The organism is Bradyrhizobium cajani (assembly GCF_009759665.1).
GTDB lineage: Bacteria > Pseudomonadota > Alphaproteobacteria > Rhizobiales > Xanthobacteraceae > Bradyrhizobium > Bradyrhizobium cajani.
The window spans coordinates 108,495-331,156 of the sequence record NZ_WQNE01000003.1 but is presented as its reverse complement, the minus strand read 5'-3'; the positions used below and the strand labels follow the sequence as shown (position 1 = coordinate 331,156).

Sequence of the window (222,662 nt, the reverse complement as noted above, 5' to 3'; positions counted from 1 at the left end):
AACTTCTGGTCCGACATCGTGCGGCATGACTGCACGCTGTTCCAGTACATCGGCGAGCTCTGCCGCTATCTGCTCAAGGCGCCGCCGTCGGAATATGAGAACCGGCATCGTCTGCGGCTCGTCTGCGGCAATGGCCTGCGCGGCGACATCTGGGAAGATTTTCAGGCGCGCTTTGCCATTCCCCGCATCCTCGAATTTTATGCTGCGACGGAAGGCAATTTCTCGCTGTTCAACGTCGAGGGGCAGCCGGGCGCGATCGGCCGCATTCCCCCGCTGCTCGCGCATCGCTTTCCCGCGAGCCTCGTCAAGCTTGACCCGGATAGTGGTGCGCCGCTGCGCAATGAAGAGGGTTTTTGCCTCGCCTGTGCCCGCGGCGAGCCCGGCGAAGCGATCGGCCGCATCGGCACCGCGGACCAGGGCGGCGGCCGTTTCGAGGGCTATACCGACGCCGGCGAGACGGAGAGGAAGATTCTTCGCGACGTTTTCGCCAAGGGCGATGCCTGGTTTCGCACCGGCGATCTGATGCGGCTCGACGACAAGGGCTTCTTCCATTTCGTCGACCGCATCGGCGACACCTTCCGCTGGAAGGGCGAGAACGTCGCGACCTCGGAAGTCAACGACGCGGTGCGCGATTTCACCGGCGTGATCGATGCCACCACCTACGGCGTCAGCGTTCCCGGCGCCGACGGCCGTGCCGGCATGAGTGCGGTTGTCGTGAATGAGGGCTTTGACATCGAAGCGCTGCCGGCGCACCTCGCGCAGCGCCTGCCGGCCTATGCCCGTCCCGTCTTCATCCGCATCTCGCGCGAGCTCGATGCGACCGAGACCTTCAAGCAGAAGAAGGCAGATCTCGCGCGCGAGGGCTTTGATCCCGGCAAGATTGCCGATCCTCTGTACGTGGCGGACCCGAGATCCGGCGCCTACGTGGAGCTCGATTTCCAGACCTATACGCAAGTTAACGACGGCACGATCAGGCTGTGACACCGCGAAAATCCAGAGATAGGTCCAATTTTATCTGAATTGTCCAAGAAGCCATTTACTTCTGTCGGGTAAACAAGCGGCCATGGGGAGGCGGTCATCAAGAGCCGCCGCAACGAACGATCGATAACAAGAGCGAGCAAGCCATGTCGGTACGGTCTAAGGTCATTGAGGCGATCCAGCAGATCGCCAAAGAGCAGCACGTCACGCTTCCGGAACTGTCGGACGATCTGTCCCTGCATGAGACGGGCTTCGACTCGCTCGCTTTCGCAATTCTTGTCGCACGCCTCGAGGACGAGACCGGCGTCGATCCCTTCACCATTTCCGAGGACGCAGCGTTCCCCGCCACGGTGGGCGATTTCGTGCGGGCCTACGAAAATGTCCCCGCGTGAGATCTTTGCGCTCCGCGACCATCTTGGCGCGGAGCTGAAGGGCCGCACGCTGTCGGACGCGCACGATGTCGTGTCGCTGACCGACATTCTGTCGCAAACCGTGCTGGGCGGCCGCCTGCACGAGCTGTCAGGCCGCGCGGTGCTGCTGAAATTGTCCGATCAGCTCCGGTCGGGCCTTGCCATGATCGAGCTCGACGGCATCGCCCGTCGCATGCTGCTGTGTCCGCCGGATCTCAACCCGGCGCATCTCGACGTGCTGATCGCGGATGCCGGGATCGATGCCGTCGTGACTGACGAGCCGGATCGCTGGGCGGGCTCGGGCATCGCCCTGATCGTCACCGCACAATTGCCGCTTCAAGCCACCGCTCCGGCGAAGACGGAGCGCGCCACGGAATGGCTGATGCTCACCTCGGGCACGTCGGGCGTGCCGAAAATCGCCGGCCATACGCTGGAGGCGCTGACCGGCGTGATCGTCGCCGAAGGTCCCGCGCGCGGGCCTGTGCCGGTATGGGCGACGTTCTACGACATTCGCCGCTATGGCGGTCTGCAAATCTTCCTCCGCGCCATCCTCTCCGGCGGCTCGATGGTGCTGTCCGATCCGCATGAAGCGCTGGGCGATCACGTCACGCGGCTGAACGCGCGCGGCGTTTCCCACATCTCCGGCACGCCATCGCACTGGCGCAAGCTGCTGATGAGCGGTTCGGCAACGCAGTTTGCGCCGCGCTACGTCCGCCTCTCCGGCGAGATCGCCGATCAGGCGGTGCTGGACGGGCTGAAGGTGGCGTTTCCGAATTCGTCCATCGGCCATGCCTATGCCTCGACCGAGGCCGGCGTCGGCTTCGCCGTCAATGACGGGCTCGAAGGCTTTCCGGCCGACTATCTCGGCAACCGCAGCGGCGTCGAGATGAAGGTCGTCGACGGCTCGCTGCGTATCCGCTCGACGCGCACCGCGCACGCATATATCGGCCGCAACGCCGCCGCTCTCGCTGATGCGGACGGATTTGTCGACAGCGGCGACATCGTCGAGTTGCGGGGCGACCGCTATTATTTCGTCGGCCGCCGCGGCGGCATCATCAATATCGGTGGGCTGAAGGTTCACCCTGAAGAGATCGAGGCGGTGATCAACCGCCATGCCGATGTACGGATGTCGCGGGCGAAGTCGCGGCGCAGCCCGATCACCGGCGGCATCGTCGTGGCCGACGTGATCCTCGCCGACGGCACCGATCCGGGACGGGCAAAGGAGATCCGCGACCAGATCCTGGACCAGTGCCGAGCGCAGCTTGCCTCGCACAAGGTGCCGGCGGTGATCCGCTTCGTCGAGGCGCTCGACGTCACCCCGGCCGGAAAACTGGCGCGCACCGATGCATAATGTCCTCGTCACCGGCGGCAGCCGTGGTATCGGCCTTGCGATTGCAAGGCGCCTCGTCGACGCCGGCTACAACGTGATTGCAGCCGCTCGGCGCGAGAGCGACGAGCTCAAGGCGGCGATTGCCGGGTCCGAGGGGCGTCTGCATTTTCGCGCCTGCGATCTCGCGGTGATCGACGCGATCCCGGCTTTCGCCAAACTCGTGCGCGACGAGTTCGGCCCGATCTACGGCCTCGTCAACAATGCCGGCCTCGGCACCGAAGGCCTGCTCGCGACCATGCACAATTCGGAGATCGAGGCGCTGGTGCAGCTCAACGTGCTGTCGCCGATCATCCTCACCAAATACGTCGCGCGTCAGATGATGGCCGATGGCGCAGGGCGCATCATCAACATCTCATCCATCATCGCCACCACCGGCTATAACGGCCTCTCGGTCTATGGTGCGACCAAGGCCGCCGCCACCGGCTTCACCCGTTCGCTCGCGCGCGAGGTCGGAAAACTCGGCATCACCGTGAACGCGATCGCGCCGGGTTTCATCGACACCGAGCTCACGCATAATCTCTCAGACGAGGGGCGCAAGCGCATCGCCGGTCGCAGCGCGCTGCGCCGTTTGCCGGAGACCGATGACGTCGCGCGCATGGCGGAATATCTCCTGGGCGAGGGCGGCCGCAACGTCACCGGCACTGTGTTCACGATCGACGCGGGGAATACGGCGTAGCGGAACCTCGCCGCGATGCACGAGTTGATCTGGCTCAATTTGAATTCACTGGATTTGATCGTAAGATGCCCAGCAATCGGTTGGGTTACGTCAATCGATCTGCCCTAATCGACAGGGAGCAGTCCATGACCGCTTCGAACCTGGGCCGGACGTCAGCAGAGCAGTCTCGCGCGAAGCCCGACGATGTCCCTTGCCAGCCGATGTCGCATCAGAATTCCGGCGATCACGGCCATGAAATGTATCCGCAGCAATTCGTGCGGCTGGTCGGCTGTCACGATGTCCCCGCATCGGCGGTGCGCAAGCGTCAGGACGAGAAGCTGCATTAGAACGTTTTCGAGCGAAGTGGATACGCGGTTCGCGCAAAGAAAACGCATCAAAACTCTGGCTGCTCACGTCCGATGCTTCGGCAGGTCGATCCGCTGGTGTGAAAATTCCGGTGGCCCCTCGGTGAGGCGGCGGATGCGGCGCTCGCGTTCGTCGGCCGGCAATGCTGGATCGAGCAGGCGCTCGATCTCGTGCACCGCGATGTCTTCGATCTGGGTGGCATCCGGGGCGACCGGATGCGTGGCTGCCGGTCCGGCAGGCGCGATCTTCAGCCCCAATTCGACGAGCTTGCAGATGGCCTCGGAGCGCGACAGGCGGTGGGCTTCAGCCCAGGCATCGACGGCTGCGGTCACCCTTTCCGGCATCTTCACCGCGCTGATTGCGTCGAGGCCCGTCTGCCGGCTGACGGATGACGTCGAGTCCTTGTTGCCGAAGTCGGACACTTCGATGATCCCGCGCAATCATTTTCGATAAATCAAGAGTAAACACGATTTGCAGCGGGCTGTTTGATGCCGATCAATGACGAACTGCGGCATTGCAGCGCGCTGCGATCTTGTTGTCCGGGTCCATTTCGGCCAATGATCGGGACGTCGCGCAGGGCCGGTCGGCGAACCCGGATCGATCCTGCCGCGTATCTGTTGCGCAGCGCGCCTCCCAACCCATCCGGCATCATCCGATGACATCAGGCGAATCCTTCTACGGCGGCATTCCGGTCTTCCGCGGTTTCACCAGCCTGATGGATCCGGTGCTGTATTCGCCGCTGCCGGACGACTGGAGCATCGGTGTTGCCGACATCGTCGATTCCACCAAGGCCATCGCGGCGCAGCGCTACAAGGCGGTCAACATGGCCGGCGCCGCCGTAATCGCGGCGGTGACGAACGCGTTGGAGGGGCGCGAATTCCCCTTCGTGTTCGGGGGCGACGGTGCGAGCTTTGCGGTCGCGCCCGGCGATCTCGGTCGTGCCCGCGAGGCCCTGGCCGCGACCACGACCTGGGTGCGGGAAGATCTCGATCTCAGCATGCGCGTCGCGCTGGTGCCGATGAGCGCCATCCGGGCGCAGGGGCTCGACGTGCGCGTCGCGCGCTTCGGTCCGTCGGCCAATTTGTCCTATGCGATGTTCTCCGGCGGCGGGCTCGCCTTCGCCGACGCCGCGATGAAGCGTGGCGAGTTCGCGGTCGCCCCGGCGCCCGACGGCACGCAGCCCGATCTCTCCGGCCTGTCCTGCCGCTTCGAGGTGATGCCGGCCTCGCGCGGACTGATCCTGTCGGTGCTGGTGATGCCGGCGCGCGGCGCCGATCCGCATGCCTTCCGCAAGGTGATCGAGGATATCATCCACCTCGTCGAGCGCAGTCCGGATGGCGGCCGTCCGGTGCCGGCGCAGGGACCGCCGCTGAAATGGCCGCCGCAGGGGCTGGACTATGAGGCCCGCACCAGGCGCGGAGGCCCACTGCTCGCACGCCGCGCCAGCGTGCTGGCCTATACGCTGTTCGTCTATCTGATCATGCGTTTTGATCTCAAGGTCGGCGGCTTCGTGCCCGATCTCTACAGGCGTCAGGTGGTCGAGAACTCCGACTTCAGGAAATATGACGACGGCCTGCGCATGATCCTCGACTGCACGCCGGAGCTCGAGCGCGCCCTGAGCGACCGTCTGGCGGCGGCCGCGCGCGCCGGCATCGTCCGCTATGGCCTCTACCCGCAGGACGCCGCGATGATGACCTGCTTCACGCCATCGGCGCTGCGCAGCGACCACGTGCATTTCATAGACGGCGCGCGGGGCGGCTACGCCTCGGCGGCAACGGCGCTGAAGGCGATGGTGGCGGCCGCGACTTAATGTCCCGCGCGCGTCCAGGTCTCGCCGCCGCAGAGGGCGCCGACGCAGCCTTCGACCCGCAGCGAATCCGCGCCCGTGACGCTGATGCTGCTCGCGTAGGTGCTGCCGTCGTCGGCATTGTAGATCTGGCCCGACCATTTGCTCGGACCCGACGGCTGCATGCCACTGAACAATGGCAGGCCGATCATCGGGCGTCTGGCGAGGGCGGGATTGGGGTTCTTGCTGTCGGTCGCGGGCTGGCCGGTCGCGGTGTCGTGGGGCTCACGCAGCCAGACGATCACGCCGCAAAGGCCGCCGCCGCACTTGCTGATCTTCACGCGGGCATCGCCTGCCTGGGTGAGCCAGGTGCCGTCGGCGCTCTGCGCATGCGCTGCGGTCGCGCCAAACAGCGCAGCCAGGAGGGCGGAGAGAATCACGAATCTGCTGAACATGGACAGTGCCCCAAATGGAGGCGCCTCCATAGCAGCCCGGCAGGATAGTGCAACGCTGGATGGAATCACATTCCCGCGCTCATTTGCCCCAGTACCGACGTCCGACCGGTCGCTCAGGGCTCACCAGGGCAGGCCGCAGAGGTCAATCGTGCCCAGCGTCGGCGCACGGACGACGTCGAAGACGTAAGGCGCCATGTAGTCGAAGCGGATTCGTCCCTCCGGCTGTTCGCAATAGACCTCGCCCGTGAAGGGTTGCCATTTGCGGGCCTCGTAGAACGCAAAATTGTGCGGCTCGCAGAACAGCAGCCCGAAGCGGACCGCCTCGTTGGCGCGCAAGGTGTGCATGGCGGCGTCGATCGCCATGGTCGCATAGCCGCGGCCGCGACGGTCCTCGCGGGTGCAGACGCCGCCGAGGCCGCCGACATGCACCTTGCGTCCGTTCCAGGTGATGGTGCGGAAATAGATGCCGACATGGCAGACGAGCCCGTCCTCGGGCGTCTCGATCAGCACGCGAAGGTCGGGGTTGGCCCATTTGACGTGACCCCAGGACAGCTTCTCGACGATGTGCGGTCCCCAGACCCCATGAAGCAGCGGCTTCGCAATCGGCCACGAGGCGCCGCCGTTCAAGATGTCAATCTCGATGCTCATCGCTCTCTCTTCTTCGCATCTCTGCGCCGTGGTGCGTTCGTTCCGCCATAAGCGCCTCAAAGGCAAGGATATTTTGCGGCGAACCGCCAGCCCGGTTGAGACGCCCACATCGCTGCGGCGAAGTTGTGCAATCGGGTCACGCCGTGGCATCACGCATATTCGCAATTTGGCGGTATTTAACGACGCAGGAACCTTCTATAAGGGGTGACCGTTAGAACTCGTTCCCACCAGTTGCGGACAAGAACCCATGACCTTTACGCTGCCCCCACTCCCTTACGCCTATGACGCCCTCGGCCAGTATATGTCGAAGGAGACGCTGGAATATCATCACGACAAGCATCATCAGGCCTACGTCACCAACGGCAACAACGCGCTCAAGGGGACCGAATGGGAAGGCAAGTCCCTTGAGGAGATCGTCAAGGGCTCGTTCGGCAAGAACCCCGCGGTGTTCAACAATGCCGGCCAGCACTACAACCACATCCACTTCTGGAGCTGGATGAAGCCGAATGGCGGCGGCACCAAGCTGCCCGGCAAGCTCGAGAAGAAGATCAACGAGGACCTCGGCGGCTTCGAGAAGTTCAAGACCGACTTCCAGGCGGCCGGCGTCGGCCAGTTCGGCTCCGGCTGGTGCTGGCTCCAGGTCAAGAACGGCAAGCTCGAGATCTCCAAGACCCCGAACGGCGAGAATCCGCTGGTGCATGGCGCCACCCCGATCCTCGGCTGCGACGTCTGGGAGCACTCCTACTACATCGACTATCGCAACCGCCGTCCGGACTATCTGAAGGCGTTCGTCGAGAACCTCGTGAACTGGGAATACGTCGAGTCCCTGTTCGACAAGGCTTAAGAATTTACTCGGTCATTCCGGGGCGCCCGAAGGGCGAACCCGGTATCTCGAGATTCCGGGTTCGATGCTGCGCATCGCCCCGGAATGACAACCAGGGCGGTCGCGTGCGCGGCCGCCTTTTTTGCTGTGCGGAATTCGATTGCCGCCAGCATGGGCCTGCGCGACGCGCGCATCGCTTCCGCTATCGAACTGTTTGCATCGTGTGGTCGCCGCCCTTAATCAGGACGGGCATCCCCTTCGAGCCGACCCGAGCCCGTTGTCAGAATCTTCCCCGAGAGAGCCGGCGCCTGCCGAGGACGCGGAGTCCGAGCCGCGGCCGGGGCGCGTGCGCAAGCCGATCGGCTGGTCGACCATCATCATCGCGGTCCTAGTGGCGGTGAGCGCGGGTCTGGTCTGGCGGCGTGACGGCACCGCCGGTGTTCTCGACATTCTCACCCACGACCTCTCGCTGTTCGGCGGCATCCTGCCGCGCGTGCTTGCCGGCTGCCTGCTTGGCGCGCTCATCTCGGAAATCCTGCCGCACGAGAAAGTCTCGCGCTCGCTCGGGCCGAAATCCGGCCTGATGGGTCTTCTGATCGGCACCGCCTTCGGTGCGATCCTGCCCGGCGGGCCCTTCACCGCCTATCCGGTGGCGAGCGCGCTGCTCGCGGTCGGCGCCGATTTCGGCGCCACCATCGCCATGGTCGTGAGCTGGACGCTGATCGGCTACGGCCGGGCGGTGGCCTGGGAAATCCCGATCATGGGCACCGACTTCACGCTGTGGCGGATCGTGATCTCGCTGCCGCTGCCGGTGCTGGCCGGCGCGCTCGGCCGCTTCGTCTATGTCCGGCTCTATCCGAAGCCGGCGATGAAGGACGACGAGACGTGAGCGCCGCGCTCCTGATCGACATCCTGCTCTGGGGCTCCGTGCTTGGCGTCGGGCTGATTGCCTTCCGCCGCGGCCCTGCAGTGTTCAAGGCTTCGCTGCGCGAAGGCTCGATGGACTTCATCAACATCGTGCCGCGGATCGCGCTGGGGGTGATCGGCTCCGGCTACATCGCCGCCATCATCCCGCAGGAGGTGATCACCGGCTGGCTCGGCCCGGACAGCGGCTGGCTCGGGGTTGCGTCCGCCGTGGTCGCCGGCGCCGCCACCCCGGGCGGGCCGGTGATCGGCTTCTCCATCGGCACGGTGGCGCTGAAGTCGGGCGGCGGGGTGCCGCAGGTGGTCGCCTATGTCGTCGCCTGGGCCCTGTTCGCGTTCCAGCGGGTGATCCTGTGGGAAATCCCGTTCATGCCGGCCCGTTTCGTCTGGTTCCGCTGCGCGGTGTCGGTGCCGTTCCCGTTCGTGGCCGCGGCCATCGCGATGGTGATCGGCAGGCCGTGAGAGGTTGAAAATCTTGGACGTCATTCCGGGGCGGCTCAAAGAGCCGAACCCGGAATCTCGAGATTCCGGGTCTGGTCCTTCGGACCATCCCGGAATGACAACTGGGGTCGTGGACAGCCGTAATGTTATAATATAACGTCCTTGCATGGTTCCCGCCGCGTCTCACGCCCGTCACCACGACCATTCCCAAGGTCATTCCCATGACCACGGCCATTCGCACGGTCACGACCACACCCATGCCCATGTCCATGATGCGGCTTCGCCGCATCCGGTCCAGGCGGCGCCGTGGTCGATCCTGCGCATGACCATGGCGGGACGGCTCACGGCCGCGCTCGCCGTCTGCGCCGTGCTCTGGGGCATGGTCTTTCTGGCGATGAGGTGACCATGGCGGCGCTGCATTTTCACAATGTCACGCTCGGCTATGACCGGCATCCGGCCGTGCACCATCTCAGCGGTGAGGTTGCACCCGGCGCGTTGGTCGCCGTGATCGGCCCGAACGGCGCCGGCAAGTCGACGCTGCTGCGCGGCATCGTCGGCATCCTGAGGCCGCTCGACGGCAGCATCCATCTCGGCGGGCTCGACAGCAGGGACGTCGCCTATCTGCCGCAAAGCGCGGAGATCGACCGCAGCTTCCCGATCTCGGTGTTCGATTTCGTCGGCACCGGGCTGTGGCGCGGGACCGGCCTGTTCGGCGGCATCGGCAAGGCTGCGCGCGGAAAAATCCTTCATGCGATCGCGGCCGTGGGCCTCAGCGGCTTCGAGAACCGCCCGATCGGCACGCTCTCGGGCGGGCAGATGCAGCGGGTGCTGTTCGCGCGCGTGCTGCTCCAGGACGCGAGCCTGATCGTGCTCGACGAGCCCTTCAATGCCATCGACAGCAAGACCACGGCCGATCTCCTGGCACTGGTGCAGCACTGGCACCGCGAGGGCCGCAGCGTGCTGGCGGCGCTGCATGACCTGGAGATGGTGCGCAGCCATTTCACCGAGACGCTGGTGCTGGCGCGCGGCCCCGTGGCCTGGGGGCCGACGGCGGAGGTGCTGACGCCGGAAAACCTGATGGTCGCGATGCGCATGTGCGCAGCTTTCGACGACAGCGCCACGGCCTGCGCGGCCGACAATGGACGATCGCAGGCGGCGTGATAACAGATGCTCCATGACGCGCTGATCGGCCCGTTCACCGAATTCGAGTTCATGCGGCGGGCGCTTGCCGCTGTGATCGCGCTGTCGCTCGCCGGTGCGCCGATCGGCGTGTTCCTGATGCTGCGGCGGATGAGCCTCGTTGGCGACGCCATGGCGCACGCGATCCTGCCCGGCGCGGCGGTCGGCTTCCTGCTCTCCGGCCTCAATCTGTTTGCGATGACGGCCGGCGGCCTGATCGCCGGCTTTGCGGTCGCGATCCTGGCCGGCGTGGTCGCGCGCTCGACGGGGCTGAAGGAGGACGCGTCGCTCGCCACCTTCTATCTGGCCTCGCTGGCGCTCGGCGTCACCATCGTCTCGATCAAGGGCACCAATATCGACCTGCTCCACGTGCTGTTCGGCAACATCCTCGCGATGGACGACCAGACGCTGCTGGTGGTCGCCTTCAACGCCACGGTGACGCTGCTCGTGCTCGCGGTGATCTACCGCCCGCTGGTGATCGAGAGTGTCGATCCCCTGTTCCTGCGCACCGTGAGCCGGGCCGGCGGGCCTGCGCACCTCGCCTTCCTCGCGCTCGTCGTCATCAACCTCGTCAATGGCTTTCAGGCGCTCGGCACGCTGCTGGCGGTCGGCCTGATGATCCTGCCGGCCGGCATCGCGCGATTCTGGTCGCGCGATCTCACCGCGATGATCTGCATCGCGGTCATTGCCGCAGCCGTCTCGGGTTATGCCGGCCTCGTGCTGTCGTTCCAGACCCGCGTGCCGTCGGGCCCTGCGATCATCCTTGTGGCGGCCGCGCTCTACGTCGTCTCGGTCCTGTTCGGCCGCGTCGGCGGTATCGTCCGGCAGCTGTTTCCCGGCCGCCATCTGGAAGCGTGACGATGCGGCTCATCCTGCTTTGTGTGCTGTTGCTGATCGCCACGCCGCTGCACGCCGGGGAGCGCCTCAATGTGGTCGCGAGCTTCTCGATCCTTTCCGATTTCGTCCGCAATGTCGGCGGTGATCGCGTCAACCTGACGACGCTGGTTGGCGCCGACAGTGACGTCCACGTCTACACACCGGCACCAAGCGATGCGAAGCGGATCGCGGACGCAAAGCTCGTCATCGTCAACGGGCTCGGACTCGAGGGGTGGCTGCCGCGGCTCGTGCAATCCGCGGGAAGCAAGGCGCAAGTGGTCACCGCGAGCACCGGTATCGTGCCGCTCAAGCTCGGCTCCGGCGCGGACCCGCATGCCTGGCAGTCCGTCCCCAACGTCAAGATCTATGTGACCAATATCGCCAATGCACTGGCCGCCGCCGCTCCGGAAGATGCGGATGTCTTCCGCGCCCAGGCCAAAGCCTATCTGGAAAAGCTCGAAACGATCGACCGCGAGGTGCGCGAGGCCGTGGCAAAAATCCCACCTGAGCGGCGCAAGGTGATCTCGACCCATGACGCCTTCGGCTATTTCGCCGCCGAATACGGCGTCCAGTTCATCGCCCCCCTGGGAGTCTCCACGGAGACCGAGCCCAGCGCGCGGGACATCGCAGCGATCATCGGCCAGATCAAGGCCGCGAGGATCCCGGCGGTGTTCCTGGAAAATATCAGCGACGACCGGCTGATCCGGCGGATCGCGGCGGAGACCGGGGCAAAGATCGGCGGGACCCTGATTTCGGACGGTTTGACCGGCGAAAAGGGGCCTGCCCCCACTTACATTGATATGGTCAGGCACAATATAAAGGCCCTGACCAGCGCGCTTGACCATTAGGGCAGGGGCCACCCAGCCTTGCGTCGCGCGAAAAGCCCGAAGTCCGGAGTTATTATGTCTGAAGCGACCTCTCAGAAAATTCCCGTGACCGTCCTGACCGGCTATCTCGGTGCCGGCAAGACCACGCTCTTGAACCGCATCCTGTCGGAAAACCACGGCAAGAAATACGCCGTCATCGTCAACGAATTCGGCGAGATCGGCATCGACAACGACCTCATCATCGGCGCCGATGAGGAAGTGTTCGAAATGAACAACGGCTGCATCTGCTGCACCGTGCGCGGCGACCTCGTTCGCATCATGGACGGCTTGATGAAGCGCAAGGGCAAGTTCGACGCCATCATCGTCGAGACCACGGGGCTGGCCGATCCGGCGCCGGTGGCCCAGACCTTCTTCGTCGACGAGGACGTGCAGAAGAACGCGCGGCTCGATGCGGTTGTGACGGTGGCGGACGCAAAGTGGCTGTCCGACCGTCTGAAGGATGCGCCCGAGGCCAAGAACCAGATCGCCTTCGCAGATGTCATCGTGCTGAACAAGACCGACCTCGTCTCCAAGGGCGAGCTCTCCGAGGTCGAGGCCCGCATCCGCGGCATCAACCCCTATGCGAAGCTGCATCGCACCGAGCGCTGCTCGGTGGCGCTCGCCGACGTGCTCGACCGCGGCGCATTCGACCTCGACCGCATCCTCGACATCGAGCCGGATTTCCTGGAGGCCGACGATCATGACCACGACCATGATCATCACCATCACGGCCACGATCATCATCACCACCATGATCACGGCCATGGCCTGAAGCACTATCACGACGAGGACATGCAGTCGCTGTCGCTCAAGACCGACAAGCCGCTCGATCCCAACGTGTTCATGCCTTGGCTCCAGAACCTGGTGCAGATCGAGGGTGGCAAGATCCTGCGCTCCAAGGGCATCCTCGCCTTCCACGACGACGACGACCGTTACGTCTTCCAGGGCGTCCACATGATGCTGGAGGGCAACCACCAGCGGAAGTGGAAGGAGGGCGAGCCGCGCGAGAGCCGTCTCGTCTTCATTGGCCGCGAATTGCCGGAAGAGGCTATCCGCAAAGGCTTCGAGAGCTGCATCGTCTCGTGATGACTGAGTTTACGCCGCCTCCCGATTCCGCCTCGATCGTCTCCGTCACCGACCGCGTCAAGCCGCTTGCGCTCGGCATGGGCGTGACGTCGGTACATTTCCTCGGCCCCCGCGCCGCCTTCGTCGGCGGCGAGGAGAACGTCGCGCTGGTCGACGCCAAGGGCGAGATCACCACGGTCGCCGTCCACAGCGGCGGCATTCTCTCGACGGCCTCCGACGGCAAGCGCCTCGTCATGGGCGGCGACGACGGCAAGGTCGTGTCGCTCGACGCCAAGGGCGAGGTGACGCTGCTCGCCACCGACCCCAAGCGGCGCTGGATCGATGCGGTGGCGCTGCATGCGGACGGCGCCTATGCCTGGTCGGCCGGCAAGACGGCCTTCGTCAAGAGCGGCAAGACCGAGGAGAAGTCGCTTGAGGTGCCCTCGACCGTCGGCGGTCTTGCCTTCGCGCCGAAGGGCCTGCGGCTTGCGATCGCGCACTACAATGGGGCGACGTTGTGGTTTCCCAACATGGCGGGATCGGCTGAATTCCTGCCCTGGGCCGGTTCGCATCACGGCGTCACCTTCAGTCCCGACAACAAATTCCTGGTCACCGCGATGCACGAGCCGGCGCTGCATGGCTGGCGGCTCGCCGACAACAGGCACATGCGCATGACCGGCTATCCCGGCCGCGTCCGCTCGATGTCCTGGAGCGCGGGCGGCAAGGCGCTGGCGACGTCAGGCGCGGACACAGTGATCCTGTGGCCGTTCGCCAGCAAGGACGGCCCGATGGGCAAGGAGCCCGCGATGCTCGCGCCGCTCCAGGCCCGCGTGTCGGTGGTCGTCTGCCATCCGAAGAACGACATCCTCGCCGCCGGCTACAGCGACGGCACCGTGCTGATGGTGCGGCTGGAGGACGGCGCCGAGATACTGGTCCGCCGCAACGGCACGCCGCCGGTTGCCGCGCTCGCCTGGAACGCCAAGGGCACACTGCTGGCGTTCGCCGATGAAAATGGTGACGGCGGATTGCTGGAGCTGTGAGGCGCGTTGTTTTCCAACGGCCTCTCCGCGTTATGTTAATTTTTTGTTAACTCGTAACATAACCGACAAGCAGCCCCTGTAGGGTCGCAGATGTAGAGAGCGCGGCGCGCAATTTCGAATTGCCGCCGCACGATTAATCGCGCCTGGCGCCGGCCTCTCCGGCGTCGGAGTGCGAATCGAATCCTTGCATCAAAGCGCCACCTCAGGGAATTCCCATGCCAAGCATCCCCGTTCTTCCGACGCTCGTCAGCATCACGGGCACCGATCCGTCGTCGACCGACGCTGCGGTCGTGCACTACACCGTCACCTTTTCGAAGCCGGTGTCCGGCGTCACGGTCGACCAGTTCACCCTCGCGACGACGGGTGGCATCAGCGGTGCGGGCATCACCGACATCACGCCGGTGGCCGGCAGCAACGGCGCGAGCTACACGGTTACGGTGAATACCGGTTCGGGGAGCGGTTCGCTGGGGCTGCAACTGACCGGCACCCATGTGCACGATTCCAGCGGCACCTATATCGGACCTTTCCAGTCGGAAACCGCGTTGGGCAGTTCCGCCCGCTTCAGCCTGGTCGATTCGACGGCGGTCGGCGACGTGAACGGGGACGGCGCGCTGGATCTGGTGGTTCTGCGATCCGGCAGCACCTTCAGTTACTCATATGAAGTCAAGATCAACGACGGCACCGGCCATTTCACCTCTACGACGGTTGCCGGAGCTTCGGAGTTTCCGTCATCCGCTGCATTGGCTGACGTCAACGGCGACGGGAAGCTCGACCTGCTGGTCTCGATCTATCAGACGTTTTCGGTGAGTGTCAGGCTCGGCAACGGCAACGGCACGTTCGGCGCGGTGACGAAGTATACGGCTGGCGGTTTCATCAGTGCGGTCGGTGACTTCAACGGCGATGGCAAGACCGACGTCCTCCTCAGGACCGACAGCAACGTCTCGGTCCTTCCCGGCGACGGCAACGGCGGTTTTGGAACGGCTATCTTCACGAGCCTGCCCACGAGCGCCTATCCCGTTACGACCGGCGATTTCAACGGTGACGGCAAGCTCGATCTGGTGACGCGGAATAATTCCGACTCGGCGGTCAACATGTGGCTCGGCAACGGCGACGGCACGTTCCAGTCGCCGACCCAGGTCGGAAGCGCGTCGGCGACCTTCATCAAGGGCGACTTCAACGGCGACGGCAAGCTCGATCTTGCATTCGCAACGGGCACCTCGGTCGCCGTTGCGCTCGGCAACGGCGACGGCACCTTTGCATCGACGCAGACCTTCCAGACACCGGCGAGCGTCAAATCCATGGCCGCCGCCGACGTCAACGGCGATGGAAAATCCGACATCGTCGTCGTCGGGACCAACAGCACGCTGTCGTCGTTCTACAGCCGCGGCGACGGCACGTTTGGTCCTGCCGGGACGGTGCCGCTGGACTCGAGCACCGGCAGCGTGACGGTAGCCGATCTGAACGGAGACGGGAAATCCGACGTGGTCGTCGAATACAGCACGAGCAGCAGCTTTCCCGGCGAGGACATCCTGCTCACCGCACCCGATCCGACCACAACGGTATATACGATTAATCGCGCGTTGCCGCCGACGGCCATCATCGATGCGGACGTGACACCGGGCTCGGACGGCAACAACTACATCAACGCGGCGCACTTCCACGGCGGGGCGACGACCCTGACCGGCATCGGCAATGCCGGAGACACCATCACGGTGACCAACGCCGGCGACAATTCCGTCGTTGGCGTCGCTACTGTCGGCAGCAACGGCAGCTGGAGCCTCGGCGTCTCCGGCCTCCAGGACGGCTCGCCCTACAGCTACGTAGCGACCGCAACGGACGCGCAGGGCCACAGCGTGTCCGGGCCGGCCTTCACGTTCAAGGTCGATGCCAGCGCGCCTGTCCTCGCGATCACGGGCATCGCGAACCATGACTCCACGTCCAACCTCATCGACATCCAGGGGACGCTCGATCTCGCCGACGCGCCGGCCACGCTGACGGTGTCGTTCGGCACGACCGATATCGCTGTTAACAGCACCGACGGCACCTGGCACCTGGACAGCAAGTTTCCGGCAGCCGGACTCTCCTATGTGACGGCCCGCCTGCGCGACGCAGCCGGCAATACCGGTGTGTCGCAGGCCATCCCGTTGCTCTACGGCTATACGATGACCAATGGCATCTCGCTGACGAACGCGATCGTCGTGGCGGCTCCATCGGTTGCCTTCACCCCGAGCGTCGTCGTCGGCAGCAGCGCGACCCTGGTCGCGGCCACCGTTCTTCGCAACGGCGTCGAAGAGGATTACGGCATTTCGACCGGATCGGTGGTCAAGAGCGGCGGCATACAGCGCGTCTTCGGCGTCGGCACAACTGCCGCGACGATCGAAGCTGGCGGCTATCAGGACATCCGCGATCGCGGCATCGCGACCGATACCGTCCTGTACGGCTCCCAGTATGTCTACTCGCGCGGAACCGCGGCTCACACCACCGTCAAGGCGGGAGCCAACCAATTCGTCGCCAGCGGCGGCCATGCAACCGGCACGGTGATCGAGCTCTCGGGCATTTCGCAGATCGCCGCTGGTGCAGACGAGCACGGCGCGACCATCCTCGGCACGCAATATCTCAACGGCAGCAGCTCCGGCGCGACCATCGGCGCCGGCGGCGTCCAGTACGACTACGGCGCCTCGAGCGCCGCGCTGGTCCAGAGCGGCGGCATCCAGCACGTTTATCAGAACGGCAGTGCCGAAGGCACCACCATTGCGGCGGGCGGCTACCAGGACGTCTACCATGGCACGGTCACCAACACCGTTGTCGACGGTGACCAGCAGGTGCTCGCCGATGGCACGGCCGACGGCACCACGATCAATGCCGGCGGCCGGCAGTATGTCGGTTCGGGCGGGGCGACCACCGATACGACCATCGCAGCCGGCGGTTTCCAGTATGTCGACGTTGGGGCGACCGACAGCAGCGCGGTCATCAATGGCGGCTGGCAGTACGTCGCGGGCTCTGCGAGCGGCGCGACCGTCAGCGGTCGCGGCGAGCAGGACGTTGGCGCCGGCGGCACGGCGGCGAACACGCATCTGGATGGCGGCACCGAGCATGTCTATGCCGGCGGCCTCGCCCAGAACGTCGATTTCGACGGCTCGGCCGGCTCGACCCTGGTGCTCGACGCCCCAGTGGGCCTTACCGGCACGATCGCCAATTTCGGCGCTGACGACTACATCGACTTCCGCAACACCGTGATCAGCAGTGTCGATGTCGACAGCGCGAACAATCTGACGGTCACGACCGACGGCGGCCAGAGCTACTCCTGGGCGCTGCTCGGACAGTATGCGGCCTCGTCCTTCGTGCTGGCGTCTGACGGCAACGGCGGCACGGCGCTGAGCTACGTGCCGCAGCAGCAGACGCTGCTCGCGGCCGCTCACTGAGGACTGGCAACCAACACGAGCGGGCACCGGCTTCCACAGCCGGTGCCCGTTCAAATTGACCTCGGCGGGACTCTCGCATAGATCGTCTGTCACCGTTGCGAGGGGTCATGCGGTTTCTGACGACATTCCAGCTTGCCGATTTTGCGGACACGCTGATCAGCCTGTTCACGGCGTTTGTGCTGGGCACGCTGATCGGCGCCGAGCGGCAGTACCGCCAGCGCACCGCGGGCCTGCGCACCAACGTCCTGGTCGCGGTCGGCGCCGCCGCCTTCGTCGATCTCGCCATGCATCTGACCGGTGCCGACGGCTCGGTGAGGGTGATCTCCTACGTCGTCTCGGGCATCGGCTTTCTCGGCGCCGGCGTCATCATGAAGCAGGGCATGGACGTGCGCGGGCTCAACACCGCGGCGACACTGTGGGCCTCGGCCGCCGTCGGCTCCTGCGCCGGCGCCGACATGGTCGCGCAGGCTGTGGCGCTGACCGTGTTCATCATCGCCGGCAACACGCTGCTGCGCCCTCTGGTCAATGCCATCAACCGCATCCCCCTCAACGAGAAGGCGCTGGAGGCGACCTACTATTTCAAGCTCGCGGTGGCGGCCGACGCCCTGCCGGACATGCGCGACCGGCTCGTCGACAGGTTGGAGGCCGCGAAATATCCGGTCGCCGATATCGACGCGGTCGAGATCGGCGACGACATTCTGGAGATCGTCGCAAAGCTGGTAGCGACTGCGGTCGATCCGAACGAGCTGAACGCGGTGGCCACCGATTTGCAGCATTTGCCGGGCGTGCGCCACGCGACCTGGGAAGTCAGCACCACGGAGTGAATGCGGCGTTTTGGCGCGCAGCCGCATGGTTCCTCCCGCCGGGGACGGAACCGCCATGCGGCGATTTCGTTGATCCCGCGGACAAAGGCGGTGATCGACATGACCGGCCAGAATGACAAGCGCAGACTGAAGCTCGATCTGATGATCGCCTGTTCGCTGTTCGCAGCCGGCGTCGTGGTGTCAGGCATATCGATAGCCCAGATCCGGGCCCAGAACCGGATGCAGATGGTACAGGCGACGCCGCCGCTCCAGGGCACCCCGTCCGACGATCAAAGCAAGACGCCCGCGGAATCCAAGCCCGGCGGCGACCGGCCGACCACGCCGGCCCCCGAGCCTGCGCGCCCCGATCCGCAGACGCAGGGCGCGGCGGGTGCGGCCAAACCTGCATTGCCGCCGGCACCAGCGGAGAAGATCGCTCCGCCCATTGAGAAGAAGTAGGCTTTTCTCCGCCGTCATTCCGGGGCGCGACGTAGTCGCGAACTATGATGCGCAATTGCGCATCTGAGAATCCATTTACCCGCAGACTCTGCCGCCCGATGGATTCCGGGCTCGCGCTTCGCGCGCCCCGGAATGACGGGCGGGGAGAGGCGGCCCCTCACCGCACCAGAACATTCCGGAACTGCCAGGGATCGCTGGTGTCGATGTCTTCCGGAAACAGTCCCGGACGATCCGTCAGCGGCGTCCAGTCGGTGTAGAAACCCTTCACCGGGCCGAGATACGGCATCTGGATTTCCAAGAGACGATTGAAATCCATCTCGTCGGCTTCGACGATGCCTTCGTTCGGGTTTTCCAGCGCCCACACCATGCCGCCGAGCACGGCGGAGGTCACTTGCAGGCCGGTGGCGTTCTGATAGGGCGCCAGCTTGCGGGTCTCTTCGATGGAGAGCTGCGAGCCGTACCAGTAGGCATTGTTGTCATGGCCGAACAGCAGCACGCCGAGTTCGTCGATGCCATCGACGATTTCGTTCTCATCGAGAATGTGGTGCTTTTCCTGCATCTTCCCTGCGCGGCCGAACATTTCATGCAGCGACAGCACGGCGTCGTCGGCCGGATGATAGGCATAATGGCAGGTCGGCCGATAGATCGCCGTGCCCGATGCGTCGCGCACCGTGAAATAATCGGAGATCGAGATCGACTCGTTGTGGGTGACGAGGAAGCCATATTGCGCCCCGCGGGTCGGGCACCAGGTGCGCACGCGCGTGTTGGCGCCGGGCTGCATCAGATAGATGGCGGCGCCGCAGCCGGCTTCGTGGGTATGTGCATTCTCGGGCATCCATTTTTCGTGGGTGCCCCAACCGAGTTCGGACGGCTGCATGCCTTCCGACAGGAAACCTTCCACCGACCAGGTGTTGACGAAGACATCAGGCTCTTTCGGCGACTTGGAGCGCTGGGTGTCGCGTTCGGCGATGTGGATGCCCTTGATGCCAGCCTGCCGCATCAAATCCGCCCATTCGGCCTTGGTCTTCGGCTTGGGGGCATTGAGCTTCAGATCGGCGGCGACATTGAGGAGCGCCTGTTTGACGAAAAATGAGACCATGCCGGGATTGGCGCCACAGCAGGAGACGGCCGTCGTCGAGCCGGCGGGACGCGCCCTCTTGGCGGCCAGCGTCGCTTCGCGCAGGGCGTAGTTGGAGCGCGCTTCAGGGCCCTTCGACGAATCGAAATAGAAGCCGAGCCAAGGCTCGTTGACGGTGTCGATATAGAGAGCGCCGAGCTCGTTGCAGAGCTCCATGATGTCGGTGGAGCCGGTATCGACCGAGAGATTGACGCAAAAGCCCTGGCCGCCGCCTTCGGTCAGCAGCGGGGTCAGCAGCTCGCGATAATTGTCCTTGGTCACGCCCTTCTGGATGAAGCGTACATTGTGCTTCTCGCAATGCGCCTTGCGGCCCTCGTCCTTGGGGTCGATCACGGTGATGCGCGACTTGTCGTAATCGAGATGCCGCTCGATCATCGGCAACGTGCCTTTGCCGATGGAGCCGAAGCCGACCATGACGATGGGGCCGGTGATCTTCGCGTAGATCTGCGAGGGAGGGCTCATGGGATGGTTTCTCCGGAACGTGCTGGCGGACAATGGGTGAGGGGTGGATCAGGCGCTGCGGCGCTTGGCGGTGACTTCGATCTCGACCTTCATCTCGGGCTTGGCGAGGGCGGTGACGACCAGCAACGTCGCCGCCGGCCTGATGTTACCGAGAACCTCGCCGCAGACGGCGAAGTGGGCATCGATATAGCTAGCGTCGGTGACGTAGTAGGTCGCACGGACGATATCGGCCATCTCGAATCCGCCCTCCTTTAGGGCGGCTTCGATGGTCTTGAAGCAGTTGCGTGACTGGCTCGTGACATCGGCCGGCATCGTCATCGTCGTGTAGTCATAGCCGGTGGTTCCCGCGACGAAGGCGAAATCGCCGTCGATCACGGCGCGGCTGTAGCCGACGGTCTTCTCGAGCGGGGAGCCGGTGGAGATCAGGCGACGGGACATGATTTTGGACCTCGACTGAAAGGGAGTGTTTCGCGGGGTTAAAGGGCGTTTCCGGGGCCTGCGCAACCCCAAAGGAACGGGCTTAGTGCGGTGCGGGCGCGGCCGGGCGCTGCCGCGGGGCGCGGCTTCGGTCGTCGCCATCATGGCAATCCGTTAAGCCGCGTGCGCCTGGAGGGCGCGAACCGACCTCCGTTTGGGCAGGGCCGCGCCGGTCGGGACGATCATCCCCTCGGCGCCGTCGAGCGCACCTTCGGTGAATTCGATCGCCAGCAGGCGGTCGCGCTCGAACGGACCGGGCAGCGACAGCTTGCCGGTCTTCGCGGCCGCGAAGCCGAAGCGGGCGTAATAGGGGGCATCACCGAGCAGGATCACGGCGGCATGCCCGCGCGCCCGGGCGGCGGCCAGCGCTTGATGCATCAGCGCGGCGCCGATCCCGAGCTCGCGGAAGGCAGGGTCCACCGCCAGCGGTCCGAGGACCAGGGCGGGCCTGTCTCCGGCGCTGACGTGCCACAGCCGCACGGTTCCCACGAGCTTGCCCTCGCGCATCGCCGACAGGGCAAGGCCTGCGGCGGGCGCACGTCCGTCGCGCAGGCGCTGGCAGGTGCGGCCATGGCGGTTCTCGCCAAAGCAGGCATCGAGCAGCGCTTCGCGCATCGCGACATCGGCAGCGCGTTCCGCACGGATCGCGAACGGAGCGGCTTCCGAAGTGAGTGCAATTCGTGGCTTCCGAGGAGCAGTCATGGCGCGTCAGTCCCCGCTTGAACCGACGTGCGTGCAGCACGCCGGTCCAAGACGTCGTCAGAAATCGAAATGTCAGGGAGGAGCCGGCAAGCCGGCTCCCGGGTTCGTCAGGCCTCGGAAAGGAGGCGGATCAGATCTGGCAAATCAGATGTGATACGTCTTCAGCGGCGGGATGCCGTTGAACGCCACCGCCGAGTAGGTCGACGTATAGGCCCCGGTGCCTTCGATCAGCAGCTTGTCGCCGATCTCGAGCGTGACCGGAAGCGGATACGGGGTCTTCTCGTACAGCACGTCGGCGCTGTCGCAGGTCGGCCCCGCGAGCACGCACGGCGTCATGTCCGCCCCGTCATGCGGGGTGCGGATGGCGTAGCGGATCGACTCGTCCATGGTCTCGGCGAGACCGCCGAACTTGCCGATGTCGAGATAGACCCAGCGCACCTCGTCCTCGTCGCTCTTCTTCGAGATGAGCACGACCTCGGATTCGATGATGCCGGCGTTGCCCACCATGCCGCGGCCCGGCTCGATGATGGTCTCCGGAATCTGGTTGCCGAAGTGCTTGCGCAGCGCGCGGAAGATCGAGCGGCCGTAGGTGACGACCGGCGGCACGTCCTTCAGGTACTTGGTCGGGAAGCCGCCGCCCATGTTGACCATGGACAGGTTGATGCCGCGCTCGGCACAATCGCGGAACACCTGCGAGGCCATCGCCAGCGCACGGTCCCACGCCTTCACCTTGCGCTGCTGCGAGCCGACATGGAAGGAAATGCCGCACGGCTCCAGGCCCAGGCGCTTGGCGACGTCGAGCACCTCGACCGCCATCTCCGGATCGCAGCCGAACTTGCGCGACAGCGGCCATTCGGCGCCGGCGCAATCATAGAGGATGCGGCAGAACACCTTGGCGCCGGGAGCGGCGCGGGCGACCTTCTCGACCTCTGCGACGCAGTCGACCGCGAACAGACGAATGCCGAGCGCGAAGGCGCGCGCGATGTCGCGCTCCTTCTTGATCGTGTTGCCAAAGGAGATGCGGTCGGGCGTCGCGCCAGCGGCCAGCGCCATCTCGATCTCGGCGACCGTTGCGGTGTCGAAGCAGGAGCCCATGGAGGCGAGCAGGGACAGCACTTCCGGCGCCGGGTTCGCCTTCACGGCATAGAACACGCGGCTGTCGGGCAGCGCCTTGGCGAAGCTCTGGTAATTGTCACGCACGACCTCGAGGTCGACGACGAGGCACGGCTCGGTGTCGAGGCCATCCTTGCGGCGGTTGCGCAGGAATTCCTGGATTCGTTCGGTCATGGCACTCTCCAACGGTCCCAGCGACGGGATCCGCATCAACGTGACGTCGGATAAGAGTGCTCTGGCCACATCGCGCGATGGAGGCGCGTTGAGGCCAAAATACTCAAACCAGACTGTGCTGCCGTGGATTGGTTGGGAGAGATTCCCGCCCGCACACCTGGCAATGAAGGACAAGCCTTTTCAGTAGCCCGCGCCGGCGTTGGAATGCCGGTAGAGACCAAAAAAGCCCGATCCGTCGTTGCTTTAAGTCGCGTCCCCCGTTGAGAGCGGGGTGCGCCGGTTCGCCTCCGGCTGCCAGTCACGGTTGCAAAAAGTGAAGTCACCTTCGACAAGGCATCTCTTTGAGAGAGATGCTGGACGCTCCGGGTTTGCCTTCCGTCTTCTGGCTATGAGCCTTCCGACTTCTGCACTTCCGAAGAGCCCCTCGGCTTCTTCACCCCTTGGCGGCTGTCCGGCCTCTTGTCCGGATACCTACCGACTGACACACGACCACAGGCACGTGCGAAATTGGGCAAGACCGCACATAAGCGTTTTGAATCCGCTTCGCAAGAATTTTTTTAGGCTGAGGGCAGAATTGCCTAACACCTGCTTGCGCAGTGTTGCGCGAGCGACGCGGAAGATGAACGTGCGTTAAGTTTTTCGGAGCAGCGCGCGTCTCTCGCGCGCGCGAGAAGCGTCAGCGGCGCTTCGTGAAAGGTTCGACGCGCTGAGCTGCGCGGATGAACGCGGTCATCACCAGCACACCGAGCGCGAACAGCACGGCTTGCAGGATGTGCGCGCCCTGATCTCCCAGACCGAACAGGATCGCGAGCGCCCAGCCGCCGGCGAAGGCCGCGCCGAACACCTCGGCGCCGATCAGGATGGCGGCGCTGATGACGGTGATGACGCTCGGCCAGACGATCTGGCGGGAGGACGAGGCAGGCGCGTTCATGAGCTCAGGAGTCCCTAGGTCTTCGAGGGCCGCAATCTCCCCGAAAAGGCGGCCGGGAGCAAGGGCAAATGGCCCAAAAAAGCCCGATCGCGTGCTATAGCTGGCCCCAACAAATCAGCTCAAAAACCGGGACTTGTGATGTCAGAACCCCGCCAGATTACGGACACCGAGACCAACCCGCTGCTGAAGGCGTGGGTGACGCCGTTCTCAACCCCGCCCTTCGACGAGATCAAGCCGGAGCACTTCCTCCCTGCCTTCGAGCAGGCCTTCGCCGACCACTCCGCCGAGATCGCGGCGATCACCAACGATCCGGCGGCGCCCGACTTCGCCAACACCATCACGGCGCTGGAGCGCTCCGGCAAGCTGCTGAACAAGGTCGCGGCGGTCTTCTACGACCTCGTCTCGGCGCATTCGAATCCGGCCATCCTGGAGATCGACAAGGAGGTCTCCCTGCGGATGGCGCGGCACTGGAATCCGATCATGATGAACGCCGTGCTGTTTGGCCGCATCGCCCAGCTGCACGAGAACCGCACCGGTCTTGATCTCGCTCCGGAGCAGCGTCGCTTGCTGGAGCGCACCTACACCCGCTTCCACCGCGCCGGCGCCGGCCTCTCCGAGGAGGCCAAGACGCGGATGGCCGAGATCAACGAGAAGCTCGCCCAACTCGGCACCAGCTTCAGCCATCATCTGCTCGGCGACGAGCAGGAGTGGTTCATGGAGCTCGGGGAGGCGGACCGCCAGGGCCTGCCCGAGAGCTTCGTCGACGCGGCCAAGGCTGCGGCAGAAGAGCGCGGCATGGAAGGCAAGGCCATCGTGACGCTGTCGCGCTCCTCGGTCGAGCCGTTCCTGAAGAGCTCGGCCCGGCGTGACCTCCGCGAGAGGATCTACAAGGCCTTCACCGCGCGGGGTGACAACGGCAATGCCAACGACAACAACGGAACCATCGTCGAGATCCTGAAGCTGCGGGAAGAGAGCGCCAAGCTTTTGGGCTACCCGACCTTCGCCGCCTACCGGCTCGAGGACTCCATGGCCAAGACGCCGGATGCGGTGCGGGGCCTCCTGGAGCGGGTCTGGAAACCGGCAAGGGCGCGGGCGCTTGCCGACCGCGACGAGATGCAGGAGCTGATCACCGCCGAGGGCGGCAATTTCAGGCTGGCACCCTGGGACTGGCGTTACTACGCCGAAAAGCTCCGCCTCCAGCGCGCCAATTTCGACGATGCCGCGATCAAGCCGTATCTCACCCTCGACCACATGATCGCCGCCGCCTTCGACTGCGCGACGCGCCTGTTCGGCATCACCTTCGAGGAGCGCAAGGACGTGCCGGTCTGGCACCCGGACGTTCGGGTCTGGGAGGTGAGGGGGCCGGATGGCAAGCACAAGGCGCTGTTCTACGGCGACTACTACGCCCGGCCGTCGAAGCGCTCCGGCGCCTGGATGACCTCGCTGCGCGACCAGCAGAAGCTCGATGGCGAGATCGCCCCGGTCATCATCAATGTCTGCAACTTCGCCAAGGGAGCAGGCGGCGAGCCCGCGCTGCTCTCGCCCGACGACGCCCGCACGCTCTTTCACGAGTTCGGCCACGGCCTGCACGGCATGCTCTCCAACGTGACCTATCCGTCGCTGTCGGGCACCTCCGTGTTCACCGACTTCGTCGAGCTGCCCTCGCAGCTCTACGAGCACTGGCAGGAGCGGCCCGAGGTGCTGCAGCAGTTCGCCCGCCACTACCAGACCGGCGAGCCGCTGCCGGACGATCTGCTTCAGCGCTTCCTCGCCGCGCGAAAGTTCAACCAGGGCTTTGCCACGGTCGAGTTCGTCTCCTCGGCGCTGGTCGACCTCGAATTCCACACCCAGCCGGCCTCTGCCGCGCAGGATGTGCGGGCGTTCGAGAGACGCGAGCTGGAGAAGATCGGCATGCCCGAGGAGATCTCGCTGCGCCACCGGCCGACGCAATTTGGTCACATCTTCTCCGGCGACCACTATGCGGCCGGCTATTACAGCTACATGTGGTCGGAGGTGATGGACGCCGACGCCTTCGGCGCGTTCGAGGAGGCCGGCAACATCTTCGATCCTGCCGTGGCCAAGCGCCTGCACGACGACATCTACTCCTCAGGTGGATCGGTCGATCCGGAAGCCGCCTATGAGGCGTTCCGCGGCCGCCCGCCGGAGCCCGACGCGTTGCTCCGCCGCCGCGGCCTGCTCGACGACGCCGAGGCGGCCTGATGGGCATGCGCGCCCTTCTCGGCCTGCTGCTCGCCGCGTGCCTCACGCTCGCGGCGGGTCCGGCGCGCGCGCATCCGCATGTCTGGATCACCGCGACCAGCGAGCTGCTCTACGCACCTGACGGCAGCATCACCGGCGTCCGCCACGCCTGGACCTTCGACGACATGTTCTCGGCCTATGCGGTGCAGGGGCTCGAGGCCAAGACCAAGGGCGCCTTTACGCGCGAGGAGCTGACGCCGCTGGCGCAGACCAATGTCGAGTCGCTGAAGGAATACGCCTACTTCACCTTCGCGCGAGCGGACGGCAAGAAGGAGCGATTCCAGGAGCCGGTCGACTACTTCCTCGACTACAAGGATACGGTGCTGACCCTGCACTTCACGCTGCCGCTGAAGACCCCGGTCAAGCCGAAGCAACTGGTGCTCGAAGTGTTCGACCGCTCCTTCTTCATCGACTTCCAGATGGCCAAGGACAACCCGGTCAAGCTGGTCGGTGCGCCCGCCGGGTGCCAGATGAAGCTGGAGCGCCCGAACGACGGTACCGCGAGCGCCCAGAAGCTCAACGAGCAGACCTTCCTGAACGGCGAGAATTCCAATTTCGGCATGATGTTCGCCAACAAGATCACGGTGGATTGCCCTTGAAGCCGCAACTCTCCCCGCTCGCGCGCGGGCTGCTCGCCTGCGCTGTGGTTGTCGTCGTGCTGGGCGTCGCCGATGCCGCGCTCCACGATCTCTTCGCGCAAAACCCGTTCGGCGCCCCCCGCCCGGCGCAGGCGACCGAGCCCGAGGCGAGCGGCCTCATCGGCTGGCTCCTGGCCAAACAGTCGGAATTTTATCGCCAGATGTCCGCGACCATCCGCGCCGCCAAATCCGACGGCTCGGCGGTGTGGACCCTGCTTTTCATCTCGTTTGCCTACGGAATCTTCCACGCCGCCGGTCCCGGCCACGGCAAGGCGGTAATCGCCTCCTATCTCGTCGCCAATCGCGAGACCGCGCGGCGCGGCATCGCGCTGTCGTTTGCCTCGGCCCTGATGCAGTCGCTGGTGGCGATCCTGATCGTCGGCATCTCGGCCTGGATCCTGAACGCAACCGCCAGGACCATGTGCAAGGCGGAAGGCGTGATCGAGATCGCAAGCTACGCCCTGATCGCGCTGTTCGGCCTGCGGCTGGTCTGGGTCAAGGGCCGTACATTCATCCGCGCGCTCCAGGCGGCCCAGCCGGTGCCGGCGATGGCTGGCGTGCCGCATGACCATCATGATCACGATCATCACCATCATCATGATGCGCATGATCATCACGGCCACGATCATCATCACCACGGTCACAGCCACGACCACGCGCACGCCCATCACCACGCGCATGACCACGTCCACGACGAGCATTGCGGTCATTCCCATGGTCCCACACCGAGCGAACTCGCCGGTCCCGGCGGCTGGCGGCGCGGGTTTGCCGCGATCCTCACCGTCGGCATCCGCCCCTGCTCGGGCGCGATCCTGGTGCTGGTGTTCGCGCTGGCCCAGGGCCTGTTCTGGGCCGGCATCGCCGCAACCTTCCTGATGGGATTGGGCACGGCGATCACGGTCGCGGCCATCGCGGTCATCGCTGTCTCCGCCAAGGACATCGCGCAGCGCCTCAGCGCGGGGCGTGACGGCGGCGGCGCTCTGTTCATGCGCGGCATCGAATTCGGCGCCGCCGGCCTGGTGCTGCTGTTCGGCGTCGGCCTGTTGTTCGGCTACATCGCGGCGGAACGGACGACGTGCTTCTGACGCGAAAGCCTCGTAGCCCGGATGGAGCGAAGCGCAATCCGGGACGGTATCGCGGCGTGGAAGGTCCCCGGATTACGCTTCGCTCCATCCGGGCTACGCTCACACCGGCAAGAACCGCTTCAAGGCCGGCATGAAGAAGATTCCGAGATTGATCGCAAAGCCGATGCTCCAGAGGATCGAGCGCAGCGTCGGGCGGTTGCCGAGATAGGTCAGCACATAGGCGATCCGCACGATCAGGAACAGCGCCGCGAGCTCATCGATCAGGCGCTGCGGCGATTCCCGGAATTCGGCGAGCAGGACGGCGAAGGCGAAGAACGGGAACGTCTCGATGCCGTTCTGGTGTGCGCCGAGCGCACGCTGCGCGAGGGCGTCCCCGAAGAAGGCGGGATCGCGCGGCCGGGAATTGTCGAACGTGCGAAACCGGATCCATTTGATCGAGACGATCGTCGCAAGGTAAAGCAGCAGCGCTCCAAGGACGCACCATTCCGCGAGTGTCATCGGGCCCTCCCGCTTGGGTGCGACCCTAGCGAAATCGCCCTCATCTTGACAAGTTCGGTGCAACGCGCGACGCAACGGGTATCATGATGACCGTTGCCCCCATCGCGACCGCAACGCCCGCCGTCCGGTCCAGCCAGGTGCGCGTCGGCGTGCTCCTGATCAATCTCGGCACGCCGGATACGGCCGATGCGCCCGGCGTGCGGGTCTATCTCAAGGAGTTCCTCTCCGACGCCCGCGTCATCGAGGACCAGGGCCTGGTCTGGAAGCTGGTGCTGAACGGGATCATCCTGCGGAAGCGGCCGCGCACCAAGGCGCTCGACTACCGCAAGATCTGGAACACCGAGCGGAACGAGTCGCCGCTGAAGACCATCACGCGCTCGCAAGCCGACAAGCTCGCTGCCGCATTGTCGGACCGCGCGCATGTCGTCGTGGACTGGGCGATGCGCTACGGCAATCCGTCGATCAAGGCCGGCATCGATGCGCTGATTGCGAAAGGCTGCGACCGCATCCTCGCCGTCCCGCTCTATCCGCAATATTCCGCCTCGACCTCGGCGACGGTCTGCGACGAGGTGTTTCGCGTGCTCGCCTGCCTGCGCAACCAGCCGACATTGCGGGTGACGCCGCCTTACTACGAGGACGCGGCCTATATCGAGGCGCTCGCGGGTTCGATCGAGGCGCATCTGGCGAGCCTTCCCTTCAAGCCGGAGCTGATCGTCGCCTCCTTCCACGGCATGCCGAAATCCTATGTCGACAAGGGCGATCCCTATCAGCAGCACTGCATCGCCACCACCGCGGCGCTGCGCCGCCGGCTCGGCATGGACGAGACGAAGCTGCTGCTGACCTTCCAGTCGCGCTTCGGCAATGACGAGTGGCTGCAGCCCTACACCGACAAGACCATGGAGCGGCTGGCGAAAGAAGGCGTGCGCCGCATCGCGGTGGTGACGCCGGGCTTTGCCGCGGACTGCCTGGAGACGCTGGAGGAGATCGCGCAAGAGAATGCCGAGATCTTCAAGCACAATGGTGGCGCGCAGTTTTCCGCGATCCCCTGCCTCAACGACAGCGAGCCCGGCATGGATGTGATCCGTACCCTGGTGCTGCGCGAGCTCCAGGGCTGGATTTGATGGCTCGTCCCATGAACCGCCGCGAACTCCTGGCGCTTCTTGGGACGATCACCGCGCTGCCGTCCTCGGCGCTGGCGCAACAGCCGAACGCGACGCGCAGGCTCGGCGTGCTTTCGGTCACGGCCGCCGATGACGCGATCGGGCAGACGCGCAGCGCCATCCTGGTCGAGGCGCTCGCCGGCCACGGCTGGAAGGAGCACGACAATCTCAGGATCGACTGGCGCAGCGGCGCCGGCGACCGGGCGCGGATCGCGCGGCTCGCGGACGAATTGATCGCGCTCAAGCCCGACATCCTGCTCGCCGTCGGCACCCCCTCGGTGGAGGAGCTGCGCCAGCGCACCGCGACGATCCCGATCGTGTTCGCCGTGGTCACCGATCCCGTCAGCCAGGGCTTTGTCCAGAACCTCGCGCATCCCGGTGGCAACGTCACCGGTTTCACCGATTACGACGGGCCGCTGGCCGGAAAATGGCTGGAGATGCTGACGCAGGTCGCGCCGCCGGTCCGCCGCGTCTTCGTCGTCTACAATCCCGCCACCGCGCCGTTCGCGCCCCTGATGCTGCACACCATCGAGGACGCCGCGCGGACGCTTCACGTGACGGTCGAGCCCGCGCCGGTGAACGACGCCGCCTCGATCGCGGCGCTGGCCTCGCGCAAGGACGGCGGCCTGCTGGTGCTGCCCGACTTCTTCACCATGGCCAATCGCGCGCATCTGCTGGCAGCGATCGCGGAGGCGCGCGTCCCCGCGGTGTTCTGGAGCCGCACCTTCGTCGACGAGGGCGGGCTGATGTCCTACAGCACTGACAGCGCCGAGCAGCTGCGCCGCGCCGCCGCCTATATCGACCGCATCCTCAGGGGCGCGCAGGCGGCTGACCTGCCGGTCCAGAATCCCACCAAATTCGAGCTGGCGATAAACCTGAAGACGGCGAGGGCGATCGGCGTCACGCTGTCCCCGAGCCTGCTCGCACTCGCGAACGACGTCATCGAATAGGGTTATCCCTGGCGGCCGGTATGGCCGGATGGGTCAATGTCCGCCGCTAAAGCATGATCCGGAAAAGTGCGTAGCGGTTTTCCGAAAAGATCATGCTCAAACAATAACCTAAAGTGCGATGACGATTCATCCTAATCTCATCGCGCTTTAGGTCCACGCCGGTCGGCTTTCAAGAGCACCCTCGCAAATACTTAATCGTGACCGTTCCCTCTCCGTGCGTCTTGTGCAGAATTGCGCCAATGCCGACGTGAATCGCGACCGCTGAACCCTTAAGGTCGCGTTCCCGACCTATGACAGCGCGTGAAAGGGCATTTTCCCGCCTTGGAGGAAATATGAGCGGTTTCGATATTTTCGCGATTGTTCTGGTGTTGCTCGTCATCGTCACCCTGCTGGCCGGCGTGAAGACGGTGCCGCAGGGCTATGACTGGACCATCGAGCGGTTCGGCAAATACACTCAGACCTTGAACCCCGGGCTCAATCTGATCGTGCCCTATTTCGATCGCATCGGGCGCAAGATCAACATGATGGAGCAGGTGATCGACATCCCCGAGCAGGAGGTGATCACCAAGGACAACGCCACCGTGACGGTTGACGGCGTCGCGTTCTATCAGGTGTTCGACGCCGCAAAGGCGAGCTACGAGGTCGCCAACCTCAACCAGGCGATCACGGTCCTGACCATGACCAACATCCGCTCGGTGATGGGCTCGATGGATCTCGACCAGGTGCTGTCGCATCGCGACGAGATCAACGAGCGCCTGCTGCGCGTCGTCGACGCCGCGGTCTCGCCCTGGGGCGTCAAGGTCAACCGCATCGAGATCAAGGACATCGTGCCGCCGGCCGACCTCGTCGAGGCCATGGGACGGCAAATGAAAGCCGAGCGCGTCAAGCGCGCCGACATTCTCGCCGCCGAAGGCCAGCGCCAGTCGGAAATCCTGCGCGCCGAGGGCGCCAAGCAGGGGCAGATCCTCCAGGCCGAGGGCCGCCGCGAAGCCGCCTTCCGCGACGCCGAAGCGCGCGAGCGTTCCGCGGAAGCCGAGGCCAAGGCGACCCAGATGGTCAGCGAAGCGATTTCCAAGGGTGACGTCGCTGCGTTGAACTATTTTATCGCCGACAAATATATCAAGGCGTTCGGGCAGCTGGCCGACTCGCCCAACCAGAAGGTGATCATGCTTCCGGTCGAAGCGATGAGCATGCTGGGCTCGCTCGCCGGCATCGGTGAGATCGCCAAGGCGACGTTCGGCGAGAGCGCGGCCTCCGCTGCGGCGGCCGCCCGCCGCGGCTCGGTGCCGTCGACGGGCCCGACGCCGCCGTCCGTGCCGCCGCAGTGATGGGATCAATGTGCAGGCCCCGGAAAAGTGGCTACAGGTTTTCCGATAAGGGCATGCGCCACTTCAAAGAGGTCGTGTCATGACCGAAACATTCGTATCGCTCGGCACCTGGAACTGGCTGATCTTCGGCTTCATCGTGATGGCGCTCGAGGTGCTGGCGCCAGGCGTGTTCCTGTTCTGGCTCGGGCTCGCCGCGCTGCTGGTGGGCCTGATCTCGTTCGGCTTGCATCCGTCCTGGCAGATTCAGCTCGTGATGTTCGCGGTATTCGCCGCCGCCGCCGTGCCGGTGTGGCGCCGCCTCGCCCGGTCGAAGCAGGATGCGAGCGCCAGCCCCTTCCTCAACAAGCGCACCGAGGCTCTGCTCGGCCGCGAGTTCACGCTGGAGAAGCCGATCATCGACGGCTCAGGCACCGTACGCATCGGCGACACCGTCTGGCGTGTCGCCGGCCCGGATACGCCGGCCGGGACGCGGGTGAAGGTGGTGCGGGTGGACGGCGCCAATCTGACGGTGGCGGCGGCGTAGGTCGCCGTCATTGCGAGCGCAGCGAAGCAATCCAGACTCTCTCCGCAGCGGCAGTCTGGATTGCTTCGCTGCGCTCGCAATGACGAGTTCGTTGGGATGGCCTCACCGGCCTCACCATACTTAGGCGTCGCTTTTGTCACGCCACCTCTCCGCAAATCTGTGCAGCGGCATGAACGTCGCGCACAATTCCCGCCCCAGCGCTGTCAGGCTGTAGCCTCCACCGTCGCCGAGCTCCACGAACCCCGCCTCCCGCAACTCGCCCAGCCGCGCTTGCAGCACGGTCGGCGAGGCTTCGTCACAAGCCGTGCGCAAGCCGCGCGAGGTGAGGGCGCCGTCGCGCAATTCCCACAGGATCCGCAGGCTCCAGCGCCGGCCGAGCAGGTCGAGCAGCGCCATGATCGGCCGTCCCGTGCGCGAACCGCGCACGCTGCGCGACCTGGAAGCGGTCTGTTTCGGCATCGTCGCCCCTTGCGTCGTGCTACAGATTATGTAGCATTGTGCTACGGTAATTGTAGCAACGGAGACGGCCCATGTCCCAGCCGATGCCGCGTATCGCGCCGCTCGATCCGCCTTATCCCCCGGAGATCCAGGCGCAGTTCGACCGCATCATGCGCGGCGCGCCGCCGCTGGTGCTGTTCCGCGTGATGGCGGGCCACAGCCGCGCCTGGGACAAGTTCCGCGCCGGCGGCCTGCTCGATCCCGGCCCGCTCTCGTTGCGCCAGCGCGAGATCGTCATCGACCGCACCTGCGCGCTGAACAAATGCGAATATGAATGGGGCGTGCATGTCGCGATCTTTGCGGGACCTGCGAAACTCAGGGAAGAGGAGGTGCGTGCCACCGTGCAGGGCGATGCGGCATCACCGTGCTGGTCGCCGCCCGAGCAGGCACTGATCACGGCAGTCGACGCGCTGCACCATCGCGCGACGCTGAATGACGAGGAGTTCGCCGCGCTGTCGGCGCATTACGACGCGGCGCAGATTCTGGAGATCATGCTGTTGTGCGGCTTCTATCGCACCGTGTCGTATCTGGCGAACGGCCTGAGGCTGCCGCTGGAGGAGAACGCGGCGCGGTTTGCGCTGCCCCTCTAACCGCCGTCATTGCGAGGAGCTCTTGCGACGAAGCAATCCAGACTGTCTCCGCGGAGGCAGTCTGGATTGCTTCGCTGCGCTCGCAATGACGATGATGAGGCGGATGCGTGCCTCACCCTCGCCGTCATTCCGGGGCGCGCGCAGCGCGAACCCGGAATCCATCGTGCAGCAACCTCTGAGATGAATGGATTCCGGGCTCGCGCCAAGTGGCGCGCCCCGGAATGACGACGCGGAGAGAGGCGCGCCCTACGCCACGCCCGCCCGCAACAGATCGTGCAGATGCACGATCCCCACCACCTTGCCCGCCTCGGTCACGACCAGCGTGGTGATCTTGCGCGTGTTCAGCACCTCTATCATCTCGGTCGCGAGCATCGAGGGCGGCACCGTCTTCGGCTGCCGGGTCATGATCTCGTCGACCGACACCGTCAAGAGATCGGGCCGCATGTGGCGGCGCAGATCGCCGTCGGTGATGATGCCCGCGATCCCGCCGGCCTCATCGACGATGCAGACGCAGCCGAGACCCTTGGCCGACATCTCGACCACGGCCTCCGACATCTCGGTGCCGAGCGGCTTGACCGGAATCTCCGCGCCGGTGCGCATGTAGTCGCGGACGAATTTCAGCATCGCGCCCAGCTTGCCGCCGGGATGGAAATGCGCGAACTCCAGCGCGGTGAAGCCGCGGCCTTCGAGCAGCGCGATCGCGATGGCGTCGCCGATCGCGGCCTGCATCAGCGTCGAGGTGGTCGGCGCCAGATTGTGCGGGCAGGCCTCCCGCGCCTTCGGCAGCTCGATCACGATGTCGGCGGCCTGCCCGAGCGAGGACGCCGCGTTCGACGTCACCGCGACCATCGGGATGGCAAACCGCGCCGAATAGTTGACGAGGTTCTTCATCTCCGGCTGCTCGCCGGACCAGGACAGCGCCATGATGACGTCGTCGGGCGTGATCATGCCGAGATCGCCATGGCCGGCTTCGGCAGCGTGGACGAAGAAGGCCGGCGTGCCGGTCGAGGCGAGCGTCGCAGCGATCTTGCGCGCCATGTGGCCGGACTTGCCCAGCCCGGTGACGACGACGCGGCCCTTGGCCTGGCGGATCAGATCGACGGCCGCCGCGAAGGTCGCGCTTAACGGGCCGCGCAGCGCCGCTGAGAGTGCGTTGATGCCCGCGCTTCCCGTCTCCAGGGTGCGGAGCGCGGATTCGACGCTGGCGGGGGGGGAGCCGGATGATTGGGTCATCAGCGGTTTCGAACTCGGCATGCTTCTGTCCAGGGAGGAGGGGCACGATCGGCCCGTTGCGGCCTCCTTAGCACGCCGCGGCCTGCGAGGCGACGCGGGCCCCCGACCCCTCAACGCGTCGTTAACCATAATTGTTTTAACTCCATTAACGATAGTTCCCGCCGCCCGGTGGGGACGATCGCGAAAGTGATTGATTTCGTTGGAGTTCTTCCATCGTGGGGTCGTCTCCAGGCAGGGGCCGGAGCAAACGCGCGCAGCTCCTGCGCGCCGCTTTGCCGTGCCTTGTGCTGACGGCCCTCGAGAGCGCGCCGGCAGCCGCCCAGAGCCTGACGCCCGACCTCTTCAATCCCAACCGCGGCGGCTTTGCCTCGCCCGACACGCTGCCGACGCGGCGCACCGCCGGCGTGCCGCAGGCGCCGTCGGACGCGCTGCCGGCGCTGCCCGATCCCAACGATCCCCGCAGGCGCCAGCAGCCGCCGGCGACCTCGCGTGTCGGCCAGAACCCGGCCAATCAGGTCCCGACCTACGGCCTGCGCGCCGCCAACGGCGCGAGCAGCTCCGGTTACGACTCGCTCAACCGCAAGCGGCAGCAGCCAAAGCTCTATCCCGGTCAGCCGAAGCCGAAGCGCCCGGTGGGGCCTGGTTCGCCGGTGCCGCCGGCAACGCCGGAGCGGACGCTCGGTCCGCCGCGCATCGCGCCGCCGCCGTCCGAGACCGCGCACAGGGTACCGGTGCCGCCGGCGATGGCCGGCAACGTGCCGGGCCAGCCGCTGCGCCGCCGCCTCAGGCTCGATGAGGATCCGTTCGGGGCGGTGGGCGACTATGCCGGCAGCTTCCTGATCAAGGGCGGGCTCGAGCTCTCCGCCGGCTACGACTCCAATCCGGCGCGCCTCAACAAGCCGGTCGGCTCGCCGGCCTATGTGGTCGCGCCCGACCTTCTCGTGATGTCCGACTGGGAGCGCCATGCGCTGGTCGCCGATTTGCGCGGCTCGTTCTCCGGCTACACCAACAACATGCCGGCAACCATCAACGGTTTGGCCTCGCCGGCGCCGGTCGAGGTCGACCGCCCCGATTTCACCGGCCATGTCGACGGCCGCGTCGACGTCACCCGCGATTTCAAGCTGACCTCGCAGCTCCGCCTGCGGCTCGCCACCGACAATCCCGGCAGCCCGAACGTGCAGGCCGGCCTGCAGAAATATCCTGTCTACGCCACCTATGGCACGACCGTCGGCTTCGACCAGACCTTCAATCGCTTCCAGGTCGCCGCCGGCGCCACCGTCGATCGCACCGCCTACACGGATTCAAAGCTCACCGACGGCACGACCTCCAGCAACGACGACCGCAACTTCAACCAGTATGGCGGCGTGGGGCGGTTCTCCTACGATCTCAAGCCGGGCCTGAAGCCGTTCGTCGAGATCCAGGGCGACACCCGCGTGCACGACCAGCCCGCCGACCGCAACGGCTACTTCCGCGATTCAAACGGTGGCTACGCCAAGATCGGCTCGTCCTTCGAGTTCTCGCGCATCCTCACTGGCGAAATCTCGGTCGGCTATTCCGCGCGCAACTATGTCGATCCGCGCCTCAGCCAGCTCGCGGGCTTCCTCACCACGGGATCGCTGATCTGGAACGCGAGCGGTCTCACCACGGTGAAGTTCTTCACCGACACGCAGATCGCCGAGACCACGATTCCCGGTTCATCCGGCGTGCTGGTGCGCACCTATGCCGCCGAAGTCGATCACGACTTCCGACGCTGGCTCACCGCGGTCGGCAAGTTCACCTACGGCACCTACGACTATCAGGGCCAGAACCGCAACGACAAGACCTACTCGCTCGAAAGCAATCTGATCTACAAGCTCAACCGCAACGTCTGGATCAAGGGCACGCTCCGCCACGACATCCTGGATTCGAACCAGGCGGGGTCAAGCTCGCAGGGGACGGTGGTGATGCTGGGGGTGAGGTTGCAGAATTGATTCCGCCTGTAGGCACGCGTCTAGCTAGAGTGAGATGGCGCGCGAGAACGCGGCTCTCTCCGCTCGTCATTCCGGGGCGCGCCACTTGGCGCGAACCCGGAATCCATCGGGCCTAAGGGGTCGTGGGTGAATGGATTCCGGGCTCGCGCTTCGCGCGCCCCGGAATGACCGCTTACCGCGGCAGATCCGTCTTCCCCATCAGGAACGTATCGATCGACCTTGCGCACAGCCGGCCCTCGCGGATGGCCCAGACCACCAGCGACTGGCCGCGGCGCATGTCGCCGGCCGTGAACACGTTCGGGCGCGAGGTCTGGTAGTCGAGCGTGTTGGCCTTGACGTTGCCGCGCGGGTCGAGCTCGACCGAGAGCAGCTTCAAGAGGCCCTCGTGCACGGGGTGGACGAAGCCCATCGCGAGCAGGACGAGCTCGGCATCGAGCTCGAACTCGGTGCCGGCAATCGGCTTGAACTTGTCGTCGACGCGCACGCAGTGCAGCTTCTTGACCTTGCCGTTCTCGCCGGTGAACTTCTGCGTCAGCACGGCGAATTCGCGGACTGCGCCTTCGGCTTGGCTGGACGAGGTGCGCATCTTCAGCGGCCAGTTCGGCCAGGTCAGGCCCTTGTTCTCGCGCTCGGGCGGAGCGGGCATGATCTCGAGCTGGGTCACCGACAGCGCGCCCTGGCGCAGCGAGGTGCCGATGCAGTCACTTCCGGTGTCGCCGCCGCCGATGACGACGACGTGCTTGCCGCCGGCCAGGATCTCCTGCACGCCGCCGAGCGGCTCCTCGGAGACGCGGCGGTTCTGCTGCGGCAAGAAGTCCATGGCGTAGTGGATGCCGGCGAGGTCGCGGCCGGGGATCGGCAGGTCGCGCGGGGCTTCCGCGCCGCCGGTCAGCGCCACGGCGTCGTACTCGTTGAGCATTTCGCGCGGATCGACATTGCCGTCGGCCCCGACATGGCTGTTGTAGTGGAAGGTGACGCCTTCGCCTTCCATCTGCTTGACGCGGCGGTCGATGATGCCCTTCTCCATCTTGAAGTCGGGAATGCCGTAGCGCAGCAGGCCGCCGGCCTTGGCATACTTCTCGAACAGGTGCACGTCGTGGCCGGCGCGAGCGAGCTGCTGCGCGCAGGCCATGCCGGCGGGACCCGATCCGATCACGGCCACCTTCTTGCCGGTCTTCACGGCCGCCACTTCCGGCTTCAGCCAGCCATTGTCCCAGGCGCGGTCGACGATCGCGCATTCGATGGTCTTGATGGTGACCGGGTTGTCGTCGATGTTGAGCGTGCAGGAGGCTTCACAGGGCGCGGGGCAGATGCGGCCGGTGAACTCCGGGAAGTTGTTGGTCGAGTGCAGGTTGCGCGAGGCCTCTTCCCAGTTGCCCTGATAGACGAGGTCGTTGAAGTCGGGGATCTGGTTGTTGACCGGGCAGCCCGGCGTGCCCGGCGCGACCGAGCCGGTGCCGTGGCAATAGGGAATGCCGCAGTTCATGCAGCGCGCGGCCTGGTCGCGCGTCTCCTTCTCGGAGAGGGGAACGACGAACTCGCCGAAATGCTTCAAGCGCTCGGCGACCGGGGTGTACTTGCGGTCATGCCGTTCGATTTCGAGAAATCCCGTGATCTTGCCCATTAAACCCGTAGTCCCTGCCGCTTAGTCGTTTGTTCTCTCGCCCCTCATCCTGAGGAGCGGCGCCCCTTTGCGCCGCGTCTCGAAGGATGAAAGGCCCTGATGATGACCTCATGGTTCGAGACGCGCTTCGCGCTCCTCACCATGAGGGCTTATTGCCTACGCCCCGATCGCGATTTTCGGCTCGGCGTCCGCGTTGGCGGCCATTTCGCGCAGCGCGCGCCGGTACTCGACCGGCATCACCTTGCGGAATTTGGGCAGCCATTCCTTCCAGTTGGCAAGGATGTCGGCGGCGCGCTTGGAGCCGGTCGCCTTGGCGTGGCGCGTGATCAGGACGTGCAGCCGCTCGACGTCGGAGTCGAGCAGGTTCTTGAAGACGTCGACCCGGCCATGCGCCTCGAGGTCACCGGAGTGGTTGTAGGTGCCGGCGTTGATCAGCTCTTCCGACAGCACCGGCTCGAGCTCGACCATCGACAGATTGCACAGCCTGTCGAAGTCACCGGTCTCGTCGAGCACGTAGGCGATGCCGCCGGACATGCCGGCCGCGAAATTGCGCCCGGTCTTGCCGAGCACGACCACGATGCCGCCGGTCATGTATTCGCAGCAATGGTCGCCCGCGCCCTCGACCACCGCGACGGCGCCCGAGTTGCGCACGGCAAAACGTTCGCCGGCGATGCCGCGGAAATAGCACTCGCCCTCGATCGCGCCGTACATCACGGTGTTGCCGACGATGATGCTCTCTTCCGGCACGATGCCGGCGTTCTTCGGCGGCTTGACGATGATCTTGCCGCCCGACAGGCCCTTGCCGACATAGTCGTTGCCTTCACCCTCGAGCTCGAAGGTGACGCCGTGGGCAAGCCAGGCGCCGAAGGCCTGGCCAGCGGTGCCCTTGAGGCTGACATGGATCGTGTCATGCGGCAGGCCGGCATGGCCGTAGATCTTGGCGACGGCGCCCGACAGCATCGCGCCGGCGGAGCGGTTGGTGCTGTTGATCGCGGCCTCGATCTTCACCGGCGCACCGCGGTCGAGCGCAGGCGTCGCCTTCTCGATCAGCGTGCGGTCGAGCACCGCCTCCAGATGATGGTTCTGGCGCTCGGAGTGATAGATCTTCTGGCCCTTCTCTTCCTTCTGCTTGACGAACAGCTTGGAGAAGTCGAGGCCCTTGGCCTTCCAGTGCGCGACCAGCCTGGTCTGGTCGAGCAGCTGAACCTGGCCGACCATCTCGTTGAAGGTGCGGAAGCCGAGCGAGGCCATGATCTCGCGCACTTCCTCGGCGACGAAGAAGAAGTAGTTGATGACGTGCTCGGGCTGACCGGTGAAGCGCTTGCGCAGGACGGGGTCCTGGGTCGCGACGCCGACCGGACAGGTGTTGAGATGGCACTTGCGCATCATGATGCAGCCGGCCGCGATCAAGGGCGCGGTGGCGAAGCCGAACTCGTCGGCCCCGAGCAGCGCACCGATCACGACGTCACGTCCGGTGCGGAAGCCGCCGTCGACCTGGACCACGATGCGGCTGCGCAGCCGCTCGCGCACCAGCGTCTGATGGGTCTCGGCGAGGCCGATCTCCCACGGCGAGCCGGCGTGCTTGATCGAGGTCAGCGGCGAAGCGCCGGTGCCGCCCTCGAAGCCCGCGATGGTGACATGGTCGGCGCGCGCCTTGGCGACGCCCGCGGCGACTGTGCCGACGCCGATCTCGGAGACCAGCTTGACCGAGACGTCGCCCGTCGGGTTGACGTTCTTGAGGTCGTAGATGAGCTGCGCCAGATCCTCGATCGAGTAGATGTCGTGGTGCGGCGGCGGCGAGATCAGGCCGACGCCCGGCGTCGAGTGCCGGACCTTGGCGATGGTCGCGTCGACCTTGTGGCCGGGCAGCTGGCCGCCTTCGCCGGGCTTGGCACCCTGCGCCATCTTGATCTGCATCATGTCGGAGTTGACGAGATACTCCGTGGTGACGCCGAAGCGGCCCGAGGCGACCTGCTTGATCGCCGAGCGCATGGAATCGCCGTTCGGCATCGGCTTGAAGCGGTCGGCTTCCTCGCCGCCTTCACCGGTGTTCGACTTGCCGCCGATCCGGTTCATGGCGATCGCGAGCGTGGTGTGCGCCTCGCGCGAGATCGAGCCGAAGCTCATCGCGCCGGTGGCGAAACGCCTGACGATGTCCTTGGCCGGCTCGACCTGGTCGAGCGGCACCGGCTTGCGCTTCTCTTCCTCGGCGTTCTTGATCCGGAACAGGCCGCGCAACGTCAGCAGACGCTCAGACTGCTCGTTGAGGATTTTTGCGAAGGCGCGGTAACGCTCCTGCGAATTGCCGCGCGCGGCGTGCTGGAGCAGCCCGACCGACTCGGCGGTCCAGGCATGGTCCTCGCCGCGGCTGCGATAGGCATATTCGCCGCCGACATCGAGCGCGCTCTTGTAGACCTGCGCCTCGCCGAACGCGTCGGCATGGCGGCGCACCGCCTCTTCCGCGATCTCGCCAAGACCGACGCCCTCGACGCGGGTGTGCGTGCCGGCGAAGAATTTTCCGACGAAGTCGGCCTTGAGGCCGACGGCGTCGAAGATCTGCGCGCCGCAATAGGACTGGTAGGTCGAGATGCCCATCTTGGACATCACCTTGAGCAGGCCCTTGCCGATCGACTTGATGTAGCGCTTGACGATCTCGTAGTCGTCGAGCGAGCCGGGCAGGCGGTCCTTCATCGCGATGATGGTCTCGAACGCGAGATAGGGATTGATCGCTTCGGCGCCGTAGCCGGCAAGGCAGGCGAAGTGATGCACTTCGCGCGGCTCGCCGGATTCGACGACGAGGCCGACCGAGGTGCGCAGGCCGGTGCGGATCAGGTGGTGATGCACGGCGGCGCAGGCCAGCAACGACGGGATCGGCACCCGGTCGGTGCCGACCATCCGGTCGGACAGGATGATGATGTTGACGCCCTCGCGCACGGCGCTTTCCGCGCGCGCGCAGAGCTCATCCAGCACCTGGTCCATGCCGGCCGCACCGAGACCGGCGTGGAAGGTGGTGTCCAGCGTGCGCGACTTGAAGTGCGAGTCGGCCACGTCGGAGATCGAGCGGATCTTTTCCAGGTCCGCATCGGTCAGGATCGGCTGGCGCACTTCGAGGCGCTTGGTGGTGGCAAGCCCCTGGAGGTCGAACAGGTTTGGCCGCGGCCCGATGATCGAGACGAGGCTCATCACCAGCTCCTCGCGGATCGGGTCGATCGGCGGGTTGGTGACCTGCGCGAAGTTCTGCTTGAAGTAGGTGAACAGCGGCTTGGCCCTGTCCGAGAGCGCCGAGATCGGCGTGTCGTTGCCCATCGAGCCCGCGGCTTCCTCGCCCGTGGCCGCCATCGGCGTCATCAGGATGGTGATGTCTTCCTGGCTGTAGCCGAACGCCTGCTGGCGATCGAGCAGCGACAGATTGGAGCGCACGCCGGTGGTCGCAACCTTCGGCAGCTCTTCCAGCACGATCTGGGTCCGCTCCAGCCACTCCTTGTACGGATGGCTCTTGGCGAGCTCGGCCTTGATCTCGTCGTCGGGGATCAGGCGGCCCTGTTCGAGGTCGACCAGCAGCATCTTGCCGGGCTGCAGCCGCCACTTGGTGATGATCTGGTCCTCGGGGATCGTCAGCACGCCCATCTCGGACGCCATCACGATGCGGTCGTCCTTGGTCACGAGATAGCGCGCCGGCCGCAGGCCGTTGCGGTCGAGCGTGGCGCCGATCTGGCGGCCGTCGGTGAAGGCGATCGCGGCGGGGCCGTCCCACGGCTCCATCAGCGCGGCGTGATATTCGTAGAAGGCGCGGCGCTTCTCATCCATCAGCGGGTTGCCGGCCCACGCCTCCGGAATCATCATCATCACGGCGTGCGGCAGCGAGTAGCCGCCCTGCACCAGGAATTCGAGCGCGTTGTCGAAGCAGGCGGTGTCCGACTGGCCTTCGTAGGAGATCGGCCAGAGCCGGTTGATGTCCTTGCCGTAGAGCTCCGAGCTCACCGAGGCCTGGCGCGCCGCCATCCAGTTGGTGTTGCCGCGCAGCGTGTTGATCTCGCCGTTATGCGCGATCATGCGGTAGGGATGCGCCAGCGACCAGGCCGGGAAGGTGTTGGTCGAGAAGCGCTGGTGAACGAGTGCGAGCGCGCTCTCGAAATCCTTCTCGTGCAGGTCGGGATAGTACTTGCCGAGCTGGTCGGCGAGGAACATGCCCTTGTAGATCACGGTGCGGCACGACATCGAGCACGGGTAATAGCCCGCAAGGCCGCGGTCGCGGCGCTGGTAGATCGCCTGCGAGATCGACTTGCGCAGGATGTAGAGCCGGCGCTCGAACTCGTCCTCGGTCTTGGCGATGCCGTTGCGGCCGATGAACACCTGCATGCAGGCGGGCTCGGTCGGCTTCACGGTGACGCCGAGCGAGGAATTGTCGGTCGGCACGTCGCGCCAGCCGAGCAGGGTCAGGCCCTCTTCCTTGATCTGGTCGGCGATGATGCTCTTGATGACGTTGCGCCAGGCGGTGTCGCGCGGCAGGAACAGCGCACCGATGGCGTATTCGCCGGGATTGGGCAGCGCGAAGCCGAGCTCCTTGGCCTTGCGGCTGAAGAAGGCGTGCGGGATCTGCACCAGGATGCCGGCGCCGTCGCCAGCGCGTGGGTCGGCGCCGACCGCGCCGCGGTGCTCGAGGTTGCACAGGATGCTCAGCGCATCCGAGACGATCTCGTGCGACTTCTTGCCCTTGATGTTGGCGATGAAGCCAACGCCGCAGGAATCCTTTTCCAGGCTCGGATCGTAGAGGCCTTCGGCTTCGGGGCGCGAATTGTGCTCCTGAATCGGATCGGTCGTTTTCGAGGCGACCGTCGCCGACAGCTCTTCTGCCACGATGTTTGCGCGCTCGAATTGCGACCCGTTCATTGTTCCTGTCCTCTCCGTGCGGCAAGCTGTCTCACCGCCATCTTCGGCGCACCTTGGGCGTTCCGCGGCACCCGCCTCTGGGTCACCGCTCGTCCGCTGCGAGCCGCATTTTCTTAAATCCAGGCCTAGGCGTTCTACGTCCCCGAGAACGGCTTTGCCTGTTAACTTTCCGGCGCTCGGAAGCACCAGCTTTCGCTGCAATCCCTGTGCCGGGACCGCGAGCAAGATTGAGACAGCTTTCCTGTCCTAACCATCACCTTGCCAAATTTTTGTCTAGCACACAAGCGCGCGAAAGTCCCGATTCCCAAAGTGTCAATCATCGCTTTCCGGACGCGCGTGGCCCCGGTTTTGAAGCAAACGCGCCCTGATCCGGCCCAAGCGGCGCCGAAATCCCCGTTGAAGCTCCGGATCGCCCCTTCGAAAAGCGCGCCGCGCCGCAAGAAGCGAAAGAGCGCGATGATCCGGGGGCCTGACAGGAGCGTTTCGACCATGAAGTTTTTCACAGGATGTGTGGCCGCCGCCGCGCTGGCGCTGGCCGCGACCGCGACCCAAGCGCAAGTTCCGGCTAGCGGTATCGTGAGAGGGGGCGTTATCGCAGTGTCGGATTTCGACGGACCCTACGGGCCGCCGGAGGTCGCGCCGCCACCACAGCCGCGTTACGGCTTTGGCCCGGGCTATGGCTACGAGGAGCGCGGCCCGGCGCTGCTGCCGGCCACAGAGGTCTATGCGGTGCTGCGGGAAAACGGCTTCTCGCCGCTTGGCATCCCGCGCCTGCGCGGCAGCGTCTACAGCATCACGGTGATCGACCGCCGCGGTGACGACGGCCGCCTCGTGATCGATGCCCGCGACGGGCGGATCATCCGCTTCATGCCGGCTGCCGACGCCTATGGCATGGCGCCGTCTTACGAGGAGCCCGCGGTTACACCTTACCGCCCGCAAAGCGCACTGCCGCCGCCTACCATGGTCCGCAGCGGCCCGCCGCGCCCGCCGGCCCCGATCCCGCATGTGGCAAGCCGCTCCGTGCCGCTGCCCAAGGCCGCCCCGCGGCGCGGCGAGACACCGGTCGCCGCCAAGCCGGCCGAACCCGCGCCGCAGCGGGCTCAGGCACCGCAGGCGCAACCCGCGCAGCAGCAGACCGCTGCCATACAGGCCAAGCCCACTGAGGCCGCACCGCAAGCCGCCGCGCCAACCGTCGATCAGGCCAAGCCGGCGGCAACGATCCTGCCGACCCAGGAGATGCCGGCGGCGCAGGGGCTGGACTAGCGCTGCGAGCTAATAGGCGCGCCGTGAGGCGCGCGTGCGCGCCACGCTCTCAGTGTCGTCCCTGCGAACGCAGGGACCCATACCGCGTGATCTGTCGATCAGGATGAAGTGCGAGTCTCAAACTCCGAGTCTTCGCCAAACGTCTCCCTGGGGTTATGGGTCCCTGCGTTTGCAGGGACGACAGCGGGGAGACAGTTGAGCAAAACAAAGCGCCCGACATTTCGGGCGCTTTTTATGCGGGGCAAAACAAAAAACGCCCCGGGGCACCGGGGCGTTTTCGTAACTTGGTGGCAGTCGATGTGCTTAGGCGGCGACTGAGCTCTCGATCACCTGCGCCTTCGGCGCGCTGGTGGTGATCGCGATCTGGCGCGGCTTCTTGGCCTCGGGAATCTCGCGAACGAGGTCGACGTGAAGCAGGCCGTTCTCGAGCGAGGCGTCCTTCACCTGCACGAAGTCGGCAAGCTGGAAGGCGCGCTCGAAGGCGCGCGCGGCGATGCCGCGGTAGAGCACTTCGGACTTCGCGTTCTCGGCTGCGACTTTCTCGCCCTTGATCGTCAGCGTGTTTTCCTTCGCGACGATGGAGAGCTCATCCTTGGAAAAGCCGGAGACCGCAACGGTGATGCGGTAGGCGTTCTCGCCGGTACGCTCGATGTTGTAGGGGGGATAACCGGGGCTGCCGTCCGAGCCTGCCTGGTCGAGCAGGTTGAAGAGACGGTCGAAGCCGACGGTGGAACGATAGAAGGGGGTGAGATCGTAGGTACGCATGGTCAAGTCCTCCATTGAGCGACTGTTGGGTAACCCGCCCGCCAATCGGGCCGGGCTTTCGTCTGTGTGCAGCCTGATGTTCCGGTTCCGAAACACTGGTAGCGGCCTGCACGAAGGTGATATGGGTGAGTCCAGACGGCGTTCAAGAGGGCGGCATCAGCGCCTTTTCGGCGCTCCCGCCCCTTGATTCCCAGCACTTTGGGCCCAAGCACCTCCAATCATGACGCTGGTCTCGATCCCGTCCAACCCCGTTCCCGAAAACGTCGTCAGCGGCACCATCAAGACCCCCGATGGTGTCGAGCTGCGCTTTGCGCGCTGGGCGCCGCCGGCGAACCGCAAGGGCACCGTCTGCGTCTTCACCGGCCGCAGCGAGCAGATCGAGAAATATTTCGAGACGGTGCGGGATCTGCGCGACCGCGGCTTTGCGGTGGCGATGATCGATTGGCGCGGGCAGGGCCATTCCTCGCGCCGCCTGCGCGATCCGCGCAAGGGCTATGTGCGCGACTTCGCCGATTTCGAAATCGACGTCGAGGCCTTCGTTCAGCAGGTGGTGCTGCCGGATTGCCCGCCGCCCTTCTTCGCGCTGGCCCATTCCATGGGCGGCACGGTGCTGCTGCGCGTCGCACATGCGGGCAAGCGCTGGTTCGACCGCATGGTGCTGTCGGCGCCGATGATCGACCTGCCCGGCCGCACCACCTCGTTTCCGGTGCGCGCGCTGCTCAAGACGATGCGCCTGCTCGGCCAGGGCGGCAGTTATGTGCCCGGCGGCAGCGACCGCCTCACCGGGCTCGATCCCTTCATCAACAATCCCCTCACCAGCGATCCCGTGCGCTATGCGCGCAATGCCGCGATCCTGGAGGAGGATCCGACCCTCGGGCTCGCATCACCGACGGTCGCCTGGGCCGACACCGCGTTCCGCGCAATGCACACCTTCAAGGGCATGAACTACCCGTCCGAGATCCGCCAGCCGATCCTGATGCTGGCGGCCTCCAACGACACCGTGGTCTCGACCGCGGCGATCGAGGAATTCGCCTATCACTTACGCGCCGGCTCCCATCTCGTGATCGCCGGCGCCAAGCACGAGATCCTCCAGGAGCAGGACCGCTACCGCTCCCAGTTCTGGGCCGCCTTCGATGCCTTCGTGCCGGGCACGCCGCTGTTCAAGTGAGTGGGGCAGTGACGGTGCGCTCCCTCGCCCCGCTTGCGGGGCCGCGACGAGCTTCGCTCGCGCTGAGGGGGGCGGGGTGAGGGGCTGCTTCCGCAACGACGGTAGGAGTTGAATTCGCGGAGAATCCTCATTCTCCGTCATTGCGAGGAGCTCTTGCGACGAAGCAATCCAGACCCCTCACCGCGGAGACAATCTGGATTGCTTCGCGGAGCCTGTCATCGGGCCGCGCTTCGCGCGGACCCGTTGGCTCGCAATGACGGCGTGGATGAATTCCGACCGCTCCCGCATCCGCCTTCGCTGAAGCTTCGGCAGAAGAGAGGTGGAACGCGGCTCACAGCGTCTTCAGATATTCGATCAGGTCGTAGCGCTCGTTGTCGTCCTTGAACATGCGGCCGATGACGCCGGGGCGTTTCGGCTCGCCTTCCTTGCGCTCGAAGGAATGGCCGAGCACGCTGTTGCCCTGGACCGGCTTGCCATCAGGGCCCGTCATCGAGAACTCATTTTCGCCCATCTTGCACGTCTCGTTTGCCGTGACTGCAAAGCCGACGGTCACGGGATCATAGTCGCGGCGGCCCATGCAGAATTTTTGCGGGCGCTCGTTCTGTGGCTTCAGCAACCAGTAGAGAGACGGCACCGAACCGTTGTGCAGATAGGGCGCGGTCGCCCAGATGCCGTTCAGCGGCCGCGCGCGATAGCGCGGTCCGGGCGCCGGGTTGAGACAGTTCTTGCGCGCGAGGTTCCACAGTCTCGCCCGCTCGGCTTCCGGGGTCTTCTCGTCGTCCATCCATTTGCGGGCGACGAGGTCGACGACCGTCATGAGGCCGAGCGCATACACCATCTCGGTCGGCGAGCTCGCGGTCGGGACGTCGCATTGCCACCAGGTCTTGAGCTCGGCCGTGTTCACCTTCAGGAAGCCGGGCACATCGACAACCCTGTTGCCGAGCACGAACGATTGTTCGGGATCGGTCTTGATCTCGTCGGTGGGGATCGTCACCGCGTTCAGGACCTTGCCGTCGCCGCTCGGCTCCCAATGCCTGGAGGACCAGAAGGCCGGGGTGTCGACGGCGGGCAGGTGGCATCCCGAGCACATCTCACTGTAGATCGCGCGGCCGCGGTCGACGCGATCGGCCTTCAGCTTCCACGCGTCATCGAGGATCTGCGAGGGCCATTTTGGCGCGAGCAGGCCACCGAACTTCGGACCGGCCGCGGGATCGGCCGGCTTGAACGGATCCGGACCTCTGAGCATGTCCTCGATCCAGCCGAGCGTTTTGATATGAACCGAGGACCGCCAAAGCCGGTCCTCGGGATAGGCGTCGGACAGATTGAGCAGCGCCGTCACCCCGAGGGCCTCGCCGGCGTTGCGGATCAGCGGCTGCTCGATCGAGGCGTCGTACTGGGCGAACTTGAACCACGGCACGGTCCAGATCGCGGGATAGCTGACCGGCGCGTCCTGGGCATGCAGGTTCTTCTCGAATCCCTTGATCCCGTTCAGCGCGAAATCCTGCGAAAACACCTGGTTGCCGATGCGATTGAGGGCGTCGAGGCGGCCAAATCCTTCCTCGGTGTCCTGCTGCTGCTTGCCGTCCCAGGTCTTCTTGCCCTCGATCGTCTTCTCGTAGTTCTTGGCCCAGTCGATCAGGAACGTGCCGGTCGCGCTGAGCTTCTGCTTGAGCGCGTCGCGATCCGCCTTGCTGGCCTCGGTGCCGAGCACGCGATCGGCAAAGCGCTGGAAGCGGAACGGAACGTAGAGCGTGTAGGCGATCGACAGGCCGGTCGCGAGCTCGAGCTTCTTCAGGTCGGTCATCGCCGGGCCGCCGTCGAAGCGGACATCGACGCCCTTGTAGTGGATCTGGCCGGTGTGGCAGGCCGCGCAGGTCAGCCCGATCTTGTCCTCTTCGCGGCGGCCCGTCGCCGGATCGACGACCGCCGTCATCCGCGCGAAGCCGACCGGCAGGCCATCGACGTTCTCCGCCGGCGTCCACCTCGTCGACCAGTCCGGCACCTGCGTCGTCTCATAGACATTGGCGTAGCCGAAGCGGCGCAGCGTCGTCGCGTCGGTCTCGATCGTCTGCGGGCTCGGGATGAAGCCGTATTGCTCGAGATAGGTGCCGTCCTTCATCATGCCCGGTTGCGAGAGCAGGCGAAGGCGCGGCTGCTCCAGCGCCATGAACCACTCATAGGGCACCGGAAAGGTCGCGGTGCCCTGGCTGGCATGATGGAACCAGTGCCGGTCCTTCAGCGACCAGTTTTGCTCGAGCCAATAGGCGGCCTTGGTCTCCGGGAGCGTGGGCAAGGGCGGCGGCAGCAGCTGCGCGAGGACGCCCTTCTGCGGCAGCATCGCACGGACCTGGTTGGGGAATTCGGCGACCGCAACCAGGGCGACGAGGCCGAGGCCGATGACGAGCGCTGTGAGCGCGAACGCCCAGCGGAAGCGGAGCTGGCAGGCCGACAGCAGCGGCTGCGACAATATCCGCTGGTTGATCCGGTCAGGGAATTTGCGCTCCTCGAACAGCGTGCGCACGTCGGCCACGCTGAGATAGCGCTGCTCGTCGTTCTTGCCCTTGCCCATGATCTTCAGGAGGATGGGCCATTCGAATTTCATCAGCAGCGGGTAGTACCAGCGCGCGGCATTGCCGGCGCGCTTGAGGTTGTCGCGCATGAAAATCTTGATTTCCGCGGCGTTGAGGCCGGGCTCGCTGCTGCCGGTGTTCGGATCGGTGTAGGTCCGGCCGAAGCTTGCGAACCGCGCGATCTCGTCCTCGTTGACCTTGCCGTCGACACCGAGAATGCGCGAGCCGGCACCGCGCTTGTCGAGGGGACCGCCGCGTAGCGCGTCGAGCTGCGCGCCCGACCAGATGCTCTTCAGGATGTGACTGAAGCCGTTGGCGATGAGTGCAACGCCGCGGACCTGGATGCGGGCCGAGACCTTCTTCAGGCCCGTCTCGCCGGTCGCATTCGCAATCGTCTGCGACAGCGTAATGAGCGGGACGGTCCCGCCATCGACGAAACCTTCGCCGACGAGGCCACGCAGGAACGGGCAGGGGTTGTTCGGCGAGACCTGGATCGAGGGGTCGAAGGGCGGCTTCGAAGCGGGGTGATGCATGGCCCAATTTCCTCAAGGCGGCGAATCGTAAAAGCAGGCGCGCCGATCAAGCGCGGAAAGTCCTAACAAACCGACAGCAAACTATACTACTTCAGCGTGTAACGAAGTGTGGCCGAATTCACTGTCCTGTCAACAAGAGCATGATCCGGGAAAGTGTTTTCCGAAAAGCTGACGCTCAAGCAATGAAGCAGGCATGAGGTCGGAAGAAGGGACTGCAAGGGGCCGCAGCCGGCCTTTCAGGACTCGGCGGCGCGTTTGACGTCGCTCTGCACCAGGGTCAGCTTGGTCAGCGGCACGCCCGCCTTCAGCAGACCCTCGCGATAATGGGCGATGTCCTCGGACCGCTTCCAGTGGAAATTGCGCAGGTGACGGTCGACATTGAGGGTCGGGTAGTTGCCCATCAGCACGCTGGCGGCCTCGGTCGCCTCGTCGCTCCGCCCCAATTGCGCCAGTGCCGCGGCGCTGATCGCCAGCGCCTGCATGTGGTTCGGGTTGATGTAGAGCTGCTCGCGGGCCCATGACAGCGTCGCGTCATATTGCCTCAACAGATAATGGCTGAAGGCGTTCAGCGCCGCCCATTGGTAGCGCGGGTCGTTGTTGTCGCGCTGGGCGGCCATCGAGAACAGCTCGATCGCCTCGCGGTGCTCGCCGATGATGAAATGACAGATGCCGAGCACGCCGCGCGCGCCATTGTCGTAGGGATTGAGTGCGACCGCGCGCTTGGCGGCGTCCATCGCGGCCTCGTAATGGCCTTCCATGCCGTGAACCCAGGACAGGATCGAGAACGCGAAGGAGGAGCGCGGGTCGAGCCGGACGCTGGTCTCGGCGAGATGCATCGCCTCGGACCACATCTCGCGCGTGCCCTTGACCCAGCCGAACTGGATGCTCTGGATCTGGATCGTGGCGAGATAAGCGTGCGCGATCGACAGTTTGGGATCCAGCCTGATCGCCTCCCGGAACAGGTCGACGGCGGCGGTCAAATCCTCCTTGGTCTGCCGGTAATAATGGGAGAGCCCCTTGAGGAAGCGGTCCCAGGCCGTCACGTCGGTCGAGAGTCGCGCAGGCGCCGAGGCCTCGGCACGGACGATCTCGGTGGCGATGGCTGCGGACAGGTTGGTGGTGATCTCGTCCTGCATCGCGAAGAGGTCGCCGATGTCGCGATCGTAACGACCGGTCCAGAGCTGCTCGCCGGTCTCCGGCGCGATCAATTCGGCGGTCACGCGGATCTTGGCTCCGGCGCGGCGCACCGAGCCCTGGATCAGGTAGGTGGCGTCGATCTCGCGTGCGATCAGCCGGGTGCTCACATTCGCGCCCTTGAACGCGAAGGTCGAGTTGCGGCTCAGCACGCGATAGAAGGATTGCAGCGCCAGCGCGTGGATCAGATCCTCGGTCAGGCCGTCGGAGAAATATTCATCCTGGGCATCGCTGAGATTGGCGAAGGGCAGCACGCCGACGATCGCGGTGCGATATTGTTGCGAGAGGGCGGACGCCTCCCTGAGCTCGGGTGCGAGCGACGGCGCGCCCTCGGGCGTCCAGGTCCAGACCCCGACCACATCCTTGATGTTCTTGAAACGATGGTTGCCCGCATCGACCAGTGGCACGGTCAGATGCTTGCTCGCCTCGCTGTGGGCCTTGGCCGAGATGGCGAAGCCGCCGGGATTCGCCACGGATTCGAGGCGGACGGCAATGTTGACATCGTCACCGAACACCTCATCCTCGTCCGCGATGACGTCGCCCATGTGGATGCCGAGCCGGAACTGCATGGCGCGATCGGCCGGCAGATGGTGGTTGCGCTCCGCCATCAGAGTCTGCATCGCGATCGCCGCCTCGGTGGCGCCGACGATACTGGGGAACTCCAGCAGGAAGCCGTCGCCGGTATTCTTCACGACGCGGCCGCCATGGTTGAGGATGATGGGATGGATCGCGCTGCGATGGGCCTTGAAGGCGGCATGCGTGCCGGCCTCGTCGCTGCCCATCATGCGCGAATAGCCGGCGACATCGGCGCAGACGATGGCGGCCAGACGTCTTTCCATATCCTCGGAGCTCCAAGGGGCAAGGGACCGGCCACGGTGTGGCAGTCGCCTCGAATCCCGCATTTCAAGAACCCTGCCTTTATAGAGCAGATGAGGCCGAGCGAAAGCATGATCCGCATTGCAAATTCGAGGTAAATCCCGCGCAGTCCTGGCGGTGGACGGCGGAGGCCGAACCGACTAAGCCGGCCCCCAAAGGCGGTCGGGACGGCGAGGGCACCTCACATGCTGGGCATTCATGAAATCTGGCTCTTCATCCTGTCGGGCGTGCTGCTCAACATCACACCGGGTCCGGATACCGTTTATGTGATCGGCCGCAGCATGCAGATGGGCTGGCGGGGCGGCGCCGCTGCGGCGCTCGGCATCAGTTGTGGCTGCTTTTTCCATGTCGCGGGCGCGGCGATCGGCCTTTCGGCCCTGCTGATGGCCTCATCCACCGCGTTCTCGATCCTGAAGCTGGTCGGTGCAGCCTATCTCATCGTGACCGGACTTCAGATGCTGTGGTCGCGCCCGGTGCTGGCCTCGGCCATCGACGAGCCGGTGCGGAGCTCGCTGCGGCGGGTCTTCCTCCAGGGCGTCTTCACCAACGCGCTCAATCCCAAGGTCGCGCTGTTCTTCCTGGCCTTCCTGCCGCAATTCGTCGCAGCTGACGCGCCGCACAAGCCGCTCGCCTTCCTCACGCTCGGCCTGATCTTCATCTGCACGGGAACGCTGTGGTGCCTTGTGCTGGCCGCCTTTGCGGCGAAGGCCGCGCACCGCTTGCGGACCTCCGAGGGCGCGATCGCATGGGTCAACCGTGCGCTCGGCGGCCTCTTCATCTATCTCGGCATCCGCGTCGCCATGCTGGAGACACGGTAGCTCGTTCGAACGAATGAGATGGGAGCCGCGCGGGGGCAACCCACCCGACGATCGTTCCTTACGCGAACTCCTTCAACAGCGCGCTGCCGGCGAGATAGAGGCCGAGCAGGATCATCGCAATCAGGAACCAGCGGCGAAACGCTTCGGCCGGCATCCGGGCGCGCACCGACTGGCCGATGAACATGCCGGCAAAGGCCATGGCAAGGCCCACGGCGCCGGGCACGGTGTTGGCGGGCGTCAGCAATCCGCCCGCGGTCAGGTTGAAGGCGAGCGCCAACGTCGCCGTCGTGAAGAACACGCCGAGCGCCTGCACCAGCTCGTCCTTCTCCATGCCGATCGCCTGCATGAACGGCATCGAAGGGATCACCTGCACGCCGGTCGAGGCCGAGATCACGCCGGTGACGACACCGACCACGCCGCCGACCCATTTCTCGTTCCTGGGCGCGACGCGGAACTGGAATTTGTTCAGGCCGATCACCGCGTAAATGACGAGCAGGGCGCCGAGCACCACGGTGCCGTAGCGCGCATGCGGGCCGGTCAGCGCGCCGGCATTGAGCCAGCATCCGATCACGGTGCCGACCATCAGCGGCCACAGCCGCCTGAGGATGTCGCGCAAATGTGGGCCGACGAAGGTCTGCCAGATGTTGGTGACGATGGCGGGCACGATCACGATGGCGATCGCGCGGCTCGGCGCCATGCTCACCGCGAGCAGGCCCATGGATACTGTCGGCAGGCCGAGTCCGACCACGCCTTTGACGAATCCGGCGATCAGGAAGACGGCGGCGATGACAATGAGCAGTGGGTCGATCATCCCTGCACATTGACCGAAGCCGCGCGCCGGCACAATCTGCAGGTTCCGGAGATAGCCTTCGTCTCAAACGAAGGCTGGGGAAACCGTCATGCGCTTCGACCTCGTCGACCTCCAGCTCTTCATCGCGGTCGCCGACCAGCGCAGCATCACCCGCGGCGCCGAGCGGTCGAACCTGGCGCTGGCCTCCGCCAGCGCGCGCATCAAGGGACTCGAGGACGCGCTCGGCGTCGCGCTGCTCAAGCGCGGGCGCCGCGGCGTCGAGTTGACCGCGGCCGGCGAAAGCCTGCTCGATCACGCCCGCATCGTCATCCATAATGTCGAGGCCTTGCAAGGCGATCTTGCCGCCTATGCCAGCGGTGTGCGGGCGAGCGTGCTGCTGCTTGCCAACACGTCGGGGCTCTCGGAGCACCTGCCGCGGGCGCTCGCGGCATTCCTGCGCGAGCATCCCGATATCAATGTCGACGTCGAGGAGCGCGAGAGCGCTGACATCGCCGCCGCGATTGTCAGCGGCGCTGCGGATATCGGCTTCGCGGCGGAGCACGCGCTGCCCGACAGCGTCGAACGATTTCTGTTCAGCGAGGATCGGCTGATGCTGGTGGCCGCGCGCCGAAGCGACCTCGGCAGTCGTCGCCAGATCGACTTCCAGGAGGTGACCGAACGCGATTTCGTCGGGCTTACGGCGTCGACTGCGTTGCAGGTCCACATCTCCCGGCATGCGGCGAAGCTCGGTGCCCGCCTTCGCGTTCGCGCCCGCCTGCGCGATTTCGACGCGATCTGCCAGATGGTCGCCGCCGACGTCGGGATTGCCGTTGTTCCGGAAAACGCGGCAAAGCGCTGCGCGAGATCGATGCCGATCGTGGCCATCCGGATCCGCGATGGCTGGGCCAATCGAAGATTGACGATCTGCGCCCGCAGCTTCAAATCATTGCCGCGCCCCGCCAAGCAACTGGTGGACTATTTGCGTGCCGAAGTTCAGAGGTGAGACACGATCTTGAAGGTCTGGGGACGACGCAGCTCGCCAAGGCTCGAAAAGGCCACCCAAAAGGTGGCCCTTTCTGTCTACTTTTTGAGGTCGGCGTCGAAAAACTTGGTCGCCTCGGCCTTGGCTTCCTGATCCGCCTTGGCGTCGTATCTGAGTGGCAGGTTGAACTTCGTGCCGAGCTCGGTCGCTTCGGGGTTCGTGAAGGCGTGCACAGCGCCCGGATATTCGACGATCCGATAATCGGCCTTGGCGGCGTCGAAATCCTTCTTGAGCGCGTCGTATTGCTCGCGCTTCACGAAGGGGTCGTCCGCGCCGTTCAGGATCAGGATTTTTGCCTTGACGGTTCCCGGCCCTGGCGCAGGCGTATTGAGACCAAGCGATGCATGAAAGCCTGCAACGGCGGCGAGGTCGGCGCCGGCACGCGCCATGTTCAAAACCACCGCGCCGCCGAAGCAGTAACCAACGGCGCCGATCTGCTGGGGATTGACCGAAGCCTGTTTGGCAAGCTGGTCCCGCGCGGCCTTGAAGCGCGACTCCATGACCGCCGGGTTCTTCATCACCGTACCCGAGAGCGCGCCGGCGTCCTTCGGGTTGTCGGCGGTCTTGGCGTCGCCATACATGTCGGCAATGAAGGCCGTGTAGCCCTGCTGCGCGAACTTGCGTGCCTCGTTATGGATGTGATTGGTGATGCCCCACCATTCATGCACCATCACGATTCCGGGGCGCTTGGTTTGGCTGGCGTCGTCGTACACGACGAAGCCCTTCATTGTGGTCTCGCCGTCGGTATAGGTGACCGGCTCCTCCTTGATCGCGGCGCTTGCGCTGGTGACCATTGCGATGGCGCAAAATGCTCCCAGTATCATTGTCCGCATGCTGACCTCCCGCGGGTTTGGCGCAATTACATTGGCATGCCAGACATTGCGGCGCCAGACTGCGAAAGCGGCGGTGTGCGACACAGGGCCGTGATTGCGTGGTTACGCCGACCCGCGGCAATTCCTTGTGTTACCCCTCGGGCAAAACAGGCGAGATCCGCGTCAATTCACTTCGGGAACAGGTCTGCCGCTACTTCGCCGTTTCGACGCCGGCATCCTTGATCACCTTGGCCCATTTCGCGGTCTCATCTGCGATGAACTGCCGAAAATGTTCCGGCTCATCGCCGATCAACGTTGCGCCCTGGGCGGCGAGCTTTTCCTTCACCGCGGGATCCGCCATGGCTTTCGTCGCCAAGCCATGCAGCGCGGTGACGATCTCCTTCGGCGTACCCTTCGGCGCCACCATGCCGTACCAGTTCTCGATGCGTAACGCAGGAAAGCCCGCTTCCGCGGTGGTCGGGACATCCGGCGCGGTCGGTGCGCGTTCGGCCGAGCCGACCGCGATCGGCCGCAGGGCGCCGGCCTTGACCTGCGGCAGCAGCACCGGAAGATCCAGGAACGTCATCTGCACCTGCTGGCCAAGCAGATCGTTCACCGCGGGCGCGGCGCCGCGATAGGGCACGTGCACGATGTCGATCTTCGCCGTCAGCTTGAACAATTCGCCGGCGAGATGCGGCAGGCTGCCGGGGCCGGAGGAGGCGAAGTTCAGCTTGCCCGGCTGCGCTTTGGCGAGTGCGATCAATTCGCCGATGTCCTTGGTCGGCACGTTGGTGGCGACGACCAGCATTTCCGGCACGGTCGCGACTAGCGTCACCGGCGTGAGGTCGGAGAGCGTGTCATAGGCGACCTTCTCCATGCTCGGGCTGATCGCGAGTGCGCCGGCGCTCGATATCGCGATGGTGTAGCCGTCGGGCGCGGCCTTCGAGACGGCGTCGGTGCCGAGCACGCCGCCCTGGCCGCCGCGATTGTCGATCAGCACCGGCTGTCCCGACAGCTCGGACATGCGCTGGCCGATCACGCGGGCGATGATGTCGTTGGGGCCGCCGGCCGGGAACGGAACGATCAGCTTGATCGGCTTGGCCGGGAAAGTCTGCGCCGACGCGAGCGTCGGCAGCAGCAGGAACAATCCCAGAAACAATCCAGCGAGCAGCTTGCGTGTGATGGTCATGCAAGCCTCTCCGCTCGCGTTGCTATTGGTTCAAAAGCTTCAAGGCTTCTTCGTGGACCCTGGCATCACCGGCTGCGATGATGCGGCCGCCGCCCTGCGCCGGCTTGCCTTCCCAGGTGGTGACGATACCGCCCGCGCCGGTCACGATCGGGATCAGCGCCGCGATGTCGTAGGGTTTCAGCTCGGTCTCGACCACGAGGTCGACGTGACCGGCCGCCAGCATGCAATAGGAGTAACAGTCGCCGCCATAGCGCGACAGCCGCGCGCCCTGCTCGATGCGGCCGAAGATGGCGCGGTCGCGCTCGTTCATCAGCAAGGGGCTGGTGGTATAGGTCGTGGCTTCCGAGAGCGAGGCGCAGCGGCGGACCTGGAGCCGGCGCTCGCCGGACGGGCCCTTGTAATTGGCGGAGCCGTTGTCGCCGGAGAAGCGCTCGCCGATGAAGGGCTGGTGCATCATGCCGAACACCGGCGCGCCCTTGTGCAGCAGTGCGATCAGCGTGCCCCAGATCGGAAAGCCGCCGATGAAGGATTTGGTGCCGTCGATGGGGTCGAGCACCCAGACATAGTCGGCGTCCTCGCGCTCATTGCCGAATTCCTCGCCGACGATGCCGTGCTGGGGGAAGTTGGCCTTGATCAGCCGCCGCATCACCGCCTCCGCGGCGCGGTCGGCCTCCGTGACGGGATCGAAATCCTTGGTCTTGCTCTTGTCGTCGATCGAGAGCGAGGTGCGGAAGAACGGCAGGATGGTTTCGCCGGAGGCGGTGGCGAGCCGTCCGATGAAGGCGGAGAAGTCGATCACCGTCACGGCGAATCCTCGAAACGAAAGTCGGGTGAAGCTCACTTCTGCCTAGCTCAAATCGCCTCTCGCGTGCAGCGTTGTCTTGATTTGCACCCTGGTATTTTGGATGCCGGAAGCGGCTGCCTCGCTTGAGACATCTGCTGGCCAAATATCGATCACAGAGTTGAAAACTTAGTTCCGAATATGCCTTGTTCGTATGCAAACAGCTATCAACCCATTGAATTTCCTTATCAAAGAAACTGAATCTGGGTTTCTCTAGAAGCAATTGAGCCATGTGCTTATTGCATGGGAAACGGCTCAAAAGCCCTTGCACTTTGTGCGGCGCAGTCGCATATTGTTGCGGTGCGGTAGCGCTCTGCGTTACCGCTGCCCTCCTTGGGCGTTTCCTCCCTAGACTTGGGCCGCTTCTTCATTAGAAGCGGCCCTTTTTTCTTTCAGCCTCTCTTCATTCCAGTGCGCGTGAGTTTGCGAAGCGAAAGTGCGTTCGCGCCGATCGCGGTCGATACGCTCGCTCGAGAAAGATCTTTCGTCTATTCCGCCGCGGCCTGGAACGGGCCGAGGTCGCCGAACGGGATCGTCGTCGCCAGCACGTCGGCCAGCACGCCGAAGTCGGCCGCCACTTGCGCAAAGCGCGGACTGCGCTCGCGCCGCCGCTCGTCCATGTAGATCGCGCGATTGAGCTCGAGCTGCACCGCATGCAGGCCGCTCGCCGGATTGCCGTAATGCTCGGTGATGAAGCCGCCGGCATAGGGCTTGTTGCGGCCGATCGAATAGCCGAGCCCGCCCATGGTCTCCTCGACCCGGTCGGGCAGCAGCGGCGTGCAGCTCGTGCCGTAGCGGTCGCCGATCACGACGTCGGGCCGGCGCGGTTCGTCGCGGGAGACGCCGACCGACGGCATCGAGTGGCAGTCGACCAGCACCACGGTGCCGAACATCTGGTGCACCTTGTTGATCAGCCGGCGCAGCGCGCGATGATAGGGCTTGTACAGCGTCTCGATCCGCGCCAGCGCGTCGTCGACCAGGATGCGGTCGCGATAGATCTCCTGGCCGTCGCCGACCACGCGCGGAATGGTGCCGAGGCCGCCGGCGACCCGCATCGAGCGGGTATTGGCAAAGCTCGGCAGGCGGCCGGTGAACATGCGGGGATCGAGCTCATAGGGCTCGCGGTTGACGTCGACATAGGAGCGGGGAAAGTTGACCCGCACGGTCGGAAAGCCGCGCTCGCTCAAGTGGCCGATCAGCTCGTCCATGAAGGAATCTTCCGACCGCCGCAGCGTCGGCAGATCGATCCTGGAGGCGGCGAGGAATTCGTCCGGATAGGTCGAGCCGGAATGCGGCGAGTTGAAGATGACCGGCGCGCGCCATTGCGCGGGCTCCACGATCTCGAAGGCTGGCGACACCTCGCCGTCAAACCGCGTCATCTTCTCAGGCTTCGTCCCTTCGCGCCGCACGATCCGGGCCTCGGATCGAATTGATTCGGCCGGTCGAGCGGCTCTTATGTGTCGCCATTGTCCGGAATCGCAACCATTCTGCCAAGCGAAAAAGCGTGATCCGCGCTGGAACGTGTCTTAACCGTGCGGGCATCGAGGCGGGGATCGGTCAGTGCGGCTCGATTGATTCTGGCCGCATTCCGGTTCACAAAGGCCCGCAGGCGCAGCTGGCCCAGGGTAAAGATTTTCACCCCAAATTTACCCTCTGTCGGGCTTAGTGACCTCTGCTGATATCCTCTGGGGATTCGACGTTTCCTGCCATGCCAAAGATCCTGCTCGCCGAAGACGACAACGACATGCGCCGTTTCCTGGTCAAGGCGCTGGAAAACGCCGGTTTTCAGGTCTCGTCCCACGACAACGGCATGGCCGCCTATCAGCGGCTGCGGGAAGAGCCGTTCGAGATGCTGCTGACCGACATCGTGATGCCGGAGATGGACGGCATCGAGCTCGCCCGCCGGGCCTCGGAACTCGACCCCGATATCAAGATCATGTTCATCACCGGCTTTGCCGCGGTGGCCCTGAACTCGGATTCGGACGCCCCCAAGAACGCCAAGGTGCTGTCGAAACCCGTGCATCTGCGCGAATTGGTCAGCGAAGTGAACAAGATGCTGGCGGCCTAAATCGGCCCCGTTCCGTCCTTGCGCCGGGTCCCCTGAGCCGTTATAGGGACCCCACCGATGAAATGACCTCTAGGGCACGTAGCTCAGCGGGAGAGCACTACCTTGACATGGTAGGGGTCACAGGTTCGATCCCTGTCGTGCCCACCATCCTTCGCTCGCGACGCGAGAGAAGGATGCCACGCCGGAGCCCGAAGGGCGCAGGCGGGCTTGTAGCCGCGAGTTGCGGCTAGGCAAGCCACGAAGTTCCCTTGCAGCACGGGCTCCGGTCATACCTCAACGCGAGGCCGCCCATGAGCGTTTCCGTCATCGAGCAGGCAAAGATCCAGGCGCAGGTGCTGGTGCCGCTGGTCAAGGCGCTCCAGGCCGAACTCGGCGAGGCGCGCGCCAACGCGCTGGTGCGCAAGGCGCTCGGCGATCTCTATCGCGGCTTCGGCGAGGAATTCTGGAAGGCCAAGAACGCTAACAACAACGAGGCGGACCTCGGCACGGCTGTCGCGTCCGCCTTCAAGACCTATGCCCGCGACGACGCGCTCGCCTATGACGTCATCGAGCAGTCGAAGGACGTCTTCGCCTTCGACGTGAAGCGATGTGCCTATGCCGAGTTCTATAAGGCGCTGGGCGAGCCCGAGCTCGGCTTCCTCCTGATCTGCACCGCCGACTTCGCGACCGCGGAAGGGTTCGGCTCCGATATCCGGCTCACGCGTACGCAGACCATCATGCAGGGCGCCGATCACTGCGACTTCCGCTACCGGCGCGATGACGGCGGGGCGCGGTGATGCCGCTGCGTCAGGTCGGCGAGGGCCTACCGGTCGTCGGGCGATGCAGCTGCACGACCCTGCCATCTCAGCGCCGGCGCCGAGATGTCGGGCAGGCCCAGCAGATTGATCGCGCGGCAGGCGATCTGGTCGACGATCTCGGCTGTCGATTGCGGCTTCAGGTAGAAGGCGGGCAGCGGTGGCGCAATGATTGCGCCGATCTCCGTCGCCTGCAGCATCGCGCGGAGATGTCCGAGATGCAGCGGGCTTTCGCGGACCAGGAGCACCAGGCGGCGTCGCTCCTTGAGCTGCACGTCGGCCGCGCGCACGAGCAGATTGTCCAGATGCCCGAAGGCGATGGCCGACAGCGTGCGGATCGAGCACGGCGCCACGATCATGCCGCTGACCGGAAACGAGCCGCTGGCGATGCTGGCGCCGATGTCGGAAGGATTATGGTCGCGGAAGGCGAGGGTGTGCAGCCGGGGCAGCGCGCCGGCACCGACCTCTTCGGTGAGCGTGCGCTCGGCCGCCGGCGAGATCACGAGATGCACCGCACAGCGCGGATTCTCCGCCAGCCGCTCGACGATGCGCACGCCGATGGCAGCGCCCGAGGCGCCGCTGATGCCGACGATCACGCCATGCCGCTCGCTCATGCGGGCTCGCGCAGTTGCAGGCCGCTAGTTCCGCCAAGACCAAGCGCAGGCCACATCGCATCGACCCTGGCGACCACGGCCGGATCCATCGCCAGGGGCTCGCCCCAGGCCCGCTCCGTCTCGGGCGGGATCTTGGTGGTGGCATCGATCCCGAGCTTGCCGCCGAGGCCGGATTTCGGCGAGGCGAAGTCGAGATAGTCGATCGGCGTGTCGGAGAGCGTGACGAGATCGCGCGAGCTGTCGCTGCGGGTCGCAACCGCCCACATCACCGCGCGCCAGTCGCGGATATCGATGTCGTCGTCGACCACGATCAGCAGCTTGGTGTAGCTGAACTGCGGCAGCATCGACCACAGGCCCAGCATCAGCCGCCGCGCCTGGCCGGGATAGCGCTTCCTGATGGAGGCGATGGCGACGCGGTAGGAGCAGGCCTCGGGCGGCAGCCAGCAGTCGGTCACCTCGGGGAATTGCTGCCGGATCAGCGGCACGAACAGCCGGTTCAATGCTTCGCCGATCCGGGACGGCTCGTCCGGCGGGCGGCCGGTGAAGGTCGAGAGATAGATCGGCTGTCGGCGCGACGTGATGGCGGTGACGCGCAGCACGGGAAACTCCTCGACCGAATTATAGTAGCCGGTGTGATCGCCATAGGGGCCTTCGGCGGCGGTCTCGGTTGCCGAGACAACGCCCTCGATGACGATCTCGGCCGCGGCCGGGACCGCGAGAGGAATCGTGAGGCACGGCGTCAGCTCGGGCCGCTCGCCGCGCAGGATGCCTGCGAAGCGCAGCTCGGATATCGTCTCGGGCAGCGGCAGCACGGCGGCCAGGATCGTTGCGGGATCGGCGCCGATGACGATCGCGACCGGCATGTCGCGCCCCAGGGATTTCCATTGCTGGTGATGCCGGGCGCCGCCGCGATGGGCAAGCCAGCGGATGATGGCGCGGTCAGGGCCGAGGATCTGCATGCGATAGACGCCGACATTCTCCTCCTGGTCAGCAGACGATGATTCCGGCGGCGCGGTGATGACCAGCGGCCATGTGATCAAAGGTGCAGGCTCGCCCGGCCAGCAGATCTGCGCCGGCAGTTTTGTCAGATCGATGTCCTCGCCCATCATCGCGCGATCCTGCACCGGCGCCGCAGGGCGCGATCGTGGCCGCGTTGCAAGCGCGGCGCGGGCCAGCGGCAGCTTGTGCCAGGCATCTCGAATGCCATGGGGAGGGCGCGGCGCGCGCAGCTCGGCGAGCAGCGCGCCGAGCTCTTCCAGCCGGTCCGGCGTGATGCCCATGCCCCATGCGGTCCGCTCCACCGTGCCGAAGAGATTGGTCAGCAGCGGCATCTCGGATTGAACACCGTCGGCCCTGACCGGCCGCTCGAACAATAATGCCGGTCCGTGCTCCCCGATCACGCGCCGGTGGATCTCGGTGACCTCGTGCACGACGGAAACGCGTTCGCGAATGCGTCGCAGCTGGCCCTTGCCTTCGATGAAGCGCAGGAAGTCGGATAGTTCGCCGAAGCGCGGAACGTCACGTTGCAAGTGGACAGGCTCCTGAAAAAGCAGAAGCTAGCCGGCGTGATTTCGATCATCATTGTTCCCGGTCAAATACTTTTGCGCGCAATCGGCTCAGATGGCGAGATGAGTCATTCGTCCGTCGCGTCCGGTTCATTGCCGACAATCCCGCCCCTGCTCGCGCTCGTGATACGTCCCTTGCCGCTGCTGCCGCTGCAATTCGCGCTCGGTGGCTTCCTCGCGCGGATCTTGAGGCGCAATCCCGGCCTGCTCGACCGGCTCGGCCAACATCGCCGTGCGCGATTCGGGATCAAGCCGGTCGATCTGCCGTTCGCCTTCATCGTCGAGGCCACGCCGCCGCGACTCTTGGTGTTGCGCGAGCTGCCGCAAGGCCTGGATGCCTGTGTCTCCGCCTCGCTCGCAAACCTGCTTGCCCTGGTCGAGGGCAGGGTCGATGGCGACGCGCTGATGTTCTCGCGCCAGCTCGGAATCGAAGGCGACATGGAGGCCGTGCTGGCCTTGCGCAACGCGATCGACGATGCGCGGCTCGATCTCGCCGAGGAGCTGGCTTCCCTGTTCGGTCCGTTGGGCGAGCCGGTGAGGCGTTCCTTCGAGGCCGCGCGGGACAGGCTGACCGGCTCGCCGCAGGAGCAGAGGTGATGGAGCTGATCTGTCCTGCCGGCACGCCGGCCGCGCTGCGGAGCGCCATCGATGCGGGCGCGGACGCCGTCTATTGCGGCTTCAACGACGAGACCAACGCGCGCAATTTTCCGGGGCTGAACTTCAGCCGCGACGAGCTGCGCAAGGGGATTGCGTTTGCCCACGGTCGCGGCGCGCGCATCCTCGTCGCCATCAACACCTTTCCGCGGGCCTCCTCCGTGGCGCTCTGGCAGCGCGCCGTGGACGATGCCGTCGCCGCCGGGGCCGACGCGCTGATCGTCGCCGATATCGGGCTGATGGACTACGTCGCCAAGCGCCATCCGGGCCAGCGCCTTCATGTCTCGGTGCAGGCCGCCGCCGCAAATCCCGATGCCATCGCCTTCTACGTCGGGACGTTCGGGGCGCGCCGCGTCGTGCTGCCCCGCGTGCTCAGTGTTGCGGAGATCGCCGAAATCACCCGCGAGACGACCTGCGAGACCGAGGTGTTCGTGTTCGGCGGCCTTTGCGTGATGGCCGAAGGGCGCTGCTCCCTGTCGTCCTATGCCACCGGCAAATCGCCGAACATGCAGGGTGTCTGCTCACCGGCGAGCCACGTGGCCTATGAGGACACCGTGCGGGGGACGACGTCCCGGCTTGGCGGCTTCACCATCAACCGCTTCGCCCCGCAGGAAGCCGCAGGCTATCCGACCCTCTGCAAGGGGCGCTTCTCCACCGCGCATGGCGACGGCTACATCTTCGAGGATCCGGTCAGTCTCGATGCCACCACGCTGCTCACGGGACTGAAAAGCGCCGGGGTGGCCGCGCTGAAGATCGAAGGGCGTCAGCGCGGACGCGCCTATATCGAGAGCGTGGTCCGTCATTTCCGCCGCGCGCTCGATACCCTCGAGCAGGGGCGCGAAGCGGACATCGTGAGCCTGAAGCCGTTCACCGAAGGCCAGGCCACCACGCTCGGCGCCTATCGCAAGACGTGGCGATAAGCGACGGTCCGGCATGATTGAGAGAAATACCGATGCAGCTTAGTCTCGGCCCCGTCCTCTACAATTGGGCGCCGGAGCGCTGGCGCGATTTCTACGTCCGGATCGCCGACGAGGCGCCGGTCGATGTCGTGTCGGTGGGCGAGATCGTGTGCTCGAAACGGTCGCCGTTCTTCGCGGAGCATCTGCCCGAGGTCATCGAACGGCTCCAGCGAGCCGGCAAGCAGGTCCTGCTGGGCTCATTGATCCTGGTGTCGCTGCGGCGCGAGCGGCGCCAAACCGAAGAGCTTTGCGCAACTGAGGACGCGTTGGTCGAGGTGAACGATTTGACCTGCCTCCGCTCGATCACGGGCCGGCCGCATGCGATCGGGCCCTACGTCAACATCTACAACGAGACCAGCGCGGCCTTTCACGTCCGGCAGGGCGCCGCGCGCATCTGCCTGCCGCCCGAGCTGCCAATCTCGTCGGCGGGAGTGATTGCCGCCGCGGTGCCCCAAGCCGTGATCGAAATCTTTGCTTTCGGCCGGGTGCCGCTGGCGATCTCCGCCCGTTGCTACCATGCGCGGCTTCACAAGCTCTCCAAGGACAATTGCCGCTTCGTCTGCGAAAAGGACCCCGACGGGCTCGCGCTGAAGACGCTGGACCAGCAGGAGTTCCTCACGATCAACGGCGTCCAGACCCTGTCGCATGCCTGCACCAATCTCGTCGGTGACATCGGCGCGCTGCGCGAGGCCGGGATCGGCTCGCTGCGCCTGTCGCCGCAGGATTGCGACATGGTCGACGTCGTCAGAACCTTTCGCGACGTGCTCGACGGACACGAGGATGCCGAAGGCGCAAGCCGCCGTTTGTCCGATCTTTATCCGGGCGTCGCCTTTGCCAACGGCTTCCTTCGCGGCCAGCCCGGCTTTTCCTTCGTGTGAAACATCGCGTCTGGTAAAGCTGGGGTCCGCTTACGCGGGCCTGCCTTTTATGGTGCCCAGCAGCAAGTCCTTCAGTCCGGTCGGAAACAGGCTCGGGGCGCCCTCCACATCGAGATCGGCCAGGTCGAACCAGCGGGCGACGATGTGCGCGCCGTTGTCTTCTCTGAAGTCGATGCGGTCCTGATCGCGGAATGCAGCATCGGGAAACACGACCTCGGCGATGAACATCACCTCATGGCCGGTTGCGCCCTCATGGACGAAGATGTTCTCCATCATCAAGGGCTCGCCCTTGAGGATCACGTCGATGCCGAGCTCTTCTTTGAATTCACGGATGAGGGCAGCCCGCCAGCTCTCGCCGAACTCGATCTCGCCGCCGAGCGGACGCACGCCCTTGATCAGGCCAGCATCATCGCGCACTTCGGCCGCGAGCAGACGTCCGTCCCGCCAGTGCAGGCCAATCGCGACGACTCGGATATGAGGATGGGGGTCGCCATGTGGTCATAGGGGGCAGCGTTAGTCAGCTTCGGGTGATCTCGCAACGAGGGCACGAGAGCGTAGCCCGGATGGAGCGCAGCGCAATCCGGGGGCTTCCCCGTCGCGGAGAGACTTTCCCGGATTGCGCTGCGCTCCATCCGGGCTACGAGACTGCATACTTCTTCACCGCCGCCTCGTCCCATTCGATCCCGTTGCCGGGCTCCTCGCCCGGCAGCGCAAAGCCGTCCTTGATCCTCAATCGCCTCGCCAGCACCGCGTCGGCCCAGTCGACATATTCCAGCCAGTGCGCGGTTGGCGTCACGCACAAGAGATGCGCGCTGACCTCCGAGAACAGATGCGTCGACATCTCGATGCCGGCGGCGTGCGCGAGCGAGGCGGCCCGGAGCCAGCCGGTGACGCCGCCGATGCGTTGCACGTCCGGCATCACGTAGTCGCAGGCCTCCGCCGACAGAGCGGATTGCATCGAGAAGGCACTGTCAAAGTTCTCGCCGATCTGCACCGGCGTGCGCAGCGCGTCCGCAATGCGGGCACAGCCGGCATAATCGTCGTGGCGGATCGGCTCCTCGATCCAGCTCAAGCCCTCGTCGTCGAGCATCTCGCCGCGGCGGATCGCTTCGGTCACTGTGAGCGCCTGATTGTAGTCGCACATCAGCGTCACCTGATCGCCGACGGCCTTGCGCACCGCGCGCACGACCGCGAGATCTTCGCGCGCATCGGGCCGGCCGACGCGGATCTTCGCGGCCTGAAAGCCCTCGGCCAGCAGCTTGTGAGCCTCCTCCACCGCGGCGCCCGCCGGCATGATGCCGAGCCCCTTCGAATTGTAGGCCCTGACCGGCTTCGGCGCACCGCCGAGCAGGCGCGCCAGCGGCAGGCCCTTGCTGCGTGCCAGTGCATCCCAAGCCGCCATGTCGATGCCGGATTGCGCCAGCCGCTGCAGGCCGGCAAGCCCGAGCAGCGTGAAGCGCTGGGCCAGCTTGCGCTCGATCTCGAACGGCAGCAGCTCGTCGCCGGCGACGAGGTCCGACATTTCCGTGACCATCGCCGTCAGCGGCTTCAAGGCAGACGGCGTGATCGAAAACAGATAAGCGTGCCCGCGCACGCCCTGATCGGTCTCGCAGTCGATCAGCACCAGCGGCGCTTTCGCGACCGCGCCGGTCGAGGTCTGCAGCGGCAGGTTCATCGGCACGATCACGGGCCGCGCGTGAAAGCGTCTGATGCGGACGGTCTCGGTCATAAGTCTCTCCCCGGCGGAGCGGATGCAGGTCGGTGCCGATCTTAAGCATCCGTGATCAAACGAAAAGGCACCTGGCGCGACCACCATAAAATGGGGTTGCGCCGGCTTGCAATTATTGGCTCTGTGCCGCCGCAGGCTGCGCCGCAAATCCATCTGATTTGCGACAAAATCGCACACAACGGAGCCACAGGGTGAAACAAGAGATCTCCGAAGAACAGCGCAAGAGCGGCATCCTCACCGGCGCCGTGATCGCCTTCCTCCTGCTCGCTCTGCCGCTCGCGGTCTGGCTGGACCTGACCGAGCTGAGCAAGACCGCGCTGCGCCGGCAGGCCGCCGATCTCAATTCGGTCATATCCAGCGTGCGCAGCTACTATGCCTCCAACGTGGTCGGACGCGTGCTGGCCAACCCGAACGGCACGACGAAGGTCGTGCACAATTACGAGTCCGTCCCCGGCGCGATCCCGATTCCGGCGACGCTGTCGCTCGAGCTTGGCCGGGTGATCGGCGCGCAGCAGGAGAACATCACCTACCGCTTCGTCTCGGACTTCCCGTTCCAGAACCGCGCCCCGCACCAGCTCGACAAGTTCGAGAAGGACGCGCTCGATGCGCTGCGCAAGGATCCCGAGCAGAAGATCGTCGAGACCGAGACCTCGCTGTTCAACGACAAGGTCCGCCTCGTCGCGCCTGTCACCATGGGCCCGGCCTGCGTGAGCTGTCACAACAGCCACCCCGAGAGCCCGAAGAAGGACTGGAAGGTCGGCGACGTCAGGGGCATCCAGGAAGTCATCATCGCGCAGCCGATCGCGGCCAACATCTTCTCGTTCAAGTTCCTGCTGGCCTACTTTGTGATCGCCGCCGGCAGCGGCCTGTCGTTCCTGTCGCTCCAGCGCCGCCAGGCCAGCCGTATCAAGGGCATGAACAAGGAGCTCGAATCCGCCAACGATTTCCTCGCCTCGCTGTCGATGAAGATCTCGCGCTACATCCCGCCGCAGGTCTACAAGAGCATCTTCTCCGGCCAGAAGGATGTCACCATCCACACCGAGCGCAAGAAGCTCACCATCTTCTTCTCCGACATCCAGAATTTCACCGCGACCGCGGAGCGGCTTCAGCCTGAATTGCTGACCCAGCTCCTCAACGAATATTTCACCGAGATGTCGGCGATCGCCCATGAATATGGCGGCACCATCGACAAGTTCATCGGCGACGCCATGCTGATCTTCTTCGGTGATCCCGAGACCAAAGGCGACCGTGCCGATGCGCAGGCCTGCCTCCAGATGGCCTGGCGCATGCAGCAGCGCCTTGCCGAGCTCAATGCGAAATGGCGCGCCTCCGGCATCGAGCAGCCGTTCCGCTCGCGCATGGGCATCAATTCCGGCTATTGCAATGTCGGCAATTTCGGCAGCAGCGACCGCATGGACTACACCATCATCGGCGCCGAGGCGAACCTCGCCGCGCGCCTGCAATCGATCGCCGAGCCCGGCGGCATCGTGCTGAGCTACGAGACCTTCGCGCTCGTCAGCGACATCGTCCGCGCGCATGCGCTGCCGGCGATCACGATGAAGGGCATCAGCCGCGAGGTGATTCCCTATTCGGTGGATGCGTTGGCCGACGCGGCGGCGGAGAAGAGCGGCATCATCACCGAGCGCGCGCCGGGGCTGGAGCTCTATCTCGACCCGGCCGTGGTGAAATCCGGCGACGCCGCGCGGGTGCGCTCGCTGCTGGAAAATGCGCTGGCCTCGCTGAAGCCGGCGTGAGGATGCGCACAACAGGTCGTCATGCCCGGGCTTGTCCCGGGCATCCACGTTCTTTGTGCCGCGAGGAAAGACGTGGATGGCCGGGACAAGCCCGGCCATGACGCTGTGGAGGCTATCGGTGCCCCAACGTTCACCTGCGATTGCCTTCCCCCACAAGGGGGGAGGGAACGCAGCTGTGCATGTGGTCGAGTCAGAGGACGTCCATTCGAGTTGAGTTCGCGAGTTGAGCTTTTGACCTCAGCTCTCACCCCGTGGCACACTGGGCTCCCTCCCCCCTTGTGGGGGAGGGCAGGGGAGGGGGTAGCCCAGCAAAAGGTGAGAGTCGCTTTCACGCTGCCTGCAACGTGAGGCTCACCGCGCCGCGCCCTCCGTGAACGCCGTCTCGATCACCTCGCCGAACGGTTGCCAGGAGCGGCCGTCGAACTGGACGAGCCGCATCTGCCTGATCGGCAGATAGCTGCTGGGCGAGGTATTCATCCTGATGTTGGGCAGCGCGACCGAGGGGTGCTGGTCCCGGAGCGAGGCCGCCTGACGCATGATGTTCTCGCGCGACAGGTCGTCGCCGCATTGCTTCAGCACCTGTGTCATCGCTTCGGCCGCGGCATAGCCGTAGAGTGCGGCACTGCTATTCGTGCTCTCGACCTGATGGTACTTGTCCATGAAGGCGAACCAGTCCTTCATGGCAGGATCGTCTTTCCAGGCAGGATCGCTCGGATCCTTCAGGAAGGCCGCCGAGATCACGCCGGCCGAATTCTCCAGGCCCGCCGGCGCCATCGCATTGGCGATCGAGGCGGAGGCATCGTTCACGATGAACACCGGATGCCAATTGAGTGACGCCGCCAGCTTGATCACCTTGGACGCCGTCGACGGCACGCCGAGAAAGACGAAGATGTCGGCGCCTGCGCGCTTGAGGATCGAGACGTGCCCGTCGAGATGCTCGTCGCGGATGTCGAAGGCGATGTCGACGAGGACGTGACGGTTGAGGTCGCCAAGGCCTTCCTGGATGCCCTTGTAGAGCACGCGTCCGAACTGGTCGTTCTGCCAGAGCACCACGATCTTCTTCCTGGGATAATAGGCCTGGATGTAGTTGGCGTAGATGCGCCCCTCCGACCGGAACGACGGCTGCCAGCCCATGGTCCAGGGGAACGCCCTGGCCTGGCTCAGCTCCTCGTCGCCGGAGGCGACGAAGAGCTGCGGGATCTTCTTTTCGTTCAGATACCAGCGCGTGGCGAGATTGCCGGGCGCGCCGAACGACCCGAACATCAGGTGCACGTCCTCCTTCTCGACCAGATTGCGCGTCAGCTCCAGCGCAGTCGCGGGATCGGAATTGTCGTCGCGCGTGATGAAGCGGATCTTGCGGCCGTTGATCCCGCCACGCGCGTTGATCATGTCGAAATAGGCGGCCTCGGCCTGGCCGATGGCGCCGAACTCCGAGAGCGGTCCCGAATACGGCATGACATTGCCGATGCGGATTTCCTTGTCGGAAGCGGGTTGTTCAGAAGTGGGTTGCTCGGTGTGCTGCTGCGACATCGCCCCGAGCGAGGCCAGAGCGGCAACCAAAACGAACAGCAATCTGCCGGTGACGTACATGCTCGACACCTTGTCGTTGGCCCCCAACGAGGTCGGCTCAATCCGCACCAAGGCGAGTTGATCTACGTCAAGCGTTTGGCAATCGTGTGGCTTGATGGCTGCCTTCGATGCAACGCACGGCAGCCCGAACGAAACGACAGGCGTATTGACGCGGCATGAGCGGCGGGCGCGGTGCGTTTCCGATCGAGAGAGTCCCCGTGTGGCGCCCGCAAGGGGGGAGGGAACCTACCTGTGCGCAGCGCGAATGACTCGATTCATTAGGGCACTCGTGACGAGCCGCAGTGTAGCCGCGCACTCCGCTGCGCTCCCTCCCCCCTTGCGGGGGAGGGTGGGGGAGAGGGGTGGCCCAGCAAAAGGTCGAAGTAATAAGCGCGCAGCCCGCTCCCAGCTACGGCAGCCCGCGTGCCTCGAGCTGATGCACCAGCAGCAGCGTCGGTTCGGCGAGGCTGTCGCCGGAGCCGTCGAGGCCGAAGGCGCTCGCGATGCCGTCGCGGCTGCGTATCATGGCGGTGCGGGGGCAGTGGCCGGCGCCGCAGAGCGTCTTCTTCAGGGTCTCACCCTGCGCCACCAGGTTTGCGTGATCGTCCGCGGCCCAGGCCAGCACGATCGGCACGTCGACGTTGAGGATGCCGGGAAAGACCGACCGCTTGTCATATTGGCTGGCGTCCGCGCCGAGATAGGCCTTCTCGCTGTCGCTGGCGTCCTTGCCCACGCGGTAGATCCCGGACACCAGCACGACGGCGGCGACATCGGCGCGGTCGGTTTGCAGCTCGGGGTGCGCCAGCAGGCTCGCGACATGGAAGGCGCCGGCGCCATAGCCGACCGCGACGATCTCGCGGGCATCGCCGTTGAACAGGTCGATATTGCCGTGGACCCAGGACAGCGCCGCCGCGACATCGGCCGCACCGGCCGGCCAGCTCGCCGCGGGCGCCAGCCGATAGTTCACGCGCACCCCGATCATGCCGTTGCGCGCTGCAAAGCACATGGCCTGGTCCTGAATCTCACGCGAGAGGTCCGGCGCCGCACGGTCGCCCGTGAAGCTGTCGCCGGCCACGAACAGCAGCACCGGCCGCGGCGTATCCGCCTTGGTCTCGGCGCTGGTGGCGACGTCGAGCACATTGGCATCGCTCTCGCCATAGCGCAGGCCGCGCGTGAACGAAATCTGCTCGCACAGCCGCGCGGTGCCGCCGGCGGTGGTGTCGGAATCGGTCAGTCCCACCCGAAGAAGATCGGACGGCTGCGACAGCCGGGCCGGCAAAGGTCCGTGCGCGGAGGCCGTGGTCACGGTCAGAAGAAGAAAAAATGCCAGATAATTCTTCATGATACTGTCGGCCCTGCGGGCCTCATATTGGCTCGCTGGTTTGGCCTGTCTTCTCAATTCGCCATATTAGTTGGCTGGCCTTGAGGCGAATTCACGGCACCTTTGCTCGGCACGCCGCTCAATTGCCTGGCTGGAATGTGCAGTCCGCCCCGCTGGCGTCCTTCCGCATGATGGCGTTGGTCTCAGGCCGCCCTTTTCCGCTTGGCCGCCGTCTTCTTCACCGTTTTCTTCACCGTTTTCCTGGCCTTCCTTGCCTTCTTCGCGGCCTTCTGGGCGGCGAGATAGGCTTCGACCTTCTTGGTGGAATGGCCGGCCGTTGCGACCACGAGCCTAAGCTTGGCCGGGGTGATCTTGAACTTCTTCGACCAGTAACGGACCTCATAGGGCTCGCTCAGCGCGATCCGGCTCTTGTCGGAGGCGCGGTGCTTCTGGAGCTTGATGTACTCCTCGACCTTCCTGGCGGAGCGGCCGACCTTCTTGACGGCGTATTTCAGCTTGGCGGGGGTCACCTTGAGCTTCTTCGACCAGTAGGCGACCTCGTATTTCTCGGTGAGCGCGATCAGCCCACGATCGGCTCCGCCCCGCTTTGCCTTGTTGTCGGCCATGCTTCCCTCCCGCCGTGGATTCCGTCCAGTCTAGCATGCAATCGGATTTGCGGCGCAAGACGCCGGCCGTGCGGTGATTGCGCGGTCCGGCTGTTTTGCCCTGGCGTGCCAAATGGTTGAGCCTCGCGCCCCTGCCTCGGCGCGGAAGCGGCTTTCTACTGTGCATGGGGTTGTTTTCGCGTTTTTTTGTTCCTCGCATTCCCGTGATGGAACCTAATGGCGGCTGGTGCGACTTACATACGACGGGGAGAAACGTGCGAGGCCGTCATGGCAGAGAAGCATACCGCCGATCCCGCCGAGATCATGCGGGCGACCGGTCACCCTGAACTGGAATATGCCGCGGGCTGGACCATCGCCGGCCTGGTCACCATCGGCACCATCGTCGCCGCCTGGGTGTTCGCCATTTAGGCTACAGGAAACTGGAGCTCAAAGGCCGCGCCCTCGTCGGTCGGCTTGAGCCTGATCGAGCCGCCATGGCTCGCCATCACCGCACGTGCGATTGCCAGCCCCATCCCGGTCCCGCCCTGGTCGCGGCGGGTGGTGAAGAACGCGTCGAAGATCCTGTCGCGGTTCGGCGCCGAGATCGGCTCCCCGTCATTGCTGACCGTCAGACGCAGGGTCGTGCGCTCGTCCACCGCCTCCAGCCTGATCGTCCCCGCCTTGTGCCGCACCGCATTGTCGGCGAGATGCGACAGCACGATCAGGGCCTTCTCGGCGGACATGCCGATCACCCGGTCGAGGCTGCCGCTGGCCGATATGGTGCTCTCCGGAAACCGGCTCTTGAGATCGGCAATCACGGGAGCAAGCTCCGTGCGCTCGTTCTGCGGCAGGCTTTCGGCGCGGGCGAGCTCGCGCAGCCGCTGCGCCATCGCCTCAAGCCGCTGGGTATCGGACAGGATGTTGGCGATGAACGTCTTCTGTTCGGCCGGCGTCAGGCTGCCCGATTTGCCCTGAACTGAATCCTGCAGCAGCTCGGCCGCGCCCTTGATCGAGGTGAGCGGCGACTTCAGCTCATGGGTGAGGTGGGCCGAGAACGTCGCGATATAGTCGGAGCGGCGCGCCAGCTGCTCGGCCATGCCGAGGAAGCTGTGCGAGAGCTGGGCGAACTCCCTTGTGCCGTAATGCCGGAGCGGTTGGAAGGCTTCGCGGTCGCCGCGGCTGATGCGCGCCGCGCGGTCGATCAGCTCGCGCATCGGCAGCGTGATCGTGCGCGAGAAGACGAGGCCGATCGCGATCGTGCCGAGGATCACGGCGAGCCCGGCCAGCACGAACTTGGCCCGCTCCTGGTAGAGATGGTCGAAGATGTTGCTCGGCGTCCGCGTCGTGTAGATCACCCCCGCGACGCGGTTATTGACGATGACGGGCATCGCCGAGAACACGTGCACGCCGAGGCCGCGGCTGAAGGAATAGATCGGCGGCGGCGGCTTGTCCGGCACGCGGTTGCGCAGCGTGGCGCGGTATTGCCCGTGCAGCGCGTCGGCGACTTCCTCGATATGCGCAAGCGACTGCCCGACCTCCTGGCGCCCGGCGATCACCACGCCCTGCGGATCGAGGATCCGGAAGCCGGCCAGCGTCACCTTCTGGGTCTCGCGGATGATCGGCGTCAGCTTTGCGCCGATCTCGACATAGGCGGGCTGTGCCGGCCGGATTGCTGCCTGCGCATCCGGCCGCCGCCGCAGCAGATCGTTGGCGGTGAGGTCGAGCGCAGGGCGGATCGGCGTGACCTGGTTGCCGGGATCGGGCAACACGCCAGGCCGTACCTCGGCGCCGAGCGTGAGGCCGCTGTCGAGCCTTGCCGTGACCTCCTGCGCATAGATCGTTGCGAGCACACGACTCTGCGCGATCAGTTCGGCCTGGGTCTGGCGGATCAGCTGGTTGTCGTAGAGGCGGAAGAAGAACAGGCCGACCAGCGGCAGCACGCCGACGGTGGTCAGCACCGCGAAGATGACGAGGGTGAGCGACGGCCGCCATTTGTCGGGCGCAGCGCTCATGCCTCTTTCTCGCAGCGGCCGAGCTTGAAGCCGACGCCGTGGATGGTCTCGATCACGTTGTCGCAGGCCACCGCCGCGAGCTTGGCGCGGATGTTGCGGATGTGGCTGTCGATGGTGCGGTCGGAGACCTGGATGTTGAGCTGATAGGCCGCCCGCATCAGTTGCTCGCGGTTGAAGACCGATGTGGGCCGGGTCAGGAACGCCCGCAAAATGCCGAACTCGATCGCGGTCAGTTTCAGCGGCGTGCCGGCGAAGGATGCGACATGCCGCTCGGGATCGATCAGGAGGCCGCCTTGCGCAAGCGCCGACGGTCCTGCCTTCTCGCCATTGCGCGGGCTGAGCCGGCGCAGGATGACATTGACCCGCGCGACCAGCTCGCGCGGGCTGAACGGTTTTGTCACATAGTCGTCGCCGCCGATCTCCAGGCCGAGGATGCGATCGATCTCCTCGTCGCGCGCCGACAGGAACAGGATCGGCACGTCGGAGCTTTTGCGAATCTCGCGGCAGACGTCGAGGCCGTCGAACTCGGGCATACCGATGTCGAGCACGATCAGATCGGGCCTGTCGGCGGCGAAGCGGGCGAGCGCCTCCTTGCCGTCGCGCGCCTCGATCACGTCCATGCCGGCCTTCTTCAGCGCGACGCGGATGACCTCGCGGATATGGCCCTCGTCGTCGACGATGAGAATGCGATGCGCCAAGAATCTCTCCGCTGCCTCGTCAGCCCGCCGGCTGATTCGTCGCCTGGGCGTCCAGCCTGCGCTGGAGCCGCCAGCTCCGGAAACCCCAGCTCCGCCAGGCCAGATCCCGGCGCTGCTGTTCTACAAGGCGGTCGCGGCGCGACACAAGGCAGCTCTCAGGGTTGCCGGGCCTGAGCATGATTGCCTTGTCGATGGCGGGCAGCGCCTGCGGCCCGAGCGTCAGGAGATAGTTGATGTCGATCTGCACGCCTTGACCCGATGCTTCCCGGCTATGCGCGACATTGTAGTCGGCGATGAAGCCGTCGAAGTTCACGAGCGAGCAGGTATACAGCACGATCGTTAACGCGATCAGATTGGCACCGACGAGCCATTGGTTGGACCTGTTGAGCACGATGCGGCTGACGATCAGGATCAGGCCGAGCGCGACCAGTCCCATCCAGATGAATGCCGCAACACGCCAGTAGGTCAGCATGTAGATGTCGACATAGAGGTCGAGCCGGAGGATGGACGAGGCGACCAGCAGCACGTTCTGTCCGACCCAGAGATAGACCAGTGGCCGGATCACGGTCGATTTCTCGGCCGGTCCGCCCGGACGCATCGCCACCAGGACGAAGGCTGCGGCGAGCAACGCCGTTACGATCAGCGGATAGGCGCCGCGATGGGCATAGGCGGCGTAGGTCAAATTATCGGGCAGCGCCACATGGCCCCAGAGATAGATGCCATCGAGTACGGACTGCGCCGCGAACAGCAGATTGAACAGGATCAGCGAGCGCAAGATCATCGAGGGGCCCAGAAATTCGACGGGGACGAGGGGCGGAAGCGGCTCCGGCTCCGGGCCCTCGACGATAGCTGCGGCGGCGACCTTCTTGCGCCGCCAGCGCACATGAATGAACGGCCAGACCAATGCCAGCATCAACGTCCAGAATAGCACACGCCAGACGCTGACATATTCGAGGATGAGCTTTGGATTGAGCAGGGACACCCATTGCTCGATCACCGGATTGGCGGCGGCGAACAGCGCGACGAACACGGTGCTCAGGGCCGCCGGCAACAGCCACAGCGCGATGCCACGGGTGAACGCCGACACGTTGAAGAACTGGAGCGCGTCGCGAAAGAACCGGAAGAATCCGAACAGGACAAAGTTTCGCAGTGCGCGGGCGCGGTCCGCCAGTCCCGTCGTCTCCGGATTGGTCGCGAGCAGCAGGGCGATGAGCAGCGCCGCGATCAGGACCATGAACGACAGCATCGTGAGCTCCTCGACGGCCGGCGCAAGGCCGAGAGCGAGGATTGCGCCGCCGATTGTCGCGCGCCGGAAATCCAGCGTTGCGTGATTGGCAAGCAGCGAGGCGCCGGTGATCGCGATCGCGAAGATGACCAGCGACAGGCCAACACGCTGGCCATAGAACAGCCAGTCGGCGAGTGCGGCGAGTATCAGCGCCATTGCGAGCTTGGCCGACAGCGCGGAAGGCCTGATCGGTTGGATGTCCGTCATCGACGTCGAAGCCAGGCTCGTCATGTGTAGAAGATCCTCCGTGGATGGTGGCGTCACGAAGTCTGAACGGTGCGTGTGCAGAAGGCGGGACCATCGTCTGCATGGTTTCAGGAGTCTTTTGCAGTTTTCGTGCAGGCGCGCTTTTGCGTCTCGCACAGCGCGAATCGCTTTGATAGGTGCGAAGCATTCGCCACTTCTCGCACGTGACGCATCATGCAATTCCTCCGTCGCATCGGCCTCATCCTGCTCTGGCTTACTGCTCCTCTCGTTGCTTTCGCGGCCGCGAACAAGAACGATCCCTATCTGGTCCCGCTGCGCGGCGCCGGAAACATCGCGCTTGTCGTCGCAAGCATCGTGATCGTCATCGTCCTGCTCCGCAGAGGGCGTTGGCACACCATCGCCGGCAAGCTCCTCGTCCTCCTCTGGTGCCTGCCGCCGCTGCTGATGTCTGCTGCGCAGCTGAAATTCGAGCTGCGCAAGCACGATGTCCTTGCCGCCAGTGCCAGCGAGGCGCGCCAGCTAGGTCCCCACTTCATGGTCGGCTATTCCTCGTTGCCCGAGGTGGCGCGCCTCGCCGAGCAGGGGTTGATCGGCGGCGTCTATGTCACCCGGCACAACATCCGGGGGCGGACAATCGAGGCCCTGCGTGCCGAGATCGCGGCGCTCCAGGACAAGCGGCGCGCAGCGGGCCTGCCGCCGCTGATTGTCGCCGCGGACCAGGAGGGCGGCATCGTCGGACATCTTGCGCCGCCGCTGACAAAGGTGCCGGCGCTGGCGACACTCACCGGCCTTGGTCCCGATGATCAACAGGCCAAAGCCGAAGAGTTCGGCCGCATCCACGGCCGCGAGCTCGCCGGTCTCGGCGTCAATCTCAATCTCGCGCCGGTGCTCGACCTCAAGCCGCCGGCGAGGCGCAACCGCCTCGATTTCCACACGCTGATCGGCCAGCGCGCGATCGCGACCGATCCTGCGGTCGTCAGCACGATCGCGAGCGCCTATGTCCGCGGTCTCGAAGAGTCCGGTGTCGGTGCGACGCTGAAGCACTTTCCCGGCATCGGCCGCGTGCGCACCGATACGCATCATTTCAGCGCCAATCTCAATACGCCGGTGAAAGAGCTGGAAGCCACCGACTGGCTTCCGTTCCGCGAGGTGCTGTCGCATTCGCGCAGCGCGCTGATGGTCGGTCACGTCACGCTGACCGCGGTCGATCCCGATCGCGCCGCGTCGCATTCGAAGCGCGTCGTCGACGGGATCATCCGTGACAAGTGGGGCTACCAGGGCATGGTGATGACCGACGACCTCGTGATGGGCGCGATCTACCAGAATGATGTCTGCAAGGCCGTGCTCGAGGCCATCAACGCCGGTGTGGACCTCTTGCTGGTCGCCTATGATGGCGCGCAGTTCTACCGGGTCTTTGCCTGCGCGCTGGAGGGATCGCGACAAGGCAAGCTCGATGCGGCAATGCTGCGCGCGAGCGCGGTGCGGCTGGAAAGGGGCTTTCCAACCGAACAGGCGCGAGCGGCTCGAACGTCGTCCGCATTGTTGAGCGGCAATAAAGCGCGATGAGATTGGGATGAATCGTCATCGCGCTTTAGGTTGTTGTTTGAGCATGATCTTTTCGGAAAACCGCTGCGCACTTTTCCGGATCATGCTTTAGCCTTTCGCAAACTGGCGGTAGTCCGGCTCGCGGTGAAACCAGAACTCGTAGCCGATGATGGCTTTCTGCATGGCGACGTCGTGGATCGGCTGGTTGAGCGGAACGACGGGAACGTCGCGCATGCAGAGTGCGATGAAATCCTTCACGGCCTTGTCGTACTCCGCCGCATCTGTTGTAAACCGCGCCTTTTCGATCAGCGCGTCCATCTCCTTGCTCTGGTACGCGGAGATGTTGAAGATCGAATTGTTGCCGTGGAAATTCCAGTAGAAATAATACTCGGGATAATCGAGCCAGCCGCTGAAGCGGTTGAGCGCGAGCGGCAGCTCCTTCTTGTTCAGCGTCGTGCGCCAGTTCGCGCCGGGGATTTTCTCGATCGACGCCTTGATGCCGATCTTGCCGAGGTTCTCCTGGATCAGGATCGCGGTCGGCTCCCCAACCGTAGCCGTGCCCGCATCGAGCGACAATGTCGTTTCCAGGCCGGACTCGAAGCCCGCCTCCTTCAGCAGGGCCTTGGCCTTGTCGAGATCGGTGACATACGGAAACGGCTGCGGCCAGACCGGCTTTGAAACGTCCGCCGCGCCGCCGTACATCGGCACGGCGCGTCCGAAGAAGGCGCTGCTCTGGATCTGTTCGTAGGGCATCGCCCAGGCGATGGCCCGGCGCAGCTTCACATTGTCGAACGGTGGCCTCGCCGTGTTCAGCGCGACGTACCAGAGCGCGTTCGGAATCGGCACACCCGAGACCTTGACCTTGCCCTCCCTGATGAGCTGCTCGAAGTCACGCGGCGCAAAGCCGCTGGAGACGTCCGCATCGCCCCGCTCCAGCATGGCGCGGCGCGTGCCGGCAGACGGGACGTCGCGCGCGATCACGCGCTTCACCTTTGGCAGCGGTCCGCTCTTCCAATCGTCGAAGCGTGTCAGCACAGTCTCGCTGCCGGGCTTCCAGCTTTCGATCCTGTAGGCGCCGCCGCCGGCTTCGTTGTTCTTCAGCCACGCCAGCGCCCACGGGTCTTCGGCCGTCGCGTTCTTCTTCGCGAGCTCGGAATTGATGATGAAGGGCACGACCACCGCGACGTTGAACAGCAGCATCTTGTCCTTGCGGACATAGTCGATGCGGAAGGTGTGGTCGTCGACCACCACGAATTGCTCGGGCTTCTCCAGCGACCCGGCCGACATCTGGAAGGTCGGGAAGCCGCCAACCTTCACCGCGCGGTCGAACGACCATTTGACGTCCTTGGCCGTGACCGGCGCGCCGTCGTGGAATTTCGCGTCGCGCCTCAGCTTGAAAGTGCAGGACATGCCGTCGGCCGCGACCTCCCAGCTCTCGGCGAGTTCAGGCGCGAGCGTCTCGCGGTCGTAGGACAGCGTGCCGTCGGGCAGGGTCTTCGAGGCATAGGAGAGCAGGCGGTCGTAGCAATTCCAGGACAGGCCGTTCACGGTCTGGTTCGAGCCGACGCCCTGCATGTCCAGCGAGTTCGGTCCCAGCTCCTGCACCACCAGCAGCGTCTCGCTGCGCCCCTGCGCCGAGGCGAAGCGCGGCGCGACCGTGGTCATTCCGGCGACGCCGAGGCCGCCGAGCACGATGCTGCGGCGGCTGATATCGAAAGGTGATGTGCTCATGGGTGCCTCCTGCCCGGAATTGTCCGGTATCGAGAGGCAAGGCGTATGCCACAGGCGCGGGTTATCGTGCCGCATCCTACGGCGTCACCGCTCCGCGTGCGACCGCGCGTGGGGCGGTCAGGTCTTTCCACGTGGAATTGGCGACATGCACGGGAGAGAATGCCGGGCGTTCGACATAGCGGCCGTCGCCGGCCTCGGCGCGCAGATCGCCATCCTTCCAGACGATGCGGCCACGCGACAGGGTCGCGGCGGCGCCGCCGGTGCAGGAAAAGCCCTCGAACACGTTGTAATCGATCCGGCTCATCTGCCGCTTTGCGCTGATCGTCTTGCTCGCCTTGGGGTCCCAGACCACGATGTCGGCATCCGAGCCGACGGCGACGGCGCCCTTGCGGGGAAAGATGTTGAGGATGCGGGCGATGTTCGCCGAGGTCACCGCGACGAATTCCTCCTTGGTCAGCCGGCCCGTGGCGACGCCCGCGGTCCATAGCAGCGCGAGGCGATCTTCGAGGCCGCCGGTGCCGTTCGGGATCTTCCTGAAATCGCCGAGCCCGAAGCGCTTCTGCTCGGTGGTGAAGGCGCAGTGGTCGGTCGCGACCACCTGGAGGGAGCCGGATTGCAGGCCGGCCCACAGGCTGTCCTGGTGCGACTTGTCGCGGAACGGCGGCGACATCACGCGCTGGGCGGAATGATCCCAGTCCTTGTTCTGATAATCGCTCTCATCGAGCAGCAGATGCTGGATCAGCGGCTCGCCATAGACGCGCTTCCCCGCAGCCCGCGCGCGGGCGATCGCCTCATGCGCTTCGCGGCAGCTGGTGTGCACGATGTAGACCGGCGTGCCCGTCATATCCGCGATCATGATGGCGCGGTTGGTGGCTTCGCCCTCGACCTCCGGCGGCCGCGAATAGGCGTGGCCTTCGGGGCCGGTGACGCCGCGTGCGATCAGCGCCTCCTGCATCAGGGCAACGACGTCGCCGTTCTCCGCATGCACCACAGGCATGGCGCCGAGGTGAGCGCAGCGCGCGAACGAATTGTAGAGCTCGTCATCGTTCACCATCAGCGCGCCCTTGTAGGCCATGAAGTGCTTGAAGGTGTTGATGCCGTAGGTCTTGACCACGGTCTCCATCTCGTCATGGATCTGCTTCGACCACGACGTCACCGCCATGTGGAAGCCGTAGTCGGCGGCCGCCTTTTCCGATTTGTGCCGCCACTCCTGATAGGCCGCGAGCATGGACTGGCCGGGATCGGGCAGGCAGAAATCCACCACCATCGTGGTGCCGCCGACGAGGGCCGCCTTCGTTCCTGATTCGAAATCGTCGGCGGTGACGGTCCCCATGAACGGCATTTCGAGATGGGTATGCGGGTCTATGCCGCCCGGGATGATGTAGGCGCCGCCGGCGTCGATGATCTCCGCGCCCGCAGGCGCATCGAGCGATGTCCCGACTGCGACGATGGTCTCGCCATCGATCAGTACGTCCGCACGGCGTGCATGATCATGATTGACGACGGTGCCGCCGCGGATGAGGAGGGGCATGGGGGCTCCGGAGAGAGAAGAGGACCGCGCGAAGGCTAAGCGCGCGGCCTTCGATGCGACAGGCGAAATTTTAGTCAGCCGCTGCTCATCGCGTCCCCGGGCTCTCGGCATCTGTGTCGCGCGCGATCAACCCATGAACCATCGCGCGCACCAGGCCCGCGATTTCCCTGCGCAGCGCCGGCAGTGGAACGGCGACGAGCTTCTGCTCGAGGCCGAGCGCAACCATGCCATGCACCGCCGAGAACAGGCTGCGCGCGGTGATGCCGAGTTCCTCACGGCTGCGCTTTGGAAACAGCATGGCCAGCGGCTGATAGATATGGCGGAACAACTGCAGCTGGTCGTTGATCGACCAGTCGGGAAGGACCTTGTCAGCTTCCATGCGGTGCTCGAACAGCGCGCGCCAGAGCTGGAGATTTTCCGCGGCGAAATCGCAATAGGCGATGGCGATGCGGACCAAGGTTTCCTGCGGCGAGGGCTCGCCTGCACGTTCCGCGGCGCCCAGCGCCTCGTCGAGCCGAAGCAGCGTGCGCGAGCCGACGCGCAGGATCAGCTCGTCCACGTCAGCGACGAGATTGTAGACCGCGCCATTGGCGCAGCCGATCTCGCGGGCAAGATCGCGGGTTTTCAGGCCAGCCAATCCGCGGCCGGCGATCATCCGCTCCGCCGACAGGATCAGGTCGGCCCGAAGTTTCTCTCGACGTTCCAAGGCTTTAGACATTTGTTAACCGAATTCGTGAGCGTCGTTCAAATTTTTCTTGAGCGGCGCTCAAGATGTGCTACAAAGCACCCGTGAGCAATGCTCATAACAGGGAGCAGCCAATGTTCAAGACCGTAGTCACACTTTTCCGCGGCAGCGTGGCCGCCGCGAACGAGGAACTGGAAGACCGGACGGCCCTTCTGATCCTCGACCAGCAGATGCGCGACGCGGCAGCCGCCGTCGAGCGCAGCAAGCGCACGCTGGCGCTGGCGATTGCCCAGGACCAGCAGGAGGGCCGCAAGCTCGAGACGACGCTGGCCCGTATCGCCGATCTCGAGACCCGCGCGGTTGCGGCGCTCGACGGCGGCCGCGAGGATCTCGCCAAGGAGGCCGCCGAAGCCATCGCGGGTCTCGAGGCCGATCGCGATGCCGCCATGACGGCACGCGCGCTGTTCGCGACCGAGATCGCCCGGCTGAAGCGCCACGTTGCGAGCGCTCAGGCCCGGATCACCGAGCTCGACCGGGGCCGCCGTGTCGCCCGCGCCTCGGAAGCGGTGCGCTCGCTCCGCCGCAGCGGCATCGAGGCGGCACGTCCTTACGAATCCACCCTGCCGGAGGCGGAGAGCACCTTGCGGCGCCTGCGTGAGCGTCAGATGGAAGCGCAAGCCGCCGACGATGCGCTGGTCGAGCTCGATGCGGCCACCGGCCCGCTCGCCACCGCCGAGAAACTCGCCGAGCAGGGCTTTGGCCCCCGGCTCAAGACGACCGCGGATGACGTGCTGGCGCGGTTGAAGTCCAAGCGCACGCAGACTGCCTGATCAGACCCAATTTCCCCAACTCAATCTTCATTTGAACCTACGGGAGACCATCATGAACCAGAACGGCCAGCCCCACAGCAGCGCCTGGGTGACTTTCACTTACGCGTCCTTCGCAGCCTCCGCCTTCCTCGTCGCCATCGGCATCTTCTTCCTGCCGATCGATCTCTGGATGAAGGGCTATCTCACCATGGGCATCGTCATGCTGATCCAGACCTGCATCACCCTGACCAAGACGGTGCGCGACAATCACGAGAGCAGCCGGCTGGTGAACCGGATCGAGGATGCCAAGGCCGAGCGCCTGCTGATGGAAGTCTCCAAGGCGGCCTGAGAGGTCGCGCAGAGAATGAGGCTGCACGCAATTTCGGGCGGCGGATGCTGGAGCATCCGCCGCTTGCGTTTCGGCTCATTTGTTCGGCGTCGTCTCGGAATGACATCCCGACGGGCCGTCGATGCCGATTGTGATTTGACCCCAGGTGCGATATGGCTCTCGCGCTTTCCAGAGGCGGAGATCAGCTTTGTCGAAACAATCCCTGCGTGAGGAGGCCGAGCGCCTGATCCGCGAATCGATGGAAAAGAAGACCATCGTCGTGAAGCAGGGCACCACCCGCATCGAAGCCGTCTGCGGCAAGTGCGGCGCGCCGAACCGGGTGCAAGCGGAGAAGGGCCAGGCCCGCGTCAAGTTCGCCTGCAAGCAGTGTGGGCATAAGCAGGAGACGCTGTAGGCCGTACCCTCTCCCCTTGTGGGAGAAGGGAAGAAATCTACTTCTCCTCCACAAACCTCTTGAACGCATCCGCGTAGTCCGGATGCCAGCGCGACAGCGGCGGGCGGTTCTCGACGATGTCGCCGGCGGCCCACATCATGCGCTTCTCGTCGAGCGCGCGCGGCACGTCGTTGTCCGGGCACAGGATGTAGAAATCGCCAGCCTCCAGCCGCGCCAGCATGAAGTCGACCGTCTGCTCCGGCGTCCAGGCGCCGGCCGGCTTCTCCGTCCGGCCCTTCGCGGTGAGGCCGGTGAAGACGAAGCCGGGAATGAGCAGATGTGCGGTGATGCGGCAGCCCTTCGTGTTGCGCAGCTCGTGCTGGAGCGCCTCGGTGAATGCTTTTACGCCGGCCTTGGAGACATTGTAGGCGGGATCGCCGGGCGGGGTGGTGATGCCCTGCTTGGAGCCGGTGTTGATGATCAGGCCGCGCCTGCCCCGCGCGATCATGCCGGGCGCGAAGATGCGCGAGCCGTTGATGATGCCCCACATGTTGACGCCGATGATGCGCTGCCAGTTGTCGGGCTCGCCGAACAATGTGCTGCCGGGCTGGATGCCGGCGTTGTTCATGAGAATATCGGCTCCGCCGAAGCGCTCGCGCACGGCACGCTCCAGTTTCATCACGCTCTCGACCCGGCCGACGTCGACCATTGACGTCATCACATTCTCGGCACCTGCGAGGGATGACAGTTTTGTTGCGGCCTCTGCCAGCCGCGGCTGATCGACATCGGCGATGCACACCTTCATTCCGGCGCGCGCGAAAGCCATGGCGGCAGCGAGGCCAATGCCCGACGCACCTCCGGTGATCACGGCGACGTTGTCCCTGGCGACGACAGGATGCGGCATGGCGGAATCTCCGGCGAAGGTGCGTTGCACTTCGTCGCATTATAGCACGTGCTCGTCCGACCCTGCACAAGTTGGCATGGGAGGTCTTCGTTCCACGCCGCCTTTACGCCTCTCCGGCCACGCTGTATTTTATCTGACGAACGATCCCGCCCAGATCGAACCAATAAATCAGATGAAAGGGAGTGCAGCCATGGCTGTATCGCAGGCTATTCCGATCACGCGCCATCCGTTCGCCAACGGGTCGTACAAGCAGATGCTGATCGACGGCAAATGGGTCGACGCCGCTTCCGGCAAGCGCTTCGAGACCCGCAATCCCGCCACTGGCGAACTGCTCGCAACCGTCGCCGAAGGCGACAAGGAAGACATCGATCGTGCGGTCGCGGCCGCCCGCCGCGCCTTCGAGGGACCGTGGAGCAAGGTCAAGCCGTTCGAGCGACAGAACCTGCTCCTGAAGCTCGCCGACCTCGTCGAGAAGAACTTTGACGAATTGTCGCAGCTCGACACGCTCGACATGGGCGCCCCCGTCAGTCGCACCCGCGCCTATCGTCTCCGCGCCATCGGCATGCTGCGCTACTATGCCGGCCAGACCACCGCGATCCACGGCGAGACCGTCGAGAACTCGCTGCCCGGCGAGATCTTCTCCTACACGCTGAAGGAACCGGTCGGCGTCGTCGGCGCGATCATTCCCTGGAATGGCCCGCTCACCGCGACGATCTGGAAGATCGGCCCGGCGATCGCGACCGGCTGCACCGTGGTGCTCAAGCCCGCCGAAGAAGCGCCGCTGACCTCGCTGCGCATCGCCGAGCTGGCGATGGAAGCCGGTGTGCCGCCCGGCGTCATCAACGTCGTTCCCGGCTATGGCGAGACCGCGGGCGCAGCGCTCGCCTCGCACCACGACGTCGACAAGGTCGCCTTCACCGGTTCGCATGTCACGGGCCAGTCGATCATCCGTGCCTCGGCCGGCAACCTGAAGCGCGTCTCGCTCGAGCTTGGCGGCAAGTCGCCGGACATCGTGTTTGCGGATGCCGATCTCGATGCCGCCGTGCCGGGCGCCGCGATGGCGGTGTTCGCCAATTCGGGGCAGATCTGTAGCGCCGGCACGCGCCTGTTCGTCGAGCAGTCGATCTACGAGGAGTTCGTCGGCCGCGTCGCCGAATTCGGCAAGAAGCTGCAGGTCGGCAACGGTCTCGATCCCAACACCCAGATCGGGCCGCTGGTCTCCGAACAGCAGCTCGAGCGTGTCACCGGCTATCTCGATATCGGTCAGAAAGAAGGCGCGCGAGCGCTTGCCGGCGGCGGCCGCGTCACCGAAGGCGCGCTGTCGAAGGGCTTCTTCGTCTCGCCGACGGTGTTCGCGGGCGTCCAGGACAACATGCGCATCGCGCAGGAGGAGATCTTTGGTCCCGTCATCTCCGCGATCGCGTTCAAGGACATGGACGAGCTGGTCAAGCGCGCCAACGCCACCACGTTCGGCCTCGGCTCCGGCCTTTGGACGCGCGACGTCAGCAAGGCCCATGCGGTTGCGAAAAGCCTGCGTGCCGGCTCGGTGTGGGTGAACTGCTACCAGGCAATGGACCCGGCCATGCCGTTCGGCGGCTACAAGATGAGCGGCTACGGCCGCGAGTCCGGCAAGCAGCATGTCGAGGAATATCTCAACGTGAAGGCCGTCTGGATCAAGACGGCGTAGGACCTGTTCTCTTCCACGTTCCGTGAGAGGGAATATCTGCTTTCGTGGGGCGGCGCCTTTTCCGGTGGCCGCCCCTCGCTATATGATCCGCATCCTTCCAGAGACATTCGGGGCCAGTATGAAATTCCAGGCGTTGTTCAAACCGTTGCAGGTCGGTCCGTACAAGCTCGCGCATCGTGTCGCGATGGCGCCGTTGACGCGCATGCGCGCCGAGCGCGAGAGCTTTTCGCCGCGGCCGCTCAACGCCGAATATTACGGCCAGCGCGCGACCCCGGGCGGACTGCTCATCGCCGAAGCCTCGCCGGTGCTCTCGCACGGCCGCGGCAACCCGGCGACGCCCGGCATCTATTCGGAGGCGCAAATTTCTGGCTGGCGCAAGGTGGTCGATGCCGTGCACGCCAAGGGCGGCATCATCTTCCTCCAGCTCTGGCATGTCGGCCGCGTCTCGCATTCCTCCTTCCACGGCGGCGCGTTGCCGGTGTCCGCCTCGGCGATCCCGATCAAGGCCGAAGGCATGAAGGCGATGACCGCCGACGGCAAGATTTCCGACTACGAGACGCCGCGCGCGCTGGAGACCGAGGAGGTCGAGGGTATCGTCGAGGCATTCCGGCAGGGCGCGAAGAATGCGCTCGCTGCCGGCTTCGACGGCGTCGAGATCCATGGCGCCAACGGCTACCTGCTCGAGCAGTTCCTGCAATCGCGCAGCAACCGGCGCACCGACCAATATGGCGGCGGAATCGAGAACCGCGCACGGCTGCTGCTCGAGGTCACGCAGGCCGCGATCGACGTCTGGGGCGCGAACCGCGTCGCCGTGCGGCTGTCGCCCCACGGCATCGCCAATGATTCCGGCGAGCCCGATCCGATGCCGCTCTATACCCACGTCGTGAAGGCGCTCGACAAGCTCGGCCTTGCCTATCTGCATTTCATCGAGCCGCGTTCGAGCGGCGCGGGCCGCGCCGACGTCCACTGGGAGAACGTGCCGTCGGCGATGGTGCTGTTCCGACCGCTCTACAGCGGCGTGCTGATGACCGCCGGCGGCTTCACCGGCGAAACCGCAAATGCGGCGATCGCCGAAGGCCATGCCGACATCATCGCCTTCGGCCGCATCTTCATCTCCAACCCGGATCTGCCGCGCCGCCTTCAGCACGATTATCCGATCACGCCGTACAACCGCGCGACGTTCTATGGCGGCGAGGAGAAGGGGTATACGGATTATCCGGTGTATGACGAGCTGACGCCGGCGTAGACGATGTCGTAGCCCGGATGAGCGAAGCGATATCCGGGACTTTCGCCTGAGCAACAGCTTTCCCGGATGTCGCTTCGCTCATCCGGGCTACGGACTTATCGTGTGGCGCCGACCGCACCACAAACTCCGTCATTGCGAGCGCAGCGAAGCAATCCAGAGTCTTTCCGCGGCGGCAGTCTGGATTGCTTCGCTGCGCTCGCAATGACGACGGAGAGAGCCCATCATGGCCAAAGCCGCAGCCGCCGCAGGAACCGCCACCGGGCAATGTCTCTGCGGCAAGGTCAGCTTCGAGATCGACGTGCCCGCGCGCTGGGCCTGGCATGATCATTCCGCCGCCAGCCGCCGTGCCCATGGCGCGGCCTATGCGACCTATGTCGGAAGCTGGAAGAAGCGCTTCCGCATCACCAAGGGCAAGTCGGCGCTCACGCGTTACGAGGACAAGGCGACGAAGACCGCGCGCAGCTTCTGCTCGCATTGCGGCACGCCGATCGCCTATGAGCGCCCGCGCGGCCCGCACATGGTCAACATTCCCCGGGCGCTGTTCAACGCGCGCACCGGCCGCCAGCCGCTCTATCACATCGCGATCGAAGAGCTGCAGGAATGGGCCTATACCGGCGAGCCGCTGGTGCCGCTGAAAGGCTATACAGGCGTGGTCTGGCAGCGCGCGAAAAAGAAGAAGCGTGGCAGCGGTGAGGACCCGTTCGAGATGGGGCGGGAGGAGATGTAGCGCGCCACGCTCCCGCGCAACGCAGCCATGAGCGCGCTTCCTTGCGCGCCTCCCAAGACTTCGGCCATCATGCGCTCCGTCCTTGCGGCAACGTCCGCTCCTGGAGGAAACATGAAGAACAAGATCACCGGCCGCTCAGCCTTTCTCGCGCTGCTCAAGGACGAGGGCATCACGCATCTGTTCGGCAACCCCGGGACCACCGAGCTGCCGATCATGCACGCGCTGAAGGACCATCCTGACCTCACCTATGTGATGGCGATGCAGGAGAGCCTGGTGGTTGCGATTGCCGATGGCTACAGCCGCGCCTCGGGAAAACTCGTCGCCTGCAACGTCCATGTCGCGCCCGGCCTCGGCAATGCCATGGGCTCGCTCTACAACGCCCAGTTCACGGGCACGCCGATGATCCTCACCGCGGGCCAGCAGGAGCAAGGCCATGGCTTGATGGAGCCGGTGCTTTATGGCCCGCTGGTGCGCATGGCCGAGCCGCTGGTGAAATGGGCGGTGGAAGTGACCAGGCTGGAGGATCTGCCGCGTATCGTGCGCCGCGCTGCCAAGGTCGCGATGACGCCGCCGACCGGGTCGGTCTTCATCTCGCTGCCCGGCGACATCCTCAACAGCGAGGCCGGCATCGATCTCGGCCGCTCCACCCGCATCGACGCTCGCACAAGGCCGTCGGACGAGGCGCTGAAGGCGTTTGCGGCGCGCTTGCTCAAAGCCGAGCGTCCCGTGATTGTCACCATGGACGAGGTGGTCAAGAGCGATGCGCTCAAGGAAGCCGCCGAGCTCGCCGAACTCCTGGGCGCAGCCGCTTACCAGTCCTCGACGCCCTATGGCTCGCATTTCCTCTCCGAAAGCCTGAGCTTCGTCGGCACGCTCGCGCGCGTGCAGAAGGTCGCGCGCGACACGCTGGCGCCTTACGACCTCCTGATCGCGCTCGGCGGCGATCCCCTGCGCATGTCGGTCCATAGCGAAGTCGATGCGCTGCCGGACGGCCTCGGCATCGTGCAGGTGGGGCTTGCGGATTGGGAGATCGCCAAGAATTATGGTGCCGAGATCGCGCTGAAGGCGGATGTGAAGGAAACGCTACGTGCGCTGATCCCGGTGCTGAAGGAGATGGGCGGCGCTGCACTGGCGCAACGCGCCAGGCAGCGTCTCGCCGAGCTCGCACCGAAGAACTGGAGCGCACGCCGCGTCGTGCTGGTCGAGCAGATCGGCAAGAGCGCCGCCCGTACGCCGATTGATCCCGACTTTCTCGTGCTGCAAATGGTCGAGGCCATGCCCGACCATGCGATCCTCGTCGACGAAGGGCTCACCTCCAGCCGCCAGATCACGGCGCTGCGCCCGCACCGCGATCGCTATGGCTATCACGGCCTCGCCTCCGGCGGCATCGGCTGGGGCCTGCCTGCGTCAGTCGGCGTCAGCATTGCCAATCCGGATCGCCCCGTCGTATGCTGCTCCGGCGACGGCAGCGCGATGTATTCGATCCAATCGCTATGGACCGCGGCGCATCACAAGCTGCCGCTCAACGTGGTCATCGCCAACAATGGCGGCTACCGCATCATCAAGCAGCGCCTGCTCGCCTTCCATGGCGATGACAATTACGTCGGCATGGATTTCGCCGATCCGCCGGTGGACTTCGCCGGCGTCGCGAAGGCGCTCGGCTGCGAGGCGATCAAGATCAGCGATCCCCGTGAGCTGAAGGCGACGCTGGCATCCGCGTTCAATCGGCCGGGGACGAAGCTGATCGAGGTGATGGTGGACGGGAAGGTGTAGGGCGATAGTCCACAGCCGTCATTGCGAGCGCAGCGAAGCAATCCAGAATCCCTCCGCGGTGACAGTCCTGGATTGCTTCGCTGCGCTCGCAATGACGATGATGAGGCACACTGCCTCTCCAGCGTCGTCCCCGCGAACGCGGGGACCCATACCGCGTGATCTATCGATCATGGGTGCTGCTAATCCCGAACGACGAGTCGTCGCCAAACCACTCCCTGGGGTTATGGGTCCCCGCGTTCGCGGGGACGACACCGGGCGCGGCCTTACCCCGTCTTCCCCACCCGATACCCCGCCGCCGGATGCGGCGCGCCGAGCCGCGCGCGGCCGGCGCCGAACAGCTTCTCCCGCAGCGTGCCTTTCGCGTAGTCCGGCTTGTAGCGTCCGCGCTTCGTCAGCTCAGGCACCAGCATGTCGGCGATGTCCTCGAAGTCGCCCGGCGAGATCGCAAAGGCGACGTTGAGGCCGTCGACGTCGGTCGCTTCGAACCATTGCTCGATCTTGTCGGCAACCATCTCCGGCGTGCCGACCACGACCGGGCCGGCGCCGCCGATGCCGACATGCTCGATGACGTCGCGCACGGTCCAGATGCGGTCGGGATCGGCGCGGGTGACGTTATCCATCGCGCTACGGCCGGCGTCGTTCTGGACGTGGCGGACCTGCTGGTCGAGGTCGTAGCCGGAGAAGTCGACACCGGTCCATCCCGACATCAGCGCGAGGGCGCCTTCGGGGCTGATGTGGCGGCGGTAGTCGGCGTATTTCTCTTTCGCCTCCGCTTCCGTCCGTCCGAGGATGATCGTCATCATCGAGAACATCAGGATCTCGGCCGGGTTGCGGCCGAGCGCGGCAGCCTCCTGGCGGATCGCGGAGACGCGCGGCGCGATCACCTTGGCCGACGGTCCCGACATGAACACGCATTCGGCATGCCTTGCCGCGAACTGCCGGCCGCGCGGCGAGGTGCCGGCCTGGTACAGCACCGGCGTACGTTGCGGCGACGGCTCGCTGAGATGAATGGTGTTGTTGATGCGGTAGTTCGCGCCGTCATGGTTGACGCGATGGACCTTGCCGGGATCGGTGAAGATGCCGCGCTTGCGGTCGCGCAGCACGGCGGCGTCCTCCCAGCTGCCTTCCCAGAGCTTGTAGACCACCTCCATATATTCGTCGGCGATGTCGTAGCGGTCGTCGTGTCCGGTCTGCTTGTCCTTGCCGGCACCGCGCGCGGCGCTGTCGAGATAGCCAGTGACGACATTCCAGCCGATCCGTCCCTCGGTGAGATGATCGAGCGTCGACATCCGCCGCGCGAACGGGTAGGGCGGCTCGAAGGACAGATTGCTGGTGACACCGAAACCGAGATTCTGCGTCACCGCGGCCATCGCCGAGAGCAAGAGCAGCGGCTCGTTCGAGGGCGTCTGCGCCGCGTTGCGCAAGGCTGCGTCAGGGCTGTTGCCATAGACGTCGTAGACCCCGAGCACGTCGGCCAGGAACAGCCCGTCGAACCGGCCGCGCTCCAGCGTCCTGGCGAGATCGATCCAGTAGGGCAGGCGGTTATATTCGGCGGTGCGGTCGCGCGGATGGGTCCACAGGCCCGGTGACTGATGCGCGACGCAATTCATCGCAAAGGCGTTGAGCCTGATCTCTTTGGCCATGACAGATTCCTCGGCGCTCTGTACTGAGCGCTCTTCGAATGGTAGACGTGCGCCCGAACTTGGCGAAGTTCTTGCATATCTTGAACGTGGATGATGCAGCATTGGCAAGACCAAAATCAGCGGCGCTGCCGCCCTTGGCAAGCCAATCTCAAGAGAGCAAGAACGAAATCCCAAGAGAACTCGAAGACTATCGAACTCCCCGCCACTTCCGTAGGCCTGCCCGTATCGGATAGGGTCCTTCGTCCCAGGAAGCCTCGAAATAGCACGCAATGACCAGAGCCGACGCCATCGCCCGCGCCCGTGACGATTTCAAATCCGGCGCGTTCCTATCTGAGCTCGACCGCCGCGTCGCGTATCGAACCGAAAGCCAGAATCCCTTGCGCGGCGCCGAGCTTCGCGGCTATCTGGAACAGGAGATGCAGCCGGCGTTCGCGGCGCTCGATTTTTCCAGCCGCATCGTCGAATCCCCCAACGGCAAGGCGCCGTTCCTGCTTGCCGAACACCACGAAAGCGCGTCCGCGCCGACCGTGCTGATCTACGGTCATGGCGATGTGGTCGACGGCATGGAAGGCGAGTGGCGCGATGGCCGCGATCCCTGGCGCACGACGGTTTCGGGCATTCGCCTCTACGGCCGCGGCACCGCCGACAACAAGGGCCAGCACAGCATCAACATGGCGGCGCTCCGTGCGGTGCGCGAGGCGAGAGGCGGCAAGCTCGGCTTCAATGCCAAATTCATCGTCGAGATGGGCGAGGAGATCGGCTCGCCCGATCTCGGCAAGGTCTGCGATCTCCACCGCGACGCGCTCAAGGCCGACCTGTTCATGGCCTCCGACGGGCCGCGGCTGTCCGCCGACCGGCCGACGCTCTTCCTCGGCTGCCGTGGCGGCATCCGTATCCACCTCGACGTGAACTTGCGCGATGGCGGCAACCATTCCGGCAATTGGGGCGGCGTGCTCGCCAACCCGGCGACCATCCTGGTCAACGCCATTTCCACGCTGGTCGACGGTCATGGCCGCCTCCAGCTCGACGCGTTGAAGCCGCCGCGGCTCACCAACCAGATCCGCAGCTATCTTGCCGACGTACAGGTGGTGCCGAGCGAGGGCGAGCCGGCGCTCGCGGAGAACTGGGGCGAGGAGGGATTGTCGGCAGCCGAACGGCTCTACGCCTGGAACACGCTTGAAGTGCTGGCGATGTCGTCGGGCAATATCGAGAAGCCGGCGAACGCCATCCCCGGCCATGCCAATGCTGTCCTGCAACTGCGTTTCGTGGTCGGGACGAAGATCGAGGGCCTGATCGAGGCCATCCGCGCGCATCTGGTCGCAAAAGGCTTTCCGATGGTCGAGGTTCGGGCGGCGCAGAGTTTTGCTGCATCGCGCACAGATTTCGACAGCCCCTGGATCAAATGGGCCGCGGATTCGGTGCAAGAGACGACCGGCAAGGCGCCGGCCGTGTTGCCGAATTTCGGCGGCTCGCTGCCCAATGACGTGTTCTCCGAGATCCTGGGCCTGCCGACGATCTGGGTGCCGCACTCCTATCCCGGTTGCTCCCAGCATGCGCCCAATGAGCACATCCTGCTGCCATTGACCGAAGAGGCCTTGACGGTGATGGCCGGGCTGTTCTGGGATCTCGGCGAGTTGCCGGCGCCGTTAACCTGAGCCTTTGATCCAGCCGAAAGTCACATTCTAATCCGGCTCGATTTGTGCTTGCATCCGGGCCGCATCATCCGAAAGGGGAAGAAAAAAGTGAAACATTTCCGTCACATCGGGCTCGCGCTCGCCGCGACCTTCGCCGTCAGCCAGGCCGGGGCCCAGGAGCTGACCGGCACGCTGAAGAACATCAAGGACACCGGCGCGATCACGCTGGGCTTCCGCGACTCCTCGATCCCGTTCTCCTATCTCGACGACAACCAGAAGCCCGTCGGGTTCGCGATGGACATCTGCTACAAGATCGTCGACGCCGTGAAGAAGGAACTCAAGCTCGACAAGCTCGAAGTCAAGCTCAACCCGGTGACCTCCGCGACGCGCATTCCGCTGATGGCCAACGGTACGATCGACCTCGAATGCGGCTCGACCACCAACAACGCCGAGCGTCAGAAGCAGGTCGCCTTCACCAACACCCACTTCCTGACCGCGAGCCGCTACGTCTTCAAGAAGTCGAGCGGCCTCAAGTCGATCGACGACCTCAAGGGCAAGGCGGTGGTCTCGACCGCCGGCACCACCAACATCAAGCAGCTCACCGAGGCCAACGTCGCGAAAGGCCTCGGCGCCAACATCATTCCGGCCAAGGACCACGCCGAAGCCTTCCTGATGGTCGAGACCGACCGCGCGGTCGCCTTCGTCATGGACGACATTCTGCTGGCGAGCCTCGTTGCCGGCTCGAAGTCGCCGGATGACTACGCCATCTCCAAGGATGCGTTCTCCAAGCCCGAGCCCTACGGCATCATGCTGCGCAAGGACGACGCGCCGTTCAAGAAGGTGGTCGATGCGGCAACCGCTGCGCTCTACACCTCCGGCGAGGCCCAGAAGATCTACGAGAAATGGTTCACGGCCAAGATCCCGCCGAAGGGCCTGAACCTCAACACGCCGATTTCGGCCGAGCTGAAGAACGAGTTCGCCAAGCCGACGGATTCGCCGAACCCGGACGACTATAAGTAAGGTAGACCTCGATCTTTCGATCGGGATCATGTCCGGCCACACTTGACACCAGGGTGGCCGGACATTTGCATAGGCGGTCAGGACATCCATGACTGGCGCGTTCGCGCGGGGGACACGTGAACTACAACTGGAACTGGGGAATCTTTTTCCAGCCGAACCCGATGGGGACCGGCACCTATCTCGACATGCTCTTGGCGGGACTGGCGCTGACCCTCAAGACCGCGGCGCTGGCCTGGGTCATCGCGCTGATCACCGGCTCGATCGTCGGCGTCATGCGCACGCTGCCGTCGAAGGGCGCCTACTGGTTCGGCTTCGCTTACGTCGAATTCTTCCGCAACATGCCGCTCCTGGTGCAACTCTTCCTGTGGTTCTTCGTGCTGCCGGAGATTCTGCCGAAGGCTGCCGGGCTCTGGCTGAAGCAATTGCCGAACGCGCCGTTCTGGACGGCGGCGATCGGCGTCGGCCTGTTCATGTCGGCGCGCGTCGCCGTGCAGTTGCAGGCCGGCATCGGCTCGCTGCCGCGCGGGCAGAAGATGGCGGCGACCGCGCTTGGCCTCACCACCGTGCAGGGCTATCGCTACGTGCTGCTGCCGATGGCGTTCCGCATCATCCTGCCGCCGCTGACGTCGGAGTTCCTCAACACCATCAAGAACACGGCGGTCGCCATCACCATCGGCCTGCTCGAGCTGACCGGACAGGCGCGCTCGATGCAGGAATTCTCGTTCCAGGTGTTCGAGGCCTTCACCGCCGCAACCATCCTCTACCTCCTCGTCAACGCCGTCGTCGTGACCGCAATGCGCTTCCTCGAGCGCTGGGTCGCGATCCCAGGCTACATCACGGGGAAATAGCACCATGCTCGGAAGTTTCGATTTCGATGTCATCCGCCGCGCGCTGCCCTACCTGTTCTACGAGGGCATGACGTTCACGCTGACGCTGACGGCGCTGGCAGCCCTCGGCGGTCTGGTGTTCGGCACGGCACTGGCCCTGATGCGCCTCTCCGGCCTCAAGCTGCTCGGCCGGATCGCCGGCCTCTATGTCGACTTCATGCGGTCGCTGCCGCTGGTGCTGGTCATCTTCTGGTTCTACTTCCTCGTGCCCTATATCGGGCAGTGGCTGACCGGCGCATCGCGCCCGATCAGCGTCGGCGCATTCGCGTCCTCGCTCATCACCTTCATCATGTTCGAGGCCGCGTATTTCTCCGAGATCATGCGTGCCGGTATCCAGTCGATCTCGCGCGGACAGCCGGCCGCTGCCAGCGCGCTGGGCCTGACCTACGCGCAGACCATGCGCTACGTCGTGTTGCCGCAGGCCTTCCGCAACATGTTGCCGGTCCTGATCACGCAGACCATCGTGCTGTTCCAGGACACCTCGCTGGTCTACGTCCTGTCGATCACGGACTTCCTCGGAGCGGCGAGCAAGGTGGCCCAGCGCGACGGGCGCCTGGTCGAAATGTACCTGTTCGCGGCAGTCGTCTACTTCACCATCTCCTGTATCGCGTCCTTCGGCGTCCGTCGCCTGCAGGCGCGCATCGCCATCATTCGTTAGGGCCTGTCATGATCGAAATCAGCCACGTCGATAAATGGTATAGCCCGACCTTCCAGGTGCTGACCGACTGCACCACCAGCGTCGCCAAGGGTGAGGTGGTGGTGGTGTGCGGTCCCTCCGGCTCGGGCAAGTCGACGCTGATCAAATGCGTCAACGCGCTGGAGCCGTTTCAGAAGGGCGACATCAGCATCGACGGTATCAAGGTCAACGATCCCAAGACCGATCTGCCGAAGCTCCGTTCGCGCGTCGGCATGGTCTTCCAGCATTTCGAGCTGTTCCCGCACCTCAAGATCATCGACAATCTCTGCCTCGCGCAGGAGAAGGTGCTGGGCCGGGCGCACGACAAGGCGGTGACCAAGGGCATGCAACTGCTCGAGCGCGTCGGCCTGAAGGAGCATGCGCAGAAGTTTCCCGCCCAGCTCTCCGGCGGCCAGCAGCAGCGCGTCGCCATTGCGCGCGCGCTCGCCATGGACCCCATCGCCATGCTGTTCGACGAGCCGACTTCGGCGCTCGACCCCGAGATGATCAGCGAGGTGCTCGACGTCATGGTCGACCTCGCCCGCGAAGGCATGACCATGATGGTCGTCACCCACGAAATGGGCTTTGCCCGCAAGGTCGCCAACCGCGTGATCTTCATGGACCGCGGCGAGATCGTCGAGGACGCCGCGAAGGACGACTTCTTCGGCAAGCCGCGCAGCGACCGCGCGCAGAAGTTCTTGTCGAAGATTCTTTCCCACTAACCCCGTCGTCATTCCGGGGCGCGCGACAGCGCGAGCCCGGAATCCATTGGGCGGCAGTCCGCGAGGCGAAATGGATTCCGGGCTCATTCGCTGCGCGAATGCCCCGGAATGACGAAACGAGGGGTGATCGCTTCCCCCATTTCGCGTATAAGCGCGTCAAATCCCCCTTTTTCCCGCCAGGAGACCTGCCTTGGACTCGATCGCCTACGTCAACGGCTCATTCGTCCCGCTCTCGGACGCGAAAGTCTCGATCCTCGACCGGGGCTTCCTGTTCGCCGACGGCATCTACGAGGTTTCGGCCGTGCTCGACGGCAAGCTGGTCGACAATGCATCGCACCTGGCGCGGCTGGAGCGCTCGGTCGGCGAGATCAAGCTGAAGCTGCCGGAGACGGTCGAGCGCATCACCGAGCTCCAGAAGGAGCTGATCGCGCGCAACAAGGTCGAGAACGGCCTCGTCTATCTCCAGGTAACGCGCGGTGCCGACAAGGGTCGCGACTTCGCGTTCCCCAAGGGCGACGTCAAGTCGAGCCTGGTGATGTTCACCTCGGAGAAGGACATCATCAATGCGGCGTCGGCGAAGACCGGCATCAACGTGATCACGGTGCCCGACATCCGCTGGGAACGGCGCGACATCAAGAGCGTGGCGCTGCTGGCGCAGGTGCTGGCGAAGCAGGCCGCGGCCGAAGCCGGTGCCGGCGAAGCCTGGATGCTGGAAGACGGCTATGTCACCGAGGGCGGCTCGTCCTCGGCGTTCATCCTCACCAAGGACGACGTCATCGTGACCCGCAAGAACTCCAACGCGATCCTGCCGGGCTGCACCCGCAAGGCCGTGGTGGCGCTCGCCGAAGAGCGCCAGCTCCGCGTCGAGGAGCGTTCCTTCACGGTCGCCGAGGCGCTGGCTGCGAAGGAGGCTTTTGCGACGTCGGCCTCGCTGTTCGTCCAGCCCGTGGTTGCGATCGACGGAAAGAAGATCGGCGACGGCAAACCCGGCCCGATGGCAACGCGCCTGCGCGAGATCTACGTGGAGTTCGCCAAGGCGACGGCGGTTTAGGCGGCACACCCGGTGTCATCGCCCGCGAAGGCGGGCGATCCAGTATTCCAGAGACGGCGAGGCTAGAGTCGAGAGGCCGCGGCGTACTGGATGCCCCGCCTGCGCGGGGCATGACAGTTGAGGATGTGGAGGCGGCGCCGTGTTCGTCCCGCCGTATGCCCCGCGCCACCCCTCACGCCACCGACGCCTTCACCTTCACCGGATGAACCGCGCGGAACGAGATCGCGATCCTGTTCCAGGCGTTGATGGCCGCGATCAGCATGGTCAGGTTCACGGTCTCCTCCTCGGAGAACTGCGCGCGGACCTGCTCGTAGACGTCGTCGGGCGCGTGCGTCTGTGAAATCAGGGTCACCGATTCCGTCCAGGCCAGCGCCGCGCGCTCGCGGTCGGAATAAAGCGGGGATTCGCGCCAGGCGTTCAGCAGATAGATCCGCTGCTCGGTCTCGCCGCGCTTGCGCGCGTCTTCGGTGTGCATGTTGATGCAGAAGGCGCAGCCGTTGATCTGCGAGGCCCTGATCTTGACCAGTTCGATCAGCGACTTCTCCAGGCCCGTTGACTGGATCTGCGTCTCCAGTGCCATCAGTGCTTTGATCGTGTCGGGCGCGGCCTGGTAGTAGTTCATGCGGGGCTTCATGGTCGTTCTCCTTTCTTGGGTGGATGTCAGTGTGCGCCGCCGGCCGAGACATGGCCAGGCTTCTTCAGGAACAGGGCCGCGATCAGAGCCACGATCAGCGCCATGCCGAGCAGATAGAAAGTGTCGCTGAAGGCGAGGATATAGGCCTGCTTCTGCACGATACGTCCGATCGCGACATAGGCGCGATGCGCGGCGTCCGCACGGTCGAGGACGCCATGATTGATGAAATACTGGGTCAGTTGCTCCAGCCGCGTCCGGGTGGCCTGTTCGAACACCGAGACCGATTGCATCAGCACGTTGGAGTGATACTGCTCGCGCTTGGTCAGCACGGTCTGCAACAGCGCAATGCCGACTGCGCCGCCGAGATTGCGCATCATGTTGAACAGGCCGGAGGCCGAGCCGGCGTTCTCCGCTTCGATGCCGGCGGTTGCCACCGCGGACAGCGGTGCCATGACCAGCGCCTGCCCGATCGCACGGACGACGTTAGGCCACAGGAGTTGGTCGGCGGCGTAGTTGCTGGTCATGTAGATGTTCATGAAGTTGGAGGCCGCGAACAGCACGAAGCCGACGCCGATCACGATCCGGGCATCGAATTTCTGCATCAGGCGCGGCACCAGCGGGATCAGCACGAGCTGCGGCAGTCCGGTCCAGGCCAGCACCATGCCAATCTGCTCGGCATTGTAGCCCTGGATGCGCGCCAGATATTGCGGCAGGATGAACACCGAACCGTAGAGCGCGACGCCGAGCAGGAAGTTCGCGAGCATGCCGAAGCCGAAATTGCGGCGCACCAGCAGGCGCAGGTTCAAGAGCGGCTTCTTCACCGTGAGCTCGATGATCAGGAAGGCGGTCAGCGCAACGACGGCGATCACCGACAGTTTCACGATGAACGGCGAACCGAACCAGTCGTCCTTGTTGCCTTCCTCCAGCACGGTCTGGAGCGCCGACAGGCCGATCGCCATGGTAATGATGCCGACCCAGTCGCCCTCGCGCAGCAGCGACAGCTTCATGGGCTTTGCGTCGAGCGCGTACCAGAGCATGCCGACCATGATCGCGCCGGGCACGAGGTTGACGTAGAAGATGTACTGCCAGCCGAAATTCTCGGTGAGATAGCCGCCGATGGTCGGGCCGATCGCCGGCGCGAACGTTGCCGACAGCGCGAACAGTGCAAGGCCGACCGGCTGCTTCCCGCGCGGCAGCAGCGTGATGATCAGCGTGAAGGCCATCGGGATCAGCACGCCGCCGGTAAAACCCTGCACGGCGCGCAGCACGATCATCTGCGACAGATCCTGCGCCAGCGCGCAGGCTGCGGACAGAAGAAGGAACAGGACCGCGTTGGTGAGGAGATAGATCCGGATCGAGAACACCTGCGCGAGCCAGCCGGACAGCGGGATCACCACGATCTCGGCGATCAGATAGGAGGTCGAGATCCAGCCGCCGTCGTCGATGCCGGCGCCGATCGCGCCCTGGATGTCGGCGAGCGAAGCGTTGACGATCTGGATGTTGAGCACCGCCATGAAGGCGCCGAGCGTCGCCCCGATCACCGCGATCCAGGTTTTGGTGGAAACGGCCGGCGTGGCGGGCGCGGCAGGGGCGGGAAGGCTGGCTGCGGCGTTCAGGGGCGGTTGGAGCGTGCTCATGGGAGCCTCGTCTTCCGTTACGGAGACAGGATGCATCGGGCGGATGGATCGATATCGAGCAAGTCGGGCAAGGATCGTTCGTATGATCGTGCCGCGACCCTTGTCAGCTTCAGCCGCCTTTCGGGCGAGATGTATTGTCGGCAAGACGCCTGGCCGTCTCGCGATCGGCCAGCGCCGCCTGCTTGGTGTCGACGGTCGGCACCGCCGACATGCCCGGTCGCAGCAGGCCGGTCAGGTTATGGTCGTCGAGAACGATCTTCACTGGCACGCGCTGCACGATCTTGGTGAAATTGCCGGTGGCGTTGTCCGGTGGCAGCAGGGCGAATTCGAGCCCGCTCGCCGGCGACAGGCTGTCGACATGGCCGCGCAGGGGCTTGTCGCGGAAACTGTCGATGCGCAGCTCAACCGGCTGGCCTGGACGCACATGCGTGAGCTGCGTCTCCTTGAAGTTCGCAACGACATAGACCGCATCGAGCGGCACCACCGCCATCAATTGCGTGCCCGCCTGCACGTACTGGCCGACGCGCAAGCTTCGGGCGCCGACCGTGCCGTCAACCGGCGCGGTGATCTCGGTATAGGACAGGTTCAACGCCGCCTGCTGCGCGACTGCGCGGGCGCGATCGAGCTGGGCTGTGACCTGGGCGCGCTGGGTGGTGAGCACGTCGACCTTACGCTCTGCGGCCACGAGGCCCGATTTCGCATGCTGCAATTGCGCATTGCTGGCGCGCAGCGCCGCATCGGTCTGCTGTGCACGCTGGATCGTGCCGGAGCCCGATTTCATCAGGTCGTCGTAGCGGGCGCGCTCCTCCTGCGCGAATTTCAGATTGGCGTCGGCCGCTGCGACGTCGGCCGTGCTCTGCTCGATGATCGGCTGCTGGAGTTCGAGCTGGGCGTCGATGTTGCGCACCGAGGCTTCGGCGGCGGCGACGTCGGCGCGGGCCTGGTCGAGGGCCGCCTTGAAGTCGCGGTCGTCGATCTTGGCCAGCACCTGCCCGGCCCTGACCTTCTCGTTGTCGCCGACCAGCACCTTCGCGATGTAGCCCGAAACCTTTGGCGCGATGATCGTGGAGTCCGCCTTCACATAGGCATCGTCGGTGGATTCGAGGTAGCGGCCGTTGGTCCAGTAGTCGTGTCCGTAGTAGCCGGCCGTTGCCGTGCCTGCGAGGAGTGCGAGCACCAACGCCCCGCGCCGGACCATGGTCCGGGCCGGCAAAGGTCTCGACGCCTTGGAGTAATCCTGAGTGATTTCAGTTGCTTGCTGGAAGTTTTCGGTGCGGGGCATCTCGGACATGGCGATCTCCTGGCGGCCTGCTGAGATTATCTGTCTTCCTGGATCCCATGATAATCGGCGAAATCCTGGAAGGATTATCCACCAGGGGTGGATAGTCCGAGAGTATTGCCATGGTCGTGATCGTATCGAACCCGGGCGTGACTGCCCCAGAGCGATTGCCCGCCTGTCGCGATTGCGGCTAAGGCGTGCGTCATGTCGCAATCTGGGTGATCTGATAGATAATCCAAGCGAATTCCTTGCGATTATCGATCAAGAGCGGATAATCAGGTGGCATGGACCGATTGACCAGCCTCGAAGTCTTCAGCCGGGTGGTCGAGACCGGCGGCTTCTCCGCAGCAGCCCGCAAGCTCAACATGTCGACCACCATGGTGAGCAATCATGTTCAGGCGCTGGAGGACCGGCTCGGGGTGAGGCTGCTCAACCGCACCACGCGCAAGGTCAGCCTCACCGAGATCGGCAGGGCCTATTACGACCGCGCCACGCAGATCCTCGCCGATCTCGAACAGGCCGACGACATCGCGAGCGAATTGCAGTCGGTGCCCCGGGGGACGCTGCGCATCCACATCGCCACCCACATGGTGCCGTTCGTCGCGCCGGTGGTGGCGCAGCTCCTGTCCTCCTATCCGGAGCTCAAGGTCGATCTGCGCATGGGAGAGGCCGACGTCGATCTCATCGAGGAAGGCTACGACGTTGCCCTGCGCATGACCGCGCCGCCGGATTCGAGCCTGATCGTCCGCAGCCTCGCCACCTGGCGCCACGTGCTGTGCTGCTCGCACGATTATCTCGAGAGGCATGGTCGCGTTCAGAAGCTCGACGAGCTTGCCGCGCACAATTGCGCCCGTCACCTGAACTATCCGTTTGGCGACGAATGGCGCTTCTTCGACCGCAAGGGCGCTCCGGCGTCGGTACGCATCTCGGGGCGCTTCGTCACGAATAGCGGGGAGGCACTGCGGGCTGCGGCGCTGGAGGGCGCGGCCGTCTGCCTCATGGCCGGATTTCTTGCCCAGGGCGACCTCGAAGCAGGCCACCTCGTTCGGCTCCTGCCCGAATATCGCCCGGTCGAGATGTCGATGAACGCGGTCTACCCGCATCGCCATCATTTGTCGGCGAAGGTCAGGACCTTCATCGACATGCTCGTGCACCACAGCGCAGAGCAGCAGAAGCTGATCAATCCGTATTCGTGAGCGGTGCGGCGGTCATGCCACCTGCGCCGTTACCGGGCGAGCCAGCAGGGATTCCACCTCGGCCCTGACCGTCGTGATCGCGATCTCCTTCACGGGTCCATAACCGCGGATGTTCATGGGGGCCTTGGCCAGGGTGATGAGATCTGCCAGACGCGCAGCGTCGAGTTCGCCGAGCATCCGCTCGATCAGGCCTTCATACCAGCCGATCAGTTCCCGCTCCGCGCGCCGTTCGGCCGTGTAGCCGAACGGATCGAACGGCGTCCCGCGCAGCCCCTTCAATCGCGCGAGCACGGCGAGCGGCGTCTGGATCCACTGGCCGAAGGCGCGCTTGCGTGGCCGGCCGCGGGCGTCGCGTCGTGAGGTAAGAAACGGCGGCGCGAGGTGGTACGTGATGCTGTAGTCGCCGTCGAACTCCCGCTTCAGTTCGTCGATGAAGTCGCTCTGCATGTGCAGGCGCGCCACCTCGTATTCGTCCTTGTAGGCCATCAGCTTGAACAGGGAGCGTGCGACCGCCTCGGTCAGCATCTCGCTGTTCAGAGCGGACTCGGCGCTGCGGACCCTCGCGACGATCGCCCGGTAGCGCGCCGCATAAGCCTCGTTCTGATAGGCAGTGAGGAAATCGGCGCGGCGGTCGATGAGCTGGTCGAGCGTTTCAGCCTTGGCTGCGTTGTCAGACTTCGGCAGAAATTCCGGATCGGCGGCGGCGATCCGGCCCCAGGCAAAGGCGTGCTTGTTGCGATCGACGGCGACACCGTTGAGCTCGATGGCACGCAGCAGAGCTTGCAGCGAGACAGGAACCAGGCCGCGCTGCCAGGCAAAGCCCAGCATGATGATGTTGGCATAGACGGCATCGCCGAGCAGCCGTTCCGCCAGCGCATTGGCGTTGATCGTGTCGAGATTGGCGTCGCCGACCACGTGGCCGATGGCGCGCAGCCGGGCGGGCGAGGCGAGATCGGCATCGCGGAAGCGGACGACGTCGCCGGTCGGCATCTCCGCAATGTTGATTGCGGCGCGCGTGCCGCGGCGATAGGTGCCGGACGCCTTTGGCGAGGAACTCACGACGAAGTCGCAGCCGATCAGCGCATCAGCCGCGCCCTGGTCGATGCGCACCTGGTGCAGCGCCTCGGGAGATGGCGCCAGACGGATGTAGCTCAGCACGGGCCCGAACTTCTGCGCAAAACCGGTGAAATCCAGCACCGAGACGCCGCATCGTTCGAGATGCGCGGCCATGCCGATCAGCGCGCCGACCGTGATCACGCCGGTGCCGCCGACCCCGGTCACCAGCAGGTCGTAAGGCCGGTCGAGCGTTGCAGAGGCGGGCAGGGGAAGCGTGGCTGCGCGGCCGATGGCATCAATCTGGCTCGCGCTCTTCTTCCGGCGCGTCGCACCCTCGACGGTGACGAAACTCGGGCAAAAGCCGTTGAGGCAGGAAAAATCCTTGTTGCAGGTCGAGAGGTTGATCTGGCGCTTGCGGCCGAACGGCGTTTCCTTCGGCTCGACGCTGAGGCAGTTGGACTCGACCGAACAATCGCCGCAGCCCTCGCAGACGAGGTCGTTGATGTAGGCAAAGCGCTTGGGATCGGCCATCTGCCCGCGCTTGCGCCGCCGCCGCTTCTCCGTGGCACAGGTCTGCTGGTAGATCAGGACGGATACGCCGGGGATCTCGCGCAGCTCGCGCTGCACGGTGTCCATCTCCTCGCGCGGATGAATGGTCACGCCGTCGGGTAGATCCGCCGGCGAAAACTGCGCGGGATCGTCCGAGACAAGCGCGATGCGCCCAACGCCTTCGGCGCGGACGTTGTGCGCAATCGCATGCACGCTGACGGGACCGTCGACCGGCTGGCCGCCGGTCATTGCGACGGCGTCGTTGAACAGGATCTTATAGGTGATGTTGGCGTTGGCCGCGATCGCCTGCCGGATGGCCATCGAGCCGGAGTGATAATAGGTGCCTTCGCCGAGATTCTGGAACACGTGCTTGTGGCCGGTGAATCGCGAAGAGGCCGCCCAGTTCACGCCTTCGCCGCCCATCTGGATCAGCGACGAGGTCTCGCGGTCCATCCAGCTCGCCATGAAATGGCAGCCGATGCCGGCCAGCGCCTTCGAGCCCTCCGGCACCTTTGTCGACGTGTTGTGCGGACATCCCGAGCAGAAATAGGGCGTGCGCGTCGCGCCGCTGACGTTGATGGTGCGCGCGGCCTCTGGCATCAGGGCGGCGGCGCGTGCAGCGAGATTGAGGCCCGGAAACATCGGATCGAGCCGGCGCGCGAGCACGCCGGCGAGCGCGCGCGGCGACAATTCGCCGATCCAGGAGATCAGCCGCGCCCCTCGCTCGTCGTGCTTGCCGACCATGCGCTCGGGCTTGGTGCCCGGATAGTCGTAGAAATACTCCTTGAACTGGCTCTCGATGATGCCGCGCTTTTCCTCGACCACGAGGATCTCGCGCTTGCCCTTCACGAACTCCATCGCGTCATGCAGCGCCAGCGGCCAGACCATGCCGACCTTGTAGATGTCGATGCCGATGCTGCGGCAGGCCGCTTCATCGAGGCCCATCAGCCGCAGCGCTTCCATCAGGTCGAGATGGGCCTTGCCCGTGGTGACGATGCCGTAGGTCGCGTTCGGAATGTCGTAGATGTGGCGGTCGATCGGATTGGCCTTCGCAAAGGCATACACCGCGTGCTTCTTCGCCTCCAGCCGCTCCTCGATCTGCGGGCCCGGCAGGTCCGGCCAGCGATAGTGCAGGCCGCCCGGCGGCGGCGTGAACTCTGGCGCATGGAAGGCACGCGGCGGGCGGAGCGCGACGGATGCGCCCGACTCCACGATCTCCGAGATCGCCTTGAAGCCGACCCACATGCCGGAGAAGCGGCTCAGCGCGTAGCCATATTCGCCGAACTCGAGATACTCGCCGACGCTTGCGGGGTGCAGCGTCGGCATGAACCAGCTCATGAAGGCGACGTCGGACTGGTGCGGCATCGAGGATGAGACGCAGCCATGATCGTCGCCGGCGACCACCAGCACGCCGCCATGCGGCGAGGAGCCGTAGGCGTTGCCATGCTTGAGCGCATCGCCGGAGCGATCGACGCCGGGGCCCTTGCCGTACCACAGTCCGAACACGCCATCGACCTCGCGATCTGCTTGCGTCTCGACCTGCTGCGAACCCAGCACGGCGGTCGCCGCGAGGTCCTCGTTCACGGCGGGCAGGAATTCGATCCGGTCCCGCTTCAGCCGCTCCTCGATGCGCCACAGTTCGAGATCGACGCCTCCGAGTGGCGAGCCGCGATAGCCGGAAATGAAGCCGGCAGTGTTGAGGCCGCGCGCGCGGTCGCGCCGCGCCTGGTCGAGCGCGATACGGACGATGGCCTGCGTGCCCGTGAGAAAGACGCGGCCCTCGTCGCGGTCGTAGCGGTCGGAGAGTTCGTAGGTGTCGAGTGACGGAATGGCGTCCATGGCGGACCTCGCGCGGCATCCTGCCCTGATGATGGAAGGTTATGCCCGGGAGGCTGGTAAGTATTACCTATTTATCCCGAGTGGATCAATATTTCGGTAGAATTTTGCGTCATGGGATCAAATTTGGTAGATGTTGTCGTCTTGGGAGGCCCCATGATCGAAGAGCAGGACACACGGATTCTCGCGCACCTCCAGAAGGACGGCCGCGCCACCAACCAGCAGCTTGCGGAGGAGGTCGGCATGTCGACCTCGGCTTGCTGGCGCCGGGTGCGTTCGCTGGAGGAGAGCGGCGTCATCAAGGGCTATGCCGCGCTGGTCGCGCGCGAGCAGGCGGGTTTTGCGATGTCTTCCATCCTCCACGTGTCGCTGGAGCGGCACGACGCCAAATTCGTCGACGAATTCGTGGCCAGCGTCACGAAGCGCCGCGAGGTGCTGGAGTGCTTTGCGACCACGGGCGATGCCGACTATCATTTGCGCGTGGTCGTGCAGGACATGGCGGCCTATAACCGATTCCTCGACGAGTTCATGTTCCGCATCCCCGGCATCCGCTACGTCCGCAGCAACGTGGTGCTGAAGGAGATCAAGACCGGCGTGGCTCTGCCGTTTTGATGGTCGCGGCAAGTGAGCTGCCGTAGGGTGGGCAAAGCGAAGCGTGCCCACCTCTTCGCGCGTAATTGTTGATGGATGGTGGGCACGGCGCTTACGCGCCTTTGCCCACCCTACGGCATTGTGCGTTGGGGCTACCGCTGCTCCCGCACAAACCTGTTCCGCAACGTCCCGATGCCGGTGATCTCGATCTCAACGACGTCGCCGTGCTTGATGTCCGGCGAAGCACCGTCGGTGCCCATCCAGATCACGTCGCCGGGCCACAGCGTGAAATACTTGGTCAGCTCGACCAGGAACGGCACGACGCCGAAGATCATGTCGTTGGTGTGAAAGCGGTTGGTCTCCCTGCCGTTGACCCTGACGATGGTCTGTATTTTAGCGAGATCGGCCTCGGTCTCGATCCACGGGCCCATCGGCTTGAACGTGTCGGCGTTTTTGGAGCGCCACAGGCTGCGGTCGGCCTTCTGCCAGCTGCGCTCGCTGACGTCGTTGCCGATGGTGTAGCCGAACACGCAATCCATCGCGTTCTGCCTGGTGAGGTGCTTCACCTTCTTGCCGATGACGACGACGAGCTCGCCTTCATAGTGGATCTTGTCCGTCGCAAAGGACGGGATCACGACCTCCTCGTCATGCGCGATCAGCGCGTTCTGCGCGCGATAGCCGATCTCGGGCCGGTCGGGAACCGCCGGCACCTCGCCGCGCTTGTCGGCGGCCTCCTTCAGGTGCTTCAGATAGTTCAGGCCGACGCAGTAGAAGGTGCGCGGGATCAGCGGCAGCTCGATCTTGACCCGCGCCAGCGGATGCGTGCGCGAGCTGCGCTGCCATTCGCCGAAGGGATCGCCATCGACTGCGATCACCTGATCGCCTTCAACGATTCCCCAGGAGGTCTTGTCCGAGGCGGTGAATTTCAGCCAGCGCATCGTGTGTCCTTGTTGTTATTCCGCGGCATCGCGTGGCGGGACCTTCCAGGCTTCCGCCGCCGGCCGCCTGAGTCCGAGATTCTCGCGCAGCGTCTTGCCGCGATAGTCCTTCTGGAACAAGCCGCGCCGCTGCAACTCCGGTACGACGTGCTGCACGAAGTCCGCATAGGAGCCCGGCACATACGTCGCGGCAATGACGAAGCCGTCGCAGCCGCGCTCGACGAACATCTCCTCGAGCTTGTCCGCAATCTCCTTGGGACCGCCGACCATCGCGTCCTGGACCTGGCCGCGGCCGGAAAATGTGACGAAGTCGCGCGCGCTCGGGTTGCTCTTGCCCGAGTTCTTCAGCACACCATCGCGAATGCCCAAGATGCCTTGCATGCTCTTCAGCTCGTCCGTCGTCAGCGGCTCGTCGAGGTCCTTGGACGCGAAATCGTAGTTGAGCGCTTCGGCGAGCAGCGATAGCGCGTCGATCTGGAGCGGCAGCTTGTTGATGAGCGCCATCTTGTCTTCGGCTTCGGCTTTGCTCGCGGCGCAGACCGGTGTCGTCAGGTTGCAGAGGAACATCTGGTCGGGATCGCGGCCGGCCTTGGCGGCCTCGTTGCGGACGGCCGCATATCCGTCCTTGGCGCCGGCCAGATTGCGCGCCGCGGTGAAGATGACTTCGCCCCATCGCCCGGCAAAGCGCTGGCCGCGGCCCGACGCGCCGGCCTGGATGATCACGGGATGGCCCTGGTCCGAGCGCGGCACGGTGAACGGTCCGCGCGACTTGAAGAACGGGCCCTTGTGATCGAGCCGCTTCACCTTGGCCGGATCGGCAAAACGGCCGCTGTTTTTGTCCATGATGAGCGCGCCGTCCTCCCAGGTGTCCCAATGGCCGAGCACGACCTCCATGAACTCATCGGCGCGGTCGTAGCGGGAATCATGTTCCGGATGAGAGTCCCGGCCCATGTTGAGCGCCTCGCCATCGTTAAGCGAGGTGACGACGTTCCAGCCGGCGCGTCCGCCCGACATCAGGTCGAGCGTTGCGAAGCGGCGCGCGACGTCGAACGGTTCGTAATAGGTGGTCGAGCAGGTTGCCCCAAGCCCGAGCTTCTCGGTGACCATCCCCATTGTCGTCAGCACGATCAGCGGATCCATCTTCACGCAGCGAATGCCGTATTCGACGGTGTGGGCATGGTCGTTGCCATAGCGGTCCGGCATCGCCAGGCGATCGTCGAAGAAGGCCATGTGAAACTTGCCGGCTTCGAGGATCTTCGCGATCTCCTGGTAATAATCCGCCGACATCGAATCGTCCCGCGAGGCGGGATGTCGCCACGAGCTCGGCAGGTTGGTGCAGTTTTGCGCCTGGAGGAAGCCGACCAGTACCATCTGCCTCGTCATGCTGCTGTTCTCCGAAGATCCGTCAGGCCAGATCGAGGACGGTGTCGAGCCGGTACTCGCGCGCCAGTGCGCGCAGTTTCTCCCAGGTGGCGTCCTCGATCTCGATGCCGTCGCGCAGGCGCTGCTGCTCGCGCAAACCCTCGATCTCGCCGGGATAGAACACGCCCTTGCTGCCTTCGGACGGCGGCGTCGATTTCAGGTAGCGCGCGAATTCGGCGACCTCGCGCTTGAACTCCTTCAGCGGACGGAACGCCGCGACGTTGAACACCGCCATGAAGCAGCCGTCATTGTGCCGCCCCGTGGGCTCGACGCCGAAGCCGAGCCCGGTGAGCAGGCCGCAGAGCACCTCGACCATCGCGGCGAGGCCGCTGCCCTTGTAGCCCTCGGTGCCGCCGAGCGGCAGCAACGCGCCACCCTTGCGGTACTGGGTCGGGTCGGTGGTGTGCCGTCCCTCGGCATCGATGATCCATCCCGTCGGAATCTCCTCGCCGCGAGCCACCGCGAGCTGGATTTTTCCGGCCGCGACCGCCGAGGTTGCCATGTCCAGATAGAACGGCGCATCGAGATCGGACGGCACCGCGATCGAGATCGGGTTGGTGCCGAGCCGCGCCTCGCGGCCGCCGAACGGCGCCACGTGCTTCGGCGAGCGTCCGGAGTCCGCCGTCGCGATCCCGATCATACCCTCGCGCATCGCCATCAGGGGATAGGCGGCGAGGCGCCCGACATGGCTCTGGCGGAACACGGTGCAGGCGGCGAGGTTCGTCGTCTTCGCCTTCTCGATGGTCAGCGCCATCGCCTTGGCATTGACGTGGAAGCCAAAACCCCAATGGCCGTCGATGACGGTCGTGGTCGGCGATTCCTGAACGACGGACCATTTGGCGCCGGGCACTATGTGGCCGGCCTTGATGCGGTCGATGTAGGTGGGAACGGCAATCACGCCGTGGGAGTCGTGACCGGCGAGATTGGCGTTGACGCAGCCGACCGCGACGGCATCGGCTTCGTCCTCGGATGCGCCGGCGGCACGGAGCAGCGCGGCGCTGATGCGCGTGAGGCGGTCGGCCCTGACGATCGGCATGGCGTTCCCTCGGTCTCCGCTCTTGGCGGGCGGTGCTTGGGTGCCATCGTCTCAAAGCGGGGCCGCGATATCAATCTCCCGTAAACCAATACAGGGCTGCAAATTCGTGGAGAGGAGGCGCCCTTCATCGAGTATCCATACCGTCCGGCGGTATTTTCGACAGTTTCGTGCTGGTCATTCGCAGCTCGTTCACTTTGATCGGCGGTTTGCGGCGCGCAATAACGACCACTTAGGCGATCGCCGCTCATAACGGCACCCGGGAGAAAATGGCAGAATGCCCGGGAGCTGAGACCGTGCCGACGACCCTCGCGCGCACCTTTGCAGCGTTGAGCGCTATCAACGAAGCGATCCTCTACGCGAAATCGCCGGACGAGCTGTACCAGAAGGTCTGCGACGCCGGGTTTTCGAGTGGGGATTTTCTGGCCGTTGCCGTGTTCCTGGTCGGGCCGGACGGCCGGCAATTGCATTTTGCCGCCGGCTGCGGCGACGACGTTGCGCGGCTGCGGGAGCTCAAGATCACCACGGAAGCCGGCACGCCCGAAGGATCAGGTGTCGGCGGCGAAGCATTTCGCGATCAGAAGCTGTGCATCAGCAATGACTATCTGAACGATCCGCGCTCCCTGGCATGGCGCGAGGGCGCGGCCAAGGCCCGGATCGGCGCGGCTGCGGCGCTGCCGCTGCTCTGCAACGGCAGCAGCGTCGGCGTGCTGTACGTGACCCGGAGCGAAGCCGGCTCGCTGAATGAGCAGATGGTGTCGCTGTTCGAGCGCATGTCGGCCAACATCTCCTATGCACTGGACAATTTCGCGCGCGAGACCGCGCGGCAGGCCGGCGAGCGGGCAATGCGGCGGCTCAACCGCATGTTCGGCGCCATCAGCGCGACCAACGAGGCCATCCTGCGCGCCAAGACCGAGCAGGAACTGTACCAGCTTGTGTGCGACGCCTCGGTGCACAGCGGCAAGTCGCTGGCGACCATCGTTCTGCTCCGCGAACCGGACTCGCACTGGATGATTCCGGTCGCCTCCACCGGACAGAATCTCGAACTGGTCACCCAGGCGCGCTATTCGATCGATCCGGAGAATCCCTACGGCAAGGGAATATCCGGCGAGGTGTTCCGGACACAGAAAGCCGTCGTCGAGGACGATCTCGCCAGCCGCACCAGGGGCTCGCCGTGGGAGCAGGCCAACGTCAACACCGGGGTCGCGGCTTGCGTGGTCGCGCCGCTGATCAGGCGCGGAGAAAGTGTCGGCGTCCTCTTGTTCTTCATCAGCCGCTCCTGGGCCAAGGACGAGGAGATCGTCGCGCTGCTGCTGCGCATGGCGGAGAACGTCTCGTTCGCGATCGAGAACTTCGGCCGCGAGGCCGAGAAATCCAGGATCGCAGCGGAGGAAGAGCGCCTCGCGCGCATGTATGCGGCGCTCAGCGCCACCAACGAGGCGATCCTGCGCGCGCGGTCGCGGTCCGAGCTGTTCGACCTCGTCTGCGAAGCGACGGCGAAAGGCGCCAAGTTCACCTCGGTCACCATCGCGCAGGTCGATCACAAGGCCGAGCTGCTGCGCGTCGTCGCTTGTTACGGACCGAATGCGGACCAGGTTCGCAACTTCAAGTTCTCCACCTCTGACCAGGTGCCCGAAGGGCGTGGGCTGACCGGCACCGCGTTCCGCACGCGCCAGCCCGCCGTCAGCAACGACGTCCTGGCCGACGACCGTATCGCGCCGTGGCAGGCCAGCGCCCGCCGCAACGGCATCGCGTCCTCCGCGGCGTTGCCGCTCTTCAACGGCGACCGTGTCGAGGGCGTGTTCCTGTTCAACTCGCCGGAGTGTGACACTTTTACGGACGAGTTCGTCGAGCTGCTGCGCAAGCTTCAGGCCAACGTCGCCTTCGCGCTGGAGAATTTCGATCGTGCCGATGAAAAGGCCAGGGCCGACAAGCAGCGCAACAGGTTGAGCGGCATGTTCGAGGCGCTGAGCGCCACAAACGAAGCCATCATGCGCGCCAAGAGCCGCGAGGAGCTGTTCGAGGTTGCGTGCCAGGCGGCGGTGCTGGGCGGTGTCTTCGCGTCGGTGACGATCGGAATCATGGACGAAAAACGCGAGCTCGTCCGGGTCGTCGCGGTCAAGGGACGCCTCCAGGAGCTCATGGCTGGACGTACTTGCGTTGTTTCACCCGATCATCCCGAGGGACAGGGAATCATCGGCACGTCGTTGCGCACGCGACGGTCCAGCGTGATCAACGACTATCTCCACGACCCACGATCGGCGCATTGGCATTCCAAGGCGGCCGAGGACGGGACTCGGGCGGCCGCGAGCTTCCCGCTGCTGCGGGCGGGGCAGGAACCGATCGGCATTCTGCTGTTCCTCGCGCCGGAGGAGAACACGTTCACGCCGGATCTGGTCGAACTGCTCGGGCGCCTGGCCGAGAACGTGTCGTTCGCGCTCGACAATTTTGATCGCGCGGAGGAAAAGGCCCGCACCGAGGCGCAGAAGGAACGCCTGACGCGCATGTTCGCGGCCCTGAGCGCGACCAATGAGGCGATCATGCGGGCGGAATCGCGCTCCGAATTGTTCGACCTCGTGTGCCTCGCCGCGTCGAACGGCGCCAAGTTTACCTCGACGACCATCGCGCTCGCCAGCACCGACAGCGACCAGCTCAAGATCGTCGCCAGTGCCGGACCGTCGTCCGACACCACGCGCAACGTCCGCCTCTCGGTCGATCCCGAGCGCCCCGAAGGTCGGGGGATGGCCGGCACGGCGTTCCGAACGCGGCAGCCGTGCATCAGTAACGACTATCTCAACGACCAGCGCGTGAGCGCCTTCCATGCCATCGTTCGCGGCGACGGCGCGCGGTCGGGCGCGGCGATTCCGCTCATCGTGCATGGCCAGGCCGTCGGCGTCATGATCTACATGTCGACCGAGAAGGACACTTTCACGACCGAGTTCGTCGAGCTGCTGCAGCGGCTCGCCGACAACGTCGCCTTCGCGATGGAGAATTTCGATCGCGCCGACGAGAAGAACAAGGCCGACGAGCGGATCGAATATCTCGCCTCGCATGACAGCCTGACCAATCTGCCGAATCGCGAGACTTTCAACGGCCTGCTGCGCGGGGCGATCGAGACGGCCCAGCGGCACGACCACCGCTTCGCGCTGCTGTTCATCGATCTCGACCGGTTCAAGGTCATCAACGATTCGCTCGGCCACGAGGCCGGAGACCTGCTCCTGCTCGAGGTCGCGGATCGGCTGCGCAACGCGCTGCGCACGAGCGACGTGGTGGCGCGCCTCGGCGGCGACGAGTTCGTGGTGATCCTCGACCAGTGCGGCGAGATCGACGACGTCCAGCGCATCGCCACCGAGCTGCTCACGGCGCTCGCCGAGCCGACGGAGCTGGCCGGCCACGAGTGCCACACCACGGCGTCGATCGGCATCGCGATGTATCCGGCCAATGGTGCCGACGCGCAGACGCTGACCAAGAACGCCGACATGGCGATGTATCTCGCCAAGGAAGACGGCAAGAACGGCTATCGCTTCTTCTCCAAGGAGGTGAAGACCCAGTCGATCGAGCGGCTGTCGCTGGAGAGCGCGCTGCGCCGGGCGCTGGAGCGCGAGCAGTTCTCGCTGAACTATCAGCCCAAGGTGGACATGGAGACCGGCCAGATCACCGGCGTGGAAGCGCTGCTGCGCTGGACCCATCCGGAACTCGGCAGCGTCTCGCCAGCGCAGTTCATTCCGCTTGCGGAAGAGACCGGGTTGATCGTGCCGATCGGCCGCTGGGTGCTGAATGAAGCCTGCGCGCAGGCCATGGCCTGGCAGCGCCGAGGGCTGCTGCCGTTGTCGATGGCGGTGAACCTGTCGCCGCGACAGTTCGCCGACGAGCATCTGTTGCAGGACGTCGACGAGGCGCTCGCCGCCAGCGGCATGTCGCCGGTGCTGCTCCAGCTCGAGGTCACCGAGAGCATGATGATGCGCAATGTCGGGCGTGCGCTCAAGGTGCTCGATGCCATCCAGAGCCGCGGCATTCGCCTCGCCATCGACGATTTCGGCACCGGTTATTCGTCCATGTCGCTGATGAAGCACTTCCCGATCGACACCATCAAGATCGACCGCTCCTTCGTGCGTGACCTGCCGCAGGACTCGGAAGACCAGGCGATCGCGCAGGCGATCATCAGCATGGGCAAAGCGCTCGGCATGACCGTGGTCGCCGAAGGCGTCGAGAACGCCGAGCAGGAGGCATTCCTGCGCACCCACGGCTGCGACGAGATGCAGGGCTATCTGATCGCCAAGCCGCTGCCGGCGCGACAGATGGCCGAACTGCTGCGGCCGATGGTGCTGCCGGTTGCGCCGCCGCTCCAGCCGGAGCGGGATCTGGCTGCCGAGGCGGCGGTGGCGCTACGGTTGAAACGCGCTGTCGTCTGACGGCTGCGGGTGCAGCTCGCGGACGTCGTGATCGCGCTCGGCCTTGCTCGGAAAATCCTGCGGCCCGGTCAGCGAGGTCTGTTCGACGAACAGCGCGAGGACGGTGCGCGCGCCTTTGGCGAAGCTCGTTCCCTCGCCCAGGCCGAGCTCTAAGCACCATGCGCCGCTCATCGGCTCATGATCGTCGAACACCGCCATGGCGGGACCCCACCACCAGGCAGGCGCCGGCGAGCGCTCGTCAGCGGGCACGATGCGCCAGCGGGCGTACTCCTCCATCACACGCTCGAACTCCAGGCGTGCAGCCTGATGCATGCGGTCGATACTCCTTGAATCCGCGCCCGATGGCAGGCCGATGCGGGGATTCGATCGTGGCCTCGACACTCGGAAAGATCGGCTCAGGCAAAACGGCCGAGCCATGCAAGCCGACATCATCGTCGGCAATGCCCAATGCGGCCTTCAGCGATGCGCCAGCGGCGGCAGGGAATGTTCATCCTAGCCGTTCGGAGGCGCGGCAGGCAAGGTACGGGTGTTACAGTTGCCTAACGCGCCCTGAACGGATGCGCGGTCTGGTGCCAGGCCCAGGCGGTGCGGATGATCGTGCCGAGGTCGGAGTGACGCGGCGCGAAGCCCAGCATCTTTCGGGCGGCGGAGGGGTCGGCGACCAGATAGGTGGGATCGCCGGCGCGGCGTGGCTTGACGGTGTGCGGCACCTCGCGCCCGGTCTCCTGCCGGATGGCGTTCAGGATCTCTCGAACGGAGAAGCCGGAGCCGGTGCCGAGATTGAAGCTGCCGCCGGAATGTCCCTGTTCCAGAAGTTTCAGCGCCGCGACATGCGCGGCGGCGAGATCGGTGACATGGATGTAGTCGCGGATCGCGGTGCCGTCGGGCGTGTCGTAATCGTCGCCGAACACCGCGAATTCGACATGGCCCTGAAGCGCCATCATGGCGCGCGGAATGAGATGGGTCTCGTTGTCGCGCAGTTCGCCGATGCCGCCGGCCGGATCGGCGCCGCTGGCGTTGAAATAGCGCAGGCAGAACGCGCCGAAGCCATAGGCCGCACGATAATCGGCGAGCATGCGCTCGATCATCCACTTCGAGGCGCCGTAGGGATTGATCGGCACGCAGGGGAAGTCTTCCGGCAGTTCCTTGGAATCGGCGTTGCCGTAGACGGCGCCGGTCGAGGAGAACACGATGCGACGGCAACCGGCGTTGCGCATCGCCTGCAACAGCGACAGCGTGCCCTGCACGTTGTTGATGTAGTATTTCTGCGGATCGGTCATGGACTCGCCGACGAGGCTGGCCGCCGCGAAATGCATCACTGCCGTGACCTTGTGATCGGCGAACGCGCGCGCCAGCGCCGCGCCGTCGAGCAGATCGCCCGTCACCAGCTCGCCGGCAACGAAGCTGCGATGACCTGTCGAGAGATTGTCATAAACGACTGGCTGATAGCCGGCGGCGGTCAGTGCGCGGCAGGCATGCGAGCCAATATAGCCCGCGCCCCCTGTGACGAGGACGGTCGGTCGATCGGTCATGTCGTCTTCTACTCTTCTCTCAGCGATTGGAAGGCCGCTTGCGGCTGAAGAGAAGATAGAGCGCGCGGGGGTTGGTGGTCAAATAGCGCCAGAACAGGCGGCGTGGCTCAAGCCAGGTGCGCCAGGCCCATTCGAGTCCGATCTTCTGCATCCATTGCGGCGCGCGGGACCGGCTGCCCGACAAAAAGTTGAATAAGCCGCCGGATGTCTTGATAACGCCCACATTGGTCAGCAGCGGTGTGAATTCCTCGACGAATGCCTGCTCGTTGGGCACGCCGAGCGCGACCCAAAGGTAATCGGGCGCGAGGGCATTGATCTCCTCGACTTTCGCGCGCAGGGCCTCGCCGCGCAGATAGCCGTGGCTGTGCCCTACGATCTTCAGGTTTGGATACAGCTTGCGGACACTCTCGACCGCCGCGGCGTTCTCGTCCTCGCTGGCGCCGAACATGTAGAAGGTGCGGCCGATTGCTTCCGCCTTGCGCGCGACGACATGGAATAGGTCTGTGGTCGCGACGCGCTCGGGCAGTGGAAACCAGGATTGCAGCTTCGAGGCCGCCACCAGCGGCTGACCGTCGGCGTTGATCAGGTCGGCGGCGCGGAACAGGCGTTCGGTCTGCGGTTCGGTCGAGCAGCGCGCCAGCACCTCGCCGTTGGCGGAAGTCAGGAACAGTGGACGGCCGATGCGATGGCGCGGATCGGTCGCCTCGATCATGAAATCGGCGGTGGCTTCCAGGTCGAGCGCGGCCATGCGAAGGCCGCCGACGGTGGTGCGCGGCACGTCGGCGGTTGCCGCCCGACCGTCGAGGTTTACGCGGCGCTCAAGCATATTGTCTGCCTCGCTGGCGCGCTTGTATTGCTGGGGCAAGCTCGTCGAGCACGACGCCGACGAGCTTGCGGTCGGCGCGGCCAAGCGCGCTCAAAATCTCTTCGAGGCTGTCGTTGATGTCGAGGCTGGTCGGCAGCACCGCCACCAGCGCGTCGGCTTCATCGAGCAGCTTGCGGCCTCCGGCCGCGAGTGGCACCGCGGGGCCGTCGAGGATCACGAGGTCGTAGCCGCCGGCTGCGCGCGCCTGCGCGATCGCCTTGCGGATGGCCTCAGTCGCCTTGCCGGCATCGCCCTCGGCGGCCGGCAGCACCGAGACGCCGTTGACCGTCTTGATCTCGCGCGCGGCCTTGCTGCCGATCGAGAGCCAGCCGAGCCCGCTCGGCTCGCTCCTGCCGGGCCGGTTGACCTTGTTCGAGAGCGCCTGTGCCTGATGGTCGGCATCGATCATCAGCACGCGGGCGCCGTCGCGCGCGGCTGCGAGCGCGAAGTTCAGCGCGGTCACGTTGCGCCCGGCGGTCTCGCCGGCACCGACGAGCGCGATGACCGGCATCGCCTTGCCGCCGGCACGCCGGGCCGCAGCACTGCGCATGTCGCGCCAGGCATTGAGCAGCGTCGTCAGCGGAAAGCCGGGGCGCAGCGTCGGCCAGCCGAGCCGGGTGAGATCGACGCCGCTGCCGGTGGCGAGAATGGCACCGAGCGTGTGGATCACGTCGGCCTCCTGGAGGCGCGCGATCAGCGGCTTTTCGAGCAGGGGCTGCTCGGCCGTCGCAGGTTGCAGCGGTGGCGCGTCGAGTTCCGACAGAGCCTGTGCAACCTCCGGAGTTTGCGAAACTTGCTGGGCTCGGGCGGGCTCCTGAGTCCGCGGAGTCTCGGGAGCTCGGGAAGGTTGCGGCGCCGGCGTGCGCTCACGACGGGCTGGCGTCGGCGCTGGCGCCGTCGCGCCGGCGAACAGCAGCTCGGCCGCCACGAACCAGCTTGAAGCGGCGATCGCACCGAAGACGAACCCGATCATGGCGAACAGGCTCATCGCCGGCGGGAACGAGCGCCGCTGCGGCACCGTCGCTTCGCCGATGACCCGGGCCGCCGAGGTGTTCAGGCTCTCCTGCTCCTCGGTCTCGCGCGAGCGCTTGAGGAAGGATTGATAGACGTCGCGGCTGGCATCGGCCTCGCGTTCGAGCTCGCGCAGGCGTACCGCGGCCTGGCTGAGCTGGACGCTCTGCCGCTTCTGCGCTTCCAGCGCCCGGTTGAGCGAGGCTTCGAAGTCGCGGGCGCGCGTCAGATCGTTCTTGGCCGACTGGGCGAAGCGGTCGATCTCCTCGTTGATGGTGCGCTTGAGATCCTCGACCTGCTTCTCGGTCTGACGCAGCGCCGGATGGCGCGGACCGAGCTCGCCGGCCTGCTCTGCATATTTCTTGCGCGCCTCGGCATATTGTGCGCGCAGGTTTGCAATCGTCGGCGATTGCAGCGCTTCCGGAATCGCGCCCGCATCGGCCGCCGTGCGCCGGCTGGCCTCGATCTGGTCGAGCCGCGCCTGCGCATCCATCGTGGCGGCCCGAGCCGCGGAAAGCCGTTGGTTGCTGGCGGAGAGCTGCTGATCGCTGATCAGCGCATCCTGGGTGCCGACGAAATTGTTCTGGGCCTTGTAAGTGGCCAGCGCGGTCTCGGCATTGCGCAGCCGATCGCGCAGCTCCTTCAGGCGGCCGGAAAGGTCGCTGGTGGCGCGTCGGGCCGCGAGAGCCTGCGAATTGCGGGATTCCGTGAGGTAGACATTGGTCAGCGTGTTGGCGAGCATCGCCGCTTTCGCCGGATCGGTCGACCACACCTCGATATCGACGATGAAGCTCTTGTCGGTCTTGCGGATCGTGATGTGCTTGTTCAGCGCGTCGAGGGCCGCGAGCTGCACTTCCTTCTTCTCGGCGGCTGATGGGGTGCGGGGCTGGAGGCCGATCAGGCCGAGCAGCGACGACATCAGGCTGCTGCCGTCGCCGCCGCCGAATTCGGGGTCCTTGTCGAGACCAGCCTGCTGGATCACCTGCAGCAGCACGCTGTTGGAGGTGATCAGCCGCGCCTGGCTCTCCACCACCATGGACATGCCGGAGACGTCCTGCGCGCGCGGCGTGAGCTCGCGATCGACGAGCTGAAGCTCGCGCGGGTCGACATAGAGCTGGGCGGTGGCGGTGTAGCGGGGCGTCAGGCTCTTGCCCATCGTGACGGCGAGCGTCGCGCCGAGCAGGGCGGCTGCGGCGATCGCGACCTTGCGCCGCCAGAGCAGATTGAAGAGCTCCAGCATGTTGAAGCCGGCCTGAGGCTTCTGTTGCGGAGCCTCCGGTCTCGCCCGATCTATCGGCTGGTTATAGTCAAGCATGATCCCCAGCTTCCATTCCAACTGCCGCGGGCTGAGGGGTTACTCTTCGCTTTACGCCACGCACCCGGGATATGGGTGCCCAATCAACGCAACAGGGAAAATTAACCATACCCATTGAGGGACTATTCACCGAAATGGCAAACAAAGCGTTTAAGCGCATGCCACTCTTCGGCGCGTTCTTGTGACGCTCGCGATGCCGGCGTCTCCCGGGGATTAACGTTTCCTTACCGCGCGCAGCGTGGCCGCGAGCCTCCGCTCGTCCGGCGATCGGCCGTGCACCTGCCATGGCCGTCAGCTCTTCCGCAGGATGACATGATAGTCGCCGCGGCGGACGTCGGTGCCGCGCGGGAGTACGGCGTTGAGTACGGCGGCGGCGGCGTCGACCAGGGCCGCAAACAGCGGTTTGCGCCGGCGCATCTCGGGATAGCGTGGGCTCTCGACCTCGCGACGATAGATCACCTCGAGGCCATTGGCGGCCGCGAACGCCTCGAGCCGGGGCAGCGTCACCAGCGGATGGAAGAACGTCGGGAACGGTGGCTCGCCGGGCAGGCCGGCATCCTTGATGCCGCGGATGTGCCGGTAGAACCAGACGTGGAACCAGTGCGGCGAATATTTGGTGACGACGCCCGACAGCGAGCGCGGATTGGGCGCACCGATCAGGATCATCCCGCCGCGCTTGAGCGCGTCGCGGAAATTCAGCAGCGCGGATTCGACGTCGGGAAGATGTTCGATCACGTTGTAGCAGATCACGAGATCGAAGGCTTCGCGTCCGAAGCGGTAGGTCTGCACGTCGCCGAGGATCGCCTCGTCCGCGTAGGTGTTGTTGCGGACCTGGTCCTCGTCGATGTCGACGACCGTGACATGGCTGCGGCTCAGCAATTCCGTCGGCAGGACGCTGCACGAGCCGCCGCCGGCTTCATAGATGGCGAGCCGGCCCTGCGGCAGCTCGCGGCGCAGCACGTCGTGAATGGCGAACAGGCTGTCGCGGGCTTCGCCGGGGATCAGGTCGTGCAGCGCCTGGGTGTAAGCAACGGGGACGTTGATCGCTGTGGATGTCGCGAAATCGATCGTGGCTGGCTTGTTCATATTTTCTGACCGCGCTTGTTCTATTCAAATTTACAGGAAAAAACTTGCTTGCCCGAAGAGCAAATCTGATGCCGCGCCGCTTCACCGGTCGCGGTGCTTACGGGCGGGTTAATGCGTATGTGCGTTAACTACGACATCTCGGGATCGCAGTGGCTATCGGGTGCTGGACCGTGAATTGCAGTAAAGCGCGGCAAGAGGATTGGCGAGGCAAACACGTAAAGAATGGTCAAGCGCATGGTGCTGCGTTGAGATTGTCGGAAAGTTCGCGGCTTTGGCGATGTCTCGCGCCCCGAACCTGCCGCTCATTTTGGGACGCATCTGTCCCGCGGGGCGTGTGCCGGCGTGAGACGACGCAGTGCATGCGATTGATGCAGGGCTTTTTCAACATATCTCGGACATCTAGGACGTCATGACGCTGATCCCGACAGACCTGTCCGCCAGCCGGATCTCGGATGCCGTGCGCGATCCCAACCGGGAGATCGCGGCGAGCTCCCGTGTCATCGACCTGTCGGTCGGCATCGTCGTCTGCATCCCCTGTTTCCGCCGCCCGCAGCATCTGCGGCTGACGCTGGATTCGCTCGTGAACCAGCGCACCCCGCGCTCTTTTGCCGTGGTCATGGTCGAGAACGATGCTGCGCGGCGCGAGAGCGCGCCGGTCGCGGCGGAATATCTGGCCGACGGCAGGCTCCGGGGCGTCTGCCTGGTCGAGAAACGGCAAGGCAATTGCCAGGCGATCAACGCCGCGTTCGAGACGGCGCAGGCGCTGTTTCCCGCCGCGACCCGCTTCCTGATGATCGACGACGACGAAATCGCATCGAGCGACTGGCTCGAGCGGTTGGTCCGCACTGCGGAGGCGACCGGCGCAGACGTGGTCGGCGGACCGGTGCTGCCGGTCTTCGACGACGACAGCAAGCCGTGGCTTTCACGCCATCCCGCCTTCTGTCCAGCCTATGATTACAGCGGCGCGGTGCCGCTGATCTATGGCTGCGGCAATTGCCTGATCACCCGGTCGGCGTTCGAGCGGTTTGGTCGTCCGGCCTTCGACCTGCGCTTCAATTTCCTCGGAGGCGGCGACACCGATTTCTTCGTGCGCTGCCGTGATGCCGGCATGACATTCCACTGGACGGCGGAGGCGGTCATCACCGAGACCGTGCCGCAGAACCGCACCAGCCTCGGCTGGATCGCAAAGCGTGGCCTGCGCATCGGCGCGATCAACTATCGTGTGCAGCACAAGGCCGCGCAGAGCGCGGGAGCACGGGCGTGGGTGTTTGCGCAGATGCTCGGACGGTTGCCGTTGTCCCTCGTTCGCGCGGCGCGTCTGCTGGCGACATCGAAGGCCGTCGTCGCGATGCATCCCGTGATGGTCGCGCTCGGCTCCGTGCTCGCGGCGATCGGCGTGGAGCCGAAGCCCTATGAGGCCTCGAAGATCGTGTCCTGACGCGGCGACGGGCTAAAGCATGATCCGGAAAAGTGCGCAGCGGTTTTCCGAAAGGATCATGCTCAAACAACAACCTAAAGCGCGATGACGATTCATCCTAATCTCATCGCGCGTTAGATGCCGAAATAGGCGAGGGCGACCCTGGTCGCGGCGCGCGGCAGCGATTTGAGCGACCGGCGGCCGACCATCCCGAGATAGGCCAAGGCTTGGCGATACCTGCCGAAGCGGACCGCTTGCATGGCCGAATAGGTGATGAGATGAATTTCGGCGGCCCGTCGCAGCCCGCTGGCCGTGCCCTCGGGCAGTCTCGCCAGGATCAGCCCGTCGTCGAAGACCCGCGCGATCGCCGGGAAGAAGTCCTGCGGCGTGCGCACCGCCGCGTTCATGGTGTTGGCCGTGTGCAGCCGGTAGTCGAGCAGAAGCCTTGGCGCGAACTCGAACTCGCCGATCGCGGCAAGGCGGCACCAGCAATGCCAGTCCTCGCAATATCTGAGTGAGACGTCGAAGCCGCCGATGGCGCGGAAGGCCTCGGCACGGGTGAGCACGATGCCGCCATTGACGATGAAGTTGCCGCTGGCGAGCCGCGCCAGCACGTCGCCGGACGGCTTGCGGCGTCCTTTCAGCAGGTCGCGCCGGCCGATCTGCCGTCCCTCGCTGTCGATCGTGTTGTAGTCGCCATAGACGAGAACCGCGCGCGGAGCACCACGCGCTGCCGTCAGCAGCGCCGCCACCGCGCCGGGACGCAGGCGGTCGTCGGCATCGAGGAAGAGCAGCCAGTCACCACTGGCATGTCGCGCGCCGAGATTGCGCGCAGCCGATACGCCGGCGGAATCGTTGATCATCAGGCGCAGTCGCGGATCGCCAATGGCGCGGACGATCGCAACGGTGGCGTCGGTCGAACCGTCGTCCACGACGATCACTTCGCTCACCTCGTCCTGCGCCAGTGCACTGGAGAGGGTTTCGCCGACATAGGCCGCAACGTTCTTGGCGGGAATGACGACGGATACCGACGGGGTTGAGCTCGCCGGCAGCGGGAGGCGCACCGCCGGAACGACGCGGGAGGCGGCCGGTAGATCGAGAACATCTTCGGCGGTGATCAAGCTGCGGCTCGTTCTTAATGGTCTGTTAACCAGGGCGCATCTGCCGGGGCTGCCGGCGATCGCAATCTCGCGCCGTTGCGGATGATACTCGCATTGCCGGCCGAAGCGTTGCGGCAAAGGCCTGCGCTGCTCCGGTTTCGCGGAGTAACGTTAAGTCGGTGGCATCAAGCCTGTCGAGGAATTCGAGGAGTGCGACAGCCGCCGTCTCGTCGAGCTTCGACACGCTGGTTGACGGACGGTTAATAGGGATGGAGTTAGACCTGAAGTCTTCTCCGGCTTCGTCACCTTGCCTTGAGCCATGGATCGCAGCGCCGCTGACATGACTGACGTCGAGGTCCGATCGTTGGGCCATGTCCTGCGCGATGGGCTTGCAGGGCTGAATGCCGTGCGGACGGCGCGCTGCCTCGTCGCAGTGGCGGCTCTGCTGCTGGTGCTGGTGACGCTCGATCCTTTCCCGGACCTGCGCAACCCCGACGTCACCACCGTCGTCGGCGGACGAATGGCGCTGACCTACGTCTCCTTCGGCCTCCTGGCTGCGGTCGCGGTGTTGCTCGTCGCCGCCACCGACGCGCCCTCGCTGAAGACCCTGGTGACCCCGCTGCATCTCTGCCTGGTCGGTTGGCTGCTGATCAACATCATGTTCTCCGAGAGCCGCGGCGTTTCGATCCAGCGCTTCGTGCTCGTGGCGAGCGCGACGTCGCTCGCCGTGCTCCTGCCGTTATTGCCGCCGACTCAGCGCAGCTTCAACCTGTGCCTCGGGGGCGCGGCGCTCGTACTGCTCACGCTCTGCTATCTCGGCGTCTTCCTCGCGCCGCAATATTCGACCCACACCGCGCTCGACATCTCCGAGCCGCAGCTTGCCGGCGATTGGCGCGGCAGCTTCGGCCACAAGAATGTCGCTTCGCCCGTGATGACCATCCTGGTCTATGTCGGCATTTACCTTTGCAGCGTCGGCTCGTTCGTGATGGGTCCGGCGATCGCAGCGCTGGCCGGCATCTTCCTGATCTTCACCGGCGGCAAGACCTCGTCGGTGCTGTGCCTTGCGATCTACGCGCTGGCGTCCTTGGTCTTCGTCACGCGGAGCCTTTGGCTGAAGCGGATCATCTGCTTCGTGCCGCTGATCGTGATGAACCTGCTGACGGTCGGCAGCGTCCTGAGCCCCGTGCTCGGGACCATGACGCGGCTGCTTCCGCTCGATCCCACCTTCACCGGCCGTTCCGCCATCTGGGAATTCGCGCTCGCGGCCGTCGCCGAAAAGCCGATCATCGGCCACGGCTATGCGGCCTTCTGGGACGACGTGAGCGCGCGGCAGACCACCCAGGGCGCCGAATGGGCGACGACTGCGGCACACAGCCACAACAGCTATCTCGATCTCGCCGTCACCATCGGCCTGCCGGGACTGCTGCTCGTGATCCTCGTCTTCGTGCTCGCACCGCTCGGTAATTTTCAGTCAGCCCAGGCCCACAACCGCAGTGGTGCGCTGACAAAGCTGTTCCTGACCGTGTGGCTGTTCGGCCTGTATTATGGAGCCACCGAGACCTTCCTGGTCGAGCGGCAGAATCCGATCTGGTTCATGTTCGCGCTCGCCGTGGCCGGTCTGCACTTCCTGGCCAGGTTCCAATGCGTCGAACAGGTGGAACCGGACCGCTGACAGCTTGTCGCAACCGCAGCGGCTTTGGTGGCATCGGCTTAACGATAAGCCGCGACGTGGCTTGTGGTCTGCGACGAAACGTAATCTATCGGGAAACACTCAGGAATTGTAAGCGCCGCCGATGACGTTTCTCAGCGTCGAGCAACCAGATGGTCTTGCGTCCTGCACGTCGGGGATCGCCGTCGATTTCGTGCGTGACTGGCGGCAGGCCGCATTGCGCCTGGACGCAGGCCATCGCACCGCGTTCCAGCATGGTTACTGGCTCGGCGCCTGGTACGAGGCGTTTGACGACGTCGCGCCGCTGATTGCCGTGATCTCCGATGCTGCGACCGGCAGGAACATCGCGGTGGTGCCGATGATCAGCCATGTCAGGCGCGGTATCCGCATCGTCGAGTTCGCCGATCTCGGCGTCTCCGACAACAACGCGCCGATCCTGGCGTGCGATGCCGCGTTGGACACGGCGGCGACGGATGCGATCGGCAAGGCGCTGGTCGACGCATTGCGTGCCTTGCCCGACCGCTTCGATCTGCTGCGCCTGAGGAAGATGCCGGCCCAGATCGGCGGCAAGCCGAACCCGCTGGTGTCGCTCGGCCGGATCGGGTCCAGCTCGCTGAACGGCAATGTCGTGCTGATGGGCGACGACTATGGGGATTACCAGGCGTTGATCAAGCGCATGCAGATGCCGCGCTGCTGGCGCGTCTTCAGCCGGCACGGCGGCGCGCGCTTCGAGATCGCGACGGACGTCGCCCGCGCACATGAGCTGCTGGACGTGATGGATGTCCAGCAGCAGGCGCGCATGCAACAGCTCGGCTCGCGCTTCGTCCTCAACGACGAGGCCCATGCGAAGTTCTATCGCGAGGTCGCCCGCCAGGGCATTGCCGAAGGCTATGCCGTCGTCTCGGCGCTGGTCTGCGACGAGGAGGTCGTCGCCACCACGCTCGGCGTCAGGCACGGTGCGACCTATTATCTCCTGCGCATCAGTCACGCCGGCAATTCATGGTCGAGCTGCTCGCCGGGGCTGCTGGTCGCCGAGCGCACCATGGCGGCGCTGCATGCGCAAGGTGTGCGCCGCTTCGATCTCAGCATCGGCAACCAGGACTACAAGCGCCGCTTTGGCGCCGAGCCGGTGCCGCTGACCGATGTCAGCGTCGCTCTGTCCTGGCGCGGCGTGCCCTACGCCTGGCGCGATCATGCCGCGCAGGGCCTGCGCCGGCACCCGAGGCTCGCCGCGTTCGCGGCACGGGCGATGGGCAAGACCCCACGCTAGCGGCCGCAGAGCCCAGGATTGCGCGGGTCATTCGATTATCGCAATCGTTGTGCTAGCCTCGCCCCGGCCCGGAGGCGACATGGAAGATCGTTCTGCAAAATATCGCGCATTCTACGCGCAGTTGATCTGCGCTGCGGCCAAGACCACCGATACCCGCATCGAGCAGGCCTTTCGCACGGTCAAGCGCGAGCCCTTCGCCGGACCCGGGCCGTGGTCGATCTGCCTCGGCGGCCACCCCTATGTCGTGACGCCGGACGATGATCCCGCCTTCCTCTATCAGAACACGCTGCTGGCGCTGGACCCGGCGCGCGGCCTCAATATCGGCATGCCCGGCGCGCACGCCTATTGGCTCAGCGGCTGTGGCGTGAGGGAAGGCGAGATCGTGATCCAGATCGGCGCCGGCAGCGGCTATTACACTGCCATCCTCGCGCATCTCGTCGGACCCGGTGGTCGCGTTCATGCCTATGAGATAGACGAACGCCTGGCAGTCCTTGCGCGCGAAAACCTGAAGGACATCGCTCATGTCGATGTGCGCGAACGTTCGGGCATCGCCTCCGATCTGCCCGCAGCCGACGTGATCTATGTCTGCGCGGGAGCGGCACAGCCGGCCGCGGAGTGGCTTGAGGCGCTGCGTCCCGGCGGCAGGCTCGTGTTCCCATTGGCGCCCGAAGGCATGCTCGGTGGGATGTTGATGATCAACCGGCCGGACGCGGGGGCGATGTGGCCTGCGAAATTCCTCAGCCGTGCCCAGTTCATCGGCTGCGCGGGATTACAGGATGTCGATGCCGGCCGGCGTCTGGCCGAAGCGTTCGCAAGGGGATGGGAGAGCGTCCGGTCGTTTCGACGCGAGGACGCGCCCGACGAGACCTGCTGGTTTGCCGGCGAGGGGTGGTGGCTGTCGACGGCATCCGCGGCCGTGCCTACGGAGGCAATCCACCCCCACGCTGACATCACGCAGGCCTAGCAGTCGGTGCCGCTCGCCGCGAGGCCCGCGCAAAAGGCCTCCAGCAATGCGCGCCCCTGTTGCCAATCGTCCAAGCCGCTTGATGCATTGATGTGGCCGAGTGCGCCGACAACGCTGAATTCGGAGTGCCAGTCGCCCGCCCGTCGGCGTGCAACGTCGAGCGTGCTGTAAGGATCATTGGTGCTTGCGATGACCAGCGAGGGGAATGGCAGCGGACTAGTCGGAGCCGGCGTGAATGAGGTGGCCGCTTCGGGAAACGCAGCGCCGTCCGGGTCGGGGACGGATACCAGGAACGCTCCGGCGATCGCCGATCGGGTGCGTGCGGCCCAATGCGCGACAAGCAGGCAGGCCAGACTGTGCGCGACGAGCACGGGCGGCTCCGTACAGCTCTCGACCGCGCGCTCCAGAGATTGCACCCAGTCGTCGAGCTCCGGCTGATCCCAGCTCGCCGGTCGAAATCGCGCGAAGCGCGCATCGGCCGCTTCCCAGATCGACTGCCAGTGGGCGTCTCCAGAGCCTCCGATGCCGGGCAGGGTGATCATTTTGCGCATGCGTTTCTCGTGATATCTGGGATGACGATGCAGTGTGATCGATCCTGGTCCCGCATCACATGGCGAGTCATCGGCGGAAACGCTCATTTGCCGATGATCTCAAGGTCGGAGGGAGATTTCGCTTGGATCGCTCAGGGAGCATCGACGGCAAGGACTTGAAAATCTTGGAGGCGCTGCAAGCCAATGCGCGCGTGCCTTTGTCCGAGCTCGGTCGTTCCGTCGGATTGTCCCAACCGGCCATTTCCGAGCGCGTCAAGCGCCTCGAGGAGGCCGGCATCATCGAGGGCTATGGCGCCCGGATCAACCCGCGCGCGCTGGGGCTCGGGCTGATGGCGCTGGTTCGGCTGCGAACCACGCATGAGCACATCAAGACCTGTCTGAAAAGGTTCGGCGAGATTCCCCACATCATCGAGGTCCATCGCGTCACCGGCGACGACTGCTTCGTGCTCAAGGTGCTCGTTCCGGCCCCGGAAGACCTCGAGACGATCGTGGATCGTATCGCCGGCTTTGGCGCCGTCACGACGTCGCTGGTGCTGCGCAGCGAGCCGGTGCGTCCGATCGGGCGGGACCTCGTCCGGAGGAAGGCCGAAACGACCTGAGGGCGGCATCCCCGAAAGAGAATGCCGCCCCCGTCGCATCAACCATGCAGTTGATCGCAAAGCTTAACCGCGCGGCTCAGCCATGCAGCTTTTTGGCGGTCTCCGCGATCTGGCGCCCCTGGTAGCGCGCGCCGGCGAGCTCGTTGGCGCTGGGCTGGCGGCTGCCGTCGCCGGCCGTTATCGTGGTCGCGCCATAAGGCGCGCCGCCCGTAACCTCCTCAACGCCCATCTGGCCCGAGAAGCCGTAGTTCAATCCGACCACCACCATGCCGAAATGCAGGAGGTTGGTGATGATCGAGAACAGCGTCGTCTCCTGGCCGCCATGCTGGGTCGCGCTCGCGGTGAAGGCGCCGCCGACCTTGCCGTTGAGCGCGCCCTTGGCCCAGAGCCCGCCGGCCTGGTCGAGGAAGTTCGCCATCTGCGAGGCCATCCGGCCGAAGCGGGTGCCGGTGCCGACGATGATCGCGTCGTAATTGGCGAGGTCCTCGATCTTGGCGACGGGAGCGGCCTGGTCGATCTTGTAATAGGACGCCTTGGCGACTTCCGCCGGCACCAGTTCGGGCACGCGCTTGATGTCGACGGTGACGCCGGCCTCGCGCGCGCCTGAGGCTACGGCGTTCGCCATGGCTTCGATATGGCCATAGGCGGAATAATAGAGGACGAGAACTTTGGTCATGGTGGTCTCCGTTGGGGGTAGGTTGTTCTTTGGCTGGGTCGTCATGGCCGGGTCAGGGCCGGGCATGACGGAGATTGTGGTTATGCCGCGTCGACGAGCACGAGCTCGGAGTCTTCGAGCGCCGTGATCTTCAAGCTGCCTTCGTCGCGAATCGCGGCGCCATCGCGGGCGTTGACGCGCACGCCGTTGATCTCGACGGCACCTGCCGCCGGCACCAGGTAAAGATGCCGCGACGTCTGCGACGTGTACTGCGCGCTCTCGCCGGCCTTCAGCGTGGTCGCGAGCACCCGCGCATCGGCGCGGATCGGCAGCGCATCCGTGTCGCCGTCAAGACCGCTCGCGATGGTGACGAGCTTGCCCGAGCGGTCTGCCTTCGGGAATGGCTTCGAGCCCCAGGTGGGTTGGCCGCCGCGCGTCGTCGGCTCGATCCAGATCTGGAAGATCCGCGTCTGGGTCGGCTCGAGATTGTACTCGGAGTGGCGGATGCCGCTGCCGGCGCTCATCACCTGCACGTCGCCCGCCTCGGTGCGTCCCTGGTTGCCGAGGCTGTCCTGATGGGTGATCGCCCCCTCGCGCACATAGGTGATGATTTCCATGTTGGCGTGGGGATGGGCGGGAAAGCCGGTGTTCGGCGCGATCTCGTCGTCGTTCCACACCCTTAAGGAGCCGTGGCCCATGTTGTTCGGGTCGTAATGGCTGGCGAACGAGAAGTGATGCTTGGCCTTGAGCCAGCCGTGGTCGGCGCCGCCGAGCTTTGCGAAAGGTCTGAGTTCGATCATCTGCGTGATTCCTTGTGTGAGCGGGTGGCGCCTTGATCAGGCGCCGAACCCGCCGTCGACGTTGAGCACGGTGCCGGTGACGAAGGAGGCCTCCGGGCTGGCGAGGAAGACGACGCCGGCGGCGACTTCCTCGGGACGGCCGAAGCGTTGCAGTGCGTGCTGCTTGCGCTGGGTCTCGGCGAACTCGCCGCCGTCCTTGGGATTCATGTCGGTGTCGATCGAGCCGGGCTGCACCACGTTCACGGTGATGCCGCGCGGGCCGAGGTCGCGTGCCGCGCCCTTGGTGTAGCCGACCACGGCCGCCTTGGTCGCGACGTAGTCGGCAAGGCCCGGGAACGAGGCGCGGTCGGCGAGCATTGAGCCGACGGTGACGATGCGGCCGCCTTCACCCATCAATTGCGAGGCGGCGCGGATCGCCGCGATCACCCCATGGACGTTGACCTGATCCTGGCGCGCCAGCGCGTCCACATCGGCATTGGCGTCGTCGATCGCACCGCCGTTCGCGACGCCGGCATTGTTGACGAGGATGTCGAGATGGCCGAACGCCTTCGCGACGTCGTTGACGAGCTGCGTGACGTCCCTGGCCGAGGCCTGGTCGGCCTTGAAGGCGCGCGCCCTGACGCCTCTGGTCTTCAACTCCGTAACGACTGCTTCCGCCTTGTCGGGCGAAGCCACATAGCTGATGGCGACGTCCGCGCCTTCGTCTGCGAGCGCGCGGGCCGAAGCCGCGCCGATGCCGCGCGAACCGCCGGTGACGAGGGCAACCTTGCCTGAAAGCTTCTTGGTCATTGGATCTCTCCATTCGCTGGAATTGCGATTGACCCTTGGATAAGCCCTGGCCTGTGGTATAGAAATAGAAACTGTTGAAACGCATTGTTTCTGCAAATAACCCGGTTGGATCACGCGCATGGCAAAACTCCCCGATTTCGAGGCGCTCGCGATTTTTGCAAAAGTCGTGGAATTACGCTCGTTTGCGGGGGCAGCGAGTGAGCTCGCGATGTCCAAGGCGACGGTGTCCAAGGCGGTGACACGGCTCGAGGAGCGGCTCGGCGCCCGGCTGTTCAACCGCACCTCGCGCCGGCTCGCGCTGACCGATGCCGGGCACAAGCTCGCCGAGCGCGCGACGCGCCTGCTTGCCGATGGCGAGGCCGCGGAGAATGAGGCGCTGGCGCAATCGGTGGCGCCGCGCGGGCTGGTGCGGCTCGCCGTACCCATGACGTTCGGGATCAAGGCGGTGGCGCCGCTGCTGCCGGAGTTCTTTCAGGCCTATCCGGAGGTCTCGGTCGACCTGCACCTGAGCGATGCGACCGTCGACCTGATCGGCGAAGGCTTTGACATGGCGGTACGGATCGCGCGGCTGCCGGATTCCTCGCTGATCGCGCGGCAGCTCTTCACCATGCCGCGCTACACGGTGGCCGCGCCGTCCTATCTCAAGCAGCACGGCCGGCCGACGCATCCGATGCACCTGGCCGAGCACAAATGCTTCAGCTACGCCTATCTCTCGACGCCCAATGTCTGGCACTACACCAATTCGGCCGGCGAGCAGGCCAGCGTGCGTCCGGGCGGACAGCTCCGCGTCAACAATGGCGAGGCGGTGATGCCGGCGCTGATCGCGGGTCTCGGCATCGCCGAGCTTCCCGAGTTCATCGTCGGTGAGGCCATCTCCTCCGGCGCCGTCGAAGTGATCCTGAAGGACTGGAAGCAGGCCGAAGGCGCCGTGCATCTGGTGACGCCGCCCGGCGGCCCGAGGCCCGCGCGCGTCGAGGCGCTCGGCGATTTCCTGGCGGCGAAGCTTCCCGGCACCTGCAAGCGGCGGCCGCGCGGGAAGGCAAAGGCGTCGTCATTGCGAGCGTAGCGAAGCAATCCAGACTGTTGCCGCGGAGGAATTCCGGATTGCTTCGTCGCAAGAGCGCCGCAATGACCGATGTTCGCCTACGACACCTTGACGCCGTCGATCGCAACAATTCGCAAGCTCGGCTTCAGCGTTTCTTCAAGCTGCAACTTCAATTCATGGACACGCGGGTCGGTCGAGCGCGCGGCGCAGACGGCGTATTGATGGACGGATTGTGCCAGTGCGCGTCGCGCCTCCGGCGTTCGCGTCACGTCTGGCTTTGAAAGCCGCAGGACGATCGCGGCGAGATTCACCAGCATCTCGTCCAGGGCGACGTCGATGGTCGCGAGTTTTCCCATAACGCACTCCCATGGCACGCTCCCCGGAAGGCAACGGAGGGGTCCCGGGATGCGTTCCGGTGCGGGCTGAACATGGCTAATACTTCGTAAACGTCTTGTTCTTGCCGATTGCCGCGCTAGGCTGGGACACGAAACAAGAAAAATCGGGGAGGGATCTGCCATGGATCGACGCGATGTCCTGCGCGCCGTTGCCGCGCTGCCGTTGTTGCCCGCGTTGCCGGGCGCGGCCTTCGCGCAAGGCTATCCCGTCCGAAACATCACGATGATCGTGCCGTTCCCGGCCGGCGGACAGGCCGATCTTGCCGCGCGTCCCGTCGCACAGGCACTGGAGCGGATCCTGGGCAAGCCCGTCATCGTCGACAACCGCGCCGGCGGCGGTGGTGGATCGGTCGGCAATGCCGCAGCTGCACGCGCCGAGCCCGATGGCTACACGCTCTTGATGACGCTGTCCTCGCTCGCGGTGCTGCCCGAGGCCGACCGCCTGTTCGATCGTCCCGCCGCCTACGAGGTCTCGCAGTTCATGCCGATTGCGCGCGTGCTTGCCGATCCCACGTTGCTCGCGGTGCCGGCCTCTGCGCCATGGAAGACGGCGCAGGATTTCGTCGCGGATGCGAAGAAGCGCCCGGGCCAGATCACCTACGGTTCGTCCGGTCCCTACGGCACGCTGCATGTGGCGATGGAGATGTTCGCGAGCAGCGCCGACATCAAATTGCTGCATGTGCCGTTCCGCGGGGCGGGCCCGGCACTGACCGCGCTGCTCAGCGGCACGGTGCAGGCGATCGCCGCCGCGCCCGGCACGCTGAAGCCGCAGGTCGACGACGGCAAGCTGCGCGTGCTCGGCAATTGCGGCGCACAGCGCATCGCGAGCTTCCCTGATGTCCCGACCTTTCAGGAACTCGGCTACAAGGATGTCGAGATGTACATCTGGGCTGGGCTCTTTGCTCAGAGTTCTCTCCCCGCGCCGATCGCGACCCGCCTGCGCGAGGCAATGGCGCAGGTGATGACCAGTCCTGATGTGCTCAAGGCGTTCGAGACCTCGGGCAGTCTTGTCGCCTATCAGGATGCGCCGGCCTTCTCCGAGTTCATCGCAGCCGACAGCGCGCGGCTGATCGCGGCGGTGAAGAAGATCGGCAAGGTGGAGTAGGGGCCGTCCTAGAACTCGCTTCGGACTAGGCCCCGCAGCGTGTGCCGGTCGTATCCCGGCGCGAACGCGCCCTCGTATGAAGCCTTGAATGAGGTCGCAGTGGTGAAATCCCACCGCATCTCCGCGCCGGTGAGCGCCACCGTGCGTGCGCGTTCGACGCCGGTGATCGCGAACGGAATGCCGGGGGCGCCCTCGAGGGCCACAGTGGTGGATGCCGCGCTGCCGGTGAATTCGTGGCGCACGGCGAGGGTCGCGCCGAATTGCGCCGTCTGTCCGCTCGGCACCATCATGCGATGATTGGTGCGCAGGCCTGCCGTGCCATAGGCAACATCGAAGCTGCCGGCCCGCACCAGCTGGTTTACGCCCGGGGCGCCGGTTTCGGATAGGCTGCCTTGACGTGTCGAGTACCAGTCGGCCTTGGCGAACGGTTCCACCGTGAAACCCCATCCGGTCGCGAAGGGACGGGCGATGCCGAGCGAGGCGGCAAAGGTGTTCGCTCGCGAGGAGGCGGTCGCCGTTTCTCCCAGGAACGCGATCGTGCGCGAGGATTCGAGCGCGGCGAAGGAGTAGCTGATGGCGGAGGCGAGGTTGAAGCCGCCGCTCTCGCCGCGCGCATAAAAGCCCGCATGGCCGGCATTGGCGTCGATCCGGTCGGCGCGGCCGGCCATGCGCAGCTGGCCGGTCGATGCGCCGACCGCAAGGCCTGCCGTGAAGCCCGGCATGTGCCACAGATCGGCGCCGAGCGCTGCGCCGGCGATGGCTGTATTGGTTCCGAAGGCGATGTCGCTCGCCGCCACCTTGTCCCAATTGCCGTAGCCGCCAAACCAGACGCTCCGCGCCGGTGCGGTGCGCCGGCCGGCGAGCGCCTTGCCGATCGGATCCGCCGGCTCCGGCGCGTAAGCGGTGGCCGACACGCGCAGGGTCTCGCCACGCGACTGCGTGCCGGCGTTCCACATGAAGCTCTGGAACATGTCGGCCTGATCCGCGACGAAGCGGCGTCCATCGGCGTGGATTTGGCCGGCAAGGTCGTCGAGGCCGGCCTTGATGCCGGACGTATTGAGCGCGGCGAGTGTGTTGATCGCGGTGGTCAGCGGTCCCGATGCGCCGCCAAGCTGCGCCTGGTCCAGCGCGCCGGCTACCGAAGCCTGGTTCGGCGTCAGGCCCGACACTGTGCCGAAGCCACCGATCTGTTGGAGAATGAAGTAGACGTTGTTGACGTCGTAACTGAGCTGCCCGGTAACGAGCGGAGCACCCGAGGATGCGAGTGTCGCGAACGTGCCGCTGACGCCGCCAGTCGCGGTGAGGATCGTATATTGGGTGTTGGCGATGAAGCCGCTGCCGAGCGGCACGATCTTCACCGTGCCGCCATTGAGCGTGGCGGTGCCGGTTGCCGCGATCTTGTCGGACTGGCCGGCGGCGTTGATCTCGACCTGAAAGGTCGAGCCTGCGTTGAAGGCGACGTTGCCATTGACGTTGAGCGTCCCGATCGAATTTCCGGGTGCGACCGTGCCGCCGTTGTTGACGACGAGACCGCCCACCGTGCCGGTGCCGCCGAGATAGCCGCCGTTGACGGTGACCACGGACGGCAACGTGCCGTTCACGATCAGGCCGCCGGCGTCCACCGTGGTGGCGCCGTTGAACGAGGTGGTGCCGGTCAGCGTCCAGACCGAGGAGCCGGTCTTGGTCAGTTGCTCGAACTCGTCATATTGCAGGGACGCGCCGAGGGTGCCGAGGTCGAACGTGGCGCTGCCGTCGCCGCCAAAACCCAGCGTGTCGATGCCGGTCCCGCCGCGAACAGTCCCGGTGATCGACGAGCCCGGCGCGAGGACGAACACGTCATCGCCGCCGAACAAATCGACCGCTCCGCTGCCACCGGTCGTGATAGTCCCGGAATTGACGATGGTATCGATGCCAGACGAGCCTTGGATCGCCAGGAAGAAGCCGCCGAGAATCGTGCCGGCATTGATGAAGGTGTTGCCGCCGGCGAGGATTTGTACGGCAGTATGGCCGCCATCGATCAACCCGCCCTGATAGACCGTGACGACATTCCCGGTCGATGTTCCGCTTATTCGGAGCCCGTGCGTGTTGCCTCCGGTGCCGACGGCCGTTCCGCGAATGCCGACGAGGTTGCCATTTGAGTTGTCGATGACGATCGCGGCTTCAGCGATGCTGGTGGCCTCGGCGATCCCTCCTGCAGCGATCGTCACATTGTTGTTGTTCGATCCGTTGGAGAGCAGAACGGCTCCGGTGGAGGTCGAAGCCGTGGCTTGATTGTTGACCGTTATATTCGAGCTGGTTGTGCCGTCGAAAACGATCGCCGGAATCCCGGCGCCCGGCGTGAGCGAGGTCGTGGTCCCGTCGCCGACATCGACCGTGACGTTGCTGCTGCCGGTGGCGTTGATGTGATCGGTGTTGCCGACGCCGGTGCAGGTCGCCACGTCGCCGGAATTGAGCGCGCCGATCGTGCCGGTGCCCGTCACCGTGCAGGCTGCGAGCGCCGGGCCGGGTAGCAGGGCCGGCAGCACGGCGAGCACCAGCGGCGCGAGTGCCGTCGTGACGAGCAGCCTGTCACGCAGTATGGCGGCCGTTGTGGCGTTTGGCGCATGGGCCGGTATTGCAGTCGACATCGACGGATTCCCTCATTCCACGCAATTGCTAGCGGGGACGTCGCTGCGTTTCTTGGAGTTACGCGAAATGCCTTATAGCGAAAGGCGCAAGGCGCCGGTTTGCTCCGGCTCTGTTGCTGCGATGCCACGGACGGTGCCGCCTGGCCGCGGCGTGCTCCGCAGGAAATGGACTAACGCGCAAATTGACTTGTCCTGACGCGCAATCGGGTCCGCAGCGTGTTGCGCGCTGCAACAAACGCGATATCAATGTTTCCGCAGAGAGCTTGGAGATGCGCGTTGATGGCGACCGACGGCCAATCGATCCCCGGCGCGCCGCGCCTCGGCTATACCGGCGAGCCGCGTGGGCCGGCCTATGAGATGTGGCGGGAGGAATTTTGCCGCCGCGTGATGGCAGCCGATCTTTCGCCTTTGTCCGACGGCTCTTTTCGCTGCGACGTCAAGGCGTTGATGTTGCCGCAGGCAACGATATCCTCCTGCAGCGGCACGCCGATCAGATTTATGACGCTCGGCGCCAGCGACAATCTGGCGCTGCTGATAGCGCCGAATTCGCCGTTGCACGCCGTCATGGGCCGTCGCGCGCTCGAAGTCGCGCCGCACGGCATCAGTCTCATCGACGGCTCCATCAAGGGAGCATTCGTCTCGCAGCTCGACAAGGGCGGCAACAAGGCCGCGTTGTTCGACCGCAAGACGCTGCTGTCTTATTGCCCCGATGCCGAAGACAGTGTTGCGCGACCGCTCGATCATAACCCCGCGCTCACCGCGCTGCTGCATCGATATTACGACTTCGCGGTTCAGCACGCCCCGGGACTCGATGCGCTGGCGCAGCACGCCGTTTCGCAACATTTGATGGATTTGATGGTGCTGGTGCTCGGCGGCAGGCGCGACGCCACCGAACTGGCGAAAGAGCGCGGCCTCGCCGCGGCTCGGCTGGAAGCCATCAAGGCCGACATTCTGGCGCGGCTCGGCGACGGCAGCCTCACGCTCGCCGACCTCGCGCGGCGCCACCGCGCCAGCCCTCGCACCATTCAATTGCTGTTCGAGCGCAGCGGCGCCACGTTCTCCGAATTCCTGCTGGAGCAGCGGTTGCTATGGGCGGCGCGGCTGCTGCGCGATCCGCTGCACCGGATGAGCAAGATCAGCGATCTCGCCTATCTCTCCGGCTTCAACGACGTCTCGTATTTTCACCGGGCATTTCGCCGGCGCTTTGGCATGACGCCCTCGGATGCGAAGGCGGAACAGGCCGAAAGCTGAATTTGGTTCCAGCCGCTTTTTCACATTTTTTTGTTGGTCCAGAACCTGTCCGCGTCTCATTGATTGATGACAATTCGAGAGACTCGGGAAGGATCGGGACATGCGAACAGAGCGGATTGCGCTGGGTATGGCGCTTGCGATCGGCGGCATCGTCGCGCAGAGCGCGGCATCCGCCCAGGAATACCGCGGCGAATACCGCGGCACGATGGAACAGCAGATGGCCTGCACGCCCGATGTGTGGCGCCTATGCAGCGATCAGATTCCGGATGTAGGCCGCATCACGGCCTGTTTGCGAGAGAACACGCCGCAGCTTTCGAGTGGCTGTCGTGCGGTGTTCCAGTCCAACAACCAGATGCCGCCGCAACAGCAGGTCCCGCGCGGTCGCCTCGCGCCGTCGCCGCGCTATAACAACGCGCCGCCGCCACCTCAGCAGGTGCAGCCGCGGCCCTATGACTATGACGACGACTAGCGCTGTGTAGCGCATGGTACGCAGCGCTAAAGCGGGATGAGTTCTGGTCGAATCAATGCGGGCCGAGGGCACCTCTCCCCTCCGGGGAGGTCGATCCGAGCCGACCGAGCTTCATCATCATGCTATAGGCGCGAAGATGCGGTCGTGCCGCCTCGTTCAGCGCTCTGTCTTGCCGTCCGATTCAGGTCGATGTCCAAGCACCGTCCGCAAGACAACACCGAAGAGAATGACTGCGACGGGCCAATGGAACCAGATCTTGTGCGCGCCAGTGAACAGGTTGATCAGAATCAGAAAGGCCGAAACCGTAAGGGCCACTGCAACCGGGCGGGGCAGCTTCGCTAGCCATTGCAAGGCGACATGCGCCCACGCGGATGGCGCGTGCCTGTCACCAATCCGGGGAGCACGAGCTTCCTCCCGGGGAGTTCGGCTCTCATCGATCGGGAGGCTCCTTGGCCCGGCGGTTCGGCCACCCAGGGTCACCCGATAACTGGTCTGGGGAGCAATGTTCTTCATGGGGCGCTGGCCGAGGCAGTCGAAGCCAACGGATAATTTGTTGTGCACCTGATCGTAGACGGAGCTCGAGATCACGACGCCGCCGGGGTCGGCGAGCTCTTGCAGGCGCGATGCGATATTGACCCCGTCGCCATAGATGTTGGTGCCGTCCACCATCACGTCGCCGAGGTTGATGCCGATGCGAAACCGCATCGGGTTCGCCTGAGGCGTGTCCGAATTCTGATCGGAGATTTCCTGCTGAATCTCGATCGCGCATTGCACGGCCTCGACGACGCTGGCGAACTCGGCGATCACGGCATCGCCCCAGGTGTTCACGATGCGGCCGTCATGACGCTCGACCAATCGCGCAATGGCAGTGCGGGAGCGGCGGAGCGTCTCCAGCGTTCCGGTCTCGTCGGCCTCCATGAGACGAGAATAGCCGTGCACATCGGCACACAGCACGGTGGTCAGTCGTCGCTTCACCTTGTCGTCGGCCATGGTCGATATGGTAGCCTTCCTGACCGGCAAATGCATCAGGCATCACATCTGGCGCCATCGCGGTTCAGCGACCGGTCGTCCTGTCCCGAAACTGTCATAACCTTGCAACGAATTGCAGTCCGCCAGGTTGATTGCGGTCGGAAGTTGTGGATCGGAGGAATGTCATGTCCATGACCAGAATGCCTGCGGCACTTTTCGTCATCGGCGCGATATTGCTCGGCGCACCTGCAATGGCTGCCCCGGTCACTCCCTTATCCGGAGCCGCCAGGCCGATGGTGCAGGAGAGCGACCTGGCGCAAGCGCGTTTCGGCCGGTGGCACAGGGGCTTGGGTCATTGGCATAGTGTACGCTATCGCTGCCGTCCCTACTGTGGCTGGGGCGGCTAGAGCATGATCCGGAAAAGTGTGCAGCGGTTTTCCGAAAAGATCATGCTCAAGCAACAGCCTAAAGCGCGATGACGATTCATCCAAATCTCACCGCGCTTTAGACGCGAGGCCGCCTAAGCGGAACGTTTTGAGTACGTCGCTTGCCCAAAGCTATCCATAATACCGCTCACAGCGCGATCGAAGTGGGCACGCGCGCCCACGTTACGGCCTGTGCTCGCAGACGTCGACCCATTCGGCGCTGACCAACTCGGCTAACCGGTCGGGTGCGATGCGCACCGCGCTATGGGTTGAACCCGCGGCCGGCACCACGACGTCGAACGCTTTCAGCGAGACGTCGCAATAGATCGGCAGCGGCGACTTCAGCCCGAACGGGCAGACGCCGCCGACCTCGTGGCCGGTGATCTCGGCGACCTCTTCCAGTCCAAGCATCTTCGGCTTGCCGCCGAACTGCGCCTTCACCTTCTTGTTGTCCATGCGCGACGTGCCGCTCGCGACGATCAAGATCACGCGCTCGCCGATCCGCAGCGACAACGTCTTGGCGATCCGCCCGGGCTCGACGCCATAGGCTTCGGCGGCCAGCGTCACCGTCGCGGAGCTGATCGAGGATTCGATGACCGATATGTCGGGGGCTTTCTCGGCGAAGAAGGCACGAACGGATTCAAGGCTCATTCCGGACAGCTCATTCCAGTCTCATGGGCGGGGCGACCCTTAAACGATTCCTGGCAGCTCGGAGAGCGCGTGGATGCAATGATCCGGCGCAAAGCCAAGCTCGTCCATCTGGGTGCGGATCGCCTTGAACATCGTCAGCGGTGCCACGAGTTCGTTCTCGACGCAAGCCAGCGCCATGGTTTCGGGCGTGACGCGTTCGATCCACGCGACGTTCAGTCCGAACGATTTCGCGCCGGCTGCGTCCCAGGGATTGGACGAGACGAACAGAACCTCGTTCGGTGCGGTCCCGAGCACCTCGCCGACCAGCTCATAGGCTTCCGGGCTCGGCTTGAAGGTCTTCTTCGCATCGACGCTGATGGTGGCATCGAGCAGGGCGTCGAGGCCGGAGTTGCGCACGAGCGCATTGAGCATGTCCGGGCTGCCGTTGGAGAGGATGGCGAGTTTTCGCGGTCTCAGGGCCGCAAGCGCTGCCGTCGCGTCGGGATAGAGATCGAGGTGCAGATACTTTTCGATGACGCGCTCGAATGCGTCGTTCTCGTAAGCAAGCCCGAGCATGCGCAGCGTATAAGCAAGCGAGTCGCGGGTGACCGCCGCAAAATCCTGGTAGCGCCGCATCAGCGAGCGCAACCAGGTGTATTCAAGCTGCTTGATCCGCCAGACCTGCGTGATGATCTCGCCATAGCCCGGAAACGCATCCTCGGTGACCTCCGCCACCGACTGGATGTCGTAAAGCGTTCCGTAGGCGTCGAAGACGACGGCTTTGATGCTCATCGGCTGTCCTTTCGGGCCGTTGTGGTTGCACAAACTCCGCTTGGGGGAGTGCGCATAATCGTCAGCTTACCAAAGCACAGCGGACGTCCGCCACTGCAAGAATGATCGGCGGCTTGTGATCCCTAAGCGGAAAAAATCTCCTGAGGATCTGCGCAAAGGCGATATCGGGTTTGGGTTATGGTATCACCATGAAACGATTTCTCATCTTTACGGGTTTGTTCCCTTTTCTGGCGCTGCTTGTTTTCTTGATCCCCGGCTTGTCTGCAAGACCGGAGCTTCCGGCGTTCCGAGTACTGTATGGAATGCTTGAGATTGCCTACTTCGTTGCGATCGTGCCCGCGTGGTTTTCGGCTTCAATTGACTGGTACTTGTCAGATAGGCCGACCTTTATAAGCCTCGCGATCACAGCCGCCTCAGGCATCATTGTCTCGTTGGGATCAGCATATGTCTTTGGCTTGAGAGCGGAAGTCAGAAACGATCCGGTGGTCATCGGGTTGGTGGGAGCAATTCCAGCCACCGTGTGTTCGTGGCTGTCCAAGACCAACCGAATGAAGCAAGATGCGTGAGCGGCTGTGAGACCAGGCCGGTAGAGACGGCAGCAGGCTGCGCGTCTTCTATCCGACGGGTTCGAGGAGCAAACGGTTCAATTGCAGTTCGTGCGAGAGCCCCCGACGGGCTTCCTGTCGCTCTCCGAGGAAACGCAGACGCCACTTAGGTCACCATCAGGAGGTGGCACTTGATCTGCCAATACAAAGCTACCTGATGCTCCGGCCGGCATTCTGAGCTTCCTGGTGATTCTGAATTTGTCCGGCTGCGTATAGGGTTGAAAATCGCCATAATTGATTCTGACACCGCGCGACATGCCGGTGATCCTGAGGTCTCCCGTGTCGACCAAGGTCGCCAGCCCCGCATTGCCCGGCAAGACTGAATAGTTCTTCACCGGCAGAGCCGACACGACCGATCCCACGTCGATTTGCGCAATCCCCAGGGGGCAATCCCCCAAGACGTTGCGCCACAGCAACTCGCCCGGCCCGTCCTTCGGCAGCTGGATCGTGTTGCGAACTGCCCGATCCGGAAAATGCCGCAGTCCCGGCACGCTGAACGTTCCCGCACTGTGTTTGCCGCCAATCTCATCGGCGGGGCGCCCGAACAACAGTGTAGCTGCTTCCTGCGCGCTGCCGTCCTTCAAGGTCGTCTCCGTGGGCGGTATCAGACATCCCGTGTAAGCGGTGAACCGTATCTTGTCGCGCGGTATCCCCATCACGCCGACAAGAGGCTTGCCGCGGGCTTGAGGGCCAATAGCCCCGCCCGCAGGACTGCGGCCAGCGTCTCCGGCTTTTTCGGCGGCGGTGTCCGCATGGGCGACGACACCGACAACGCGTTCGGTCGCACCGACGACATCCCAGATGGTCGCCCCATCGCTCGCCAAGGCCAGGTAGAGCGGCTCAGGCCCCGGAGTGACCTCGACGGTCACGACTGAGGTCACCCGGTCCTGGCTTCCAACCCAGACGTTCGATAGCGCTCTGCCTTCTCTGGCACCGACAATCACCAGGCGCGCGTCGCGCGGTGGGTTGGGCACATTGCATCCGGCCACTGCTGCTTCAAGCCGCTGCTTGCGCATCTCGGCTTCACGCGCGCGCTGTATCGCCTGCCGGGCTTCGTTCAGCCGCTTGCCGAATTCCTGGGCCTCACTTGCCGAGATGCGACCATCGCGGTCCTGGTCCGCCAAATCGAACTGCTCGCGAATGGCCGCCTCGTACTCCGCGAGAGAGACGACCCCGTCTCCATTCGCGTCGAGCGTCATCGGAACAAGTTGGGTGGCGCTTTGCTGCCAGGCAATGCTCGCTTGCGCGGCTTGTCGAGCTCCCTCTTGCTGGATTTCGGCAGTACTGATGACGCCGTCACGATCGGTATCCGGTTTGAGCAGATCGTGGACGAGCTTGTCGAGCTGTGTACGAACCTGCTGAGGTGTCGGTTCGAGCTGTACACCGTTGGCATGGATCATCTGACGCGCCCGCGGCTTCATTGCCGCGGTCACTTCCTCAGATGTGACAGAGCCGTCGCCATCAAGGTCGTAGGTCAGGATCTGCGCGACGGTCTGCGATCGCCGCTGCGCCACCGAGATTCTGCGTAGATCTTCGATCCCCTGCGCGCTGACGCCACGCTCATCGGGATTGCTCTGGTAAAACGCGATCAGCATCTGCGACCTGACTTGATCCCAAGTCGCCTCTGCGCGGATGGAGCCGCCCATCCGGGCGATGATCCAATCGTTATCGGCGGAAGCCGGCGTCGCCAGCACGCCCAGACACGTCGTCAGGAAGCCGATACGGCAGGTCCTTTTTGGGGACAACGGGCCAACGACAGCTTTGACGAATGCTGCAATAATTCCGGTCACAAGGCGTCTCACGTTTTGATTCTGAAAGGGTGGAAGCCAAATTTCTATGAGGACGCTATGCTGCCATCGTGCCGCGTCGTCTGCTCCGACGAGCACCAGGGCAGGGTCGCAACGACTTGGTATGACATGAATGTTCGGGCATCTTCATGAGACACACGCTAAACGCGAGGCGTTAGCCAAGCCCGGCACCATTCAATAAAGTTTTACGGAAGCAATGGCCAAATTCGGACGAGCCATGAATCGAACGGCGCTCGCACGAAGTGCAGTGCAAGCTAGACGGTCGGCTGACGTCCTCGCCGCGTCCAGGCCTCTCGCTCGGCGAAGACCCGGCTGACCTCCGCCATGTGCTCCGTACCCCAGGAGCAGAGCGGCACGAGCGCTTCGCCCAGGCTGTGGCCCAGAGGCGTGAGGCTGTAGTCCACCCGCGGCGGCACCTCCTTGTAGTCGGTCCGCTTCACGAGACCATCGGCCTCGAGTTCCTTCAGCTGCTGGATCAGCATCTTGTCGCTCACGTCGCGCACGGCGCGCCGGAGCTCGCCGTAACGGGTCGGCCCGCCCTGGGCGAGGAAGTACAGGATCAGCGGCTTCCACTTGCCGGCGATGACCCGCAAGGTCGCATCGAGGCCGCACGTGAAGCCGGGCAAAGTCGGGGTGCAGCTCTGGACCGGCGGTGAGGTCGGCGCCGGCGGCGGGAGCGGGTTTGAGCGATCTGATGACATTTTTGGGTACTTACCAAAAGGTGCATACTTGTCGATAGGTGGGTACGCAGCCAGCTCAGTGCAACCTCAATGAAGGAGCACATCATGAGCAGACTACAAGGCAAGACGGCGGTGGTGACGGGCGGTGGAACCGGCATCGGACTTGGCGCCGCCAAACGGTTCGTCGACGAAGGCGCGTTCGTCTACCTGTTCGGGCGGCGGCAGGAGCCGCTCGACGCCGCCGTTGCGCAGCTGGGGTCTTCGGCGCGAGCTGTCAGGGGCTCGGTGACGGATCTGGCCGACCTCGACAGGCTGTACGCGGCGGTGAAAGCCGAACGGGGCGGGCTCGACATTCTCTTTGCCAACGCCGGGACCGGATCGTTTGCGCCGCTCGGCGAGATCACCCTCGAACATTACGATCAGATCTTCGACGTCAATGTGAAGGGGCTGGTGTTCACGGTGCAGAAGGCCCTGCCGCTGATGCGCGCGGGGTCGTCGATCATCCTGACCGGTTCGAGCACGGGCGTGATGGGAACGCCGCAGTTCAGTATCTACAGCGCGACCAAGGCCGCGATCCGCAATCTGGCGCGGAGCTGGGCGCTCGACCTGCGCGGCAAGGGCATCCGCGTCAACGTGCTGTCTCCGGGGCCGATCAGGACGGAGCTGGCGCTGGAGGTGGTCGGCGAGGAAGCGTTCGATGCGCTCGGCAGCAACACGCCGATCGGGCGTGTGGGCGACCCGGCCGAGACCGGAGCGGTGGCCGCGTTCCTGGCCTCGTCCGACAGCAGCTTCATGACCGGCGGCGAGGTCTTCGTCGACGGCGGCCTGGCACAGGTCTGAGGCTTTGAGCGTGAGGGCTTCGGTCGCTCGATCGAAGCCCTCGATGCGCTTTAGATGCCCAGCAGCTTGCGCGCGTTGGCCTTGAGCACCTTCGGCCGGATCTCGTCGCGGATGTCGATCTTGGCGAAGTCCGACAGCCAGCGGTCCGGCGTGATCACCGGCCAGTCCGAGCCGAACAGCATCTTGTCCTGGAGGATCGAGTTGATGTAGCGCACCAGGATCGGCGGGAAGTATTTCGGCGACCATCCCGAGAGGTCGATATAGACGTTCGGCTTGTGCGTCGCGACCGACAGTGCTTCTTCCTGCCAGGGGAAGGAGGGGTGGGCGAGGATGATCTTGAGGTCGGGGAAATCGGCCGCGACGTCGTCCATGTACATCGGATTGGAATATTTCAGCCGCATCCCCATGCCGCCCGGCATGCCGGAGCCGACGCCGGTTTGGCCGGTGTGGAACAGCGCGATGGCGCCGCCATTGTTGATCTCTTCGTAGAGCGGATAGGCCATGCGGTCGTTGGCGTAGAAGCCCTGCATGGTCGGATGGAATTTGAAGCCGCGCACGCCGTATTCCTCGATCAGCTTGCGCGCCTCGCGTGCGCCGAGCTTGCCCTTGTGCGGGTCGATCGAGACGAAGGGGATGAGGACGTCGAGATGGTCGGAGGCGACCTCCAGCATCTCGTAATTGTTGTAGCGGCGGAAGCCGGTCTCGCGCTCGGCGTCGACCGGGAAGATCACCGCGGCGATGTTCTTGGAGCGGTAGTAGGCCGCGGTCTCCGGTACGGTCGGCGGATGCTTGTTGGGCGACTTGAAATACTCTGCCATCTGCGCCTGGAAATCGTCATAGCCGTCGTCGGGATGGCAGCCGCAGGGCTCCTCGGCATGGGTGTGGATGTCGATGGCGACGACGTCGTCGATGTTCGGCAGCTTCAGCTTCGGCATTGGTTTCCTCCCGACGGGTTGTCGAATTGATTATATGATATAACGAATTTGGCAAGGCGTCCTCGGGGGCGAAACCGCAGGCCGTAAAAGTCTTTGCTGTGCTTGGCCGCGAATGGACAAATTGGGCCGATCCGGCCGCTTCTACTGTGCATGGGGTTGTTTTCACGAATTTGGCGGTTCGGAACGGGGCAGTTAACATTGACATCCGGTCCTCCCATGCCTTAAGAACCGCCCCGTCCCGGGCGGTCGGTCCGCCAGCGGGAAAAATCTCATTTTGCCACATTCGCGCGTGCCGAAACGGTAGTGCCGAACACGGCCTTTCGAACGTTCAGGATTCTGCCATGAAGGTCCGTAACTCGCTGAAATCGCTGCGCGGTCGCCATCGCGCCAACCGCCTGGTCCGCCGCAAGGGCCGGGTCTATGTGATCAACAAGGTGCAGCGCCGCTTCAAGGCTCGCCAGGGCTGATCTCGCCCTGTCGGACGCCTCGCGCGCGCCCGCAAGACCACGGTCTCACATGAGTTTGACGCCGTCCTTGCTTTGCAAGGGCGGCTTTGCGCGTTTAGACTTTCACCATGGCCCTGAGATTCCTTTTCGCGCGCACCCTGTGTCTGGCCCTCGTGCTGGGAACCGCCGGTCTCGCGCCGGCGCTGGCGCAGCAGATTGAGCCGCCGCCCCCGCCCGGCAAGCAGAAGAAGCTGCCGGAGGCGCCGGCCAAGCTGCCCAAGGTCGATCGCACCAAGAATCTCGATTTCCTGTTCGGTGCGCTGAAGGCCGCCCCCGACGACGTCAGCGCCAAGCATGTCGAGGCGCGGATCTGGGCAATCTGGCTCCACACCCCGAGCGACACCGCGGCGCTGTTGATGTCGCGGGCCAAGACGGCGGTCGATGCGCAGAAGATCGACATCGCGATCAAGCTGCTGGATTCGATCATCAAGCTCAGGCCCGACTACATCGAGGCCTGGAACCGGCGCGCCACGCTCTACTACATGCAGAACGACTATGGCCGCTCGCTCGCCGACATCCGCGAGGTGCTGATCCGCGAGCCCCGCCATTTCGGCGCGCTCGCAGGGCTCGGCATGATCATGCAGGAGGTCGGCGACGAAAAGCGCGCGCTGGACGCCTACCGCAAGGCGCTCGCCGTCAATCCGCACCTCGAGAAGATCCCTGAGCAGGTCAAGGCGCTGACCGAGAAGGTCGAAGGCCGCGACATCTAGAGCACGATCCGGGCCCGAAGGGCGCGCTGGCGCAACGTGTGCAGCGGTTCTCCGGAGAGGTCGTGCTCAAACAACAAGGCTCAACTCGATCATTTCTTGAGCGACTGCGGCGTGCGGGGATTAACCACGATCACACGCACTGTGACGCCGGGGGTATTGCCGCGGACATCGGAGGTCTACCTGCATGGCAGGAGCTCAGCCATGAAGCGTTTGATCTTTGCGGGTAGCTTGCTGCTGGCGTCGGGGACGGTCAGCCTCGCCGACGGACTGTTCTGGGTGGTCGGCAACCGCGCCACCGGGAAATGCGACATCGTAACCAGCAATCCCGTGATCATCGGCGACATCTGGTTCGGTGACGGCCCCTACAAATCCAAGGCCGACGCCAAGCTTGCCCGTTCGACGATCCGCGCCTGCCCCGCCGTCACCACCGACGACGAAAAGGACGAGGACGGCACGAACTAGATCGTCGCCTGCACGTCAGTGCAGGGCGCTGCCGCCGCGCTCGGCGAGGCCGCGATCGGCCGCTGCGGCGTAAGCCTTTGCAAGTTCCGTCTCGAGGTGTTCATTGATCAGGAGCAGCGCGCGCACCGCGCCGCGCAGGTCGCCGTTGCAGCTCGCCACGATCTCGTCGATCGCAGTGTCGTTGGATCTGAAGCTCATCGAAATTCTCCGGTTCAAATCAGGACAAAACCTGCCGGCCTTTCCCGCGTCCCCTGAGGTCGCAGGAGGATCGGCGCCCACCCGCGTCTAAATGGCGGAACCGACCGTGGCGATTATATGGAAGCCGCGATGACGCCTGCATGAAGCTGGTCCGAGGCTTGCGCATCACCGCCGGTCCGCATTGATTTCATTGGGATTTTCAGTTCGGCAATTATGCACATATCCACAGCCCCGGCATTTCCGGTGGAAATGCGGGAGCCGGCGGAGCGAAACTGCCGCCTGCCAAACCCGTAGCTGCGATGTGCCCTGGATTTCCCGGATTCACTCCATGATCGTGATGTCAGTCGTGACGGCGCTGGTTCTGCTGGCGCTGCTCACGCAGGCCGGCGTCGTCGCCGTGCAACGCGCCTTTCCGCCCCAAGGCCGGATGATCGAGGTCGACGGCGCGACGCTGCACGTCGTCGACCTCGGTCCGCGCGATTCGGGCCTGCCGATCGTGATGCTGCACGGCGCGAGCTCCAATCTCGAAGCGATGCGTCGGCCGCTCGGCGACCTGCTTGCCCGGAACCATCGCGTGATCCTGATCGACCGCCCCGGCCATGGCTGGAGCACGCGCGCGCGGCGACAGGACTCGACGCCGGAAGTCCAGGCGCGGATGATCGATGAAGCGCTCGGCAAGCTCGCCATCGATCGCGCGGTCTTCGTCGTGCATTCCTGGAGCGGGGCGCTCGGTGCGCGCCTCGCGCTCGACCACCCGCGCCGCCTCGCCGGCCTCGTCATGCTCGCGCCCGTCACCCATCCCTGGCGCGGCGGCGTCGGCCGCTACAACGAGATCATCGCCACGCCCGTGATCGGCCCGCTGCTCGCCTACACGATCACGCTGCCGCTCGGCTATGTCCTCACCGAGCCCGGCGCGCGCAACGTGTTCCTGCCGCAAGTCATGCCGGACGGCTTTGTGAAGGATTCCGCGACGCCGCTGCTGCTGCGTCCGCGCGAATTCATCGCCAATGCCTATGATCTGGTGACGTTGAAAGAGGCCGTCGCCGCGCAAGTTGCGCGCTATGGCGAGATATCGGTGCCGGTCACGATCATCGCCGGCGAGCCCGACAAGACGGTCTCGACCAACATCCACGCGCGCCCGTTTGCCGCGACTGTGCCGAATACGAAGCTGATCGTGCTGCCCGACCTCGGCCACATGGTGCAGAACGCGGTGCCGGAACTCGTGAAGGCTGAAATCGAGACGATGATCGGCAAGATCGTCCCGGTGCAGGCGGCCGCCGATTAGCGGCCGCCGGTTGCGCGCCTACTGCTTGATCTTCCCGTCCTTGTCGAACTGCGAGATGAAGGCCCAGAGATTGTTGATCTCGGTCTCGTTCTTGATGCCGGCGAACGCCATCTTGGTGCCGGGGATCTTGGCCTTCGGGTCCTTGATGTATTCCTTGAACGTCGCCTCGTCCCAGGTGATGCCGGAATTCTTGTTCGCATCCGTGTAGCTGTAATCGGGAGCGGTGCCCGACTTGCGGCCGTTGAGGCCGTTGAGCTCGGGGCCGACCTTGTTCTTGGCGCCTTCGCCGATCGCGTGGCAGGCCAGGCATTTGTTGAATGACGTCTTGCCGGCCGCGACATCCTGCGCCATCGCGGCAGGTGCGGTGGCAATCACGGTGAGGATCGTCAATGCGCCAATAGTCAGTTTTGTCATCAGAGTGCTCTTCGTCTCTTCCCGGGTCAGATGGAGGGTCGTGGTTTTGGCAGGTCCGGTGCATGTGGACAAGCCGCGGAACCTTGACAGGTTTCCTGCTAGCAGACTTGCCCCAGAGAGAACTTGCGCTGCAACAAAGCAATGCGACCTTCGGAGGACCTACCCAAAGACGGCGAGACATGATTGATTTGGCGGGACAATTCCCTCTGTCGGACCAAGGCTTTGTAATTGAGGCTTCGTAATATGGCCATCATGATGCCCGCGAGCGACCAGGCAGTACTGGCCCGTCGCAGCGAGATCGTCGCCGCCTTGCGCGCAATCGTGCCCGGCGAAGGTGTGATCGACAGCGCCGCCGAGATGCGGGCCTATGAATCCGACGGGCTGACGGCCTATCGGCAGCCGCCGATGGTCGTGGTGCTGCCCGACACCACCGAGCAGGTCTCGCTCGTCCTGAAATATTGTGCAGAGCATGGCATCAAGGTGGTGCCGCGCGGCTCCGGCACCTCGCTGTCCGGCGGCGCGCTCCCGCTGGAAGACGGCGTGCTGCTCGGTCTCGGCAAGTTCAAGCGCATCCGCGAGATCGATTTCGACAACCGCGTGGTCGTCACCGAGCCTGGCGTCACCAATCTCGCGATCAGCCAGGCCGTCGCGCATGCCGGCTTCTACTATGCGCCCGATCCGTCCTCGCAGATCGCCTGCTCGATCGGCGGCAATGTCGCGGAGAATTCCGGCGGCGTGCACTGCCTGAAATATGGCATGACCACCAACAACGTGCTCGGCTGCGAGATCGTCCTGATGAGCGGCGAGATTCTGCGCATCGGCGGCAAATCGGCGGAGAATTCCGGCTACGACCTGATGGGCGTCATCACCGGCTCCGAAGGCCTGCTCGGCGTCATCACCGAGATCACGGTGCGGATCCTGCAAAAGCCGGAGACCGCGCGCGCGCTTATGGTGGGGTTCGCCGAGGTCGAAGCGGCCGGTGAATGCGTGGCGCGGATCATTGGCGCCGGGATCATTCCCGGCGGTATGGAGATGATGGACAAGCCGGCGATCCACGCTGCCGAGGCGTTCGTCCATGCCGGCTATCCGCTCGACGTCGAGGCGCTGCTCATCATCGAGCTCGACGGTCCCAAGATCGAGGTCGACGAGCTGATCACGCGGGTCGAGACGATCGCGAACGGCTGTGGCTCGACCACCTGCCAGATCTCGACCTCGGAGGCCGAGCGCAATCTGTTCTGGGCCGGCCGCAAGGCCGCGTTCCCCGCTGTCGGCCGCATCTCGCCCGACTATCTCTGCATGGACGGCACCATCCCGCGCGGCGCGCTGCCGAAGGCGCTGGCACGCATCCGCGAGCTCTCGGAAAAATACCAGCTCGGCTGTGCCAACGTGTTCCACGCCGGCGACGGCAATTTGCATCCGCTGATCCTCTACGATGCCAACAAGCCCGGCGAGATCGAGCGCGCCGAAGCTTTTGGTGCCGACATCCTGCGTGCCTGCGTCGAGTTTGGCGGCGTGCTGACCGGCGAGCACGGCGTCGGCATCGAGAAGCGCGATCTGATGGGCGACATGTTCAGCGAGATCGACCTCAACCAGCAGCAGCGCCTGAAATGCGCCTTCGATGCGCAGGGCCTGCTCAATCCCGGAAAGGTGTTTCCGACCCTGCACCGCTGCGCCGAGCTCGGCCGCATGCATGTGCACGCGGGCAAGCTGGCGTTCCCGGACATTCCGAGGTTCTAGCGCCGCCTCGCGGATGCGCGCTTAATTTGCATTCCGCTCTAAACTTGGATACCGGCTCAGTCGTGGATACGCTCAAGGTCAGAGACGCCAAGGACGTCGAAGAGGTGGTGCGCGCGGCGATTGCCAACGAGCAGCCGCTCGAGATCATCGGTCATGGCAGCAAGCGCAGCATCGGCCACGCGATGGCGACCAACGCCGTGCTCGACGTCTCTGCGCTGAATGCCGTCACCTCATACGAACCCAACGAGCTGATCGTGACGCTCCAGGCCGGCGCGCCGCTGGCCGACGTGCTGTCGCTGATCGATGCCAAGAACCAGCAATTCGCCTTCGAGCCGATGAACACCGCGCCGCTGCTCGGCACGTCCGTGTCAGGCACCATCGGCGGCATGATCGCGGCCGGGCTCGCCGGGCCGCGGCGCATCAGGGCGGGCGGGGCGCGCGACCACCTGCTGGGGGCGCACGCCGTCTCGGGTTTCGGCGACAGCTTCAAGACCGGCGGTAAGGTGGTGAAGAACGTCACCGGCTACGACCTTTGCAAGCTGCTCGCGGGTTCCTGGGGCACGCTGTCGGTCATGACCGAGGTCACGCTGAAGGTGATGCCGAAGCCGGAGGCCGAGCGGACGCTGCTGCTGCGCGGGTTAGATGATGCCGCCGCCAACAAGGCGATGACCGCGGCACTGGGATCGCCCTTCGACGTCTCCGGCGCCGCGCATCTGCCGAAATCGGCGTTCCGCGCCAAGACCGAAGGCCTTGGCGATATCGTCAGCCAGGGCGAGGCGTTGACCATGCTGCGGCTCGAGGGCATCACGGCGTCGGCGGCGCATCGGGCCGCCTCGTTGCGCGAATTGCTGGCGCCGTTCGGAACCCCGGCGCTCATAGAGGACGCGGCGTCCGCGGCGCTGTGGGCTGCGATCCGCGATGTCCTGCCGTTCGCGTCAGGCGGTGCACTGGGAGCCTGGCCGGTATGGCGGATCGTCTGTCCGCCGGCGTCGGGCGCGGCGCTCGGCACGCAATTGGCGCACGAGACCGGCGGTGACGTGATCTACGATTGGGGCGGCGGCCTGATCTGGGCGGCGCTGCCGCCGAAGAGCGATGCCCATGCCCCAAGCGTGCGCCGGTGCGCCGACGCGGTCGGCGGGCACGCGACGCTGATCCGTGCGGCGGAGGAGGTCCGGCGCGACGTCGATGTGTTTCATCCGCAAGCGCCTGGCGTGGCCGCTTTGAGCGAGCGGGTGCGCGCCAGTTTCGATCCGAAATCCGTTCTCAACCGGGGACGGCTGACGCGGGGCCCTGCGGCATGAAGACCGAATTCTCACTCGCGCAGCTCGCCGACCCCGACATTGCGGAAGCCGACAAGATCCTGCGCGCCTGCGTCCATTGCGGCTTCTGCACCGCAACCTGTCCGACCTATGTGCTGCTCGGCGACGAGCTCGATAGCCCGCGCGGCCGCATCTATCTGATCAAGGAGATGCTGGAGAAGGACCTGACCCCGACGGCCGAGGTGGTCAAGCATGTCGACCGCTGCCTGTCGTGCCTGGCCTGCATGACGACCTGCCCCTCCGGGGTGAACTACATGCACCTCGTCGACCAGGCCCGGGTCAGGATCGAGCAGCGCTACCAGAGGCCGCTGACCGAGCGGCTGTTGCGCCAGGTGCTGGCCTTCGTCCTGCCGGACCCGCAGCGTTTTCGCGTCAGCATGTGGCTGGCGCGGCTGGGCCGCCCGCTGGCCGTCTTCCTGCCGACGCCGCGGCCCTCGGCGACGCCCGGCCTGATCCAGCGCCTCAAGGCGATGCTGGCGCTGGCCCCGAGCCGGCTGCCGTCACCGGGCCCCGCCGCCGGCAGCGTGTTCGCGGCGCTGGGCAAGAAGCGCGGCCGCGTCGCGCTGCTCCAGGGCTGCGCCCAGCAGGTGCTGGCGCCGCGCATCAATCAGGCTGCCATCAATCTCCTCACCCGCCACGGGATCGAGGTTGTCCTGGTCAGGGACGAGCAGTGCTGCGGTGCGCTGACCCATCATCTCGGCAACGACCACGACGCATTGGCGCGGGCCCGGGCCAATATCGCGGCGTGGCTGAAGGAGGCGGCCGGCGAAGGGCTCGACGCCATCCTGGTGACGACCTCCGGCTGCGGCACCGTGATCAAGGATTACGGCTATCTGCTGCGCGAGGACACTGCGTTCGCGGCCGATGCCGCCAAGGTGTCCGCGCTCGCCAAGGACATCACCGAATACGTCGCCGGCCTCGGACTTGTGGCCACCGCGCGACACGACGACATCGTCGTCGCCTATCACTCCGCATGTTCGTTGCAGCACGGCCAGAAAATCACGGGCCTTCCGAAAGAATTGCTTTCCAAGAATGGATTCGTGGTGAAAGATGTCCCGGAGAGCCATTTGTGTTGCGGTTCGGCGGGGACCTACAACATTCTCCAGCCCGAGCTTGCGGGCAGGTTGCGTGATCGCAAGGTCGCCAACATCGCAAGCGTCAAGCCGGACATGATTGCCGCGGGCAATATCGGCTGCATGGTGCAGATTGCCAGTGGCACGTCAGTTCCGGTCGTACACACGATTGAGCTTCTCGATTGGGCTACGGGCGGGTCGCGGCCGGCATTGAACGCGCAAGTTTGAGCTTTCAAAGGCTGAGCTTTCGTCCGGAGGTGACGGCTGAAGACGCCCGATCGACCATTGTTCGGCGGCAACAGGAGGACCACGATGGCGAAAGCGAAGAAGAAGAAAAGCAAGAAGGCCAAAAAGGCTAAGAGGGCTGTAGCGGCGAAGAAGAAGACCGCGAAGAAGGCAGCCAAGAAGTCCGCGAAGAAATCCGCAAAGAAGGCTGCGAAGAAGTCGGCCAAGAAGGCCGCCCCGAAGAAGGCGGCCAAGAAGCGTGCAGCGAAGGCTGCGAAAGCCCCGAAGAAAGCGGCGCCCAAGAAGAGCGCGGTCAAGAAGAGTGCGCCGAAGGCCAAGCCAGCTCCGGCCCCGGCTCCCGCTTCCGAGCCCGCACCGGAGACGAGTTGGGCGACGCCTTCTTCCGCCGGGGAAACGGCGCCGGCCGAAGGGCAGAGCTAGACTCCTCCCTTCCTCCTTCCGGAATCGACCTTTCAGAAAGGCCGCAGCGACGCTGCGGCCTTTTTGCATCGCCGGACGAGCCTTCGTGCGCCGCATTTTGAGCTCAGTTCTGATTCGTGACCTTCGGACCACGTCCTAGGGGGCTTCCCGTAACAACACGGTCTCCCGCCCCACCTTGGGAGGCGAATAATGTGATCCGAAAGCAACACCCGCCCGACAACCTTTCGTGGAATCGTTAGAACGCCCAAAAAGTCGGCAGATGCCCGCGTTTTTTGCTTCACGGGTCGTCGCCCCCGATCCAGATTGACGCAGTTACGCAAATTTGAAGGTCGGTCATATGCCCCGGGGGGCTTCCGGGATCCGACTGGGTGAGAACTGGTGATGGGGATCAAAATGAAAAAAGTGGCTTTGTTGGCAACGGCGCTGGCAATGGTGACGGGTTCGGCTCTGGCGGCAGATATGCCGGTGAAGGCGCTGAAGGCCCTGCCGCCGCCCGCCTTTGATCCTTGGGATATCGCCTTCGGCGGCGGAATCATGAGCGATTACATCTTCCGCGGTATCACCCAGTCGAACCACAAGCCGTCGGTCACGGCCTATTTCGAGCCGCGCTACAACGTCAACAAGGACCTCCAGCTCTACATCGGTACGTCCGCCTCGAGCATCTCGTTCCCGAACCGCGCCGCGGCTGAGGTCGATATCTACGGCGGTATCCGCCCGACCTTTGGCATGTTCGCCTTCGACTTCGGTGTCTGGGGCTACCTCTATCCGGGCGGAAGCTGCTTCGGTTCGCAGGGCACCCTCGCGCAGGGCAATTGCGGCACCGACCTCGACAACTCGCAGGGTGCCATCGGCCTTCCCATCAACGGCAACTTCGCCAAGAAGGATGCAAGCTTCTTCGAAGCCTATGCCAAGCTGAACATCAACATCAACGACCAGTGGACGGTCGGCTTCAACGAGTATTATTCGCCGAACTTCCTGAACCTCGGCGCCTGGGGCAACTACGCCTCGATCACCGCCAAGTGGACCGCGCCGAGCACCATCTTCGGACCCAGCGGCGTCGGCATGTATGTGTCGGGTGAATTCGGCCGCCAGTGGCTCGGTACCTCCGACATCTTCTACGGCATCGCGGGCGATCCCGTGTACGCGAACGGCATCAAGGAGCCGAGCTACAACACCTGGAACCTCGGCGTCGGCTTCACCTACAAGGTGTTCACGCTCGATCTGCGCTACTACGACACCGACCTGAAGAAGGGCGACTGCAACGCCTTCACCAGCGACCACACCGCGAAGTTCGACGGCAGCTTCACCGCCATCAACCCGGGTGGCTTCGGCTCCAACTGGTGCAGCGCGGCTGGCGTCGCCAAGCTCTCGTTCGACCTGACGGCGATGAGCAACTTGAAGTAAGTTTCGTCCCGAAAAGACTTCACCTCATTTGGCAAGGGCGGCAGAGCAATCTGCCGCCCTTTTGCTTTGGGCTTCGGTCTCGCCACAAACGTCATGCCCGGGCTTGACCCGGGCATCCACGTTCTTTGGCAGCGTCGCGCAATGAGCGCGTGGATGGCCGGGCCTTCGCCTCGCCGAAGCCGCTTCGGCCGCGCAGGCGGGACAAGCCCGGCCATGACGAAGCAGAAACGGCAGCGAATAGCCGCTGGCGCCTCAGCCCGCCGCGCTCGGCTCCTTCTCGGCCGGCGCGCCGCCGTTGCCGAGAACATGGATCTCGCCGTCCTTCACCAACGCCACCTTGCGGGTGTGGACGGCGTCGAGCGTCGAGCGGTGGCCGATCGAGACGATGGTCGCCAGCGGCAGCTTCTCCGCCAGCAGGCGGTAGAGGCGGGCCTCGGAGGGTTCGTCCAGCGAGGCGGTGGCCTCGTCCAGGAACAGATAGTCGGGCGTGTGCAGCAGCGCACGGGCAAGGCCGAGGCGCTGCTGCTCGCCGAGCGACAGCATCCGATTCCAGTGACCGTCCTCCTCGAGCCGCTCGGCGAGGTCGGGCAGGCCGACCGCGATCAAGGCGTCCCTGATCTTGTCGGAGGCGACCGTGCCGCGCTCGGCCGGATAGATCACGGCGTCGCCAAGCGGGCCGACGGGGAAATAGGGACGCTGCGGCAGCATCATCAGCCTGGACTGTTCGGGAACGGCGATCCTGCCGGTACCGAACGGCCAGACGCCGGCGACGGCGCGGAACAGCGTCGACTTGCCGGCACCCGACGGACCGGTCACCAGGACCCGCTCCGACGGCTCGATTGTGAAGGCATCGGCCGCGACCAGCGGCTTGCCGTTGGGCAGCTTCACCAGCAACTGCTCGAGCGCAATCGCCTTGCTTCCGCCGGATGACGCGACGCCGATGGTCGGCTCGTGCGCGGCGATGTTGGCGGCCGAACTGACCGCCATCTCGAAGCCGTCGAGACGGGCGACCACCGCGCGCCATTCGGCGAGCGAGCGGTAGGCGGTCACGAAGAAGGACAGCGCGCGCTGAACGCTGGAGAAGGCCGAGGCGGTCTGCATCATGTCGCCAAGCTGGATCTTCTTGGCGAAATAGGCCGGCGCCACCAGCACATAGGGAAAGATCACGGCCGCCTGCTGATAGCTCGCCGTGAACATCGTGAGGCGCTTGGTCCGGCTCATGATCGCGTACCAGTTCCCGATCACGAAGTCGAAGCGGTGCAACAGGCGCCCGCGCTCCGCGCCCTCGCCCTTCAGCAGCGCAATCTGCTCGGAGTTCTCGCGCACTCGCACCAGGTTGAAACGGAAATCGGCCTCATAGCGCTGCTGCTCGAAATTGAGATTGACCAGCGGCGCACCGATCCAGTGCGTCAGCGCCGTGCCGAGGACCGCATAAAGCAGCGCGCCCCAGACGAGATAGCCCGGGATCGCGACATCGAGGCCAAAAAGGTGCAGCGGCGCATTGTTGGAGAGGCCCCACAGGATGATGACGAAGGAAAACAGCGTGACGATCGACGAAAGCAGGCCGAGACCTATGGTCAATGTCTGCTCGACGAAGGTCTTCACATCATCGGTGATGCGCTGGTCGGGGTTGTCGGCCGCGTCGCCCTTGAGCTGCATACGGTAGTGCGTGGCGTCGTCGAGCCATTCGCCGAGATAGTGCCGCGTCAGCCATCGCCGCCAGCGGATCTGGAGCCACTGGTTCAGGTAGAGCTGATAGACCGCCAGCGCGACGAAGGCCGAGGCGAGGCCGATGAAGATCCAGATCTCGCGCATGAAGGTATTGAAGTCATAGGCCTGGAGCGCGCTGTAGAACCGGTTCTGCCATTGGTTGACCAGCACGTCGATGGCGACCAGCGACAGCTCGATCGCGACGACGGCGGCGAGCAGGCCGCGGCCGGCCCATTTGTCCTCCGATCGGAAATAGGGAATGGCGATTCGCCAGACGATCGCGAGCGTGGCGCTGATGTTCTTCACCGAGCAGGGTCTCCTAGGGAGGGATGTGCATAACGGCCCGCAGCCAAAGACTTGAGGCAATGGCGGAAATGGGCGCGCTTAGACTAAAGTCGCAAGTTCTGCAATTTGCGTTGGATTGTCGCAGCCTGCAACCCTAGCATGGGGCCCGACGGCGCGGGGTGGGGTGCTTCGGGATTTCGCGAGCTTGTGAGCGGACGGGAACCGCCGCCTTCGCGAGGAATTCGTGTCCAACTCGGGGTTATCGCTTCCAGCGTCAAGCAGGATCGGCTCTCCACGCGGGCAGCCTGCCGTAAACATGCGTGGGGAGGAAGACTATGTGGAATCAAATCTATGATCCGCTGAATAGCGCGGCGCTCTCGACGATCGCGGCCGCCGTTCCGGTTGTCTCGCTCTTGGTCATGATCGCGAGCGGGCGCGTGAAAGCGCACATCGCGGCCGTGATCGCCGTGATCATCACCAACTTAATCACGATTTTCGTCTTCACCATGCCGGCCGGCATGTCGATCCGCGCCTCTGCGCTGGGTATCGTCACAGGCTTCTTCCCGATCGGCTGGATCGTCCTCAACGTCATCTTCCTCTATCAGGTGACGGTGTCCACCGGGCGCTTCGAATTGCTCAAGCGCGCCATCGGCGGCGTCACCGAGGACCGTCGCCTGCAACTGCTGCTGGTTGCGTTCTCGTTCGGCGCATTCTTCGAGGGCGCTTCGGGCTTCGGCACGCCGGTCGCGATCACCGGTGCCGTGCTGATCGGCCTCGGCTTCTCGCCGCTCGCGGCATCCGGCCTGTCACTCATCGCCAACACGGCGCCGGTCGCCTATGGCGCGCTCGGCACGCCGATCCAGGGCCTTGCCTCCGTCACCGGGCTCGATCCCTACATCCTCGGCGCGATGGTCGGCCGGCAATTGCCGTTCTTCTCGCTGATCGTGCCGTTCTGGGTGGTGTGGGCCTTCGCGGGCTGGAAGGGCATGAAGGACGTCTGGCCGGCGATCCTCGTCACTGGCGTGTCGTTTGCGGTCCCGCAATACGTGATCTCGAACCACATCAATCCCTGGATCGTCGACATCGGGGCGTCGCTGATCTCGATGGGGGCGCTGATCCTGTTCCTGAAGGTGTGGCGGCCGAAGCAGCTCTGGTTGTCGCCGGAGCTTCGCGGTCACGACGAGTCGGCCGCGCAAATGGAAAAGGCAACGCCGCTCGACAAGACGCCGCTTACTCAGTCCGAGTTGTGGAGCGCGCTGCTGCCGTGGATCATCGTCTGTATCGTGATGCTGATCTGGGGCAATGGTGCGTTCAAGACCTGGGCGAACTCCATCTTCACCTGGAACTACGCTATTCCCGACCTCCACCAGATGATCAACAAGATGCCGCCGGTGGCCGCCAAGCCGACGCCGGAAGGTGCGGTGTTCGCGTTCACCTATCTGTCGTTCACCGGCACCGGCATGCTGATCGCGGCGATCATCTCCGGCCTCCTGATGGGGGTCGGGCCAGGACGCTTGCTGGTGGAATATGGCCGTACGATCCGGCTGTGCGCGATCTCGCTGATCACGATCTCGGCGATGCTCGCGATCGGCACGCTCACACGTCTCTCGGGCGTCGACGCGACGCTTGGTCTGGCCTTTGCCGCGACAGGCGTGCTCTATCCCTTCTTCGGCACGCTGCTCGGCTGGTTGGGCGTGGCGCTGACGGGATCGGATACCGCCTCGAACATCCTGTTCGGCAATTTGCAGCGGATCACCTCCGAGCAGCTCGGCCTGTCGCCGGTCCTGATGGCGGCGGCGAACTCGTCCGGCGGCGTGATGGGCAAGATGATCGACGCGCAGTCGATCGTGGTCGCCTCCACGGCCACGCGATGGTACGGCCACGAGGGCACCATCCTGCGCTTCGTGTTCTGGCACTCGATTGTGCTCGCCTGTCTCGTCGGTGTGCTCGTGACGTTGCAGGCCTATGTCTGGCCGTTCACGTTGCTCGTGCTGAAGTAACAGGCCATACCGGCCTCGACGCAAATCCCCGCGGGACGCCGCCCTCGCGGGGATTTTTGCGTCTGACGTGGGCGAACCTTCTCAAGGGCGTCGCCGTCTTATAGAAGGTGCCGCAAATCGGGTCGGTCGAGAGGTCTCATGGTTTCGTTCAGGCAGATGCTGTGTGCGGCGGTTGCAGTGCTCGCGACCTCCGCTGTCGTGCACGCGGAGGACGGTTTCCCGTTCGGCACCGAGATGACGCTGGAGGCGTTGCCGCAGCCCGGCTCGAAGCGGATTCCGAACATCGAGATCGGCGACAATGGTGAGGTCGTGCTGGAGCTCTGGTGCAAGGGCGGCAAAGGCCAGTTCTCGGTCGCCGGCAACACCGTCATCTTCGTCCCCGGCCAGATCCAGGACCGTTCCTGCCCGCCGGCCAGGGTGCAGGCCGACGACGAGCTCGTGGCCGCGCTCGGCAGCGTCGAGACCTGGAAGCGCCAGGGCGACGTGCTCACGCTTCTAGGCCCGAAGCCGCTGCGTTTTCGCGTCAACGGGAATTGACCGTTAGGTCACTTCCACACCGACTTGTCGGCGTCCCAGCGCTGGCCCTTCAGCTCCTTGGCGAGCGCCTCGATCGAGCCGTTGTCGTCCGGAACGTCGCCTTCCTCGTCGGGGCTCGCGTCATCGGACAGATGGAGCTTGGCGCCGCTGCTCTCGTCGGCGGTCGTGGTCGCGGGGCTACCGATCCACAGCATCAGCTTGTCGGTCGTGCCCGGCTTGTCGGGCGAGATCAGCCCTGCGACCTCGATCGTATCGGTGAGTTCGAGCGCGGGGAAATCCTGGTTCGGCCGCTTGAAGACCAGCTTGAGCCTGCCGGTGGCGGGACTGAAGCTCTGCGACACCGGCTTTGCCGCGAGCGTCCTGCTCAGTACGCTGGAGACGGCTGATGCGAGCTTGTCGCGGTTGAGCTTGTCGCCGTCGCGCCAGTCGGCGGCGGCAAAGCGGATGGTGCGGTCCATCTCGGTCATGCCCGCGGTCCAGCCCGCCGCGGTGACGCCCGGCATCGCCTTGAATTTTGCCAGCAGCGCGCCTGCGCGCTCCGGATCGACCGACATGTTGATGGTCTGCTCGCCGGCGCGCAGCGCGTCGCAGCCGACGTTGAGGCTCGCCAGCGTCACCTCGACCTCCTGGCCCTTGAGGCTCTTCAGGAACTCGGTCGCCGCATCCAGCTTGACCTTGACCGCGATCGCCTCCGGCGAGACGTCGGTGAAGTCCTTGGGCTGCGGCGTGATGCCGTCGTCGGAGATCTGGTTGTCCAGGAACTCCCTCTCGCTGAGATCGGAATTGTCGGGCGAGGTGACCTCGGTGACGGCCTGGCCGATGCTGATCTGGCCGCGGAATTCGAACGTGTCTCCGGCCTGTTTGCGCAGCAGTTTGACGCTGACCGGCGCCTTCTCGCCGAGGCTCTGGGTCGTGCCCGTCAGGTTCTGGCCCGCGACCTGGAGATTGACGACGAAGCGGTCCTTGCGGTCGGAATTCTTCGCCACGGGATAGCAGACGTCGAGCACCGCTGCCGTGACGGTCTTGCCCTGGCGTGTCTCCTTCAGGATCGCGTCGGCATTGCCGTCCATCAGCCCGTCGATCGAGGTGAAATAGCGCGTCTCGGTTCCGCCCGGCGTCGTGGCCTTCGGCGACAGCTTCATCTGGGCGGAGGCGACCTCGGGCGAGGCGGCGAGCAGGGCCGCAAAAAGGGCTGTCGAACAAACCGAAAGTGCGCGCATCGACGAAATCCTCGAGCCATGGGCATGATCCGGAAAAGTGTGAAGCGGTTTTCCGATAGGATCATGCCCAAACATGGAATCGGCGCCACCGTAGTGGGTTTTGGCCGCCGGTTGAATCGGAAAGCGGAGGGACAGGGTCGACAAAAAAGAAGGCCGCCGGAGGCGGCCTTCGCAACACTGTAATAGACGACCGGGCTTCAGAAGCCGCCCATGCCGCCGCCGGCCGGCATGGCGGGCGGAGCTTCCTTCTTCGGCATTTCGGCGACCATGGCCTCGGTGGTGACCAGGAGGCCGGCCACGGAGGAGGCGTCCTGGAGCGCGGTGCGCACCACCTTGGCGGGATCGATGATGCCCTTCTCGACCATGTCGACATAGTCCTCGTTCTGGGCGTCGAAGCCGAAGGTCTCGGACTTGTTCTCCAGGATCTTGCCGACGACGATCGAGCCTTCCACGCCCGCGTTCTCGGAGATCTGGCGGATCGGAGCTTCCAGCGCCTTCAGCACGATGTTGATGCCGGCCTGGACGTCGGCATTGGCGTTGGTGAGACGACCCACCGCCTTCTTGGCGCGCAGCAGCGCGACGCCGCCGCCGGGGACGATGCCTTCCTGCACCGCGGCGCGGGTGGCGTTGAGCGCGTCCTCGACGCGGTCCTTCTTCTCCTTGACCTCGATCTCGGTCGCGCCGCCGACGCGGATCACCGCGACGCCGCCGGCGAGCTTGGCGAGACGCTCCTGGAGCTTCTCACGGTCGTAGTCCGAGGTGGTCTCCTCGATCTGCGCCTTGATCTGGCCGACGCGCGCCTCGATGTCGGGCTTCTTGCCGGCGCCGTTGACGATCGTGGTGTTCTCCTTGTCGATCACGACCTTCTTGGCGCGGCCGAGCATCTTGACCGTGACGTTCTCCAGCTTGATGCCGAGCTCTTCGGAGATGAGCTGGCCGCCGGTGAGGATCGCGATGTCCTCGAGCATGGCCTTGCGGCGATCGCCGAAGCCCGGCGCCTTGACGGCGGCGACCTTGAGGCCGCCGCGCAGGCGGTTCACGACCAGGGTGGCCAGGGCCTCGCCCTCGACGTCCTCGGCGATGATGACGAGCGGCTTGCCCGACTGCACCACCGCTTCCAGCACCGGCAGCATGGCCTGCAGGCCGGACAGCTTCTTCTCGTGCAGGAGGATGTAGGCGTCCTCGAGCTCGGCGGTCATCTTCTCGGCGTTGGTCACGAAGTAGGGCGACAGATAGCCGCGGTCGAACTTCATGCCCTCGACGATGTCGACCTCGGTCTCGAGCGACTTGTTCTCCTCGACGGTGATGACGCCCTCGTTGCCGACCTTCTGCATCGCCTGCGCGATCATCTTGCCGATGGCGGCATCGCCGTTGGCCGAGATGGTGCCGACCTGGGCGACCTCGGAGGAGGCGGCGACCGGCTTGGCACGCTTCTCGATATCCTTGATCACGGCCGCAACCGCGCTGTCGATGCCGCGCTTGAGGTCCATCGGGTTCATGCCGGCGGCAACCGCCTTGGCGCCTTCGCGCACGATGGCCTGGGCCAGCACGGTCGCGGTGGTGGTGCCGTCGCCGGCGAGGTCGTTGGTCTTGGAGGCGACCTCACGCACCATCTGGGCGCCCATGTTCTCGAACTTGTCCTCGAGCTCGATCTCCTTGGCGACGGTGACGCCGTCCTTGGTGATGCGGGGCGCGCCGAAGCTCTTCTCGATGACGACGTTGCGGCCCTTCGGGCCGAGCGTCACCTTGACGGCGTTGGCGAGAATGTCGACGCCGCGCAGCATGCGATCGCGCGCGTCTCCGGAAAACTTGACGTCTTTGGCAGCCATTTCTGCAATCCCTCGTGTTTTGTAATGTGTCTGCCGCCTGCGCATCGCATCCCGCCGCCGGCGCGTAGCCGGGCCCGGCGGAATGATGGAAGCCCGGACCTCAGGGATCCGGGCACGACATTCAGCGGCTGTTCAGGCGTTCGGCCTTAGGCCATCACGCCCATGATGTCCGACTCCTTCATGATCAGGAGCTCTTCGTTGTCGATCTTGACCTCGGTGCCCGACCACTTGCCGAACAGCACGCGGTCGCCGACCTTGAGGTCGATCGGGATCAGCTTGCCGGCCTCGTCGCGGCCGCCCGGGCCCACGGCGACGACCTCACCCTGGGACGGCTTTTCCTTGGCGGTGTCGGGAATGATGATGCCGCCCTTGGACTTTTCCTCGGCGTCGATACGTTTGACCACGACACGGTCATGCAGCGGACGAAATTTGGATTTAGCCATGACGTTTCCCTTTGGAGGCTCGCTTCGGAAGTAGTGGAAGTGGGTGGGGCAGCACTTCCGTCCACCCTCTTTCCGAGGATCGAACGGCGCGCTTAGCAATCGGGCTTTCCGAGTGCTAATAGTGCGCCCGGAAATATGGCTTGGCCGCGATCCTGTCAAGCAAAGGTGGTTAAGCGATTGGTGAGGCGGATATAGGATGGTGGCATTGGAAACTCGATCGGGGCACCGGCGCATCAAAGGACGTCATTGCCCCGGCGGCGGTTTTGCGCTTGGCTGCGGGAGGGGTGCGGCCATGGTCTTGTTCGGGGGAATGCCATGATCAGTTCAGCTCACGCGCGCACGGTTGCCAATCTGGCCGCCGCCTCTTGTCTGGCGCTGCTGCTCGGCGCCTGCGGCGGCGGCATGAGCCTGCCGTCGTTCTCCTCGTCTGCGCCACCCCCCGAGGCCGAGCCTGGCACCGGTCCGGAAATGCCGGCGAGCATCCGCTCTGACGAGATCGTCGGCCGCTGGGGCCTCGCCTCGTTCCAGAATCCGGCGGACCGCGCCCGCACCGAAGCCGCCGCGCGGTCCCAGTGTAAGAACCCCTATGTGATCACCGCCGGTTCCTCCGGCGGCGTGATCATGCATCTGGCCGACCAGGCGACGCCGCAGGAGCTGCGGCTGAAGGGCTCGCCGAGCGGCAAGAACTACATCGGGCCGGCAGGTCCGACCCCCGGCGACCAGGACCGCGAAATCGTCTCCTTCGACGGCCGCGTCCTGATCACCCGCTTCATCGACAAGGACGCCGCCACCCGCTACGGCAACATGGTCTACGTCCGCTGCGCGCCAAGAGCGTGATGTTCTGATCGTCGTTCCGGGGCACGCGAAGCGTGAACCCGGAACCTCGAGATTCCGGGTTCGGTCCTGCGGACCGCCCCGGAATGACCAAGTGAGATGCATTCCCCAAAAGCAAAAACGCCGGCTCGCGCCGGCGTTTTGTTTTTCCTGTGTCGCGTTCGCTCAGTCGAACAGTGCGTCGATGTCGTCCTGGGAGGCATGGCCGACGTCGCCGGCGAGCTTCGGGCCGTTGAGGAGCTTCTCGTCCTCGCTGCGGCTGTCGACCGGCGCCGGCACATGGGCCTTGATCGCGTCGACGCCGCCCCAGATCTCCATCATCGCATTGATGTGCTGCTCGATGAACTTCATCGTGGTCATGACCTTGCTGATGCGCTGGCCGGTCAGGTCCTGGAAGTTGCAGGCTTCGAAGATCGAGATGACGCGTTCCTGGATGTCGTCGGCGAGACGCTTCTGCTGGTCGGCCGACTGCACCTTGGACATCGCACTGGCCGCCTGGTCGATCGACTCGGCGGCTTCGAGGATCTGCTGGGTCGCCTGCTCGGTGCCGCCGACCACGGCGCCGAGTTCGCCATTGACCTTGGCCATCTCGCCGCCGTCGAAGCTCTTGCCGTGCAGCGTCGCGATCTCGCGCTTGGTGCGGTCGATGGCATCGTGGATAAGGTCGAGCTCGACCTTCAGCTTCTCGCACTGTTCGATCTGCGCCCGGTAGGTCTCGAGCATGGTACGAGCTTCGGAGAGTTCGTGGGCAGTGGAGGCATCGATCGCCGCCATGGCTGCGCTGCCGGACAAGGGCGCCGTGCCCTTCGCCATCTGGGCGCGGATCGCGCGCAGCTCGGCCATGATCTCGCTGTGCATCGGGGTTGCCTCTTCAGTGACATCAAGAATCGGCATCTCGCCACCGGCGATATCCTCGACGCGAAAACGTTTGCGGTGAACAGCCATCAGTGTACTCCCCCCACCTCACTCACGCGTCTTTGTAGGCAGAAGCGATTTAACACGAAGTTCACAGCAGGAACTGTCCCGCGGCCGTGCGCGACGGCGCGAAAACAAGCGATTAACCATGGCGGCGCGGCGTTCATCGAAAATAAACGCTGATCGCCAAATTGCACCGCCGTTCGCGACGTGGTGAATCGAAACGACGTTCCCGTTTACCAAACAAAACGGCTTTTGCTCTTTATTGACCACGTCGCGGGCGCGCTTCAGCCATCAGCCTCCACGACGCATGTGATCTAGACGAAACAGTACAGAGTACGTCGATGTTCAAGAAAATGTCTGTCGCGCTGCTCGGCAGCGCTTGCGCCTTCGTTGCTGCCCCGGGCAGCGCCGTTGCCTTCGACAACACCGTGCCGAACGATCCGCCGGCGGTGCTCTATGCGCCGCGGGTGCCGCCCGCACCGGTGCGCGCCGCCTCCAATTCGAACATGGGCGGCGGCTTCATCGAGTTCCTGTTCGGCGATGGGCCCGGCCGTGGTCCAGCCTATGCTCCGCAGCAGCCGGTCTATCAGCAGCAGCCTGGCTATTACGACCAGCGCCGCCTGCCGCCGATGGGCGAGCCGCAAGGTGGATATCAGCAGGGCGCAGGTCTTCAGCAGGAGGCGGTCGATCCGCGGCAGCGCACGTTCGATCCGAAATTCGAGAAGCAACTTGTTGACTACAGCGGCAAGGAAAGCAGCGGCACCATCGTGGTCGATACGCCGAACAAGTTCCTCTATCTCGTCGAGGGCAACGGCAAGGCGCTGCGCTACGGCATCGGCGTCGGGCGTCCCGGCTTCACCTGGTCCGGCGTGAAGTCGATCACCGCCAAGCGCGAATGGCCGGACTGGACGCCACCGGCGGAAATGATCGCACGCCGCCCCGACCTGCCGAGGCACATGGAGGGCGGCCCGGAAAATCCGCTCGGCGCCCGCGCAATGTATCTGGGCTCCACGCTCTACCGCATCCACGGCTCCAACGAGCCCTGGACCATCGGCACCAACGTCTCCTCCGGCTGCATCCGGATGCGCAACGAGGATGTCATCGACCTCTACGGCCGCGTCAATGTCGGCACCAAGGTCGTGGTGATGTGAGGCTGCTTGCCCTCTCCCCTTGCGGGAGAGGGTGGATCGCCGCGCAGCGGCGAGACGGGTGAGGGGTTTCTATCCGCGCACGCATTTCGCAGTTGAGTTCGCGGATGCAGACCCCTCATCCGGCGCTTCGCGCCACCTTCTCCCACAAGGGGAGAAGGGAAAGGACCTGCGCAAGACGCCTTTGAAATGAAAACGGCCGCCTCCTGGGCGGCCGTTCTTGTTTGCAGCGCTATCGAACAGCCTTACGCGTAATCGCTGCCGCTATCGTCTCCGCCGCCGTAATCGCCGTCGTCGGCCATGTCCATGTTGCCGTCGTCGTGATTGTCGTCGTAGTTCTGGTCGTTGTTGTTCCGATCGTCGTTCGACGCCTGGTCGACGAAGCCCTGGCGGGAATCCCGGTTCGATCCGATGTCATTGAGGCCGGCATCGCGCGCAAGCGATCCACCGGACTGATCGCTGCCGCCCCAAGGACTTCCACCAGCGCTGCGGTCGCCGAGAGCATTGGTGTCGCCGAAGGCCTGCTGGTGCGGTCCGCCCATCATGCCGCGGATGCTGGAGAGCAGGAGCGAGCCGCCGACGACGCCGGCCGCGGCTGCCGCCGCCGTGCCGAGGAACGAGCCGCCGCCACCGCCGCCGACCGGCGGGGCACCATAGCCTTGGCCCTGACCCGGACCCTGTCCGTAAGGCGGCTGGCCGTAACCGGGCTGGGTCTGCTGCATGGCCTGACCGGTGTTCCAGACCGGCCGCTGCTCACGCGGCTGCACGTTCGGAACCGAGCCGCGCGACGGGCTTCCGCCGAACAGCGACTCGCGCATGGTATCCAGGAAGCCGCCGGACTGCGCTTGCTCGGGCGCCTGCGCCGCTTCCAGCTCCTGGATGCGGTTATGGGCGCGCTTCAGCGCCTCGTCCTGCAACAGCGTGGTCTGCACCAGCGCGTACACTGCGCCGGGGGCCTTGCGCAGCCCATCGGAGATCGCGGCGGTCGCGTCGGGATCGCGCGGGGCATTTTCCAGTTTGGTAAGCCGGTCGAATAGCTCGTCAACGAGCTGGCGTTCCTGCGGCGTCATGATCTGTCTCCTTTGCGCGAAACCAAGCGCGACGAAGATGTAGGGTTCCATTGTGGCCCCAACAGTCCCGGTCGGATTAAATTTCGGTATGCGACAAGCTGCCCGCAAGGCTGCTTTCGCCGGTTTCAGTCCAACCTGACGCCGCTATCCGCCAGCAGGTGCGCGAAGGCATCGCCGGCAAGATAGGCGTGTTCCCGTTCGCGGACGTCGGTCATCGGATCGAGGCCGGCGAGGATGTCGTCGACGAAGCCGGGATGGCACATCACGAGCCCGCCGTCGGGCAGGCCCTCCAGAAACTGCCGCATCAACGCGCCGAAATCGGCGGCCCGGGTGAAGTCGTAGGCGCCGGCGAAGCCGGGGTTGAAGCTGAGGCCGGCACCGCCGGCCCGGCGGCGGAACTGCGCGCTGAGGATGTCGAGCACCATGGCCTTCGGTGAGGCCAGCCGCTGCGCCAGCGGCAGGTTGCGCCCGCCCTGGCGCACCCAGGCGTTCGGGGCAGCCTCGCTGACCGCATCGACGAAGCCGTCGCGCACCTGCGGATAGAGCTGCACATGCTGATGGCCGTCGACGAAATCGGGTGCACGCCCGAACGCATCCGCGAAGGCCGCGAGCTGCGCCTTCACCTCGGCGCGAAAGAATTCACGGTCGAGCCGCCGCGCAAGTCCTGCGCGCAACAGCTTTGGAAACGGCATGAACATGTCGCCGTCGAGCGGACGGAAATGCATGGTGAGCGGCCGGAACGGCGCCGACAGCGTCACGTGCAATCCGATCGCGCAGCGCGGGCTCGCCTTCGCCGAAGTTTGCAGCGCTTCGACCTCGCCGCGCTCGATCGCGGGGCCCACCATCATTACGGAGGTGGCATTGAGGCGGCCGCGTTCGATCAGGTCACGGATGGCGCGATTGACGCCCGGGCTGATGCCGTAATCGTCGGCGCAGAGCCAGATCCGCCGCAGCCCCGCGGCCGCGCTCATTCGGCCGCCGTCCGCTTCGAGACGTCGTCGGCCTTGTCGGTCTCGAAATGCTTCTCGCTGTGCTCGGCGACGAAGTAGATCGGGCGTGCCTTCAGCTCGGAGAGGATCTTGCCGATATATTCGCCGACGATGCCGATCATGATGAGCTGCACGCCGCCGATCGTCATCAGGCCGACCACGAGCGAGGGATAGCCGGGCACCTGCTTGCCCGTGGTCCAGACCTCCCAGAGGATCGAGAGACCGAACAGGAACGCGCCGCCCGCGAGCACGACGCCGAGCAGGCTGGCAAAGCGCAGCGGCGCCACCGAGAACGAGGTCAGGCCCTCGATCGACAGGCCGAGCAGGCGCGCGGCGTTGAAGGTGGTGACACCATGGGACCGCGGCGCCGGCTCGTAGTCGACACGGATCTGGCGGAAGCCGATCCAGCTTGCCAGCCCCTTGAAGAAGCGGTTGCGCTCCGGCAGCTGCCTGAGCGCCGCGACCGCGCGCGGCGACAGCAGGCGGAAGTCGCCGGCATCCTCGGGGATCTTCTGCCGGGCCCCCCAATTGATCAGCGCGTAGAAGCCGTGCACGGCGAGCCGGCGCAGGAAGGTTTCGTTGTCGCGATGCGCCTTGGCGGTATAGACGACGTCGTAGCCGTCATCGATCCAGTGCCGCACGAGCTGCTCGACGAGGGCCGGCGGATGCTGGCCGTCGCCGTCCATGAACATCACCGCGCCGAGCCGGGCATGGTCGAGGCCGGCCATCAGCGCCGCCTCCTTGCCGAAATTACGCGACAGCGAGACCACCTGGACGTCGATCGCGTCGGCTGGCAGGCCGCGTGCGATCGACAGCGTCGCATCCGCGCTGCCGTCGTCGACATAGACGACTTCGCAGGACAGGCGATAGCGCTGCCGCAAGGTCCTTGCGAGATCGCAGATCCGCTGGTGCAGCGAGGCGAGGCCGGCCGCCTCGTTGTAGACGGGGACGACAATCGACAGTCCCTTCGCCGCGGCGCTGGCTGCGGTGGTCGTCATGCCGGAAACGTCAGAGCCCAGCGTCATCGATCAAGGTTCCAGAGGCGTTTTGGTGGTCTCAACAGCATATGGTAGCTGCCGTTTGCTGTCGCTACGCTGAACGGACCTGAGGCTCACCGCCGCAGGAACGCCTCGAGCTTGGCGAACAGCGGGTTCTCCCGGTCGAACACGTAGTCCAGCGAGACCACCGAGACAGTCTCAGCGCCGTGCTCGCGCAGGAAGGTCGCGAGCGCATAGAGCTGCCCGGGCGGGCAGTGCAGCGTGAGCATGCCTGACGAGGTCGGTCCGCCGAACGGGGCCTCGACGCCGAACCGGCTGTGGGCTTCGCCGAGCAGGGCGTCGTCGCATTGCCGAAAACGGGTGCGGACCTCGCGGTATTTGTTGGCCCGCGCCCTTGCTGCGATGTGATCGAGGATGACGCGCGCGGTCTCGCGGGCCTGCGGCGACCAGTCGGCTTCCTTCGAGGCGACCAGGTTGGCCTGGCTGCGCAGGATCACGCCGTCGTCGAGCACCCGCAGCCCGTTGGCGGCGAGCGTGGCGCCGGTCGTGGTGATGTCGACGATCAGCTCGGCACTGCCGGCCGCCGGCGCGCCCTCGGTTGCGCCGGCGCTTTCGACGATGCGGTAGTCGGTGATGCCGTGGCTCTGGAAGAACGCGCGAGTCAGATTGATGAACTTGGTCGCGACCCGCATTCGCATGTGGTGCTGCTCGCGAAAGCCGGTGGTGACGTCGTCGAGGTCCGCCATGGTGCGGACGTCGATCCACGCCTGCGGCACCGCGACGACGACGTCGGCATTGCCGAAGCCGAGCCCTTCGATCAGGGACACGCGCTTGTCGGCGTCGGCGATGTTCTCGCGCACCAGGTCTTCGCCGGTGACGCCGAGATGGGCGAAGCCGCGGGACAGCTGCGAGGCGATCTCGCTCGCCGAGAGATAGGCGACCTCGACATTGTCGAGGCCCGCGATGGTGCCGCGATAGTCGCGGGCGCCGCCGGCCTTCGACAGCTTGAGCCCGGCGCGGGCGAAGAAGGCCTCGGTGTTCTCCTGAAGGCGACCCTTGGAGGGAACGGCCAGAACGAATGGCGCGCTCATGATGTCAAGCTCCCACCTTGCGGCCGATCCGGGTCAGCGCGTCCACCCAGACCGAGAAACCGACGGCGGGAATCGGCGCCGCCGATCCGAGCTGGGTCATCAGGCCGTCATAGCGGCCGCCGGCCACCAGCGGCTCGGCGCCGTTGCCCCGGTGATGCAGCTCGAATTCGAAGCCGGTGTAATAATCCAGTCCGCGCCCGAAGGCAGTCGAGAAGCGCGTCTGCTTCACGTCGATGCCGCGCGCGGCCATGAATCCGACCCGGCTCTCGAACTGGTCGATCGCGGCAGCGAGGTCAAGCTTTGCATCAGCGGTGAGTGTGCGCAGCTCGGCGATGGCGTCGTCGGGATTGCCTGCGACCGACAGGAAGCGCTTGAGCACGGTGATCGCCTCGCGCGGCAGCGCGCCACCCTTCAGCGTCGATTGCTCGAGGAAGCGGTCGGCGATCTCGGCCGTGGTGCGGCCCCCGACATTGGTGGTGCCGGCGATCGACATCAGGTCCGTGACGAACGCCAGCGCCGCCTTGCGGTCGGAGCCGGCAAGCGCGGCCAGCACGCCCTCATATTCGCTCCGGGTCGCGGTGGTCGCGGCCGCCAGCCGTTCCAGATCCTGCTCCAGGCTGATCTTGCGGTTGAAGTCCTTGACCAGGCGACGGCGCCAGACCGGATAGAGATCGAGCGCGTCGAGCAGCGCGTTGAACAGCGCCACGTCGCCGGTGCGGATCTCGACATCGTTCACGCCGAAGGCGGCGGTCGCTTCCAGGGCCAGCGCCAGCATCTCGGCATCGGCCGCGGCGTGGTCCTGCCGGCCGAACGATTCGATGCCGGCGTGCAAGATCTCGCTGGCGTGGCCGCTGCGGTAGCGGAACACCGGGCCGAGATAGCTGAACCCGGCCGGTTGGCCGGCGCGGTTCGATGCGAGGTAATCGCGCGCCACCGGAATGGTCAGGTCCGGGCGCAGGCAAAGCTCCTCGCCGGACAGATCGGTGGTCAGGTACAGGCTCTTGCGGATGTCCTCGCCGGAGAGGTCCAGGAACGGCTCGGCCGGTTGCAGGATCGCGGGCTCGGCCCTGACATAGCCGGCCTGCGCGAACGACAAGAGCAGCGTATCCGCCCAGGCGGCGGAGCCGGCAGCATTTGAGGTGGCAGTCGCGGTCATCTCGGGGTCCATCGTCCCGGTGGAACCGGGCAAGCAAGGGGAGGGACGGGAATTGGCGCAGCCCTTAGCATGGCCGGTTAGCGGTTTCGACCTCCAAAGGATCAATCGCTTAACGGGCGAGCAATGCCGGGGTCAGGTGGCCTTACCACCCCAATCGCCGAGCACCGCCTGCACCAGCGCCAGGGCTGCCACCGCGGCGGTGTCAGCCCGCATGATCCGGGGCCCTAGGGCCAGCCGCAGGATCCTTGGCTGGCGCAGCAGCAGGGCGCGCTCCTCCTCGGCAAAGCCGCCTTCAGGGCCGATCAGCACGTCGATGCCTCCGGCCCCGCGCGCGCCTTGCAGGCTCTCGACGGGGTTTGCGACCTCAGCCGCCTCGTCGCAGAAGATGAGCAGCCGGTCGGCCGCGCGCTGGCTGAGGAATCGCTCCAGCGCCACGGGCTCGGCAACAGTGGCGAGGCTCAGAATTCCGCACTGCTCGGCCGCCTCGACGACATTGGCTCGCATCCGCTCGGTGTTGACCCGAGACGCCTGGGTGAACCGGGTCAGGACCGGCTGCAGGGTCGCAGCCCCCATCTCGATGGCCTTCTGCACCATGTAGTCCAGCCGGGCATGCTTGAGCGGGGCGAACACGTAGGCGAGGTCGGCCAATCGGTCCTGAGGCCGGATCTGCTGGAGAATGACGAGGCCGTCGGGCCGCTTGCGGCCTTCGATGGCGGCCTGCCACTCGCCGTCACGGCCGTTGAACGCCAGGACCTCGGCGCCGGCGGCAAGCCGCAGCACGTTGCCGAGATAATTGCTCTGGTCGCGGTCGAGTTCGACCCTGGCGTCCTGGGCAAGGGGGGCGTCGACGAACAGGCGGGGGGCGCGAAAATCGTGGGAGGGCATCGTTCAAAGGTCCGATTTGCCGCGTTCTTAACCGAAAGCCGCCATTTCGGGGGTAAATATTGCCAAACCGGTGCGTCCCAGCGCCGCGCTCTTGCCCCATTCCACGGGTTGTTAAGCGCCGGCGGGAATCGTAAAAACGCGTACACGCTGGTTGCGCTTCATTTGGGAAGACGCCGAACCCCGTATGCTCCTGCCGGAGAGACTATTTTGATGATCCGTCGTTTGATGGTTCCGATCACTGCCGCCATGGTCACCATGGGCGCCGCGGGCGCTTATGCGCAAAGCGCGTTCCCGGCGCCGCTGCCGAACCAGGCCCCGACCAGTTCCGCCTTTCCGCCCGTGAACGGCTCGGCGCCCGTCGCCTCCGTCGGGACGGCCCCGCAATCGTCGTTTCCCGTGAACGGTGCTGCGCCGATCGGCGGCGCCGGCGCTTTCAGCGCGGCCCCGCCGACGCAAGGCGGTCCCGGCGAGGACTGCATGAAGGCGTTCATGCCGCTGCGCGAGGAAGCCGAGAAGCGCGGCAAGCTGATCAAGGCTGCCAGCGACCGCCATGCTCCGCCGGACGAGGCCTGTAAGCTGATCGGCAACTTCAGCCAGGCTGAAGTCAAGATGATCAAATACATCGAGGCGCACGCCGCCAAATGCGGAATCCCGGCGCAGATCGGCGAGCAGCTGAAGGCCGGCCACAAGAACACCGAGGCCATGCAGAAGAAGGTCTGCACGGTCGCGCAGCAGATGCAGAACCAGCCGCGCGGTCCGGCGGGCCCGTCGCTGAGCGAGGTGCTGGGCTCGGGCTCGATGCCTGAAGCCAATGCCGGCAAGAAGGGCGGCAGCACCTTCGACACGCTCAACGGCAACGTCCTCACCCGATGAGTGATACATCCGCCCGCGTTGCCGATTCCACCGGCAACTGGGTCGATACGATCGCGCCGCATTGGGCGCGGCCCTACCTGCGATTGTCCCGCTTCGATCGTCCGATCGGGTCGTGGCTGCTGTTGATGCCGTGCTGGTGGTCGGCGGCGCTCGCCGCCGCCATGGCGCATGACGTCCGCCGCCTGCCGCTCACCATCGTGCTGTTCTTCATCGGCGCCTTCGTCATGCGCGGGGCGGGCTGCACCTGGAACGACATCACCGACCGCGACCTCGACGCCAAGGTCGAGCGCACCCGCTCAAGGCCGCTGCCATCGGGGCAGGTGAGCACGAAGCAGGCGCTGGCCTTCATGGTCGCGCAGGCGCTGATCGGCTTGGTGGTGCTGCTGCAATTCAACCGCTTCGCCGTCCTGACCGGCATCGCCTCGCTTTTGATCGTCGCGATCTATCCCTTCATGAAGCGCATCACCTGGTGGCCGCAGATCGTGCTCGGGCTGGCCTTCTCCTGGGGCGCCCTGATGGGATTTGCCGTCACCTTCGGGCGCATCGACGTCACCGCGCTGGTGCTCTATGCCGGCGCGATTTCCTGGGTGATCGGCTATGACACGATCTACGCGCATCAGGATGCCGAGGACGACGCGCTGATCGGCATCAAATCCACCGCGCGCCTGTTCGGCGCGCATACGCATCAGGCGCTGATCCTGTTCTACGGGCTCGCGGTGATGCTGATCGGTGTGGCGCTGGCGTCCGGCGATGCCCGCTGGCCGGCCTGGCTCGGGCTGATCGCCTTCGCCGCGCATCTGGCCTCGCAGATCGTGCGGCTGAGGATCGACGATCCGGAATTGTGCAGGCGCCTGTTCTATTCGAACAAGTATGCGGGGGCGCTGCTGTTTGCGGGATTGTTGGCTGACGCGGTGATGCGGGCGGCGTAGCTGTCGTAGGGTGGGCAAAGGCGCGCTCTTGCGCCGTGCCCACCATCTTTCCAGGATTGCGACAGAAGAGGTGGGCACGCTTGCGCTTTGCCCGCCCTACGGCATCGCGCTCAGTTCCTTGCGATGATCTCGCGTTCGCCCTGGTGAACCGGAAGTTCGCGCGCAATGCCGGCGCGGCGGCGCATCAGGAATTTCGGACGGCGGGCACGGATCGCGTTGCAGCGGCGACGGCGTGCTGCGGGCTTGCGTGCACCTTCGTCGAGTTGCGGTAGCGCGAAGATATCGCTCCAGATCGCCCAGGCTTCTGCGATCTCGTCGGCGTCGGCGCTGACCAGCAGCGGAACGGAGAGCGAGGGATCGCGATGGACGAGGACGAGGATCTGCGCCTCGTCGTTGCCGCGCAGCGCGACGCCGGTGAAGTCGCTGACGCGCACGTTGATCGCCATCTGCATGCCGCGGACGGCACGGCGCAGCACGACGCGCTCGCGATGAAGCTCGATCTGCCTGGTGTATCCGTCGGCGCGCGGGTCGTGCGCATCGAAGCGGACCGGAAGGGAAAGAGGGTCGAGCCGCAGGTTGCGGCTCGACCCGGCGGGAGTGACCCCGCATGTTGCTGTTTGACGCCTCACGGCTTTAGTTCTCCCCGCCGGGATTATGTTCCCGGTCGATGCGAGGACCTTAGCGCGCGCCGTCCCGAAACCGCTTAAAAAGGCTGGTTAACCCCGCGTCACTTGCTGCTCATGATTGACAAGACCTTGGCGCGCATGATTGACGAGACGTTGCGCGCAATCTGCGAATCTGAGCTTTTTGCGGCCGAAAATGCTTGAAGTCCGCGCCAATCGGGCACATCTGTGGGTTCCGGTCCCGAACCCCCCGCCCCAACAGGATTTCGTTCGTGAACTCTTCACCAAGCTCGACGCTTTCGACCACAGCCAATCGCGACCTGTTCGATCAGTCCGCGCTCTCCGATCTTGCGCAGCGGCTGGTCGAGGCGGCCAGACGCGCCGGCGCGGATGCGGCCGATGCGGTCGCGGTGCGTGGCGTCTCGCAAGGCGTTGAGGTGCGTGACGGCCGCGTCGAGGAATCCGAGCGCTCCGAGGGCGACGATGTCGGGCTGCGCGTGCTGGTCGGCCAGCGCCAGGCGGTGGTCTCGACCAACGACGTCAGCGGCGATGCCGTGACCAAGCTCGCCGAACGCGCGGTCGCGATGGCGCGCGTTGCGCCCGACGACAAATATGTCGGCCTCGCCGATCCCGCGCTGCTCGCCCGCGACTTCCCCGATCTCGATCTGCTTGATCCTGATGTGCCCGCGACCGCCGAGCTCGAGCGCCGCGCGCTCGCGGCCGAAGCTGCGGCGCTCGGCGTGAAGGGCGTGACCAAATCCGGCGGCGCCTCGGCCTCCGCCGGCATCGGCGGCATGGTGCTGGTCACCAGCACCGGCTTCCACGGCTCCTATCTGCGCTCCAGCCAGGGCATCTCGGCCACTGCCATCTCCGGCGAGGGCACCGGCATGGAGCGCGACTACGACTTCACCTCGGCGCCGCACGGTGCCGATCTGCTGTCGCCGGAAACCGTCGGCCGTTCTGCCGGCGAGCGCACCGTGGCGCGCTTCAATCCACGCAAGGTCGAGACCTGCAAGGTGCCGGTCGTGTTCGATCCGCGCGTCGCCGGCTCGCTGGTCGGCCATGTCGTCGGCGCCATCAACGGCGCTTCGATCGCGCGCAAGACCAGCTTCCTGAAGGACAAGCTCGGCCAGCAGCTCTTCGCGAAGAACATCCGCATCGTCGACGATCCCCTGCGCAAGCGCGGCCTGCGCTCGCAGACCTTCGATGCCGAGGGCGTCGCGGTGAAGAAGATCGCGCTCGTCGATGAAGGCGTGCTGACGACCTGGCTGCTCGACTGCGCCACTGCGCGCGAGCTCGGCCTCACCACCACCGGCCACGCCCATCGCGGCGTCTCGTCCTCGCCGTCGCCCGGACCGTACAATCTGCATCTCGAAGCCGGCACGCCGACGCCGGCCGAATTGATCGCCGATATCAGCCAAGGTTTCTACGTCACCGACCTGATCGGCTCCGGCGTGAACGGCGTCACCGGCGATTACAGCCGCGGCGCCTCCGGCTTCTGGATCGAGAACGGCGAGATCACCTATCCCGTGAGCGAGGTCACGATCGCCGGCCATCTGTTCGAGATCTTCAAGTCGATGCAGCCGGCGAACAATCTCGAGTTCCGCTACGGCATCAATGCGCCGACGGTGCGCATCGAGGGTTTGACGCTTGGCGGACGCTGACGCGCACTCCCTGGACGAGACCATCCTGACGCGCGATGCGGCACTGCTGAAGGACACGGTGCGGGAAGCCGGCGCGTTGGCGCAGTCGATGTTCGGCACCGAGCTGAAGAAGTGGATCAAGGGCGCGTCCTCGCCGGTTTCGGAAGCCGACATCGCCGTCAACGACCTGCTGGAAGTGCGGCTGCGCGCCGCGAGGCCGGATTACGGCTGGCTGTCGGAGGAGAGCGCCGACGACGAGGCGCGGCTGTCGCGGCGGCTGACCTGGGTCGTCGATCCCATCGACGGCACGCGCAACTATCTCAATGGCCATGACGACTGGTGCGTCAGCGTGGCCCTGGTCGAGCACGGCTCGCCGGTCCTCGCCGCGGTGTTCGCGCCGACGAGCGGCGAATTCTTCTTCGCGGCCCGCGGACAGGGCACGCTGCTCAACGACAAGCCGGTGCGGGCGGCGGGCGGATCCACGCTCGACTTCACCCGCGTCGCCGGGCCGAAGCCACTGGTCGAGCGGCTGAAGCTGTCGCCCGGCGAGATCAAGCTGCATCCGCGAATCGGTTCGCTCGCGCTCCGCCTGTGCCGGGTCGCCCATGGCGCGCTGGATGCGGCTTTTGCGGGGGGCAACAGCCATGACTGGGACCTTGCGGCGGCCGATTTGATCGTGCAGGAAGCGGATGGTAGGATGAGCGACCTCTCCGGAGAATCCATCCTCTATAACCGCCGGGAAGTGGCGCACGGGGTGCTGGTGGCAGCGGGTCGCGATCGTCATGCGGGCATTGTCGCGCATTTTCGAGATCGTCCCTTAGCCTAAAGCGCTTTCGTCGTGCCTGTCGAACACTGCTTTGCCGGGCAGACCGTTAGGAAGAGAACCCATGCCAGATAGTGCCCCGCAACAACTGCTGCATCTCGTCATCGGCGGCGAGCTCGTCGATCTCGAGCACAACACCTTCAAGAACCTCGACGACGTCGAGATCGTCGGCCTCTATCCGAACTATGCGACCGCGCACGCCGCCTGGCGGGCCAAGGCGCAGAGCACGGTCGACAATGCGCAGATGCGCTATTTCATCGTCCATCTCCACCGGCTGCTCGACCCGAATCAAGAACCGGCGCGTTGAAGAAACTGCTTCGCAATACGCTGCGAAGCAGCTGGTTTCAGCGTGCCGTCGGGATCCTGGCGGCCGAATATCTGCGCTTGGTCTGGCGGACCAACAAGTTCACGTTCGATCCGTCCGACGTCTACGAGCGTGTCGAGCCGCAGATTCCCGCGATCTTCGCCTTCTGGCATGGCCAGCATTTCCTCACCCCCTTCATCAGGAACAAGGACTGGTACAAGGCCAGGGTCCTGATCTCGCGCCACCGCGACGGCGAGTTCAATGCGATTGCCGCCGAGCGGCTCGGCATCGGCACCATCCGCGGTTCCGGCGACCATGGCGGGGCCTTCCACCGCAAGGGCGGCGTCGGCGCCTTCAAGGAAATGGTGCGGACGCTTCAGGACGGTTGTAATGTCGCACTGACCGCCGATGTCCCCAAGCGCTCGCGCGTGGCCGGGCTCGGCATCATCATGCTGGCACGGGAATCGGGGCGGCCGATCATGCCTTTCGCAATGGCGACCAGCCGCTTCATCCGGCTCAAGAACTGGGACCGCACCACCATCAATTTGCCATTCGGGCGGGGCGCATTGGTAGGCATCAAGGAGATTCACGTTCCTCCGGACGCCGACGCGGCCACCATGGAGGCGCTGCGGCTGGAGCTGGAGGAGACCTTGAACGAAGCGACCCGTCGCGCCTATGCGCAGCTCGGCCGCCCGGGACCTCAAGATGTCTAACTCGCTGCCTATGACGCTGCGGATGTATCAACGCCTGGCGAGTGGCCTGGTGCCGCTGGCCCCTGCGCTGATCAAGCGCCGGCTGAAGCAGGGCAAGGAGGATCCGGCGCGCGTCGGCGAACGACGGGGCCTGTCCCGGGACGTACGGCCGCATGGCCCGCTGGTCTGGATCCACGGCGCCAGCGTCGGCGAGGTCTTGGCCGCGGCGGCGCTGATCGAGCGGTTGCGCGATCTCAATCTGCGCATCCTGCTCACCTCCGGCACCGTCACCTCGGCTGCCGTGGTGGCAAAGCGCTTTCCGCCCGACGTCATCCACCAATACGTGCCGTATGATTCCCCGCGCTACGTCGCGCGCTTCCTCGACCATTGGAAGCCGTCGCTGGCGCTGTTCATCGAATCCGATCTGTGGCCGAACCTGATCCTGGCCGGCGCGGCGCGGCGGGTGCCGATGGTGCTGATCAACGGGCGGATGTCGCCGCGCTCCTTCCCGCGCTGGCGGCGCTTGTACGGCACCATCTCGGCGCTGCTGTCGCGCTTCGACATCTGCCTCGCGCAGTCGAAGCTGGATGCCGAGCGCTTCTCCGCGCTCGGTGGCCGCGATGTCCTCATCACAGGCAATCTCAAGCTCGACGTGCCGGCGCCGCCGGCCGATCCCGCCAAGCTCGAGCGGCTGATGGCGATGACGCGCGGGCGCCCCATCATCGTGGCGGCCTCCACCCATCCGGGCGAGGACGAGATGCTGATCACGGCGCATCGCAGCCTCGCCGGTTTCTTCCCGCAGCTCCTGACCGTGATCGTGCCGCGCCATCCGGATCGCGGCGCCTCGATCGCAGGCCTGATCACGGCGTCGGGCCTGAAGCCGGCCCTGCGCTCGCGCGAGGAGCTGCCGACGGCCGCGACCGACGTCTATGTCGCCGACACCATGGGCGAGCTCGGCCTGTTCTATCGCCTCTCGGGAATCGTGTTCATGGGCGGGTCGCTGATCCACCATGGCGGGCAGAATCCGATCGAGGCGATCAAGCTCGGTGCCGCCATCGTCCATGGTCCGCACGTCTTCAACTTCGCCGACGTCTACGAGGCGCTCGACGGGCGCGGCGGGGCGCGGCAGGCCGAGACGCAGGAGGTGCTGGTCAAGCAGCTCGGCCAGCTGCTGGCCGATCCGGCCGTGCGCGACAAGATTCAGCGCGCAGGCTCTGGCGTCGTCGAGCAGCTCGGCGGCGCGCTCGATCGCACGATGATTGCGCTCGAACCGTATCTGATGCAGTTGCGGATCGAGATGGGAGCCGCCAATGCGTGAGCCGGCCTTCTGGTACCGGCCACGTTCCTTCAAATCGCACGCGTTACGGCCGTTGGGTGCGCTCTACGGCGCGATCACCGAGCGGCGCATGGCGCGCAAAGGCGTAGACGCCGGCATCCCCGTGATCTGCGTCGGCAACTACCTTGTCGGCGGCGCCGGCAAGACCCCGACCGTGCTGTCGCTCACCAGGTTCTTGCGCGAGCTCGGCGAGACGCCGGTGGTGCTCAGCCGCGGCTACGGCGGACGCCTGAAGGGTCCGGTGATGGTCGACCGCGCGCGTCACACCGCTTCCGATGTCGGCGACGAGCCGCTGATGATGGCGCGCGAGGTCCCGGTCGCGGTCGCGCGCGACCGCCTCGACGGCGTCGCGCTGGCGAAGTCGCAAGGCGCCACCGTGATCCTGATGGACGACGGCTTCCAGAATCCGCAACTGTTCAAGGATACGTCCCTGATCGTGATCGACAGCGAGCGGGGCCTCGGCAACGGCAAGGTGTTTCCCGCCGGTCCCCTGCGCGCGCCGCTGAAGGCGCAGCTCGCGCGCACCGACGCGCTGGTTCTGATCGGCGACGGACGTGCCGCGAACGATGTCGCGGCCGAGCTTGCCAAGCGCGACAAGCCGGAGCTGCGCGCGCGGCTGAAGCCGAATGCCACCTCGCTCGCGCAGCTCCTCGGCAAGCGGGTCTTTGCCTTCGCCGGCATCGGCGATCCCGGGCGCTTCTTCCGCACGCTTCGCGCCAGCGGCATCGAGGTCGTGCGCACGCGTGCCTTTGCCGACCATCACATGTTCTCGCACAACGAGATCGCCGCGCTCGTGGCAGAAGCGCAGCGCGAGCAGCTCACGCTGGTGACGACGGAAAAGGACCTTGCGCGCCTGCGCGGCCGCGCGGATGTGCCTGATGACATCGTGCCGTTCGCCGTCCAGCTCGAATTCGACGACCCGGCCGCGCTTCGGCAACTGATCGGCGACCATCTCTACAAGGCGCGCGAGCGCAGGTTCAGCCGGCGATGATGTCGTAGGGTGGGCAAAGCGCAGCGTTCCCACCATCCCTTTTCGAATTCGCGGTGATGTGGTCGGCATCCTTACGGTTTGTCCACCCCGCCATTCAGGCGACATTCATCGCAAGATCTCTATCGATCTCAACCGATCAGGAGAATTCGATGAACCTGCCGTCCGCCGCCGTCGCCGCCAGCCTCGTGTGTCTGATTGTCGCGCCGGTGCTTGCACAAACGACGCCGTCGGCTGCTCCCACCACGGTCCCGGTTCCCGCGACCAAGCGCGTGACGTGTCTCGCCACGACGGCTAGCCTTAATGGACAGGACAAGCGCGACCAGCTGCAGCTCTGCATGGCGCAGGCGCGGGTCGACTGCCTGAAGCAGGCGATCGATCAGAAGGTGGTCGGCGAAGCCCGGAAGGGTTTTATCAAGACGTGCGTGGGCCGCGATGGTCCCGAGCCGCAATAGCCGGGCGATGCCACAAGCTCGGTCTCGTAGGGTGGGCAAAGCGCCTTGTCCGCCGAAGCTCGGAGAGCGAAGGCGGAAGCGTGCCCACCTTGTTCGTCGCGATCGTGGAAGGATGGTGGGCACGGCGCTACGCGCCTTCGCCCACCCTGCAAGATCACGACTGCTTCAGCGCGTCCGGGTAATGCCGCTGGAGCACCGCGGTGGGCGTGGCATAGGCCTCTTGCAGGTCCACGCTCCAGTATTTCAATTCGTCGAGCGGGATCCGCGTATCGGTGATCGCGCAGCGCACATAGGTCCCCGGCGAGATCACGCGGAAATCGCCATCGAGATATTGCACCTGCGCTTCGCCATGGCCCGAGGGGCCGAACTTGTTCAGCACGGTCGAAAGTCTCCGTGGAAGGCCTCTCCGTGGAAAACCCTGGAGGGCACGATGTGTCGGGCTGGATGTAGCATAGATAGGGTGGCTTGTCCGCCCGGTAAACCCACCGGTTTGTGATGTTTTGCCGCCGTTCCCGCGTGATAGTGCTTGGGCGAAGGATCTTGACGCAGAGACCGATGCGCCTTCGACTGACCGCGCTGTTCCTGATGCTCCTGATGTCGGCCGCGCGCGCCGTGCCGGTGCCGCAGCAGGTCGAGATTCCGCTGGCATCCAGCGTCCTGCATGCGCAGCTCTACAAGCCCGAGGGCGAGGGGCCGTTTCCGGTCGTGATCGCGCTGCATGGCTGCGACGGGCTCAGTGGTCATTCCGATTCCGTCCTGCCGCGCTATCGCGACTGGGCCGAGCGCCTGCTCAAGGCCGGCCATGCCGTGCTGCTGCCTGACAGCTACGGCTCGCGCGAGCTCGGGCCGCAATGCCGCGTCAAGGAGACGCACGTCAAGGCGCGGCGCGAGCGCGTCGCCGACATCGCGGCGTCGCGCGCCTGGCTGATGAAGCAGACTTGGGTGGCGCGCAGCCGCGTCAGCCTGATGGGCTGGGCGAATGGCGCGAGCGCGCTGCTCTGGGCCGTGCGTCCGCAGAGCGCGGCGCGCGATGCCACCCCCGACTTTCGCGCCGCGATCGCGTTCTATCCGGACTGCCGGATTTCCGCCGGGCTCGGCTGGAGCACGCGGGTGCCGACCCTGGTGCTGATCGGCGCCAATGACGACGTGTCGTCGCCGCCGGCCTGCCGCCAGATGGTGGACGGCGCCCACGGCCGCAGTGCGCTCGCGCGCATCGTGGTCTATCCCGGCGCCTATCACGATTTCGACCGCGCCAACACGCCGCTGCATGCACTCGCCGGCAGTACCGATGCCGCCGCGCCCGACCGCGGCCATCTGGGCACGGATGCGCAGGCGCGTGCGGAATCGCAGAAGGAAGTCGCGGAGTGGCTGAGGCGGTAGTGGTAGTGTCGTAGCCCGGATGAGCGCAGCGACATCCGGGGTCGTGCCGCAACTTCGACCTTCCCGGATTACGCTGCGCTCCATCCGGGCTACGAATCTCCAAGCGGGGCCGCCCGAGGAACAACGTCAGGCGGACAGCCCCGCATCGACCACCGCCCTGCACGGACCATGATGGCCGACCGGGAATCTACGGATCGCGCGCGGCGCCGGTTTCAACACGTGGCAACGCCATCATTCGACCATGATGTCGATTAAACGCATCCTCCATGCGCAATCGCATCGTCCTGTTCGCCTCCGCACTGATCGTCTTCACCGTCGCGATCTTCCTGTTCGAAGCCCGCGCCGGCGCGCCACAGCTCGCGCCGGAACATTGCGGCTTCTGGACCACGATCGACGCGGGACTGTCCTGCCGGTAGGCGTGACGGTGTCGTAGCCCGGATGAGCGAAGCGATATCCGGGGCGACTGCTCCCGCATGTCGCTGCGCATATGCGGGCGTCTCGCCGTCGCCACACCGTCATTGCGAGCGTAGCGAAGCAATCCAGAATCTTTCCGCGGAGGGACTCTGGATTGCTTCGCTGCGCTCGCAATGACGAGATTGGAGCTGCCTGCACCACACCCTTGCTGTCATCGCCCGAGAGGCTGCGGCGTACTGGATTCCCCGCTTTCGCGGGGAATGACACTGAGGGAGGCGCGCGACCCTCGCGCCTCAGAACAGACTGCCCTGATCCACCGGCTTGGTCGCGCGCTTCGGCGCGGGTTTTGCGTCCTGCGTGGCCGGCTTTGCTGGCGATGGCGTGCGCTTCGCCGCAGGCGCCGGGCGGTCCGCATCCGCCGTCGCGCCCACACGGCCATCGGCGAACTCGATCTCGAGCCGCGCATTCGGCCCGACGCTGTCCGCTGCATGCAGGGGATGGCCGGCCTCATCCCGCACCAGCGCAAAGCCGCGCGCGAGCACGCTGCGATAGGACAGTGCGGAGAGCAGCTTGCCGCTGTTCTCGACGCGGGCATCCAGCCGTTGCAGCAGCGTGACGAGCGCGCGGCTGGCGCGCTCGGCCAGCCGATGCGTGCGCTCGCGCTGGCGCGCGATCGCGTTGCGCTGCGCCTGCGCGTTGGAGAGCTTGGAGGCACGCAGGCGCACCTCCAGTCCGGCGAAGCGGTCGCGCCGCTGCCGCAGCAGCGATCGTGCGGACAGGCCAAGCCGCTCGCCGCACACGGTCAGGCGATGATCGGCCTGCGCGATCTGGCCGTGCAGCACCCGCAGCGTCAGCTTGGCGCTGGCGGCGGTGAACCGCCGGAAATGCGCATGCGTGTTGGCCTTGAGGCAGCGGGGCAGGGATGCGCCCGCTGAATCCAGCCGTTGCCGCGGGATCGCCAGGAGATCGCCGGCCGCCGGCAGCGCGCGCGCGGCGGCGCGCAGCTCGCTGCGGCGGCTCTCCTGCGCGCGCTGCCAATAGGCGCGGGTGCGGCGACCGAGATCGCCGACCTCGACGAACAATTCGCTGCGCACCGGCACCGCCATTTCGGCCGCCGCCGTCGGCGTCGGTGCGCGCTTGTCGGCGACGAAATCGATCAGCGTGATGTCGGTCTCGTGCCCCACCGCCGAGATCAGCGGGATCATGCTCTCGGCTGCTGCCCGCACCACGATCTCCTCGTTGAACGACCAGAGATCCTCCAGCGAGCCGCCGCCGCGCGCGACGATCAGCACGTCGGGCCGCGGAATCTTGCCGCCCTCAGGCAGCGCATTGAAGCCGCGGATCGCGGCCGCGACCTGCTCGGCCGAGCCTTCGCCCTGCACCTTGACCGGCCACACCAGCACGCGGCGGGGAAAGCGGTCTTCGAGCCGATGCAGGATGTCGCGGATGACGGCGCCGGTCGGCGAGGTCACGACACCGATCACCTCCGGCAGCCACGGCAGCAGCTGCTTGCGCGCCTCGTCGAACAGGCCCTCGGCGGCAAGCTTCTTCTTGCGCTCCTCCATCAGCGCCATCAGCGCGCCGATGCCGGCCGGCTCCAGCGCCTCGATCACGATCTGGTACTTCGAGGAGCCCGGATAGGTCGTGAGCTTGCCGGTGGCGATGACCTCAAGCCCTTCCTGGGGCTTGAAGCGCATGCGGCCGTGCACGCCCTTCCAGATCACCGCCTCGATCTTGGCGCTCTCGTCCTTGAGCGCGAAATAGCAATGGCCGGACGAGTGCGGCCCGCGAAAGCCGGAAATCTCGCCGCGGACCCGGACATGGCCAAAGGCGTCCTCGACGGTCCGTTTCAGGGACAGCGAGAGCTCGGAGACGGTGAATTCGGGTGCGTTGAGCAGTTGTTCCGCAGGCGGCATCGGCAAACGATTCGGCATTTGGGGGTCGAACCCGACGTTAAGGATTTTCGCAGCGCGGCGCCAATCCGAGGATTGATCGGGAGAGTACTCTGAATTATAGAGTACTCTATTGATTGATGCGTTCGAGAGACGGGTTATGGCGATGCGGTTGCTGCGAGGCGTTCTGAACCTGTTGAAATGGGGGCTGTGCGCGGTCGGCGCCGTGGCGCTGCTGCTCACCGCCATGATCGCGACGCCGCTGGAGCGGCCCGCGGAGATGCGCTCGGTCTCGGACTCCGCCAAAGGCATCGACTGGTCCACATTGCCAGCCCTGGAACGCTTTCAGGCCCGCGACGGTACCTGGCTCGGCTTCCGGCACTACGCGCCGAAAGGGACGGTGACCGACCGCGGCGCCATCTTCATCCATGGCTCCTCGGCCTCCTCCGCTACGGTCAATCACGCGCTGACCCACGCGATCGCCGCGCGCGGCGTCGAAACCTGGGCGCTCGACATGCGCGGCCACGGCGCCTCCGGCACGCGCGGCGACATCGGCTATGTCGGCCAGCTCGAGGACGACCTTGTCGACTTCGTCGCCCATGTGCGCAAGAGCGCGCCTGATCTGCCGCTGACCCTGATCGGCCATTCCGCCGGCGCCGGCTTCTCGCTGCGGGTCGCCGCGACGCCGATCATGCAGGACATGTTCGTCCGCACCGTGCTGATCGCGCCCTATCTCGGCTACGACGCGCCGACCAACAAGCCGCATTCCGGCGGCTGGGCCAGTGCCGACGTTCCGCGCTTGTTCGGGCTTGCGGCGCTGCGCAAGCTTGGCATCGACTGCTGTTCGCAGCTTCCCGTGCTCGCCTTCGCCGTGCCGCCCAATTCGGAGCGGATCCTGGTGCCGACCTATTCAGACCGCCTGATGCGCAATTTTGCCACACGCGGCTATCGCCTCGACCTGCCGGCGGTGACGCATCCGCTCACCATCTTCGGCGGCGCCGACGACGAGATGATGATCTCCGACAAATATGCCGAGGCCGTGCAGGCCATCAAGCCATCCATCGACGTCAAGGTGATCGAGGGCATCAACCATATGGGCATGGTCACCAATCCGAAGGCGGTCTCGGCGATCGCGGAGGACGTGGCGACGCGTGGGAGCGGTCAGTCATGACGAACCTTGCCGGCACCGTCCATGGCACGCTCGCGGCACTGAGCATCCTGCTCGGATTACTGCAATTCGTCTGGCCGAAGCGCGGTTCGGGACACCGGGCGAGAGGCTATGCCTATGTCTACGGCATGATCCTGGCTGACGCCGCAGCGCTCACGATCTACCGCTTCACGGGGCACTTCAACATCCTGCATGTCGGCGCGATGCTGAACTTCGTCTGGATCGTGCTCGCCATGATCCCGGTGCTGCGCAGTCCACGGCGGCCGGGATGGCATATCCGGCACTATTATTTCATCGGATGGTCCTATATCAGCCTGATGTCCGCAGGCCTGACGCAGCTCGCGACGCGCGTCGTTCCAGTTCACTCGAAGCAGGATGTATGGATGGTGATCGCGGCCGCCTCGCTCGTGACCGTCACGGCGGGTTATGTCCTGATCCAGCGCTATCGGCCCGACCGAACGGTGCCCATCGTCCATGAAGGAGCGCCATCGTGATCGACAGCAAGCAAGCTTCGGACGCGATGGCCGACATCGAGGATACCGTCCGTCGCGTGCGGCAGTCGCAGATCTACCAGGTCTCCAGCCTCGCCCTGCTGATGTGGGGCGTGCTGGCGTTCGTCGGCAACATCGCGGGGTGGTTCTGGCCGCGCTACGGTCTCTATTTCTGGTTCGCGGTATACGCGGTGTCGGCGATAGGTTTCATTGCGCTCAGCGCCTACCATCGTTCGAAAAGCCGCATTCGCGTGTTCGACGGCCGCTACATGCTGACGTTTGCGCTGATCGCCGCCTTTGGAATCTTCTGCTGCTATTTCGGTCACTTCACGCCGCGCCAGCAAACCGTGTTCTGGCCGATCTACATCATGCTGTTCTACATGATGGCTGGGGTGTGGTTCGGCACCGCTTTCCTGGTGATCGGCGCCACCATCATCGCGCTGACGCTGATCGGATATGCCTACGTCCCCGGGATATCGCTGCTGCTGTGGATGGCGGTCGTCAACGGCGGCGGGCTGATCGTCGGTGGCCTCTGGATGCGGCGGAGCTAGAATTGGCCGAGCTCGACGACATCATCCACCAGCCGCTGCGGCTGAAGATCATGGCGGCGCTGAATGCGCTGCCTGCGGAGGTCGGCCTGGAATTCGCCCGGCTGAAGAAGCTGACCGGTGCCACCGACGGCAATCTCGGGGCCCATATCGAGACCTTGGCCAAGGCCGGCTACGTCTCGGTGGATAAAGCGTTCGTCGGCAAGAAGCCGCAGACCACGGTCACGGCGACCGCCGCTGGCCGCGGCGCCTTCACGCGGCATGTCGCGACCTTGCAGGAGATCATTGCGGGGAAGCAGGTTTAGCTGTGCGGTTATTCTGGGGCGTTCCCCTCTCCGCCGTCATTCCGGGGCGCGCCCCTCTTGGGCGCGAGCCCGGAATCCATACTCACGATGGTGGTTATGGATTCCGGCTCGCGGCTTCGCCGCGCCCCGGAATGACGGGGGTGATTGGCTTAGCCCCCTTGAGGCTCGCCGCGATTCGTGCGACCTCCGCCCCCAGCAAACCCCTTATTCTGAGCCTTCGATGCACATTCTCCTGCTCGGTTCCGGCGGCCGCGAACATGCCCTGGCGTGGAAGATCGCGGCCTCCCCACTGGTGACCAAATTCTGGTGCGCGCCCGGCAATGCCGGCATTGCGCGGGAGGCGGAATGCGTGCCGCTCGACGTCGCCGACCACGCGGCGGTGATCGACTTCTGCATGACCAATGCGGTCGCGCTCGTGGTCGTCGGGCCGGAGACGCCGCTGGCGGCCGGCATCGTCGACGATCTCACCGCCGCCGGCATCAAGGCGTTCGGGCCGAGCAAGGTGGCTGCGCAGCTCGAGAGCTCCAAGGGATTTACCAAGGCGCTCTGCACCGAATTCGGCATTCCGACCGGCGCCTACAAGCGTTTCACTAACGCCGCCGATGCGCGCGCCTATGTCCAGAGCCAGGGCGCGCCGATCGTGGTCAAGGCCGACGGCCTCGCCGCCGGCAAGGGCGTGGTCGTCGCCAAGACCGTCGGCGAGGCCGAGGACGCCATCGCCATGATGTTCGAGGGCGCCTTTGGCGAGGCCGGCGCTGAGGTCGTGATCGAGGAGTTTCTGCCCGGCCGCGAGATCAGCTTCTTCGCGCTGTGCGACGGCGAGACCGCGATCCCGCTGGCCTCCGCGCAGGACCACAAGCGCGTGTTCGATCACGACGTCGGCCCGAACACCGGCGGCATGGGCGCCTATTCGCCGACGCCGCTGGTCACGCCTGCGATCCATGACGCGATCATGGCGAAGATCATCCTGCCGACGGTGGCCGGCATGAAGCAGCGCGGCACGCCGTTCCGCGGCATCCTCTATGCCGGCATCATGCTGACCACGCAGGGCCCGAAACTGTTCGAGTTCAACGTCCGCTTCGGCGATCCCGAGTGCCAGGTGCTGATGCTGCGCATGATGTCGGACATCGTGCCGGCCTTCCTCGCTGCCTGCGACGGGGAGTTGAAGCATTTCGATCTGCGCTGGCATCCGGACTCCGCGCTCACGGTGGTGATGGCGGCGAAGGGCTATCCCGGCGACTACCAGAAGGGCACGCGTATCGACGGGCTCGCTGACGCGGCGAAGGTGGAGACCGTCGAGATCTTCCATGCCGGCACGGTCGAGAAGGATGGCGCCATCCTCGCCAATGGCGGCCGCGTGCTCAATGTCTGCGCGCTCGGCAAGACCGTGACGGAAGCGCAAGGCCGTGCCTATCAGGCCATCGACCGCATCAACTGGCCGGAAGGCTTCTGCCGCCGTGACATCGGCTGGCAGGCGGTGGAAGCGGAGAAGGCCAAGAATTAACACGGACTGGCTCGCGATCCCGGACGGCGCGTAAAAGCGCGCCAATCCGAAATCTCGAGGTTTGGTGTCACCGCGCCGCCACATCGACATTCCAGAATGTGCAATCGGCTGTTGGGGTTAGTGGCCCCGCCGATAATACCGCTACTGTGCATGGGGTTGTTTTCGACTTTTTTGTCGGAGCGGTCCCGGGACTGACCAGATAAGGATGCAGAAGATGTCCGATCTCGCCGACCTCTATCCGGGCTTTGCCTCCGAATGGATCGATACCTCCTTCGGCCGCATCTTCGCCCGCGTCGGCGGCAGCGGGCCGCCGCTCTTGCTCCTGCACGGCTTCTCCGAGACGCATGTGATGTGGCACCGCGTGGCGCCGCAGCTTGCCGACGCCTTCACGCTGATCATCGCCGACCTGCCGGGCTATGGCTGGTCGGACATGCCGCGGACCGATGCGCTGCACATGCCCTACAGCAAGCGCGCGATGGCCAAGGCCATGGTGGAGGCGATGGAGCGCCTCGGCCATGTGCACTTCGCGCTGGCCGGCCACGACCGTGGCGGCCGCGTCTCCTACCGCCTCGCGCTCGACCATCCCGGCCGGCTGTCGAAGCTCGCGGTGCTCGATATCCTGCCGACCTATAATTACTGGGAGCGGATGAACCGCGCGTACGCGCTGAAGATCTATCACTGGACCTTCCTGGCGCAGCCCTATCCGCTGCCGGAGACGCTGATCTCGGCCAATGGCGAGTTCTTCCTGCGCTTCAAGATGGCGAGCCAGACCGGGTCGAAGACGCTCGATGCCATCGATGCGCGCGCGCTCGAGCACTACATCGCCCCGTTCCGCGATCCCGCCCGGGTGCATGCGATGTGCGAGGACTATCGCGCCGGCGCCTATTTCGACTACGACCTCGACAAGGCCGATTTCGAGGCCGGCAAGAAGATCACCATTCCGATGCTGGCGCTGTGGGGCAATGCCGGCGTGGCCCAGGCCGCCGCCACTCCGCTCGACACCTGGAAGCAATGGGCCACGAACGTGGACGGCATGCCGGTGGATTCGGGGCACTTTCTCACCGAGGAGAACCCGGACGACACCGCGAGGGCGCTGCGCGAGTTCTTCCTCGCGGATTAGCGTCGCTCCCGAAAGAACTCCCGCAGCAGCCGCGCCGCCTCGCTTTCGCCGACCCCGGAATAGACGTCCGGCGCATGGTGGCAGGTTGGGGAAGCAAAGAACCGCACGCCGGACTCGACGGCGCCGCCCTTGGGATCGGCCGCGCCGTAATAGAGCCGCCTGACCCTTGCAAAGGAGATCGCGCCCGCACACATGGTGCAGGGCTCCAGCGTCACGTAGAGGTCGCAGTCCACGAGACGCTCGCTGCCGATCTTCGCGGCGGCCTCGCGCAGCGCGATGATCTCGGCATGGGCGGTCGGGTCATGGTCGGTCAGCGTCCGGTTGGCGGCGGTGGCGACGACCTCGCAATTGCGGACCACCACGCATCCGATCGGAACTTCGCCCGATTTTCCGGCATTTTCGGCCGCCTTGAGCGCCAAATCCATGAAAGAAGGGGCTTTCATGCCTCGTATCATCGTCAGAAACCTGCTACTAGCTCCGCCTTCAGCAAGAGTGGATACCGATTTTGCCTGAGCATGCGGCTCGGAACGAGCGCGCACAATGCTTTCCGGCTACCCCCTGAGTGAGATTATTCATGCCTCGCGACAGCGACAAAGACAACGAGTCCCGCGGCCGGCGAGGCCCGGCCAAGGGATCATCAAAGGGCCGCAGCGGCAAGCCGCGCGGCCCCGAGAAGAAATTCGCCAAGCGCGGCTTCGCCGGCAAGGGTGATCGCGACGAGCGCCCGTCCCGCGGCGACCGCGAGGGCCGCCCGTTCCGTCGCCGCGAAGAGGGCGATGCCCCGCGCCGCGACTTTAGCGACCGTCCGCGCTTCAAGCGCGACGACCGCGGCGAGGGGCGTGGCGAGCGCAGCTTCAAGCCCCGTGGCGACCGTCCGTTCTCCGAGCGCGGATCGCGCGACGGCGAGAAGCGATCGTTCAAGCCGCGCGGCGATCGCCCTTCCTATGGGCGTGACGACCGTCCGCCACGCAGCCGGGATCGCGACGAGTCCCGCCCCGCCGGCCGGTCCAGCGAGAGGAAGTTCGGCGACAAGCGTCCGTATTCGCCGCGTGGCGATCGTCCGGACCGCAAGTTCGAAGGTGAGCGGAAGTTTTCGCGGGGCGGAGATCGTGGCGAGCGCGGCGATTCCAAGCCGTGGCAGAAGCGCGACGCCGGTCCGCGTGGCGACCGTCCTCGCAAGAACTTTGGCAAGTCGTTCGACAAGGATTTCGGCGGCCGCGACCGCGGCGAGGAAAAGCCCTGGCGTCAGCGCGACGACCGTCGCGAGGGTGGCCGTGGCGAGGACCGTCCGCGCTTCCCGCGGCGCCGCGACGAGGGCGGTGAGGATCGTCCGCGTTTCAACCGTTCGCGCGAAGAGCGTTCCGGTGACGATCGTCCGCGCTTCAGCCGTTCGCGCGAAGGGCGGCCGGAAGGCCGCATGGACTGGCAGGAGCATCCGCGCAGCGAAGGCCGTTTCCGTGATCGTCCGCGCCGCGACAACGAGGACGACAGCAGGATCTTCGAGAAACGCCCCGCCTTCGGCGGCCGCGGCGCCTATCGCGAGCGCGACAGGGATTTCGAGGGCCGTCCGCGCCGCGACGAGGCGCCGAAGCCGAAGAAGGCCGGCGAGCGCATCGCGAAAGTGCTGGCACGGGCGGGGCTCGCTTCGCGTCGCGACGCCGAGGAGATGGTCACGCAGGGCCGCGTCACCGTCAACGGCCGGGTGATCAACTCGCCGGCGCTCGACGTCACGCAGAACGACGTCGTTGCCGTCGACGGCAAGCCATTGCCGCCGCGCGAACGCACGCGGCTGTTCCTCTATCACAAGCCGCGCGGGCTGATGACGACGCATGACGACCCAGAGGGACGTCCGACCGTGTTCGACAATCTGCCCGAAGGCCTGCCGCGGCTGATCAGCGTCGGCCGGCTCGACTTCAACACCGAAGGCCTGTTGCTGCTCACCAATGATGGCGGGCTCGCGCGCACGCTTGAGCTGCCCGACACCGGCTGGCTGCGCCGCTACCGCGTCCGCGCCCATGGCGACGTCACCCAGGCCCAGCTCGACGAGCTCAAGGCCGGCATCGAGGTCGAGGGCGTCAAATACGGTCCGATCGAGGCGACGCTCGAGCGCGACCAGGGCGCCAATGTCTGGCTCGTGTTCGCGATCCGCGAGGGCAAGAACCGCGAGGTGCGCAATGTCTGCGCCCATCTCGGGCTCGAGGTGAACCGGCTGATCCGCGTCTCCTACGGCCCGTTCCAGCTCGGTGAGATTCCCGAAGGCCAGGTCGACGAGATCAAGTCGCGCGTGCTGCGCGAGCAGCTCGGCGACAAGGTGATCGAGAAGTCCGGCGCCGAGTTCGACGTGCCCGCGAAATCCACCTCGCACGACGAGGCGCCGAAGAAGCCGATGAAGCGCGCCGTGATCAACGATCGCAAGGGCCGCCGCGTCGTGGTGCAGCGGACCGGCAGCGAGGAAGCGCGCGAGCGCAACGAGATGGAAGCGAGCGGTTATGGACCGCCGCGCCGTCCCAAGCGCGGCTATCACGGCAAGCGCGATCTGACGCCGCGGGAGGACTGAACTTGCGCGTCGTCGGCGGCAGGTTGAAGGGGCGCAATCTCGCCTCACCGTCCTCGCGCGACATCCGTCCGACGGCGGACCGCCTGCGCGAGTCCGTGTTCAACATCCTCGTGCACGCCTATGACGATCCGATTGAGGACGCGCGCGTGCTCGATCTCTTCGCCGGCACCGGCGCGCTCGGCATCGAGGCGTCGTCACGTGGCGCGAAGTTCACGCTGTTCGTCGACAACGGCGCGGAAGCGCGGGCATTGCTTCGCAACAATGTCGAGGCGCTCGGCCTCGGCGGGGTGACCAAGGTCTATCGCCGCGACGCGACTGATCTCGGCCCCGCGCATCCGGTCGAGCCGTTCTCACTGGTGTTCCTCGATCCGCCCTATGGCAAGGGCTTTGCGGAAAAGGCGCTGGCGAGCTTGCGTGACGGCGGCTGGCTCACGCCGGGCGCGCTGCTGGTGGTGGAGGAGGCGAAGGCCGCGCAGTTCGTGACGCCCGAAGGTTATGAGGAATTGGAGCGGCGCGCTTATGACGATACGGAGTTCGTGTTCTTGAAGACGTCGTAGGTTACGGCTACCGCCGCCCGAACAGCTTCTCCACATCCGACAGCTTCAGCTCGACATAGGTCGGCCGCCCGTGATTGCACTGGCCGGAGTTCGGCGTCTCCTCCATCTCGCGGAGCAGGGCGTTCATCTCTTCCGGCCGCAGCCGGCGGCCGGCGCGCACCGAACCGTGGCAGGCCATGGTGGCGGCGACGTGCATCAGCCGACGTTCGAGAGGAAGCGCCTCGTCCCACTCGGCCATGTGCTCGGACAGATCGCGGAGCAGCCCGCCCGCATTGGTCTTGCCGAGCAGCGACGGCGTCTCGCGCACCGCGACCGCGCCGGGGCCGAACGATTCGATCGCGAGGCCGAACGACGCCAGCTCCTCGCTGCGCTCCAGCAGGCGCTCCACTGTCGCCTCGTCCATCTCCACGATCTCGGGGATCAGCAGGATCTGCCGCTGCACGCCGTTCGTCGCCAGCGAGGCCTTCAGCCGTTCGTAGACGATGCGTTCATGCGCGGCGTGCTGGTCGACGATAATCAGGCCGTCGCGGGTCTGCGAGACGATGTAGGTCTCGTGGATCTGCGTGCGCGCGGCGCCGAGCGGACGGTCGACGAGATCGCCGGCGGGCTGCGCATCGAACCGTACGTCTGCGCTGGGCGCACCGACGTCGAACGCAGCCTGTGCGCGCTCGGCGAAGGCGGGCGCTGCAGCGCCGTCGAATGCCGGCATCGGCGCGACCGGGGCGGCCGGCGACGCCCGCCAGTCCCAGCTTGCGGGGCGCGGCGTGAAGGCGGGCCGGAACGCGGACAACGCGCTCTCACCGCTGTTCGCCGCCGTGCGCCGGCCCTCGCGTGCGAGCCCTTCCTTCAAGCCGTGCACGATCAGCGCGCGCACCAGGCCCGCGTTGCGGAAGCGCACCTCGGTCTTGGCCGGATGCACATTGGCGTCGACCTCGCGTGGGTCGAGCGTGACGAACAGTGCCAGCACCGGATGGCGGTCGCGCGGCAGATAGTCGGAATAGGCCGCGCGCACCGCGCCGAGGATCAGCTTGTCGCGCACCGGACGGCCGTTGACGAAGAGATATTGCCCGAGTGCGTTGGCCTTGGTCAGCGCGGGGGCCGCGGCATAGCCCGCGACGACGACGCCTTCGCGCTCGGCGTGGACCTCGATGGCGTGGCTGCGAAACTCCGCGCCCAGGATATCGCCGAGCCGCGTCAGCCGTCCGGCAGCGCCGGGCAGCGCCGCGGCCCAGGTCACCGGCGCGCGCTCCTCGCCCGCGAGCGTGAAAGCGATATCGGGCCGCGCCATCGCCAGCCGCCGCACCACCTCGCGGATCGCTTCCGCTTCGGTGCGGTCGGTCTTGAGGAATTTCAGCCGCGCAGGTGTCGCGTAGAAGAGATCGTTGACCTCGACACGTGTGCCGTGCGCCAGCGCCGCCGGCATGATGTCGGACTTCTCGCCGCCCTCGACCGTGAGCGCCCAGGCATGCGGCTCGCTCGCATGCCGCGTCGTGATCGACAGTCGTGCGACCGAGCCGATCGAGGGCAGCGCCTCGCCCCGGAAACCGAGCGTGCGAATCTGGAGCAGATCCTCGTCGTCGAGCTTGGACGTGGCATGGCGCTCGACCGCGAGCGCGAGGTCCCTCGCGGTCATGCCGCCGCCGTCATCGGTGATGCCGATCCGTCGCCGTCCGCCGCCATCGGTGAAGACGTCGATCCGGCTCGCACCGGCATCGATCGCATTCTCGACGAGCTCCTTGACCACGCTTGCCGGGCGCTCGACCACTTCGCCGGCGGCGATGCGGTTGACGACTTGCTCTGGCAGTTGGCGGACGGGCATGAACTCGATCTTGGGCTCGAATCTGGAGTCGCTGACGGCGCTATTCTAGGCCGTGTTGCGTCAAAAGCATGTGTTGGGCAACAGCCGCGTGGGGGCCTGGGGAAGAGGACTGTCTATCACATTGAAGACATTGGACGTTCGAGAAAATTGCGCAACGGGCATAGGCCGAATCTCTCGCCGCGGTCGCGATTGTGAGCCGCCGGGCGGCGGTGTAGCATCGTGAAAAAATGGCAACAGGACGGGAGGACGCCATGTGCCATCTCTTCGCGCATCAGCCCCAACGCGACTACGAAAGCCAGACCCGCTCCTTGCGGATCGGCGGCCATTGCACCTCGATCCGGCTGGAAATGGCGTTCTGGGACACGCTGGAGGAAATCGCGGCCAAGGAGAACATGAGCCTCGGCAAGTTCCTGACCACACTCTACAACGAGGTGCTCGATCATCATGGCGAGGTCAACAACTTCGCCTCGCTGCTGCGCTGCTCGTGCCTGATCTATCGCTCGAGGAGCATGGTGCCTGTGCAAGACTTCAAGGCGACGGTGGCGCCCATTCTCGACGCGGCCGAATGACGAGTTCGTAGCCCGGATGGAACGCAGCGCAATCCGGGATTCGTGCCACAAGCGACAGCGGCTCCGGATGACGCTGCGCTCCATCCGGGCTACGAAACTCCATCCGCCGTCATTGCGAGGAGCCCTTGCGACGAAGCAATCCAGACTGTCGCTGCAGAGGGATTCTGGATTGCTTCGCTTCGCTCGCAATGACGAAGAGAGCGGTTTACCAATCGGACCTCAGATCTCCTTCTTCTGCATCGCGCCAGCGATGTAATCCGCCTGCCGGATCGCGAGTGCGACGATGGTCAGGGTCGGGTTGCAGGCCGCGCCGCTGGTGAACTGGCTGCCGTCCGACACGAACAGGTTCTTGACGTCGTGGCTCTGCCCGAACTTGTTGACGACGCCGTCCCGCGGCTTCTCGCTCATCCGGTTGGTGCCGAGATTGTGCGTGCTCGGATAGGGCGGGGTCGGATAGGTCACCGTGGCGCCGACGGCGTCGTAGACCGCAGCGCCCTGCTTGTAGGCGTGCGCGCGCATCGCGACGTCGTTGGGATGGTCGTCGAAATGCACGCTCGCGACCGGCTGTCCGAACTTGTCCTTCACGACAGGGTCGAGCGTGATGCGGTTGGTCTCCTGCGGCATGTCCTCGCCGACCAGCCACATGCCGGCCATTCGCGGATAGCCGTCGAGCGCCGAGGTGAACGAACGTCCCCAGGCGCCGGGGTTGAGGAAAGCTGCCATGAACGGCAGTCCGATCGACAGCGTCTCCATCTCGTAGCCGCCGACGAAGCCGCGCTTCGGATTGTTGGTGGCCTCATCGCGGATGATGCCGGCCATGGTCGTGCCGCGATACATGTGCACCGACTTCTCGAACACGGCGTAGACGCTGCCGGTCATGTGGCGCATGTAGTTGCGCCCGACCTGCCCGCTGGAGTTGGCGAGACCGTCGGGGAACATGGTCGAGGCACTGTTGAGCAGCAACCGCGGACTTTCGATCGAATTGCCGGCAACCGCGACGATGCGTGCCTTCTGACGCTGCATCGCCCCGGTCTCGTCGGCATAGACGACGCCGGTCACCTTGCCGCCGGCATCGTGCTCGATCTTGATCACCATGCTGCCGGGCCGGACCTCCAGATTTCCGGTCGCCTCCCCCTTCGGAATCTCGGTGTAGAGCGTCGACCATTTCGCGCCGGATTTGCAGCCCTGGAAGCAGAAGCCGATCTGCTGGCACGCGCCGCGCCCGTCGCGCGGCTGGCTGTTGATCGCCATGTTGCCGGTGTGCACGGTCTTGTAGCCGAGCTTCTTCGCGCCGGCCTCCATCACCTTGAAGTTATTGTTGCCGGGAAGTCCGGGAATGCCGTTGGTGCGGGTCACGCCCATCTTGTTCTCGGCCTTGGCGTACCACGGCTCCATCTCCGCGAGCGTGACCGGCCAGTCCAAAAGGTTGGCGCCGGGAATGTTGCCGTAGGCGCTCTTCACCTTGAACTCGTGCTCGTCGAAACGCAGCGACGCGCCGGCCCAATGTGTCGTAGACCCGCCGACCGCCTTGACGATCCAGGCGGGAAGACCCGAAAAATCCTTGGCGACGCGCCATGTGCCTGACGTCGTGCGCGCATCGGTCCAGGCCAGCTGTGAAAAACTCTCCCACTCGTCGTTGACGAAGTCGTGGTTCTCGATGCGGGGACCCGCCTCGAGAATGACCACCTTGACGCCCTTCTGCGCGAGCTCGTTGCCCAGCGTGCCGCCGCCGGCACCGGAGCCGACGATCACCACAACGCCGGAGTCGTTCAGATCGAATTTTGCCATATGCGTTCTCCCGAACCGTTGAGTGCGATCAAGCCTTCGGCAGCCAGTCGATATCGGCGAAACCGCGATTGATGTAGCCGCCGTGCTCGGCGGAGGAGCCTTCGTAGCCGAACCGCGGCCAGACCTCTTTCTGGTTGTAGAGGGAGACGACGAGGTCGCCACGCACCTTCTGGAAGAAGTCGCTCTGCTCGATCTCCTTCAGAAGCACGACGCGATCGGCTTCCCAGGGCACCTCGGCGTAAGCCAGCTTGTGGCGATCGTGCGCATTCTGATCGAGCCGCGCGATGCCGTCGTTGATCAGCGATTTGACGGCGGGATCCTTGGCAGCCTTGCCGTCCCATGGCTTGATCGCGGTGATGTAGTAGCTGTCGCCGAGCACGTCGTGTGGATAGATGTCGCGTGCGACCTTCAGCAGCGTCTTCATGGTTGCCGGCGAGAGTGTGCTCGCCTCATCGGCCCAGGCATCTTCGATGCTGACGGCGACGCTACTCGCGACTGCGACGACCGGCACGGCCGTCGCCGCGCCCTTGAGAAAGACGCGGCGGCTGTGCTTGCTTCGACGATCGATTTCTCTCATGGCATTCCTCCGTGGATTTTTGTGATTTGGATTTTTGTGATTTGGTCAGTTGAAACGTCCGCCTCGCTGGATCACCTCGATCTTGTAGCCGTCGGGATCGCTGACGAAGAAGAAGCGCGCCAGCGTCCGGCCGTCATGCTTGAAGTCGCGCAGGGGACCAGGTGCGAGCTGCTCGCGCTCGAAGCGGGCATGCTCGGCATCGAGATCCTCGACCACCACGGCGAGATGGCCGTAGCCGTCGCCGAGCTGGTACGGCTCCTTGCGATCGAAATTCACCGTCAGCTCCACCTCGAAAGGTGAGGAGGGATGACGCAGATAGATCAGCGCGAAATCCGCGAACTTCAGATGGTCGGCGACTTCGAGGCCAAAGGCGCGCCGGTAGAAATCGAGCGATCGCGCCTCGTCGAGCACGCGGATCATGGAGTGGACCGGCTTTGCCATTCAGTTCTGCTCCTTGAGGTAAGCGATGATGGCGGCGCGCGTCTCCGGCTTCGCCTGCCGGTAGGCCATGACCACGCCGGGAATGACGGCTTGCGGATTGGTCAGCCATGCGTCGAGCCTGGCCTCATCCCAGGCGAAGTCCGCTTTGGCGAGGTTCTCGGAATAGCGGAAGCCATCGACCTTGCCGGCGGGCCGGCCCACGATCTTCAGCAAAGGCGGGCCTTGCCGTAGCGGTTCCGACAAATTCGTGGTGTGGCACACCACGCATTGCTGCTTGAAGAGCGTTGCGCCATCCGGAGGTTTTGCCGCCGGCAAGGGCATTTGCGCGTCGGCAACCCGCACCACCAGCACCACTGCGGTGCACAATCCCAACACGACTGCGCGCATCGCCAAGAACCCGCCCATCCACCTCGAAGTCAGCGTGCGCAAACTCTAGGCGGCGTCAGACATGCGGTGGTAGTAGCGGGCTGTTTCGCGGCAGGCAGGGTGCTCGCGAGTCGTTGTGTTCCGCGCCGCCGCATATGAGGAGCGCAATTCCGCGAAACCGCCCAGAAATCCCTAAACGATGACCACACGATGCGGATTGCATCACGACCGCGCCGTTCGAACGCTCTCCGCGATGAACTGGTTCGGTGCATGTGAGCGGCGCAGAAAGCGGCCGAACCGTTCATCGCGAAAAAATCCAGGAGAAATGGATGAAGTTGGTGAAGACCTCTGTGATCGCATGCGCTCTCTCGGCCCTCGTCGCGGCGCCCGTTTTCGCGCAAGGCACCTCATCTGGCGCCAAGCCGGGTGGCACTGTGCAAAGCAAGCCCATTCAGGGGGGCATGTCAGGCAGTGGCGATGAGGAAATGGGCGCGCAGCAGGGAGCTGCGGGCGACAAGATGGGCATGAAGTCGACCAAGGGCACGAAGGGTGCGGTCGGCACCACCGGCAGCGCGACGCACAAGGGCACGGCCGACGATTCCGCCACGGGCGGTGCTGCGACCGGCAAGCGCTACTGACGCCACACTGTGAAATGGCCAATCTCCGGTCGCCTTGCGGCCGGAGATTTTCTTGGCGGTCTGGAGCTTTGATTCTGATTGAATCAGAACCGAAGCGCCAGATCCTTGTTTTGACGCGTTTTCTTCACGCGAACCGGGATCCACTTCGCTCCAAAGCGCGATGAGATTGGGATGAATCGTCATCGCGCTTTAGGTTGTTGTTTGAGCATGATCTCCGCGCAAACGCGTTCCGCGTTTGTCGCGAGGGAAAATCGCTCCACACTTTTCCGGATCATGCTCTAATCGTCGAAACCGCGCCCGCGCTTTGCCTTGATGTCGCTACGGCGCTTCTTGCCTTCGAGCCGGCGCTGCTTGGACGCGAAGGTCGGCCGGGTCGCGCGCCGCGGGATGGGGCGCACCATCGCCTCGCGCAGCATCTCGGTGAGGCGATCGATGGCATCCTGCCGGTTGCGCTCCTGGGTGCGGAAGCGCTGCGCGTGGATGACGATCACGCCGTCCTTGGTCATGCGCTGGCCGGCGATGCGGGCAAGCCGGATGGCGGCATCCTCGGGCAGGGTCAATTTGCGCGTGTCGAAGCGCAGCTGCGCCGAGGTCGCGACCTTGTTGACGTTCTGCCCGCCCGGGCCGGAGGCGCGGACAAAGCCGATCTCGATGTCGTCCTCGTCGATGACGAGATCGCGGGATATCCGCAGCATGGTGGCACCATTCGTGATGCCCGGACATATCGCGGACGCCTGAATTCGGCAATGGCGCATCGTCGCAAACGCAAATGGCCGGGCGAGCCCGGCCATTTCAGGAAACGTAGGGGACGTCAGTTCGACTTCGGCGTGGCTGCGGCCGGCTGCGCGGCGGCCTGCGGGGCGCGGCCGACGACGACGGTGAGGAGGCCCTGGCCCCACAGGCGCTTGGCGGCCGCCTTGGCGTCGTCCAGCGTCACCGCGTCGACGATGGCGTTGCGCTTCTCGATATAGTCGATCGGCAGCTTGTCCTGCTGGTACTGCAGCAGCGCCTGCGCGAGCTTGGAGGAGGTGTCGAGCGCCAGCATCTGCGAGCCCTTGAGGTAGGACTTGGCCTCGTCGAGCTCCTTCTGCGTCGGGCCCTCCTCCGCGATCCGGCGCACCTCCTTCTCGATGGCGTCGATGGTGTCGCCGGCGCGGTCGGCGCGCGTGCCGGTATTGCCGATGAAGACCGCCGAATGCTCCATCCACAGCAGCGATTCGAACACCGAATAAGCCAGCCCGCGCTTCTCGCGGACCTCGCGATAGAGCCGCGAGGACAAGCCGCCGCCGCCGAGGATGTGGTTGACGACATAGGCCGCCATGAAGTTCGGATCGCTGCGCTTCACGCCGGGGCCGCCGAAGGTGATCACCGTCTGCGGCACGTCGAGCGTCACGAAGGCGCGTTGCGGCGGCTTTGCGGCCTCGACGTCCGGCACCGGCGTCAGCTTGGCCTTGGCGGGCAGGCTGCCGAAGGTGTGGTCGAGCAGCTTGCCGAGGGTGGCCGGATCGACGTCGCCGACGACCGCGACCTTCAGCCCATCCTTGGCGAGCACGCGGCCGACATAGTCCTTCATGTCGGCGACCGTGATGGTCGGCACGCTGTCGAGGTTGCCGTTGGTCTGCCGCCCGTAGGGATGGTCGCCGAAGGCGACCTCCAGGAATTTGCGGCTCGCCAGCGATGTCGGGTTGGTCGTCTCGCGGCGCAGGCCCGAGATGACCTGCGAGCGGATGCGCTCGACATCGACAGTGTCGAAATGTGGCGAGGTCAGCGCCATCCGGAGCAGATCGAAGGCCTCGTCCTTGTTGTCGCGCAGCATGCGCAGGCTGCCGCGGAAGGTATCGCGGTTCGCGCTGAAGCTGAGCTCGATGGCGCGGCGGTCGAGCCGCTCGTGGAAGGTCTTGGAGTCGAGATCGCCGGAGCCCTCGTCGAGGAGATCGCCGACCAGATTGGCGACGCCCGGCTTGTCCTTGGGATCCTGGGCCGAGCCGCCCGCAAAGGAATATTCCATCGCGATCAGCGGCACGGTTGCGTCCTGCACGAACCAGGCCTCGATGCCGCCCGGCGAGGTCAGGTGCTGGATTTTTGCGGCTGCCTGCGACGGCGACGCCGTAACCAGCGCCAGTGCCGCGCCGGTGGCAAGGGAGAATGCAACGCGTCGAAGGAAGGAATAAGTCACGAACGCTTCTCCTCGCGCTTGGCGGTGGCGGTGTCCTTGATCAGATAGCCCGTCACCGAGCGCTTCTTCTCGAGCCATTTCTGCGCAACGGCGCGAACCTGCTCGGCAGTGACCGCGCGGATGCGGTCGGGCCAGCTCCTGATGTCCTCGATCGACAGGCCCGTGGTCAGCGCACCGCCATACCAGCGGGCCAGCACCGCCTGATTGTCCTGGGCGTAGATCGCCTCCGCGATGAGCTGGGTCTTCACGCGCTCGAGGTCCTCGGCGCGGATCGGGTTCTGCGCGACGTTGGCGATGACGCCGTCGACCGCTTGTTCGACTTCGGCGAAGCTGACACCGGGTTTCGGCGCGGCCGAGATCGCGAACTGGGTCGGGTCGAGCGAGATGCTCGAATAGCTGGCGCTGGCGGAGACCGCGAGCGGCTTGTCGACGACAAGGGCGCGGTAGAGATAGGAATTGCTGCCGCTGCCCATCAATTGCGCGAGCACGTCGAGCGCCGCGCTCTCGCCGGCGGCGGCCGTGGTCGCCGAGGGCACCAGATAATAGCGCCGCATGCTCGGCTGCTCGACGCGCGGGTCCGCCAGCGTGACGGTGCGCGGTGCGGCCGGCTCCGGCTCCTGCGGACGAACGCGCCGCGCCGGGATGGCGGGCTGGGCAGGGATCGAGCCGAAATTGCGCTCCACCAGCGGGCGGATTTCGGCAGCGTCGACGTCGCCGGCAATCACGAGGATCGCGTTGTTCGGCGCGTAGAAGCGGCGGTAGAAGGCGAGCGCGTCCTCACGGTCGAGCTTCTCGATCTCCTGATGCCAGCCGATCACCGGCCGGCCGTAGGGATGGTTGAGATAGAGCGCAGCCATGATCTGCTCATTGAGCCGCGCGTCGGGATTGTTGGCGACGCGCATGTTGTACTCTTCGAGCACGACGTCGCGTTCGGGCAGCACGTTCTCGTCCTTGAGGATGAGGCCGGTCATGCGGTCGGCCTCGAACTCCATCATGGTCGGCAGCTGCTCTTTCGGCACGCGCTGGTAGTAGTTGGTGTAGTCGACCGAGGTCGAGGCGTTCTCGTTGCCGCCGACGCGGAGCACGGTCTGGGAGAATTCGCCGGCCGGATGCTTCGAGGTGCCTTTGAACATCAGGTGCTCGAGGAAGTGTGCGAGTCCGGATTTGCCCGGGGTCTCGTCGGCCGAGCCGACCTTGTACCAGATCATCTCCGTGACCACGGGGGTGCGGTGATCCGGGATCACCACGACCTGCATGCCATTGCCGAGCGTGAAGCTGGCGGGCGGGGCCGATGTGACCGTGGTCTGGGCGAGAGACGCGCCGGCCGAGAGCACACTCGTCGAAAGCAGCGCGGCAAGGAGGCAGGCAGCCGATCGGTAAGAGGACATCATCATCCTTATGAAGGGCCGAGGTCCGGATGTCCGGCTCGGAGGCACGGCATGCTACACCGTGCGGCTGAGGCTTCGCGTCACGAAGCAGAGAACTCAACGCGTAGGCAAGTTACTGATAGGCAATTTATGACTGCGCCGGACATCCATGAGGCGCCGGCGCCAGTTCCGCGCCTGCCGAAACGTCGCGGCGGGCAGGAGCGCTATCGCTCCTTCTCCTTGCCGGACAGGACGTCGAAATAGGTTCGCTTCGAATTATCCGGCCCGGAGCCGTAGGCGTAGTTCGGCGACGGCGTCTGATATCCCGGCGGCGGCTCCACCAGCGATTGGCGTGGCGGCTCCGACGTGAACTGCTTGGACTCGGGGTCGCTCCCCTTGAAGAGTTTCCACAAGCCGCCGGTGTATCCGAGTTGGGCGGGGCTGAGCGTCGGGTTATTGGTGTTGTTGCCGGGCTGGACCGGGTCGTTGCTCTGGCGGGACGGCGCGGCCGTCTTGCCCGCGTTCAACTCGGCCGGCGAGAGCGGCCGGGCGGCTTGCCAGGTTTCAAACGGCTTGCTCGACTTCTTCCGCGCGTCGATGGCCTCCTTGCGGCGCTTCTCGTCGGGGTCCTTCGGCCAGTTTGGCGCGGCCTTGGCCTCGGTTGCGGCGGGCGGCGGCAGGTCCAGCTTGGGCGGCACAACGAGAGGTGAGCGCTCGCGGTACTCGATGCCGGGCTTTTCCATGCTCTTGGCACCGAGACCGGACATCAGATTGTCGATGAGCTTCTCTTCGAAGGTCATGTCGTCATCGTCGTCGTCATCAGCGGCGCGGGCTGCGCCTGTCGACATGACGAGACCGACACCGAGCGCGACAGCACCCAATTTCAATGCCCGCCAGAACCCCCACCGGGGGTCTCGAACCATCGCACTGGTCTCGGAGCTGCGCATCACTGTACCTGTTCCAAATTGTGGCAGATTGCCGCGTCGCGCGCGGCTTAACCCTCGCAAAAACAGGGTTTTCGGCCGCCGGCCCCTATCGGCCGGGATCAGGGCGCTTTTGCGGCGGGTACCCCCAGGAAGGAATCATACAATAGGGCTGCCACCCCAGCAACGATGGCCACGTCCGCCAGATTGAAGACGTACCAATTATAGGTATTTCCGCCGATTTCGATGTGGAACAGGGCGAAATCGACCACCGCACCATAGGCGAGGCGGTCGATGCCATTGCCGATGGCACCGCCGATGATCAGCCCCAGCGCGATGGTCGCAAGCAGGGTGTGCGAGCGCGCCATCCAGATCGCGAGCGCGACCACCGCAATGGCCTTGACCGCCATCAGCGCGATCTGCGCCGCCTGGCCGTCGTTCTGGAGCCAGCCGAAGCTGATGCCGATGTTCCAGGCCAGCACCAGGTCGAAGAACGGCGTCACCCTCACCGCGCCGCGATGGGCGAGGTCGAATACGTTCAGGAGCCAGAGCTTCGAGGCCTGGTCGAGGACGACCGTGACGATCGCCGAGATGATGCCGGCGCGGAGGGGGCTCATGGCCGGGGATCAGACCCCCACCCCCAGCGCTTTCCATTCGCGCAACGCCTGCGCGTCGCGCGGGGTGACGTCGGGATATTCGGGGTCTGCGCCGACCATCACTGAGATCTTCCAGGAGCGGGCGCATTTGGTGCCAACCGCCTTCTCGACCACGACCGCGACGCCGGGCACGGCATCGAGACGGAACGCGCTCTCCGGCGCCTCGCCCTCGCGCACCTCGTAGTTCGAGGTGATGCAGACCTCGGCGAGATCGACGTCGAACAGCGTCGCCAGCATGCCGCGGTCGGCGACATAGATGACGGGCGAGGCCTCCAGCGACGAGCCGATGTTCTTGGCGGCGCGTTCGAGCTCGAGCGCACCGGTGACGACGCGGCGGACGTTGCGAATGGTCTCCCATTTCGCGGCGAGCTTGTCGTCGCGGAACGTCTCGAGATTTTCCGGGAACAGCGTCAGATGCACCGACGGCTCGGCGTTCGGCCGGAACATCCGCCACGCCTCGTCGGTCGTGAAGCTCAGGATCGGCGCGAGCCATTTCAGCAGGGCATCGCACAAGAGCTCGATCGCGGTGAGCGCCGCCTTGCGCGCCACCGAGGACGGCGGATCGCAGTACAGCGTGTCCTTGCGGATATCGAAGTAGAACGCCGACAGATCGGAGTTCATGAAGGCCGAGAGGCTTGCGACCACGGTCTTGTAGTCGAAGGCGGCATAGGCCTTGCGAACGGTCTCGGCATGGCCGGCCAGTTCGTGCAGCATCAGCCGCTCGAGCTCGGGCATGTCGGCATAGGCGACCTTCTCGCTCGCCTTGAAGTGATGCAGCGTGCCGAGCATCCAGCGGATCGAGTTGCGCAGCTTGCGATAGGTCTCGATGGTGTTCTTCAGGATCTCCGGGCCGATGCGCTGGTCGTCGGCATAGTCGGTGGCGCAGACCCACAGGCGCAGGATGTCCGCGCCCGAATCCTTGATCACCTTCTGCGGCTCGACGGTGTTGCCGAGCGACTTCGACATCTTGCGGCCGTTCTCGTCGAGCGTGAAGCCGTGGGTGAGCACGACGTCGTAGGGCGCACGGCCCCGCGTGCCCGCGCTTTCCAGCAGCGAGGAATGAAACCAGCCGCGATGCTGGTCGCTGCCTTCCAGATACATCACGGTGTCGCTGCCGCCGTCGATCTTGCGGACGATGTTGCCGAGCTGCGGGAAGTTCTGCCGGTCCTCGAGCACGAAGGCATGCGTGGAGCCGGAATCGAACCAGACGTCGCAGATGTCGTCGACCTTCTTCCAGTCTTCGCTCGCGCGTTCCCCAAGGAAGCGCTCACGGGCGCCGTCCCTGTACCAGGCGTCGGCGCCTTCCTCCATGAAGGCTTCGGTGATGCGCTGGTTGACGATTTCGTCTTGCAGGATTTCCGCCGAACCGTCGCCCTTCTCGCGCACGAACACGGCGATCGGCACGCCCCAGGCGCGCTGGCGCGAGATCACCCAGTCCGGACGATTGGCGATCATGCCGTTGATGCGGTTCTCGCCCGCCGGCGGCACCCATTGCGTCACCGAAATCGCGCGCAGCGCGCGGGCGCGCAGCGTGTCGCCCTTCTTCGCGTGGCCGCTCTCGCTGATGTCCTTGTCCATCGCGATGAACCATTGCGGCGTGTTGCGGAAGATCACCGGCTTCTTCGAGCGCCAGGAATGCGGATACTGGTGCTTGAGACGGCCACGCGCGAGCAGCATGCCTTTTTCGACGAGCGCCTTGATCACGGCCTCGTTGGCATCGCCCTTCTCGCCCTTGTCGTTGAGGACGCGTTTTCCCGTGAAGCCGGGGGCCTGCGCGGTGTAGGCGCCGTTCTCGTCGACGGTGTAGGGGATCGTGGTGTTGATGCCGCGTGTGTCGAGCTCGCGCGCATGGGCCGTCCAGGCATCGAAGTCCTCGCGGCCGTGTCCGGGCGCGGTGTGGACGAAGCCGGTGCCGGTGTCGTCGGTGACGTGATCGCCGGCCAAGAGCGGAACGATGAAGTCGTAACCGCCGGCAAAGCCTTTCAGCGGATGCGCGCATTCGACGGCATCCAGCGTGTCGCCGGGGATGTCGCGCACCTTCTTGTAGGCGGTGACGCGGGCCTGCTTGAACACGCTTTCGGCCAGCCCATCGGCGAGGATCAGCAGATCACCGGTCCTGGCCCAGTTGTCGGCGGGCGCGTCGGTGACCTCGAACAGGCCGTAGGCGATCTTCGGCGAGAACGAGATGGCGCGGTTGCCCGGCAGCGTCCATGGCGTGGTGGTCCAGATCACCACGGCGGCATTGGCGAGTGCGCCATGCGCCGGCGAGGTGACCGGGAATTTCACCCACACCGTATCCGAGGTGTGGTCTTCGTACTCGACCTCGGCTTCGGCCAGCGCGGTCTTCTCGACCACGCTCCACATCACCGGCTTGGAGCCGCGATAGAGCGTGCCGTTGGCCGCGAACTTCATCAGCTCGCGGGCGATCTGCGCTTCGGCCGGATAGCTCATCGTCTGATAGGGATGGTCCCAGTCGCCGATGATGCCGAGCCGCTTGAATTCCTCGCGCTGGACGTTGATCCAGTGCGTCGCATAGGCGCGGCACTCCTTGCGGAATGCCACCATTGCGGCGGAGTCGCGGAAATCCGGCTTCTGCTTGCCCTTGGAGCGGTAGTTCTCCTCCTCGATCTTCCATTCGATCGGCAGGCCGTGGCAGTCCCAGCCCGGCACGTAGTTGGAATCGAAGCCGAGCATCTGCTGGCTCTTGGTCACGACGTCCTTGAGGATCTTGTTCAGCGCGTGCCCGATATGGATGTTGCCGTTGGCATAGGGCGGGCCGTCATGCAGCACGAATTTGGCGCGGCCCTGAGCTTCCCGGCGCAGCTTGTCGTAGAGGCCGATGTCGTTCCAGTATTTCAGCAGCTCCGGCTCGCGTTGCGGCAGGCCGGCGCGCATCGGGAATTCCGTCTGCGGCAGGAACAGGGTCTTCGAATAGTCTTTGACTTCAGACTTTTGGGACTTTTGCGGCTTTTCGGACATGAGGCTGACTGGCTCGGAAGGGCGCGGGAACGGATGGCGATGCGGAATCGCGGGGTGAAACGACAACATCCCGGTCTTGCGCCGAGCCTTTAGGCTCAGGCGGAAGCCGGGCCGCTAATCCCTATGATGCGCCGCGCAAACATGGCTCTCCATAGCAGCCGGGCAGGGGAAGCGCAAAGGGCGGGCCGGCCGGTTTGGGACCCTTCAATCGACCGTTCCAAGCCGCGGAAACGCGTCCGGCGCCGCGGCCAGCATGGCGCGGGCGCGGGCGGAATCGTCGTCCATCTGGCGGATCAGGGCTTCGAGACTGTCGAATTTCAGCTCCTCGCGAATGAAGCCGACGAAAGCGCAGTCGAGGGTCTGTCCGTAGAGGTCGCCCTTGAAGTCGAACAGGAAGATTTCCAGGAGCGGGCTGCCATTGTCGAAGGTGGGGCGGCGTCCGAAGCTCGCCACGCCGTCGAGGCGCTCGGCGCCGCGGCCGACCCGCACCGCATAGATGCCGTGCTTGAGGCCGCAATTGGCGTCCAGGCGTATATTGGCGGTGGGATAGCCGAGGTCACGGCCGCGCTTCTCGCCGTGGATGACCTCGCCGGTGATGAACCAGGGCGCGCCCAGCATGGTCGTGGCCTCGTCGAGGAGGCCCTCGGCGAGGGCGATCCGGATGGCGCTGGAGGAGACCGGCCGCTCGTCGATGTCGACATGGGGCTGCACGTCGACCTCGATCCCGAGCCGGGGCGCCTCGTTGACCAGCAGGCTCGGCGAGCCGACCCGCCCCTTGCCGAAATGAAAGTCGTAACCGACCGCGATTCCGCTGACGCCGAGGCGTCCGATCAGGTCATGGTGAATGAAATCTTGCGCGCTGGTCCCGGCACGGGCCTTGTCGAAGGTCATGACCACGGCACCGGCAAGCCCGGTGCCGGCCAGAAGCCGCAGCTTGGCCCGTTCGTCCGTCAGGCGGAATTGCGGAGTGTTGGGGCTGAAAAACCGCCGCGGGTGCGGCTCGAAGGTCAATGCCAGCGCAGGGCGGCCATGCGCGCGGCCCATTTCGAGGGCTGCCGCGATCACGGCGCGGTGGCCGAGGTGGACCCCGTCGAAATTGCCCATGGCGACCACGGCGCCCTTGGGGATGGCGGAGTCCGGCGTGGTGTCGCGGATAACGGTAAATTGCGGGGCCATCAGGGGAATTCTCGAGCCGGCAGGACTGGCCGGGACCGTGGCTCGACCGGCCGGACGAAGTCAAGCGGGAGGGGGCGACCGCATCGAACGCGATTTCAGTCCTTATTCAGTTCCTGGGGGGCGCCCGCAGTTAACGCGCTGTTTAACGCCTTGATGCTAGTCCTTGGGCGTGGAACTGCCGGGCTCCGGCCTGGCAGGTCCGATCGTAATGTTCCTGGGTTTGCGTTTGGGGGAGTCGAGATGGCGGTTGATTTGACGATGCCGGTTCTGGTGGTGGATGACTACAGCACCATGATCCGTATCATCCGGAATCTGCTGAAGCAGCTTGGCTTCGAGAACATCGATGATGCCAGCGACGGTTCGGCGGCGCTGAACAAGATGCGCGGCAAGAAATACGGGCTCGTGATCTCCGACTGGAACATGGAGCCGATGACGGGTTACGACCTCTTGCGCGAAGTGCGCGCGGACCCGAACCTCGCCACCACGCCCTTCATCATGATCACGGCGGAATCCAAGACCGAGAACGTGATTGCGGCCAAGAAGGCCGGCGTGAACAACTACATCGTCAAGCCGTTCAACGCGGCGACGCTGAAGACCAAGATCGAGGCGGTCTTCCCGGACATGGCGAGCGCGTAAGCGCGCGCTCGAAGCCATTCAGTGAATTCGGAAGGCCCGGGCTTGTCCCGGGCTTTCTGCGTTGGTTTCGTCATTCCGGGGCGGTGCGCCAGCAGCGAACTATGGTGCGCAGTTGCGCACCTGAGAATCTCGAGATTCCGGGTTCGCGCTCCGCGCGCCCCGGAATGACAGAGATTAAGCCATCACCACTTCAATTCGCGCATCAGCGCCATCGGCGGGTGGCCGAACAGCTCCATCACCGATGTCGGGTCGAGTTGGTCGAGGCCCTCGAACTCCTCGGAATGGATGCCGCGGGTGACGAACAGGCAGTCGATGCCGAACTCGCGTGCGCCGGTTAAGTCGGTGCGGACGGAATCGCCGATCGCCAGCACCTTCTTCCGGTCGATCTGGTGGCCCTGGCGCTCGCCGGCGAGCGCCATCGCGCGCTCGTAGATCGGCCGGTGCGGCTTGCCGTAGAAGATCACCTCGCCGCCGAGCTCGCGATAGAGCTCCGCGATCGCGCCGGCGCAATAGATCAGCCGGTCGCCGCGTTCCACCACGATGTCGGGATTGGCGCAGACCAGCGTCAGCTTGCGCTCGCGCGCCTTCAGCATCATGCCGCGATAGTCTTCCGCCGTCTCGGTTTCGTCGTCATAGAGGCCGGTGCAGACGATGTAATCGGCCTCCTCCAGCGGCGCCGTCACCGCATCGAGGCCGCGATAGATCGAATTGTCGCGCTCGGGCCCGAGCCAGAACATCTTGCGACCGGGATGATCGGCGACATAGAGCCGCGTCAGGTCGCCCGAGGAGACGATCGCGTCATAGGTCTCGTCGGCGACGCCGAGCTTGCGCAATTGCCGCTGCACGGAGTCGGCGGGGCGCGGCGCGTTGGTGATCAGGATCACCGTACCGCCGCGACTGCGATAGGTGTGCAGTGCCTCGCAGGCTTCGGGGAAGGATTCGAGGCCGTTGTGGACCACGCCCCAGATGTCGCTGAGCACGACATCCACGCCACCCACGAGCTCGCGCAGGCCTTCGGCGAAATGCAGCGTGGTCATGATGCGTGCAGCCGATCAGATGCGGCGCGCGAGCGCCGCGTTGCCGGTGATGCGCTGTGGCGGAGGCGCTGAAGACGTCGCGCCTGAGCTGGTTGTGCCGGAGCCATTGGATCCCTGGATGTCCTGCGCCTGGTTCGGCGAGGCCCCGCCGGTAGCAGATGCTCCTTCCGGTCGCAATGGCCGGGGCGGCGCGAACAGAAAGCCCTGGCCGAACCGCACGTCATAATCGAGCAGATCGACCACCGCGCGCTCGCCTTCGATCCGCTCGGCAATCAGGTCGATGCCGAAACGGCCGAGCAGGTCCGAGAGGTCGGACGGGTGGATGTCCGAGGTCGAGGCCTGCCGCGGGTCGAGCAGCAGCGTGGCCGGCACCTTGATGAAGCGCACGCCGCGGTCGGCGAGCTCGCGCGGTTCGATGCGCAGGTCCGTAACATGGTCGATCGAGAAGCGGAAGCCACGCTGTGCGAGCGCTGCGAGGTTCTCGGTCTCGACCGGACCGAGATTGCGGAAGGTGGACTGCTTGAACTCCAGCACCAGCGACGGCGCCAGCGCACGGTTGGCTTCGAGGAAGTCCAGGCACTGCGCGAAGCTGGTGGAATTGCCGAGCGTGGAGGCCGCGACGTTGCAGAACACGCCGACGTCCTTGTTCCGCACCATCAGGCGCCGCAGCACCTGCACACAGCGCAGCATCACCATGTTGTCGATGCGTCCGATCAGGCCCGAGGCTTCGGCGATGCTGATGAATTCCTCGGCCGCGATCAGCTGGTCGCGCTCGTCGCGCAGTCGCGTCACCGCCTCATAGAACCGCACCTTGCGCTGCGGCAGCGTCACCATCGGCTGGAGGAAGATGTCGATGCGGTTCTCGTCGACCGCGTTGCGCAACGTCGCCAGCAGCTGGGTCTGATTGCGCCCGTTCGCGGCCTGGGCCTGAACCGCCGGTGCGGGCCGCGGCTGCGTTGTGGAAGGCGGAGGCGCCGCAGGCAGCGGCGCCGGTGCACCCGGCCGTTCCTCGATCGTCGCGATCAGGTCGAGCGGAGCCGCCGGCTCCTGCCTCTCGACCGGGCCTGCAGCTGGCACCGGGGTGGCGCCGGCCAGCAGGTCCTCATGGGCCGAGACGGTGGTGGCGAGTTGCTTGACCAGTCCGCCGAGCTCGTTGATCTCGCCGACCACCGACTGGATGCGATCGGAGTTGGTCGAATTGGACGAGGCGATGCGTCCCTCGATCGCAGCTAACCGGCGGCCGAACTCGGCGACCTGGCGGGCGAGGTCGGCGGTGCCGCGCGAGAGGTCGGCGATCTGGCCGCCGACGTCGCTGCGGTCGCGCAGCCGCATCGACACCGCGTTGTAGAGGATCAGGAAGGTCAGCGCCGTCAGCGCCACGATCGCGGATTCGGTTCCGCTGATGCCGGCGACCGAATAGAGCACAAGCCCGAGCGAGGCCGCGACCAGAACCATGCAGATGGCGATGAAGATCGTCGAGATGCGAATCATGCCGCGCGTTACGCCTCAAGAGCTGACTGTCCCACCCGGGAAAACACGGGCCGCCGTCCGGCCTCGTCACGCCTCATGCTCCCCCAAGCCGTATCATCTTAACATCATTGTTGATTCGAGGGGATAGCGGCCTCTGCGGGGCTCCCGAGCATGATCGGAGAAGCGTGCAGCGGTTTTTGACAGATCACGGCTCAAACAGCCTAAGTCAGGCCGGCCCGGCGAAAGCCTTCGAGGTAGTGCTCGCGGTCGGTGGCGAGCTTCATCGGCATGAACTCGGCGATCCAGGCCAGCGACACGTTCGGCTGGGCGCGGCGGAGTTCCTTCAGCGCGGCGCGGGCCATGTCGGCCTGCCCGGCCATGCCGGCGGCGGCGGTCAGCACACGGTGCCCCCCGACGAAATCGCCGCGCTGGCGCAACGACTCCTGCGCGAGCCGGATCGCTTCCGCGTAGTCGCTGCCGAGGAAGCGGGCAAAGGCGGCGATGCCGAAATAGACCGGCGCATAGGGATCGCGCGGGCTGAGGCGGATCGCCCGCCGCGCAGCCTCGTCCGCGTCCTGCCAGCGGCCGCAATAGCCGAGCGTCAGGCCATAATAGCCCTGCGCCAGCGCGAAGTTCGGGTTGAGCCGGAGTGCGGTCTCGAATTCGGCCAGCGAGTCCTCGAACCGCCGCGCGAACAGGTGGACGTGGCCGAGCGCGTTGTGGGCCCAGGCGTCCTCATCGTCCGCGCGGATCGCCGCCCGCGCGGCGCGCTCGGCGGCGGGTATTGCCGTCACCATCTCCATCCAGCCCATATGCGCAGTGAACATGTAGCTGGTGCCGAGCAGGCCCAGCGCCTTGCCATAGGCCGGATCGAGCGCGATGGCCTTCTCGAGCAGCGCCTGCGCCACGACATGATCCTGCCGCGTCACCCGCCAGTAATGCGAGAGCGCGCGCATCACGAGATCCCAGGCGTCCATGCTGTCGGGCGGCTTGCGCTGGGCGCGAAAGCTCTCGGCGGCATAGAGCTGCGGCTCGATCGCGGCGACGATCGCCTCGGTGATCTCGTCCTGGACGGCGAAGACGTCGGCGAGTTCGCGGTCGTAGCGTTCGGCCCAAAGATGGCTGCCGGTGGCGACGTCGTTGAGCTGCGCCGTGATGCGGACGCGCTCGCCATCCTTGCGGACGCTGCCCTCGACGACATAGCGCACGCCGAGCTCTTCCGCGATCTGCCGAAGATGCACCGCGCGGCCCCTGTAGATGAAGGAGGAGTTGCGCGCGATCACGAAGAACCAGCGCAGCTTCGACAGCGCGGTGATGATGTCCTCACTGATTCCGTCGGAGAAATAGTCCTGCTCGGCCTCGCCGCTCATGTTTGTAAAAGGCAGAACGGCGATCGCGGGACGATCGGGCAGCGGCAATCGCGCCGACGCCGGGGCGGCCGGCTTGTCGGCCACAGCCGGTCTCGTCGTGTCTGAAAGTTCGGTCACCTCGCCGACGAACCGCATGCCCTTGCGCGCGACGGTGCGGATCAGCCGCTGTTCCTCGCCATTGTCGTTGACCGAACGGCGCGCCGCATTGATCCGGCTGGTCAGCGTCGATTCCGAGACGACGCGGCCGTTCCAGATGGCATCGAGTAGATTATCCCGTGTCACGACGCGTTCGCGGTTGCGGACGAGATAGGTCAGGAGATCGAACACCTGGGGTTCGAGTGCGACGAGCGTGCCCGCACGCCGCAATTCGCGACGCTCGGGGTCGAGCAAGAAGTCCTCAAACCGAAACGTCACACCGCCCTCCCGGCTCCCGCCCGGAAATCAAGGCCCTCTCAGCGTAAAATAACGCCGCTCTCAAGGCCAGCGAGCCGCATGCGCCCTATCGTCCCGGCGTTCAACCGCAGGAGATTGCCATGTCGACATCCGCAGCACTCAAGCCAGCCGCAACCCAACCCGATCTCGCCGCCGTCAAGCAGCGCCAGCATGGCGCCTGGTCGTCCGGCGATTATGCCATCGTAGGCACCACCTTGCAGATCGTGGGCGAGCAGCTGTGTGAGGCACTGGATTTACGTGCCGGCAGCAAGGTGCTGGACGTTGCCGCCGGCAACGGCAATGCGACGCTGGCCGCGGCGCGGCGCTGGTGTGACGTCACATCCACCGACTATGTGCCGGCACTGCTCAAGCGCGGCCGCGAGCGTGCGGCCGCCGAGCACCTGATGATCGAATTTCGTGAGGCGGATGCGGAAGCTCTGCCGTTTGCCGATGGCAGCTACGACGTCGTTCTCTCGACTTTCGGCGTGATGTTCACGCCGGACCAGGACAAGGCGGCGTCCGAGCTCGCGCGAGTCTGCAAGTCAGGCGGCAAGATCGGCCTCGCCAACTGGACGCCGCAGGGTTTCATCGGTCAACTCTTCAAGACCATCGGCAAGTATGTCGCCCCGCCGGCAGGCGTGAAGTCGCCGGCGCTGTGGGGCACGCCGGCTCGACTCGAGGAGATGTTCGGAAGCCAGGCTTCCGAGATCGCCGCCGAGCCGCGCATGTTCGTCTTCCGCTATCGCTCGCCGGATCACATGATCGACGTCTTCAGGTCGTTTTACGGGCCGATGCTGAAAGCCTTCGCCGCGCTCGACGAGAGCGGCCAGGCCTCGCTGAAGCGCGATCTTCTGGCGCTGCTCGGTGAGTTCAACCATGCCGATGACGGTACGATCGTCGTGCGCAGCGAATATCTGGAAGCGGTGATCACCAAACGATGATTTGCGGTCGAGGCGATGATCAGGCCGGCATTCGGCCTGACCATCGCCATCAGGCCGGTGCGGCGGCGCCGACCGTGTCTGCCGAGACGGCCTCGCGGCTGCCGAGCGGCTTCGGCCGCCCGGCGGTCGTGTCGCGCAGGGTCTGCCGTTCGACCTCCGAGTTCAACTCGGCCCCGAACATGATCACGATGGCCGACATCCACATCCACGTCATCAGGCCGATCGCCGCGCCGAGCGAGCCGTAGGTGGCGTTGTAATTGGCGAATTCCGAGAGATACCAGGAGAGCAGCGCCGAGCCGGCGATCCAGAGGATGGCGGCGGTCACCGCGCCGAGGCTCAGCCATTGCCAGCGCGGCGCATCGCGGCTGGGCGCGAAGCGGTAGAGGACCGCGAGTGCCACGAGCAGGATGAGGAACAGCAGCGGCCATCGTGCCAGCGCCACGATCAGCTTGCTTTCCGGCGCCATGCCGAGATGATTGAGCGCGAGCGGGAAGGCGACGACGGCCGCCACCATCAGCAGCAGCGCCACGATGCCGCCGACGGTGAAGGCCAGCGACACCATGTTGAGCTTGATGAAGCTGCGCTTCTCGCGCTCCTCATAGGCGACGTTGAGGGCATCGAAGATCGCCTTGACGCCCGCATTGGCGCTCCAGATCGCAAGCAGAAGGCCGAGCAGGAAGGTGGCGCCGAGCGTCGTGTTGCCATGCGACACCACGCGCGCGACCTGGTCCTCGACGATCTGGAACGAGCCTTCGGGTAACATCGTCGCAAGCGTCTGCAGATTGGCGCTGATCGTCGAGGGATCGGCGAACAGGCCGTAGGATGAGACGAGCGCCGTGACCGCGGGGAAGATCGCGAGCAGCCCGAAAAAGACGACGCCGCCCGCCGTCGCGAGCAGGCGATCCTCGTCAATGCGCTGATAGGTGCGCCAGAAGATATCCTTCCAGCCCGCCCAGGGGATCGTGAACGGGCTCTTCGCATGGCGGCCGTGACCCGGCTGCGCGGCCGCGCCTGCCGGGTTCGTTTCGGGCGAATTCGCCTCGCTGTTGCGGCGGTCTTGCGGAGGTCCCGAGCTGGTCCGGCCGGAGTCCTGGAAGTAGCGCTCCGCGGTGAGCACGAACACGGCCGTCGCCGCCACCAGCAGCCAACTGTCGATGTGCTCGGAGCGCCGCGCCAGCATTCACGCCTCCAGCCCGTGCCTGTGCCGCCGCCGGCGGGCGGCCGTCAGTCCAAGCAGGCCGACGGCCGCGAGCATCAGGCCGAGCTGCACGGGGCGGTTGGTGCGGGCCGGCCAGGCCTTGCTGTCATAGCCTCGCTCGCCCGGCGCGAGTGGCGCCAGGGGAATCGTCGTTGCGACCTCCTTCACCGCCTGCTTCACCGTTCCGCGCGGGATGCGCGGCGTCGCGATCGCCACGCGCATGCGGCTCGCAAGCGGCACGACCGGCTTGGTCGGCCGCTTCATCATCGCCACGGCCACCCCGGCGCAGGCTGCGGCGAGCACCAGCAGCACGGTCGCAACCGCACCAAACCCCCAGAATTGCCCATAGGTGATGGCGACCCAGCGGTAGAGAGCCATCAGACCGACAAAGAGGGTCGCGATCAGGAACAGCCCGGCTGCGGCGAACAGCCCCGCCGCGACCGCGTAGGACGTGGCGCGTCCCGTGGCCTGGCTGGTGCGGTCGCGCAGGTAGGACCGGGCGGCGCGCTTGAGATGGTTGAGCTTGAGCGCCACGCCGGCGCGCAGCAATTCGCCCGATGGCGCGAGCATGCGGACATCCTCCAAGAGCGAAAAAAATCGCCCGGGGGATGAACGTGGCGGTATTTGACTTGTTCCGACGGAGTGCGTCGCCGCGCCAGCGGATCAGCCGAGATCGGCAGCCGCGATCCAGAACACCTCGCCCTCGGATTCCTCGGTGTCGAGCCAGAGCAGCGGTAGTTCCGGAAAGGCTTCGTCGAGCAATTCGCGGCCGCGTCCGATCTCGCAGAGCAGCCCGCCGTCCGCGGTGAGATGATCGGGCGCATCGCGCAGGATGCGGCGCACCACGTCGAGCCCGTCGGCGCCGCCGTCGAAGGCGAGCTTCGGCTCGGCCCGGCACTCCGGCGGCAGCGCCGCCATGCCGTCCGCATCGACGTAAGGCGGGTTGGTGATGATGAGATCGTATTTGTTGTCGCCGAGCGGGGCGAACAGGTCGCCGCGATGCAGCGTGATGCGCTCATCGAGCCCGTGCTCGCCGACATTGCGTGCGGCAACTTCGAGCGCGCCCTTGGAGATGTCGACGGCATCGACCGCGGCGTTCGGGAAATGATGCGCGGCGAGGATCGCGAGACATCCCGATCCGGTGCAGAGATCGAGCACGCGCCCGACGGCGGTGGGGTCATCGATCAGCGAGCCGGCCTCGCCGTCGCCGCCGAAATGCGAATCCAGGAGCTCGCCGATGAAGGAGCGCGGAACGATGACGCGCTCGTCGACATAGAAGGGCTGGCCGCGCATGTAGATCTTGTTGACGAGATAGGCGGCCGGTTTACGCGTGGCGACGCGCTTGTGAATGAGATCGAGGATGGTCTTGCCTTCCGCCGACGTGACGCAGGCATGGGCAAAGATCTCGAACTGGTCGGGATGCAGATGCAGGGCCTCGCAGACCAGGAAGACGGCTTCCGCAACCGGATCGGTCGTGCCATGCGCAAAGGCGAGCTTGGCTTCGACGAAGCGGCTCACCGCGTAACGGACGAAATCGATCAGCGTGAGCAGCTCGCCACGGCCGACCTTCGCGAGCTTTGGCGCGGCGCGGCTACGCGCGGTTCTCTTGGATGCTCTTGCCATCAGGATCGGGTCCAGCGTGCTGCGGCCTCGTCGTCACGGGCCTGGGCCTCGACCCAGCCGGTGCCGCTGGCGCTCTCTTCCTTCTTCCAGAACGGCGCGTTGGTCTTGAGGTAATCCATCAGGAACTCGGCCGCCTGGAACGCCGCCTGGCGATGTTGCGACGCGGTCAGCACCAGCACGATGTTCTGGCCGGGTATGAAGCGGCCGACGCGGTGGATGATCGTGACGCCGTTCAGCGGCCAGCGCGAGGTTGCCTCATCGGCGCGGCGCTGGATCTCCTCTTCCGCCATGCCCGGATAATGCTCGAGCGTGAGTGCCGAGATCTTCGCGCTGCCCTCGTCGGCGCGGCAGATGCCGCAGAAGCTCACCACGGCGCCGATGTCGGTACGGCTCCCGGTCAGGACCGCGATCTCGCGCGCAATGTCGAAATCGTCCTGCTGGATACGGATGGTGACGGGGCAGGGGGTGACAGGGGAGGTCATGGCCTAGCCGCCGGTCATCGGCGGGAAGAACGCGATCTCGCGGGCGCCGGCGATTGCGGCGTCCGACTTGACGTGGGCATGGTCGATCGCGGCACGGATCACCTTCGGCTTCTCGAAGGCGTAGGCATAAGCCTCGCTCCGGCCGGACAGCCATGCGATCAGCTCCTCGACGGTGTGGACGGTCGCCGGCGGCTCGATCGTTTCCTCGGCCTTGCCGACGCGCTCGCGCACCCAGGCGAAGTACTTCACCTTCATCCTTCATCCTCCTTGATGAGGTGATGGATGCCGGCGCGGAAATAGTCGTAGCCGGTGTACATGGTCAGGATCGCCGAGGCCCAGAGCAGCGCCAGTCCAATCATCGAGACGACGGACACCACCTCGTCGCCAGCCGGGCCAGCGAGCAGGAAGCCGATGGCGACGAGCTGGACCGTGGTCTTCCACTTCGCAAGCTTGGTGACGGGCACGCTGACGCGCAGCGCGGCGAGGTATTCGCGCAGGCCCGAGACCAGGATCTCGCGGCACAGGATCACGATGGCGGCCCACAGCGACCAGCCATGGATGATGCCGTCGGCGGCCAGCATCAACAGGCAGGAGGCGACCAGCAGCTTGTCGGCGATCGGATCGAGCATCCGGCCGAACGCCGATTGCTGATTCCAGATCCGCGCATAATAGCCGTCGAGGTAGTCAGTGACCGCAGCCGCGATGAAGATGGCGACCGCGACCCAGCGCAGCCACAGCGGCTGATCCAGGATCGACTGCGCATAGATGCATCCGACCACGACCGGGATCGCGGCGATCCGGCCATAGGTCAGGATGTTCGGGAGGGACATCGCGCGGCTGGTCGTCCCTCGTGTCGTGGCGATGTTCATCCGTCCTACCAATACCGCTGCTGCCTGAAGGTCAACCGTCCCGCCCCCAAATGGGGTGCGGGATACGACGACCATATGACCGCGGTCCCCTTTAGTTCATCCCGGCTGGGGATGGAAATACTCGAAAATCCTGCGGGCGCTCTCGGCGCTCACCCCCGGAACCTTGCCGAGATCGGCGATCGAGGCCCGTTCGATCTCCTTCAGGGTCCCGAAATGATGCAGCAAGGCACGTTTGCGTGACGGTCCGATGCCCGGAATCTCCTGCAAACCGGCCTCGCGGATGTCCTTCTTGCGCAGCTTGCGGTGCGAGCCGATGACGAAGCGATGGGCCTCGTCCCGCAGGCGCTGGATAAAATAGAGCACGGGGTCGCGCGGCTCCAGCTTGATCGCATCGCGTTCCGGCATGAACAGGGTCTCGCGGCCGGCATCCCGGTCGGGTCCCTTGGCGACCGACATCAGCGAGACCTGGGTCAGCCCGAGATTTGCAAAAATCTCGCGCACGGCGTTGAGCTGGCCGCGGCCGCCGTCGATGATCACGAGGTCGGGCCATTGCGGGAAATCGTCGTCCTTCGCCTTGGCCACACCCTCCTCGGGTGGATTGATGAGGCGCTTGAAGCGGCGCTCCAGCACCTCGCGCATCATGGCGTAGTCGTCGCCGGGCGTCAGCCCTTCCGACCTGATGTTGAACTTGCGGTACTGGTTCTTCACGAAGCCGTCCGGCCCGGCCACGATCATGGCGCCGACCGCATTGGTGCCCTGGATGTGGCTGTTGTCGTAGACCTCGATGCGCTTGGGCGCCTGGGGCAAGTTCAGCGTCGCGGCCATGGCCTCGAGCAGCCGGCTCTGCGTCGCAGTGTCCGCGAGCTTGCGGCCGAGCGCCTCGCGCGCATTGGTCAGCGCGTGGGTGACGAGTTCCTTCTTCTCGCCGCGCTTGGGCGCGGTGACCTCGACCTTGTGACCCGCCTTGATCGACAGCGCGTTGGCGAGCAGCTCGCTCTCCTCGATCTCGTGCGAGAGCAGGATGTTCTTCGGCGGCGGCTTGTCGTCGTAGAACTGGGCGAGGAAGGAGCCGAGCACCTCTTCCGGGGTGAATGTCTTCTCCGCGCGCGGAAAATAGGCGCGGTTGCCCCAGTTCTGGCCGGTGCGGAAGAAGAACACCTCGACGCAGGAAAAGCCGCCTTCCTGGTGGATGGCGAACACGTCGGCTTCCTCCACCGTGCGCGGATTGATGCCCTGCTGCGACTGGATCGCCGACAGCGCGGCGAGGCGGTCGCGGTAGAGCGCGGCGCGTTCGAATTCGAGCTCGCCGGAAGCCTTCTCCATTTCGCCGGCAAGCTCCTGCTTCACCGCATGGCTCTTGCCGGAGAGGAAGTCGGTCGCCTCGCGCACCAGGGTCGCATAGCCGGGGAAGTCGATTTCGCGCGTGCAGGGACCGGCGCAGCGGCGGATCTGGTAGAGCAGGCAGGGCCTGGAGCGGCTCTCGAAGAAGGAATCGGTGCAGGAGCGGATCAGGAACGCGCGCTGCAGGGCGGTGATGGTGCGGTTGACCGCGCCGGCGGAGGCGAACGGGCCGAAATAACGCCCGGGGCGGGTTTGCGCGCCGCGATGCTTGAGGATCTGCGGCGCCCAATGGTCGCCGGTGATCAGGATGTAGGGAAACGACTTGTCGTCGCGCAGCTGCACGTTGAAGCGCGGCCGCAGCTGCTTGATGAGGTTGGCTTCCAGCAGCAGCGCTTCGGTCTCGGTATTGGTCGAGACGATCTCCACGGTCACCGTGGCGGCGATCATGCGCAGGATGCGGGCCGGCTGCGGTGCACTCTGGCGCGCATAGTTGGACAGGCGCTTTTTGACGTTCTTGGCCTTGCCGACATAGAGCACGTCGGCGTTCGCATTGAGCATGCGATAGACGCCGGGCGAGGTGGGAGCGAGCCGGACCGCGCGCTCGATCGCCTCGTGGCCGGTCGCCAGCGGGCCCTCGCCGACCGCGCCGCTCTCTTCCAGGATGTCGGGCAGCCGCGCATCGTCCTCGTCGTCGCCACCGGCGCTGGCGGGATCGATGTCCGGCGGCGCCAGATTCTCGGGCGGGGCGTCCGCGGCGGCGGGGCGCGACGCTTTGCGCGCCCGTGCGTCGTCCGGATTATCGGTGGAATCGTGAACCATGGGGCGAATTTAGGCGCTGGGGGTGCCGATTTGAAGTTCCGGCCATCCCGCACGCACAGGGATGACGACAAGGTTCCCGGTAACGCTTCCTTAAGTCTGTTAAGCGCGCGGTAACGGGTCTTAACAGGCCTTTAACTTAAAACTCTCGATAAATTTTACGCGAAAGGTTCTCGGTTCCGTGACCTTGCGACAGGCCCGTGCGCGGCGGCGCAGGCCTCGCGACCGGTTGCGGCAGTTGCGTTGGAGAGTGTGATGAGGGGGCTCGTTGTGGGCGCAGCCGCGTTGGTTGCGGCCGGCTGGACAGCTTCGGCGGAGGCTGCCGATCTAAACTACGGGCAGCGTGCGCCCTACACCGTCAATCAGCCGCTGAACGCCTATAGCTGGGCCGGCCCGTATCTGGGCGCCAATCTCGGCTATGAATGGGGCTCGGTGAGCAACAGTCCCGTGAAGCCCTCCGGCTTCGTCGGCGGCGTGCAGGCCGGCTACAATTTCCAGAACGGCCCATGGGTGTTCGGCGTCGAAGGCGACATCCAGGCCGCGGGCGCCGACGACACCTTCGCGCCGTGGAAATTCTCCAATCCCTGGTTCGGCACCCTGCGCGGCCGCGCCGGCTATGCCTTCAGCAACGTGCTGTTCTACGGCACGGCCGGCCTCGCCTTCGGCGAGCTGCGTGCGCAGACCTTCGGCTGGACGGAATCGCACACCACCGCCGGCTGGACCATCGGTGCCGGCGCGGAAGTCGGCTTCGCGCCGAACTGGAGCGCCAAGCTCGAATACCTCTACATCGATCTGTCGACGAGTCAGTTTGCAATTACCGGCGTGTCAAACGGCTATAGCGCCAGCGTCGTGCGCGCCGGCGTGAACTATCACTTCTGATAGCTGAAGAAGAAAATACCGGACCAGTCTCCCGGCCGCTTGCGGCCGGGATTTTTTTTCGCGTCAGGCTCGCTAGGAGAGGATCACCAGGTTGACCGCCTTCGGTCCCTTCCCCTTCTTGTCCGGCTCGACCTCGAAAGTGATACGCTGTCCTTCGGCAAGGTCCTTCAATCCGGCCCGCTCCACAGCGGTGATGTGAACGAAAACATCGCGACCGCCGTCGTCCGGCTTGATGAAGCCGTAGCCGCGCTCGCCGTTGAAAAATTTGACCGTTCCCGTCATGGCCATCGGGAAACTCCTCCCCCGCAATGCTCCTCCGTCGCGACGCAGACTCACGTCACGACATGACCGGGCCTCACGAAGCCCGGGAGCTGGCCATCCTTGAGCGGACCGTTCGGTCCGATCGGATCTTTCTTAGGCCTTCACTCCGCCGCAACCATTCGCGGAAGCGGAACGTAAAGCCAGTCACCGAAACAGCATAATACGGTTCATTGCAGATTGACTACCGCCCCTGCATATTTTTCCCAAGAATGCCGGAGTGTTACGGTCGCGGCACCTCTAATCGGAATCTGGCAGCACCGCCCTGGCCGAGCGGCATTTCCAGCTCGGGCAGGATCGTCTTGAGTTCGCCGTGCAGCGTGTAGGGCGGATTGACGATCAGCAGTCCGGTGGAGGTGAGCGCTGCGCCGTCGAGCTGCGGTGCGACACTGAATTCGAGCCGCAGGCATTTTCCCGGCGGCTTTGCTGCGGCTGCGGCCCGCGCCACCAGTTGCGCCAGCGTGTCGGTGGCACGCCGGCTCTTGGCCGGATACCAGATTACATAGATACCGGTCGGCCATTTCGCGAAGGCAGCCGAGAAGGCCTCGCCGAGCCGTTCGAACTCGTCCTTCGCTTCGAACGGCGGATCGATCAGCACCAGTCCGCGCCGCTCCTTCGGCGGCACGAAGGCCGGCAGCGCTATCCAGCCGTCGAGATCGACCACGCGGGCCTGTTCGTCGCGGCGCAGCACGTCGATCAGCGCTTTGCGCGCCTTCGGCTCGAGTTCGCAGGCGACGAGGCGGTCCTGCGGCCGCAGCAGGCCGCGCGCGATCAGCGGCGAGCCCGGATAGGCCTTGAGCTCGCCCTTCGGATTGAAGGCGCGGACGATGTCGAGATAGGGCTTCGTCAGCGCCGCGGTCTCGTTGGACAGGCGCGCCTGCATGAGCCGGGCGATTCCCGTCAGCCACTCGCCGCCACGGCGGGCCTCGTCGCTTTCGAGATCGTAGAGACCGGCGCCGGCATGGGTGTCGATGACGCGGAACGCCGCCGGCTTGTCCTGCAAGTAGGTGAGGATGCGCGCCAGCACGATGTGCTTGATGACATCGGCGAAGTTGCCGGCGTGGAAGGCGTGGCGGTAGTTCATGGGACTGGGCTAGCGTTGTCTTGCGCGATCCTAATCCCTTGTCATTGCGAGCGCAGCGAAGCAATCCAGAATCTATCTGCGGCAGCAGTCTGGATTGCTTCGTCGCTTCGCTCCTCGCAATGACGGAGGCTGTAGGAACTATCCACCCCTGATCGGCGGCATCGTCACCTGGTCGCGCCGGCAGGCGCGGCGCTCGATCTCATCGCAGGCGCGGAATTGCAGGTCCTTGCTGAGGCAGATGCGGACCTCGGACAGCCGTGTCCGGGTGCAGGTGACCGAGACGGCGGCATTGCTGAGACCCGGATTGGCCTTGATGAAGGCCTCCTCGACCTCCGCCGGAGCCACTGTCTTGGCCTGCGACAAATCGAGATATTCGGCCGGAATCTTGATCGCGGCGCGCGCTTTGCGGATCGTCTCGAAATAGCTGCGATCGGTCAGCCCGGCGCAGGTGCCGTGCTTGTCCCACTCGTTGAAGATCAGCCCCGGCGCCGGCATCAGGTCGAGCATCGAGGAGACGATGCTGCGGTTCAGCCGCGGCGCCGGCCGCTGGCAGTATTCGGGGAAGCCGTTCTCATATTGCGGCCACAGCCCATGCACCACGAACGCATAGGGCCGTCCGCTGCACTGCATCTGAGAGCGGCCGCCGCGCTCGGCCGCCTCCTCGCAGAAGGAGGGCGACCACGACAGCGACAGTACGTAGAAATCGAACTCGCCGGGCGCGTTCTGTCGCTTGTCCTGCGCCTTCGCGCCGCCGGCGGCCAAGGCCAGCCCCGCGGCCAGGGTGAGCGAGATCATCAGGCGCGAGAACGAATGCAATCCGGAATGAAACATGGCGACGCCCCTCAACTAGACTGTGCAGCCAAGCCTAGCAGGCGACAAGAACATTTCAAGAACAAAATTCGCAAGAACAAAATTCGCAAGGCAGCCGGCTGGCCGTCCGATCGGCGCGAATCAGGGCCTCGCCGCGCGGCAGGCCGGATTGTAGGCCCAGTTGCGGTCGAGCCCGACCACGCACCATTCGACGCTCTGGCCGTAGCCGGCAAAACCGCCATCCTCGATGATGGAGAAATGCACCCTGCGCACCTTGCCGTCGTTCAGCATGGCATCGCCGGTGCAATAGCGGCGCGGAATGTTGTCGGACTGCCAGGGCCGGAACGCGGTCTCGTGAACCGCGGAGAAGCCGGTGATCTTCAACGGGGAATTCCAGAACGAGCTTTCCTTCTCCCAGAACTGGGTCGCGATCGTCGGCAGCGCCTTGTCGCAATCGGCGACGTTGCCGTCATAGCGCGGTCCGCTCAGCCAGAAGTTCAGCTCCAGCGGATTGGCGGCTCTGGCCTCACCGAGCGACAGCGCCCCGAACATGAGGCCGAGCAGGGCGGCAAAGCGGAGCGATTTCAGGGAGGGGGCGCGCATGGGCAATCCGGACAGCTGGGTCTTGCGAAGTGTGGACGGTGCCGCGAAGGCCGGGGGAGGTCAAGTGCAGCGCGGCAACACTTGGCCAAGACTTGACCACAACGTCGCAGCTGGAAGCCTTCGGTTCTTTTCACGGGCATCCCGGCACCGTAAACTGCCGCCAACCAATTGGAGTAACGGGAATGCGAATCATTGCGGCCGCGGGCCTTCTCGCCCTGGGAATGGTGGCGAGCCAGTCGGCGCGTGCTGACATCCTTCCGGTGCCGCCGTTCAAGGGCAACGACACCGGCGGCATCATCGCCTATTCCTTGGCGACGCAAGCCGATGCGCGGCAGGTCGCGGTCGATCACTGCGCACGCTACGGCAAGGTCGTCAAATTCCTCGCTGTGCAGGCCTATGAGGGCGGTTACATCTCATTTTCCTGCCGCTGGGTGCCCTATGGCGCCGCCGAGCAGCCGATCCGCACGCTCTACTGAAGCGCTGTCGTAGCGCCGCGATCTCTCAGCCGGGAGCCCCACATGACGCGCAAACTCGCTTTGCTCGGCTTGGTCGCTTGTCTCGTGTTGTCGGCCGGCCGCGCCTGCGCCGACGACCTGCCGGTGCGCAAGGCCG

General features: G+C 65.2%; 208 protein-coding genes, 1 tRNA gene and 2 pseudogenes (2 of these 211 cut by a window edge). 106 read left to right on the top strand and 105 right to left on the bottom strand.

Features of this window, described 5'->3' with window-relative positions:
* The 5 genes from GPL20_RS06505 to GPL20_RS06485 form a co-directional block, all read left to right on the top strand.
* Window positions 1-981 carry the 3' portion of a long-chain-acyl-CoA synthetase gene (locus GPL20_RS06505; RefSeq protein ID WP_157328766.1) on the top strand. 834 nt of this gene lie to the left of the window's left edge, so 981 of the gene's 1,815 nt are visible here — the last part of the coding sequence; the start codon falls outside the window, past its left edge; it ends in the stop codon at window positions 979-981.
* Between the two features lie 143 nt (window positions 982-1,124).
* The gene (locus GPL20_RS06500) at window positions 1,125-1,370 is read left to right on the top strand and encodes an acyl carrier protein (RefSeq protein WP_157328765.1); all 246 of its coding nucleotides are present in this window, start codon (window positions 1,125-1,127) and stop codon (window positions 1,368-1,370) included.
* Window positions 1,357-2,739 (top strand): class I adenylate-forming enzyme family protein, encoded by a 1,383-nt coding sequence (locus GPL20_RS06495; protein ID WP_167532918.1) that lies wholly within the window; start codon window positions 1,357-1,359, stop codon window positions 2,737-2,739. The genes GPL20_RS06500 and GPL20_RS06495 overlap by 14 nt, the downstream gene beginning before the upstream one ends.
* On the top strand, window positions 2,732-3,454 hold the full coding sequence (locus GPL20_RS06490; RefSeq protein WP_157328763.1) for an SDR family NAD(P)-dependent oxidoreductase: 723 nt from the start codon (window positions 2,732-2,734) through the stop codon (window positions 3,452-3,454). The genes GPL20_RS06495 and GPL20_RS06490 overlap by 8 nt, the downstream gene beginning before the upstream one ends.
* 125 nt (window positions 3,455-3,579) lie before the next feature.
* Window positions 3,580-3,780, top strand: coding sequence for a hypothetical protein (locus GPL20_RS06485; protein ID WP_157328762.1), 201 nt, complete (start codon window positions 3,580-3,582; stop codon window positions 3,778-3,780).
* A 63-nt stretch (window positions 3,781-3,843) separates the two neighbouring features.
* Here GPL20_RS06485 and GPL20_RS06480 read toward each other — a convergent pair whose 3' ends face one another.
* Window positions 3,844-4,230, bottom strand: coding sequence for a hypothetical protein (locus GPL20_RS06480; protein WP_254125300.1), 387 nt, complete (start codon window positions 4,228-4,230; stop codon window positions 3,844-3,846).
* Window positions 4,231-4,454: 224 nt separating this feature from the next.
* Here GPL20_RS06480 and GPL20_RS06475 point away from each other — a divergent pair, with 224 nt between their 5' ends.
* Window positions 4,455-5,609 carry a DUF3095 domain-containing protein gene (locus tag GPL20_RS06475; protein ID WP_157328760.1) on the top strand — a complete coding sequence of 385 codons (1,155 nt, stop codon included), beginning with the start codon at window positions 4,455-4,457 and terminating at the stop codon, window positions 5,607-5,609.
* On the opposite strand, the gene GPL20_RS06470 is transcribed toward GPL20_RS06475, so the two are convergent.
* Together GPL20_RS06470 and GPL20_RS06465 are read right to left on the bottom strand one after the other, a co-directional pair.
* Entirely contained in the window at window positions 5,606-6,040 is a 435-nt protein-coding gene (locus GPL20_RS06470) for a DUF2147 domain-containing protein (protein WP_157328759.1), read from the bottom strand. The genes GPL20_RS06475 and GPL20_RS06470 overlap by 4 nt on opposite strands.
* A gap of 120 nt (window positions 6,041-6,160) precedes the next feature.
* Window positions 6,161-6,688 carry a GNAT family N-acetyltransferase gene (locus tag GPL20_RS06465; RefSeq protein ID WP_157328758.1) on the bottom strand — a complete coding sequence of 176 codons (528 nt, stop codon included), beginning with the start codon at window positions 6,686-6,688 and terminating at the stop codon, window positions 6,161-6,163.
* A gap of 247 nt (window positions 6,689-6,935) precedes the next feature.
* On the opposite strand from GPL20_RS06465, the gene GPL20_RS06460 reads away from it, so the two are divergent.
* The 12 genes from GPL20_RS06460 (at window position 6,936) to GPL20_RS06405 (ending at window position 18,586) form a co-directional block, all read left to right on the top strand.
* Entirely contained in the window at window positions 6,936-7,532 is a 597-nt protein-coding gene (locus GPL20_RS06460) for a superoxide dismutase (RefSeq protein ID WP_026312923.1), read from the top strand.
* Window positions 7,533-7,788: 256 nt separating this feature from the next.
* Window positions 7,789-8,400: a permease gene (locus tag GPL20_RS06455; protein WP_157328757.1), complete on the top strand. Its 612-nt coding sequence runs from the start codon at window positions 7,789-7,791 to the stop codon at window positions 8,398-8,400.
* Entirely contained in the window at window positions 8,397-8,897 is a 501-nt protein-coding gene (locus tag GPL20_RS06450; RefSeq protein WP_212430446.1) for a hypothetical protein, read from the top strand. Before GPL20_RS06455 ends, GPL20_RS06450 begins: the two co-directional genes overlap by 4 nt.
* Before the next feature lie 145 nt (window positions 8,898-9,042).
* Entirely contained in the window at window positions 9,043-9,279 is a 237-nt protein-coding gene (locus tag GPL20_RS06445; protein WP_157328756.1) for a hypothetical protein, read from the top strand.
* Between the two features lie 2 nt (window positions 9,280-9,281).
* Entirely contained in the window at window positions 9,282-10,037 is a 756-nt protein-coding gene (locus tag GPL20_RS06440; RefSeq protein ID WP_157328755.1) for a metal ABC transporter ATP-binding protein, read from the top strand.
* Between the two features lie 6 nt (window positions 10,038-10,043).
* Window positions 10,044-10,913, top strand: coding sequence for a metal ABC transporter permease (locus GPL20_RS06435; protein WP_157328754.1), 870 nt, complete (start codon window positions 10,044-10,046; stop codon window positions 10,911-10,913).
* Between the two features lie 2 nt (window positions 10,914-10,915).
* Window positions 10,916-11,779: a metal ABC transporter solute-binding protein, Zn/Mn family gene (locus GPL20_RS06430; RefSeq protein WP_157328753.1), complete on the top strand. Its 864-nt coding sequence runs from the start codon at window positions 10,916-10,918 to the stop codon at window positions 11,777-11,779.
* Between the two features lie 54 nt (window positions 11,780-11,833).
* On the top strand, window positions 11,834-12,883 hold the full coding sequence (locus GPL20_RS06425) for a CobW family GTP-binding protein (protein ID WP_157328752.1): 1,050 nt from the start codon (window positions 11,834-11,836) through the stop codon (window positions 12,881-12,883).
* On the top strand, window positions 12,883-13,902 hold the full coding sequence (locus tag GPL20_RS06420) for a WD40 repeat domain-containing protein (protein ID WP_157328751.1): 1,020 nt from the start codon (window positions 12,883-12,885) through the stop codon (window positions 13,900-13,902). The genes GPL20_RS06425 and GPL20_RS06420 overlap by 1 nt, the downstream gene beginning before the upstream one ends.
* 215 nt (window positions 13,903-14,117) lie before the next feature.
* A complete protein-coding gene (locus GPL20_RS06415) occupies window positions 14,118-17,324 on the top strand; it encodes an FG-GAP-like repeat-containing protein (protein ID WP_157328750.1) in 3,207 nt (1,068 codons plus the stop codon).
* Window positions 17,325-17,431: 107 nt separating this feature from the next.
* Window positions 17,432-18,148 carry an MgtC/SapB family protein gene (locus GPL20_RS06410; RefSeq protein ID WP_157328749.1) on the top strand — a complete coding sequence of 239 codons (717 nt, stop codon included), beginning with the start codon at window positions 17,432-17,434 and terminating at the stop codon, window positions 18,146-18,148.
* 99 nt (window positions 18,149-18,247) lie between these two features.
* Window positions 18,248-18,586: a hypothetical protein gene (locus tag GPL20_RS06405; protein WP_167532916.1), complete on the top strand. Its 339-nt coding sequence runs from the start codon at window positions 18,248-18,250 to the stop codon at window positions 18,584-18,586.
* Between the two features lie 157 nt (window positions 18,587-18,743).
* Here GPL20_RS06405 and GPL20_RS06400 read toward each other — a convergent pair whose 3' ends face one another.
* The 5 genes from GPL20_RS06400 to GPL20_RS06375 form a co-directional block, all read right to left on the bottom strand.
* On the bottom strand, window positions 18,744-20,186 hold the full coding sequence (locus GPL20_RS06400; protein WP_157328747.1) for a homospermidine synthase: 1,443 nt from the start codon (window positions 20,184-20,186) through the stop codon (window positions 18,744-18,746).
* Window positions 20,187-20,234: 48 nt separating this feature from the next.
* Window positions 20,235-20,624, bottom strand: a complete 390-nt coding sequence (locus GPL20_RS06395; RefSeq protein WP_157328746.1) for a RidA family protein — start codon at window positions 20,622-20,624, stop codon at window positions 20,235-20,237.
* Between the two features lie 153 nt (window positions 20,625-20,777).
* On the bottom strand, window positions 20,778-21,365 hold the full coding sequence (locus tag GPL20_RS06390) for a GNAT family N-acetyltransferase (protein WP_157328745.1): 588 nt from the start codon (window positions 21,363-21,365) through the stop codon (window positions 20,778-20,780).
* Window positions 21,366-21,509: 144 nt separating this feature from the next.
* Window positions 21,510-22,652, bottom strand: coding sequence for a type III PLP-dependent enzyme (locus GPL20_RS06385; RefSeq protein ID WP_157328744.1), 1,143 nt, complete (start codon window positions 22,650-22,652; stop codon window positions 21,510-21,512).
* Window positions 22,653-23,328: 676 nt separating this feature from the next.
* Complete coding sequence (locus tag GPL20_RS06375) at window positions 23,329-23,583, bottom strand: hypothetical protein (RefSeq protein WP_157328743.1); 255 nt, start codon at window positions 23,581-23,583, stop codon at window positions 23,329-23,331.
* Between the two features lie 138 nt (window positions 23,584-23,721).
* On the opposite strand from GPL20_RS06375, the gene GPL20_RS06370 reads away from it, so the two are divergent.
* The 3 genes from GPL20_RS06370 to GPL20_RS06360 are packed head-to-tail and all read left to right on the top strand — an operon-like array spanning window position 23,722 to window position 27,565.
* The gene (locus GPL20_RS06370) at window positions 23,722-25,803 is read left to right on the top strand and encodes a M3 family metallopeptidase (protein WP_157328742.1); all 2,082 of its coding nucleotides are present in this window, start codon (window positions 23,722-23,724) and stop codon (window positions 25,801-25,803) included.
* Entirely contained in the window at window positions 25,803-26,441 is a 639-nt protein-coding gene (locus tag GPL20_RS06365) for a DUF1007 family protein (RefSeq protein ID WP_157328741.1), read from the top strand. Before GPL20_RS06370 ends, GPL20_RS06365 begins: the two co-directional genes overlap by 1 nt.
* Window positions 26,438-27,565: a nickel/cobalt transporter gene (locus GPL20_RS06360; protein WP_205751139.1), complete on the top strand. Its 1,128-nt coding sequence runs from the start codon at window positions 26,438-26,440 to the stop codon at window positions 27,563-27,565. Before GPL20_RS06365 ends, GPL20_RS06360 begins: the two co-directional genes overlap by 4 nt.
* Before the next feature lie 99 nt (window positions 27,566-27,664).
* Here GPL20_RS06360 and GPL20_RS06355 read toward each other — a convergent pair whose 3' ends face one another.
* Window positions 27,665-28,063, bottom strand: coding sequence for an MAPEG family protein (locus GPL20_RS06355; RefSeq protein WP_157328739.1), 399 nt, complete (start codon window positions 28,061-28,063; stop codon window positions 27,665-27,667).
* An 83-nt stretch (window positions 28,064-28,146) separates the two neighbouring features.
* Between GPL20_RS06355 and hemH the strand changes: the two genes are divergently transcribed.
* From hemH to GPL20_RS06335, 4 genes are all read left to right on the top strand, one after another.
* Window positions 28,147-29,184 carry a ferrochelatase gene (gene hemH / locus GPL20_RS06350; RefSeq protein WP_157328738.1) on the top strand — a complete coding sequence of 346 codons (1,038 nt, stop codon included), beginning with the start codon at window positions 28,147-28,149 and terminating at the stop codon, window positions 29,182-29,184.
* An 11-nt stretch (window positions 29,185-29,195) separates the two neighbouring features.
* Window positions 29,196-30,173, top strand: a complete 978-nt coding sequence (locus tag GPL20_RS06345; RefSeq protein ID WP_157328873.1) for an ABC transporter substrate-binding protein — start codon at window positions 29,196-29,198, stop codon at window positions 30,171-30,173.
* A 332-nt stretch (window positions 30,174-30,505) separates the two neighbouring features.
* Entirely contained in the window at window positions 30,506-31,501 is a 996-nt protein-coding gene (locus GPL20_RS06340; RefSeq protein WP_157328737.1) for an SPFH domain-containing protein, read from the top strand.
* A gap of 79 nt (window positions 31,502-31,580) precedes the next feature.
* Window positions 31,581-32,024: an NfeD family protein gene (locus tag GPL20_RS06335; RefSeq protein WP_157328736.1), complete on the top strand. Its 444-nt coding sequence runs from the start codon at window positions 31,581-31,583 to the stop codon at window positions 32,022-32,024.
* 120 nt (window positions 32,025-32,144) lie between these two features.
* Here GPL20_RS06335 and GPL20_RS06330 read toward each other — a convergent pair whose 3' ends face one another.
* Window positions 32,145-32,420, bottom strand: coding sequence for a winged helix-turn-helix transcriptional regulator (locus tag GPL20_RS06330; protein ID WP_246250121.1), 276 nt, complete (start codon window positions 32,418-32,420; stop codon window positions 32,145-32,147).
* 134 nt (window positions 32,421-32,554) lie between these two features.
* Between GPL20_RS06330 and GPL20_RS06325 the strand changes: the two genes are divergently transcribed.
* Window positions 32,555-33,112: a carboxymuconolactone decarboxylase family protein gene (locus GPL20_RS06325; RefSeq protein ID WP_157328734.1), complete on the top strand. Its 558-nt coding sequence runs from the start codon at window positions 32,555-32,557 to the stop codon at window positions 33,110-33,112.
* Between the two features lie 246 nt (window positions 33,113-33,358).
* On the opposite strand, the gene GPL20_RS06320 is transcribed toward GPL20_RS06325, so the two are convergent.
* Window positions 33,359-34,366, bottom strand: a complete 1,008-nt coding sequence (locus GPL20_RS06320) for a KpsF/GutQ family sugar-phosphate isomerase (RefSeq protein ID WP_167532915.1) — start codon at window positions 34,364-34,366, stop codon at window positions 33,359-33,361.
* A gap of 194 nt (window positions 34,367-34,560) precedes the next feature.
* Between GPL20_RS06320 and GPL20_RS06315 the strand changes: the two genes are divergently transcribed.
* Complete coding sequence (locus GPL20_RS06315) at window positions 34,561-36,315, top strand: outer membrane beta-barrel protein (protein WP_347340021.1); 1,755 nt, start codon at window positions 34,561-34,563, stop codon at window positions 36,313-36,315.
* Between the two features lie 172 nt (window positions 36,316-36,487).
* Here the strand turns inward: GPL20_RS06315 and GPL20_RS06310 are convergent, their stop codons facing one another.
* On the bottom strand, window positions 36,488-37,939 hold the full coding sequence (locus tag GPL20_RS06310) for a glutamate synthase subunit beta (RefSeq protein WP_157328732.1): 1,452 nt from the start codon (window positions 37,937-37,939) through the stop codon (window positions 36,488-36,490).
* Between the two features lie 156 nt (window positions 37,940-38,095).
* A complete protein-coding gene (gltB, locus tag GPL20_RS06305; protein ID WP_157328731.1) occupies window positions 38,096-42,829 on the bottom strand; it encodes a glutamate synthase large subunit in 4,734 nt (1,577 codons plus the stop codon).
* 489 nt (window positions 42,830-43,318) lie between these two features.
* Between gltB and GPL20_RS06300 the strand changes: the two genes are divergently transcribed.
* The gene (locus tag GPL20_RS06300; protein WP_157328730.1) at window positions 43,319-44,092 is read left to right on the top strand and encodes a hypothetical protein; all 774 of its coding nucleotides are present in this window, start codon (window positions 43,319-43,321) and stop codon (window positions 44,090-44,092) included.
* A 303-nt stretch (window positions 44,093-44,395) separates the two neighbouring features.
* Here the strand turns inward: GPL20_RS06300 and GPL20_RS06295 are convergent, their stop codons facing one another.
* A complete protein-coding gene (locus tag GPL20_RS06295; protein WP_167532914.1) occupies window positions 44,396-44,857 on the bottom strand; it encodes an Hsp20 family protein in 462 nt (153 codons plus the stop codon).
* A gap of 220 nt (window positions 44,858-45,077) precedes the next feature.
* Between GPL20_RS06295 and GPL20_RS06290 the strand changes: the two genes are divergently transcribed.
* On the top strand, window positions 45,078-46,025 hold the full coding sequence (locus GPL20_RS06290; RefSeq protein WP_157328728.1) for an alpha/beta fold hydrolase: 948 nt from the start codon (window positions 45,078-45,080) through the stop codon (window positions 46,023-46,025).
* Window positions 46,026-46,356: 331 nt separating this feature from the next.
* On the opposite strand, the gene GPL20_RS06285 is transcribed toward GPL20_RS06290, so the two are convergent.
* Together GPL20_RS06285 and GPL20_RS06280 are read right to left on the bottom strand one after the other, a co-directional pair.
* Complete coding sequence (locus GPL20_RS06285) at window positions 46,357-49,128, bottom strand: di-heme-cytochrome C peroxidase (protein WP_157328727.1); 2,772 nt, start codon at window positions 49,126-49,128, stop codon at window positions 46,357-46,359.
* 236 nt (window positions 49,129-49,364) lie between these two features.
* Entirely contained in the window at window positions 49,365-51,161 is a 1,797-nt protein-coding gene (locus GPL20_RS06280; protein WP_167532913.1) for an adenylate/guanylate cyclase domain-containing protein, read from the bottom strand.
* A gap of 222 nt (window positions 51,162-51,383) precedes the next feature.
* Here GPL20_RS06280 and GPL20_RS06275 point away from each other — a divergent pair, with 222 nt between their 5' ends.
* Window positions 51,384-52,016, top strand: coding sequence for a LysE family translocator (locus tag GPL20_RS06275; protein ID WP_157328725.1), 633 nt, complete (start codon window positions 51,384-51,386; stop codon window positions 52,014-52,016).
* Window positions 52,017-52,074: 58 nt separating this feature from the next.
* On the opposite strand, the gene GPL20_RS06270 is transcribed toward GPL20_RS06275, so the two are convergent.
* Window positions 52,075-52,827: a sulfite exporter TauE/SafE family protein gene (locus GPL20_RS06270; RefSeq protein ID WP_157328724.1), complete on the bottom strand. Its 753-nt coding sequence runs from the start codon at window positions 52,825-52,827 to the stop codon at window positions 52,075-52,077.
* Between the two features lie 88 nt (window positions 52,828-52,915).
* Between GPL20_RS06270 and GPL20_RS06265 the strand changes: the two genes are divergently transcribed.
* Window positions 52,916-53,809 (top strand): LysR family transcriptional regulator, encoded by an 894-nt coding sequence (locus GPL20_RS06265; RefSeq protein ID WP_157328723.1) that lies wholly within the window; start codon window positions 52,916-52,918, stop codon window positions 53,807-53,809.
* Between the two features lie 77 nt (window positions 53,810-53,886).
* Here the strand turns inward: GPL20_RS06265 and GPL20_RS06260 are convergent, their stop codons facing one another.
* From GPL20_RS06260 to GPL20_RS06240, 5 genes are all read right to left on the bottom strand, one after another.
* The gene (locus GPL20_RS06260) at window positions 53,887-54,681 is read right to left on the bottom strand and encodes a dienelactone hydrolase family protein (RefSeq protein ID WP_246250119.1); all 795 of its coding nucleotides are present in this window, start codon (window positions 54,679-54,681) and stop codon (window positions 53,887-53,889) included.
* Window positions 54,682-54,871: 190 nt separating this feature from the next.
* Window positions 54,872-55,849, bottom strand: a complete 978-nt coding sequence (locus GPL20_RS06255; RefSeq protein WP_157328722.1) for a Bug family tripartite tricarboxylate transporter substrate binding protein — start codon at window positions 55,847-55,849, stop codon at window positions 54,872-54,874.
* A gap of 22 nt (window positions 55,850-55,871) precedes the next feature.
* Complete coding sequence (gene hisN / locus GPL20_RS06250; protein WP_254125797.1) at window positions 55,872-56,654, bottom strand: histidinol-phosphatase; 783 nt, start codon at window positions 56,652-56,654, stop codon at window positions 55,872-55,874.
* Window positions 56,655-57,178: 524 nt separating this feature from the next.
* Window positions 57,179-58,069: an N-formylglutamate amidohydrolase gene (locus GPL20_RS06245; RefSeq protein WP_157328721.1), complete on the bottom strand. Its 891-nt coding sequence runs from the start codon at window positions 58,067-58,069 to the stop codon at window positions 57,179-57,181.
* A gap of 74 nt (window positions 58,070-58,143) precedes the next feature.
* Window positions 58,144-58,329 (bottom strand): hypothetical protein, encoded by a 186-nt coding sequence (locus tag GPL20_RS06240; protein ID WP_157328720.1) that lies wholly within the window; start codon window positions 58,327-58,329, stop codon window positions 58,144-58,146.
* Window positions 58,330-58,398: 69 nt separating this feature from the next.
* Here GPL20_RS06240 and cpdR point away from each other — a divergent pair, with 69 nt between their 5' ends.
* From cpdR to GPL20_RS06225, 3 genes are all read left to right on the top strand, one after another.
* The gene (gene cpdR, locus GPL20_RS06235) at window positions 58,399-58,758 is read left to right on the top strand and encodes a cell cycle two-component system response regulator CpdR (RefSeq protein WP_007597092.1); all 360 of its coding nucleotides are present in this window, start codon (window positions 58,399-58,401) and stop codon (window positions 58,756-58,758) included.
* A 72-nt stretch (window positions 58,759-58,830) separates the two neighbouring features.
* Window positions 58,831-58,905, top strand: a tRNA-Val gene (locus GPL20_RS06230).
* A 143-nt stretch (window positions 58,906-59,048) separates the two neighbouring features.
* Window positions 59,049-59,534, top strand: a complete 486-nt coding sequence (locus GPL20_RS06225; protein ID WP_157328719.1) for an L-2-amino-thiazoline-4-carboxylic acid hydrolase — start codon at window positions 59,049-59,051, stop codon at window positions 59,532-59,534.
* Between the two features lie 26 nt (window positions 59,535-59,560).
* On the opposite strand, the gene GPL20_RS06220 is transcribed toward GPL20_RS06225, so the two are convergent.
* Together GPL20_RS06220 and GPL20_RS06215 are read right to left on the bottom strand one after the other, a co-directional pair.
* Window positions 59,561-60,166: a UbiX family flavin prenyltransferase gene (locus GPL20_RS06220; protein WP_157328718.1), complete on the bottom strand. Its 606-nt coding sequence runs from the start codon at window positions 60,164-60,166 to the stop codon at window positions 59,561-59,563.
* Window positions 60,163-61,695, bottom strand: coding sequence for a UbiD family decarboxylase (locus GPL20_RS06215; protein ID WP_157328717.1), 1,533 nt, complete (start codon window positions 61,693-61,695; stop codon window positions 60,163-60,165). The genes GPL20_RS06220 and GPL20_RS06215 overlap by 4 nt, the downstream gene beginning before the upstream one ends.
* 99 nt (window positions 61,696-61,794) lie before the next feature.
* Between GPL20_RS06215 and ubiT the strand changes: the two genes are divergently transcribed.
* Genes ubiT through ubiV form a run of 3 tightly spaced genes read left to right on the top strand, consistent with a single transcriptional unit; the run spans window position 61,795 to window position 64,222 of the window.
* Window positions 61,795-62,328, top strand: coding sequence for a ubiquinone anaerobic biosynthesis accessory factor UbiT (gene ubiT, locus GPL20_RS06210; protein ID WP_157328716.1), 534 nt, complete (start codon window positions 61,795-61,797; stop codon window positions 62,326-62,328).
* Entirely contained in the window at window positions 62,328-63,305 is a 978-nt protein-coding gene (gene ubiU, locus GPL20_RS06205) for a ubiquinone anaerobic biosynthesis protein UbiU (protein WP_157328714.1), read from the top strand. The genes ubiT and ubiU overlap by 1 nt, the downstream gene beginning before the upstream one ends.
* A 32-nt stretch (window positions 63,306-63,337) precedes the next feature.
* Window positions 63,338-64,222 (top strand): ubiquinone anaerobic biosynthesis protein UbiV, encoded by an 885-nt coding sequence (ubiV, locus tag GPL20_RS06200; protein WP_167532912.1) that lies wholly within the window; start codon window positions 63,338-63,340, stop codon window positions 64,220-64,222.
* 30 nt (window positions 64,223-64,252) lie between these two features.
* Here the strand turns inward: ubiV and GPL20_RS06195 are convergent.
* Both GPL20_RS06195 and GPL20_RS06190 read right to left on the bottom strand, forming a co-directional pair.
* Window positions 64,253-64,724, bottom strand: a pseudogene (locus GPL20_RS06195) (NUDIX hydrolase).
* Window positions 64,725-64,859: 135 nt separating this feature from the next.
* On the bottom strand, window positions 64,860-65,951 hold the full coding sequence (locus GPL20_RS06190) for an enolase C-terminal domain-like protein (protein WP_157328711.1): 1,092 nt from the start codon (window positions 65,949-65,951) through the stop codon (window positions 64,860-64,862).
* Window positions 65,952-66,142: 191 nt separating this feature from the next.
* Here GPL20_RS06190 and GPL20_RS06185 point away from each other — a divergent pair, with 191 nt between their 5' ends.
* Window positions 66,143-67,705, top strand: a complete 1,563-nt coding sequence (locus tag GPL20_RS06185) for an adenylate/guanylate cyclase domain-containing protein (RefSeq protein ID WP_254125795.1) — start codon at window positions 66,143-66,145, stop codon at window positions 67,703-67,705.
* 351 nt (window positions 67,706-68,056) lie between these two features.
* On the opposite strand, the gene GPL20_RS06180 is transcribed toward GPL20_RS06185, so the two are convergent.
* The 3 genes from GPL20_RS06180 to GPL20_RS06170 all read right to left on the bottom strand — a co-directional run bounded on the left by GPL20_RS06180 (window position 68,057) and on the right by GPL20_RS06170 (window position 71,221).
* Window positions 68,057-69,295, bottom strand: a complete 1,239-nt coding sequence (locus GPL20_RS06180; protein WP_157328870.1) for an ABC transporter substrate-binding protein — start codon at window positions 69,293-69,295, stop codon at window positions 68,057-68,059.
* A gap of 388 nt (window positions 69,296-69,683) precedes the next feature.
* A complete protein-coding gene (locus GPL20_RS06175; RefSeq protein WP_157328707.1) occupies window positions 69,684-70,616 on the bottom strand; it encodes an alpha/beta hydrolase in 933 nt (310 codons plus the stop codon).
* Between the two features lie 182 nt (window positions 70,617-70,798).
* Window positions 70,799-71,221 (bottom strand): DUF3606 domain-containing protein, encoded by a 423-nt coding sequence (locus tag GPL20_RS06170; RefSeq protein WP_157328705.1) that lies wholly within the window; start codon window positions 71,219-71,221, stop codon window positions 70,799-70,801.
* Window positions 71,222-71,488: 267 nt separating this feature from the next.
* Between GPL20_RS06170 and GPL20_RS38725 the strand changes: the two genes are divergently transcribed.
* On the top strand, window positions 71,489-71,629 hold the full coding sequence (locus tag GPL20_RS38725; RefSeq protein ID WP_007597071.1) for a hypothetical protein: 141 nt from the start codon (window positions 71,489-71,491) through the stop codon (window positions 71,627-71,629).
* Here the strand turns inward: GPL20_RS38725 and GPL20_RS06165 are convergent.
* Genes GPL20_RS06165 through GPL20_RS06155 form a run of 3 tightly spaced genes read right to left on the bottom strand, consistent with a single transcriptional unit; the run spans window position 71,626 to window position 75,426 of the window.
* Window positions 71,626-73,212 carry an ATP-binding protein gene (locus GPL20_RS06165; RefSeq protein ID WP_157328703.1) on the bottom strand — a complete coding sequence of 529 codons (1,587 nt, stop codon included), beginning with the start codon at window positions 73,210-73,212 and terminating at the stop codon, window positions 71,626-71,628. The two genes, GPL20_RS38725 and GPL20_RS06165, sit on opposite strands and share 4 nt — an antisense overlap.
* Window positions 73,209-73,910, bottom strand: a complete 702-nt coding sequence (locus GPL20_RS06160) for a response regulator transcription factor (protein WP_157328701.1) — start codon at window positions 73,908-73,910, stop codon at window positions 73,209-73,211. The genes GPL20_RS06165 and GPL20_RS06160 overlap by 4 nt, the downstream gene beginning before the upstream one ends.
* A 19-nt stretch (window positions 73,911-73,929) precedes the next feature.
* Window positions 73,930-75,426, bottom strand: coding sequence for a DUF4153 domain-containing protein (locus tag GPL20_RS06155; RefSeq protein WP_157328699.1), 1,497 nt, complete (start codon window positions 75,424-75,426; stop codon window positions 73,930-73,932).
* A 189-nt stretch (window positions 75,427-75,615) separates the two neighbouring features.
* On the opposite strand from GPL20_RS06155, the gene GPL20_RS06150 reads away from it, so the two are divergent.
* Window positions 75,616-76,968, top strand: coding sequence for a glycoside hydrolase family 3 N-terminal domain-containing protein (locus GPL20_RS06150; RefSeq protein ID WP_157328697.1), 1,353 nt, complete (start codon window positions 75,616-75,618; stop codon window positions 76,966-76,968).
* 87 nt (window positions 76,969-77,055) lie between these two features.
* On the opposite strand, the gene GPL20_RS06145 is transcribed toward GPL20_RS06150, so the two are convergent.
* The 3 genes from GPL20_RS06145 to GPL20_RS06135 form a co-directional block, all read right to left on the bottom strand.
* Window positions 77,056-78,678, bottom strand: coding sequence for an ABC transporter substrate-binding protein (locus GPL20_RS06145; RefSeq protein WP_157328695.1), 1,623 nt, complete (start codon window positions 78,676-78,678; stop codon window positions 77,056-77,058).
* A 76-nt stretch (window positions 78,679-78,754) separates the two neighbouring features.
* The gene (gene hydA / locus GPL20_RS06140) at window positions 78,755-80,209 is read right to left on the bottom strand and encodes a dihydropyrimidinase (protein WP_157328693.1); all 1,455 of its coding nucleotides are present in this window, start codon (window positions 80,207-80,209) and stop codon (window positions 78,755-78,757) included.
* Window positions 80,210-80,294: 85 nt separating this feature from the next.
* Window positions 80,295-80,927, bottom strand: coding sequence for a TetR/AcrR family transcriptional regulator (locus tag GPL20_RS06135; protein ID WP_157328691.1), 633 nt, complete (start codon window positions 80,925-80,927; stop codon window positions 80,295-80,297).
* A gap of 101 nt (window positions 80,928-81,028) precedes the next feature.
* Between GPL20_RS06135 and GPL20_RS06130 the strand changes: the two genes are divergently transcribed.
* From GPL20_RS06130 to GPL20_RS06120, 3 genes are all read left to right on the top strand, one after another.
* Window positions 81,029-81,724 (top strand): PspA/IM30 family protein, encoded by a 696-nt coding sequence (locus GPL20_RS06130; RefSeq protein ID WP_157328689.1) that lies wholly within the window; start codon window positions 81,029-81,031, stop codon window positions 81,722-81,724.
* A gap of 52 nt (window positions 81,725-81,776) precedes the next feature.
* Window positions 81,777-82,052: a YiaA/YiaB family inner membrane protein gene (locus tag GPL20_RS06125; RefSeq protein ID WP_014491840.1), complete on the top strand. Its 276-nt coding sequence runs from the start codon at window positions 81,777-81,779 to the stop codon at window positions 82,050-82,052.
* Window positions 82,053-82,239: 187 nt separating this feature from the next.
* On the top strand, window positions 82,240-82,446 hold the full coding sequence (locus GPL20_RS06120; RefSeq protein WP_061879056.1) for a hypothetical protein: 207 nt from the start codon (window positions 82,240-82,242) through the stop codon (window positions 82,444-82,446).
* Window positions 82,447-82,483: 37 nt separating this feature from the next.
* Here GPL20_RS06120 and GPL20_RS06115 read toward each other — a convergent pair whose 3' ends face one another.
* Window positions 82,484-83,329, bottom strand: coding sequence for an SDR family NAD(P)-dependent oxidoreductase (locus GPL20_RS06115; RefSeq protein WP_157328687.1), 846 nt, complete (start codon window positions 83,327-83,329; stop codon window positions 82,484-82,486).
* 190 nt (window positions 83,330-83,519) lie between these two features.
* Here GPL20_RS06115 and GPL20_RS06110 point away from each other — a divergent pair, with 190 nt between their 5' ends.
* The 4 genes from GPL20_RS06110 (at window position 83,520) to GPL20_RS06095 (ending at window position 88,762) form a co-directional block, all read left to right on the top strand.
* The gene (locus GPL20_RS06110; RefSeq protein ID WP_157328684.1) at window positions 83,520-85,016 is read left to right on the top strand and encodes an aldehyde dehydrogenase family protein; all 1,497 of its coding nucleotides are present in this window, start codon (window positions 83,520-83,522) and stop codon (window positions 85,014-85,016) included.
* Between the two features lie 118 nt (window positions 85,017-85,134).
* Complete coding sequence (locus tag GPL20_RS06105; RefSeq protein WP_157328682.1) at window positions 85,135-86,262, top strand: alkene reductase; 1,128 nt, start codon at window positions 85,135-85,137, stop codon at window positions 86,260-86,262.
* Window positions 86,263-86,485: 223 nt separating this feature from the next.
* Entirely contained in the window at window positions 86,486-86,989 is a 504-nt protein-coding gene (locus GPL20_RS06100) for a GFA family protein (protein WP_157328680.1), read from the top strand.
* A 111-nt stretch (window positions 86,990-87,100) separates the two neighbouring features.
* Window positions 87,101-88,762: a thiamine pyrophosphate-binding protein gene (locus GPL20_RS06095; RefSeq protein WP_157328678.1), complete on the top strand. Its 1,662-nt coding sequence runs from the start codon at window positions 87,101-87,103 to the stop codon at window positions 88,760-88,762.
* A 263-nt stretch (window positions 88,763-89,025) separates the two neighbouring features.
* Here the strand turns inward: GPL20_RS06095 and GPL20_RS06090 are convergent, their stop codons facing one another.
* Entirely contained in the window at window positions 89,026-90,405 is a 1,380-nt protein-coding gene (locus tag GPL20_RS06090; RefSeq protein WP_157328676.1) for an LLM class flavin-dependent oxidoreductase, read from the bottom strand.
* Window positions 90,406-90,674: 269 nt separating this feature from the next.
* On the opposite strand from GPL20_RS06090, the gene GPL20_RS06085 reads away from it, so the two are divergent.
* The 6 genes from GPL20_RS06085 (at window position 90,675) to GPL20_RS06060 (ending at window position 96,395) form a co-directional block, all read left to right on the top strand.
* Window positions 90,675-92,060, top strand: coding sequence for a M20 family metallopeptidase (locus GPL20_RS06085; protein ID WP_157328674.1), 1,386 nt, complete (start codon window positions 90,675-90,677; stop codon window positions 92,058-92,060).
* 87 nt (window positions 92,061-92,147) lie between these two features.
* Entirely contained in the window at window positions 92,148-93,059 is a 912-nt protein-coding gene (locus GPL20_RS06080; RefSeq protein ID WP_254125793.1) for an amino acid ABC transporter substrate-binding protein, read from the top strand.
* Window positions 93,060-93,175: 116 nt separating this feature from the next.
* Window positions 93,176-93,907, top strand: a complete 732-nt coding sequence (locus GPL20_RS06075) for an amino acid ABC transporter permease (RefSeq protein ID WP_254125791.1) — start codon at window positions 93,176-93,178, stop codon at window positions 93,905-93,907.
* 4 nt (window positions 93,908-93,911) lie between these two features.
* Window positions 93,912-94,604 (top strand): amino acid ABC transporter permease, encoded by a 693-nt coding sequence (locus GPL20_RS06070; RefSeq protein WP_157328670.1) that lies wholly within the window; start codon window positions 93,912-93,914, stop codon window positions 94,602-94,604.
* Between the two features lie 8 nt (window positions 94,605-94,612).
* The gene (locus GPL20_RS06065) at window positions 94,613-95,344 is read left to right on the top strand and encodes an amino acid ABC transporter ATP-binding protein (protein ID WP_157328668.1); all 732 of its coding nucleotides are present in this window, start codon (window positions 94,613-94,615) and stop codon (window positions 95,342-95,344) included.
* Window positions 95,345-95,534: 190 nt separating this feature from the next.
* Window positions 95,535-96,395, top strand: coding sequence for a D-amino-acid transaminase (locus GPL20_RS06060; protein WP_157328666.1), 861 nt, complete (start codon window positions 95,535-95,537; stop codon window positions 96,393-96,395).
* A 172-nt stretch (window positions 96,396-96,567) separates the two neighbouring features.
* Here GPL20_RS06060 and GPL20_RS06055 read toward each other — a convergent pair whose 3' ends face one another.
* The 3 genes from GPL20_RS06055 to GPL20_RS06045 form a co-directional block, all read right to left on the bottom strand.
* A complete protein-coding gene (locus tag GPL20_RS06055) occupies window positions 96,568-97,029 on the bottom strand; it encodes a carboxymuconolactone decarboxylase family protein (RefSeq protein WP_157328663.1) in 462 nt (153 codons plus the stop codon).
* A 26-nt stretch (window positions 97,030-97,055) separates the two neighbouring features.
* Window positions 97,056-98,666, bottom strand: a complete 1,611-nt coding sequence (locus GPL20_RS06050; protein ID WP_157328661.1) for an MDR family MFS transporter — start codon at window positions 98,664-98,666, stop codon at window positions 97,056-97,058.
* 109 nt (window positions 98,667-98,775) lie between these two features.
* Window positions 98,776-99,957, bottom strand: a complete 1,182-nt coding sequence (locus GPL20_RS06045; protein ID WP_157328659.1) for an HlyD family secretion protein — start codon at window positions 99,955-99,957, stop codon at window positions 98,776-98,778.
* A 272-nt stretch (window positions 99,958-100,229) separates the two neighbouring features.
* On the opposite strand from GPL20_RS06045, the gene GPL20_RS06040 reads away from it, so the two are divergent.
* Window positions 100,230-101,141 carry a LysR family transcriptional regulator gene (locus GPL20_RS06040; protein ID WP_157328657.1) on the top strand — a complete coding sequence of 304 codons (912 nt, stop codon included), beginning with the start codon at window positions 100,230-100,232 and terminating at the stop codon, window positions 101,139-101,141.
* Between the two features lie 12 nt (window positions 101,142-101,153).
* On the opposite strand, the gene GPL20_RS06035 is transcribed toward GPL20_RS06040, so the two are convergent.
* Window positions 101,154-104,585 (bottom strand): indolepyruvate ferredoxin oxidoreductase family protein, encoded by a 3,432-nt coding sequence (locus GPL20_RS06035; protein WP_157328656.1) that lies wholly within the window; start codon window positions 104,583-104,585, stop codon window positions 101,154-101,156.
* A gap of 153 nt (window positions 104,586-104,738) precedes the next feature.
* Here GPL20_RS06035 and GPL20_RS06030 point away from each other — a divergent pair, with 153 nt between their 5' ends.
* Entirely contained in the window at window positions 104,739-105,194 is a 456-nt protein-coding gene (locus GPL20_RS06030) for an Lrp/AsnC family transcriptional regulator (RefSeq protein WP_157328654.1), read from the top strand.
* Between the two features lie 131 nt (window positions 105,195-105,325).
* Here the strand turns inward: GPL20_RS06030 and GPL20_RS06025 are convergent, their stop codons facing one another.
* The 3 genes from GPL20_RS06025 to GPL20_RS06015 are packed head-to-tail and all read right to left on the bottom strand — an operon-like array spanning window position 105,326 to window position 108,569.
* Window positions 105,326-106,111, bottom strand: a complete 786-nt coding sequence (locus GPL20_RS06025; protein WP_157328652.1) for a fumarylacetoacetate hydrolase family protein — start codon at window positions 106,109-106,111, stop codon at window positions 105,326-105,328.
* Window positions 106,112-106,126: 15 nt separating this feature from the next.
* Window positions 106,127-107,494 carry an LLM class flavin-dependent oxidoreductase gene (locus GPL20_RS06020; protein ID WP_157328650.1) on the bottom strand — a complete coding sequence of 456 codons (1,368 nt, stop codon included), beginning with the start codon at window positions 107,492-107,494 and terminating at the stop codon, window positions 106,127-106,129.
* A gap of 22 nt (window positions 107,495-107,516) precedes the next feature.
* Window positions 107,517-108,569 carry an Ldh family oxidoreductase gene (locus GPL20_RS06015; RefSeq protein ID WP_157328648.1) on the bottom strand — a complete coding sequence of 351 codons (1,053 nt, stop codon included), beginning with the start codon at window positions 108,567-108,569 and terminating at the stop codon, window positions 107,517-107,519.
* 293 nt (window positions 108,570-108,862) lie between these two features.
* Here GPL20_RS06015 and GPL20_RS06010 point away from each other — a divergent pair, with 293 nt between their 5' ends.
* Window positions 108,863-112,978 (top strand): bifunctional diguanylate cyclase/phosphodiesterase, encoded by a 4,116-nt coding sequence (locus tag GPL20_RS06010; RefSeq protein WP_254125789.1) that lies wholly within the window; start codon window positions 108,863-108,865, stop codon window positions 112,976-112,978.
* Here GPL20_RS06010 and GPL20_RS06005 read toward each other — a convergent pair.
* The 5 genes from GPL20_RS06005 to GPL20_RS05985 all read right to left on the bottom strand — a co-directional run bounded on the left by GPL20_RS06005 (window position 112,952) and on the right by GPL20_RS05985 (window position 118,787).
* A complete protein-coding gene (locus tag GPL20_RS06005) occupies window positions 112,952-113,290 on the bottom strand; it encodes a hypothetical protein (protein WP_157328643.1) in 339 nt (112 codons plus the stop codon). The genes GPL20_RS06010 and GPL20_RS06005 overlap by 27 nt on opposite strands.
* A 227-nt stretch (window positions 113,291-113,517) precedes the next feature.
* Window positions 113,518-114,510, bottom strand: a complete 993-nt coding sequence (gene galE, locus GPL20_RS06000) for a UDP-glucose 4-epimerase GalE (RefSeq protein WP_157328641.1) — start codon at window positions 114,508-114,510, stop codon at window positions 113,518-113,520.
* Window positions 114,511-114,529: 19 nt separating this feature from the next.
* A complete protein-coding gene (locus GPL20_RS05995; RefSeq protein WP_157328868.1) occupies window positions 114,530-115,336 on the bottom strand; it encodes a WecB/TagA/CpsF family glycosyltransferase in 807 nt (268 codons plus the stop codon).
* On the bottom strand, window positions 115,329-117,701 hold the full coding sequence (locus tag GPL20_RS05990) for an exopolysaccharide transport family protein (protein ID WP_157328639.1): 2,373 nt from the start codon (window positions 117,699-117,701) through the stop codon (window positions 115,329-115,331). The genes GPL20_RS05995 and GPL20_RS05990 overlap by 8 nt, the downstream gene beginning before the upstream one ends.
* A gap of 291 nt (window positions 117,702-117,992) precedes the next feature.
* Window positions 117,993-118,787, bottom strand: coding sequence for a class I SAM-dependent methyltransferase (locus GPL20_RS05985; protein WP_157328637.1), 795 nt, complete (start codon window positions 118,785-118,787; stop codon window positions 117,993-117,995).
* Between the two features lie 409 nt (window positions 118,788-119,196).
* Between GPL20_RS05985 and GPL20_RS05980 the strand changes: the two genes are divergently transcribed.
* A complete protein-coding gene (locus GPL20_RS05980) occupies window positions 119,197-120,225 on the top strand; it encodes a glycosyltransferase family 2 protein (protein ID WP_157328635.1) in 1,029 nt (342 codons plus the stop codon).
* 113 nt (window positions 120,226-120,338) lie between these two features.
* Here the strand turns inward: GPL20_RS05980 and GPL20_RS05975 are convergent, their stop codons facing one another.
* Window positions 120,339-121,325, bottom strand: a complete 987-nt coding sequence (locus tag GPL20_RS05975) for a glycosyltransferase (protein WP_157328633.1) — start codon at window positions 121,323-121,325, stop codon at window positions 120,339-120,341.
* 298 nt (window positions 121,326-121,623) lie between these two features.
* On the opposite strand from GPL20_RS05975, the pseudogene GPL20_RS05970 reads away from it, so the two are divergent.
* The 3 genes and pseudogenes from GPL20_RS05970 to GPL20_RS05960 all read left to right on the top strand — a co-directional run.
* Window positions 121,624-122,973 (top strand): annotated as a pseudogene (locus tag GPL20_RS05970) (O-antigen ligase family protein); the annotation flags it as partial.
* Between the two features lie 124 nt (window positions 122,974-123,097).
* A complete protein-coding gene (locus GPL20_RS38720) occupies window positions 123,098-124,243 on the top strand; it encodes a GNAT family N-acetyltransferase (RefSeq protein ID WP_167532911.1) in 1,146 nt (381 codons plus the stop codon).
* Window positions 124,244-124,322: 79 nt separating this feature from the next.
* Window positions 124,323-125,207 (top strand): protein-L-isoaspartate O-methyltransferase family protein, encoded by an 885-nt coding sequence (locus GPL20_RS05960; protein WP_157328629.1) that lies wholly within the window; start codon window positions 124,323-124,325, stop codon window positions 125,205-125,207.
* On the opposite strand, the gene GPL20_RS05955 is transcribed toward GPL20_RS05960, so the two are convergent.
* Window positions 125,204-125,758: an RBBP9/YdeN family alpha/beta hydrolase gene (locus GPL20_RS05955; protein WP_157328627.1), complete on the bottom strand. Its 555-nt coding sequence runs from the start codon at window positions 125,756-125,758 to the stop codon at window positions 125,204-125,206. The genes GPL20_RS05960 and GPL20_RS05955 overlap by 4 nt on opposite strands.
* Window positions 125,759-125,880: 122 nt before the next feature.
* On the opposite strand from GPL20_RS05955, the gene GPL20_RS05950 reads away from it, so the two are divergent.
* The gene (locus tag GPL20_RS05950; RefSeq protein WP_157328624.1) at window positions 125,881-126,357 is read left to right on the top strand and encodes an Lrp/AsnC family transcriptional regulator; all 477 of its coding nucleotides are present in this window, start codon (window positions 125,881-125,883) and stop codon (window positions 126,355-126,357) included.
* A 76-nt stretch (window positions 126,358-126,433) separates the two neighbouring features.
* Here GPL20_RS05950 and wrbA read toward each other — a convergent pair whose 3' ends face one another.
* The 3 genes from wrbA to GPL20_RS05935 all read right to left on the bottom strand — a co-directional run bounded on the left by wrbA (window position 126,434) and on the right by GPL20_RS05935 (window position 128,601).
* Window positions 126,434-127,033, bottom strand: a complete 600-nt coding sequence (gene wrbA / locus GPL20_RS05945) for an NAD(P)H:quinone oxidoreductase (RefSeq protein WP_157328622.1) — start codon at window positions 127,031-127,033, stop codon at window positions 126,434-126,436.
* 80 nt (window positions 127,034-127,113) lie between these two features.
* Window positions 127,114-127,812, bottom strand: a complete 699-nt coding sequence (locus GPL20_RS05940; protein ID WP_157328620.1) for a pirin family protein — start codon at window positions 127,810-127,812, stop codon at window positions 127,114-127,116.
* A 36-nt stretch (window positions 127,813-127,848) separates the two neighbouring features.
* Entirely contained in the window at window positions 127,849-128,601 is a 753-nt protein-coding gene (locus tag GPL20_RS05935; RefSeq protein ID WP_157328618.1) for an SDR family NAD(P)-dependent oxidoreductase, read from the bottom strand.
* Between the two features lie 118 nt (window positions 128,602-128,719).
* Here GPL20_RS05935 and GPL20_RS05930 point away from each other — a divergent pair, with 118 nt between their 5' ends.
* Window positions 128,720-129,667 carry a LysR family transcriptional regulator gene (locus GPL20_RS05930; RefSeq protein ID WP_157328616.1) on the top strand — a complete coding sequence of 316 codons (948 nt, stop codon included), beginning with the start codon at window positions 128,720-128,722 and terminating at the stop codon, window positions 129,665-129,667.
* A 77-nt stretch (window positions 129,668-129,744) separates the two neighbouring features.
* Here the strand turns inward: GPL20_RS05930 and GPL20_RS05925 are convergent, their stop codons facing one another.
* On the bottom strand, window positions 129,745-130,002 hold the full coding sequence (locus GPL20_RS05925) for a hypothetical protein (protein ID WP_157328614.1): 258 nt from the start codon (window positions 130,000-130,002) through the stop codon (window positions 129,745-129,747).
* 160 nt (window positions 130,003-130,162) lie between these two features.
* Between GPL20_RS05925 and GPL20_RS05920 the strand changes: the two genes are divergently transcribed.
* Complete coding sequence (locus GPL20_RS05920) at window positions 130,163-131,146, top strand: tripartite tricarboxylate transporter substrate binding protein (RefSeq protein ID WP_157328612.1); 984 nt, start codon at window positions 130,163-130,165, stop codon at window positions 131,144-131,146.
* Between the two features lie 8 nt (window positions 131,147-131,154).
* Here the strand turns inward: GPL20_RS05920 and GPL20_RS05915 are convergent, their stop codons facing one another.
* Entirely contained in the window at window positions 131,155-133,773 is a 2,619-nt protein-coding gene (locus GPL20_RS05915) for an autotransporter outer membrane beta-barrel domain-containing protein (RefSeq protein WP_157328610.1), read from the bottom strand.
* Window positions 133,774-134,052: 279 nt separating this feature from the next.
* Here GPL20_RS05915 and GPL20_RS05910 point away from each other — a divergent pair, with 279 nt between their 5' ends.
* A complete protein-coding gene (locus GPL20_RS05910; RefSeq protein WP_157328607.1) occupies window positions 134,053-135,024 on the top strand; it encodes a helix-turn-helix transcriptional regulator in 972 nt (323 codons plus the stop codon).
* 100 nt (window positions 135,025-135,124) lie between these two features.
* Window positions 135,125-135,493 carry a hypothetical protein gene (locus tag GPL20_RS05905; protein WP_157328605.1) on the top strand — a complete coding sequence of 123 codons (369 nt, stop codon included), beginning with the start codon at window positions 135,125-135,127 and terminating at the stop codon, window positions 135,491-135,493.
* A 156-nt stretch (window positions 135,494-135,649) separates the two neighbouring features.
* Here the strand turns inward: GPL20_RS05905 and GPL20_RS05900 are convergent, their stop codons facing one another.
* From GPL20_RS05900 to GPL20_RS05890, 3 genes are all read right to left on the bottom strand, one after another.
* Window positions 135,650-136,483 (bottom strand): adenylate/guanylate cyclase domain-containing protein, encoded by an 834-nt coding sequence (locus GPL20_RS05900; RefSeq protein WP_157328604.1) that lies wholly within the window; start codon window positions 136,481-136,483, stop codon window positions 135,650-135,652.
* A gap of 587 nt (window positions 136,484-137,070) precedes the next feature.
* A complete protein-coding gene (locus GPL20_RS05895; protein ID WP_157328602.1) occupies window positions 137,071-137,538 on the bottom strand; it encodes a YbaK/EbsC family protein in 468 nt (155 codons plus the stop codon).
* 39 nt (window positions 137,539-137,577) lie between these two features.
* Window positions 137,578-138,309 (bottom strand): haloacid dehalogenase type II, encoded by a 732-nt coding sequence (locus GPL20_RS05890; RefSeq protein WP_157328600.1) that lies wholly within the window; start codon window positions 138,307-138,309, stop codon window positions 137,578-137,580.
* Window positions 138,310-138,497: 188 nt separating this feature from the next.
* Between GPL20_RS05890 and GPL20_RS05885 the strand changes: the two genes are divergently transcribed.
* Window positions 138,498-138,875, top strand: coding sequence for a hypothetical protein (locus tag GPL20_RS05885; protein WP_157328598.1), 378 nt, complete (start codon window positions 138,498-138,500; stop codon window positions 138,873-138,875).
* A 77-nt stretch (window positions 138,876-138,952) separates the two neighbouring features.
* On the opposite strand, the gene GPL20_RS05880 is transcribed toward GPL20_RS05885, so the two are convergent.
* Together GPL20_RS05880 and GPL20_RS05875 are read right to left on the bottom strand one after the other, a co-directional pair.
* The gene (locus GPL20_RS05880) at window positions 138,953-140,704 is read right to left on the bottom strand and encodes a hypothetical protein (protein WP_157328596.1); all 1,752 of its coding nucleotides are present in this window, start codon (window positions 140,702-140,704) and stop codon (window positions 138,953-138,955) included.
* 272 nt (window positions 140,705-140,976) lie between these two features.
* Complete coding sequence (locus GPL20_RS05875) at window positions 140,977-141,423, bottom strand: winged helix-turn-helix transcriptional regulator (protein WP_157328594.1); 447 nt, start codon at window positions 141,421-141,423, stop codon at window positions 140,977-140,979.
* 84 nt (window positions 141,424-141,507) lie between these two features.
* Between GPL20_RS05875 and GPL20_RS05870 the strand changes: the two genes are divergently transcribed.
* Window positions 141,508-142,242, top strand: coding sequence for an SDR family NAD(P)-dependent oxidoreductase (locus GPL20_RS05870; protein WP_167532925.1), 735 nt, complete (start codon window positions 141,508-141,510; stop codon window positions 142,240-142,242).
* Window positions 142,243-142,292: 50 nt separating this feature from the next.
* Here the strand turns inward: GPL20_RS05870 and GPL20_RS05865 are convergent, their stop codons facing one another.
* Window positions 142,293-143,177, bottom strand: a complete 885-nt coding sequence (locus GPL20_RS05865) for an amidohydrolase family protein (protein ID WP_027551976.1) — start codon at window positions 143,175-143,177, stop codon at window positions 142,293-142,295.
* 341 nt (window positions 143,178-143,518) lie between these two features.
* Here GPL20_RS05865 and ykgO point away from each other — a divergent pair, with 341 nt between their 5' ends.
* The 3 genes from ykgO (at window position 143,519) to GPL20_RS05850 (ending at window position 144,855) form a co-directional block, all read left to right on the top strand.
* Window positions 143,519-143,644 carry a type B 50S ribosomal protein L36 gene (gene ykgO / locus GPL20_RS05860; RefSeq protein WP_006611362.1) on the top strand — a complete coding sequence of 42 codons (126 nt, stop codon included), beginning with the start codon at window positions 143,519-143,521 and terminating at the stop codon, window positions 143,642-143,644.
* Between the two features lie 107 nt (window positions 143,645-143,751).
* Complete coding sequence (locus GPL20_RS05855; protein ID WP_157328590.1) at window positions 143,752-144,393, top strand: tetratricopeptide repeat protein; 642 nt, start codon at window positions 143,752-143,754, stop codon at window positions 144,391-144,393.
* Between the two features lie 201 nt (window positions 144,394-144,594).
* The gene (locus GPL20_RS05850; RefSeq protein ID WP_157328588.1) at window positions 144,595-144,855 is read left to right on the top strand and encodes a hypothetical protein; all 261 of its coding nucleotides are present in this window, start codon (window positions 144,595-144,597) and stop codon (window positions 144,853-144,855) included.
* A gap of 15 nt (window positions 144,856-144,870) precedes the next feature.
* Here the strand turns inward: GPL20_RS05850 and GPL20_RS05845 are convergent, their stop codons facing one another.
* Window positions 144,871-145,053: a hypothetical protein gene (locus GPL20_RS05845; RefSeq protein ID WP_157328585.1), complete on the bottom strand. Its 183-nt coding sequence runs from the start codon at window positions 145,051-145,053 to the stop codon at window positions 144,871-144,873.
* A gap of 328 nt (window positions 145,054-145,381) precedes the next feature.
* Here GPL20_RS05845 and GPL20_RS05840 point away from each other — a divergent pair, with 328 nt between their 5' ends.
* Window positions 145,382-146,338 (top strand): alpha/beta fold hydrolase, encoded by a 957-nt coding sequence (locus GPL20_RS05840; protein WP_157328583.1) that lies wholly within the window; start codon window positions 145,382-145,384, stop codon window positions 146,336-146,338.
* Window positions 146,339-146,356: 18 nt separating this feature from the next.
* Here GPL20_RS05840 and cycA read toward each other — a convergent pair whose 3' ends face one another.
* Complete coding sequence (cycA, locus tag GPL20_RS05835; RefSeq protein ID WP_157328581.1) at window positions 146,357-146,752, bottom strand: cytochrome c-550 CycA; 396 nt, start codon at window positions 146,750-146,752, stop codon at window positions 146,357-146,359.
* Between the two features lie 243 nt (window positions 146,753-146,995).
* On the opposite strand from cycA, the gene GPL20_RS05830 reads away from it, so the two are divergent.
* The 5 genes from GPL20_RS05830 (at window position 146,996) to GPL20_RS05810 (ending at window position 152,951) form a co-directional block, all read left to right on the top strand.
* A complete protein-coding gene (locus GPL20_RS05830) occupies window positions 146,996-148,489 on the top strand; it encodes an FAD-linked oxidase C-terminal domain-containing protein (RefSeq protein WP_157328579.1) in 1,494 nt (497 codons plus the stop codon).
* Window positions 148,490-148,551: 62 nt separating this feature from the next.
* Window positions 148,552-149,790, top strand: coding sequence for an FAD-binding protein (locus GPL20_RS05825; protein WP_254125787.1), 1,239 nt, complete (start codon window positions 148,552-148,554; stop codon window positions 149,788-149,790).
* The gene (gene glcF / locus GPL20_RS05820) at window positions 149,787-151,109 is read left to right on the top strand and encodes a glycolate oxidase subunit GlcF (RefSeq protein WP_157328575.1); all 1,323 of its coding nucleotides are present in this window, start codon (window positions 149,787-149,789) and stop codon (window positions 151,107-151,109) included. The genes GPL20_RS05825 and glcF overlap by 4 nt, the downstream gene beginning before the upstream one ends.
* Window positions 151,110-151,193: 84 nt before the next feature.
* Complete coding sequence (locus GPL20_RS05815; RefSeq protein ID WP_157328574.1) at window positions 151,194-151,547, top strand: histone; 354 nt, start codon at window positions 151,194-151,196, stop codon at window positions 151,545-151,547.
* A 393-nt stretch (window positions 151,548-151,940) separates the two neighbouring features.
* Entirely contained in the window at window positions 151,941-152,951 is a 1,011-nt protein-coding gene (locus tag GPL20_RS05810) for a TorF family putative porin (RefSeq protein ID WP_157328572.1), read from the top strand.
* Window positions 152,952-153,203: 252 nt separating this feature from the next.
* Here GPL20_RS05810 and GPL20_RS05805 read toward each other — a convergent pair whose 3' ends face one another.
* On the bottom strand, window positions 153,204-154,967 hold the full coding sequence (locus GPL20_RS05805; protein ID WP_347340020.1) for an ABC transporter ATP-binding protein/permease: 1,764 nt from the start codon (window positions 154,965-154,967) through the stop codon (window positions 153,204-153,206).
* Between the two features lie 314 nt (window positions 154,968-155,281).
* Between GPL20_RS05805 and GPL20_RS05800 the strand changes: the two genes are divergently transcribed.
* Window positions 155,282-156,946, top strand: a complete 1,665-nt coding sequence (locus tag GPL20_RS05800; protein WP_157328567.1) for an L-lactate permease — start codon at window positions 155,282-155,284, stop codon at window positions 156,944-156,946.
* A gap of 138 nt (window positions 156,947-157,084) precedes the next feature.
* Window positions 157,085-157,483 carry an META domain-containing protein gene (locus GPL20_RS05795; RefSeq protein WP_157328565.1) on the top strand — a complete coding sequence of 133 codons (399 nt, stop codon included), beginning with the start codon at window positions 157,085-157,087 and terminating at the stop codon, window positions 157,481-157,483.
* An 8-nt stretch (window positions 157,484-157,491) separates the two neighbouring features.
* Here GPL20_RS05795 and GPL20_RS05790 read toward each other — a convergent pair whose 3' ends face one another.
* The 3 genes from GPL20_RS05790 to GPL20_RS05780 form a co-directional block, all read right to left on the bottom strand.
* Entirely contained in the window at window positions 157,492-158,703 is a 1,212-nt protein-coding gene (locus tag GPL20_RS05790; protein ID WP_157328562.1) for a hypothetical protein, read from the bottom strand.
* A 197-nt stretch (window positions 158,704-158,900) separates the two neighbouring features.
* Window positions 158,901-160,532, bottom strand: coding sequence for a chaperonin GroEL (groL, locus tag GPL20_RS05785; protein ID WP_157328561.1), 1,632 nt, complete (start codon window positions 160,530-160,532; stop codon window positions 158,901-158,903).
* A gap of 146 nt (window positions 160,533-160,678) precedes the next feature.
* On the bottom strand, window positions 160,679-160,975 hold the full coding sequence (locus GPL20_RS05780; protein WP_157328560.1) for a co-chaperone GroES: 297 nt from the start codon (window positions 160,973-160,975) through the stop codon (window positions 160,679-160,681).
* Window positions 160,976-161,290: 315 nt separating this feature from the next.
* On the opposite strand from GPL20_RS05780, the gene GPL20_RS05775 reads away from it, so the two are divergent.
* A complete protein-coding gene (locus GPL20_RS05775) occupies window positions 161,291-161,812 on the top strand; it encodes a hypothetical protein (RefSeq protein WP_167532910.1) in 522 nt (173 codons plus the stop codon).
* Window positions 161,813-161,974: 162 nt separating this feature from the next.
* Here the strand turns inward: GPL20_RS05775 and GPL20_RS05770 are convergent, their stop codons facing one another.
* A complete protein-coding gene (locus GPL20_RS05770; RefSeq protein WP_157328557.1) occupies window positions 161,975-162,754 on the bottom strand; it encodes a protein phosphatase CheZ in 780 nt (259 codons plus the stop codon).
* Between the two features lie 314 nt (window positions 162,755-163,068).
* On the opposite strand from GPL20_RS05770, the gene GPL20_RS05765 reads away from it, so the two are divergent.
* Window positions 163,069-163,878, top strand: a complete 810-nt coding sequence (locus tag GPL20_RS05765; protein ID WP_157328554.1) for a L,D-transpeptidase — start codon at window positions 163,069-163,071, stop codon at window positions 163,876-163,878.
* Between the two features lie 242 nt (window positions 163,879-164,120).
* On the opposite strand, the gene GPL20_RS05760 is transcribed toward GPL20_RS05765, so the two are convergent.
* The 6 genes from GPL20_RS05760 to GPL20_RS05735 all read right to left on the bottom strand — a co-directional run bounded on the left by GPL20_RS05760 (window position 164,121) and on the right by GPL20_RS05735 (window position 170,064).
* Complete coding sequence (locus GPL20_RS05760; protein WP_157328552.1) at window positions 164,121-164,945, bottom strand: DUF2076 domain-containing protein; 825 nt, start codon at window positions 164,943-164,945, stop codon at window positions 164,121-164,123.
* A 125-nt stretch (window positions 164,946-165,070) separates the two neighbouring features.
* Window positions 165,071-165,916: a ChbG/HpnK family deacetylase gene (locus GPL20_RS05755; RefSeq protein WP_157328550.1), complete on the bottom strand. Its 846-nt coding sequence runs from the start codon at window positions 165,914-165,916 to the stop codon at window positions 165,071-165,073.
* Window positions 165,913-166,959, bottom strand: a complete 1,047-nt coding sequence (locus tag GPL20_RS05750) for a glycosyltransferase family 2 protein (protein WP_157328548.1) — start codon at window positions 166,957-166,959, stop codon at window positions 165,913-165,915. The genes GPL20_RS05755 and GPL20_RS05750 overlap by 4 nt, the downstream gene beginning before the upstream one ends.
* Window positions 166,960-167,045: 86 nt before the next feature.
* Complete coding sequence (gene hisG, locus GPL20_RS05745; RefSeq protein WP_157328546.1) at window positions 167,046-168,023, bottom strand: ATP phosphoribosyltransferase; 978 nt, start codon at window positions 168,021-168,023, stop codon at window positions 167,046-167,048.
* Window positions 168,024-168,027: 4 nt separating this feature from the next.
* Complete coding sequence (locus tag GPL20_RS05740; RefSeq protein ID WP_157328544.1) at window positions 168,028-169,179, bottom strand: ATP phosphoribosyltransferase regulatory subunit; 1,152 nt, start codon at window positions 169,177-169,179, stop codon at window positions 168,028-168,030.
* A gap of 132 nt (window positions 169,180-169,311) precedes the next feature.
* Window positions 169,312-170,064, bottom strand: coding sequence for a 16S rRNA (uracil(1498)-N(3))-methyltransferase (locus tag GPL20_RS05735; RefSeq protein ID WP_157328542.1), 753 nt, complete (start codon window positions 170,062-170,064; stop codon window positions 169,312-169,314).
* A 210-nt stretch (window positions 170,065-170,274) separates the two neighbouring features.
* Between GPL20_RS05735 and GPL20_RS05730 the strand changes: the two genes are divergently transcribed.
* Window positions 170,275-170,937, top strand: a complete 663-nt coding sequence (locus GPL20_RS05730) for a hypothetical protein (RefSeq protein ID WP_157328540.1) — start codon at window positions 170,275-170,277, stop codon at window positions 170,935-170,937.
* Window positions 170,934-171,866 (top strand): 4-hydroxybenzoate octaprenyltransferase, encoded by a 933-nt coding sequence (ubiA, locus tag GPL20_RS05725; protein WP_157328538.1) that lies wholly within the window; start codon window positions 170,934-170,936, stop codon window positions 171,864-171,866. The genes GPL20_RS05730 and ubiA overlap by 4 nt, the downstream gene beginning before the upstream one ends.
* A gap of 110 nt (window positions 171,867-171,976) precedes the next feature.
* Here ubiA and GPL20_RS05720 read toward each other — a convergent pair whose 3' ends face one another.
* A complete protein-coding gene (locus GPL20_RS05720) occupies window positions 171,977-172,495 on the bottom strand; it encodes a DUF6101 family protein (protein WP_347340019.1) in 519 nt (172 codons plus the stop codon).
* A gap of 266 nt (window positions 172,496-172,761) precedes the next feature.
* Between GPL20_RS05720 and GPL20_RS05715 the strand changes: the two genes are divergently transcribed.
* From GPL20_RS05715 to GPL20_RS05685, 7 genes are all read left to right on the top strand, one after another.
* Complete coding sequence (locus tag GPL20_RS05715; protein ID WP_254126395.1) at window positions 172,762-174,153, top strand: TldD/PmbA family protein; 1,392 nt, start codon at window positions 172,762-172,764, stop codon at window positions 174,151-174,153.
* Window positions 174,140-174,958 (top strand): 3'(2'),5'-bisphosphate nucleotidase CysQ, encoded by an 819-nt coding sequence (locus GPL20_RS05710; protein WP_157328536.1) that lies wholly within the window; start codon window positions 174,140-174,142, stop codon window positions 174,956-174,958. Before GPL20_RS05715 ends, GPL20_RS05710 begins: the two co-directional genes overlap by 14 nt.
* A 61-nt stretch (window positions 174,959-175,019) precedes the next feature.
* Window positions 175,020-175,262, top strand: coding sequence for a DUF4170 domain-containing protein (locus tag GPL20_RS05705; protein ID WP_018648410.1), 243 nt, complete (start codon window positions 175,020-175,022; stop codon window positions 175,260-175,262).
* On the top strand, window positions 175,259-175,972 hold the full coding sequence (locus tag GPL20_RS05700) for a lysophospholipid acyltransferase family protein (RefSeq protein WP_157328535.1): 714 nt from the start codon (window positions 175,259-175,261) through the stop codon (window positions 175,970-175,972). Before GPL20_RS05705 ends, GPL20_RS05700 begins: the two co-directional genes overlap by 4 nt.
* On the top strand, window positions 175,935-177,269 hold the full coding sequence (locus GPL20_RS05695) for a 3-deoxy-D-manno-octulosonic acid transferase (protein WP_157328533.1): 1,335 nt from the start codon (window positions 175,935-175,937) through the stop codon (window positions 177,267-177,269). Before GPL20_RS05700 ends, GPL20_RS05695 begins: the two co-directional genes overlap by 38 nt.
* Window positions 177,262-178,278: a tetraacyldisaccharide 4'-kinase gene (gene lpxK, locus GPL20_RS05690; protein WP_157328532.1), complete on the top strand. Its 1,017-nt coding sequence runs from the start codon at window positions 177,262-177,264 to the stop codon at window positions 178,276-178,278. The genes GPL20_RS05695 and lpxK overlap by 8 nt, the downstream gene beginning before the upstream one ends.
* A 149-nt stretch (window positions 178,279-178,427) precedes the next feature.
* On the top strand, window positions 178,428-178,730 hold the full coding sequence (locus GPL20_RS05685; protein WP_157328530.1) for a hypothetical protein: 303 nt from the start codon (window positions 178,428-178,430) through the stop codon (window positions 178,728-178,730).
* 154 nt (window positions 178,731-178,884) lie between these two features.
* Here the strand turns inward: GPL20_RS05685 and GPL20_RS05680 are convergent, their stop codons facing one another.
* A complete protein-coding gene (locus GPL20_RS05680; protein ID WP_254126391.1) occupies window positions 178,885-179,109 on the bottom strand; it encodes a DUF2093 domain-containing protein in 225 nt (74 codons plus the stop codon).
* Window positions 179,110-179,285: 176 nt separating this feature from the next.
* Here GPL20_RS05680 and GPL20_RS05675 point away from each other — a divergent pair, with 176 nt between their 5' ends.
* Together GPL20_RS05675 and GPL20_RS05670 are read left to right on the top strand one after the other, a co-directional pair.
* The gene (locus tag GPL20_RS05675) at window positions 179,286-180,110 is read left to right on the top strand and encodes a dienelactone hydrolase family protein (RefSeq protein ID WP_167532908.1); all 825 of its coding nucleotides are present in this window, start codon (window positions 179,286-179,288) and stop codon (window positions 180,108-180,110) included.
* Between the two features lie 266 nt (window positions 180,111-180,376).
* The gene (locus GPL20_RS05670; protein WP_157328525.1) at window positions 180,377-180,526 is read left to right on the top strand and encodes a hypothetical protein; all 150 of its coding nucleotides are present in this window, start codon (window positions 180,377-180,379) and stop codon (window positions 180,524-180,526) included.
* A gap of 291 nt (window positions 180,527-180,817) precedes the next feature.
* Here the strand turns inward: GPL20_RS05670 and xseA are convergent, their stop codons facing one another.
* Window positions 180,818-182,458 (bottom strand): exodeoxyribonuclease VII large subunit, encoded by a 1,641-nt coding sequence (gene xseA, locus GPL20_RS05665; protein WP_157328523.1) that lies wholly within the window; start codon window positions 182,456-182,458, stop codon window positions 180,818-180,820.
* A gap of 118 nt (window positions 182,459-182,576) precedes the next feature.
* Here xseA and GPL20_RS05660 point away from each other — a divergent pair, with 118 nt between their 5' ends.
* The 6 genes from GPL20_RS05660 (at window position 182,577) to GPL20_RS05635 (ending at window position 187,552) form a co-directional block, all read left to right on the top strand.
* Window positions 182,577-183,587 carry an alpha/beta hydrolase gene (locus GPL20_RS05660; RefSeq protein ID WP_167532907.1) on the top strand — a complete coding sequence of 337 codons (1,011 nt, stop codon included), beginning with the start codon at window positions 182,577-182,579 and terminating at the stop codon, window positions 183,585-183,587.
* Window positions 183,584-184,078, top strand: a complete 495-nt coding sequence (locus GPL20_RS05655; RefSeq protein WP_157328521.1) for a DUF2306 domain-containing protein — start codon at window positions 183,584-183,586, stop codon at window positions 184,076-184,078. Before GPL20_RS05660 ends, GPL20_RS05655 begins: the two co-directional genes overlap by 4 nt.
* On the top strand, window positions 184,075-184,626 hold the full coding sequence (locus GPL20_RS05650) for a hypothetical protein (RefSeq protein WP_254126389.1): 552 nt from the start codon (window positions 184,075-184,077) through the stop codon (window positions 184,624-184,626). The genes GPL20_RS05655 and GPL20_RS05650 overlap by 4 nt, the downstream gene beginning before the upstream one ends.
* A 2-nt stretch (window positions 184,627-184,628) precedes the next feature.
* Complete coding sequence (locus GPL20_RS05645) at window positions 184,629-184,928, top strand: winged helix-turn-helix domain-containing protein (protein WP_157328519.1); 300 nt, start codon at window positions 184,629-184,631, stop codon at window positions 184,926-184,928.
* A gap of 220 nt (window positions 184,929-185,148) precedes the next feature.
* Window positions 185,149-186,432, top strand: coding sequence for a phosphoribosylamine--glycine ligase (gene purD, locus GPL20_RS05640; RefSeq protein WP_157328518.1), 1,284 nt, complete (start codon window positions 185,149-185,151; stop codon window positions 186,430-186,432).
* Window positions 186,433-186,646: 214 nt separating this feature from the next.
* Entirely contained in the window at window positions 186,647-187,552 is a 906-nt protein-coding gene (locus GPL20_RS05635; protein ID WP_157328516.1) for an alpha/beta fold hydrolase, read from the top strand.
* On the opposite strand, the gene GPL20_RS05630 is transcribed toward GPL20_RS05635, so the two are convergent.
* Window positions 187,549-188,007, bottom strand: coding sequence for a nucleoside deaminase (locus tag GPL20_RS05630; RefSeq protein WP_157328861.1), 459 nt, complete (start codon window positions 188,005-188,007; stop codon window positions 187,549-187,551). The genes GPL20_RS05635 and GPL20_RS05630 overlap by 4 nt on opposite strands.
* A gap of 119 nt (window positions 188,008-188,126) precedes the next feature.
* Between GPL20_RS05630 and GPL20_RS05625 the strand changes: the two genes are divergently transcribed.
* Both GPL20_RS05625 and rsmD read left to right on the top strand, forming a co-directional pair.
* Complete coding sequence (locus tag GPL20_RS05625) at window positions 188,127-190,109, top strand: pseudouridine synthase (protein WP_157328514.1); 1,983 nt, start codon at window positions 188,127-188,129, stop codon at window positions 190,107-190,109.
* A 2-nt stretch (window positions 190,110-190,111) separates the two neighbouring features.
* Complete coding sequence (gene rsmD / locus GPL20_RS05620) at window positions 190,112-190,666, top strand: 16S rRNA (guanine(966)-N(2))-methyltransferase RsmD (RefSeq protein WP_157328512.1); 555 nt, start codon at window positions 190,112-190,114, stop codon at window positions 190,664-190,666.
* Window positions 190,667-190,673: 7 nt separating this feature from the next.
* On the opposite strand, the gene mutL is transcribed toward rsmD, so the two are convergent.
* The gene (gene mutL / locus GPL20_RS05615; protein ID WP_157328510.1) at window positions 190,674-192,485 is read right to left on the bottom strand and encodes a DNA mismatch repair endonuclease MutL; all 1,812 of its coding nucleotides are present in this window, start codon (window positions 192,483-192,485) and stop codon (window positions 190,674-190,676) included.
* A 251-nt stretch (window positions 192,486-192,736) separates the two neighbouring features.
* Here mutL and GPL20_RS05610 point away from each other — a divergent pair, with 251 nt between their 5' ends.
* Entirely contained in the window at window positions 192,737-193,054 is a 318-nt protein-coding gene (locus tag GPL20_RS05610; protein ID WP_157328508.1) for a ribbon-helix-helix domain-containing protein, read from the top strand.
* Window positions 193,055-193,273: 219 nt separating this feature from the next.
* Here the strand turns inward: GPL20_RS05610 and GPL20_RS05605 are convergent, their stop codons facing one another.
* Genes GPL20_RS05605 through GPL20_RS05590 form a run of 4 tightly spaced genes read right to left on the bottom strand, consistent with a single transcriptional unit; the run spans window position 193,274 to window position 196,247 of the window.
* Window positions 193,274-194,842 (bottom strand): GMC family oxidoreductase, encoded by a 1,569-nt coding sequence (locus GPL20_RS05605; RefSeq protein ID WP_157328506.1) that lies wholly within the window; start codon window positions 194,840-194,842, stop codon window positions 193,274-193,276.
* Between the two features lie 28 nt (window positions 194,843-194,870).
* Window positions 194,871-195,419, bottom strand: a complete 549-nt coding sequence (locus GPL20_RS05600) for a gluconate 2-dehydrogenase subunit 3 family protein (protein WP_157328504.1) — start codon at window positions 195,417-195,419, stop codon at window positions 194,871-194,873.
* Window positions 195,420-195,464: 45 nt separating this feature from the next.
* Complete coding sequence (locus GPL20_RS05595) at window positions 195,465-195,860, bottom strand: VOC family protein (protein ID WP_157328502.1); 396 nt, start codon at window positions 195,858-195,860, stop codon at window positions 195,465-195,467.
* A complete protein-coding gene (locus GPL20_RS05590; RefSeq protein ID WP_205751140.1) occupies window positions 195,861-196,247 on the bottom strand; it encodes a c-type cytochrome in 387 nt (128 codons plus the stop codon). It abuts the gene before it with no gap.
* A 308-nt stretch (window positions 196,248-196,555) separates the two neighbouring features.
* Here GPL20_RS05590 and GPL20_RS05585 point away from each other — a divergent pair, with 308 nt between their 5' ends.
* Entirely contained in the window at window positions 196,556-196,864 is a 309-nt protein-coding gene (locus GPL20_RS05585) for a hypothetical protein (RefSeq protein ID WP_157328498.1), read from the top strand.
* 278 nt (window positions 196,865-197,142) lie between these two features.
* Here GPL20_RS05585 and arfB read toward each other — a convergent pair whose 3' ends face one another.
* From arfB to GPL20_RS05550, 7 genes are all read right to left on the bottom strand, one after another.
* Entirely contained in the window at window positions 197,143-197,559 is a 417-nt protein-coding gene (gene arfB / locus GPL20_RS05580; RefSeq protein WP_157328496.1) for an alternative ribosome rescue aminoacyl-tRNA hydrolase ArfB, read from the bottom strand.
* A 116-nt stretch (window positions 197,560-197,675) separates the two neighbouring features.
* Entirely contained in the window at window positions 197,676-199,040 is a 1,365-nt protein-coding gene (locus GPL20_RS05575) for a M16 family metallopeptidase (RefSeq protein WP_254126387.1), read from the bottom strand.
* Window positions 199,037-200,431, bottom strand: coding sequence for a M16 family metallopeptidase (locus tag GPL20_RS05570; RefSeq protein WP_373568291.1), 1,395 nt, complete (start codon window positions 200,429-200,431; stop codon window positions 199,037-199,039). The genes GPL20_RS05575 and GPL20_RS05570 overlap by 4 nt, the downstream gene beginning before the upstream one ends.
* Window positions 200,432-200,631: 200 nt before the next feature.
* Complete coding sequence (locus GPL20_RS05565; RefSeq protein WP_157328860.1) at window positions 200,632-201,354, bottom strand: hypothetical protein; 723 nt, start codon at window positions 201,352-201,354, stop codon at window positions 200,632-200,634.
* A 98-nt stretch (window positions 201,355-201,452) separates the two neighbouring features.
* Window positions 201,453-201,947: a signal peptidase II gene (lspA, locus tag GPL20_RS05560; protein ID WP_157328490.1), complete on the bottom strand. Its 495-nt coding sequence runs from the start codon at window positions 201,945-201,947 to the stop codon at window positions 201,453-201,455.
* A gap of 9 nt (window positions 201,948-201,956) precedes the next feature.
* Window positions 201,957-204,965: an isoleucine--tRNA ligase gene (gene ileS, locus GPL20_RS05555; protein WP_157328488.1), complete on the bottom strand. Its 3,009-nt coding sequence runs from the start codon at window positions 204,963-204,965 to the stop codon at window positions 201,957-201,959.
* A gap of 204 nt (window positions 204,966-205,169) precedes the next feature.
* Window positions 205,170-206,141, bottom strand: coding sequence for a bifunctional riboflavin kinase/FAD synthetase (locus GPL20_RS05550; RefSeq protein ID WP_157328486.1), 972 nt, complete (start codon window positions 206,139-206,141; stop codon window positions 205,170-205,172).
* Between the two features lie 240 nt (window positions 206,142-206,381).
* Here GPL20_RS05550 and GPL20_RS05545 point away from each other — a divergent pair, with 240 nt between their 5' ends.
* Window positions 206,382-206,777: a response regulator gene (locus GPL20_RS05545; protein WP_122400980.1), complete on the top strand. Its 396-nt coding sequence runs from the start codon at window positions 206,382-206,384 to the stop codon at window positions 206,775-206,777.
* A 182-nt stretch (window positions 206,778-206,959) separates the two neighbouring features.
* Here the strand turns inward: GPL20_RS05545 and GPL20_RS05540 are convergent, their stop codons facing one another.
* From GPL20_RS05540 to GPL20_RS05530, 3 genes are all read right to left on the bottom strand, one after another.
* Complete coding sequence (locus tag GPL20_RS05540) at window positions 206,960-207,814, bottom strand: TIGR01459 family HAD-type hydrolase (RefSeq protein ID WP_157328484.1); 855 nt, start codon at window positions 207,812-207,814, stop codon at window positions 206,960-206,962.
* 15 nt (window positions 207,815-207,829) lie between these two features.
* Window positions 207,830-209,305: an EAL domain-containing protein gene (locus tag GPL20_RS05535; RefSeq protein ID WP_157328482.1), complete on the bottom strand. Its 1,476-nt coding sequence runs from the start codon at window positions 209,303-209,305 to the stop codon at window positions 207,830-207,832.
* Between the two features lie 200 nt (window positions 209,306-209,505).
* The gene (locus tag GPL20_RS05530) at window positions 209,506-211,068 is read right to left on the bottom strand and encodes a winged helix-turn-helix domain-containing tetratricopeptide repeat protein (RefSeq protein WP_347340018.1); all 1,563 of its coding nucleotides are present in this window, start codon (window positions 211,066-211,068) and stop codon (window positions 209,506-209,508) included.
* 119 nt (window positions 211,069-211,187) lie between these two features.
* Between GPL20_RS05530 and GPL20_RS05525 the strand changes: the two genes are divergently transcribed.
* Entirely contained in the window at window positions 211,188-212,027 is an 840-nt protein-coding gene (locus tag GPL20_RS05525; protein WP_157328479.1) for a class I SAM-dependent methyltransferase, read from the top strand.
* A 49-nt stretch (window positions 212,028-212,076) separates the two neighbouring features.
* Here the strand turns inward: GPL20_RS05525 and GPL20_RS05520 are convergent, their stop codons facing one another.
* The 7 genes from GPL20_RS05520 to uvrC form a co-directional block, all read right to left on the bottom strand.
* Complete coding sequence (locus GPL20_RS05520; protein WP_157328477.1) at window positions 212,077-213,207, bottom strand: YihY/virulence factor BrkB family protein; 1,131 nt, start codon at window positions 213,205-213,207, stop codon at window positions 212,077-212,079.
* A complete protein-coding gene (locus GPL20_RS05515; protein WP_157328475.1) occupies window positions 213,208-213,795 on the bottom strand; it encodes a phage holin family protein in 588 nt (195 codons plus the stop codon).
* A 93-nt stretch (window positions 213,796-213,888) separates the two neighbouring features.
* Entirely contained in the window at window positions 213,889-214,848 is a 960-nt protein-coding gene (prmB, locus tag GPL20_RS05510) for a 50S ribosomal protein L3 N(5)-glutamine methyltransferase (protein ID WP_157328473.1), read from the bottom strand.
* Window positions 214,848-215,330 carry a molybdenum cofactor biosynthesis protein MoaE gene (locus tag GPL20_RS05505; protein ID WP_157328471.1) on the bottom strand — a complete coding sequence of 161 codons (483 nt, stop codon included), beginning with the start codon at window positions 215,328-215,330 and terminating at the stop codon, window positions 214,848-214,850. Before GPL20_RS05505 ends, prmB begins: the two co-directional genes overlap by 1 nt.
* Window positions 215,331-215,333: 3 nt before the next feature.
* A complete protein-coding gene (gene moaD / locus GPL20_RS05500; protein WP_157328470.1) occupies window positions 215,334-215,585 on the bottom strand; it encodes a molybdopterin converting factor subunit 1 in 252 nt (83 codons plus the stop codon).
* Window positions 215,582-216,199 carry a CDP-diacylglycerol--glycerol-3-phosphate 3-phosphatidyltransferase gene (gene pgsA, locus GPL20_RS05495; protein ID WP_157328468.1) on the bottom strand — a complete coding sequence of 206 codons (618 nt, stop codon included), beginning with the start codon at window positions 216,197-216,199 and terminating at the stop codon, window positions 215,582-215,584. Before pgsA ends, moaD begins: the two co-directional genes overlap by 4 nt.
* Window positions 216,200-216,295: 96 nt before the next feature.
* On the bottom strand, window positions 216,296-218,359 hold the full coding sequence (gene uvrC / locus GPL20_RS05490; protein WP_157328466.1) for an excinuclease ABC subunit UvrC: 2,064 nt from the start codon (window positions 218,357-218,359) through the stop codon (window positions 216,296-216,298).
* A gap of 252 nt (window positions 218,360-218,611) precedes the next feature.
* On the opposite strand from uvrC, the gene GPL20_RS05485 reads away from it, so the two are divergent.
* Window positions 218,612-219,235, top strand: a complete 624-nt coding sequence (locus GPL20_RS05485; protein WP_157328464.1) for an outer membrane protein — start codon at window positions 218,612-218,614, stop codon at window positions 219,233-219,235.
* Between the two features lie 72 nt (window positions 219,236-219,307).
* On the opposite strand, the gene GPL20_RS05480 is transcribed toward GPL20_RS05485, so the two are convergent.
* The 4 genes from GPL20_RS05480 to GPL20_RS05465 all read right to left on the bottom strand — a co-directional run bounded on the left by GPL20_RS05480 (window position 219,308) and on the right by GPL20_RS05465 (window position 222,050).
* On the bottom strand, window positions 219,308-219,523 hold the full coding sequence (locus GPL20_RS05480) for a cold-shock protein (protein WP_008544396.1): 216 nt from the start codon (window positions 219,521-219,523) through the stop codon (window positions 219,308-219,310).
* 253 nt (window positions 219,524-219,776) lie between these two features.
* Entirely contained in the window at window positions 219,777-220,637 is an 861-nt protein-coding gene (locus GPL20_RS05475) for a 23S rRNA (adenine(2030)-N(6))-methyltransferase RlmJ (RefSeq protein WP_157328462.1), read from the bottom strand.
* Between the two features lie 138 nt (window positions 220,638-220,775).
* Entirely contained in the window at window positions 220,776-221,468 is a 693-nt protein-coding gene (locus GPL20_RS05470) for a ribonuclease T2 family protein (protein WP_157328460.1), read from the bottom strand.
* A 120-nt stretch (window positions 221,469-221,588) separates the two neighbouring features.
* Window positions 221,589-222,050: a hypothetical protein gene (locus GPL20_RS05465; RefSeq protein WP_157328458.1), complete on the bottom strand. Its 462-nt coding sequence runs from the start codon at window positions 222,048-222,050 to the stop codon at window positions 221,589-221,591.
* 182 nt (window positions 222,051-222,232) lie between these two features.
* Here GPL20_RS05465 and GPL20_RS05460 point away from each other — a divergent pair, with 182 nt between their 5' ends.
* The gene (locus tag GPL20_RS05460) at window positions 222,233-222,526 is read left to right on the top strand and encodes a hypothetical protein (RefSeq protein WP_157328456.1); all 294 of its coding nucleotides are present in this window, start codon (window positions 222,233-222,235) and stop codon (window positions 222,524-222,526) included.
* Window positions 222,527-222,568: 42 nt separating this feature from the next.
* Window positions 222,569-222,662, top strand: the start of a protein-coding gene (locus tag GPL20_RS05455) for a DUF3617 domain-containing protein (RefSeq protein WP_157328454.1). It continues 437 nt past the right edge of the window; the window shows 94 of its 531 coding nt (coding positions 1-94); the start codon lies at window positions 222,569-222,571; the stop codon falls past the right edge of the window.

What these genes read in the sequence shown, in the direction of transcription:
- prmB (WP_157328473.1), bottom strand. Translation starts at nt 214,848, where the DNA reads ATGGCAAGAGCATCCAAGAGAACCGCGCGTAGCCGCGCCGCGCCAAAG.
- GPL20_RS06260 (WP_246250119.1), bottom strand. Translation starts at nt 54,681, where the DNA reads ATGCGGACAATGATACTGGGAGCATTTTGCGCCATCGCAATGGTCACC.
- GPL20_RS06065 (WP_157328668.1), top strand. Translation starts at nt 94,613, where the DNA reads ATGATCGAAATCAGCCACGTCGATAAATGGTATAGCCCGACCTTCCAG.
- GPL20_RS06470 (WP_157328759.1), bottom strand. Translation starts at nt 6,040, where the DNA reads ATGTTCAGCAGATTCGTGATTCTCTCCGCCCTCCTGGCTGCGCTGTTT.
- GPL20_RS06035 (WP_157328656.1), bottom strand. Translation starts at nt 104,585, where the DNA reads ATGGACGCCATTCCGTCACTCGACACCTACGAACTCTCCGACCGCTAC.
- GPL20_RS05635 (WP_157328516.1), top strand. Translation starts at nt 186,647, where the DNA reads ATGTCCGATCTCGCCGACCTCTATCCGGGCTTTGCCTCCGAATGGATC.
- GPL20_RS05760 (WP_157328552.1), bottom strand. Translation starts at nt 164,945, where the DNA reads ATGACGCCGCAGGAACGCCAGCTCGTTGACGAGCTATTCGACCGGCTT.
- uvrC (WP_157328466.1), bottom strand. Translation starts at nt 218,359, where the DNA reads ATGGTTCACGATTCCACCGATAATCCGGACGACGCACGGGCGCGCAAA.
- pgsA (WP_157328468.1), bottom strand. Translation starts at nt 216,199, where the DNA reads ATGAACATCGCCACGACACGAGGGACGACCAGCCGCGCGATGTCCCTC.
- GPL20_RS06070 (WP_157328670.1), top strand. Translation starts at nt 93,912, where the DNA reads ATGCTCGGAAGTTTCGATTTCGATGTCATCCGCCGCGCGCTGCCCTAC.
- GPL20_RS05540 (WP_157328484.1), bottom strand. Translation starts at nt 207,814, where the DNA reads ATGACCACGCTGCATTTCGCCGAAGGCCTGCGCGAGCTCGTGGGTGGC.
- GPL20_RS06090 (WP_157328676.1), bottom strand. Translation starts at nt 90,405, where the DNA reads ATGGCCAAAGAGATCAGGCTCAACGCCTTTGCGATGAATTGCGTCGCG.
- GPL20_RS06270 (WP_157328724.1), bottom strand. Translation starts at nt 52,827, where the DNA reads ATGATCGACCCACTGCTCATTGTCATCGCCGCCGTCTTCCTGATCGCC.
- GPL20_RS05765 (WP_157328554.1), top strand. Translation starts at nt 163,069, where the DNA reads ATGTTCAAGAAAATGTCTGTCGCGCTGCTCGGCAGCGCTTGCGCCTTC.
- GPL20_RS05730 (WP_157328540.1), top strand. Translation starts at nt 170,275, where the DNA reads ATGATCCGTCGTTTGATGGTTCCGATCACTGCCGCCATGGTCACCATG.
- GPL20_RS06115 (WP_157328687.1), bottom strand. Translation starts at nt 83,329, where the DNA reads ATGCCGCATCCTGTCGTCGCCAGGGACAACGTCGCCGTGATCACCGGA.
- GPL20_RS06430 (WP_157328753.1), top strand. Translation starts at nt 10,916, where the DNA reads ATGCGGCTCATCCTGCTTTGTGTGCTGTTGCTGATCGCCACGCCGCTG.
- GPL20_RS06405 (WP_167532916.1), top strand. Translation starts at nt 18,248, where the DNA reads ATGACCGGCCAGAATGACAAGCGCAGACTGAAGCTCGATCTGATGATC.
- GPL20_RS05465 (WP_157328458.1), bottom strand. Translation starts at nt 222,050, where the DNA reads ATGCGCGCCCCCTCCCTGAAATCGCTCCGCTTTGCCGCCCTGCTCGGC.
- wrbA (WP_157328622.1), bottom strand. Translation starts at nt 127,033, where the DNA reads ATGACCAAAGTTCTCGTCCTCTATTATTCCGCCTATGGCCATATCGAA.
- GPL20_RS05480 (WP_008544396.1), bottom strand. Translation starts at nt 219,523, where the DNA reads ATGGCCATGACGGGAACGGTCAAATTTTTCAACGGCGAGCGCGGCTAC.
- GPL20_RS05840 (WP_157328583.1), top strand. Translation starts at nt 145,382, where the DNA reads ATGATCGTGATGTCAGTCGTGACGGCGCTGGTTCTGCTGGCGCTGCTC.
- GPL20_RS05485 (WP_157328464.1), top strand. Translation starts at nt 218,612, where the DNA reads ATGAGGGGGCTCGTTGTGGGCGCAGCCGCGTTGGTTGCGGCCGGCTGG.
- GPL20_RS06300 (WP_157328730.1), top strand. Translation starts at nt 43,319, where the DNA reads ATGAAGTTTTTCACAGGATGTGTGGCCGCCGCCGCGCTGGCGCTGGCC.
- GPL20_RS05955 (WP_157328627.1), bottom strand. Translation starts at nt 125,758, where the DNA reads ATGCGCAAAATGATCACCCTGCCCGGCATCGGAGGCTCTGGAGACGCC.
- galE (WP_157328641.1), bottom strand. Translation starts at nt 114,510, where the DNA reads ATGACCGATCGACCGACCGTCCTCGTCACAGGGGGCGCGGGCTATATT.
- GPL20_RS06460 (WP_026312923.1), top strand. Translation starts at nt 6,936, where the DNA reads ATGACCTTTACGCTGCCCCCACTCCCTTACGCCTATGACGCCCTCGGC.
- GPL20_RS05550 (WP_157328486.1), bottom strand. Translation starts at nt 206,141, where the DNA reads ATGGCCCCGCAATTTACCGTTATCCGCGACACCACGCCGGACTCCGCC.
- GPL20_RS05865 (WP_027551976.1), bottom strand. Translation starts at nt 143,177, where the DNA reads ATGCCGAAGCTGAAGCTGCCGAACATCGACGACGTCGTCGCCATCGAC.
- GPL20_RS06435 (WP_157328754.1), top strand. Translation starts at nt 10,044, where the DNA reads ATGCTCCATGACGCGCTGATCGGCCCGTTCACCGAATTCGAGTTCATG.
- GPL20_RS06290 (WP_157328728.1), top strand. Translation starts at nt 45,078, where the DNA reads ATGACGCTGGTCTCGATCCCGTCCAACCCCGTTCCCGAAAACGTCGTC.
- ubiT (WP_157328716.1), top strand. Translation starts at nt 61,795, where the DNA reads ATGAGTCATTCGTCCGTCGCGTCCGGTTCATTGCCGACAATCCCGCCC.
- GPL20_RS05915 (WP_157328610.1), bottom strand. Translation starts at nt 133,773, where the DNA reads ATGTCGACTGCAATACCGGCCCATGCGCCAAACGCCACAACGGCCGCC.
- GPL20_RS05870 (WP_167532925.1), top strand. Translation starts at nt 141,508, where the DNA reads ATGAGCAGACTACAAGGCAAGACGGCGGTGGTGACGGGCGGTGGAACC.
- GPL20_RS05625 (WP_157328514.1), top strand. Translation starts at nt 188,127, where the DNA reads ATGCCTCGCGACAGCGACAAAGACAACGAGTCCCGCGGCCGGCGAGGC.
- GPL20_RS05770 (WP_157328557.1), bottom strand. Translation starts at nt 162,754, where the DNA reads ATGGCTGTTCACCGCAAACGTTTTCGCGTCGAGGATATCGCCGGTGGC.
- ubiU (WP_157328714.1), top strand. Translation starts at nt 62,328, where the DNA reads ATGGAGCTGATCTGTCCTGCCGGCACGCCGGCCGCGCTGCGGAGCGCC.
- GPL20_RS06280 (WP_167532913.1), bottom strand. Translation starts at nt 51,161, where the DNA reads ATGGAAAGACGTCTGGCCGCCATCGTCTGCGCCGATGTCGCCGGCTAT.
- GPL20_RS06295 (WP_167532914.1), bottom strand. Translation starts at nt 44,857, where the DNA reads ATGCGTACCTACGATCTCACCCCCTTCTATCGTTCCACCGTCGGCTTC.
- GPL20_RS06025 (WP_157328652.1), bottom strand. Translation starts at nt 106,111, where the DNA reads ATGCGCTGGCTGAAATTCACCGCCTCGGACAAGACCTCCTGGGGAATC.
- glcF (WP_157328575.1), top strand. Translation starts at nt 149,787, where the DNA reads ATGAAGACCGAATTCTCACTCGCGCAGCTCGCCGACCCCGACATTGCG.
- GPL20_RS05940 (WP_157328620.1), bottom strand. Translation starts at nt 127,812, where the DNA reads ATGATCGAACTCAGACCTTTCGCAAAGCTCGGCGGCGCCGACCACGGC.
- GPL20_RS06095 (WP_157328678.1), top strand. Translation starts at nt 87,101, where the DNA reads ATGAAGAACAAGATCACCGGCCGCTCAGCCTTTCTCGCGCTGCTCAAG.
- GPL20_RS06395 (WP_157328746.1), bottom strand. Translation starts at nt 20,624, where the DNA reads ATGTCCCGTCGCCTGATCTCCACCGGCTCCCCGCTCGAGAAGACCGTC.
- GPL20_RS05995 (WP_157328868.1), bottom strand. Translation starts at nt 115,336, where the DNA reads ATGCTTGAGCGCCGCGTAAACCTCGACGGTCGGGCGGCAACCGCCGAC.
- GPL20_RS05815 (WP_157328574.1), top strand. Translation starts at nt 151,194, where the DNA reads ATGGCGAAAGCGAAGAAGAAGAAAAGCAAGAAGGCCAAAAAGGCTAAG.
- GPL20_RS05460 (WP_157328456.1), top strand. Translation starts at nt 222,233, where the DNA reads ATGCGAATCATTGCGGCCGCGGGCCTTCTCGCCCTGGGAATGGTGGCG.
- GPL20_RS06020 (WP_157328650.1), bottom strand. Translation starts at nt 107,494, where the DNA reads ATGACGAGGCAGATGGTACTGGTCGGCTTCCTCCAGGCGCAAAACTGC.
- lpxK (WP_157328532.1), top strand. Translation starts at nt 177,262, where the DNA reads ATGCGTGAGCCGGCCTTCTGGTACCGGCCACGTTCCTTCAAATCGCAC.
- GPL20_RS05705 (WP_018648410.1), top strand. Translation starts at nt 175,020, where the DNA reads ATGCCAGATAGTGCCCCGCAACAACTGCTGCATCTCGTCATCGGCGGC.
- GPL20_RS05610 (WP_157328508.1), top strand. Translation starts at nt 192,737, where the DNA reads ATGTGCCATCTCTTCGCGCATCAGCCCCAACGCGACTACGAAAGCCAG.
- GPL20_RS06005 (WP_157328643.1), bottom strand. Translation starts at nt 113,290, where the DNA reads ATGCATCAGGCTGCACGCCTGGAGTTCGAGCGTGTGATGGAGGAGTAC.
- arfB (WP_157328496.1), bottom strand. Translation starts at nt 197,559, where the DNA reads ATGCTGCGGATATCCCGCGATCTCGTCATCGACGAGGACGACATCGAG.
- gltB (WP_157328731.1), bottom strand. Translation starts at nt 42,829, where the DNA reads ATGAACGGGTCGCAATTCGAGCGCGCAAACATCGTGGCAGAAGAGCTG.
- ykgO (WP_006611362.1), top strand. Translation starts at nt 143,519, where the DNA reads ATGAAGGTCCGTAACTCGCTGAAATCGCTGCGCGGTCGCCATCGCGCC.
- GPL20_RS06495 (WP_167532918.1), top strand. Translation starts at nt 1,357, where the DNA reads ATGTCCCCGCGTGAGATCTTTGCGCTCCGCGACCATCTTGGCGCGGAG.
- GPL20_RS05920 (WP_157328612.1), top strand. Translation starts at nt 130,163, where the DNA reads ATGGATCGACGCGATGTCCTGCGCGCCGTTGCCGCGCTGCCGTTGTTG.
- GPL20_RS06465 (WP_157328758.1), bottom strand. Translation starts at nt 6,688, where the DNA reads ATGAGCATCGAGATTGACATCTTGAACGGCGGCGCCTCGTGGCCGATT.
- GPL20_RS06355 (WP_157328739.1), bottom strand. Translation starts at nt 28,063, where the DNA reads ATGACACTCGCGGAATGGTGCGTCCTTGGAGCGCTGCTGCTTTACCTT.
- GPL20_RS06275 (WP_157328725.1), top strand. Translation starts at nt 51,384, where the DNA reads ATGCTGGGCATTCATGAAATCTGGCTCTTCATCCTGTCGGGCGTGCTG.
- GPL20_RS06490 (WP_157328763.1), top strand. Translation starts at nt 2,732, where the DNA reads ATGCATAATGTCCTCGTCACCGGCGGCAGCCGTGGTATCGGCCTTGCG.
- GPL20_RS38720 (WP_167532911.1), top strand. Translation starts at nt 123,098, where the DNA reads ATGACGTTTCTCAGCGTCGAGCAACCAGATGGTCTTGCGTCCTGCACG.
- lspA (WP_157328490.1), bottom strand. Translation starts at nt 201,947, where the DNA reads ATGAGCCCCCTCCGCGCCGGCATCATCTCGGCGATCGTCACGGTCGTC.
- GPL20_RS06125 (WP_014491840.1), top strand. Translation starts at nt 81,777, where the DNA reads ATGAACCAGAACGGCCAGCCCCACAGCAGCGCCTGGGTGACTTTCACT.
- GPL20_RS06130 (WP_157328689.1), top strand. Translation starts at nt 81,029, where the DNA reads ATGTTCAAGACCGTAGTCACACTTTTCCGCGGCAGCGTGGCCGCCGCG.
- GPL20_RS05535 (WP_157328482.1), bottom strand. Translation starts at nt 209,305, where the DNA reads ATGATTCGCATCTCGACGATCTTCATCGCCATCTGCATGGTTCTGGTC.
- GPL20_RS06245 (WP_157328721.1), bottom strand. Translation starts at nt 58,069, where the DNA reads ATGACGCGGTTTGACGGCGAGGTGTCGCCAGCCTTCGAGATCGTGGAG.
- GPL20_RS05885 (WP_157328598.1), top strand. Translation starts at nt 138,498, where the DNA reads ATGAAACGATTTCTCATCTTTACGGGTTTGTTCCCTTTTCTGGCGCTG.
- GPL20_RS05890 (WP_157328600.1), bottom strand. Translation starts at nt 138,309, where the DNA reads ATGAGCATCAAAGCCGTCGTCTTCGACGCCTACGGAACGCTTTACGAC.
- GPL20_RS05775 (WP_167532910.1), top strand. Translation starts at nt 161,291, where the DNA reads ATGATCAGTTCAGCTCACGCGCGCACGGTTGCCAATCTGGCCGCCGCC.
- GPL20_RS05660 (WP_167532907.1), top strand. Translation starts at nt 182,577, where the DNA reads ATGGCGATGCGGTTGCTGCGAGGCGTTCTGAACCTGTTGAAATGGGGG.
- GPL20_RS05505 (WP_157328471.1), bottom strand. Translation starts at nt 215,330, where the DNA reads ATGACCTCCCCTGTCACCCCCTGCCCCGTCACCATCCGTATCCAGCAG.
- GPL20_RS06370 (WP_157328742.1), top strand. Translation starts at nt 23,722, where the DNA reads ATGTCAGAACCCCGCCAGATTACGGACACCGAGACCAACCCGCTGCTG.
- GPL20_RS05585 (WP_157328498.1), top strand. Translation starts at nt 196,556, where the DNA reads ATGAAGTTGGTGAAGACCTCTGTGATCGCATGCGCTCTCTCGGCCCTC.
- GPL20_RS05855 (WP_157328590.1), top strand. Translation starts at nt 143,752, where the DNA reads ATGGCCCTGAGATTCCTTTTCGCGCGCACCCTGTGTCTGGCCCTCGTG.
- GPL20_RS05875 (WP_157328594.1), bottom strand. Translation starts at nt 141,423, where the DNA reads ATGTCATCAGATCGCTCAAACCCGCTCCCGCCGCCGGCGCCGACCTCA.
- GPL20_RS05960 (WP_157328629.1), top strand. Translation starts at nt 124,323, where the DNA reads ATGGAAGATCGTTCTGCAAAATATCGCGCATTCTACGCGCAGTTGATC.
- GPL20_RS05520 (WP_157328477.1), bottom strand. Translation starts at nt 213,207, where the DNA reads ATGCTGGCGCGGCGCTCCGAGCACATCGACAGTTGGCTGCTGGTGGCG.
- GPL20_RS05470 (WP_157328460.1), bottom strand. Translation starts at nt 221,468, where the DNA reads ATGTTTCATTCCGGATTGCATTCGTTCTCGCGCCTGATGATCTCGCTC.
- GPL20_RS05990 (WP_157328639.1), bottom strand. Translation starts at nt 117,701, where the DNA reads ATGCTTGACTATAACCAGCCGATAGATCGGGCGAGACCGGAGGCTCCG.
- GPL20_RS06055 (WP_157328663.1), bottom strand. Translation starts at nt 97,029, where the DNA reads ATGAAGCCCCGCATGAACTACTACCAGGCCGCGCCCGACACGATCAAA.
- GPL20_RS06500 (WP_157328765.1), top strand. Translation starts at nt 1,125, where the DNA reads ATGTCGGTACGGTCTAAGGTCATTGAGGCGATCCAGCAGATCGCCAAA.
- GPL20_RS06445 (WP_157328756.1), top strand. Translation starts at nt 9,043, where the DNA reads ATGGTTCCCGCCGCGTCTCACGCCCGTCACCACGACCATTCCCAAGGT.
- GPL20_RS05670 (WP_157328525.1), top strand. Translation starts at nt 180,377, where the DNA reads ATGCGCAATCGCATCGTCCTGTTCGCCTCCGCACTGATCGTCTTCACC.
- GPL20_RS06335 (WP_157328736.1), top strand. Translation starts at nt 31,581, where the DNA reads ATGACCGAAACATTCGTATCGCTCGGCACCTGGAACTGGCTGATCTTC.
- GPL20_RS05905 (WP_157328605.1), top strand. Translation starts at nt 135,125, where the DNA reads ATGCGAACAGAGCGGATTGCGCTGGGTATGGCGCTTGCGATCGGCGGC.
- cpdR (WP_007597092.1), top strand. Translation starts at nt 58,399, where the DNA reads ATGCCAAAGATCCTGCTCGCCGAAGACGACAACGACATGCGCCGTTTC.
- GPL20_RS05600 (WP_157328504.1), bottom strand. Translation starts at nt 195,419, where the DNA reads ATGAGAGAAATCGATCGTCGAAGCAAGCACAGCCGCCGCGTCTTTCTC.
- GPL20_RS05735 (WP_157328542.1), bottom strand. Translation starts at nt 170,064, where the DNA reads ATGCCCTCCCACGATTTTCGCGCCCCCCGCCTGTTCGTCGACGCCCCC.
- GPL20_RS06440 (WP_157328755.1), top strand. Translation starts at nt 9,282, where the DNA reads ATGGCGGCGCTGCATTTTCACAATGTCACGCTCGGCTATGACCGGCAT.
- GPL20_RS06220 (WP_157328718.1), bottom strand. Translation starts at nt 60,166, where the DNA reads ATGAGCGAGCGGCATGGCGTGATCGTCGGCATCAGCGGCGCCTCGGGC.
- groL (WP_157328561.1), bottom strand. Translation starts at nt 160,532, where the DNA reads ATGGCTGCCAAAGACGTCAAGTTTTCCGGAGACGCGCGCGATCGCATG.
- GPL20_RS05545 (WP_122400980.1), top strand. Translation starts at nt 206,382, where the DNA reads ATGGCGGTTGATTTGACGATGCCGGTTCTGGTGGTGGATGACTACAGC.
- GPL20_RS05655 (WP_157328521.1), top strand. Translation starts at nt 183,584, where the DNA reads ATGACGAACCTTGCCGGCACCGTCCATGGCACGCTCGCGGCACTGAGC.
- ubiA (WP_157328538.1), top strand. Translation starts at nt 170,934, where the DNA reads ATGAGTGATACATCCGCCCGCGTTGCCGATTCCACCGGCAACTGGGTC.
- GPL20_RS06050 (WP_157328661.1), bottom strand. Translation starts at nt 98,666, where the DNA reads ATGAGCACGCTCCAACCGCCCCTGAACGCCGCAGCCAGCCTTCCCGCC.
- GPL20_RS06310 (WP_157328732.1), bottom strand. Translation starts at nt 37,939, where the DNA reads ATGGGCAAGATCACGGGATTTCTCGAAATCGAACGGCATGACCGCAAG.
- purD (WP_157328518.1), top strand. Translation starts at nt 185,149, where the DNA reads ATGCACATTCTCCTGCTCGGTTCCGGCGGCCGCGAACATGCCCTGGCG.
- GPL20_RS06485 (WP_157328762.1), top strand. Translation starts at nt 3,580, where the DNA reads ATGACCGCTTCGAACCTGGGCCGGACGTCAGCAGAGCAGTCTCGCGCG.
- GPL20_RS06475 (WP_157328760.1), top strand. Translation starts at nt 4,455, where the DNA reads ATGACATCAGGCGAATCCTTCTACGGCGGCATTCCGGTCTTCCGCGGT.
- GPL20_RS06385 (WP_157328744.1), bottom strand. Translation starts at nt 22,652, where the DNA reads ATGACCGAACGAATCCAGGAATTCCTGCGCAACCGCCGCAAGGATGGC.
- xseA (WP_157328523.1), bottom strand. Translation starts at nt 182,458, where the DNA reads ATGCCGAATCGTTTGCCGATGCCGCCTGCGGAACAACTGCTCAACGCA.
- GPL20_RS06340 (WP_157328737.1), top strand. Translation starts at nt 30,506, where the DNA reads ATGAGCGGTTTCGATATTTTCGCGATTGTTCTGGTGTTGCTCGTCATC.
- GPL20_RS06105 (WP_157328682.1), top strand. Translation starts at nt 85,135, where the DNA reads ATGAAATTCCAGGCGTTGTTCAAACCGTTGCAGGTCGGTCCGTACAAG.
- GPL20_RS05845 (WP_157328585.1), bottom strand. Translation starts at nt 145,053, where the DNA reads ATGAGCTTCAGATCCAACGACACTGCGATCGACGAGATCGTGGCGAGC.
- GPL20_RS06365 (WP_157328741.1), top strand. Translation starts at nt 25,803, where the DNA reads ATGGGCATGCGCGCCCTTCTCGGCCTGCTGCTCGCCGCGTGCCTCACG.
- GPL20_RS06330 (WP_246250121.1), bottom strand. Translation starts at nt 32,420, where the DNA reads ATGGCGCTGCTCGACCTGCTCGGCCGGCGCTGGAGCCTGCGGATCCTG.
- GPL20_RS05795 (WP_157328565.1), top strand. Translation starts at nt 157,085, where the DNA reads ATGGTTTCGTTCAGGCAGATGCTGTGTGCGGCGGTTGCAGTGCTCGCG.
- GPL20_RS06015 (WP_157328648.1), bottom strand. Translation starts at nt 108,569, where the DNA reads ATGCCGATCGTCAGGGCCGACCGCCTCACGCGCATCAGCGCCGCGCTG.
- GPL20_RS06135 (WP_157328691.1), bottom strand. Translation starts at nt 80,927, where the DNA reads ATGTCTAAAGCCTTGGAACGTCGAGAGAAACTTCGGGCCGACCTGATC.
- GPL20_RS05790 (WP_157328562.1), bottom strand. Translation starts at nt 158,703, where the DNA reads ATGCGCGCACTTTCGGTTTGTTCGACAGCCCTTTTTGCGGCCCTGCTC.
- GPL20_RS05895 (WP_157328602.1), bottom strand. Translation starts at nt 137,538, where the DNA reads ATGAGCCTTGAATCCGTTCGTGCCTTCTTCGCCGAGAAAGCCCCCGAC.
- GPL20_RS05980 (WP_157328635.1), top strand. Translation starts at nt 119,197, where the DNA reads ATGACGCTGATCCCGACAGACCTGTCCGCCAGCCGGATCTCGGATGCC.
- GPL20_RS06415 (WP_157328750.1), top strand. Translation starts at nt 14,118, where the DNA reads ATGCCAAGCATCCCCGTTCTTCCGACGCTCGTCAGCATCACGGGCACC.
- GPL20_RS38725 (WP_007597071.1), top strand. Translation starts at nt 71,489, where the DNA reads ATGGCAGAGAAGCATACCGCCGATCCCGCCGAGATCATGCGGGCGACC.
- GPL20_RS06320 (WP_167532915.1), bottom strand. Translation starts at nt 34,366, where the DNA reads ATGCCGAGTTCGAAACCGCTGATGACCCAATCATCCGGCTCCCCCCCC.
- GPL20_RS06345 (WP_157328873.1), top strand. Translation starts at nt 29,196, where the DNA reads ATGAACCGCCGCGAACTCCTGGCGCTTCTTGGGACGATCACCGCGCTG.
- GPL20_RS05525 (WP_157328479.1), top strand. Translation starts at nt 211,188, where the DNA reads ATGTCGACATCCGCAGCACTCAAGCCAGCCGCAACCCAACCCGATCTC.
- GPL20_RS06285 (WP_157328727.1), bottom strand. Translation starts at nt 49,128, where the DNA reads ATGCATCACCCCGCTTCGAAGCCGCCCTTCGACCCCTCGATCCAGGTC.
- GPL20_RS05605 (WP_157328506.1), bottom strand. Translation starts at nt 194,842, where the DNA reads ATGGCAAAATTCGATCTGAACGACTCCGGCGTTGTGGTGATCGTCGGC.
- GPL20_RS05590 (WP_205751140.1), bottom strand. Translation starts at nt 196,247, where the DNA reads ATGCGCGCAGTCGTGTTGGGATTGTGCACCGCAGTGGTGCTGGTGGTG.
- GPL20_RS05570 (WP_373568291.1), bottom strand. Translation starts at nt 200,431, where the DNA reads ATGATGTCCTCTTACCGATCGGCTGCCTGCCTCCTTGCCGCGCTGCTT.
- mutL (WP_157328510.1), bottom strand. Translation starts at nt 192,485, where the DNA reads ATGCCCGTCCGCCAACTGCCAGAGCAAGTCGTCAACCGCATCGCCGCC.
- GPL20_RS06410 (WP_157328749.1), top strand. Translation starts at nt 17,432, where the DNA reads ATGCGGTTTCTGACGACATTCCAGCTTGCCGATTTTGCGGACACGCTG.
- GPL20_RS06170 (WP_157328705.1), bottom strand. Translation starts at nt 71,221, where the DNA reads ATGGCCGACAACAAGGCAAAGCGGGGCGGAGCCGATCGTGGGCTGATC.
- GPL20_RS06265 (WP_157328723.1), top strand. Translation starts at nt 52,916, where the DNA reads ATGCGCTTCGACCTCGTCGACCTCCAGCTCTTCATCGCGGTCGCCGAC.
- GPL20_RS06225 (WP_157328719.1), top strand. Translation starts at nt 59,049, where the DNA reads ATGAGCGTTTCCGTCATCGAGCAGGCAAAGATCCAGGCGCAGGTGCTG.
- GPL20_RS05740 (WP_157328544.1), bottom strand. Translation starts at nt 169,179, where the DNA reads ATGACCGCGACTGCCACCTCAAATGCTGCCGGCTCCGCCGCCTGGGCG.
- GPL20_RS05900 (WP_157328604.1), bottom strand. Translation starts at nt 136,483, where the DNA reads ATGGCCGACGACAAGGTGAAGCGACGACTGACCACCGTGCTGTGTGCC.
- GPL20_RS05910 (WP_157328607.1), top strand. Translation starts at nt 134,053, where the DNA reads ATGGCGACCGACGGCCAATCGATCCCCGGCGCGCCGCGCCTCGGCTAT.
- GPL20_RS05935 (WP_157328618.1), bottom strand. Translation starts at nt 128,601, where the DNA reads ATGACCAAGAAGCTTTCAGGCAAGGTTGCCCTCGTCACCGGCGGTTCG.
- GPL20_RS06255 (WP_157328722.1), bottom strand. Translation starts at nt 55,849, where the DNA reads ATGACCATCACACGCAAGCTGCTCGCTGGATTGTTTCTGGGATTGTTC.
- GPL20_RS06325 (WP_157328734.1), top strand. Translation starts at nt 32,555, where the DNA reads ATGTCCCAGCCGATGCCGCGTATCGCGCCGCTCGATCCGCCTTATCCC.
- GPL20_RS06400 (WP_157328747.1), bottom strand. Translation starts at nt 20,186, where the DNA reads ATGAGCCCTCCCTCGCAGATCTACGCGAAGATCACCGGCCCCATCGTC.
- GPL20_RS05695 (WP_157328533.1), top strand. Translation starts at nt 175,935, where the DNA reads ATGCGCAGCTCGGCCGCCCGGGACCTCAAGATGTCTAACTCGCTGCCT.
- GPL20_RS06045 (WP_157328659.1), bottom strand. Translation starts at nt 99,957, where the DNA reads ATGTCCGAGATGCCCCGCACCGAAAACTTCCAGCAAGCAACTGAAATC.
- moaD (WP_157328470.1), bottom strand. Translation starts at nt 215,585, where the DNA reads ATGAAGGTGAAGTACTTCGCCTGGGTGCGCGAGCGCGTCGGCAAGGCC.
- GPL20_RS05685 (WP_157328530.1), top strand. Translation starts at nt 178,428, where the DNA reads ATGAACCTGCCGTCCGCCGCCGTCGCCGCCAGCCTCGTGTGTCTGATT.
- GPL20_RS05930 (WP_157328616.1), top strand. Translation starts at nt 128,720, where the DNA reads ATGGCAAAACTCCCCGATTTCGAGGCGCTCGCGATTTTTGCAAAAGTC.
- GPL20_RS06390 (WP_157328745.1), bottom strand. Translation starts at nt 21,365, where the DNA reads ATGACTGCTCCTCGGAAGCCACGAATTGCACTCACTTCGGAAGCCGCT.
- GPL20_RS05595 (WP_157328502.1), bottom strand. Translation starts at nt 195,860, where the DNA reads ATGGCAAAGCCGGTCCACTCCATGATCCGCGTGCTCGACGAGGCGCGA.
- GPL20_RS06180 (WP_157328870.1), bottom strand. Translation starts at nt 69,295, where the DNA reads ATGTACGTCACCGGCAGATTGCTGTTCGTTTTGGTTGCCGCTCTGGCC.
- GPL20_RS05755 (WP_157328550.1), bottom strand. Translation starts at nt 165,916, where the DNA reads ATGAGCGCGGCCGCGGGGCTGCGGCGGATCTGGCTCTGCGCCGACGAT.
- GPL20_RS05810 (WP_157328572.1), top strand. Translation starts at nt 151,941, where the DNA reads ATGAAAAAAGTGGCTTTGTTGGCAACGGCGCTGGCAATGGTGACGGGT.
- cycA (WP_157328581.1), bottom strand. Translation starts at nt 146,752, where the DNA reads ATGACAAAACTGACTATTGGCGCATTGACGATCCTCACCGTGATTGCC.
- GPL20_RS06425 (WP_157328752.1), top strand. Translation starts at nt 11,834, where the DNA reads ATGTCTGAAGCGACCTCTCAGAAAATTCCCGTGACCGTCCTGACCGGC.
- GPL20_RS06040 (WP_157328657.1), top strand. Translation starts at nt 100,230, where the DNA reads ATGGACCGATTGACCAGCCTCGAAGTCTTCAGCCGGGTGGTCGAGACC.
- ubiV (WP_167532912.1), top strand. Translation starts at nt 63,338, where the DNA reads ATGCAGCTTAGTCTCGGCCCCGTCCTCTACAATTGGGCGCCGGAGCGC.
- GPL20_RS06150 (WP_157328697.1), top strand. Translation starts at nt 75,616, where the DNA reads ATGCAATTCCTCCGTCGCATCGGCCTCATCCTGCTCTGGCTTACTGCT.
- GPL20_RS05830 (WP_157328579.1), top strand. Translation starts at nt 146,996, where the DNA reads ATGGCCATCATGATGCCCGCGAGCGACCAGGCAGTACTGGCCCGTCGC.
- GPL20_RS05630 (WP_157328861.1), bottom strand. Translation starts at nt 188,007, where the DNA reads ATGATACGAGGCATGAAAGCCCCTTCTTTCATGGATTTGGCGCTCAAG.
- GPL20_RS05985 (WP_157328637.1), bottom strand. Translation starts at nt 118,787, where the DNA reads ATGAACAAGCCAGCCACGATCGATTTCGCGACATCCACAGCGATCAAC.
- GPL20_RS06100 (WP_157328680.1), top strand. Translation starts at nt 86,486, where the DNA reads ATGGCCAAAGCCGCAGCCGCCGCAGGAACCGCCACCGGGCAATGTCTC.
- hydA (WP_157328693.1), bottom strand. Translation starts at nt 80,209, where the DNA reads ATGCCCCTCCTCATCCGCGGCGGCACCGTCGTCAATCATGATCATGCA.
- GPL20_RS05850 (WP_157328588.1), top strand. Translation starts at nt 144,595, where the DNA reads ATGAAGCGTTTGATCTTTGCGGGTAGCTTGCTGCTGGCGTCGGGGACG.
- GPL20_RS06375 (WP_157328743.1), bottom strand. Translation starts at nt 23,583, where the DNA reads ATGAACGCGCCTGCCTCGTCCTCCCGCCAGATCGTCTGGCCGAGCGTC.
- GPL20_RS05515 (WP_157328475.1), bottom strand. Translation starts at nt 213,795, where the DNA reads ATGCTCGCGCCATCGGGCGAATTGCTGCGCGCCGGCGTGGCGCTCAAG.
- GPL20_RS06030 (WP_157328654.1), top strand. Translation starts at nt 104,739, where the DNA reads ATGATCGAAGAGCAGGACACACGGATTCTCGCGCACCTCCAGAAGGAC.
- GPL20_RS05925 (WP_157328614.1), bottom strand. Translation starts at nt 130,002, where the DNA reads ATGGGAAAACTCGCGACCATCGACGTCGCCCTGGACGAGATGCTGGTG.
- GPL20_RS06110 (WP_157328684.1), top strand. Translation starts at nt 83,520, where the DNA reads ATGGCTGTATCGCAGGCTATTCCGATCACGCGCCATCCGTTCGCCAAC.
- GPL20_RS05750 (WP_157328548.1), bottom strand. Translation starts at nt 166,959, where the DNA reads ATGACGCTGGGCTCTGACGTTTCCGGCATGACGACCACCGCAGCCAGC.
- ileS (WP_157328488.1), bottom strand. Translation starts at nt 204,965, where the DNA reads ATGTCCGAAAAGCCGCAAAAGTCCCAAAAGTCTGAAGTCAAAGACTAT.
- GPL20_RS05475 (WP_157328462.1), bottom strand. Translation starts at nt 220,637, where the DNA reads ATGAACTACCGCCACGCCTTCCACGCCGGCAACTTCGCCGATGTCATC.
- GPL20_RS05565 (WP_157328860.1), bottom strand. Translation starts at nt 201,354, where the DNA reads ATGCGCAGCTCCGAGACCAGTGCGATGGTTCGAGACCCCCGGTGGGGG.
- GPL20_RS06145 (WP_157328695.1), bottom strand. Translation starts at nt 78,678, where the DNA reads ATGAGCACATCACCTTTCGATATCAGCCGCCGCAGCATCGTGCTCGGC.
- GPL20_RS05800 (WP_157328567.1), top strand. Translation starts at nt 155,282, where the DNA reads ATGTGGAATCAAATCTATGATCCGCTGAATAGCGCGGCGCTCTCGACG.
- GPL20_RS06190 (WP_157328711.1), bottom strand. Translation starts at nt 65,951, where the DNA reads ATGACCGAGACCGTCCGCATCAGACGCTTTCACGCGCGGCCCGTGATC.
- GPL20_RS05780 (WP_157328560.1), bottom strand. Translation starts at nt 160,975, where the DNA reads ATGGCTAAATCCAAATTTCGTCCGCTGCATGACCGTGTCGTGGTCAAA.
- GPL20_RS06155 (WP_157328699.1), bottom strand. Translation starts at nt 75,426, where the DNA reads ATGACGAGCCTGGCTTCGACGTCGATGACGGACATCCAACCGATCAGG.
- GPL20_RS05675 (WP_167532908.1), top strand. Translation starts at nt 179,286, where the DNA reads ATGCGCCTTCGACTGACCGCGCTGTTCCTGATGCTCCTGATGTCGGCC.
- hisG (WP_157328546.1), bottom strand. Translation starts at nt 168,023, where the DNA reads ATGAGCGCGCCATTCGTTCTGGCCGTTCCCTCCAAGGGTCGCCTTCAG.
- GPL20_RS06085 (WP_157328674.1), top strand. Translation starts at nt 90,675, where the DNA reads ATGACCAGAGCCGACGCCATCGCCCGCGCCCGTGACGATTTCAAATCC.
- GPL20_RS06165 (WP_157328703.1), bottom strand. Translation starts at nt 73,212, where the DNA reads ATGAGCGCTGCGCCCGACAAATGGCGGCCGTCGCTCACCCTCGTCATC.
- GPL20_RS06420 (WP_157328751.1), top strand. Translation starts at nt 12,883, where the DNA reads ATGACTGAGTTTACGCCGCCTCCCGATTCCGCCTCGATCGTCTCCGTC.
- hemH (WP_157328738.1), top strand. Translation starts at nt 28,147, where the DNA reads ATGATGACCGTTGCCCCCATCGCGACCGCAACGCCCGCCGTCCGGTCC.
- GPL20_RS06175 (WP_157328707.1), bottom strand. Translation starts at nt 70,616, where the DNA reads ATGAAGAATTATCTGGCATTTTTTCTTCTTCTGACCGTGACCACGGCC.